Raw genomic sequence first — 229,252 nt, forward strand, 5'->3', positions numbered from 1 at the left:
GCATAGCCGGACCAGTTTTCCTGCAGGGGAAACACCTCCTCCGTCAGGTAGGGACCGCCGCCCACCGATTCCTTTGAGGACATCAACACGAACCGGCCGACATTGAAGGGAAGGGTGTGGAAATTGCCGCGACCGGCCAGATAGTGGACGACGTCCTCCACCCGTGCGGAGCGAAGGCGCGCGAGCGTCACATGCGGCATGAACTTGCGGGGGTCGGGGGGAAGTCCGATCCGCTGGCAGATCCGCTCGATCTCGCCCTGAAGGGCCGTGAGTTCTGCCGAAGGCGAAACGCCCGCCCAGACGGAATGGGGTTTCTTCGATCCGAAGGAGCCGATGCCGTTGAGGCTGATCTGGAATTCCTCCCGATCGATCCGGTCGAGGCGGGTGACGATCTCGTCGGCCGTGCGACCGTCGACATCGCCGATAAAGCGCAATGTGATGTGGTAGTTCTCGACATCGATCCAGCGTGCACCAGGCAAACCACCACGCAGCAGGGAAAGGCTCATGGCGGCATTACGCGGGACTTCGAGGGCGGTGAAAAGTCTCGGCATAGCGAACCTCCTCGAATCTCTTGCGATATCAATAGCGGAACACGCAATCGGGTTCCGCGCAAGCTATGATTTTTGCCCTGCAACAATCATTTGGTCGCAGAGAGCGATTTGACGAAGGCCTCCACCGCCGGAAGCGACTTTTCCACCATCACCGCCACGCCCTGTTCATTCGGGTGCATCCGGTCCTCAAGCTGCAGATCCTGATGCGTCACCACGCCATCGAGAAAGAACGGATAGAGCGGCACATCATACTTAGCGGCAAGCTTTGGGAAGATCGCATTGAAGCGCTGCCCGTAATCGCCCCCCATGTTCGGCGGCGCCATCATGCCCACCAGCAGGACCGGGATGTTGCGCTCCTTCAACCGGGACAGCATGGCGTCGAGGTTCTTTTCGGTCTGCTCCGGCAAGACGCCGCGCAGCGCATCATTGGCGCCCAGTTCGAGGATGACGCCATTCGTCCCATCCGGCACCGACCAGTCGATACGCGACAGACCACCGGAGGTCGTATCCCCGGACACACCCGCATTCGTGATCGCCACGTCGTACCCCTTCGCCTTCAGCGCCGTCTCAAGCTGGGCGGTATAGGATTCCGCCGGTGCCAGCTGGTAACCGGCCATCAGGCTATCGCCGAACCCGACCAGCTGCAGCGTTTGCGCCTGGGCGCCGAATGCCGCACCGAAGAACAATCCGGTGATGACAATCACGTGATACACGGCTGCTTTGAATTTCATCGGGCCTTTTCCTAGATTGGGTTGGTCTATCGCGCTGCAAGATCCGTAGCGTAAAGATGATAATGCCTGAATTTCTGCCGACATCGGTATCTCTCCCGCCAATATAGGATGGCTTTTCGTGACTAAAACCATCATCGAGCTGAAGAAGGCCGATCTGACGCTTGGAAGCGCCGCCGCTTCCGTCCATGTGCTCAAGGGAATTGATCTTCAGATCGGTGAGGCAGAGGCGGTCGGGATCGTCGGCCCATCGGGATCCGGCAAATCGACGCTTCTGATGGTGCTGGCCGGGCTGGAACGCCTCGACAGCGGCGAGATCACCATTCTCGGCACCCCGCTGCATGCGCTCGGCGAAGATGCGCTGGCCGATTTCCGCGGCCGCAACATCGGCATCGTCTTCCAGTCCTTCCACCTGATTGCCAACATGACGGCGCTGGAAAACGTCGCCGTGCCGCTGGAGCTTGCCAATGTCAAAAATGCTTTCGACATCGCCCGCAAGGAACTGACGGCCGTCGGCCTCGGCGAGCGGTTGAGCCACTATCCGGGACAGTTGTCGGGCGGCGAGCAGCAGCGCGTGGCGATTGCCCGCGCGCTTGCCCCTTCGCCGGCCGTGCTGATTGCCGACGAACCGACCGGCAACCTCGACACCGAAACGGGCCGGCAGATCGCCGATCTGCTGTTTGCCAAGCAGAAGGAGCGCGGCATGACGCTGCTGCTCGTCACGCATGACAACGGGCTGGCGGCGCGCTGCTCCCGCCAGATCCGCGTGCGCTCCGGCGAGATTGCCGATGACAGCGCGGCAAAAACGTCGCCAAAGGCGGCGCTGGCATGAGCGGCACCCTTCCTCGCCTCGGCATCGCCTTGCGCCTGGCGCTCCGCGAACTGCGTGGCGGCCTGTCCGGATTTTATATTTTCCTCGCCTGTATCGCGCTCGGAACCGGTGCCATAGCCGCCGTCAATTCCGTGTCGCGCGGCATCACCGATGCGATTGCAGCCCAGGGACAGACACTTCTCGCCGGCGACATCCGCTTCGAGCTGAACAATCGGCTGGCGACGGATCAGGAACGTGCCTTCCTGGACGGCTTCGGTCAGGTGGCCGTGTCCACCGGCCTTCGCTCCATGGCACGGCTGCCGGACGGATCGCAACAGACGCTGGCCGAAGTCAAGGCGGTCGATGATGCCTATCCGCTTTACGGCACGGTGGAGACCGAGCCGAAAGCCCCGCTTGCCGGCTTGCTTGCGGAAGACGGCGGTCGTTTCGGCGCGCTGGTTGCGCCGCTTCTGCTCGAGCGCCTGAACGTCAAGGTGGGCGACGAGCTGCTGCTCGGCAGCATCCGTCTGCGCATTTCCGGCACCATTGTCGTAGAGCCCGACGCCCTGTCCGAAGGATTCGGCTTTGCGCCGCGCCTGCTTGTCTCGCAACAGGCCCTGCAGGCCTCAGGGCTGATCCAGACGGGCAGCCTGGTGGAACACGCCTACAAGATCAAGCTCGACGATCCGTCGATCCGCAACACGCTGGGTCCTCGCGCCAACCGGGAGTTTCCTGCGGCGGGCTGGTCGATCCGCACCGCCGACCGTGCCGCGCCGTCCCTGACGGAAAACATCGACCGGTTCTCGCAATTCCTGACGCTGGTCGGCTTGACGGCCCTCATCGTCGGCGGCGTCGGCGTTGCCAATGCGGTGCGCGCGTTTCTGGATGCCAAACGGACGAATATCGCCACCTTCAAATGCCTGGGCGCGCCGGCTTTCGTCGTCACCCTCATCTATCTCGTTCAGATCCTGCTCATCGGTTTGCTCGGCATCGCCATCGGGCTTGCCATCGGAGCTGTGGCCCCCTTTGCGGCCTTTGCTTTCCTGCGGGAGTTCCTGCCGATCTCGACGGACGCGACCGTCTATCCGCACGCTCTGCTGCTTGCGACCCTGTTTGGACTGCTGACCACCTTCGCCTTCGCTGTTCTGCCCCTCGGCCACGCCCGCGAAGTGCCGGCGACCGCCCTGTTTCGCGAGCAGAGCTTCGACCAGACGAAACTGCCGCCCTGGCCCTATCTGCTGTCGGCCGGCATTGCGCTGGCCAGCTTGGCGGGACTTGCCATTTTCACCGCCGATGACCGGCGCATCGCCGTGGTATTCCTCGCGGCCGTGGCCGGCGCCTTCGTTCTGCTGAGACTGGTCGCAGCGGGCATTTCAGCGCTGGCGCGTCGCAGCCCTCGCGTCAATTCACCGGCCCTGCGGCTTGCCATCGGCAATATCCATCGCCCCGGCGCATTGACGCCTTCCGTCGTGCTCTCGCTTGGGCTTGGTCTGGCGCTCCTCGTCACGCTGGCGCTCATCGACGGAAACCTTCGCCGCCAGTTGACGGGCGCGATGGCGCAGAACGCGCCGAACTTCTTCTTTGTCGATATCCAGAGCAACGAACGCGAAGGCATGGTGGAGACGATCAAGCGGCTCGCGCCCGATGGCAAGGTCGTTCAGGTGCCGATGCTGCGCGGGCGTATCCTGGCGTTCAACGGCCAGGACGTGGCAAAGATGACCATTCCGGCGGCGGGCCGATGGGTTCTGCGCGGTGACCGTGGCATCACCTATGCCCAGAATGCGCCGGAAGGTTCGAGTATCGTGGAGGGCAGCTGGTGGGCGCCGGACTATACCGGCGAACCGCTCGTTTCCTTCTCGGAGGAAGAAGGCCGCGAACTGGGCCTGAAGCTCGGCGACACCGTGACCGTCAACGTTCTCGGACGCAACATCACCGCCAAGATTGCCAACTTCCGCAAGGTCGAGTGGCGGTCGCTCTCCATCAACTTCGTCATGGTCTTCTCGCCCAACACCTTCCGCGGCGCCCCGCATGCCTGGCTTGCGACCCTGATGGACAGTTCTGCCTCGCCCGAAACGGAGGGTGAAATCCTGCGGGCCGTGACCAGCGCCTATCCGACGGTGACGACGGTGCGGGTGAAGGATGCGCTCGACATTGCCGGTCAGCTGCTTGGCCAGCTGGCAACGGCCATCCGCGCGTCGGCCGCCGTTGCCTTGATCGCCTCGGTGCTGGTTCTGGCCGGCGCCTTGGCCTCCGGAAACCGCGCCCGCACCCATGATGCCGTCATTCTCAAGACTCTCGGCGGAACGCGGTCTATGCTGATGCGGGCCTTCAGCTACGAATACATGATCCTCGGGCTGGCAACCGCGATCTTTGCACTGCTCGCGGGCGGCATCTCGGCCTGGTTCGTCGTCAGCAACATCATGAAGATGGAGGCAAGCTTCCTGCCGGACGTGGCGGTCATGACGGTCGTCGGCGCCCTGGTGCTCACCGTCGGGATCGGCCTTCTCGGGACCTGGCGAATCCTGGGACAGAAAGCGGCACCCGTGTTGCGCGAGCTGTGACGGAATGACCAAAACCTTGCCGGGCCTGCATTAAATCTTTGTCACCTTGGCGAATCCGGCGCGATTCGGGCCGAGGCTACTTGAAGCCATGCGGCCAACGGCGCATATTCAGGGCATGCTTGCTGAGGCTCCGCAGCGGCGCCAGGGCCAACCGGGCTCGACACCGTAGCAACATCGGGGCTTTGAGAGGACACCATGTCTGACCGCTTTAACTACCAGACCCGCGCCCAGACCGGCGCGATGATCGATGAAGGCCTGCGCACCTACATGCTGAAGGTCTATAACCTGATGGCGCTCGGTCTCGCCATCACCGGCCTTGCCGCTTTCGGCACCTGGCAGCTTGCCGTCGATGGCGGTCAGCTGACCGCATTCGGTACGGCGCTTTATGCGAGCCCGCTGAAGTGGGTGGTCATGCTCGCCCCGCTGGGAATGGTCTTTTTCCTGAGCTTCCGGATCAACCGCATGTCGGTCTCCGCCGCGCAGACGACCTTCTGGATCTATGCCGCGCTGATGGGCCTTTCCCTCTCGTCGATCTTCCTGGTCTTCACCGGCCAGAGCATCGTGCAGACCTTCTTCGTCACGGCGGCTTCGTTCGGTGCCCTCTCACTCTACGGCTACACCACGAAGCGTAACCTGACGGCGATGGGTTCGTTCATGATCATGGGTCTGTTCGGCCTGATCATCGCCTCGATCGTCAACATCTTCCTCGCCTCTTCGGCGCTTGGCTTTGCCATCTCCGTGCTCGGCGTACTGATCTTCGCGGGCCTCACCGCTTACGATACACAGAAGATCAAGGAAATGTACTTCGATGGCGACGACGCAGCCGTCATGGGTCGCAAGGCGATCATGGGTGCGCTGACGCTCTACCTCGATTTCGTCAACCTGTTCATGTTCCTCTTGCAGTTCCTCGGCAACCGCAACAACTGAACCGGATACCAGGTACACCTTTAGAAAGGCGGCTCTCGGGCCGCCTTTTTTCGTCGGCTTTCGCATTGCGGCGATCACGGGATTGTCATCAGGCCGGACGAGGCTTAGCGTTGGCCATCGTCCGATTGATTGAATTTGCAAGCTTCCATGACATTTCTCCTGCGCGACGCGACCGCGTCTGACCTTCCCGCCATCACCGCCATCTATCGCGACAGCGTTCTCAACGGAACGGCAAGCTATGAGCTTGATCCGCCGGATGAGGCCGAGATGCACGCCCGTTTCGAGGCGATCTTGGACAAGGGGTATCCCTACATCGCCGCCATCGACAGGGACGGCACGCTTCTGGGTTACGCCTATGCTTCGGCCTTCCGCACCCGCCCGGCCTATCGATGGCTGGTGGAGGATTCCATCTATCTCGCCCCTGAGGCCCGTGGACGCGGGATCGGCAAGGCCCTGCTGAAGGAACTGGTGGCCCGTTGCACGGGCGCCGGCTTCCGCCAGATGGTGGCGGTTATCGGTGGTGCCAGCGAAGCCTCCTGCGCGCTGCATGCAGCACTCGGTTTCCGGATGGTCGGAACGCTGACCGGCACCGGCTTCAAACACGAGCGCTGGCTGGATACGGTCTTCATGCAGCGTGAGCTGGGGGATGGCAACGCCACACCGCCCGGTGCGATTCGCCCCGGCGGGGGCTGAGCCAGACCTCCTGCGGTGCGGCCGGCCTATTCGACGAGCTTCAGAACCTTGTCGAAGACCTTGAGCACCTGCGGCAACTCATGGCCGCGCTTGAGGATCATGCCGTGCGTGTTGACGACGCTATAGGCACCCTGCTTGGCAGAAAGCTTCGGGTTTTTCTCGATGCGGAAGAGCGGCATCTCGCCCGAGCGTTTGAAGATGGAAAAGACCGCCTTGTCCTTCATATGGTCGATGGCGTAGTCCTTCCACTCGCCTTCGCCCACCATGCGGCCATAGATACGAAGAATCGCATCGAGTTCACGGCGGTGGAACGTGACAGGGATCGGATCCAGGTTCTGGCGGTATTGACCGAGATCGACGACGACATTTGCCGAGGATGAACCCGGCGCGTTTAAATCCGGCTGATCAGTCATCAAAGCTCCCAAGCCTTGTAACACTTCCATGACAGTGTGCCCGACTGGGGGCAAAATGCAAGCGACGAAGCGGAAACGCCGATCGTCCCGGGAAGGTCCCAGAGGGGCCGATTAAATCTGACATTGTTTCCGGTGTTTGCCCGAATTCGAACAAACAGACGCCGGATTCGCAGGGCAGTCTTCCTGTTATCCAGCTGGCGCCCCGCGCCAGACCGGGCCGGTCCTTGGCGTTGACCTTACCCCCAGCCCCCATCGCCAAGGGCCGGACCTTTCTCACCGGCCCTCAATCGTGCCGCTTGCGGCCCGCCATGATCAGCGTGGCACCGAGGATCGCCGCCGGCTCGCCCTTCGGGCTGGAGGTCTGCAGAAGCACGGCGCACCCATCCTTCTTCGTCCGTCCGAGTGTCTTTGCCGGCAGCGTGATCTTCTGTGGCTTTCCATCCCACATGCCGACCGTCTGCACGTCGTAAACGCTGTGCCAGTATTCCATGGTGCGGCCGCTGTTTTCGCCGCGCTGCACCTCGACCTCTTCCTTCTTGGTGAAGTAGGCGACCACGATATCCGCACGCCCCTCACCGGCGCCGATGTCGATGACCATCTGGTCATCCTGCATGCGGACTGCGACCGGCACCCTCATGCCTTCGCCCTTGCCGGTCATGTCCTCCACCAGCGTATTGATGGCGGGAAGATCCATGCCCTTCACATGCTGGCGGCCATTGATGATGGCCTGGGGGGTGTAGACGCCGCTGCGCCCCATGGAATGCGCGTAGCCATACTGGCGTTCGGTGTTCTCCTTGGAGCTCAGCGTGTCGGTCCAGCCGAGGTAGTTCCAGTAATCGACGTGGTAGGACAGAGCCACCACATCACCCTGCTGAACGAGTTTCTTCAGCGCAGCATCGGCCGGCGGACAGGAGACACAACCCTGAGAGGTAAACAGTTCAACAACGCCCTTCGGCGAAGCAACATCGCCTGCCCATGCGTTGCCGCAAAAGAACAGGGCCATCAGCAGCAGGGTGCCGCAACGGGCTGTCAGCAGGTGGGAATTTCCGAGAGGCATCACAAGTCTTCGTTGCACGAGGCAGTTTGGGTCGGGTCAAACCTAACCCGTCCCGTTCATCAATCGGAAGTCACAAGCGGGTGAGACCCCGCCGATCAGGAAATTGCGCATAAAAAAGCCGCCGAGCAAGTCTGCCCGGCGGCTTCACGATCAGTTTTTCACGATTCAGGCCGCGAGATCGCGCAGAACCGTCTGCAGGATGCCGCCATTGTTGACGTAGGTGACCTCATCCAGCGTATCGATGCGGCAGAGGATCTTGATCTCCTTCACGGACCCATCCGCATAGGTGATCTTGGCCGTCTTCCATTCGCGCGGCTTGATCTCGCCGTTGAGGCCTTCGATGGTGACGGTCTCGTCACCCTTCAGATCCAGGCTCTGCCAGCTCATGCCCTCTTCGAAGACAAAGGGAACGACGCCCATGCCGACGAGGTTCGAACGGTGGATACGCTCGAAGGACTGGGCGATCACGGCGCGCACGCCGAGCAGGTTGGTGCCCTTGGCAGCCCAGTCACGCGAGGAGCCGTTGCCGTATTCGACACCGGCGAAGATGACGAGCGGAACGCCCTCGGCCTTGTACTTCATGGCCGCGTCGTAGATCGACATCTCTTCCTTGGACGGATAGTGGACGGTGTAACCGCCTTCCTTGCCGTTCGGGCCGAGCATGAAGTTGCGGATGCGGATGTTGGCGAACGTGCCGCGCATCATCACTTCATGGTTGCCACGGCGCGTGCCGTACTGGTTGAAGTCCGCAACCGAGACGCCATTGCCGATGAGGTAGGCACCGGCCGGAGACTGCGCCTTGATCGAACCGGCCGGAGAAATGTGGTCGGTGGTGATCTTGTCGCCGAAGAGACCGAGAACCCGGGCATTGACGATGTTCTCAGTGCCGAGACCGGCCTTCTTCGGCATGCCGACGAAGTAGGGCGGGTTCTGCACGTAGGTCGACTGGTCGTCCCAGGCATAGGTCTGGCCTTCCGGAACCTGCACGGCCTGCCAGTTGGCATCGCCCTTGAAGACGTCGGCATACTTGGTTTCGAACAGTTCGCGGGTGACGTACTTCTGGATGAACTCCTGCACTTCGGCAGAGGTCGGCCAAATGTCCTTCAGGTAGACCGGGTTGCCGTCACGGTCTTCGCCGAGCGGCTCGGTCGTCAGGTCCTTCTGGACCGTGCCGGCGAGTGCGTAGGCGACGACGAGCGGCGGGGACGCCAGGTAGTTCGCCTGGACGTCCGGCGAGATACGGCCTTCGAAGTTGCGGTTGCCGGAGAGAACGCCAGCGGCAATCACGCCCTTGTCGTTGATCGTCTTGGAGATCGGCGCCGGCAGCGGGCCGGAATTGCCGATGCAGGTGGTGCAGCCGAAACCGACCAGGTTGAAGCCCAGCGCGTCGAGTTCCTTCTGCAGGCCCGACTTTTCGAGGTATTCACCGACGACCTGCGATCCCGGAGCGAGCGAGGTCTTTACCCACGGTTTGGACTTCAGGCCCTTGGCAACCGCGTTTCGGGCGAGAAGGCCGGCAGCGATCAGCACGCTCGGGTTCGAGGTGTTGGTGCAGGACGTGATGGCGGCAATCGCCACGTCGCCGTGGCCGAGATCGAAATCCGTGCCTTCGACGGCCCAGCGCTGGGAAAGCTGACCCGGCTTCTTGTAATCGCCTTCAAGGGCGGTGGCGAAGTTCGGCGCGATGGTTTCGAGCGGCAGACGGCCTTCCGGACGCTTCGGGCCGGCCATGGACGGCACGACGTCGCCGAGGTCGAGTTCCAGCGTATCGGTGAAGACGAGGTCGGAACCATCGCCTTCGCGCCACATGCCCTGTGCCTTGGAATAGGCTTCGACGAGGGCGATACGGTCCTTCGTGCGGCCCGACATGTCGAGGTAACCGACGGTGGCCGAATCAACCGGGAAGAAGCCACAGGTCGCGCCATACTCCGGACCCATGTTGCCGATCGTTGCGCGGTCGGCGACCGGCAGCGTGTCGAGACCCGTGCCGTAGAATTCGACGAACTTGGATACGACGCCCTTCTTGCGCAGCATCTGCACGACGGTGAGCACGAGGTCGGTTGCCGTCACGCCTTCCTTCAGCGTGCCGGTGAGCTTGAAGCCGATGACTTCCGGCAGCAGCATGGAGACCGGCTGGCCGAGCATGGCGGCTTCCGCTTCGATACCGCCAACGCCCCAGCCGAGAACGCCAAGACCGTTGATCATGGTGGTGTGGCTGTCGGTGCCGACGCAGGTATCCGGATAGGCGATGGTTTCGCCGTCTTCGTCCTTCGTCCAGACCGTCTGGCCGAGATATTCGAAGTTCACCTGGTGACAGATACCCGTGCCCGGGGGAACGACGCGGAAGTTCTTGAACGCCTGCTGGCCCCACTTCAGGAAGCGGTAACGCTCGCCGTTGCGCTCATATTCGAGTTCGACGTTGCGGGCAAAGGCGTTCGGATTGCCGAATTCATCGACGATAACCGAGTGGTCGATTACGAGGTCGACCGGAACCAGCGGGTTGATCTTTTCCGGATCACCGCCGAGAGCCTTGATCCCGTCACGCATGGCAGCAAGGTCGACGACCGCCGGAACGCCGGTGAAGTCCTGCATCAGGACGCGGGCCGGGCGATAGGCGATTTCGTTTTCGACCTTGCCCTTGTTGCCGAGCCATTCGGCCACCGACAGTATGTGCTCCTTGGTCACGGACTTGCCGTCTTCGAAGCGCAGCAGGTTTTCGAGCAGCACCTTCATGGAGAAGGGCAGCTTGGACACGCCGGGAAGGCCGTTGGCCTCCGCCTTCGGCAGGCTGTAATAGACGTAGTCCTTGCCGCCCACGGTCAACACGGACCGGCAATTGAAACTGTCGAGAGATTTTGTCACGGAAACAACCCCGCTGATATTAAGAGCCAACACGCGCGTGCGGACGCCTATGCACTACATGCACATCAGGATGCGGGTACGACCATTTCCGCTGTCCGCACGAGAAGAATGAACTTCAGGTCCGGCGCAAAGTGAAAATCACGCCGGCCGCTGGCGTGGTTGCGAAGCTTATAGATAATTTCTAAGAACTGTTCCAGACCGTGACAGGGCCGTTCTGCATTTTTTTTGATCGCTTTCGGCGAATGGCAAACAAAGGCTAACCACATGCGGCTGACTGCCGAACACCTCTCGGCCCGACGCGGAGAGGATCTGATTTTCTCTAACATTTCCTTCGACTTGAGGGCGGGGCAATCGCTCGTGCTGACGGGGCGCAACGGCAGTGGAAAATCCACCCTGTTGAGGGTGGTGGCGGGCCTCATCCGACCCGCCTCCGGCCATATCTCCTGGCAGGACGACACCCTGCCGGAACCGCTCCCGCCGGCGGAAGTGTGTCATTATCTCGGGCATCGGAACGCGATGAAACCGGAACTGACGGTTGCGGAAAATCTTGCCTTCTGGCGGGATTTCCTCGGCAACCGGCCGGGCGGAACGGACCTGTCCATTGAGGAGGCCGCCGAGACGGTGGAACTGCCGGCCATCCTGCATCTGCCCTTCGGTTATCTCTCCGCCGGCCAGCAACGCCGCATGGCGTTCGCCAAGCTTTTGGTCGCCCATCGCCCGGTCTGGATCCTCGACGAGCCGACCGCGGCCCTGGACACGGCCGCCGAAGCGCTCTTCAGCCGGCTGATTCGCTCCCATCTCGAGCAGGGCGGCCTCACTCTCGCCGCCACCCACCAGCCGCTGGACTTTGAGGCCCATCATCGGCTGGAGATGAAGGGGTTTGCGTTTGCCGGGATGGAGGACGGGGTATGATCGCGAGGCACAGACGTTCAGGGTCTTCTGAAGCCTGTCATGGGCTTTCCGGTATCACTTCTGCGGTGAGACCAGACCTATTGTCTCTGAAAACAACAATGCCGTCATCATCCTCGGGCTTGACCCCAGGATCCTTCCTGCCCGCAAAACAAAGTGCAGAACAGTTGGCTCGGCAAACACTTGCGCCGTGGATCCTCGGGTCAAGCCCGAGGATGACGACAGATGGGGCGTTCCTTCAGCGCATAAGTCTATCGGCTGAAGGCTCAATCGAGATAGCCTTTGCATCAAGGCGGGGAGAGGGCTGGGGTGAGGGGCACGCGACAGGAAAGGCCCTCGCATGACCGCCCTCCTGCTGCGTGACCTGAAACTCTCCATCCGTGCCGGCGGCGGGGCGCTGATCGGCATCCTGTTTTTCCTGACCGTCGTCGCCGTCATCCCCTTCGGCGTCGGGCCGGATCTCAATCTTCTGGCCCGAATCGGGCCCGCCATCGTCTGGATCGGCGCGCTGCTCGCGGCCCTTCTCGGGCTCGACCGGATGTTCCAGACCGATCGAGACGACGGTTCGCTCGATCTTCTCCTGATGCAGGAGCATCCGCTGGTCCTGACCGTGCTCGTCAAATGCCTGGCGCACTGGATCGCCAACGTGCTGCCGCTGGTGATTGCCTCGCCGCTGCTCGGCCTCTTCATGAACATGGACGAGGTGGCGATCGGCGCAGCGATGCTGACGCTGCTCGTCGGCTCGCCGGCGCTGACGCTGATCGGCGCGGTCGGGGCGGCGGTCGCCGTCACCCTGCCGCGCGGCGGGCTGCTGGTGTCAATCCTCGTTTTGCCCCTCTGCATCCCGGTGCTGATCTTCGGCGTCAGCGCCACCTATGCGGCGGTGGAGGACCCGGCGCCTTTCCTGCCGCCATTTCTGATTCTCACCGCCATCACGATGTTTTTTGCCGTGCTCGGTCCGCTGGGTGCGGCGCTGGCGTTGCGCAATGCCGGGGATTGACTAGAATCAAGGAATGACAGGGCAGTTTGCCTAGAAGGACGCCATGACCGAAAGCCTTGCCATCCGCAAATTCAGCGACCTTGCCAACCCGACGCGTTTTCTGGCGCTGGCCGAGCGTGTGCTGCCCTGGCTTGCCGCACTCTGTTGCGTGCTCTTTGCCGTTGGCCTCATTCTTTCCTTCACCACCGAAGGCGATTACCAGCAGGGCGATACGGTGCGCATCATGTATATCCATGTGCCGGCCGCCTGGCTCTCGATGATGTGTTATTCGGTGATGGCGCTGTCGGCGATCGGCACGCTGGTCTGGCGCCACCCGCTGGCGGATGTCAGCCACAAGGCCGCAGCCCCGCTCGGCGCTGCCTTCACGTTGATCGCACTCGTCACCGGTTCGCTGTGGGGCAAGCCGATGTGGGGCACCTGGTGGGTCTGGGATGCCCGGCTCACCTCCGTCTTCATCCTGTTCCTGATGTATCTCGGCCTGATCGCGCTCAACCGGTCGATGGATGATCCCTCGCGCGCCGCCCGCGTCTCGGCCGTCTTGATCCTCGTCGGTTTCGTCAACATCCCGATCATCAAGTTTTCCGTCGATTGGTGGAACACGCTGCACCAGCCGGCGAGCGTCATCCGGCTCGACGGCCCGACCATCGACCCGGAATTCCTCTGGCCGCTGCTGATCATGGCGGTGGCCTTCACGCTGCTCTTCTTCTGCCTGCACATCATGGCGATGCGCAACGAGATCTGGCGCAGGCGCGTGGCAACGCAGCGCCGCCTTGCCGCCCGCATGGCCGGCCGGGGAGACTGAGATGACCCACGCCTTCTACATCCTCACCGCCTACACCCTGACCACGCTGACAATTCTCAGCCTCATTGCCTGGACCTGGATGGATGGCCGCGCCCGCCGCCGGGAACTGGCGGAACTCGAAGCATCCGGCCTGCGCCGGCGGAGCGCGGCGGCACCGGCCGGGACCCCATCACCATGACAACAGACAGCGACACCCAGCCGAAGCGCCGCACGACGCGCGTGCTGGTGCTGATCCCTCTTGCGATCTTCGCCGGCTTTGCCGCCATTGCCGGAAAAATGCTGTATGATCAGGACGTCAACGGCCTCGATGTCTCGGCCATCCCGTCCGCGCTCATCGGCAAGCCGGCGCCGTCGCTATCCCTGCCCGCGCTCGACGGATCTCAGACGCCGGCGCTGACCGACGCCGCCATCCGCGGCCGGCTCACCCTCGTCAACGTGTTTGCCTCCTGGTGCGTGCCCTGCCGGCAGGAACACCCGCTGCTGACGGAACTGGCAAAGGATCCGCGCCTGACGATCGTCGGCATCAACTACAAGGACCGCAACGACAACGCGCTGCGCTTCCTCGGCGAGCTCGGCAATCCGTATGATGCGATCGGCATCGACCCGAACGGCAAGGCGGCGATCGACTGGGGCGTCTACGGCATTCCGGAAAGCTATCTGGTCGGCCCGGATGGAACAATTCTCTACAAGCGCGTCGGCCCCTTTGATGAGCGCAGCGTCGTGCAGGATCTGCTACCGTCGATCGAGACGGCGACGAACAAACCGTCAAGCTGAGAAACCGTCTATCGTCTCTTGCCTTTATTTACGTATCACTACATGATACTAAAGATGGAGGCGAGGAATGATCCGGTCGTTCCGGGACAAGCGTACTGAAGCAGTTGACGCCGGGACCATTCGAAAAGGTTTTCCAGCCGAGCTTGTGCGTCGTGCACAGCAGTTGTTGACGCTGATCGACGCGGCACGGTCTCTGGATGATCTTCGGTCCCCGCCTGGCAATCGACTCGAGAAGTTATCGGGAGATCGCGAAGGCCAGCATTCGGTCCGCATCAACGTACAGTGGCGGATCTGTTTCATCTGGAAGGACGGCGATGCGGAAGAGGTCGAAATCGTCGATTACCACTGAAGACCGTGGTTTAAGGCAGGAGGCATAACATGACACTCAGCAAGGCACCGGCCATTCATCCGGGTGAGATTCTGAGAGATCTGTATCTTGAGCCCCTCGGCATGTCGCCCTACGCACTCGCCAAGACGCTGAGGGTTCCGCGCACGCGTATCGAACGGATCGTTGCGGAGAAAATCGGCATCAGCGCGGATACCGCACTGCGGCTTGCCAAGTTCTTCCGGACGACGCCCGAACTCTGGCTCAATCTTCAATCCACGTACGACCTTAAGAAGCAGAGCGCAGAACTAGCCCCGGAACTGGCGCAGATTCCCGAATTGGGCGAGGCTGCGTAACAGGGTCTACAACGCTGCCTGCCACGCCTTGATCGCCTCGACTGGCCAGACCAGCATCAGGACGTTCAGCGTGAGATTATCGCGGATCAGCCAGCCGGTGAAGATTTCGAAGACAATGGCGACGAGAACCGTCACCCAGACCGGCATGCGGGCGGCAAACAGGAAACCGAGCGCCATGAACACCGTGTCCATGGCTGAGTTCAGGATGCTGTCACCTTCGTAACCGATCGCCATGGTAGCGGAGCGATAGCGGTTGATGATGATGGGTGAGTTTTCCAAAAGCTCCCAGGCCGCCTCGATGAGGGTGGCGAGAGCCAGGCGTTTGCCGAGGGAGGCCTTGCGCAGCACGAGCCACCCCAGCCCGTAGAACAGGAAACCGTGGATGATGTGGCTCGGCGTATACCAGTCGGCTAGGTGCTGGGAATTGCCCGGCGTGTTGACGCCCGGCTCGAACAGCTTGATCGTGCCACAGGAGCAGATCCACAGGCGGCCCATCAGATGTTCCGCCACGATCTGAACCAGAAGAATGACAAAGGCAATGGTCAGCCAGAACTGGCCGCTGCGGCGATTCTGCGAAACCACAAGCGCACTCACGCGCCATCCTCGTTCTTCTGGTCGAGCGAGTGCTTCATGATCAGCGGCATCTGCGCGAGCGTGAAGGCAATGGTGATCGGCATCGTGCCCCAGACCTTGAAATTCACCCAGACCGCATCGGAGAAATTGCGCCACACCACTTCGTTCAGCACCGCGAGAAACAGGAAGAAGATGCCCCAGCGCAGTGTCAGTTTTCTCCAGCCTTCCTCCGTCAGCTGGAAGGCGGCGTTGAACACGTAGCCCAGCAGCGACTTGCCAAACATCAGCCCCACCAGCAGCGCCACGCCGAAGAGCGTGTTGACGATGGTCGGCTTCATCTTGATGAAGATCTCGTCCTGCAACCAGATCGACAGGCCGCCGAAGATCAGCACGACGATGCCCGACACAAACGGCATCACCGGCAGATGCTTGAAGACGATCTTCGAGACGATGAGCGACAGCACCGTCGCGGCCATGAAGAGGCCCGTCGCCACCAGCAGCGGCCCGCCAAGCACAGACAGCGACGGAAAGGTCTGTACCAGCCATTCGCCGCGCAGATTGCCGAAGAAGAAGACCAGCAGCGGGCCGATTTCCAGTGCGAACTTCAGGCCCGCATGCTGCTTTTCCGCGCGGGTCGCCACTGTATCGCTTTCGAGGCTCTGCATGGTTCTGTCTTATCTTTCCGTTGATCTTTGTCGATGCAAACGCTGCATCTGTGGCATCAATGCGTCACGCCCGCAATCGCGCGGGCAAAATCCTCCGCCTCGAAGGGTTCGAGATCGTCGATCCCCTCGCCGACGCCGATGAAATAGACCGGCAGCTTGTGCTTGGCAGCAATTGACACCAGGATGCCGCCGCGCGCCGTGCCATCGAGCTTGGTCATGATCAGCCCGCCAACGCCCGCTACGTTGCGGAAGATCTCGACCTGTTGCAGGGCGTTCTGGCCGGTCGTGGCATCCAGCGTCTGCAACACGGTATGCGGCGCATCTGGATCGAGCTTGCCGAGCACGCGCACGATCTTTTCGAGCTCCGCCATCAGCTCGGCCTTGTTCTGCAGACGCCCCGCCGTATCGATGATCAGCACGTCGCATTTCTTAGCTTTCGCCTGCTCGAAGGCATCATAGGCAAGGCCCGCCGCATCGGCGCCGAGCTTGGTGCCGATAAATTCGGACTTGGTGCGATCCGCCCAGATCTTCAGCTGCTCGATCGCCGCCGCACGGAACGTATCGCCCGCCGCCAGCATGACCTTGAGGCCCGAACCGGAGAGCTTGGCAGCCAGCTTGCCGATCGTCGTCGTCTTGCCCGTGCCGTTGACGCCGACGACGAGGATGACATGCGGCTTGTGGGAAAGGTCCAGCTCCAGCGGCTTTGCCACCGGCTTCAGCACCTTGGTAATTTCGGAGGCCATGATGCGCGACACGTCTTCGCCGGTCACATCCTTGCCGTAGCGCTCGGAGGAGAGCGTGTCAGCGATGCGCATGGCGGTTTCGACGCCGAGATCCGCCTGGATCAGCAGGTCTTCCAGCTCCTCCAGCGTCGCCTCGTCCAGCTTGCGCTTGGTAAACAGCGCCGCGATCTGCCCGGTCAGCTGCGCCGACGTGCGCGACAGGCCCTGGCGGAGACGCTGGAACCAGGAAAGTTTCGGCTCCGGCAGCGCTTCGACGATGGGTGTTTCGGCCTTGCGGGTGGCGAACCCTTTGGGGAGGGCGGGTTCGGCGAGAGGCGATGATGCTTCGGCTGCAAAAGAGGAAACGGCAGCGGACGCGTCGCCCCCCTCTGCCCTACCGGGCATTTCCCCCACACGGGGGGAGATCGCTTCCGGGTTGCCGGCTTCCCCAACCAAGTCCCGAGCGGAGGAACCTGGCTCTCCCAACTGCGCCTCAAGAGGTGCAACGTTGGTAAGGGAATGGCCCTCGTGCCGCGAGTCGATCTCCCCCCTTGTGGGGGAGATGCCCGGCAGGGCAGAGGGGGGTATGGCGGGCGCATCGGCAGAGATCTCAGCAACAGCGTCTTCTGCCGCCTCGGCCTCCAGCAGCGACAGAGGCACCAGGCCCAGTTCACCCGGCATGTCGCCGGGCGCAAGAAGCACAGGCTCGTCATCGCCTGGTTCGTCATCGGCAGGACCACCCGCCGTGTCCATTTCGACATCGGCCACCGGATCGACGGCGGAGACGGGCAGGTCTTCCGCGCGGCCATGCGGCTCCGTCTCGGCCGAAAGCGCAACGCGTTCTTCCGCGGAAAGCCCTTCCGCCTTCTCGCTCTCCGCCGGCTTGTCCTTGCCGAACGAGAAAACCTTTTTGATGAACCCCAGCGCCATGAATGATCCGTTCCGTCACGCCGCCACAGCAGCGATGACCTGCATTGTCAGATGTTTGCCATTGTGGCCGGTCACGGTGACCGGCACCAGATCGCGCGGCGAAAGACCGGGAGCCGCGACCAGCGAAAAATTCTCGGTGTGCGCAAAGCCGCTCATTTCCACCAGGATCGTCTGGCGCGTGCCGACCATCCGGTCAAGATGGGCGATGAGCAGCGCCTCTCCCGTAACGCGAAGCCGTGCTGCCCGTTCCTTGACGAGCGCCCGGTCGTGCTGCGGCATGCGCGCCGCCGGTGTGCCCGGTCGCGGGCTATAGGGAAAGACATGCAGATAGGAAATGCCGCACTCCTGCGCATGACGAAGCGCATTGCCGAACATCTCTTCGGTTTCGGTCGGGAAACCGGCGATCATGTCGGCGCCAAAGCTGACGTCGGGCCGCAGCCGACGCACCTGCTCCACGAAGGAAAGCGCATCGGCGCTCGAATGCCGGCGCTTCATCCGCTTCAGGATCATGTCGTCGCCATGCTGCAGCGAGAGGTGCAGATGCGGCATGAAGCGCGGCTCGTCGCCCAAAAGATCGAACAGATGGCTGTCCGCCTCGATACTGTCGATGGAGGAGAGCCGCAGCCGCTGGATCTCAGGAATCTGCTTCAGAAGCGTTTTCGCGAGCAGGCCGAGCGTCGGCGTTCCCGGCAAGTCGGCACCATAACTGGTGGCATCGACACCGGTCAGCACGATCTCGCGATAGCCGGCCTCCACCAGTCTACGGGCCTGATCGACCACGGCCCCCATCGGCACCGAGCGGGAATTGCCGCGGCCATAAGGAATGATGCAGAAGGTGCAGCGATGGTCGCAGCCGTTCTGCACCTGGATGAAGGCCCGCACATGCCCGTCGATGTGCTTGACCATCTGCGGCGCGGTGGCCTTGACGCTCATGATGTCGTTGACGCGCAGCTTCTCTTCCGCCGAGACGCCGAAATCCGGCAGCGCGCGATAGGAGGCGCTCTTCAGCTTCTCCTCATTGCCGAGCACCGCATCCACTTCCGGCATCGCGCCAAAGGTCTCGGCCTCCGTCTGCGCCGCGCAGCCCGTCACGATGATACGCGCATGCGGATTGTCGCGCCGTGCACGGCGGATCGCCTGGCGCGCCTGGCGCACCGCTTCGCCTGTCACCGCGCAGGTGTTGACGAGGACGGTATTATTCAGCCCCGCCTTTTCCGCCTCGGCCCGCATGACTTCGGATTCGTAGGTGTTGAGGCGACAGCCGAAGGTGATGATCTCGACGCCGCTCACCGCGCCAGAGCCTCGGCCTCGTTGTCCCGCTCGAACTGACCGGTCGTCGGCTCGAGCCGGCCGGACCACTCCCATTCGGCAGGGCCGGTCATCACCACATGGTCATCCGCCCGCCAGTCGATCGAGAGCTTGCCGCGATTGGGGCTGGAGGCGACGATGATATCCACCTTGCGTTCGGTGCGACCCGTGCGGGCGCCGGAAACGCCGGCGGCACAGGCGGCCGATCCGCAGGCGAGCGTCAACCCCGCTCCGCGTTCCCAGGTGCGCGTGACCATCTCCGTCGGCGACATCACATGGGCCAGCGTGATATTGGCCTTTTCCGGAAACATCGGATGGTTTTCGAGAAGCGGCCCAAACCGCTCCAGCTCGAAGGTCATCGGGTCGCGATCGACCCAGAAGACGGCATGCGGATTGCCCATCGACATCGTCGCGGGCGAATGCAGGACCGGGGCGTCGATCGGCCCGATCTGCAGCTCGATGCGGCTGGTATCGTGAAATTCTTCCGAAAGCGGGATACGGTCCCAGGCAAAGACGGGCCGGCCCATATCGACCGAAATCGTGCCATCCGCATGCTCTTCCGCATTCAGGATGCCGGCGACCGTCTGGAAGGTGAAGACCTTGCGGCCCGTCTCAGAGGCCAGCGCCTGCACCACGCAGCGCGTGCCATTGCCACAGGCCTGCGCCTTCGTGCCATCGCAGTTGAGGATATCGATATAGGCATCCGTGCCGGACGCCTTCGGATCATGGATCGCCATGATCTGGTCGAAACCCGTGGCCGGATCGGCGGCCAAGGCAATGGCAGCATCCGGCGTGACGCGATCGGAACGGCCACGCATATCGACGACCAGGATCTTGTTGCCAAGCCCGTTCATCTTCGCGAATTCGACCATCTGCGCCATGCTGGAACCACCTGTCTTGCGGAACGCCCGCCGTTTCCAGCCTATATGGCGGAAAACGGCGCTCATTTCCAGTGTGCATGCAGGGTCGCCCCTCACCCGCCCCCATGGCCCGTTCGGCAAGGTGAGAGGCGCATACCCCGACAGAGGAGGCCCGTTCCTATCCGCGCTTCCGCTCAACGCAGGGCGCCATGACGCACAGCAGTTCGAAGAGGATGTTGGCGCCGGCAAGCGCCGTCATGCCGGCCAGATCGAAGGGCGGCGCGACTTCGACCACATCGGCCCCGACGATATCGACACCGGCGAGGAGACGGACCAGTTGCTGCGCCTCGCGGGTGGAAAAGCCGCCGATTTCCGGCGTGCCGGTGCCGGGCGCCATGGATGGATCGATGCTGTCGATATCGAAGGTGACATAGGTCGCGCCATCGCCGACGATCGCACGGGCTTCCGCCATCACATCGACAGCGCCGCGTTCGACGAATTCCTCCATGTAGATAATGCGGATGCCCTGGCTTTTCGCCCAATCATGGTCGGTCGTGTCATAGATCGAACCGCGGATGCCGATCTGTACCATGCGTTTCGGATCAAGAAGACCTTCTTCGATCGCCCGGCGGAAGGGCGTGCCGTGCGTATATTTGTTACCGCCGAAATAGCTGTCATTGGTGTCCGTATGCGCATCGAAATGCACCATGCCGACCGGCCGGGATTTTGCCACGGCGCGCAAGACCGGAAGCGTTGTCAGGTGATCGCCGCCGACCGAGAGCGGCAGCGCGCCGGCAGAGACAATGCCGGCAATGCCCTCTTCGATCCGCCGCAGGCCATCCATCAGGTCGATCGGATTGACCGAGACATCGCCGACATCCGCGACATTGGCGATGGAAAACGGCTCGACGCCCGAAACGTGATGGACGCGGCGAATGAGGCTCGACTGGTTGCGCACCTCGCGCGGACCATGGCGGGCACCTGCCCTGTTCGTCGTGCCGCCATCCCAGGGAATGCCGACCAGCGCGATATCCAGGCCCGCAGCAGAGGAGACCGCAGGCAGGCGCATGAAGGTGGAATGGCCGGCAAAGCGGGGAACTTCAGCCGCATCGACGGGCTGATGGAAAGACGAGGTCATGGGAGGCTCCAGATGAGGACAGGCGATTGCCACCGCAGTGCAGCAGAACGCGACCCATCTGTAAATGCCGGTTTGCGACAGGCCGGGCTGTCAGGCATCCGGGACGTCGAACACCTCGCCGGGCCGCAAGGGCCGGAACCGCTCGGGCTTGATCTTCGCCGCCGTCAGGGCATTGCCAAGTGCGGCCAGCGGCTCCTCGATCCCCTCGTCGGTCAGTTTCACCGTGCCCCAATGATGGCCAAGCGCGTAGGAGGCCTTGGCCAACTGCATGCCCGCCACCGCCTCTTCCGGGTTCTGGTGCTGCGCCTTCATGAACCAGCGCGGCTCGTAAGCCCCGATCGGCAGGATCGCCAGCCGGAATCCGCCATGCTTTTCCGCGGCCAGCCTGTAGTTGATGCCCCCGTGGAAGCCGGTATCGCCGATATGGTAGATCTTGCCGGCATGGGTTTCGATAACGAAGGCGGCCCACAGCGCCATGCGGCGGTCATTCAGGCCGCGCGCCGACCAGTGGTGGCAGGGCTCGCAATGGAGGGTGACGTTCTTGCCGACATAGGTCTTCGCGCTCCAATCCATGACGGTGATCTTCGGATCATCGAGCTCCGGCCCGAAGATCGCATCATTGCCGAGCGGTGTGATGAAGTGGGGACGATGTACCTCGTGCAGCTTTTTCAACGTCGCAAGGTCGAGATGGTCATAATGATTATGCGTGACGATGACGATATCGATCGCCGGCAGATCCTCCAGGCGGATGCCGGGCTGGTTCACCCGCTTCGGGCCGGCAAAGGAAACCGGGCTGGTGCGCTCCGACCAGACGGGGTCGGTCAGGATGTTGAGACCGGCCACTTGGATGAGCATGGAGGCATGTCCGACCATGGTGACCACCAGGCGGTTTCCCGTCACCCGCTTTTCCGGCACCGCCGGGGGAAACGGGCTCGGATAGGCTTCCGGCCAGTCGATGCTCTTGCCGTTGAAGCGCCAGCGCAGAAGACTGCCAAACCCTGCGGGCTCTTCGCCACCCGGATTGAAGAAGCGCGTGCCATCGAAATGGTCTGAGAGCGGGCCCGTATAATAGCGATTGGCTGCCATGGCTCTCCCTGCCGCAAGCCCGCCGCTCAAAAGCGCAAGACTGCCGATTGCTGACCATTTCAAGACGTTGCGACGTTTCATAAGACATCTATAGGGAGCGGTGAACACGGCTTCAACCAGCGTTACGTCCAAGCGTTCCCCTGGATCAGACTCTCACGCGGGCGTGATGTCGGTTCTCCCGAAATCGTCACCGACGAAGAGCAGTGGCACATCAAGCGCCTTGGCAGTGGCATAGGCAAAGCAATCGCCGAAATTGAGCTTGGCCGGGTGGCCCGTGGCACGACCAAAGTTCCGGGCTGCGTCGAGCGCGAGACGGTGCATGCCCACATCGATTGGCACTTCGGTGGCACCAATAGTGGTGAGAAACTCCTCCACATCTGCCTGCACGTCCATAAGCAGGCCTGCGGGTGTCGGAACTTGATCACCATAGATCGAAATGGCCGTCTTCCGCGCCAAACCGACAACAGCTTCATACATGGTTATGGACGAGTAATAGATTGGGTTGGAGGTCTGCCGAATTCGGTGCATCAGATCATCAGCCAAAGCCTCACGTGCAAGGATTGCGACGACGGCTGAGGCATCAACAAACATCAGACTTCCCACATGGCGTCCATGTAAGCCTTGTCGTCATAGTGGCTGGGATCTTTCCCCAGCCGCGACGCCACTCGGTCTTGAATACGACTGACTCGATCAACCAAAGGACGCTTGTCATCGGCCCGCATCAGCTCGTTCTGCAGCGCGCGCAAAACTGCTTCGGATTTGCTCTTCGTTCCGAGGCGCCGCATGAGCTCGTCCGCCAGGGCATCGATTTCTGCATCACGAATGAAAAGAGACATCACCGACCTCCGATGATTGAATATTTTCACCTTATCATATCCAAGGTCCATCGCAAAATGCCGGAACGCTCGCAAAAACCCCTCCTACCCTTGACTCTCCCGCCCTCTTCGGGTTTAAGCGGCGCGATCTGCTGAAAGTTGACGAGACTTTAGCCACCGACCGGGACCCGTAGAGGTATAAACAGATCCCGGAGGTCAACACCCGACAGCGCGTTGCGCCCTCGGGTGCTTTTTGGTTTTGCGTCTTGTTTTCCGGCTGCAGAGAACCGACGTTTCCGGTTTCACCGGCCAACGTCTAGAAGGAAGAAACGATGTTCGAAAACCTCCAGGACCGCCTTGGTTCCATCTTGAGTGGACTGACCGGCCGTGGCGCGCTCTCCGAGGCGGATGTCTCGGCAGCCCTGCGCGAGGTTCGCCGTGCGCTGCTAGAAGCGGACGTGGCGCTCGAAGTCGTTCGGGCCTTCACCGACCGGGTGCGCGAAAAGGCCGTCGGCGCGGAAGTGCTGAAGTCGATCAAGCCCGGCCAGATGGTCGTCAAGATCGTCCATGACGAGCTGATCGAGATGCTGGGCGCCGAAGGCGTGTCCATCGATCTGCATGCGCCGGCCCCCGTCGTCATCATGATGGTCGGCCTGCAGGGCTCGGGCAAGACCACCACCACCGGCAAGATCGCCAAGCGCCTGACCGAACGGGACCGCAAGAAGGTCCTGATGGCCTCGCTCGACACCCGCCGTCCGGCCGCGCAGGAACAGTTGCGCCAGCTTGGCCAGCAGACCGGCGTCGATACCCTGCCGATCATTGCCGGCCAGTCGCCGACCGACATTGCCTCGCGCGCCGTGCAGGCGGCCAAGCTCGGCGGCCATGACGTCGTCATCCTCGACACCGCCGGCCGCACGCATATCGACGAGCCGCTGATGGCCGAGATGGCGGAGATCAAGGCCCGCGCGAAGCCGCATGAAATCCTGCTCGTCGCGGACTCGCTGACCGGTCAGGACGCCGTCAATCTCGCCCGCAATTTCGACGAACGCGTCGGCATCACCGGCCTCGTTTTGACCCGCATGGACGGCGATGGCCGCGGCGGCGCAGCCCTTTCGATGCGCGCCGTCACCGGCAAGCCGATCAAGCTGATCGGTGTCGGCGAAAAGATGTCGGAACTCGAAGAGTTCCATCCGCGCCGCATCGCAGACCGCATCCTCGGCATGGGCGACATCGTTTCGCTCGTTGAGAAGGCGGCAGAGAATATCGACGCCGACAAGGCGCGCGCCATGGCCGAGAAGATGGCCAAGGGCAAGTTCGACCTGAACGACCTTGCCGATCAGCTGCGCCAGATGCAGTCCATGGGCGGCATGGGCGGCATCATGGGCCTGATGCCGGGCATGGGCGGCATGAAGGACAAGCTGGCGGCTGCCGGCTTGAACGACAAGATGTTCGCCCGCCAGATCGCCATCATTCAGTCGATGACCAAGGCCGAGCGCGCCAATCCGGACCTTCTCAAGCATTCCCGCAAGAAGCGTATCGCGGCTGGCTCCGGCACGGATGCCGCCGAGATCAACAAGCTGCTGAAGATGCACCGCCAGATGGCCGACATGATGAAAGCCATGGGGGCTAAGGGCAAGGGCGGTATCATGAAGCAGATGATGGGCGGCCTGGCCGGCAAGATGGGACTTGGCGGCATGGGTGGAATGGGCGGCATGCCCGACCTGTCGAAGATGGACCCGAAGCAGCTGGAAGCGCTCGCCAAGCAGGCCGAAGCCGCCGGTATGAAGCCGGGCTCGATGCCGGGTCTGCCGGGTGGAATGGGCGGCAGCCTGCCGGGTCTCGGCGCGCCGAAACTGCCGGGTCTCGGTGGCCTTCCGGGCCTGCCCGGCATGCCGAAGAAGAAATGAAGTGGGAGGGGTAAGGATGATCGATCCGAACGTGAAGGAACAGCTCGGCAAATATCGCCAGTCGATCGACAACATCGATGCGGCGCTCGTGCACATGCTGGCCGAACGGTTTCGCTGCACCAAGGAAGTCGGCATCCTGAAAGCCAAGTTCGATTTGCCGCCGGCAGACCCGGCGCGCGAGGAATACCAGATCGAGCGGCTGCGTCGCCTCGCACACGACGCGCAGCTCGATCCGGATTTTGCGGAAAAATTCCTGAACTTCATCATCAAGGAAGTCATCCGCCATCATGAAGCCATTGCCGCCGAACATGGCGGCGTCATCGAAAAGACCGCCTGACGGCGGCCTCAACAACAGCCGGACCGTCGAAGAGGACGGCCTGAACAGAAAACCGAAGGAGTTAGAAATGTCCCTGAAGATCCGTCTCGCCCGTGGTGGTTCCAAGAAGCGCCCGTACTACCACGTCGTCGTTGCCGACGCCCGCGCCCCGCGCGATGGCCGTTTCATCGCAACGATCGGCTCCTGGAACCCGATGCTGGCCAAGGACAACGCAGAGCGCGTAACGCTCGACGCCGACGCCATCAAGGCCTGGATTGCCAAGGGCGCACAGCCGACCGACCGCGTTCTGCGCTTCATGGCAGAAGCAGGCCTGGCCGAGCGCGACGCCCGCAGCAACCCGACCAAGGCACAGCCGGGCAAGAAGGCCGTTGAGCGCGCCAAGGAAAAGGCTGCCAAGGCTGCCGAAGCCGCTGACGCTGCTGCTGAATAATTCGCCCGCATACGGCGTTTGATCCTGGAACGGGTGGCATGGCGACATGCCGCCCGTTCTTGCGTTTTCAACTCAACTGTTTTCAAGCCCTGCGATAGATTGTAGAGCATCGGCAAACCGAACAGGGAGCGACCATGGCGAAGCTGGAGAACCCGATCCTGATGGCGACGATCGGCGCAGCGCAAGGTCTGCGCGGCGAGGTGCGCGTGCGCCCCTTCACCGCCGATCCGCTGGCGCTCGGGGATTACGGCAACCTGCACAGCGAAGACGGTCGCATCTTCGAGATCCTCGAACTGCGCGAAGCGAAGAACGTCGTGATCGTCCGGTTCCGCGGCATCAATGATCGAAATGCCGCCGAGGCCCTGAACGGGCTCGAACTCTTCATCGAGCGCGACAACCTGCCGGACGAGGAACTGGACGACGACGAGTTCTACTACGCGGATCTTGAGGGTCTGGAAGCGGTGGATGCCGACGGCAACAGCTACGGGCAGGTGAGCGGTGTGTTCGATTTCGGCGCCGGCGACCTTCTCGAACTGAAAGGCGCGGGACGCCGCCCGACACTCATTCCCTTTTCGGAAGCCGCCGTTCTGGAAATCGATCTCGAAGCCGGCAGGATCCTGGTCGATCCGATGGCCGCCGGCCTGATCGACCCGCCGGGCGAGGAAAAGGACGAAGCCGCCCCAAAGGGCGACAAGCCGAAACGCAGCCGCAAGCCGAAGGGCGACACGGAGTGAGTGCTCCCATCGCCTTTCGCGCCACGATCCTGACGCTCTATCCGGACATGTTTCCCGGCCATCTAGGCCATTCGCTGGCCGGCAAGGCGATGGAACGCGGCGACTGGTCGCTGGATACGGTGCAGATCCGGGATTTTGCCGAGGATCGGCACCGGACGGTAGATGACACGCCCGCCGGCGGCGGCGCCGGCATGGTGCTGAAGCCGGACATCCTTGCCAAGGCAATCGATTCCGTTGCCGATGATAGCCGGCCCCGCCTGCTGATGAGCCCGCGCGGCAAGCCGCTGTCACAGAAACGCGTTCGCGAGCTGGCCGAAGGGGATGGCGTCGTCATCGTCTGCGGCCGTTTCGAAGGCGTTGATCAGCGGGTGATCGATGCACGCCGGCTGGAGGAGGTCTCGATCGGCGACTACATTCTCTCCGGCGGCGAACCAGCGGCTCTCACGCTGCTCGATGCGGTGGTGCGCGTGCTGCCGGGCGTGATGGGCAACAGCGCGTCCGGAACGCACGAGAGTTTTGAAACGGGGCTGCTGGAACACCCCCATTACACGCGGCCGCAGGACTTCGAAGGCATGACCATTCCGGCGGTCCTCACCTCCGGCAATCATGCGGCGATCGAAAAATGGCGGCAGGAACAGGCGCTGGCACTGACGAGGGAGCGCCGTCCGGATCTTCTCGACCAGGACCGCGCTCGAAAAGCGGCTCAGCCGGTCACGAAGTAATAGATCGTCAGAGCCACACCGACCGCCACAACGATCATCCGCATGATGCCCTGCGGCACGCGCCGGGCCAGCCAGACGCCGGAATAGCCGCCGGCGGCAACGGCGGGGATCATCACGACCGCCTCCGGCCAGGCGACGACGCCGCCACTGACGAAGACGACGATGGCCACGGCGGCAATCACCGTCGCCAGGAGATTCTTCAGCGCGTTCAGGTGATGATAGCTGCCACCGGTGGTGAGACCCAGCACGGCCAGCATCATGATGCCCATGCCGGCGCCGAAGAAGCCGCCATAGATCGAGGTGACGAACTGGCCGACGAGGCTGGATAAGGAACTGGCTGACCTTTCTTCAGACGCCTTGGGCTTCAGAAACGGTCCGGCAGCAAAAATGGCCGTTGCGCCCGCCAGCAGCCAGGGCACCAGCGCCCGGAAGGACGGGTTGTCGAGCGCCAGCAGGATCAGCGCGCCGCCGAGACCGCCGAGTGCCGAGACGACGGTGAGCGCAATCGCACTGCGCCAGCTCTTGGCAATCTCCTTTCGGTAGGCAAGCGTCGAGGTGACGTAACCGGGAAACTGGACGATCGAGGAGGTGGCATTGGCGGAGATCGGCGGAATGCCGGCCAGTGTCAGGGCACCAAAGGTCAGGAACGTGCCGCCGCCGGCAATCGCATTGACTGCACCGGAAAGAAAGCCTGCCGCAAACAGCAGACCGATCATTGCAAATGTCATCAAGGTGTCCTCCCAAACGCCTGACAGAGCACATATCGGCCAAGGTGATCCGCGACAAGGGCCGATACGCGGCATCTTTTCGTCAGATTCACACGGGATGCGGGGTGACAAGCGGGACAGTATCGTGTAATGGCCCACGCGGAAATGGGATAAATTCCCGTTGACCGAAACAAAGAATGGCGAACCCGCTCCTGCCCCAACCGGGCACTCATCCGAGGTTATCCAAGGATGAAGACGTTGAGCGCTCTGGCTGTTTCAGAAGAACTCAGAGGTTAACATGACCAACATTATCGCTCAGTTGGAAGCCGAACAGGCTGCCAAGATCGAAGCCAAGCGCAAGCTGCCGGAATTTTCTCCGGGCGACACCGTCCGCGTCAACGTGAAGGTGACGGAAGGCAACCGTACCCGCGTTCAGGCCTATGAAGGCGTCTGCATCGCCCGTTCGGGTGGCGGCATCAACGAAAGCTTCACCGTTCGCAAGATCTCCTACGGCGAAGGCGTCGAGCGCGTATTCCCGGTTTATTCGCCGATGGTTGAAGGCGTCGAAGTGATCCGTCGTGGTAAGGTTCGCCGCGCGAAGCTCTACTACCTGCGCGACCGTCGCGGTAAGTCGGCTCGTATCGTCGAAAATACCAACACCCGCACCCGCAAGCTCAACGAAGCCGAACGCGCTGCCGCTGCTGAAGAGCGCGCACGTATCGAAGCTGAAAAGGTTGCAGCAGCCCAGGCTCTGGCCGCCGAAAAGGCAGCAGCAGAAGCCGCAAAGGCAGCGGAAGCTTCTGCAGAATAAGCATCCCTTCCGGGTTGCAATCGAAGGCGGGCCGCAAAGCCCGCCTTTTTTCATGCGCCGTTTAATGGCCTTTTTCAGGGGGTGCCTGCGTCCCGCAGCAGCGCGGAAAGGTCGTTCAGGATCGCCGTGCGGGCTCTGGCGCTTGGCGAATCCGCTTGCTTCTTCTCATCTTGAATCAGTTGGGCGAACACGATCTTCCGCTCTCCCCGCTCTGCAACGCCGACGAACCATCCCCAGGGACGCGCATAGTCAAAAGCGCCCGTCGCGGATCGGGGATAGGCCATGCCGGTCTTTCCCTTCACCTGCCAGCCCGTCGCGGCAATCGGAAACGTCTCCATCGACGCAAGCGCCTGTTCCATCGCCTCCGGCTTGACCGGAAGCGTGCGCTTGGCGAGCTTTGTGAGAAACGCCACCTGCTCCTCCGGCGAGATCTTCAGAGAGGACGCAATCCACGCACGATCAAGCCCGTTGTTCTTTCCGGCATCTCCGGAAAAGTCGGCGTTTCCATAGTCGAAGCGGCGCGCATACTCCGTCAGGATCTTTTCGCCCAGCGCATGGGTGATGCGCTGCGAGTACCAGACCACGGAATATCTCAGCCACCGCTCGGGATCGGTCGGCCTTTTCCAATCCGCTCCACCCCAATCGGGATCGCCCTTCTTGAATGTCAGCACCGGCTCATGCGGCGTTTTCAGAAAGCCCGAATCGAAACCGATGACGGCCAGCGGGATCTTGAAGGTGGAGGCGGGCGTGACACGTGTCGCGCAGTCTCCCTCCTGTTTGAGCACCTTGCCGTTTCCGGCATCGGCAACCAGGGTGCACACGGTCTTCGCCTGCGCGGGCATGACCGCAGCACTGGCCAGAACTGCGGCCGCAGCCAGATAGATACGCATGAAATCGTCGCTCCTCTCGTACGTGCAGGCTGGTCTTCGCCGGACAAGGTGACGAGAAAGCGACGCGGCATCACATTTTCACGGCGGAATCCCAATGCTCGTCAGCCTTGCCATCGACGATCCGCCAGGTGTCGTACCAGGTTGTCGTGTAGGTTTTCGACGGATCCTTTGGATCCTTTTCCGTCCGAACCGTGGCGACCGTCACGAGATCACCTTCAGCCTGCACGAAAACCACCGGGCTCTTCAGTTTGTCCTGGATGGGGGTCGGCTGGCGTTTCAGCACCTTGGTGAAGAAATCGATCACACTCTGCCGACCGGAGGCGGCATTGGGATTGTGCTGAATGTAGCGTTCGGTGAGATAATCGCCGGCCTTGTCCCATTGATTGGCTTCCAGCAGGTCCCGGAAGATGCGGTAGGCGACCTGCTTGTTGGCGTTCAGCTTCGGATCCGGGCTGGTGAAAAGCGCCTCGGCATCGGGTGCTGCAGCAACGGCCTCCTGGGCCTGGGCGACCGGCGCAAAGGCAAGCATGAGCCCCAGCACCCATGGGAAGCGATGATGTTTGAATACGGACATGCGAAGGTTCCTCTCTCGTGGCAGACGAGCATCCGCAACCCGCGACTGATCGCCTGCCGGAAGATAAGAGCGGCGGAGCACCGGTGAAAGAAGGCACTTTTTGCGCCCCTGGTACCCTGAAGAGAACCACGGCACCCGGCCGGCTGAAGCATGGCCGGGCCACTTGTCAGGCCGGGCGACGCATCCGGTCCGCCATCATCCGGCCCACCACGATGACCAGGATGCCGGCGACAGCGAGGCATGCGGCGAGGAAGAACATCGGTGCAATGGTGCTTCCGGTCACGTCGCGGATCCACGGCACGACGTTCTGTGCCACGAAACCACCGAGATTGCCGACGGAATTGATCGCCGCAATGCCGGCCGCCGCACCTGCTCCTTTGAGGAAGCGGCCGGGCAGGCTCCAGAACACCGGCTGGCCGGCAAAGATGCCGGCAGCGGCAACGCAGAGAAGCGCGAACTGGAGGACCGGCGCCGCGATCACGGCAGACAGCACCAGGCACAGCGCCCCGATAAAGGCGGGACCAACGATATAGGGTGTCTTGTTTTCCGTCCGGTCGGCCATGGTCGGCACGATCCACAGCGCCAGCGCCACGATCAGCCACGGGATGATGTTGATGAAGCCGTTGACGGTGTTCGACACGCCAAACCCCTGCACGATGGTCGGCAGCCAGTAGCTCAGCCCATAGGCCGCCAGCGGGAAACCGACGTAGCAAAGCGACATCAGAAGAACGCGCGGATTGATCAGCGCCTTGAAGCCACTGTCGGCATGTTCGTCCATGCCGGCATTTTCCTTTGCCAGCCGGTCGCGCAGCCATTGCTTTTCGGGTTCACTGAGGAACTTCGCCTTGTCCGGCGTGTCATCCAGATAGAAATAGGTAACGATCCCTGCGATCACGGCGGGAATGCCGGTGGCCAGAAACACCCATTCCCATCCGGCAAAACCGAGATAGCCGTCCAGATCGAGCAGCATGCCGCCGACCGGTGCGCCGATCGCATTGGCAAGCGCACTGAAGATCATGAAGAGCCCGACCATGCGGCCGCGGTAATCCTTCGGGAACCAGAGCGTCAGAAGATAAAGCACGCCCGGGAAGAAACCCGCTTCCGCCACGCCCAAGAGGAAGCGCAGGATGTAGAACATCGTCGCGCTCTGCGTATAGGCCAGCGCAATGGTGATGATGCCCCAGGTGACCATGATGCGCGCAAACCAGATGCTTGCACCGAAGCGGTTCAGGAAGAGGTTGCTCGGCACCTCGAAGATGAAATAGCCGATGAAGAACAAGGAGGCGCCCAGCCCATAGGCATATTCGCTGAGGCCCAAGGCATCGACCATCTGCAGCTTTGCAAAGCTGACATTTTGCCGGTCGATATAGGCGATGAGGTATAGAAAGCCGAGAAATGGCATGAGCCGCCAGGTGATCTTGGCGATAAGAGCACGTTCAGAAACCAAGACGGTTCCTCCAGAAATGATGTCAGGGTCCCCACCCGCTCCCGATCCAATTAGGGGCCGCCTCTTCAACGGCAAGAGCAGAGACCGGCCTGCCGAACGGGGTGCGCGAATAGCGAGGACCTTGCCAAGATCTGCTTTTCCATGACAATCGGCAGCGCCACACAGTCAGGAGACATTCATGATCGCCCGCCGTTCGCTGCTTGCCGGCCTGTCCGCTCTGTTTTGCCTGCCCGCTGCCCTTCACGCGGCAGGTGCCGATCTGCCTGACCTGAAGGGACGCCAGATCACCGTCGTGACGGAAAACGCCTACCCGCCTCTGCAATTCGTCGATCCGAAAAGCGGCAAGCAAATCGGCTGGGAATATGATGCGATGGAGGCGATCGCCAAGCGGCTGAATGCCACGATCAACTACCAGAACACCTCCTGGGATGCGATGATCCAGGCGGTTTCCGACGGCCAGTACGACATTGGCATGACCGGCATCACCATCAAGGAAGAGCGCAAGGAGAAAGTCGCTTTCTCCAACCCCTACATGCGCTCGCAGCAGTTCATGCTGGTGCGCGGCGACGAGACGCGTTTTTCCGATGCCAAGAGCTTTGCAGCATCCAAGGATGCGCTGATCGGTGCGCAACCGGGCACGACACCCTTTTATACAGCCGTCTACGAGGTGCTGGATGGCAACGAGCAGAACCCGCGCATCAAACTGTTCGAAACCTTCGGCGCCACCGTGCAGGCGCTGAAGACGGGCGACGTCGATATGGTGCTGACCGATGGCACCGCCGGCAAGGGGTACGTGGACGCGTCCAACGGCGGGCTGAAGTTGGTGGGCGACCCGCTGGGCTCGGAAGATTTCGGTTTTATCTTCAAGAAGGGCTCGAATCTGGTCGCTCCGGTCAATGCGGCGATTGCAGTGCTGAAGGCGGACGGCACCTTCGAAGCGCTGAACAAAAAGTGGTTCCTCGATTACAAGATGGGGCAATGACCGGCGATGGCCCCCGCATCACGCGGTGAGCGCAAGGCGGATTTCCCCTGGTGGGCCGTGGCCTTCGGGGTGATGATGGCAGCAATTGCCGTCATCATCGCCGTCAACGATCTCTACGGCCAGGTTTTCCTCGTCGTGTCGAAGGGCATCGGCATCACCATTGGCGTGGCGCTGTCGGCCTTCGTGCTTGCAACACTGCTGGGGCTTGCCATTGCGCTCGCGGGCCTCTCCGGCAGCCTGTGGCTGCGCCAGATGGCCCGCTTCTATGTCGAAACCATCCGCGGCATCCCGATCCTGGTTCTGTTGTTCTACGTCGCCTTCGTCGGCGCGCCGGCGCTTGTCGCCGGATATAATCTCGCCGCCGCATCGCTGATCGAGATGGGCCTGTTGCCAAGCCTGCTGGTGCGGGATTTCTCGCTGATGGGACGGGCGATCATCGCGCTGACGATCGGCTACAGCGCCTTCATCGCCGAAATCTTCCGCGCCGGCTTCCAGTCGGTCGATGAGGGACAAATCGATGCCGCGAAGGCGCTCGGCCTTTCCCGCTTCCAGCGGTTCCGGCTCGTCGTCTTCCCGCAGGCGCTGACGGTGATCTTCCCGCCGCTTTCCAACGATTTCGTCTCGATGGTGAAGGACAGTTCGCTCGTCTCGGTGCTGGGCGTGTCGGATATCACCCAGATGGCCAAGGTCTATGCCTCCGGTTCCTTCCGGTTTTTCGAGACCTATTCCATCCTCGCCTATGTCTACCTGATCCTGACGATCGGGCTCTCGATGATCCTGAGACGCGTGGAACAGCGCCTCAGGACGGCCACCGGGCGATAGGCGTCAGTATTTTTCCGGCACATACATTTCGGGCGGCACCGGGTGGCGGATGTAATCGGCGTTGCGGACGCGGGCGGGCAGTTCGATCGGCTCCTTCGGCACATGCTCGTACGGGATCTGCGTCAGAAGATGGGCGATCATGTTGAGCCGCGCCCGTTTCTTGTCCACCGCCTGCACCACCCACCACGGCGCTTCGGGGATGTGGGTGCGCTCCAGCATCTCCTCCTTGGCACGGGTATAATCCTCCCAGTGGACCCGGCTTTCGAGGTCCATCGGCGAGAGCTTCCACTGCTTCAGCGGATCATTGATGCGCATGCGGAAGCGGAATTCCTGCTCCTCGTCGGTGATCGAGAACCAATATTTGAGGAGAATGATGCCGGAGCGCACCAGCATGCGCTCAAATTCCGGCACGTCGCGGAAGAATTCCTCCACTTGGGCCGGCGTACAGAAGCCCATGACGCGTTCGACGCCGGCGCGATTGTACCAGGAGCGGTCGAACAGCACCATTTCGCCGGCCGACGGCAGGTGCGGAACGTACCGCTGGAAATACCACTGGCTCTGTTCGCGCTCGGTCGGCGCCGGCAGCGCCACGACGCGGGCAACACGCGGGTTGAGCCGTTGGGTAACCCGCTTGATGGCGCCGCCCTTGCCGGCGGAATCGCGGCCTTCGAACAGCACGACCACCTTCAGCTTCTTGTACTGCACCCAGTCCTGCAGCCGGACCAGTTCATGCTGCAGACGGAAGAGCTCGCGGAAATAGGTCTTGCGCTCGAAGCTCGGCTCAGACAGGCCCTGATCGACAAGATTGTCCAGCCGCTCTTCTTCCAGTTGCAGCTCCAGTTCCTCATCGAAACTGTCGATGATCTCTTCCTTCAGCCGATCGACCTCGTCATGCATTGGTGGGGCCATGAAACGTCTCCTCAAGTCTTTTCGACGATGAAGCACGACTTGGCGAAATCCGTGTGACAGTGAGACGACACGAAGCCGCCGACACGACGGACGCGCCTCGTCGAGCGATTGCCGCCCGGACAAAAAACTGCTAGACATCGCCTCATGGGATCAAAATTCGGATGCCTTGCGAACCATTACATCGTGCTGCAGGACCACAAGCGTCTGCCGGCACGGTTTTTCGCGCGCATTTCCGGTGCTCTGAACAGCCGACTTCGTCACGCCTGAACGTGCCGTCGTGCGGCAGCCGATGCTGCCGAATTCATATCCCACAGTTTCCAAAATCAGATGGATGGCAGCCATGAGCGCACCGCGTACTCTCTACGACAAGATCTGGGACGACCACGTCGTTTCGACCGACGAAACCGGCACCTGTCTTCTCTACATCGATCGTCACCTCGTGCATGAGGTGACGAGCCCGCAGGCCTTCGAAGGCCTGCGCATGGCCGGCCGCCAGGTACGTGCGCCGCAGAAGACGCTCGCCGTGGTCGATCACAACGTGCCGACCACGCCGGACCGTCACATCGGCATCAAGAACGAGGAAAGCCGCATCCAGGTCGAAGCGCTCGCCCAGAATGCCAAGGATTTCGGCGTCGAGTATTACTCGGAGAAGGACAAGCGCCAGGGCATCGTCCACATCGTCGGGCCGGAACAGGGGTTTACCCTACCGGGCATGACGATCGTCTGCGGTGACAGCCACACCTCGACGCACGGCGCCTTCGGTGCGCTGGCGCACGGCATCGGCACGTCCGAGGTCGAGCATGTTCTCGCCACCCAGACGCTGGTGCAGAAGAAGGCCAAGAACATGCTGGTGCGCGTCGACGGCCAGTTGCCGCCGGGCGTCACCGCCAAGGACATCATCCTGGCCATCATCGGCGAAATCGGCACCGCCGGCGGCACCGGCCATGTCATCGAGTTTGCCGGCGAAGCGATCCGCTCGCTCTCCATGGAAGGCCGCATGACCGTCTGCAACATGACGATCGAAGGCGGCGCCCGCGCCGGCCTGATCGCGCCGGATGAAACCACTTTCGAATACATCAAGGACAAGCCGCGCGCCCCGAAGGGCAAGGCCTGGGACATGGCGCTCGACTACTGGAAGACGCTGCAATCGGATGAAGGCGCGCATTATGACCGCGTCGTCGTGCTGAACGCCGCCGACCTGCCGCCGATCGTCTCCTGGGGATCTTCGCCGGAAGACGTGATTTCGGTTCAGGGCGTGGTGCCGAACCCGGATGACATCCAGGACGAAACGAAGCGTACCTCCAAGTGGCGTGCGCTGGACTATATGGGCCTGAAGCCGGGCACCAAGATCACCGATATCGCGGTTGACCGCGTCTTCATCGGTTCCTGCACCAATGGCCGCATCGAGGACCTGCGTGCCGCCGCCAAGGTGGTCGAGGGTCGCAAGGTGGCCCCGACCGTTTCGGCCATGATCGTGCCGGGCTCCGGCATCGTCAAGGAACAGGCAGAAGCCGAAGGTCTCGACGCGATCTTCAAGGATGCCGGTTTCGAATGGCGTGAACCGGGCTGCTCCATGTGCCTGGCCATGAACGACGACCGCCTGAAGCCGGGCGAGCGTTGCGCCTCCACCTCCAACCGCAACTTCGAAGGCCGCCAGGGCTACAAGGGCCGCACGCACCTTGTTTCGCCCGCCATGGCCGCGGCAGCCGCCATTGCCGGCCACTTCGTCGATATCCGCGAGTGGAAGTAACCGCTTCGGTTGTTTCGCCATCGCATTCCAGAGCGCCGGGTCCAAAAGGGCCCGGCGTTTTTCGTGGCCGCCCATTCCGGTGAAAGCGGCAGTGTCAAAGGCTCAGATCTGACTGTCACACAATTGACATGACGGACCGGCGCTTCCTACTGTGCAGGCGAAACAATGGTTCCCGCCATGCCCGCCCCTTGCCCCTCTACCACCTTTGAGAAACGCCCGTGACGCCGACCGTGATTGCCCTTGCCCTGACGGCTGCGATCATGCACGCCAGTTGGAACGCCTTCCTGCGCTCCGGCGCAGACCGGTTGTGGTCGATCACCGTGATGGGCATCACCGGCATCGTCGCCGCTCTCCCCGTGATGCTGTGGTACCCGCTGCCAAGCCTTACCGGTTTTGCCTTCATCCTCGGCTCGTCGCTGCTGCAGGTGGCCTACAGTATCTTCCTCGTTTTTGCCTACCGGCTGGGGGATCTCGGCCAAGTCTATCCGATCGTGCGCGGCTCGGTGCCGCTTCTCGTCTCGCTCGGCGGCTTCCTGATTTCCGGGCAGGTACTCGGAACGAGCCAGATCGCCGGCGTCGTGCTGGTCGCGATCGGCATCATGAGCCTGTCGCTTGGCCAGAACCGGGCACCGACCTCCTCCATTCTCTGGGCCCTGCTGACCGGCCTCATCATCGCGACCTATGCGACGGTCGATTCGAACGGGGTGAAAAGCCTCTCCGACCCCAAAGCCTACGCCGCCTGGGTTCTCTTCACCTATGGTACGCTGCTGATCCTCGCCTACACCCTGATGCGCGGCCGGTTGAGGATCGATCTCAAGGATCGCGAAGCCCACAAGGCGCTGCTTGCCGGCATCTTCGTGCTGATCGCCTATGGCGTCGTCATCATCGCCTATTCGCTCGGACCGGCAGGCCCGATCACCGCCATCCGCGAGACGAGCGTCGTCTTTGCGATGCTGATCGGTAGCGTGTTTCTTGGCGAGAAACTGACCCCGAAACGCATTCTGGCCGGCTTGATCGTCGCGGCTGGCGCGATCGCGATCGGCCGCTGAGGATCAGAGAACCCGAACCCGCGTCCCCTTTCGGATATGCGGCAGAAGCCGCAGCATGTCTCGGAGACGAAGCGCGATGCAGCCGGCGGTCGGCTGGTAACCCGGCTTGATCAGATGAAAGAAGATCGCCGAGCCGCGATGCCGCTTGCGGCTCGTCACGTTCCAGTCCAGCACGAGGCAGATGTCATAAAGCCCGTCCGCACGGCACATCTCCTCGTGGCTCGGTTTGAACGGTGCCCGCACCAGCCGGTTATAGGCGGCATGTTTCGGCTCATCGCACCAGAGCATGGTCTTTTCCGTCCGGCGAAGGGCAAGCGGGCTTCTGACCGATTTCAGCCGGTCGCCGCGCACGAAACCGGAGAGAACCGGCATCGTGGCAATAGGGGTCGCGCCATCGCCCTCGCGCTTGAAGGCGGTGCGCCCGCTCCGCCCGATCGCGGCGGGAAGCGTCAGCGGCCCTAAGATCACGAAGGCGCGAGAGGAATGTGATGGTGCGGCGCGCACCGTGATCGTCTTTCCCTTGCGCAATGGCCTTGTTCCACCCATTTCTCTCACACGGTTTTGCTCTGGACGCGATTTTATTTGAATTCATAGCACAATCGGACTTAGATCGAAGTGAGGCACCGCGAAAGCGGGCCAAGGAGAAAGGCGAAAAACGGCATGGCAGCGCGCACCGTACTGCTGGTGGATGACGATGATGATCTCCGCGAAACGCTGATGGAACAGCTTTCTCTGTATGAGGAATTCAGCCTGGTGCAGGAGCCGAACGCCACCAAGGCGATGGCGACCGCGAAATCCCGCCAGGTGGACCTGTTGATCATGGATGTCGGCCTGCCGGACATGGATGGCCGCGAGGCCGTGAAACTGCTGCGCAAGGGCGGGTTCAAGGCGCCGATCATCATGCTGACCGGCCATGACACGGATTCAGACACGATCCTTGGTCTTGAAGCCGGCGCGAACGATTATGTCACCAAGCCGTTCCGGTTTGCGGTGCTGCTCGCCCGCATGCGCGCACAGCTGCGCCAATACGAGCAGAGCGAAGACGCGACCTTCACCGTCGGCCCCTATCTCTTCAAGCCGAGCCAGAAACTTCTGACGACCGATGACGGCAAGAAGATCCGCCTGACGGAAAAGGAAGCGGCGATCATCCGCTACCTCTACCGCGCCGGCCAGAAGGTGGTGACCCGCGACGTGCTGCTGGAAGAGGTCTGGGGTTACAATTCGGGTGTGACGACGCACACGCTGGAAACGCATGTCTACCGCCTGCGCCAGAAGATCGAGCGGGACCCCTCGAACGCCGAGATTCTTGTCACCGAAAACGGCGGCTACAAGATCGTTCCCTGATCGCGTTCTTTGACTTAATGACCGGGCTGCCGGTTTTTCGGCATCCCATCCGGCCCCCGAGCGGGCTTCTCAAAAGGACCCCGCATGGCGCTCAGCGACGATATCCGGCTCCTCTCCTCGGTTCCGCTGTTCCAGGGGCTGGACGATGACCAGTTGCGCCTGGTGGCGTTTGGAGCCGAGCGGCGCAATGTCGGCAAGGGTCAGGCGCTGTTTCGCGAACATTCCCCCGCCGAATGCGCCTTCGTGGTGGCCCGCGGCCGGTTCGACCTCTACACCGAAGGCCGCGATGGCATCGCCGAACTGGACCGCTCCGTCGGCCCCGGCACGCTTCTCTCCGAACTGGCGCTGGTGACGATGGTGGAACGCAAGTTCACCGCCGTCGCTGCCGATGACGGCGAGGTCTTGCGCATCCCCCGCACCCTCTTCCACCGCCTGCTGGAGGAATATCCGACCGTCGCCCGACTGCTCGAGGCGCGGATCAAGGAAAACCTCGTCAACCTGGCGAAGGCGGCTGCGGCGATGCAGGGGCGGTTTGGGTGAAGCAGTCTCGTGCACGCGAAAACCGTCCCGGCGCAGACAATGTCGGAACGGGAGCCACGGGATGACGGTCAGAGCTTGACTGCCGAGTTGCCTCCGTCGGCAAACAGGGCAGATCCGGTCACGAAGCTGGATGCCGGTTCAGCCAAGAACAGCGCTGCCTGTGCGATCTCCAGGGGTTGGGCGATCCGCTTCATGGCATGCAGTCCGGCAGCCCAGTCCTTTTGCGCCTGATCGCCAGCCATGCCGGTATCGGTTCCGCCCGGCAGAAGGGCGTTGGCCCGGATGTTGTGAGCGCCATAATCCGCGGCAATCCCCTTAACGCGCCCCATCAATCCGGCTTTCGAGGCCGCATAGTCCGACATGCCGGGCAGACCGACACTGGTTCCCACGAAGCTGGATGTGAAGATGATCGAACCGCCTCCCCGCTCGAGCATCGCGGGAATCTGATAGCGGGCTGCGAGGAATGCTGCGGTGAGATTGGAGTTCAGGGTCTGACGCCATTCATCGACATCGATCTCCGCCAGTGGCTTCATCGCACCAACCGTCCCGGCATTGTTGAACGCGATATCGACGCCGCCGAAGACGTCTGTTGCAACCGCCACCAGTGCCTCGTGCGTCTCGGGCAGGCCGACATCACCGACAATGAAGCGGACCCTGCCCCCCTCGGCCTCGATGTCCTTCGCGACCTCATTCAGCGCGGGCAAACCGCGAGCGTTCAGCACCACGCAGGCGCCTTCGGCGGCAAACAATCGTGCCGCCGCCGCACCAATGCCGGACGATGCACCGGTGATGATTGCGACCTTGTCTTTCAAACGGTCCATGGGAGCCTCCTTCGGTTTGGGAGGCCGAGACTTAAGCAAGACCTACCGGGATCGACACCCGATTCCTGCGCGTCCCACTGACCGTCTGTAGCTCACATCCGGAACGTCGCCGTCACCGGCACATGGTCCGACGGGCGGTTCCAGCCGCGGGCTTCCTTCAGCACCTCGATCTTCTCCAGGAGCGACCCGAGATCCGGTGACGACCAGATGTGATCGAGGCGGCGGCCGCGGTCGGCGGCTTCCCAGTCCTTGGCGCGGTAGCTCCACCAGGTATAGAGCTTTTCGGATGCCGGCACGTGCTGGCGCATCAGATCCAGCCAGCCGCCCTTTTGCATCACCTCGGTGAGGCCTTCGGTCTCCACCGGCGTATGGCTGACGATCTTCAGCATCTGCTTGTGCGACCAGACATCATGTTCCAGCGGCGCAATGTTGAGATCACCGACAAGGATCGAGGAGACGCCGGGCGTCGAGGCCCGCAAGACCTTCATTTCCTCGACGAAATCGAGCTTGTGGCCGAATTTCGGGTTGATGCTGCGGTCCGGTTCGTCTCCACCCGCCGGCACGTAAAAATTATGGATGCGGATGCGCCGCCCGCCGCGCTCAGAAATCGCCGAGATGTGGCGGGCATCACCCACGCCGCAATAATCCTGCCGGTGGTCTTCCGAAAGCGGCACCTTCGAGAGGATCGCCACCCCGTGATAGCCCTTCTGGCCATGCAGGATGATGTGCGGGTAGCCCATGGCCTGCAAGGGCTCGAGCGGGAATTCTTCCGCCCGGCACTTGATCTCCTGCAGGCAAAGGATGTCCGGCTGTTCGCGGACGATGAACTGCTCGACGATCGGCAGGCGCAGGCGCACCGAGTTGATGTTCCAGGTGGTGATGGAAAAGCGCATGAAAAAACCTCGACGTGATGCGCCGAGGTTTAAAGGCTTTGGGGCTCAAAGGGCAAGCTTAGAACTTGTGCACTTCGTCGTAGGGAATGCGGAAGACCTTGTCGTCGAAGCGCACGCCGTTCTGCACGTTATAGATCATCACCGAGGTTTCCTTGTTCTGCAGGTCGGTGATCGTCCACTGGCGCAGGTCGAAGGTCTTCGGATCGAACATCATGGTGATGGTGCTGTCGCCGAACACCGTCTTGTTGCCGAGCACGATGGTGGTGAGATCGGATTCCTCCCGCACGCCGCGCACCATGTTGTCGGACAGATCGATCCGGTCGGACAGGAGCAGGCTGAGCGGTGTCTTCGACAAGGGGTAAAGGTCCCAGGTCTTCAGCTTCAGGTTCCCGATCACCACGTTCTTTCCATCGGCAATCACGCGGATCGGCGACGGGTCCTCGAAATTGAAGCGCAGCTTTCCCGGCCGTTCGATGAAGAACTTGCCGCCGGTCTGTTCGCCGCGTGGCCCGAACTGCACGAACTCTCCCATCATCGTCTTCACCGATGAGAAGTGATCGGCAATCTTCTGGGCGGCAGCCCCGGGGGCACCTTGCGCCAGCGCCGGCAGCCCGGTCATGCCGGCTGCGGCAAAGCCTGCAAGCCCCGCCAGAATTTTGCGGCGGCTGACGGGAACGGAACGCAAAAGCGTGAGGTCGTTCATGGTTCAATCTCCTTTGGGCGAGCTATGCCCATCAAAGGCGGCGTCTTCGTGACGGAAACGGCAAGAGACGGTTATCGTTCGATAATGTCGGCTTCCGTCGGCACGAGGATTTCGCGCTTGCCGGCATGGTTGGCGGGCCCGATGAGACCCTCCTGCTCCATGCGTTCGATCAGCGAGGCGGCACGGTTATAGCCGATGCCGAGCCTGCGCTGGATATAGGATGTCGAGGCCTTGCCGTCACGCAGGACGATTGCCACCGCCTGGTCATACGGATCGTCGGAATCGGAGAAGCTGCCGGCACCCGCAGGGCCACCACCTTCGCCATCCTCGTCATCATCCGCGGTAATTGCGTCGAGATATTGCGGCGCGCCTTGCGTCTTCAGGTAGGAGACGATGTCCTCCACCTCGTTGTCGGAGACGAACGGCCCGTGCACGCGCTGGATGCGCCCGCCGCCGGCCATGTAGAGCATGTCGCCCATGCCGAGCAGCTGTTCGGCCCCCTGTTCGCCCAAGATCGTGCGGCTGTCGATCTTCGAGGTGACCTGGAAGGAGATGCGCGTCGGGAAGTTGGCCTTGATCGTGCCGGTGATGACATCGACCGACGGCCGCTGCGTTGCCATGATCACATGGATGCCGGCCGCGCGCGCCATCTGCGCCAGGCGCTGGACGGCGCCTTCGATATCCTTGCCGGCCACCATCATCAGGTCGGCCATTTCGTCGATGATGACGACGATATAGGGCATCGGCTGCAGGTCGAATTCTTCCGTCTCATAGACCGCCTCGCCCGTCTGGCGGTCGAACCCGGTCTGCACGGTGCGGGTCAGCACCTCGCCCTTGGCGAGCGCCTGCTCGACGCGGCTGTTGAAGCCATCGATGTTGCGCACGCCGATCTTCGACATCTTTTTGTAGCGCTCCTCCATCTCCCGGACGGTCCACTTGAGCGCCACGACCGCCTTCTTGGGGTCCGTGACGACAGGGGACAGGAGATGCGGAATGCCGTCATAGACGGAAAGTTCCAGCATTTTCGGGTCGATCATGATCAGCCGGCACTTTTCCGGCGACAGCCGGTAGAGCAGCGACAGGATCATGGTGTTGATGGCGACCGATTTACCCGAACCGGTGGTCCCGGCGACCAGGAGATGCGGCATCTTCGCAAGATCGGCAATCACCGGCTCGCCGCCGATCGTCTTGCCGAGCGCCATGGCGAGCTTCGCCTTGGTGGTGTCGAAATCGCGGCTGGCGATCAGTTCGCGCAGGAAGACCGTCTCGCGGGTCTGGTTCGGCAGTTCGATGCCGATGGCGTTGCGGCCCGGCACGACCGCGACACGCGCGGCAATCGCGCTCATCGAGCGGGCGATATCGTCGGCCAGACCGATGACGCGGGACGACTTGATGCCGGGCGCCGGCTCCAGTTCGTAGAGCGTGACGACCGGGCCGGGGCGGACATGGATGATCTCGCCGCGCACGCCAAAATCCTCCAGCACGCCTTCCAGCATGCGGGCATTCTGTTCAAGCGCATCCGCCGACAGCGTCACATCGCGCGCCACCTGCCGCGGCTCGGCAAGCAGATGCACGGAGGGCAGCTGGAAACCCTCCGGATCGATGAAGGTGCCTTGCGCCTCGCGCATCACCCGCTGGCCGGGCTTGGGCGCTGCCGCCGGCGCCACGACACGGCCGGACGCCTTGCCGGCGGCAGAGCGGACGCCACGCGGAGCGACATCGAAAGGCGGATCATCATCCGACAGAAGACCGTTCGGCAGAGGCTGGCGCGCATCGGCCATGTCCTCGTCCTCATCCTCCTCGTCATCCAGGCTGAGCGGCGGCGGGGAGAGGCGGCGGCGCGCGGCCATCAGGTCCGACATCGGGTTGTCGAGCGACGGCTCCAGGCGCGCCGGCTGGCGTACCTTGGCGCGCACCGGCTCGTTCAGGGTGCCGAATTCGTCCTCGTTGAAATCGTAGGGTTCGTCATGGTCCTCGCGCAGAGCCTGTTTCGGCTTGATGCGCATCAGGCGGCGAAACCGCGCCTGGGTGATGTACCAGTAATGGGCCAGGGCGCCGAGGGCGAGGAAACCGGCAAAGCCTCCGTCATCATCCTCTTCGTCCTCCAGCGGAGACGGTTTGGCCTTGCGCCGCATGGGCGCCGGCATCTCGTCTTCCTCGTCCACCTCCTCTTCCAGTTCCTCATTGCTGAGAAGCCCTGCGGCAAACAGGAGGAAACCTGCGGCGGGCAGGCCGGAAACAATGCCGAGAACGATGGCTGAAACGCCGGTCGGATAACTGCCGATGAACAGGCCGGGAAAACGCAGGATCATGTCGCCGATGACACCGCCGATACCGTTCGGGATCGGCCAGGTGAGCGGGGCAGGAAAACAGCCGAGCGTCGCCGCGGCCAGAAGCGTGCCGGCAACCCATGCGCCGAGCCGAGCCGGCAGACGGGTCACCTTCCGCCCGACGATGAGGGCAAGCGCCCAGGCAAGCACCGGCAGCATGGCCACCAGGCCGGCCAGACCGAGGAACTGCATCATGAGATCGGCAAACACCGCGCCGGAGTGCCCGAGAATATTGGTCGGCACGTTGTCGGTCGCGTAGGACAGGCTCGGGTCCTGCACGTTCCAGGTGGCGAGCGCCGCAACCGCGAGCGCAAGGGCGAGGAAGATCGCGAAACCGCAGAGCGCCAGCACCTGGCGCAGTGCAAAGGCCACCAGCGCATGGCGGATGGAATGCTGCGCCATGGCGGCCGAAGTGCTTCTACCCATTCTGTCTCAGCCCAAACTTTCCGTTGATGCCGCAGTGCCCGCGAAAAGCCCGAAAAGCCGCCCGCAGACACCCATATTGGAAAAGCCTAACCAAACGAGGTTAACGTGGCTTTAACCACGTGACGGAAGCAAATCTTTACCAGCAACGCGAAAGGCCCGGCATGGAAACCGGGCCCCTCGGGAGGATAATCGGAGGACCAGGGCCACCACGCATGCGCGGCGGCCATGACCGGGATCAGGAGTGGTAGGCCGCTTCGCCGTGCGAGGCGAGGTCGAGACCTTCGCGCTCGGCTTCGACCGGAACGCGCAGGCCAACGATGATATCGACCACCTTGTAGAGGATGAAGGAACCGATACCGCACCACAGCAGCGTCACGAGCACGGCATAGATCTGGGTCATCACCTGGCCGCCCATCGTCACGCCTTCGGCATAACCGATGCCGCCGAGCGAAGCAGAGGCGAAGACGCCGGTGGCGATGGCGCCGAAGAGGCCGCCAACACCGTGGACGCCGAACACGTCAGCGGTATCGTCGTAGCCGAACTTGTTCTTCACCACGGAGACGAAGAAGTAGCAGAGCGGCGAAACCAGCAGACCCATGATGATTGCACCCATCGGGCCGGCAATACCGGCAGCCGGCGTGATGGCGACGAGACCGGCGATCATGCCCGAGGCAGCGCCCAGCATGGAGGCTTTGCCGCGGGTAAAGGTTTCGACAACCGACCAGGAGACGACGGCAGCGGCCGTTGCAATGAAGGTGTTGACGGTGGCGAGCATCGCGCCGCCGGAGGCTTCCAGGTTGGAGCCGGCGTTGAAACCGAACCAGCCGACCCACAGCATGGCAGCACCGACGAGCGTCAGCGTCATGGAGTGCGGCGCCATCATGTCCTTGCCGTAGCCGGTACGCTTGCCGACCATGTAGGCACCGATGAGACCAGCCACACCGGCATTGATGTGAACGACGGTACCACCGGCGAAGTCCAGCGCGCCCCAGCCGAAGAGAAGGCCCTTGGCATCCCAGACCATGTGCGCGATCGGGAAGTAGACGAAGGTGACCCACAGCAGGCAGAAGAGGATGGCGGCGGAGAACTTGATGCGCTCTGCGAAGGCACCGACGATGAGAGCCGGCGTGATGGCCGCAAACGTCATCTGGAACAGCATGAAGATGTATTCCGGAATGACGATGCCCGCGCTGAAGGTCGCAGCCGTGCTGTCCTTCGTGACGCCGGCGAGGAACATCTTGGCGGTGCCGCCGAAGAAGGCGTTTTCAGACCCGCCGAAGGCGAAGGAATAGCCGTAGATGACCCAGACGAGCATGATGCTGGCGCCGACGAGCGTGCACTGCATCAGGACCGACAGCATGTTCTTGGCGCGAACCAGACCGCCGTAGAAGAGGGCGAGACCCGGCATCAGCATGAACAGGACAAGAATGGTGCAAAGGAACATGAAGGCGGTATCGCCCTTGTCCGGCACAGGCGCGGCGGCCGCAGCGGGCGCAGCGTCCTGGGCGAAGGCGATGGCCGGGGCCATCACGGCTGCCGAAGCGGCACCCAGGCGTCCGATCATGGACGAGAACTTGGAAAACGACATTGCGGAAAACTCCCCTGATCAGCCGTGCTTAGAGCGCTTCGGTATTGGTTTCGCCGGTACGAATGCGCACGGCCTGCTCGATCGAATAGACAAAGATCTTGCCGTCGCCGATCTGGCCGGTCTTGGCAGCCGATGCGATGGCGTCCACGGCCTTTTCCACCATGTCCGAAGCGACAGCGATTTCGATCTTCAGTTTGGGCAGGAAGCTGACAGCATATTCCGTGCCACGATAGATTTCGGTATGTCCCTTCTGGCGCCCGTAACCTTTCACTTCGGTCACGGTCAGGCCCTGGATGCCGACAGCCGTGAGGGCTTCACGCACCTCATCCAGCTTGAATGGCTTGATAATGGCCATCACGATTTTCATGTGGTTTCCCATCCTTTGTTGTCTCGGCATGAAGCCGACTCTCCTGGCCGCTGGCCGATCGGTGAGCAGCGACTAACCTCCTACATTCAAGGGGCGTGCCAGATTCTCGCCACAAAATAAGTTATTGAAAAATAAACGCTATTGGAAAACCTGTTACGCGAAATGCAAATGGGCGCCAATTAAGCGCCCATTTTATATGCAATTTTGCAATTTTGCTCAATTTTCAAGCATCTGCACGTTTGCGAATCAAACCCTCCTGCGCCACGGAGGCCACGAGGGTGCCGGAACGGGTATAGAGGGAGCCGCGGGTCATGCCACGGGCGCCGGACGCGCTCGGGCTATCCTGGCTGTAGAGAAGCCAGTCATCCAGCGCGCAGGGCCGATGGAACCACATGGCGTGGTCAATGCTGGCGGCCTGGATCGCAGGATCGAAGATCGTCGTTCCATGCGGGTAGAGCGAGGTATCGAGCAGCGTCATGTCGGACAGATAGGCAAGCACCGCCGCCTGATAGTGCCGGTCGTCCGGCACGGTGCCGGTGGTGCGCACCCAGATCTGCTGCTCGGGCTTGAGCTTCTCTTTTGACACATAGTGGACGAGATTGACGGGCCGGATCTCCACCGGTCGTTTCTGCCCCCAGTAGCGCTTCACCATCTCCGGCGCATGGGCCAGGAACATCTCCTGGAATTGCTGCTCCGACATCAGTTCCGCGGGCTGCTTGATCTCGGGGATCGCCGTCTGGTGGTCGAAACCCGGCTCTTCCAGCTGGAACGAAGCGGACATGGCGAAGATGGCCTTGCCATGCTGGATCGCCGTCACCCGACGCGTGGTGAAGCTCGAGCCGTCGCGCAATCGCTCCACCTGATAGATGATCGGCACCTTCGGGTCTCCCGGCAGCAGGAAATAGGCGTGCAGCGAATGCACGAACCGGTCCAGCGTTGCCGTGCGCTGCGCCGCCATCAGTGCCTGGGCAATCACCTGTCCGCCAAACACGCGCTGCCAGCCCACCTGCGGACTGCCCCCTCGAAAGAGGTTCTCCTCCAGCCGCTCCAGGTCGAGCGTCTCGATCAATTGCTCCATGGGCGATGACGGTCTTTCGGCCTGCGGCATTTTTCACAAACTCCAGCGGTAGGAAGCGTCTCCCCGATGCTCTATATGTGTGAAGCACCATTCTCAAGTGCAGTGGAATTCAAGGATAGCGGGAGACGAGCAATGCTGGATATGGTGATCGTGGGCGGCGGCTATGTCGGCCTCTCCGTGGCCGTGGCAACCAAGCAGGCGGCACCGCACCTGGCGATCGAGGTGATCGAGGCAGCGCCCGAGCACGTCTGGGAAAAGGACGAACGGGCTTCCGCCATCATTGCGGCCGCAACCCGCATGCTGGAAGTGATGGGGCTGTGGGACCAGATCCTTGAGGATTCCCAGCCGATCAACCGGATGATCGTCACGGATTCGCGCACGTCGGACCCGGTTCGCCCGGTCTTCCTGACCTTTGACGGTGAGGTGGAGGAAGGCCGCCCCTTCGCCCACATGGTTCCGAACGTCTCGATGGTCAGGGCGCTGCGCGGCGCCTGCGAACGTCTCGGTATCCGGATCCGCCACGGCGTCTCCGCCACCGGTTTTGCGAGCGGCTCCACCGGCGCAACCCTCAGCCTCTCCAACGGCGAGACGCTGGAAAGCCGTCTCGTGGTGGCCTGCGACGGCGTTCGTTCCAAGCTGCGCGACATGGCCGGCATCAAGACGGTCCGTTGGGATTATGGCCAGTCCGGCATCGTCACCACGGTCGAACACGAGCGGCCGCATGAAGGCTGTGCAGAAGAACATTTCCTGCCCTCCGGGCCGTTCGCCATCCTGCCGCTCAAGGGCAACCGCTCCTCGCTGGTCTGGACCGAACGCACCGACGACGCCAACCGGCTCGTCGCCTCCGACGACCTGATCTTCGAAGAAGAACTGCAGCGCCGATTCGGCCACAAGCTGGGTGCGCTGACCGTCGTCGGATATCGCAAGGCCTTTCCGCTCGGCCTCACCCTGTCGCGCGCATTTGTGGCACCGCGGCTGGCGCTCGCCGGCGATGCAGCCCATGGCGTGCACCCGATTTCCGGCCAGGGTCTCAATCTCGGCTTCAAGGATGTCGCAGCGCTCGCCGAAACCGTGGTGGAAGCCGATCGCCTCGGCCTCGATATCGGCGCGCTCAACATCCTGGAACGCTACCAGGCCTGGCGCCGCTTCGATACCTTCCGCATGGGGGTGACGACGGACGTACTGAACCGGCTATTTTCCAACGACATCACGCCGATCCGCATCGCCCGCGATTTCGGCCTTGGCATGGTGGAGCGGCTGCCGAAGCTCAAATCCTATTTCATCGGCGAAGCGGCCGGCACCAAGGCGAAGGATGCACCGCGCCTGCTGCAGGGCCAGTCGATCTGAGAAGGCGCAAGGAAAACGCCGGGCCGATCAATCCTCGATCCGGCGGGCCTCCGATTCCAGCATGATCGGAATGCCGTCGCGGATAGGATAGGCGAGCCGTGCGCTCTCCGAAATGAGCTCGTTGGTCTCGCGGCTGAAGACAAGCCGTCCCTTGCCGATCGGGCAGACCAGCAGTTCCAGCAGCTTCGGATCGACCTTGGCGAGCTTCTCGTCCATCACGGGCCCTACTGCAGGATCGTGTCGGAATCGCCAAAGCCGCGCGCCAGCACGATTTCGGTAATGGCGATAAGCGTTTCCGCCCGGGTTTTCAGGTCCGGGGCTTCCAGCAGTGCCTGCTTTTCCGCCGGTCCGAACGGCGACATCATCGAAAGAGAATTGACGAGTGTGCGGTTTCCCGCCCGCTCCACCGCTTCCCAGTCAGCCTCCAGCTTGTTGGCATCGAGATAGGCGCGGAAGACACGCAGCAATTCGTGGCGGTCAACGGCCCCCTCGTCTTCATCGCCGGAGAGATCTGTCAGAAACGGCATGAAGCGAACCGTCCGGTAGGGATGCCCCTCGCCCACCTCTTCCATCACCCGGAACCGGCAGACACCGGTGAGCGAGACGATGTAGCGGCCGTCGCCGGTTTCCGCAAACGACGTGATGCGGCCAATGCAGCCGACCGCGCTCAGTTGGGGACGGGCATTGCCGCCCGTCTCGTTCAGGGCCGGCTGCACCATGCCGATCAGCCGGGAACCGGCGAGCGCGGCATCGAACATGGCGAGATAACGAGGCTCGAATATGTTGAGCGGCAGTTGCCCGCCCGGCAGCAGCAGCGCACCGGTCAGCGGAAACACGGGAAGGCTTTCGGGCAGGTCTTCACGCTTCAGATAACGTGCATTGCCGACTTGCATGATCTCTCTCCACCAGCAGCGCCGCCCTCGGCAGCCTACCTCTTATGTGGTGTATCGCAAAGGGTTCACAAGGCGGTCGATCAGCCCGCCTTGTCATGGAAGAGACGTGAATTACGAGAACAGGATGGACGACAACCGGCGGCGCGCCGAGATCGTCGCCGGATCCTTCGGACCCCAGGTCTCGAAGAACTCCAGCAGTTGGCGCCGCGCGCCATCGTCATCGAAGGTCCGGTCCTTTTTCATCACCAGTAGCAGATGTTCGGCGGCTTCATCGCGCTTGCCCTGAACGTTCAGGATCTTCGCAAGCTTCATCCGCGCGTCGTGATGATCCGGGTTGAGCGCCAGTTCGTGCTCGAGCGCAACCGGGTCACCGAACTTGCGGACTTCCTCGATCTGCTGCAGCTTCAGCGCGATCGCCTGGATCGCCGCCTGGCCGGCCATCTCTTCCGGGAGAGACTCGAGCATCTGCTTGGCACGCGCCGTTTCGCCAAGCGTGATCAGGCAGTCCATCATGCCGGCAGCGGCCTTGGCATTTTCCGGATCCGCCTGCAGGATCGCCGCAAACAGCTGTGCTGCGCCATCCGTATCGCCGGCAGCGAGTAGCCCCTGAGCCTCTTCGATCGCCGCCTCGATTTCCGCAGCCTGATCGGCGCCGGCCGGACCGGCGATCTTGTCGATGAACTGGCGGATCTGGCTTTCCGGCACCGCGCCCATGAACCCGTCCATCGGACGGCCATTGACGAAGGCGATCACCGCCGGAATGGACTGGATGCCGAGCTGGCCAGGAATGGCCGGGTGATCATCGATGTTGAGCTTGACGAGCTTGACGCGGCCCTGAGACTCGTTGACGACCTTTTCCAGCGCCGGCGCCAACTGCTTGCACGGCCCGCACCAGGGCGCCCAGAAATCGACGAGAACCGGCTGACGGCGCGATTCCTCCAGCACGTCCTTGGTGAAACCCGCCGTCGTCGTATCCTTGATCAGCCCGGCTGCGGGAGCCGCCGCCGCAGACCCGGCTCCATAGCTCATCGTTCCGCTCATCTGGCCGCCGTAACCGCCGCCATAGGGATTGTTCGTACCGCTCATGGATGTCTCCCGGGACTGCTTCTCGTCATTCTCGTTCAGCGCAAAGATCGTATGTCAGTCCGTGACTTTCAAGACAAGCGGATCATGGCCTGTCGCCTTCAGAAAACGGATGAGATCGTCCCGCCCGATCGATGTCGTGGCATCGTTCGAAAGCGGATGGCCATTGATGATCTCGTGGCGCATCAGCTCCTCGTCCAGCACGAAGGTGACCTTGCCCTGCGTATCATTGATCGCACCAAACACCGTGACGGAGCCGGGAATAACCCCCAGATAGTCCAGCATCTTCTCGGGGTTGGCGAAGGACACGCGGCTGGAGGCGCCGATCAGCTTGTGCACCGTCTTCAGGTCCACCACCGCCCGTTCCTCCACCGTCAGCACGAAGAACTGGTCCTTCTTGTCCTTCACGAAAAGGTTCTTCGTATGCCCGCCGGGAATTTCGTCACGCAGGCTTTCCGATTCCGACACGGTGAAGACCGGCGGGTGGTGCTTCGTCGTATGCGCAATGCCGAGATCATCAAGGAAACGGTAGAGGTCTTCCGCAGTCTTTGGTTGCGATGAGGAGGGTATCGAAGGGGAGTCTGTCATGATGGCGTCCGGCACTTTCACATCTGGCGTGGGCGGCTTGAAGGGGTTGGCAAGGCGGCAATTATAGGGACCGCAGCGGCCGATCCACAAGCCGCAGAGCGGCAAGCCATGGCGCAGGCGGAAGGGAGGGAAAACCACGTCCTTCCACGACCTTGGACGCTGCCAATCCGCTCGCTCCAAATTTTATTGTTTGAAAACAGTAACTTGCCGAAAATTTCCAGGAATTTTGATTTTCGTGTCATTTCCCTGTTGCATTCAAAAATGAGTTGGGCCATATAGCCCCCGTCGCCGCAACGCTGGCGACCCACGGTTCAGCTCACTACCCCGAACCGATGGCTTGATGAGCGGGTGTAGCTCAGGGGTAGAGCACAACCTTGCCAAGGTTGGGGTCGAGGGTTCGAATCCCTTCGCCCGCTCCAGTTTTCCAAATCTCCTTCACGGCGTGGAAACTGAGGACGCAAGTCCGCGTAGTCGCTTTCCATAATTTTTCATAGACCGCCAGGGCGCCGAAGCGCCCGCACGATTTTGTATGCTGCCCTCAGTCCGGCATCACTCCGATATAGCGGGACTGCGGGCGGATGAGCCGGCCTGTCTGCTCCTGTTCCAGCACATGCCCGGTCCAGCCCGCCATGCGGCCGGCGGCAAAGACATTGGTGAAACTGTCGCGGGGAAAACCCACCGCCTCCAGCACCAGGGCTGTGTAGAACTCCACATTGGTTTCGAGGGGCCGCAGCGGCTTCTTTTCCTTGAGCAATCGCAGCGCTTCAGCCTCCACCCTGGCGGCAAAGGCAATCCGGCCAGAGCCATCTTGAAGGGCGGCGACGGCTCCCTTCAAGACATCGGCGCGCGGGTCCCGCACCCGGTAGATGCGGTGGCCGAAACCCATCAGCCGCTCTCCCCGCGCCAGCGAATCCTCAAGCCACGGCAGAATGTTCCTTTCGCTGCCGATCGCATCCAGCATGTCGAGCACGGGACCCGGCGCACCGCCATGCAGCGGTCCCTTCAACGCACACAACCCGCCGACGACGGAAGAAAACATGCCCGCCTTGGTGGACGCGATCACCCGCGCGGTGAAGGTGGAGGCGTTGAGCCCGTGGTCGGACACTGTCACCAGATAGGTATCGAGCGCCCGCACCTTGTCGGGCGCCGACTGTTCGTTGCGCAGCATGCGAAGAAAATCCTCCGAATGCCCGCGGGAGGCGTCGGGCGGCACGGGCGCCAAGCCCTTCGCGTGGCGGGTGATAGCCGCGGTGAAGACCGGAACGGCCGCGACGGCGAGAACCGCATGCGGTGCACGGGCATCATCCGGCAGGGCCGAGAGCAGCAGCCGCAGGGCCTCGACGGGGCTTAAGCCGCGCAGGCCCGGCAAGAGCGGCTGCATCAGGTCAAACGTCTTTTGTCGCGCCTTGCCAAGCGCGATGCGGATGGCTGCCGCATCCATGGGTTCGGGCAAAAAATCCCGCCACAGAAGCGCCAGCACCTCTTCGAAGGACGAGGCGGCAAGATCCGCCAGGCGATGGCCGGCAATGATCAGTTCGCCGGCCTGTCCATCGACATGGCTGAGGCGCGTTTCCGCGGCAATCACGTCATCAAGACCCGGTGCGCTGGGCGTGGCAGTCAGCACGGCGGCGGTTGCGGTTTTTGTCATGGCAGATCTCCTCAAGACGCTTGCAATGCTTGAGAATGTTGCGGCGCACATATATGGTCAATCTTGATTCAATCAATCAATGTCATATGACCATGCGCCAGCACGACAAGTTTCTCGATGCGGCAGACGCCGCCACCGCCCTCGGCATCAGCCGCGCCACGCTTTACGCCTATGTCAGCCGCGGCCTGATCCAGGCGACCGGAGCCGGCGACGACCCGCGGCGCAGGCTCTACAGCGCCCACGACATCGAACAGTTGAAGAAGCGCAAGAGCGTCGGTCGCCGCCCGAAGGACGCCGCTGCCAGCGCGCTGGACTGGGGATTGCCGGTCATGACATCGGCCATCACCCTCATCGAAAACGGCAGGCTGATCTATCGCGGTCAGGATGCCCTGCAACTCGCCGAGGGCGCCACGCTGGAAGAGGTCGCGCGTCTGCTCTGGGACTGCGGATCGACAGACTCTTTTGCCGACGCAAAGGCCAAGCCGGATGCCTGGAATGACGCCCTTCTCGACGCCACCATGCCCCTGCCGCTGACCGAGCGGTGCCAGGCGCTGCTGCCGTTCGTCGCCGCCGGACGTTTGACGGCGTGGAAACGCGACAATCGCCGCCTCTGGGCCGGCGGTGCCGCCCTGACGCGCGCCATGGCGGCCGCCTGTCTGGGCGTGCAGCCGGATGTGCAACCGATCCATGCCTTTCTGGCAAAACACTGGTCGCTCGATACGCAGGGCGCGGATCTCGTCCGCCGCGCGCTGGTGCTGCAGGCGGATCACGAACTGAACGCCTCGGCTTTTGCCCTCAGGGTCGCCGCCTCCACCGGTGCCTCGCTCGGCGCCTGCCTGAATGCCGGGCTATCGGCGCTGAGCGGCCCGCGCCATGGCGGCATGACAAGTCTCGTCGAACTGCTGTTCGATGAACTGGAGGAGGTGGGCGATGCCGCCGAGGTGGTCGAGAGGCGCTTGAGGCGCGGCGATGGCATTCCGGGCTTCGACCACCCTCTCTACCCGGACGGCGATCCGCGGGCGGAGGGCATCCTCCCGCATCTCCCGCCGGATGCGCTTCGCGCCGATCTTCTCTCCGTTCTCGAAGAGACCGCCGGCCAGCGACCGACCTGTGACGTGGCGCTGGTGGCGCTGAGACGCAGCCTCAACCTTCCGCGCGGATCGGCACTGGCGCTCTTTGCCATCGCCCGTACCGTCGGCTGGATCGCCCATGCCCTGGAACAGAAGGATGACGAGCGGCTGATCCGCCCCCGCGCCCGTTACGTCGGCCCGATGCCGCTCTGATTCGAACATCAAAAAAATCTTGCGGCACACGGAATAAGTTGAACCTCGGCTCCGTATATTGGGGCATGAGCGACAAGAAGCATCCTTTTGATGTTCTGAACCAGCTGGCGGCCTTGCGGCGCTATGCCCGTTCGCTCGTCCGCAACCCGGACGATGCGGAAGACCTGGTGCATGATGCACTGGTCAAGGCCTACGAGCGCAAGGGCACCTTCCGCACGGGCGCGAACCTGCGCAACTGGCTGCTCTCCATCGTACACAACACCCATATCGACCGGTTGCGCAGCCGGCGGTCGTCCGAGGCACGCAACCAGGCGGCCGCCGAGCTCGGCGAGACGGTGCATCGGGCTGACCCGGACCAATCGATCCGTCTGAAGCAGCTGCGCGAAGCCTTTTTCGCGTTGCCCGACGAGCAGCGCGATGCGCTGCATCTCGTCGCCATCGAAGGCCTGTCCTACCAGCAGGCCGCCGATGCGCTGTCCATCCCGGTCGGCACGCTGATGTCGCGTGTCTCCCGCGCCCGCGCGCGTCTGCGCGAATTCGAGGAAAACGGCCGCCGGCTGCCCGCCGGCAACGGCCATCTGAAAATCATTGAAGGGGGACGCGATGACACCCGTTGACCCGATCCAGCCCGCGGATGTGGAAGCCTATGTGGACGACCAACTGGATGCTGGCCGCCGCATCGAGGTGGAAGCCTATCTCTCGGAAAATCCGGATATTGCTGCCCGCGTGATGGCGGATCTCGCGATCAAGGGCGAGCTGCGGCTGGCGCTTGCGGAAGGTCACCAGCGCCACGGCCGGCCGGAGACGCGCGAGGCGGCCCGCCGCCTGCAGGCGGCCCTCTCCAGGGGGCGGATCTTTCGCTCGTTTCAAAGGCTGGCCGCAACGATCGCGCTGATCGCCGTCGGCTGGGGGCTGAGCCACCAACTGGGGCCGCTCACCGTTTCCACGGTCGAAGCCTCCGTGCCGCCGCCCGCCTTCGTGGAAGAGGCGTTGCGCGCTCACGGCACCTCCGTCCTTCGACACACGATGCCCTCCCAGCAGGAATCGTCCGATTTCGATCCGGCGGAAATCCGCTCCGCCACGGCCATCGTGATGCCCGGCATCCCGAAGGAGTGGCAGGTCAGCGACGTGCAGGTCTTCCCCTCGGCCTTCGGGCCGAGCGTGGAGATGGCGATCGTGCGCGACAACGATATCCGCCTGTCCCTGTTTGCCGTTCGTCCGGGCAGCTTTGCCGTGCTGCCGGTCTCGCTCGTCAGGCAGGAACAGGTGCAGGCCTCCTACTGGCAGATCGGCGACGTGGCCTATGCGCTCGTCTCCGACACCGAGGATGCCGTGAACCTGAGGGCCGAGGCCGAGCAACTGGCCAGGACCCTGTACTGATCCGCAATTCCCGAACCCTGTTCACCGTCAGAGGAGTACATCCATGAACCCCCGCTTCGGATACAATCCGGCGATCCAGTCCCAGGCAGCCTTCGATGAGGGCCTGCGCCAGCACATGCTGCGCATCTACAACTACATGGGTCTCGGCCTCGTCATCACCGGCCTCGTCGCCTTCTTCGTCGCGTCGACCCCGGCGCTCTACGTGCCGATCTTCTCGACGCCTTTGAAGTGGGTGGTGATGCTGGCCCCGCTCGCCTTCGTCTTCTTCTTCTCGTTCAAGATCCAGACGATGTCGGCCTCCACCGCACAGATGACCTTCTGGGCCTTCTGCGCCGTGATGGGTCTGTCGCTTGCTTCGGTGTTCCTCGTCTTCACCGGCGCCAGCATCGCGCGCACCTTCTTCATCACCGCCACCATGTTCGGCGCCACCAGCCTCTACGGCTATGTCACCAAGCGTGACCTGTCGAAGTTCGGCTCCTTCCTGATCATGGGTCTGATCGGCGTGGTGATCGCCTCGATCGTCAACATCTTCCTCGGCTCCAGCGCCCTTCAGTTCGCGATCTCGATCATCGGTATCGTCGTCTTCATCGGCCTCACGGCCTGGGACACGCAGAACATCAAGGAACAGTATGCCGAGAACTTCGACCAGGAGAGCCAGCAGAAGCTCGCCGTCTTCGGTGCGCTGTCGCTCTACCTGAACTTCGTCAACATCTTCCAGCTTCTGCTGAGCCTGACCGGCCAGCGCGAAGAATAACCGGTCCATTACCAAAGGAGGACATGATCCATGGACTACAACGACCGCCAGGCGATCGAGGGTCTGTTCGGCAAGCTCTCCCACGTGGAGAGCCAGTCGGGCCCGCGCGATGCGGAAGCGGATGCCTTCATCCGTGATCGCATCACCAGCCAGCCGGGTGCACCCTATTTTATGGCGCAGACGATCGTTGTGCAGGAGCAGGCCCTGAACGAGGCTGAGCGGCGGATCGAGGAGCTGGAATACCAGCTCGCCTCCCGCCCGGCCTCCGGCGGCGGCTTCTTCTCCAGCCTGTTCGGCAGCAACTCCCAGCCGGCACGCCCGGCCCCACGCGGCATGTCGAATGGCATGGCGGGCGGCATGGTCACGGGCGCTGCGGCCCCGGCAGCCATGCCCGGCCAGCCGCAGGCAGGCCCCCGCAATCCCTGGGGCCAGCAGCAGGCTCAAGGCTACGGCCAGGGCCAGGCCTATGGCCAGCCCACCCGCGGCGGCGGCTTCCTCGCCGGTGCGGCGCAGACGGCGATGGGTGTTGCCGGCGGCGTCCTGCTCGGCAATGCAATTGCCGGCATGCTCTCCGGTGACGAGGCGCAGGCCGCCGAGGATCCGGGTGCCGCCGATACCGGCGCAGACGATGCCGGTGCCGATGCAGGTTTCGAAGAAGAGATGTTCTGATCCGGGTTGAGCGCCGATCGTTCGATCGTCGCCGTCAACACCGTGATCATCGAAACGGCTGCCCCCGAACCGCTTCGGGGGCCGCCTTTATGCGCCCGTAATGAAATGGCCATGTTTGTGTGTCATCACCGGCATCATGATCGATCCACTTCCACTTCGTCCGTCTGCCGGGTAAAACGATGGCACTGCTTTCCGACCCATCGACACCCGCGGATGATGCCCCCTCACCGGATGACGAGGCGGCAAGGCCAAAGAGCTTTTCAGCGATCCTGCATCAACTTGCCGGTGACGTGACACGCGAACGCATTCAGGTGGCCGATCTTCTGGCCGCCATGAAGGACCGGGCCTTCGGTGCCCTGATCTTCATCTTCGCCATGCCCAATGTCCTGCCGACCCCGCCGGGCACCTCCGCCATTCTCGGCATTCCGCTTCTCTTTCTCGCCGCCCAGATGGCTTTCGGCCAGACGCCCTGGCTGCCGAAGCTGATTGCCGGCCGCTCCATGCTGCGCAGTGATTTTGCCGGCATGATCGCCAAGGCAAGCCCCTGGATCGCAAAGGCGGAACGCATGCTGAAGCCGCGGATGACGGTGCTCTCCACGCCGCTGGCGGAACGGCTGATCGGCTGCTTCTGTCTGGTGCTGGCGCTCGTGCTCGCCATGCCGATCCCGCTCGGCAACATGCTGCCGGCCCTGGCGCTCTGCGTCATCGCCTTCGGCATCCTGGAAAAGGATGGCCTCTGGATCAGCCTCGGCGTTGCGATCGGTATCGTGTCGCTGTTCCTGGTAGCGGGCGTGATCTACGCCATCATCAAGAGCGCGATCTTCGTGCTGGCGAAACTGTTTTCCTGATCAGAGCGAAAAGCCATCGAGGCGTTCCGCCAGGCGATCGATGCCGGCCACATCCGCATTGGCAAAGGCAAACCGCAGATACCCTTCCTGATGCGCACCGAAATAGCCGCCCGGAATGCAGGAGACGCCGACGTGTCTGGCCAGCGCTTCCGCCACGGTTGCCGATGCGGTACCGGCAAAGGGGTGACGCACGAAGGCGAAATAGGCACCCACTGCCGCCAACTGCCAGTCCGGCAGCGCCGCCATGACCCGCTTCATCGCGTCGGCCCGGCGCAGGATCTCCTGCCGATTTTCTTCACGCCAGTCTGAGAGGAGCGGCAAAGCCTCGGCCACCGCCGCCTGGGCCGAGCGCGGCGCGCAGATCTGCAGGTTGTCCATGATCTTCGCGACCTGGCTAATGAAGGCAGGACCCGCCGTGATCGCGCCCAGCCGATGGCCTGGAATGCAGAAGCTCTTGGAAAAACTGTAGAGCGACACGACGACGTTTTCCCAGCCATCCAGGCGGAAGAGATCATGGGGAAACGAACCGGCACTCGGAAGGAAGTCGCGATAGGTCTCGTCCAGGATCAGCCAGATGCCCTTTGCGCGGCAAAGATCGGCAATCGCCGACAGAAGCTCCGGCGGATAGACGGCACCCGTCGGATTGTTGGGCGAGACCAGCGCCAGCGCCTTCACATCCGGCTGCAACGCCAGCGCAATGGCCTCCACCGTCGGTAGGAATCCATCCTCTGCCGCGCATTCCACGAAGCGGGTGCGAATGCCGAGCATGGCGAGCGTCGTTTCATGGTTGAAGTAATAGGGCTCCGTCATCAGCACCGCATCACCCGCGCCGGCCACGGCCATCGCCGCACAGATGAAGGCCTGGTTGCAGCCGGAGGTGACGTGGATGTTGTCCGCCACAAGCGCTGCGCCATAGACCTCAGAGACATGCGCGGCATAGGTCTCGCGCAGTGCCCGCTCGCCCTCGATCGGCCCGTAGCCCGTATAGGCCTTGGACGAGGCCGCCTTGCCCAGAATCTCCAGCATGGCCGGATGCGCCGGATAGCCCGGCACCGCCTGCGACAGATCGATCAGCGGCCCCCGCACCCCATCATAGGCACGCGCCCAGGCCTGCACGGAGGGCACTGGCGGCGGCGAAATGCGTTCGATGAGGGGATTGAAGCGCGAGGAGGAAAACATCATCAGACAAGACCGGAAAATCCAAAACTCAGCTGACTAACGGTGGACGTCGACCGAATGTCAATTGATTTCCGGCGTGGGCTCGAAGGATACTGCGCAAATCGAGGGCAGGCTTGAGCGCATGCACAAACGGCATGCAGGACCCTGCGGCATGGCAGATGGAGCACGATGATGGGGTTCGACGCAGACAAACTGGCGGCCTTGCGGGCCAAGTATGGCGAAAGCGCCGGCGGCGAGATTTTTGATCCGGCCTTTGCCAAAGTCGGCGAAAAGATTTTCAAGAACGGCACGCGCGCCGCACCCTATGCCGGTCTTCCGACCTTCCTCTCCGCCCCCTACCTGCCCGTCGAGGCAGACAATCCCGATTTCGAGGATCTACAGGTGGCCATCACCGGCGTTCCGATGGACCTCGGTGTCACCAACCGACCGGGCTCGCGCTTCGGGCCGCGGGCGCTGCGCGCCATCGACCGCATCGGCCCTTACAACCACGTTCTGGGTTGCGCGCCGGTGCATGAACTGCGTGTGGCCGATATCGGCGACGTGCCGTTCCGCAGCCGCTACCGGCTGGAAATGAGCCATGATGATATCGAAAAGCGCTTCAACCAGATCGTTGACGCCGGCGTTCTCCCCCTCGCCGTCGGCGGCGACCACTCGATCACCCATCCGATCATGAAGGCGGTCGGCAAGAAGGCGCCGCTCGGCATGATCCATATCGATGCGCATTGCGATACCAGCGGCTCCTTCGACCAGACGAAGTTTCACCATGGCGGCCCCTTCCGCAACGCGGTGCTGGATGGCGTCCTGGATCCGACCCGCACGATCCAGATCGGCATTCGCGGTTCCGCCGAATATCTCTGGGAGTTTTCCTACGAGAGCGGTATGACCGTCATCCACGCGGAAGAGGTGACGGGACTCGGCATTCCGGCCATCATCGAAAAGGCGAAGGCGATCGTGGGCGACGGCCCGACCTATCTGTCCTTCGACATCGACAGCCTGGACCCCGCCTTTGCGCCCGGCACCGGCACGCCCGAGGTGGGCGGTCTCACGACCCGCGAGGTGCTGGAACTGATCCGCGGCTTCAAGGGCATCAACCTTGTCGGCGCCGACGTGGTGGAAGTGGCGCCGCAATATGACTCGACCCACAACACCGCCCATGCGGGCGCGCAGGTTTTGTTCGAGCTCTTGAGCCTGATGGTGTTCAGCCCGGCCATCACCGGCAAGGGCTGAGGCATTCCCCCTCCTGTCCGTGAACCGGACAGGAGGGCCTTTCAGCGGCTCAGCTGCGCGAGAAGACGTAATCGGTTTCCTGGCGAAGCAATTCGCCCGGACGCAGGACGGCGCTTGGGAACCCTGCGTGGTTGATGGCATCCGGCCAGATCTGCGTTTCCAGACAGAGCCCTGCATAGGGGCCATAGAGCTTGCCGGAAAGGCCCGGCACCGTCGGCTTCAGCTTGAAGCCGCAATAGAGCTGAACCCCCGGCTCGGTGGTCCGCACTTCGAGCGACACGCCGGAATTGACGCTGCGCACCAGCGCGACCGTGCGCTTGGCGACACGGTCGGTCGACAGGCAATAATTGTGGTCGAAATCCACCTGGGCGCCGTCGGCCTCGCTTCGGCGCATCGGCCCGAGCTGGCGCAAGTCCATCGGCGTGCCCGCCACCGCAATCTCCTTGCCGGTCGGCACCTGGTGTTCGTCGAGTTCCAGATAATGATCGGCGGCGATCATGATGTCGTGACCCAGAATATCGTCGCGGCCATCCAGGTTGAAATAGGTGTGCTGGCAGATATTGGCGAGCGTCGGGGCATCCGTCACGCTCTCGTAGACGACGTTCAGAACGCCGTCCTCCTTCAGCTCATAGGTCGCCGTGACCGTGCAATTGCCGGGATAACCGCCGCGTCCGTCCGGATCCGTCACCTGCAGCATCACCTTGTTCTCGGCATGGGCGATGATCGTCCAGTTCGTCTTGCCAAGTCCGTCGCTGCCGCCGTGCAGATGGGTATCGCCGTTCTGGTTGAGGTCTAGCTGGTAGGCCTTGCCATCCAGCGTGAACTGTCCCTTGCCGATGCGGTTGGCGACCCGACCGGGTGTCGCGCCGAAATAGGAGGAATATTTCGGATAGTCTTCGAATGTGTCGAAGCCGAGCACCAGCGGCGCCTCCTGGCCGTCCAGACGGAGATCCTGGATGACCGCGCCCCAGGTGATGACATAGGCCGTCAGCCCGCCCCCGGAAATCTTCACGCGGTAGACCGTTTCGCCCTTGGGAGTGGTGCCGAAGATTTCGCCCTGCGTCGTCATGGCTGATGTCCTGTTCTTGCATGTTGTGAGGGCGCAACCTGCGTGATTCCAGCCGGTTAATCAACGGGGAACGATACGCTCAGCGGGAAAGCGTGCGGGTGGCCTGTTCCAAGCCTTCCAGCGTCAGCGGATACATGCGCCCGTCCAGCAGTTGCTGCATCAGAACGGCGGAATGGGTATGGTCCCAATGCGCCTGTGGCACCGGGTTGATCCAGGCCATGCGCTGGAAATGCTCCGCCATGCGGCGCATCCAGGCGGCACCCGGCTCCTTGTTCCAGTGCTCCACGGACCCGCCAACATGGGTGATCTCATAGGGGCTCATCGTCGCATCGCCGACAAAGATCACCTTGTAGTCCGGCCCATAGCTGCGCAGCAGGTCCTCGACGGCGAAACGCTCGGAACGACGGCGATTGTCGCGCCACACGCTCTCGTAGAGGCAATTGTGGAAATAGAAATGTTCGAGATGGCGGAACTCGGCGCGTGCGGCGGAAAACAGCTCCTCCACCACCATCACGTGATCATCCATCGAGCCGCCGACATCGAAGAACATCAGGAGCTTCACCGCATTGCGCCGCTCCGGCCGTGTCTGCACGTCGAGATAACCGTGTTCGGCGGTCGAGCGGATGGTGCCGGGCAGATCGAGTTCGTCGGCGGCACCCTCGCGCACCCAGCGGCGCAGGCGTTTGAGCGCAATCTTGATGTTGCGGGTGCCGATCTCGCGTGTATCGTCGAAGTCGCGGAACTCGCGCTTGTCCCACACCTTCGCCGCCTTGCGGTGGCGGGACCCGTCCTGGCCGATGCGGACACCTTCCGGATTGTAGCCATAGGCGCCAAAGGGGGAGGTTCCGGCGGTGCCGATCCATTTCGAGCCGCCCTGGTGGCGCCCCTTCTGCTCCTCCAGCCGCTCTTTGAGCGTTTCCATGAGCTTGTCGAAACCGCCGAGCGATTCCACCAGCGCCTTTTCCTCCGGCGTCAGGTGCCTTTCGGCGAGCTTGCGCAACCACTCTTCCGGCAGCTTTTCCGTCTCGATGCCTGCCATGTCGGAAAGCGCGGCGAGCCCGCGAAAATGCGCGGAAAACACCTGGTCGAACCGGTCGATGTGCCGCTCGTCCTTCACCAGCGCCGCACGGGCCAGGAAATAGAAGGCCTCCACGTCGAAATCCGCCAGCCCCGCCTGCATCCCCTCCAGAAGGTCCAGAAATTCCCGCAGCGTCACGGGAATTCTGGCCTCCTTCAGTCTGAGGAAAAACGGGATGAACAAAGTGGTGTCCTTCAGCGGCTTCCGATCTGCTCCAGCTCGTAGGGTGTCGTCTGGTAGATCTCGTTGATCCAGTTTCCGAACAGAAGATGCGCGTGGCTGCGCCAGCGGTTCTGCGGCGGCAGCGTTGCATCATTATGCGGAAAATAGTTGTGCGGCATCTTGATGGGAATACCGGCATTCACGTCGCGGAAATATTCATCTGCCAGCGAGGTGGAATCGTATTCCACATGATTGAACATGTAGAGCCGGTTGCCGCGCTTCTCATGCACCAGGCAAACCCCCATCTCCTCGGATTCCATCAGGATTTCCAGCCCCGGCACCTTTTCGATATCGGCGCGGCGCACCTCCGTCCAGCGCGAGACGGGCACCTGGAAATCATCGGAAAAGCCGTTGAGATAGATCGAGGACGGGCAGAGATTGCGGTGGCGGTAGACCCCGAACGCCTTTTCCGTCAGCTCGTGCTTCGGTACCTTGTGAAAATGGTAGATGGCGGCCATCGCGCCCCAGCAGACATTCAGCGTCGAATGGACATTGGTTTCCGTCCAGTCAAAAATCTGCTGCATCTCGTCCCAGTAGGTCACATCCTCGTATTGCAGCGTCTCGACCGGCGCACCGGTGATGATGAAGCCATCGAACTTGCGCTGCTTCACCTCGTCCCAGGTCTCGTAGAAGGACAGAAGATGCTCTTCGGACGTGTTCTTCGCCTTGTGGCCACCGATGCGCACCAGCGAAAATTCCACCTGCAGCGGCGAGGCACCCACCAGGCGCGCCATCTGCACTTCCGTCTTGATCTTGTTCGGCATCAGGTTCAACAGGCCGATCTGCAGCGGGCGGATATCCTGCCGCACAGCCATCGTCTCGGTCATCACCCGGACACCCTCGTTCACCAGTGTCTGGAAGGCGGGAAGCGTATCTGGAATCTTGATCGGCATGGTTCGAACCCGACAAAAACAAAAAAACCGGCGGCGATAGATCGCGACCGGTCCGTGGAAGGTTTCTTTCTCTTCTCGCGGCCCTTTAGCGACTTATTTTACGTGGCTGCAAGCCGGCCGGCCAAATCACCACGATGAGCTGTCTAAATAGGCTCTTCTTCCGTAAAGGTCAATCCGCGACAAAATGGATGATTTAGGAAACGCTAACGCTCCCGCCGCGCCATAAACGCCATGCGCTCAAACAGATGCACATCCTGCTCGTTCTTCAAAAGTGCGCCATGCAGCTTCGGGAGCGCGTTCTTCACGTCGGCGCGCAGATCGTCCGGATCGATATCGTCCGAGACCAGCAGGCGGATCCAATCAAGGGCTTCAGACGTGGACGGCTTCTTCTTGAGCCCCGGCATCTCGCGGATCTCGTAGAACTGCGTCAAAGCCGCGCTGACGAGACGCTGCTTGATGCCGGGATAATGCACCTCCACGATGCGCGACAACGTCTCGGCATCGGGAAAACGGATGTAGTGAAAGAAGCAGCGACGCAGAAAAGCGTCCGGCAATTCCTTCTCGTTGTTGGAGGTGATGATGACGATGGGGCGAACCTTTGCGCGCACGGTCTCGCCCGTTTCGTAGACATGGAATTCCATGCGGTCGAGTTCCTGCAACAGGTCGTTCGGAAACTCGATATCCGCCTTGTCGATCTCGTCGATCAGCAGCACGACCTTCCTGTCGGATGCGAAGGCCTGCCACAGCTTGCCGCGGCGGATATAGTGCGAGACCTCATTGACGCGCGGGTCGCCGAGCTGGCTGTCGCGCAGGCGCGAGACCGCATCATATTCATAAAGCCCCTGCTGCGCCTTGGTGGTGGATTTGATCGTCCATTCGATCATCTCAAGCCCGAGCGCCGCCGCCACCTGCCGCGCCAGCTCGGTCTTGCCGGTTCCGGGTTCGCCCTTGACCAGAAGAGGCCGTTCCAGTCGGATGGCAGCGTTGACCGCCACCATCAGATCCTTGTCGGCAATGTAATCGGCCGTGCCCGTAAACTGCATGTTCTGTCCTGATGATCCGGCTTTCTGATGGGCCAGAAGGTAAGGTCCGCGAACCTCTTGCGCAAGCCGCGATGCTGATGGGCAAAACCCGCGCCGCGACGGCAAAGGCTGCAAAGATACCGCTTGTCTTCTTCCCGCGTTCTGTCAGGCTGTGACAAGCATCTCCGGATGCTTCGAAGCGCGCTCCAACACCCGGATTGACGACCGGCGCTGGCCACGTTCCGATCTTTCGAACGACAACGGCATGAGACCGTGGGCTGGCGGCATCCTGTGCCATCCTGCTGTTTCTTCCTCTGCGATCACCGTCTTCCTCAGATGACGGGATCGACCAACGAATACCAATTCACTCAGAACACAACGATGCCGGACACCGCAGCCACCGAGGCTGCTCGAACCGGCCAGCAGATAAGGGAGGCCTCCATGGCCAAAGGTCAGGTCCGTTCCAACCGCGAAGTCCGCAAGCCGAAGAAGGACAAGGCAAAGCCGTCCACGGCACCGGTCAGCAGCTTCACCACGCAGATCAAGAGCGCCGAAGCCTCCAGCCCCAAGAAGCGCTGACGTCTCGCTTGACGATGGGTACAGGGCGATCGGCTTCTCCGGCCGGTCGTGTTTCGGCATGTCTTGACCACCCCTGCCCGTGCATCGGCCTTTTGCTTTTGGGTGAAGATGCGCTAAGGGCAGGGACATGAACACCACGTCCTTCACCATCCTTCTTGGCGGCCATCTCGTGTTGACCGAGCGCCTGCAGGCCCTCGTCGCGGAAACACGGGCGATTGCGGCCGACAGCGGCATGCGCCATGCCGCCACGCTGGGCCTTCTGCCGGAACTGTGGGTCGGTGATTTCGACAGCAGTGACGCGGGCCTTGCCGCCCTTTACCCAACGGTGGAGCAGCGCACCTATCCGGCCACCAAGGCGGCGACGGATGGCGAGATTGCCGTCGCGGAAGCCATTGCGAAGGGTGCGACGCGTCTCGTCTTTGCCGGCGCACTGGGCGGCGAACGCTCGGACCACGCCCTTCAGCATTATCTGAACGCGCTCGGATTGGCGGAAGATGGCTTCGAGGTGGTGCTGACCTCGGGCGAGGAGGAAGCTTATCCGGTCGTCGAGGAAAGCCAGCTGGAGCTGGAGCTGCCGAAAGACGCGCTGTTTTCCGTGCTCGGGTTCACCGCGCTGGAAGGGCTGACCATCCGCAATGCGCGCTATCCGCTCACCCATTTCTCGCTGACCTTCGGCTCGTCCCGCACCCTATCCAATGTGGCGGAAGGCCCGATCTCGGTGTCGCTGAAGCGCGGGCGGGCCATCCTTCTCGCCCGTCCTTATGATTATTCCGGAGCCTGAGGGACCATGGCACCTCCCATTCTCAAACTCGACGACATCCGCCTGAGTTTTGGCGGCACGCCGCTTCTGGACGGCGCCAGCCTGCAGGTGGAACCGGGCGACCGGATCTGCCTCGTCGGCCGCAACGGCTCGGGCAAATCGACGCTGATGAAGATCGCCGCCGGCCTGGTGGAAGCGCAATCCGGCGAGGTCTTCCGGCATCCTTCGTCCACCATCCGTTACCTGGAGCAGGCGCCGGATTTTGCCGGCTTCTCCACCGTGCAGGCCTATGCGGAAGCGGGGCTCGGGCCGGGTGATGATCCCTACCGCGTCACCTATCTCCTCAACCATCTGGGGCTCTCCGGCGAGGAAGATCCACGCCAGCTTTCCGGCGGCGAGGCACGCCGTGCAGCGCTTGCCCGTGTCATGGCGCCCGAGCCGGACATCCTGATGCTGGACGAGCCGACCAACCACCTCGACCTGCCGACCATCGAATGGCTGGAAGGCGAGCTGCAGAAAAGCCGCAGCGCGCTGGTGCTGATCTCCCACGACCGTCGTTTCCTGGAAAAGGTCTCGACCGCCGTCGTCTGGCTGGATCGCGGCCTGTCGCGCCGCCTCGATCGTGGTTTCGGCCATTTCGAGGAATGGCGCGACGAGGTGCTTGAGGCGGAAGAGCTGGAACAGCACAAGCTCGGCAAGCAGATCGAACGGGAAGAACACTGGTTGCGCTATGGCGTGACGGCCCGCCGCAAGCGCAACATGCGCCGGCTTGGCAATCTGCAGAGCCTGCGCGCCGAGTACCGCGGCCATCGCGGGCCGCAGGGCACTATCCAGGCCGCAGTGACGGAAGGCCGCGAAAGCGGCAAGCTGGTGATCGAGGCGGAGGCCATCACCAAGGCATACGGCGAGCGCCAGATCGTTGCGCCCTTCTCGATCCGGGTGCATCGCGGCGATTGCATCGGTCTCGTGGGGCCGAACGGTGCCGGCAAGACGACGCTTCTCAAAATGCTGACCGGCCAGCTGGAGCCGGATTCCGGTATGATCAAGCTCGGCACGAACCTGGAGATTGCGACGCTCGACCAGAAGCGCGAGGATCTGAATCTGGAAGATACGCTGAGCCATTACCTGACGGATGGCCGCGGCGAGAACCTGCTGGTGAATGGCGAACAGCGCCATGTGGCGGGTTACATGAAGGATTTCCTGTTCCAGCCGGAACAGATGCGCACGCCGATCAAGAACCTGTCGGGCGGCGAGCGCGCCCGGCTGATTCTGGCCCGGATCATGGCCAAGCCGTCGAACCTCCTGATCCTCGACGAACCAACCAACGATCTCGACATCGAAACGCTCGACCTCTTGCAGGAGATCGTCGCTGGCTACAACGGCACCGTCATCCTGGTCAGCCACGACCGTGATTTCCTCGACCGCACCGTGAACTCGACACTGGCACCGGCCAATCCAGATGCGCCGGATGGCCGCTGGATCGAATATGCCGGCGGCTATACGGACATGATGGCGCAGCGCAAGGGCGCGCTGGAGGAGAAGCGTCGGGCCGAAAAGGCAAAGGCCGAAGCCTCCCAATCTTCCGCCCAGGCATACGCGCCCAAAGCCCAGGCGAAGCTTTCCTACAAGCAGAAATTCGCGCTCGAAAACCTGCCGAAGGAGATGGAAAAGGCCGAGAAGGAGATTGCCGCCCGCGAGGCGAAAATGGCCGATCCCAATCTCTTCACCAAGGATCCCGCCGCCTTCAACCGGATCGCCGCAGAGCTCGAAACACTCCGCAACAAGATCGCTGCCATGGAAGAAGAATGGCTGGAACTGGAGATGCTGCGCGAAGAACTGGAAGGTTAGGCTAACGCATCATTAATATTAACAATGCGTTAGCACGAGAGAAACGCATCTTGTAACGGAACAATTCCGTCAGCTCCTCGTTCGACAGACAATCCGGTTCTTTATGAGACAGAAGAGGCCGGAGCGTTTCAACAGAGGGCACACCATGTCGGCAAATGTAGCGAGTCGTCGCGTGGAACGGGCAGTCCGGGATCAGCGGGTGCTGATCGTGGAAGACGAGTTTCTGATTGCACTGGATGTGGCAGACGTGGTGGAAGGCATGGGGCTGACTGTTGCGGGCCTCGCCACGGGCCTGCAAAAGGCACTGTCGATGGCGGCGGATGCCGACATTGCCCTCGTCGATGTCAATCTGGCCGATGGCGCAACAGGCCCAGCGATTGGCCGGGAGCTTTCCGAGCGGTTCGGCATCACCGTGATCTTCATGACCGCCAATCCGGAACAGTTGAATGGCAAGACGGAGTGCTCGATCGGCGTCCTTACCAAGCCGGTCATGCCGCAGGTGATCGAAGAGACGATCGATTATGCTTTGGCAAATCGTCGAGGCGGCGTGGCCACGGCACCGCACGGCCTGAAGGTCTTCATCCACACGCATCACTGAGAATGTGTGCGCGCTTGCCAAGCGCGCCCGCCCTCGTTACATCTTTGCCTGCTCTAACGGGGTGCCGCTTCAGCGGCTGAGAGGTGTCTCACCAACCCGAAGAACCTGATCCGGTTAGCACCGGCGGAGGGATTAGACGGCTCGTATCAAGCGCCTATCCCCCTTTTTGGATGAATGAGGAGGCGCTGATGCGCACGTTTCTAGCATTTTCCCTGACTGCGCTTGCAGTCCTCGCGCAGCCGTTGATGGCAACCGCTGCGGACAAGAAGACGCTGACCGTCTACACCTATGAGAGCTTTGTGGCCGACTGGGGCCCGGGCCCGAAGGTCAAGGAAGCCTTCGAGAAGACCTGCGACTGCACGCTGAACTTCGTGGCGGTGGCCGATGGCGTGGCGCTTCTGACGCGGCTGAAGCTGGAAGGTGCGTCATCCGAGGCGGATGTGGCGCTTGGCCTGGATACCAACCTCATCCAGGAGGCCAAGGATACCGGGCTTTTCGCGCCGCATGGAATCGATACCAGTGCTGCGAAGGTGCCGGGCGGCTTCAAGGACGATGTCTTCGTGCCTTTCGACTATGGCCACTTTGCCGTGATCTACGACAGCGAGGCGATCAAGACACCGCCGACCAGCCTGAAGGATCTGGTGGAAGGCGATCCGTCCCAGAAGATCGTCATCCAGGACCCCCGCACCTCGACGCCCGGCCTTGGCCTGCTGTTGTGGGTGAAATCCGTCTACGGCGACAAGGCGCCGGAGGCCTGGGCCAAGCTCAAGACCCGTATCCTGACGGTCACACCCGGCTGGTCGGAAGCCTATGGTCTCTTCACCAAGGGCGAGGCGCCGATGGTGCTCTCCTATGTCACCTCGCCCGCCTATCACATGATGGAAGAGAAGACCGAGCGCTACAAGGCGGCGACATTCGCGGAAGGCCATTATATCCAGATCGAAGTGTCGGGCATGCTGAAGGCCACGACGAACAAGGCACTGGCTGAACAGTTCCTCGCCTTCACCCTCTCGCCGCAGTTCCAGACGATCATTCCGACGACCAATTGGATGATGCCGGCCGCCGCCACCGCCGATCCATTGCCGGAGGCTTTCGGCAAGCTGATCCAGCCGTCGAACACCTTCCTGATGAGCCCGGAAGAGGTGGCGAAGAACCGCCAGGCCTTTATCCGCGAATGGCTGTCGGCCATGAGCATGAACTGAGCGCTCCAGACCCGTCATGCTGACAAAGGCCGAACAGACGCGAGGACTTGCCGCAGGCGCGGCAAGCCTTCTGCTGATCGGGCTTTTCGTGACGCTGCCGACGATCGCCCTGCTAATAACGGCGCCGGACGGCCTGGGCCAGGCGCTGTTCGATGACTATACGCTGAGCATCCTGCGGTTCACGCTGCTGCAGGCGGTGCTGTCCACGCTTCTGTCGGTCGCCCTGGCGCTGCCGGTCGCTTTGTCGCTGGCCCGCCGCTCGCGTTTTCCAGGGCGGATCTGGATCATCCGGCTGATGGCGGTGCCAATGGGCTTGCCGGTGCTGATCGGCGCGCTCGGCCTTATCGGCATTTTCGGGCGCCAGGGTGTGCTGAACGATCTGCTCACCTCTGCCGGGCTGCAGAACCCAGTCAGCATCTATGGCCTCACCGGCATTCTGGTTGCGCATGTCTTCTTCAACCTGCCGCTCGCCGCGCGCCTGATGCTGGCGGGTCTCGAGCGCCTTCCGCCGGAAAGCTGGCGGCTTGCGGCCAGTCTCGGCATGTCCTCCTGGTCCGTCTTCCGCTTTGTCGAACGCCCGGCGCTGGCCACTGTCATCCCCGGCGCGGCGGGACTGATCTTCATGCTCTGTGCCACCAGTTTCACGCTGGTGCTCGTTCTCGGTGGAGGTCCGGCCGCCACCACGCTGGAGGTGGCGATCTACCAGTCGCTACGCTTCGATTTCGACCCGCCGCGGGCGGTGATGCTGGCGCTGCTGCAGATCGCCATCACCGCCGTTATCCTGCTCTGTCTCAGCCGGTTTGCGACAGCCGAGAACACCGGAGCCGGAGAGGGTCGTGCGCCAACGCGATATGACGGGCAGGGGCCGACAGCGCTCGCCTGGGATACGCTCGTCATCCTGCTCGCCACCCTCTTCCTGCTGCTGCCGCTCGCCTCCATCCTGGTGTCCGGCCTGCGGGCGGATCTCGGACGTCTGGTATCCATGCCGGCCTTCGGCCAGGCGGCGCTGACGAGCCTGGCGATCGCGCTCACCGCCAGCTTGCTGTCATTGCTGATGGCGATCGGCATCATCAAGGCCCGCTCCGCCATCGCCGGCAGAAGACCACGAGACCGAAGCCTCACCGCCTTTTCAGCCGGGCTGGCGGGCCTCTCCTCGCTCGTCCTTCTGGTTCCCCCGGTCGTACTTGGAACCGGCTGGTTTCTGCTGATCCGGTCCTTCGGCCCGGTCACACCCTTTGCGCCCCTCCTGATCGCTGCGATCAACGCGCTGATGGCCCTGCCCTTTGTCATGCGGGTGCTGGAGCCTGCAGTTGCCATACACCTCGCCCGCACGCAACGCCTCTCCGCCAGTCTCGGCATCACGGGTTGGCCGCGGCTGTGGCTGATCGACTGGCCGGGCCTGCGTCGTCCGCTGTTCATGGCGCTCTCCTTTGCCATGGCCCTGTCGCTCGGCGATCTCGGCGCCGTCGCCCTCTTCGGCTCCAATGAGCTGACCACCCTGCCCTGGCTGATCTACAGCCGGCTTGGCAGCTACCGCACCCATGATGCGGATGGCCTCGCCTTGATCCTCGGCGTGATCTGCCTGATCCTGACGGCACTCGGCACCGTCGGGCACAAGGAAAAGCAATGACGAACACGCCCGCGGTTGAACTGGACAAGGTGACCCTGAAACTCGGAACCCGTGCATTCGAGTTCGACTGCGCGTTTGCGGCAGGCAAGGTAACGGCGATCACCGGGCCGTCCGGGTCCGGCAAATCCACGCTGTTGAATCTCGTTGCCGGCTTCGAGACACCAGACAGTGGCAGGGTCTTGATGGAAGGCCGCGACATGACGGGCATTCACCCGGGCGAACGGCCGCTTTCGCTCGTCTTCCAGGACAACAACCTGTTTGCTCATCTCGATCTCTTCACCAATATCGGGCTTGGCCTGCACCCGGCGCTGAGGCTGACGGCAGACCAGAGGCAGGCGGTGTCGGGCGCGCTCTCCCGCGTCGGACTGGCCGGTTCCGAAAGGCGCAAACCGGGTACGCTCTCCGGCGGCGAACGACAGCGCGCCGCCTTTGCCCGCGCGCTGGTGCGCAAACGCGCCCTGCTCGCCCTCGACGAACCCTTCGCAGCCCTCGATCCGGCGCTGCGGCTCGCCATGGCCGACCTCTTGTCCGAGTTGCATCAGGAAACACAGAATACGATCCTGATTGTGACCCACGACATCGAGGAAGTGCGCCGCCTGGCCGATGAGGTGATCTTCATCGACAGCGGTAAAGTTCTTTTTCATGGCGAGAAGCGGTTCTTTCTGACACACAGTGACCACGCGGCGATCAGCAAATTTGTCTTGTCTTCATAAAGCGTAAACTGATCCGCCACATTTTGGACGTGTGACAATGGCATCCCGCACTGCGAAAGTGGGCGGGACGATTGTTTGCCGGAACTGCTGTTCTACTTTAGGAGTGAACAGGGCATAGGCGAGCCAGTGCAGCCATCCGCATGAACCAGACAGGAGACAGCGGCGGGAAGGCATTGGCCGCGCATTGCGCCGGATGGCGGGCTTGGAAGAATGACGGTTCCGAATGAACGGGCGAACATGACAGGACGCGGCGGTGAAGGCCGCAGCTTCGTGCGCCGGGCGCCAAGGCCCCGGTGGAACGTCCTGCGTGGTGTGGCCTCGCTTCTGGCAGCGGCGACCTTTCTCTCCAGCTGTCAATCGATCCTCGATCAGACTTATCAGGCGGACATCAAGCCCTCCTCCACGCCGCAGATCGTCGAGCAGGTGCAGAAGAACGATCCGCGTGCCCAGATGGGCGCAAGGGAACACCCGCGCATCGTCGCCAGTTACGGCGGCGAATATCATGATGCGAAGACGGAACGGCTGGTGGCCCGCATCACCGGGGCGCTCACGGCCGTCTCCGAAAATCCGAACCAGTCCTACCGCATCACGATCCTGAATTCGCCGGCGATCAACGCCTTCGCCCTGCCGGGTGGATATCTCTATGTCACGCGCGGTCTGCTGGCGCTCGCCAATGACGCCTCGGAAGTGGCGGCCGTGCTCAGCCACGAGATGGCGCATGTTACCGCCAACCACGGCATCGAGCGGCAGAAGCGCGAAGAGGCGGAGGTCATTGCCAGCCGCGTGGTGGCCGAAGTGCTCTCCAGCGATCTTGCCGGCAAGCAGGCCCTCGCCCGTGGCAAGCTGCGCCTCGCAGCCTTCTCGCGCCAGCAGGAACTGCAGGCGGATGTGATCGGCGTGCGCATGCTGGGGGAAGCCGGCTACGATCCCTATGCCGCGGCGCGCTTCCTGGATTCGATGGCCGCCTATGCGCGTTTTTCCTCCGTCGATCCGGACACCGACCAGAGTCTCGACTTCCTCTCCAGCCACCCGAATGCGCCGCAGCGCGTCGAACTGGCCCGCCAGCACGCCCGTGCCTTCGGCCAGGAGGGCACCGTGGGCGATCGTGGTCGCGACTATTACCTGACGGGCATCGACGGCCTTCTCTATGGCGACAGCCCGGAAGAAGGCTATGTCCGCAACCAGACCTTCATGCATGCCGGCCTCGGCATCCGATTCGACGTGCCGGACGGTTTTCGGATCGACAACAAGGTGGAAGCGGTGCTGGCAACGGGACCGGATGAGAGTGCCATTCGTTTCGATGGCGTGCAGGCACCCGATGACGCCAGCCTGACGAATTACCTGACGAGTGGCTGGGTGGCCGGTCTCCTGCCGGAAACGGTTCGCGAGACGACGGTGAATGGCATGCCGGCGGCAACGGCCCGCGCCTCTGCCGAGCGCTGGGAGTTCGATGTCACGGTTGTGCGGATGGACAAGCAGATCTTCCGGTTCCTGACCGCCGTGCCGAAGGGCAATACGACGCTCGAATCGACGGCGAACACCCTGCGAGCCAGCTTCCGCCGCATGACCCCGCAGGAGATCAGCCAGATCAAGCCCTTGCGTGTCCGCGTGGTCACCGTGGGCGCCAGCGACACGATCACCACACTCGCAGCGCGGATGATGGGGACCGAGCGCAAGCTCGACCTCTTCAAGCTGATCAACGCCCTTCCCGCCGGCGCCGTGGTGTCACCGGGTCAGCGGGTAAAAATCATCTCGGAATAAGACAAGCCCGCGGCGACAATCGCCGCCGGCCACTATATGGCCCTCCGCCGCCTCAGCAGGCGGCGGCCATTTGCGGATTGGTGGTGACGAGCGCGGACTTCAGCTTTTCAATCGCCCGGCTTTCGATCTGCCGGACGCGCTCCTTGGAGATGCCGAGTTCGGCCCCCAGCGCTTCCAGCGTCGCGCCGTCGTCTGTCAGGCGGCGGGCATGGATGATCTTCTTCTCGCGGTCATTGAGCTTGGTGAGAGCCCCCTGCAGCCATTTCAGCCGGCGTTCGCCGTCAATCAGCCCGGACACCTGTTCGTCCGGCAGCGGCTCGTTGCTCTCCAGCATGTCGAGCCGCTCGACACTGTCGGAATCGCCCGCAATCGACGGGGCCTGCAGCGAGGCATCATTGGCGGAGAGGCGTGCATCCATGGTCTGCACATCGGCGAGGCTGACACCGAGCGCGGTTGCGATTTCCTCATGGATGGCATGCGGGCTGACGGAACTGTCGCCGCGGGACAACTTGGCGCGCAGACGGCGCAGGTTGAAGAACAGCGCCTTCTGGGCCGAACTCGTACCGCCGCGCACGATCGACCAGTTGCGCAGAATATAGTCCTGCATCGACGCCCGGATCCACCAGCTGGCATAGGTCGAAAAACGGACGTCTCGGGCCGGCTCGAACCTTGCCGCGGCTTCCAGCAGCCCTACATACCCTTCCTGAACGAGGTCGCCCATGGGCAGTCCGAAACCGCGGAACTTGGAGGCCATGGCGATCACGAGCCGCATATGCGCCAGCGCGATCTGGTTGCGCGCATCCTGATCCTGATCGTCCTTCCAGCGCACGGCCAGGTCGCGCTCTTCCTCGCGCGCCAGATACGGTGCCGACATGGCGATCTTGATCATAGTGCGGTCTGCTGACATGGCGTTCATCGCGCTCTCCATGAGACTGTTTGACCCAACGAAACCGCTAGGCCGCAAGAAGAACACCGGCCCGTGAGGCAGGTCACAGGCGAAGCATCTCGCGGCATTGGTTTCGTTCCCCTGACGTTTTTGAAAGGGACATGAAGCGACCACATCCCCCGCTGTTTCGGCAGGTGAAGAGCGCTTTTCGCTTCAGCACTTTTCGCCGTACCGGCGGGTCAACGCACCGAAGAAGAAAAAGTTCCAATAAAAAACCCGGCCGAAGCCGGGTTCTTTGAGGGGAGAAGACGCTTTTCGCTTAAGCGGCTTCTTCGTGGGAATCGTCCTCGTCAACCACCTTGCTGCGCTTGGGACCCTTGGCAAGGTTGGTCTCCACCAGGCGCACGGCCTCGGTGTCGGACATCTTGTTGACAGCGGCAATTTCGCGCGCCATGCGATCGAGCGCCGCTTCATACAGCTGACGCTCGGAATAGGACTGCTCCGGCTGGTTCTCGGCCCGATACAGGTCGCGCACGACTTCTGCAATCGAGATCAGATCGCCGGAATTGATCTTGGCATCATATTCCTGCGCGCGGCGCGACCACATGGTGCGCTTCACGCGGGCCTTGCCCTGAACAACCTTCAGCGCGCGCTCGACGAAATCGGTTTCGGACAGCTTGCGCATGCCGATGCTGACGGCCTTGGCCACCGGCACCTTCAGACGCATCTTGTCTTTTTCAAAATCGATCACGAACAGTTCGAGCTTCATACCAGCCACTTCCTGTTCCTCAATCGCCGTGATAGTGCCTACACCGTGGGCCGGATACACGATCGATTCGCCGGTCTTGAAGCCGTGGCGTGCCGAAGATTTTTTCTGCTGGGTCGTCATTCGTTTAACAAACTCCCTGTTACGCACCCAGCCATCCGTAGGCTAGGGCCGGGTCAGTCAGGCCCGGATGAGACGGGGGAACCGTCGGGTGACTCCATACTGGTCCGACCAAACGCGCGCGAAAACAACCTCTCTCGCGATTAGCGACGACAAGATCCAAACACTGGCTTTGTCACGGAAACCGCGCGGGGTGATCAGTTGCTTTCGTGATGTTTTTGGGCACGCGAATGCCGCTTTGTGGAACAGTTCTTATCGTCTACCACAAATATGGGAAGAAATCAATGATTTGCTTTCGCAGATGCACCGACGCAACGGTCGCGTCAGTGCACAATCATTAAGCAGCCCTTAAAGAGACCGTGGTAAGGCGAATCAATCGCCCTTGCCCGGCTCCGGCGAAAAGTACTGTTCGTACTTGTTTTCGACGCCGTCCATTTCCTTGGCTTCCGGCAGCGCATCGCGCTTCACGGTAATGTTCGGCCAGATCTGCGCAAACTCGGAATTGACCTTCAGCCACTTGTCGAGGCCCGGCTCCGTATCAGGCTTGATCGCCTCGGCGGGACATTCGGGCTCGCATACGCCACAGTCGATGCACTCGTCCGGATGGATGACGAGGAAGTTCTCGCCTTCGTAGAAGCAGTCGACCGGGCAGACTTCAACGCAGTCGGTGTACTTGCAGCGGATACAATTGTCGGTCACGACATACGTCATGAGGCACTCCAGTGACGTCTCAGTTGGTCTGCATCGAAAACGGAGGACGGATGCCCTCCGGAGCGGGGCCGGACCACGGCGAAACCCAAGCTTTGCAGCGCGCACAGCGGATGGGCCCCGGCTTTTTCTGGTCCGTAATAGCTTTGCACCGGCATAGCAAGGATAAACAATCCCTCAAACAGCCGAGCAGGAGATCGTTGTGCTAAACGGGCGAAATACCGCTGGCTCGCAACGTCATTCCCGTTCGCGAACACGCCGCTGCGCCCGCTCGAACGCCGTCAGCCGCGGCTGGTCATCCGCCGAAAGATCCTCGTAGAGAAGCCGGGCTTCCTCGTAAGGTCCGCGCCGTGTCCCGCTGTCCCGAACGAGCAGCACGAGATCGCGGCTCTCAAGTTGCAGGTCCAGCCGGTCGCCGGGCTTGATCATGCGGCTCGGCTGCGTCACCGGCTCGCCGTTGACGCGCACCAGACCCGCCTCAACCAGATCCTGGGCGAGCGAGCGCGACTTGCACAGGCGCGAAAAGAAAAGCCACTTGTCGATGCGCTGACGCTGATCTCCAGGTGGCTTTTCCGTCATCTCACTTCTTCATCTGCTCCTTGAGAGCAGCGAGCTTGGCGAAGGGCGAATCCGGATCGATCGGCTTCTCCTTGCGGGGCGGTTTTGCCTCGAACCGGGCAGGCTGCGCCGATTTGTCGCGGTCCGGACGCGGCGGACGATCGCCGCGGTTGTCCGGGCGACGATCGCCCCGGTTGGGACGTCCGCCATCGCGTTGGCCATCCCTCTGGCCGTCGCGGTGACCACCGTCACGCTTGCCACCGTCCCGGTTGTTGCCGCCCTCACGCGGGCCGCGGGCGGCTTGGTCGGAACGATCACCACCACGGCGATTGCCGCCGCGGGCCTCGTCACCCTGACGATTGCCCTGGGCACGACGCTCGCCCTGCGGGCGCGCTCCACGCTGGTTCTCGCTGCGGCCGCCACCGGGACGCCACAGGAGAACCGGCTTCGGCTCTTCCGCCGTCTCGGGCTCTGCCACCGTCTCGGCAGTCTCCGCCGCAGGCGCGGTTTCGCTTGCCGGTGCCTCTGCCTCGGCAGTAGCCCCGTCCGGAGCAGCCGTTGCCTCCGCAGTCTCCTGCGGAGCCGGATCGGCATCGTCGTCTGCTGCCGGTTCGGCAGCGGCCTCGGCTGCATCGGCAGCCGGCGCGGCGGTCGCATCCTGGCTCGACAGATGCGCCTGGGCTTCCTCTGCCTTCACCTGGTCGGCGCGGTAACCAAGACCCTTGAGGATTTCCTCGATATCGTCCGGCGTTGCGCCCAGGATCGACAGCATGGCCGTCGTCGTGGTGAAGCGGCGACCGTCATAGGCGCCTTCCGGACGCGGCGAGGTGCCCGGCTTCCACTGCAGAAGCGGACGGATGAGATCGGCCAGACGCTCGAGGATATCGACGCGCACGGCACGCTTGCCGAGGAAGCGGAAGCCGGCGAGCTTGTAGAAGCTGCGCTCGAAGCTCGGGTCCGTCACCACGGACGTGCGGCCGGCGGCGAGCGCCGGGATCAGTTCGCCGTAACCGGGCTTGTCGAGACCGTCGTTCTTCAGCGCCCAGAGAAGCGTGATGAGTTCGGCCGGGGCCGGCTTCAGAAGCGCCGGCATGAAGATGTGGTAGGCGCCGAAGCGGACGCCGTAACGGCGCAGCGATGCGCGTGCATCCTGGTCCAGCGTCTTCACCTCGTCGGCCACGTCGCGACGGAAGAGAACGCCGAGATTTTCGACGATCTGGAAGGCCAGCCCCTTCGCCATGCCCTGCAGGTCTTCGGCGCGCGACAGATCGTCGAGCGGCTTCAGGACGGTTGCGATATGGTGGTTGAGGAAACGCTCGAGCCGTGCGGCGACATGATCGCGGGCATTGCCGGTCAACTGCTCGTCGGCCAGCAGGATCACGCGGGGATGCATGATGTGGTCTGCGGCAGCAAGCTTCGCAACCGGTTCGCCCAGCCAGCGCAGGGAACCATCCGAGCCGAGCGCCAGATCATTGTTGCCACAGGCGTAGAGGCGCGCGGCGCGCGCTTCGAATTCCAGTGCCAGCGCCTTCTGCGCAGCCCCCTGCACCGCCCGCGCATCCGGACCTTCGGCACCGGAGATGGGCGTGAACCGGAAACCGGCTAATTGACCAACGTGATGCCCTTCGACGAAGACATCCCCATTTACACTGATTTCAGCTTCCAGCATCGCATTCTCTCTCAGGCGCTTCATGAGCACAGATGTCCTGCGATCAACAAAGCGTTTCGTCAACCGTTCATGTAGTGCGTCGGACAACCTGTCTTCGATTTCCCGTGTCTTTTCTTGCCAGTGTGTCGGATGAGCCAACCAGCCGGGACGATTGGAGACATAGGTCCAGGTCCTGATCTGGGCAATCCGCGCAGACAGGGTGTCGATTTCGCCGTCCGTCCTGTCGGCCCGCTGCACCTGCTCGGCCATGAAATTTTCGTTCACGGTCCCGAATCGCACCAGATCAAAGAAAAGGGTCGAAATGAGGTCGGCATGCTGCGCGGGCGTGATCCGCCGGTAATCCGGCAGCGCGCAGGCCTCCCACAACCGCTCCACCCGCTCCGGCGTATTGGCAAGATCGGCCACTTCCGGATAGCGCGCGAGATAATCCAGCGCCTGGCTGTCGGTGGCCGGCAGCGCACGCGTGAGCCCCTGCACCTTAGGTGCGGCATCGAGGCTCTGGCGCAGATCGCGCAGCGAGGAATAATCGAGCGCCTTCGAGCGCCACTGCAGAACCTTCACCTGGTCGAACTGGTGGCTTTCGATCCGCTCGACGATTTCCTCATCGAAAGGCTGCACCTGGCCGGTCACGCCGAACGTGCCATCCTTCAGGTGACGACCGGCGCGACCGGCAATCTGGCCGAGTTCGCCGGGATTGAGATTGCGGAACTGGTAGCCGTCGAACTTGCGGTCCTGCGCGAAGGCCACATGGTCGACATCCAGGTTGAGGCCCATTCCGATGGCGTCGGTCGCCACCAGATATTCCACATCGCCTTCCTGGTAGAGCCCGACCTGCGCATTGCGCGTGCGGGGGCTGAGCGCGCCGAGCACGACGGCGGCGCCGCCGCGCTGGCGGCGGATCAGTTCCGCGATCGCATAGACCTCGTCTGCGGAAAAGGCGACGATGGCGGTGCGCTGCGGCAGCCGGGTGATCTTTTTCTGGCCTGCGTAAAAGAGCGTGGAGAGGCGCGGTCGCTCCACCACCGTGATGCCCGGCAGCAGGCGCTCCAGGATCGGCCGCATGGTGCCGGCCCCGAGCAGCAGGGTCTCCTCCCGCCCGCGCAGATGCAGGATACGATCGGTGAAGATGTGACCGCGCTCGAGATCACCGGCAAGCTGCACCTCGTCGATGGCCACGAAAGCCGCCTTCGTTTCGCGCGGCATGGCTTCGACGGTACAGACGGAAAAACGGGCATTCGGCGGAGTGATCTTTTCTTCGCCGGTCACCAGGGCGACATGTGACACGCCGACCTTCTCGACAAGCCGTGTATAGACTTCGCGCGCCAGCAGCCTGAGCGGAAGACCGATGACGCCAGAGCCGTGCGCAACCATGCGCTCGATGGCATAATGGGTCTTGCCGGTATTGGTGGGTCCGAGGACCGCGGTTACACCGCGACCACTCAAGATCATGGGCTGGGAATTCAAAGCCGGTATCCGCACATCCTGTCGGGCAGGTGCCGTCCGCAACCGCCATGCGCACACACATGGCGTCCCTGCACGCGAATGGCAAGCCGTTCCTGCGGGCAAATCCGTCGGCCGTTGAAAAAACAGCACTTATCCCGCGAGCCCCGTCCTGCCGGAAGCGCAAGAACAGGGTGAGAACGAATCGCTGACGTCAGGGGATTCAGCTTTTGTTCAGGTCCAGATGTAGAAGATCAGAAGAGGGCCGACACCCGATGAAGAAATGAGCGACGAGCCGTGTCTTCGTCAGATAATCGGCAGAAGATTGTTGAGCCATTGTTCGAAAAAGGAGGAGTCAAGCGGCGTTTCATCTTCAGGACCGTGACCGCATCATCTCACAAGGTGTGAAGCGGTTCGGCGGGCAAGAGGGAGGCGGCCATCAGCCGATTGGGGGGTGCGGAACCAAAACCCGGATCCAGCGTTTTCGCGGCACAGAAATCGCCTCGGAGACAAAAACAATGCTGGGCACCATCCTCCTGATCATCCTGATCTTGGCTTTGATCGGCGCTTTGCCGAGCTGGGGACACAGCCGCAATTGGGGATATGGGCCATCGGGAGGTCTCGGCCTCGTCGTGTTGATATTGATCATTCTGCTTCTGATGGGCAGGATTTAACTTGCGAATATTCGCACATCCAAGGGAAGGAAGTCGGACATGAAGAAGATTTTTGCGGCTGCGGCCATGGTTGCCATGCTCGCCTCGTGCACCACCACGGAACGTGGCACGGCCATCGGCGCCGGCACCGGCGCCGTTATCGGCGGTGCCGTGACCAATAGCTGGGGTGGCGCGGCTGTCGGCGCCGTCGCCGGTGGCCTGGTCGGCGCCGCGATCGGCGAATCCCAGAAGAACCCCGGCTACTGCGTCTATCGCGACCGTTATGGCCGCACCTACGAGGCCCGCTGCCGCTAAGGCTGAAGCGAACGCCTGGAACTATCATGCTGTGCCGGCGCCTTACCGCGCCGGCATTTTCATGCTTGCTGGGCAGGTGCCCTCCGGCTGAGACTGCATCCTGCAATCACACACAAAAAAGCGCCGAGGCGCGAGCCTCGACGCTGTTTAAGGACGTATCAGCTGGATCAGGCGAAATACTGCCCGCCATTGGCCGAAATCGTTGAACCGGTGATGTAGCCTGCATCATCCGACGCCAGGAAAACGACGCAACGGGCAATTTCTTCCGGCTGCCCCAGTCGACCGACCGGGATCTGCGGCAGGATCCGCTCGTTCATTACCTTTTCCGGAACCGCCATGACCATTTCGGTCGCGATATAACCGGGGCAGATCGCGTTCACGGTGATGTTCTTGGCAGCTCCCTCCTGCGCCAGCGCCTTGGTGAAACCGATATCACCGGCCTTTGCCGCAGAGTAGTTCGCCTGCCCCATCTGCCCCTTCTGGCCGTTGATGGAGGAGATGTTGATGATCCGGCCGAAGGAGCGGTCCCGCATCCCGTTCCAGACAGGATGCGTCATGTTGAAGAGGCCGGTCAGGTTGGTGTTGATCACCTCGTTCCACTGCATCGGCGTCATCTTGTGGAACATCGCATCGCGCGTGATGCCGGCATTGTTGACCAGAACGCCAATCGGGCCAACCTCCGCCTCGACTTTCGCGATGCCTTCGGCACAGGCCTCATAGGAGGACACGTCCCATTTGAAGACGGCAATGCCCGTCTCCTCCTGGAAAGCACGAGCACGCTCGTCATTGCCGGCATAATTCGCCGCCACCGTATACCCGGCGGATTTCAGCGCGATCGAAATGGCCGCGCCAATGCCGCGCGTACCGCCGGAAACCAATGCCACTCTCGTCATGCTGACTTCCCCCCTTTGGACAGAGAACCGACCGGTCCTTCTCCTGGGACCGGCTGAAGGCCTAAACTACCGATGATGCAATGATCACATGGCCTCGACGCACATGGCGACACCCATGCCGCCGCCGATGCAAAGCGTGGCAAGACCCTTCTTCGCGCCGCGCCGCTTCATCTCGAACACGAGCGTGTTGAGAACGCGCGCACCGGACGCACCGATCGGGTGACCGATGGCAATGGCACCGCCGTTGACGTTGACGATCGACGGATCCCAGCCCATGTCCTTGTTGACGGCGCAAGCCTGGGCGGCAAAGGCCTCGTTGGCTTCGACGAGATCCAGATCGCCGACCGACCAGCCGGCTTTTTCGAGCGCCTTGCGCGAGGCCGGGATCGGGCCTGTGCCCATGATCTGCGGATCGACGCCGGCCGTTGCCCAGGACACGATGCGCACCAGAGGCGTGATGCCGCGGCGAACCGCTTCCGCTTCCGTCATCAGGACAGCGGCAGCCGCACCGTCATTGATGCCCGACGCGTTTCCGGCCGTGACCGTGCCTTCCTTGTCGAAGGCGGGGCGCAGCTTGGTCATGCTGTCCAGCGTGGCGCCGGCACGGATATATTCGTCCGCATCCACCGTGACGTCGCCCTTGCGGCCCTTGATGATGAAGGGAATGATTTCGTCCTTGAAGCGACCGGCCACCTGGGCGGCTTCCGCCTTGTTCTGCGAAGCAACCGCAAATTGATCCTGCTCGTCACGCGAAAGCTGCCACTGACGTGCGATGTTCTCCGCCGTGATGCCCATGTGATAACCGTAGAAGGCATCGGTCAGGCCATCCTTGATCATCGTGTCGAGCATCTTCATGTCACCCATCTTGGTGCCGTTGCGAAGATGGGCACAATGCGGCGCCATGGACATGGATTCCTGGCCACCGGCGACGATGATCTTGGCATCGCCAAGCGCAATCTGCTGCATGCCGAGGGCCACGGCGCGCAGGCCCGAACCGCAGAGCTGGTTGATGCCCCAGGCGGTCGCTTCCTTCGGCGCGCCGGCCTTCATGGCGGCCTGGCGTGCGGGGTTCTGCCCCTCGCCGGCCGGCAGGACCTGGCCGAGAATGACTTCATCCACTTCGCCGGTATCGACGCCGGCGCGTTCCAGTGCGCCCTTGATGGCGGCGGCTCCCAGTTCATGGGCCGCCACGTTGGCAAAGGCCCCGTTGAACGAACCTACGGCCGTGCGAGCGGCGGAGGCAATGACGATCGAAGGCTGGCTCATGAATGTCTCCTCAATATCCCTAGTTGTTGATGCGGAGACTGGCAAAGCTTTGGCCGCAAGTCAAAGGGGGCGAAAGGATGAATTTGCTGTGATTTGTTAAGTTTGCTGTTTTGGCCCCGGCACAGGACGCAGCTTCCGCATTGCACAAATCGATTGTCAGTTCCGTTTGTTTAAGCGTAAGGTTGGGTAGGGAGAGAAATACCAGCACAACCATATTGACGGGATTAGGAGGCAATGATGGCGAAGACGGATGGTGAGGTTGTCATTAAAAAATATGCCAACCGCCGCCTCTACAATACAGGCACCAGCACCTATGTGACGCTGGAAGACCTGGCGCAGATGGTCAAGAAGGGCGAGGACTTTGTGGTGCAGGACGCCAAGAGCGGCGACGACATCACCCATTCGGTTCTGACGCAGATCATCTTCGAGCAGGAATCGAAAACCGGAAACACCCTGTTGCCGATTTCCTTCCTCAGACAGCTGATCACCTATTACGGCGACCAGATGCAGATGGTGGTGCCGACCTTCCTCGAGCATTCGATGAAGAACTTCGCCGATCAGCAGGCCCAGATGCGCGAGCAGATGACGCGCGCCTTCGGCGAAACGCCGCTGACCAAGAACCTGCAGATGCCGATGCAACTCATGGAAGAGCAGGTCCGGCGCAACACGGACATGTTCCGGCAGGCGATGCAGATGTTTTCACCGTTTGGCGCCACAGGTCAGCAGCCGGCGACGGAGGTGCGCAAGGCTCCCGATTCCAAGGATCTCGACGAACTGAAGGAACAGCTGCGCGCGCTTCAGACACGGCTGGACAGCCTCGGCTCGTAAGCCCGCCACATTCGCCATTGAACGCATTGAAGGGTCGCGCAAGCGGCCCTTTTTCGTTCCGGCCGACAACACAGGAAGAGCCCGACAGACGCGGAAAAATCCGGGCAACAAAAAAGGCCGGTCGCAGTGCCGGCCTTCCTCATGCAACAATCCGGTGAAGGATTATGCGCTTTCCTTCGGCGTCAGAACCTGGCGACCGCGATACATGCCCGTCTTCAGGTCGATGTGGTGCGGACGGCGCAGTTCGCCGGAGTTCTTGTCTTCGACATAGGTCGGGGTCTTCAGCGCGTCAGCGGAGCGGCGCATACCGCGCTTCGACGGGCTCACTTTTCTCTTCGGTACTGCCATTCTCGTTACTCCAAATAGGCGTGCAAAGCGAAATCCGCGGTCGGCTTCGACCGTACAGGACCTTGCCTCGATCTCGGAAATTGCCGCGGCTTATACATGGCAAGAGCGGGCTTGACCAGTCCCCATGCGGATTTTTTGGAGCACGGGGCGAATCAGGCTTCATCTGCCGGAACGATCCAGCTTTCCTGAAGTGCCGCCGCCTTCCATTCGACCCACGCCGGATGAGACTGCACCGCCTTCATATAGGTCAGGGTCTCCTCGTCAAGGTCGAAATCATAGACGTCGAGGCGGTTGACCACCGGCGCATACATGGCATCGGCGGCCGAAAAGGCTCCGAACAGGAAGGGCCCACCGGAGCGCTGGCGCATGGTGCGCCAGATCTCGGTGATCCGTGCCACATCCGCCATCACGTCGGCGCCCGTCTCGATCCGCCGCTTCTCGCGCCGCATGTTCATCGGGCAGACATTGCGCAGCGCCCGGAAGCCGGACAGCATCTCCATGGAAATCGACCGTGCCATGGCGCGGTCGGCCGGGTCATAGGGCCAGATGCCCGCATCCGGGTAGAGTTCGGCCACGTACTCGATGATGGAAAGCGATTCCCACACCTGCAGGCTGCCGTGATGCAGCACCGGAACCTTGCCGGTCGGCGAGATCTCCCGGAATTTCGGGTTGCTGGCATCATCATTGAAGGGGATCAGCACCTCTTCGAAGTCGATCCCCGCCGCCTTCAGGGCGATCCATGGCCGAAACGACCAGGAGGAATAATTCTTGTTGGCGATATAAAGGACAAGCCCATCCATTCGTCATCTCCCGCTGACTGCCAGAGGTGGACGTTAGCGATCCTTTGATCGTTCCACCAACGACAAAAGCTGACATCAGTCATAAAGGCATTTGATGTACTCGCCGGAGCCCCGTGCCCGGCGTTCCACGACGGATGCCAGACGCTGTAGGCCGCGCCCGGGTTTGCTGGCAACGCGTGTATAGGGATTGGGCAGCGAGACGGCGAGCAGTGCCGCCTGCCGACGGCTGAGCTTGGCGGCAGAAATCTTGAAATGGTGATGCGCGGCCGCCTCGATCCCGTAGATACTGGGTCCCCACTCGGCGACATTCAGGTAAAGCTCCATCATCCGCCGTTTAGACCAGACGAGATCCGCCCAGAGCGCCAGCGGAATTTCCAGCAGCTTGCGCACGAAGGAGCGGCTGTTCCAGAGGAACAGGTTCTTCACCGTCTGCATCGGGATCGTGCTGGCGCCGCGCGTTGCTTCGCCATCGAGTGCATCCTGCACCACGCCGCGCATCTGCACCCAGTCCACGCCGCCGTGAAAGCAGAACTGTCCATCCTCCGACATCATCACCGACTGAACCAGCACCGGCGCCATCTCATCGAGCGAGACCCAGCGTCGGTCATAGCCCTTCAACGTCGCAAGATCGGCCACCATCAGGGTGGAAACGGGATGGATGAACGGCAGGGCGTAGATGAGCACCAGCGCATAGGGCAGGACCAGAAGGCCGCCGAGCACGAGGACGGCGCGTTTCAGAATAGCGGAGATGGATGTGCTGCGCCCCGATCTCGGCAAGGGCTCCTCCTCTACGGGCTGCCGCTCGGGTGTATCGTCCAAATGTCCCACTCGTTTTCGTCACTCCCTGCCGGATATAACCGCAGGTGCCCGTGAAAGCCAGTCTGACCGCCTTCAAACACGGGCTTTCCACCAAATCTCCGTTGCCAGAAGGCCGCCCGCCGTGCCAAGGAACCGACATGATGACGAGCGATCCGACTTCCTTCGAGACCCATCTGCGCGACAGCGCGGCCCGCACGCAACAGCTGATTTCGACCCTTCTGGGGGACAGCGCGCTGGAAGACGAGATCGCGCGGCCCGCGCACCTGCTGGCTGCCATGCGCTACGGCACGCTGAACGGCGGCAAGCGGCTGAGACCTTTTCTGCTGCAGGAAAGCACCGCCCTCTTTGATGGCTCGGCCTCCGCTGCCGCGCGCATCGGTGCAGCACTCGAATGTCTGCACAGCTATTCCCTCATCCATGACGATCTTCCCGCCATGGACGACGACGACCTGCGCCGCGGCAAGCCGACGGTGCACAAGGCCTTCGACGAGGCCACCGCCATTCTCGCCGGCGACAGCCTGCTGACCTATGCCTTCGACATTATCGGCGCGCCGGAAACCGATCTTGCCGCCGACCGGAAGGTACAGGTGATGCTGGCGCTCGCCCGCGCCGCCGGCCTTGGCGGAATGGCCGGCGGCCAGGCGCTCGATCTGGCTGCAGAAACGACCGTACCCGACGAACAAGGCATCGTGACGCTGCAGGCGATGAAGACCGGCGCGCTGCTGCGGTTTGCCTGCGAGATGGGACCCGTCATCGCCGGCGCCTCCGCCGAGGACCGGACGCGCCTGCGTCGCTTCGGCGAAATCATCGGCCTTGCCTTCCAGATCGCCGACGACGTGCTGGACATTACCTCGGATGCCGAGACCATGGGCAAGGCGACCGGCAAGGATGCCGGACGCGGCAAGGCAACACTGGTCGGCCTGCACGGGCTCGACTGGGCAGAACAGCGCCTCGACCAGCTTGTGTCAGAGGCTGTCGCCACCCTCTCCCCCTATGGCGACAAGGCCGCCATGCTGATCGCCACCGCCCGCTACGTCGCCAACCGGACACATTGACGCCTGGTCGCGAAGGGTGAAGTGACCATCCATCACGGAAAGTGCGCCACGCCATCAATTCTCTTCGCGTGAAAGCGGGAGCATTCGCGCCTATGCTCGCCGCACACTCGAAACCATGAGATCCCCATGTCCGAATTGATGCAGAACCTGCCGCAGGTTGCCGCCGCCTACATGCTCTATCTGGTGGCCGTGATCAGCCCCGGTCCGGCGATCATCGCCATCATATCCACCTCGCTCAACCAAGGGCGCCAGCGCGGCCTGACGATTGCGCTCGGCATCTTTGCCGGCTCGTTCACCTGGGCGATGGCTGCAGCGCTCGGCATGGCGGCCCTGTTGACCCGCTATGCGGAAGTCCTGAACGTGCTGAAGATCGTCGGCGGATTTTACCTGCTCTACCTCGCCTACAAGGCCTCCCGTGGCGCCCTGCGTCCAACGGTGCGGGGAGACCTGCCGACCATCGCAGTGGAAACAAGCATCCGACGCACCTTCCTGACCGGTTATGCCATCCACCTGACCAACCCGAAGGCCGTCTTCGCCTGGGTGGCGATCATCTCGCTCGGCCTGCCGGCCGGCGCCTCGGGCAGTGCCGTCGCGCTGATCGTCGGCGGTTGCCTGGCAACCGGCCTCACGATCTTTATCGGATACGCATTGCTGTTTTCGACGAAACGCGCTGCCCGCCTCTACCAGAGCGCCCGGCGCCCGCTCGATGCGCTGATGGCCGCGATGTTCGGCGCCGCCGGCGTGAAGATGATCAGCAGCGCGTTTTAATATCAGGCCAAACGACAAAGGCGCCGCGGATGCGACGCCTTTGTGTTGACTTGAGCAATGTCACGATCAGTTCGTCGTGATCGGCGCGATCGCCACTTCGACGCGGCGGTTCTGTGCCCGTCCGTCCGGCGTGGCGTTCGACGCGATCGGCTGCGAGGCGCCGAAACCGAGCGTCGACATGCGGCGCTGATCGACCCCGCGCGTGGCGAGGTAATTGGCAACCGACGCGGCGCGACGTTCCGAAAGGCCCTGGTTGTGGGCGGCGCTGCCGGTCGAATCCGTATGGCCGTTGACATCCACCAGAGTGCGGTTGAACTTGTTCAGCACCAGTGCGACCGAGTTCAGCGTCGCGTAGAAGCCCGGCAGGACCTGGTCCTGATCAGTCGGGAAGGTGATGTTCGACGGCATGTTGAGGATAATGCGGTCGCCGACACGGGTCACGGAAACCCCGGTGCCCTGCAGCTGCGCGCGCAGCTCGGATTCCTGCTGGTCCATATAGTTGCCGATCGCGCCACCGGCAAGCGCACCGACGCCGGCGCCGATCAGCGCAGCATTGCGGCGACCGACAGGCGAATTGCCGATGGCAAGACCCGCCAGCGCACCAAGGCCGGCACCGATCGCAGCCCCGCCAGCGGTGTTCGACACCTTCTGCTGGCCGGTATAGGGATCAGTCGTGGTGCAGGCAGACAGATAGGTCGCGCACATGGCGACAATCGCGATTTTTTTCAGCATGGAATCATCATCCCCGTCATTTCGCTCGCCGTTCCTTTATCATGAATTGCGGCAATAGCGAGGTGGTCGAGAGCGACAGTGATTACTCCGCAGCCGTTCTCTGGCCGAAGCGCTTTTCAATGTAGTCGGCGACCAGCGCCTCGAAATCGGCGGCGATGTTGGGGCCACGCAGCGTCAGCGCCTTCTGTCCGTCGATGAAGACGGGGGCTGCCGGCGTCTCACCCGTGCCGGGCAGCGAAATGCCGATATCGGCATGCTTGCTTTCACCCGGACCATTGACGATGCAGCCCATCACCGCGACGTTCAGCGCTTCGACGCCCGGATATTTTTCGCGCCAGACCGGCATGTTCTTGCGGATGTCCTCCTGAATGCGCTGAGCGAGTTCCTGGAAGACGGTCGAGGTGGTGCGCCCGCAGCCGGGGCAGGCGGCCACGACGGGGATGAACTGGCGGAAGCCCATCACCTGCAGCAGTTCCTGCGCCACCTGAACCTCGCGGGTGCGGTCACCGTTCGGCTCGGGGGTCAGCGAGACGCGGATCGTATCGCCAATTCCCTGTTGCAACACGTAACCCATGGCTGCCGAGGAGGCGACGATGCCCTTCGAGCCCATGCCGGCCTCGGTGAGGCCGAGGTGCAACGCGTGGTCGGAGCGTTCCGCCAGCATGCCATAGACGGCGATCAGGTCCTGCACTTGGCTCACCTTGGCCGACAGGATGATCCGGTTGCGCGGCAGGCCGATCTCTTCCGCCAGTTCCGCAGACAGCAGCGCGGACTGACAGATCGCCTCGTGCATGACCTGGCGGGCCGAGAGCGGCGAACCGTTCGTCTGGTTCTCGTCCATCAGCCGGGTTAACAATTCCTGGTCCAGCGAGCCCCAGTTGACGCCGATGCGCACCGGCTTGTCGTAGCGGATCGCCATCTCGATGATATCGGCGAACTGCTTGTCCTTCTTGTCCTTGAAGCCGACATTGCCGGGATTGATGCGATACTTAGCCAGCGCCTCGGCACAGGCCGGATGATCGGCGAGCAGCTTGTGGCCAATATAATGAAAGTCGCCGACGAGCGGCACATCCATGCCGAGCCGCAGCAACCGCTCGCGGATTTTCGGCACAGCGGCAGCGCTCTCGTCGCGATCGACCGTGATGCGGACGATCTCGGAGCCCGACTGGAACAGCGCCGCCACCTGGGCCACCGTCGCATCCACATCCGCCGTATCGGTGTTCGTCATCGACTGGACGACGACCGGCGCGCCGCCCCCGACAATCACGCCGCCCACATCAACGGCAACCGAGGCACGGCGTGGCTTGGGATTATAATCGGCAGGCATGGAAACTCTCGCGACTGTGGGAGAAAGTGCCCTTCAGGTGGATCAAGCAGGGTGCCTTGTCAACACCTGCGCCTCATCACGTTACTGCGGACCGGGCGCGCGGTCTGCATGGCGTGCCAGTCCGGAGAGCAAAAGAACAACCAGATGCAGGACCGGCAGGCCGAGGAAGATGGCCGCAAGCCCCGTATGCTCGGCGATGAAACCGATGGCGGACGGCGCAACGAGAATGCCCGAATAACCCATGGTCGTGACGACCGAGAGGCCGATGCCCTGCGCCATGCCCGGCAGGTTGCCGGCGGCGGAAAAGGCGATCGGCACCATGTTGGAAATGCCGATACCGGCAATCGCAAAGCCGATCATCGCCATCACTGGCCCGTTCGCCATGCCGGCCGTTGCCAGTCCGATGATCGACATCACCGTGCAGAACCGCAGCGTATTGACCGCGCCGAACCGATCACGCACCAGATCGCCGGCAAAGCGCATGGTCGCCATGGTGAGCGAAAAGGCGCCGAAGGCGAGCCCCGAGAGTTCCACCGAGGCGCCAAGTTCGTTGCGGAAGTAGAGGGCACCCCAATCCAGCACCGCACCCTCCGGAATCATGCTGAACAGCGCGACAAGCCCGATCAACCAGGGAAGCGGCGTCATCGGCAGGCGCACCTTCTGTTTCGCCTCTTCCGGATGCGGTTTGTCGGCCACCAGCATCGGCCAGGCAATGATGACCATGACCGCCGCGAGACCACTGACCAGCAAACCGTGACCGACCACACCGAGCCAGGCGATCAACACCCCGCCACTCGCCGAGCCCAAGAGGCCGCCGAGACTCCAGAAGGCATGGCAAGAGGACATGATGGAGCGCCGCATCTGCTTTTCGGTCACCACGGCATTGGCGTTCATCGCCACATCCATCGCGCCAATCAGGCCGCCGAACAGAAAGATCGCGATGGCGCCCGTCCAGACACTGCCGACCAGGCTCAGCAGCAGCAAGGTCGGCAGCACGAGCAGGGCGGTGATCCGCGTGACCCAGGTCGAGCCGAACCGGGCGATCTGGATACCACCGATCGGCATCATCACGATGGAGCCGACACCAAAGACGAGGATCATCAGGCCGAGCGCGCTTTCGCTGAGCGACAGGCGGGCGGCAAATTCCGGAATTTTCGGTGCCCAGGCTCCGATCAGGAAACCGTTCATCAGGAACATCAGCGCGACGGCAGCCCGTTCGCGGGTGACGATGGGGGCGCGCGACGGCGTGGTGAGAGACGGCTCGATCATGTCCATGGGGCTGTCCTTGATATGGCGCGGGCAGCATAAGAAAACGAAGATCGACTGCAACCGTCACGCGACGGTCAACGAGATAACGTTTTGTATCGCAATGGAAAGATCAACGCGCTGATAAAAGGAAGGGAGGCAGCACTTGGCGCCGCCTCCCCTCTTCACCGTCAAGACGCGTAGACGATCAGCAGGTCTTTGGCGTCAATCTGGTCGCCGGCCTTCACCAGCACTTCTAAGACATCGCCATCCCGCTCGGCATGCAGCGCGGTTTCCATCTTCATCGCTTCGATGGAGAGCAGCACGTCGCCTGCCTTGACCTTCTGTCCGGCCGCCACGAAGACGCGGGAAATGACGCCCGGCATCGGCGCGCCGAGATGCGCGGCATTGCCGGCTTCCGCCTTGCGGCGCGCCACGCTGGAGGCAGCCCGGCTGCGATCCGGCACCTTGATGCGGCGCGGCTGGCCGTTCAGTTCGAAGAAGACGGTCACGAGCCCTTGCGCATCCGGCGCACTCGCCGCCTGATTGACGACGACGAGCGTCTTGCCCTTCTCGATATCGGCAAACAGTTCCTCGCCATCCGCCATGCCATAGAAATAGGCGGGCGTCGGCAGAACCGAGACCGGGCCATAGGTATCGGAGGCCAGCGCGAAATCGGTGAAGACCTTCGGATACATCAGGTAGCTGGCGAATTCGAAGTCATCGACCGCGCGGCCGAGCTTCTCCTCGATCCCCTTGCGCTCGGCATCGAGATCCGCCTGCTTCAGCAGCGAGCCGGGGCGTTCGGTATAGGGCTTGTCGCCCTTCAGCGCCTTCTTCTGCAGCGCTTCCGGCCAGCCGCCCGGGGGCTGGCCCAGATCGCCCTTCAGCATCGAGACGACCGAATCCGGAAAGGCGATGTCCTTGTCCGGGTTTTCTACATCGGCCACCGTCAGGTCCTGCGAGACCATCATCAGCGCCATGTCGCCGACGACCTTGGACGAGGGCGTGACCTTGACGATATCGCCGAACATCTGGTTCACGTCTGCATAGGTCTGCGCAACCTCGTGCCAGCGGGTTTCGAGCCCCAGAGAACGGGCCTGCTCCTTGAGGTTGGTGAACTGACCGCCCGGCATTTCGTGCAGATAGACTTCCGAGGCAGGCCCCTTGAGATCGCTTTCAAAGGCCGCGTACTGGTGGCGCACGGCCTCCCAGTAGAACGAGATGCGGCGGATCCAGGCTGGATCGAGGCCCGGATCACGTTCCGTGCCCGACAGTGCCTCGACGATGGAACCGAGGCAGGGCTGCGAGGTGTTGCCGGAAAACGCATCCATGGCGGCATCGACCGCATCGACGCCGGAATCGACCGCCGCCAGCACCGTTGCCGCCGCAATGCCGGAGGTGTCGTGCGTGTGGAAATGGATCGGCAGGTCCGTTGCCTCGCGCAGCGCCTTGAACAGCACACGCGCCGCCGCCGGCTTCAGGAGACCCGCCATGTCCTTCACGGCGATGATATGCGCACCGGCCTTTTCCAGTTCGGCAGCAAGGGCCGTGTAGTATTTCAGGTCGTATTTCGGCCGTGCGCTGTTGAGCAGATCGCCGGTATAGCAGATCGTTGCCTCGCAGAGCTTGTTCTCCTCCTGGACCGCATCCATGGAGACGCGCATGTTATCGACCCAGTTCAGGCAGTCGAACACGCGGAACAGGTCGATCCCGCCCTTCGCCGCCTGCCGGACGAAATACTTCACCACATTGTCCGGGTAATTGGTGTAGCCGACGCCGTTCGCACCGCGCAGCAGCATCTGCAGCAGGAAGTTCGGCGCCCCTTCGCGGATCAGTGCCAGGCGCTCCCACGGATCTTCCGTCAGGAAGCGCATGGAAACGTCGAAGGTGGCGCCACCCCAGCATTCCAGCGAGAAGAGGTTCGGCAGCGCCCGCGCATAGACCGGCGCAATGCGGGCGATGTCGAAGGTACGCATGCGGGTGGCCAGCAGCGACTGGTGTCCGTCGCGCATGGTGGTGTCGGTCAATAGCACCTGCGGCTGCGCCCGCATCCAGGCGGCAAACCCCTCGGGGCCAAGCTCATCCAGCTTCTGCTTCGTGCCGGCCGGCACATCGCCGTTGATGTAAGGAACGACTGGCTTCGGCGCCTTCTCAGACGGCTTCGGGCGTCCCTTGACCTCCGGATGGCCATTGACCGTGACATCCGCCAGATAGGTCAGCAGCTTGGTGGCGCGGTCCTGCCGCTTCACCTGCTGGAAGAGTTCCGGCGTCGTGTCGATGAAGCGCGTCGTGTAGGAATTGTCGCGGAAGCTGGGATGGCCGATGATAGCTTCGAGGAAGGTGAGGTTGGTTGCCACGCCGCGGATACGGAACTCGCGCAGCGCACGGTCCATGCGGCTGATCGCTTCCTGCGGGGTGCCGCCGGACGCCGTCACCTTGACGAGCAGCGGGTCGTAATAGCGGGTGATGATCGCACCCGTATAGGCCGTGCCGCCATCAAGGCGAATGCCGAAACCCGCCGCCGAACGATAGGCGGTGATGCGACCGTAGTCGGGAATGAAGTTCTGTTCCGGATCTTCCGTCGTGATGCGGCACTGCAGCGCGTGGCCGTTGAGGCGGATGTTTTCCTGCGCCGGAACGCCCGATTCCGGCGTGCCGATCGCCTCGCCTTCGAGGATGTGGATCTGCGCCTTGACGATATCGATGCCGGTGACGACTTCGGTCACCGTATGCTCGACCTGGATGCGCGGGTTGACTTCGATGAAGTAGAATTTGCCCGTATCGGCATCCATGAGATATTCGACCGTGCCGGCGCCGATATAATTCGTGGCGGCTGCGATCTTCAGCGAATAACCGGCGAGTTCCTGGCGTTGCGCCTCGGAAAGGTAGGGTGCCGGTGCCCGCTCGACGACTTTCTGGTTGCGGCGCTGGATCGAGCAGTCGCGCTCGAAGAGATGCACGACATTGCCGTGGGTATCGCCCAGCACCTGGCTTTCCACGTGCCGCGCACGCTCCACCAGCTTTTCGAGATAGACCTCGTCCTTGCCGAAAGCCGCCATCGCCTCGCGCTTAGCTTCCGTGACTTCCTTGGCAAGATCGGCCTCGGAGCGGATGACGCGCATGCCGCGTCCACCGCCGCCCCAGGAAGCCTTCAGCATCACCGGATAGCCGATCTCGGCGGCCATCTTCTTCACGGTTTCGATGTCGTCCGGCAGCGGCTCGGTGGCGGGTACGACCGGAACGCCCACAGAGATCGCCAAATTGCGGGCGGCCACCTTGTTGCCGAGCTGGCGCATGGTATCGGCTGTCGGTCCGATGAAGATGATGCCGGCCGCGTTGCAGGCCTCGACGAATTCCGGGCTTTCGGAGAGCAGCCCATAGCCTGGATGGATCGCATCCGCGCCGGAGGCCTTGGCCACCCGGATGACTTCCGGGATCGACAGATAACTTTCGATGGGTCCGAGATCGCGGGCAAGATGTGGCCCGCGTCCAACCTGATAGCTTTCATCCGCCTTGAAACGATGCAGGGAGAGTTTGTCTTCTTCCGCCCAGATCGCGACCGTTTTGACACCCAGTTCATTGGCCGCGCGGAACACGCGAATGGCAATTTCCGACCGGTTGGCGACAAGTATCTTCGATATCTTCAAGACGATCTCCCACTCGCTTTGTCGGGCATGCTGCACCCGCGAAGAAGATCATTAACGGCTTTTTAGCGAAGTGCAATTTCCCGCCGGCCATTCCAATCGAATTTCTGTCAGCTTGGCGTCAGGTAATCAGACCGAGGCGGAAGGCGATGGCAATCACATGTTGCCGGTTCTTGGCGTTGAACTTCTCCTGGATGATGTTGATGTACCAATCCACAGTGTGGTTGGAGATGCTGAGTTCCTTCGCCACCTCATTGGAGGTCATGCCGTCGGCCAGCAGGATCAACACTTCCATCTGCCGTTTGGTCAGATCGGCATCAAGGGTCTCGCAGCGATCGAGTTCAGGCGCCAGACCCTGCAGTTCCAGGATACGCCAGAAGATCCTTCGCCCCGCCGTCTCAAACAGCGCCAGTTCCACGGGGGATAACTCGATCGACGCTCCGCTGATGCTGAACTGGCCGATCAGCCCCGTCTTGCCGAAGATCGGAAAGACGTACCCATCCAGGAGGTTGAACTTGGCCGCGTCCTGCATCAACCGCAGCACGCGTTTGCGATAGGGATCGTCACGAAAAGCATGAATGGCGTCGCGCCACCGGAAGGGACGCTGCGCGGAAGCCAGCATCCGGCGGATCGGATCCACCAGACCATATTTGCGCGTCATGTACAACGCCTGCCAGCCGTCCGGCCAGCTATCCATCAGGGCCACCTCGGACCGTGCGGAATCAGCACGGTGATGCAGCCAGAGGCCGTAGAACTCAAATCCGTAGGCGCGCAGAAGCGTTTCGAGCTCTGCAGCAACTTCTGCCTGTGTTTTCGATTCGTTGATCAGCACAAGAAGCTGCAGAATGGAGTGAATCTTCACTCATCCCCCCTGCTGTGGCTATTCACAGCTACCTTAAGAGTTAAACCAATCGTTAAAATGCTTGGGCGCCAACCTGCTGAGATGGGGTTAGCAATCCCTGAATTTCGCTAGGCGATTTCTGACACTGGGCTATATTCCCCCTTGGATTGCAAGAGGTGTCTTGTTCACGCACAGATAAGACTTTGCGTCTGTGGATGAGTGGTGGCGTTCACGCTCCATACAGGTCTTTCCTGCTAAGGGTTTGCCTTTGAGATTAACGAGGTAACCTCCTGTGAGTCTGTTTCAGGTCTATGCGCGAGCGCTGAAATATCTGAGCTCCAGCCCCGTTCGCGTCACCATGGTGGTGATCGCCAACATTGTCCTGGCGGTCATAACCATCGCGGAGCCCATTCTGTTCGGTCGCATCATCGATGCGCTCTCGGACGGCGGCGACGTCACTCCGATCCTCATTCTCTGGGGCGGCTTCGGGGTGTTCAACACCATCGCTTACGTGCTGGTGGCGCGCGAGGCGGACCGCCTGGCGCATGGCCGCCGCGCAACGCTTCTGACGGAAGCCTTCAGCCGCATCATCTCCATGCCGCTGGCCTGGCATCACCAGCGCGGTACCTCCAATGCCCTGCACACGCTGTTGCGGGCCAGCGAAACGCTGTTCGGCCTCTGGCTGGAATTCATGCGCACGCACCTCGCCACCATCGTGGCGCTTTCCATGCTGCTGCCGACGGCGCTGTCCATGGACTGGCGCCTGAGCTCGGTGCTGATCGTGCTCGGCGTGATCTACTGGATCATCGGCCGAACGGTCATGAACCGGACGAAGGAGGGTCAGGCCTCCGTCGAAGGGCATTATCATACAGTCTTCTCGCATGTCAGCGATTCGATCAGCAATGTCACGGTGCTGCACAGCTACAACCGCATCGAAGCGGAAACCCGGGCCCTGAAGGGCTTTACCGAACGGCTGATCGCCGCGCAGTTTCCCGTTCTCGACTGGTGGGCGCTGGCCAGCGCGCTGAACCGCATGGCCTCGACCATCTCCATGCTGATCATCCTGATCATCGGCGTCGTCCTGGTCCGCAACGGCGAGATCAAAGTGGGGGATGTCATCGCCTTCATCGGTTTTGCCAACCTGCTGATCGGCCGTCTCGATTTGCTGCGCCAGTTTGCGACGCAGATCTTCGAGGCGCGCTCGAAGCTTGAGGACTTCTTCCGCCTGGAGGATTCGGTCAAGGATCGCGAGGAGCCGGTCGGCACCAGCGAACTGGCGAATGTCCGCGGCGAGGTGGAGTTCCGCGACGTCTCCTTCGATTTCGCCAATACGACGCAGGGCGTGCGCGACGTCTCGTTTACCGCAAAGGCGGGGCAGACGGTTGCGATCGTCGGCCCGACCGGCGCCGGCAAGACCACGCTGATCAACCTGCTCCAGCGGGTTTATGATCCGCAGCAGGGCAAGATCCTGATCGATGGCACGGATATCGCCGGTGTGACACGCAAATCGCTGCGCCACTCGATTGCGACCGTCTTCCAGGATGCCGGTCTTCTCAACCGCTCGATCACCGACAACATCCGCCTTGGCCGCGAGGATGCGACCGATGCGGACGTGGTTGCCGCAGCCGAAGCCGCTGCCGCGACGGAGTTCATCGAAAGCCGCCTTGCCGGTTTCGACACCCATGTCGGCGAACGCGGCAACCGGCTCTCCGGCGGCGAGCGCCAGCGTATCGCCATTGCCCGCGCCATTCTCAAGAACGCGCCGATCCTGGTGCTGGACGAGGCGACCAGCGCGCTCGACGTGGAGACGGAACAGCGGGTGAAGGAAGCCATCGACCGGCTGCGCAAGGATCGCACGACCTTCATCATCGCCCACCGGCTGTCCACTATCCGCGATGCCGACGTTGTGCTCTTCCTCGATCACGGCCGGATCATCGAAAAGGGCACCTATGATGAGTTAAGCGCGCTCGGAGGCCGTTTTGCCTCGCTGCTGAAGACGAGCGGCATTCTGGCCGATGATGCCAAGGTGCCCCCGCCGGCCCTGCCCCAACCGGCCTGAGCCGTGCTTACCCGCCCGTCATCACCATCGACATGAGACGAAGGATGCGCAGATCCAGAATTTGCGCATCCTTCTTTATGTAGGGCATCCTGCACCCTCCTCTGTGCTTGATGATGAGCCTCACCGAGTGCGCCCTTGCAACCAACATGCTTCACGTCCAAATTCGGCCGGCAGGGACTGCAGATTTTCCCGCCCTGCGGCAGATCGGATTTTTTGCCTTCGAGACGCTGAGAACAGCCGGCGCCGCGCATCGTCAATCGCAGGCTGACGACCGATTGCTTCACCCCTGTTAACACGGTCTTTTAGGCATCATTCGTTTCTACCCTGGAGGCGAGAGAACGATTCCGAAGGCTCGATGCGCTGCTCAGGGCCGAAGCGACGAACGGCCTCGACCCTGTCCGACGTGGGTGGTACGGCTGGCGTTTCGCCCCACTTGATCCGGTCAAGATCCAAACGAAACGGCCCGGCTGCAAGTGACTGCAGCCGGGCCGTTTTCGTTCAGGTCGGGGCGTTCGGAACTGTCAACCCAGCACAAACCCTTCGTCAGCCGCAACGGCAGAGCCGTTGACGGTCACCGTGGCGTTGCCATCGCTCATCGTCACGGCAATCTTGTAGGTCTTGTCGTCCAACGTCAGTTCGGCGGAGAAGCCGTCCCATTCCGCCGGCAGGACCGGACGGACGAAGAGGCGGTTGCCTTCGCGGCGAATGCCGAGAATGCCTTCGACGGCGGCGCGGTAGAGCCAGCCGGCCGAACCTGTGTACCAGGTCCAGCCGCCGCGACCGGTCAGGTCCCCGACGCCGTAGACGTCAGCCGCCACGACATAAGGCTCGACGCGGTAGTGATCGGCAGAGGCCTGGTCAAGCGCGTGATTGACCGGGTTCAACAGCTTGAACGCCTTCCAGGCATCATCGCCGCGCTTCAGCGCTGCGAGCGCCAGCACGACCCAGATCGCCGCATGGGTGTACTGGCCGCCGTTTTCGCGCACGCCGGGCGGATAGGCCTTGATATAGCCCGGGTCCTTCGGCGTGGTGGCAAAGGCCGGCGTGAAGAGGCGGATGAGCCCATCCTTCTCATCCACCAGTTTCTCCATCACCGCGTTCATGGCCTGCTGCTGACGGGCGGGATCGCCTTCGCCGGAAAGCACGCTCCACGACTGGCCGAGCGAATCGATCGAGCATTCGAGGTTGCCGTTGGCACCCAGCGGACCGCCATCGTCGAAATAGCCGCGGCGATAATAAGTGCCGTCCCAGCCCGCCGTTTCCAGCGCATGCTTCAGCGCATCCAGATGCGCGGTCCAGCGTTCGACACGGGCCTGATCGGCCCGCTCTTCGGCGTAAGGCAGGAAGCGGCGCAATGCAGCCGCCAAGAACCAGCCGAGCCAGACGCTGGTGCCGCGACCGCCCACACCGACACGGTTCATGCCGTCGTTCCAGTCGCCGCCGAGGATCAGTGGCAGGCCGTTGGAGCCGGTCCGCTTGATCGCGAGATCGAGTGCGCGGGCCGCATGTTCGTAGAGCGATGCCTGTTCGTCGGAAATCTCCGGCTTGTAGAAGGCATCGTGTTGGCCGGCGGTCAGCATCGGCCCCTGCAGGAAGGGCGTCGTCTCATTCAGGATCGCGCTGTCGCCGGTCGCCTCGATGTACTGGTGCGTCGCGTAGGCGAGCCAAACCACATCGTCCGAGATCGAAGTGCGGACACCCGCTCCCGTCCCCGGCAGCCACCAATGCTGCACGTCGCCTTCCTTGAACTGGCGGCTGGCGGCATTGACGATCTGGCGGCGGGCAAGATCCGGCTGATGGATCAGGAAGGCCAACGTATCCTGCAACTGGTCGCGGAAGCCATAGGCGCCCGACGACTGGTAGAAGGCCGTGCGCGACAGGATGCGGCAGCCGAGCGCCTGGTAGGGCAGCCAGCGGTTTACCATCAGGTCCATCGCCTTGTCCGGCGTCGAGATCTGCAGGCGTCCGGTGAATTCCTGCCAGAAATCGTTCGTCGTCTTCAGCACCCCGTGGAAGGACGATACCTTCACCTCGGCGGCCAGGGCCGCCGCTTCCTCGCGGGTCGCGCAGTCGCCCATGAAGAAGGTAACAACCTTCTCCTCGCCGGCCGACAGTTCGATGTCATAGGCAAGGGCAGCACAGGGCGCGCCATCGGGCTCGAGCGAGCCGTTGAGCGCGGAGCGGTTCGTCACCGCCGTCGGAGCGGCAATGGTGCCGAAACGACCGAGGAAGTCGCGCCGGCTGGTGGTGAAGCCCGAAGCCTCGCCATCGATACCGAAGAAGGCGGTGCGGTGATAATCGATGCTGAACGGGTTCGTCGCGAACAGCGTGCCCGTCGCCTCGTCCCGGCTGCTGAGGATGAACGGCTGCGTGCGCTGCGGATTGTTGCCGAGAATCCATTCGGCATAGCCGTAGACACGGTAACGGCGCGGCGCGCCGCTGGTGTTCTGGATGGTCAGCTTCGAGAACTTGACCGGACGGACGCTGTCCACCGTCTGTGTGAGCGTGAGGAGGAGACCGTCCTCATCCGCCGTGAAGGTGGAATAGCCAAGCCCATGGCGCGCCTCGAACTGGACGGACGGCCGGCGCGACAGGGCCGCAAACGGGGTCGCAACCGAACCCGTCTCCAGATCCGTCACATAGAAGGCCTCGCCCGGACGGTTGACGACCGGATCGTTGGCCCAGGGCGTCAGCTGATAATCGCGCGAGTTCTGGCTCCAGGTGAAGCCGGCGCCTTCCGCCGAGATATGGAAACCGAACATCTCGTTGGAGATGACGTTGATCCACGGATGCGGCGTCGCACCGCCACCGGCCAGACGGACAACATATTCGTCGCCCTCCTTCGAGAAGCCGCCGTAACCGTTCCAGAACTGCAGGTCGGAACCGTTGATTTCGGCGGGACGACCGAAATCGGTGGCCGAGAGAAGCGCGCGCCGGTCGAGTTCGCTTTCCACGCCGCGCGGGGCGGAGAAGAGCGAGACGGCGCGCGCCACCTGGTCTTCGATCTTGCCATTGCGGGCATGCAGGACGACCCGCGAGGCGGCAATCAGCGCTGCCCAGGTGGCATCGTCCATCAGGTCGCGGCGCAGCGCAAACACCTGCTGACGGCCTTCCGACTGGCCGAGCCGGCGGATGCTTTCGCTGATCTGGTCGATCGCGTGCTGCATGTCCTGCGCGTAGGAGGCCGGCTTTTCGTTGACGACGGCAAGATCCGCCATGACGCCGCGCGAGCGCAGATATTCCTGCGCCGACAGGGCTTCCTTGACGACATCCATATCCATTTCGTCATTGATGCGCAGCGTGAAGATCGGCAGGTCGCCGGAGATCGACAGGCCCCAAAGCTGGCGCTGCGAGGCAAGGCCGGCTTCGACCGTCGCCGCATCCGCCCGCAGATGCATGTCCGGATAGACAAGATAGCGGCCGAGATGCTGGAAGGCGGCAGCCTGCTGCGAGCTGATGCCGATATGGCGCATCTGCACCTGAACGCGCGTCCAGGCCTGCGTCAGTTCCGTCGCAAAGGAATCCGGATGGCGATAGCGCTCGATCGCAACGTCCAGTTCCTCACGGCTCGGGGCCGCGATGGTCCAGAAGATCACGCTCACCTTCTTGCCTGCGGGCACGCGCACGACGCGGCGCAGAGACAGGATCGGGTCGAGCGTAAAGCCATCGGTGCCGGAGAGCGTCGCATCCGGATCGAAGGCGGCGGCTTCCGCAAGTGTGCGGCCGCGGCCGAGGAAGCGGCGACGATCCGTCTCGAACTCGGTCGGGCGCGAAGATCCGGCATTGTCGGCGGCAAGATGCGCGATCTGCATCGCCGGCTCGTTCGGATTGCGCTTGTTGCGCCAGGCGCGGATCACATCGCCGCGGCGGCCGATTTCGGTGCGGATGAACATCCGCGAGAAGACCGGATGCGCGTTGTCGTCATCCTCATGGGCAATCACCGGCTCCAGATAGGAGGTCACTTCGATGAAGCGGTCTTCCGTTCCGGTGTTGAGCAGCGTCAAGCGGCGGCCTTCCGCATCATGTTCGGTGGCAACGATGCACTCGACGCTGGAAACCAGCGTGCCGACCGTCTTGTGGAACTCGGCCTTTTCGTCGCTGAAGACGGCCTTGGCCTTCTCGCCATCGATGCGGCGCGGTTCGGATGTGGTGGACCACCATTCGCCGCTTGCCGTATCGCGCAGGAAGATGAAATTGCCCCAGCGATCTTCGACCGGATCGGGCTTCCAGCGGGTGACGGAAAGGCCGTTCCAGCGGGAATAGCCGGTGCCGGTCGCCGTCATCATGGTCGAGTAGTGACCATTCGACAGGAACACCATCTCGCGGTCGCGGCCGGCCGGATCCTGGATCGTGCGGACTTCCGGGCGCAGCAGGTCGGCCTGGCCCTTGCCGGGCGTTTCCGGCTCGTACTTCGAACCCATCACCGGCACTTCGCGCGGTGCCTTTTCCTGCAAGAGCAGTTCGGCCGCTTCCACCACCGGATCGGAATGGAAAAGCTCACGCAGCTTGCCGTTGTTGACGACGTTGGCGATGGCCGCGATCGACATGCCATGGTGGTGGGCATAGTAGTTGAACACCACCGCGCAGCGCTTGCCTTCCGGAACGCGGGTCGGCGTGAAGTCGACCGCATCGTGGAAGCCGTATTTGCCAAGCGCACCCACGGCGCGCAGCTTCTGCAGGTTCTCGAGCGCCTCCAGCGGCTTGTACTGGCTGGCAAGGATGGAGGCATAGGGCGCAATGACGGCGTTCTGGCCGAGACCGCGCTTCAGGCCGAGCGTCGGCACGCCGAAGTTCGTGTACTGGTAGTTCAGGTTATGGTCGCGGGCATTGAACGCAGCCTCCGAAATCCCCCAGGGGATATTCAGGCGACGGCCATGGTTCATCTGCTCCTCGACGATCAGATTGTTCGTCTGGTTCAGAATGCCGCCCTGGCGCTCCTGCATGACGAGCGGCGGCATCAGATATTCGAACATCGAGCCTGACCAGGAGATCAGAGCACCGCGTGCACCGATCGGCACGACCTGACGGCCAAGGCGGTACCAGTGTTCGGTCGGCAGATCGCCCTTGGCAATCGCAAACAGGCTGGTCAGGCGGCATTCCGACGCCAGAAGGTCGTAGCAGGCCTCGTCGAGATCGTTACTTTCGACGCGGTAGCCGATCGACAGCAGGCGGCGGTCCTTCCGGTAGAGGAAGGTGAAGTCCATCGAGAAGGCGAGCGTTCGGGCCCGGTCGCGCAGCTGGATCAGGCGCTGGCGCAGCGGCTCGATATTGGTCATGTCGAAGGTGCTGTCGGCGATATGCGCCTCGCAGGCGGCGACCAGCGATTCCGACCAGCGCGTCACTTCCGTGCTCTGGCTGCTGCTCACCTCATGATCGAGGTTGGCGGCGAGCTTCTGGATGTCGCGCGCCAGGACCGCCAGATTGATGATGCGGATCGAGGCGAATTCGTGCTCGCGCTTGACGGCGGCCAGCGCATTGCCGAAGCCGATGATGCGCTCTTCCAGGCGGCGGCGCAGCGGACGCACCGTCTTGCGGTCGTCAGGCAGTTCGGCCAGCGCCTCAGAGAGAATGCCGGCGACATCGCCGATGCCGTCGAGATTGGCCTGCAGATGCGCCGACGGGGCTTCCGCCCATTCGCGGCAGGCAGAGGACACCGCAATCAAGTGGCCGGCGAGGTTGCCGCTGTCGACGGTCGAGACGTAACGCGGCCCGAGCGTCAGCAGCGAATCCGTGTGGTACCAGTTGAACAGATGGCCGCGATATTTGTCCATCTTCTCGACGGTCGAGATCGTCTGATCCAGCCGGTCGAGCGTGTCTTGGAAGCTGATCCAGCCGAAATGCCGCGCCGAGACGGTGGAGAGGATATAGACGCCGATATTGGTCGGCGAGGTACGCTTGGCGACGATCGGCTCCGGCTTTTCCTGGAAATTGTCGGGCGGCAGGAAGTGCTGGTCCTCGGTCACGAAGGCTTCGTAATAGCGCCAGGTGCGGCGCGAGATCTTGCGAAGCTCCACGGACACGGCCTCCGGCACGAACAGCCGGTCTTCGGTTTCGGCCGACTGGCTGACATACCAGGCAACGACCGGCGAGAAGACCCACAACAGCACGAAGGGCAGGCCGACGAGGAAGGCATTGTCATCCGGCAGCGCGGCCAGCATCAGGCCGAGCACGGCGGCGACCGGCGCATGCCACATGGAGCGATAATATTCCTGCGGGCTCCCCTGCGCCGAGGACTGGATGCTGGCGGCGGTGCGCCATTCGAGCATCAGCTTGCGGCTGACGAACAGGCGATAGACAGAGCGGACGATCGCATCGAGCATCATGAAGGCCGAATCGGCGATGAAGACGATGCGGAGCGCCACTTGCGCATTGGCCGAGCGCACATCCGACCACAGCGAATAGAAGTGTGCGCGCGGCACGATATCGGTGGAGCGTGGCAGGATGCCGGTGATCAGCGAGAGTGTCGGCGCCACGAACAGCGAGAAGATCAGCAGGATCTGCCAGACGAGAGCGCCGAGCGGATCCATGAAGTACCAGCCGAGCACGGAGGAGAAGAACCAGGCGATCGGCGTCAGCGAACGGCGCAGGTTGTCGATCATCTTCCAGCGGCCGAGCGCGGTCACGCCGCGCATCGGATCGAGAATATAGGGCAGAAGCTGCCAGTCGCCGCGGGCCCAGCGATGCTGGCGCGACACTTCCACTTCGTAGCGCGTCGGGAAGTCTTCCACCAGTTCCACGTCGGTGACGAGCGCGCAGCGGGCGAACGACCCTTCGAGAAGGTCGTGACTCAGAACGGCATTTTCCTCGATCCGTCCGCGCAGAGCCGTCTCGAAGGCATCGACGTGGTAGAGGCCCTTGCCGGTGAACGATCCTTCGCCCGTCAGGTCCTGATAGACGTCGGAGACGGTAAAGACGTAAGGATCGATCCCGCGGCTGATCGAATAGACGCGCTGGAAAACGGAAGCATCCTTGCCGGTCGTCAGCGACGGCGTGACGCGCGGCTGCAAGAGGCCGTAGCCGTTGATCACCCGGCCGCTGTTGACGTCATGCACCGGGCGGTTGATCGGATGGTGCAGCTTGCCGACGAGCTTCGTCACCGCGTCGCGCATCAGGCGCGTGTCGGCGTCCAGCGTCATGACATACTGCACGTTGTCCGGCACCGTGTTGGCGCCCGGCATGTAGGTCGTATCCTTGTCGCCGCGCAAAAGCAGGTTCAGCTCGTGCAGCTTGCCGCGCTTGCGCTCCCAGCCCATCCACACGCCTTCGGACGGGTTGAACAGGCGGCGGCGGTGCAGGAGATAGAAGCGGGTCTTGCCGTCATAGGCGTAACGGGCGCTGAGCGCTGCCACTTCGCGCCGCGCATATTCGAGAACTTCCAGATCCGCATCCGTCTGCTCAAGCGTACTGTCCTTCCAGTCGCTGAGCAGCGCGAAGTAGATTTCGCCGCGCGGATTGGCGAGGTAGTGCACCTCGATGTTGCGGACGAGCTCATCGACCGTATCGCGATTGGTGATCAGGCAGGGAACGACGACCAGCGTGCGGGCATCGTCCGGGATGCCGTTCTTGAACTCGTAGCCGACCAGCCGCGCGGGCTTCACGATATAGGTGACGAGCGTATTGAAGAGGCCCGTCGCACCTTCCGAAGCAGGCAGCGAAAACATCAGCAGGAACAGCAGGATGACCGGCCAGCTCATGCCGGCATGCGCAAGGAAGCCGCCGACGATAGCGAGCGCCAGGAAGGTGAGAAGCAGGACGGGCACGGCCACCGCCAGCCAGTTCATCTTCTGCACGATGCGGATGGTGCGCTGGGCGATCTTCGGCGTATAGCCGACACGGCTTTCCAGTTCAGAGAGATACATGCCGGTCAGGAAGGCGCCGACATTGGCCCGGTGCGGATCGGGCTCGGGTGCGCTTTTCGCCTCCTGTGCCAGGGCAATGGCGGCCCGGGCCACATCGATTTCGCTCTTGCCGCAGTAGCGGGCGATCTTTTCGATGCGGTTACGGTAGGAGTTGCGCGAGCCGAAATCGAGCTCGTTGTAATCGCTCTGCTCGCGCAGCACCTGATCGACGAGGCAGACCTCCTCGAACCACACACTCCACTCGGTGTCGTCGATCTCACGCAGGCTCTTGATGATGTTGCCCATGGTGAGGTTGCCGGAGGACAGGCGGTTCTGTTCCGCCATCATCACTTCTTCGGTGTCGGTGCCGGCAGCTTCCAGGCGCGCTTCCAGCCAGGCGATCGCAAAGCTCGGCGATTGCGAGGCGTTGCGCAGGCGGTAGAGGAACTGGGTGGAGAAGGTATTGTCGTCTGTCAGCGGCTCGATCGTCTTGAGGATCTCAGTCGAGGCGGCTTCGTCGTTGAGCTTGATGATCTCGTCGGCGGCGTCATTCGCCTGCTGGCGCATGCGGCGCGATTTTTCCACGCGAATGGAAATACGGCGGAGGTTTTCGATCAGCACGAACCGCAGGAAGGATGGCAGTGCCCAGAGTTCGCCGATTTCCAGCGACTGGTGCACCTGGAAGCCCTCGGTCATGGCCGTCAGGTTGTCGCGGTTCAGCGTGCTGTGCGTATGCGCCACAAAGAGCCAGGCGAGCGCCAGGACGCGCGGCATTTCCTGCCCGCCGATCGTCACGGTCGGCAGTTGCCGGTAGAATTTCTTCGGGAAGTCGCGCCGGACCTCCTGGATCGCCTCTTCGACGATATAGTGGTTATCGAGCAGCCATTCCGCCGCCGGGGTGATCGTCTGACCGGCCTCGACATCCTTCGCGGTCGTCCGGTAGACGCGCAGGATTTCCTTTTCGTTTTCCTTGTGCCGCTCGTGGAAACCGAAGGCCATCAGGCCGGGAAGCGTCTGCGCCCCGTCCCTTGCCAGCGCTTCGCCGCAGGTCCGCAGGTCTTCCGCGTTGAAATAGGTCGCTCTAATCGCCTCGTTGTGGTCGATTTGCTTGCCTTCGGTTTCGCGGGAGGTCGCAGCAGGCGTATTATGAAAGGACATTGGGGCGGCTTCTACGAATGAGTGGCACTGATGTGAGGGGTCGAGCGGGCGACGAGATCAAAGGCGACAGGCGCAAACGGCATGCCAGGGCGCGCCGCAAGGCGACGGCTGACGAGCCTGTCTGCGGGGGACAAAAGCGCGAACGGGAGGGCCAGATCTGTCCACATACTTCTCCAAAACCATGACCGTTCGCCTCTATTCCTCCAGGCATGAATGAAACCTGAACATTTTCAGCCGGTTGGTAGATAGAATACGATGTATTGATGCGTGGAACGGTACGGGCTGAGGAACCGCATCGTTCGTAAAGTCCTCACTGTTCCGAAGGTTCCATGACATCAAGATCATCCGCGTTCAAGCGGGATTCTGTGGCAGGATTAACGGCTCGCCGACAGCATACCGGGTGCCGGCACTGGTGCGACAGGCGGGTTTACCCGACGCCCGGCCAACTGCTATGGCTGGAACAACGTTCAGGTCTGCCACCGACCAAGAAAACCGAGACGATGACGATCCAGTTCTCAAACTATATTCCGGAATTCGTTGCCACCCGTCGCTTCCTGCATCAAAATCCCGAGCTCGGACTGTCCGAGTTCAGAACCTCCGATTTTCTGGCACAGCAATTGACCGCACTCGGCTACGAGGTCACCCGCGGATTTGCCAAGACTGGCCTCGTCGCCTCGCTGAAGAACGGCACGAGCGGACGATCGATCGGCATCCGCGCCGATATCGACGCGCTGCCGATCCTGGAGGAAACCGGTCTCGACTATACCAGCCAGACGCCGGGCCTCATGCATGCCTGCGGCCATGACGGACATACGGCAATCCTGCTCGGCGCCGCCCGCATCCTCGCCGAACGCCGCAATTTCGATGGCACGCTGAACCTGATCTTCCAGCCGGCAGAAGAAAATTTCGCCGGCGCCAAGCTGATGATCGATGACGGCCTCCTTGAGAGATTTCCCTGCGATGCCGTCTTCGGCCTGCACAACGATCCCGGCATTCCCTTCGGCAAGATCGCTGTCCGGGAAGGCGCCATGATGGCCGCCGCCGACGAATGCGTGATCACCGTCAACGGGCGCGGCGGCCACGGCGCCGAACCGCAGGACGCGAGCGATCCGATCGTCTGTGGCGCCAGCATCATCATGGCGCTGCAGACCGTCGTCTCCCGCAACCTGCATGCCATGGACCAGGCAGTCATCACCGTCGGCGCCTTCAACGCCGGCAAGGCCAGCAACGTGATCCCGGAACGGGCGGAAATGGCGATTACCGTTCGCTCTTTCGACCAGGCGGTGCGCGACAGGCTGGAGACACGCATCCGCGAAGTCGCCGAGGGCCAGGCGGCAGGCTACGGCATGAGCGTATCGATCAAGTATGAGCGCGGTTACGAGCCGACCATCAACCACAAGACCGAAACGGATTTCGTCCGTGACGTGGCAAGGCAGGTGGTGGGACCCGACAATGTCTTCGACCTCGCCCGTCCGTCGATGGGCAGCGAGGATTTCGCCTTCATGCTGAAGGAATGCCCGGGCAGCTATTTTCTTCTCGGCACCGGCAGGACCGACAACGACCCGCCGCTGCACCATCCCCGCTTCGATTTCAACGACGATGCCCTGCCGATCGGCGTCGGCATGTGGGTCGAGATTGCCGAAACCTATCTGAAAGCTCCCTGACCTACAGGACGCCTTTCGGGAGCTGTCGCCGACAGTATCCGGGGAACTGTCGGCTTCGTCTACGATTTGAGCTTGCAACGCAGCGGAAATCGGAAAGATTCGCACGGCTCGATGACGAGCTGATTCCAGGGAGGAAGGAATGGCCGATGTTGATGCGATCGTTATCGGCGCCGGCGTGGTGGGGCTCGCCTGTGCGCGGGAACTGGCTCTGGCCGGGCAGTCGGTCCTTGTCCTGGAAGCCGACAGCGCCATCGGCACCGGCACCTCGTCCCGCAACAGCGAGGTGATCCATGCCGGCCTCTATTATCCCGTCGGCAGCCTGAAGGCGAAGCTGTGCGTGGAAGGCCGCAACAGGCTCTACGATTATTGTGCGACGCACGGCGTGCAGCACCGGCGCTGCGGCAAACTGATTGTCGCAACAGAGGCCGATGAAATCCCGCGGCTCGAAGACCTGATGCGGAAAGGTGAGGCCAACGGCTGCACGGATCTCCGCCTCCTGTCCGGCGACGAGGCAATGGCGCTTGAGCCTGCGCTCTCCTGCGTGGCGGCGCTTCTATCCCCCTCCACCGGCATTATCGACAGTCACGGCTACATGCTGGCGCTGCGAGGTGATCTGGAGGAGGCCGGCGGCGCGATCGCCTTTCGCGCGCCGATGATCGCCGCTCGCCCGGGAGAGGACGGCTTTATCGTCTCGACCGGGGGCGCCGATCCGCTTGATATTACCTGCTCGCTGCTCGTCAATGCCGGCGGACTGCATGCCTCCGCGGTAGCGGTCAGCATCGGCGCACTGCCCCTTGAGGCAATCCCGCAGACCCGTTACGCCAAAGGCAATTACTTCATGCTGTCCGGGCGCGCACCCTTTTCGCATCTCATCTATCCCGCACCCCATGCGCATGGCCTGGGGGTTCATCTCACGATGGATCTTGGTGGGCAGGCCCGCTTCGGCCCAGATGTCGAATGGGTCGAGAATATCGCCTATGCCGTCGATCCCGGTCGTGTTGCAGGCTTTGGCGATGCAATCCGCCGCTACTGGCCGGGCATGCCGGAGGACTCCCTCATTCCCGGTTATTCCGGCATCCGCCCGAAAATCTGCGGCCCGGATGATCCGGCCGCCGACTTCCGCATCGATGGACCGGGCATGCACGGGCTTGCCGGCCTGGTAAACCTCTTCGGCATCGAAAGTCCGGGGCTCACGGCCTCCCTGGCGATTGCACGCGAGGTGGTCGATCAGCTGTTGCCCGATCGGCGCGCGACGCTTTCCGCTTAACGGGATTTCCGGGCTGCTTACCCTTCTTCGGGGGTGCTCACCGCCTTGAGAAGGGCCTTGATCGGCAGGTGGTCGGAGGCGACGCGGGCCAGTGCCGTGTCATGCACCCGCACCTCGTCCACCAGCCCCGGCCGGTTGCCCATGATCCGGTCGAGCGCCAGGACCGGCAGGCGCGACGGAAAGCTCGGCACCGCCGGCGGCATGCCGCGAAAGATCGCACCGAGGGAATTCAGCGACGAGCGATCCCCCAGCCGCCACTCGTTGAGATCCCCCATCAGAAGCGTCGGCTGCTCGGCACGGGCGCCAAGGATCTCGAGGATCATGCGCGCCTGCTGCTGGCGGGACCGGTTGAGAAGGCCGAGATGGGCGGCGATCACCCGAAGCGGCGAACCATCGCGCAGCTCCAGCTCCGTCATCAGCGCCCCCCGCGGCTCCAGTCCCGGCAGCTTAAGCTGATGCACATCGCGCACCACCCCTTCCCGGATGAACAGCACATTGCCGTGCCAGCCATGCGCCTTGGCGACACCGGAGACCGGCACCGGCACCAGCCCCGTCTCGCGCTCCATCCACGCAAGATCGAGGAGACCCCGCCGTTCGCCGAACCGCGTATCGGCCTCCTGCAGCGCAAGCAGGTCCGGTCCGATTTCACGGATCACCTCGGCGATCCGGTCCGGATCGAAGCGGCCATCGACACCGACGCATTTATGGACATTGTAGGAGGCGGCCAGCAGGACGCCCTCCGCACGTGCGCCCGCATCCTCGGTACCGAGGCCCCGCTTTTTGCGATTGCGGATGGACGCCAGGATGTTTGCGGGAAGATTGGGCTTTTTGCCCGGAATGATGCGGCGGGTCGGATCGGAAACCATAAGACGAGTATAGCGCATCGGACACGGCCTTCCAGAGCAGACACTCAAAGATAAGGCGATCCGAGCCACAGGACCCGTTCGAACAGCCGCACCGGGAAGGCACGCGCCCGAAGGGCGGTCAGGCTGACCTCGTCGGCCAGGGACAGAACCTGCGAGATCCGCTTGTCGATGGTGGCGGCAAAGGCGATATCGAACACCTCGACATCCACCTCGAAGTTCAGACGCAGCGACCGGGGATCCATGTTCGAGGACCCGATATAGGTCCAGCGCCCATCAATCACCATCAGCTTGGAGTGGTTGAAGGCACCTTCCGCACGCCAGATGCGACAGCCGCTTTTCAGGATCTGGTCGAACTGCGCCGTCATGGCCCGGTCGACCAGCGTCAGGTTGTTCGAGCCGGGTACGATAATGTCCACGTCCACGCCGCGCCGCGCTGCCGTCGCCAGCGCGCTGATCAATTCCCGGTCCGGCAGGAAATAGGGTGAGACGATGCGGATCGAGGAGCGGGCGACCGAAAACGCCCCCATCAGCATCTTGTGGTTGGTTTCCACGCTTTTATCCGGCCCCGATGCCACGACGCGCGCTAGCATGGGGTCATCGGGTAAACGCTCGGGCGACCCGACCTGCCAGGCATCGCCGACCAGAAGCTCGCCGCTGGCGAAATTCCAGTCTTCCGCCGCCACCGCGAAAAGGTCTGCCACCAGCGGCCCTTTCAGCCGGAAGTGCGTATCGATCGCGCAGGCCTCTCCTTCGAACTCGCGGGAGAAGGCTTCGCGGATGTTCATGCCGCCGGTAAACGCCACGCTCCCATCAACGATCATGATCTTCCGGTGCGTCCGCAGATTGGCGTAGGGCAATCGCAGACCCATGATGACATTGCCGTTGAAGACATCGACGGTCACGCCGCCCTCGCGCAGCATGCCAAGAACGCTCGGGACAGAATACCGGGCGCCGACGGCATCGACGAGTACCCGCACTTCGACACCCCGGTCGACCGCCGCCGACAGAGCCTCGACGAAACGGCGACCGATGCGATCGCGGTCGAAGATATAGGTTTCCAGCAGGATGCTGCGCTGCGCATTGCCGATCGCCTCCAGCATCGCCCGGAACGTGGCATCCCCGCCATCGAGCAGGTCGATCTGGTTGCCGGACGTGATGCTCCAGCGCGACACCCGATCCCCCAGCGTCTTCATGGCGAGGAAACGGCGGCCGAACTCGCTCGCCACCCGATCGTCCCCGACGTCGAAGGAGGCGGCATGCGGACCAAACGCCTTGTTCTTCAACCGGCGCTGATTGAACACGACCTTGCGGCGAATGCGGTTGATGCCGGCAAACAGGTAGAGAAGGGCGCCGACGATGGGAGAGAGGAGAATGACGCCGACCCAGCCGATCGCCGAACGGACCTCCTCCTTCGTCATGGCAACGTGAATGGCAGCCGTTGCCCCCATCAGGACCGACAGAACGAAAACGATGTGCGGCCAGTAGGCAGAAAGGAGATCCAGCATGCGCACAGATATAGGCAATGCATCGAAAGCTGCAATCACCTCAAACCCTTCCGGCTGTCGGGCAAGCAACAATCTCGGCGACGGGAAGGCTCTTCACCGGCATGGAGCAGGGGGGGCAGGACCTGTCGCAATGCCCACGACCATCCGCAGCCCGTTGGAGCTGCGGGCGGTCGATGATCTGAAACGAAGACGTGAACCGGGTCAGCCGGCCCGGCGGCGCCCGCCCATCGCCTCCACCGGCGGCTCGGTGCCGGCCGGGATCGGGCTGCGATAGGCCTGGCCCTTGAGGCGGCGCTTGAGATCGGCCCAGGCCGATTCCCGCAACTGTTCGCTCTGCAGAACAGCAAGACCGGTCGCCGCCATGGCCTTGGCGGTCGCAATCATGCCCTTGTGGGCGATACCGCTTTTCCCCTGCGCCACCACCTGCCAGGTGTGAAGCTGCGTGCCGATCGCCAGCGTCGGGCCATAGGCCTGCACGGTCGGCACAACCCAGCTGACATCGGCGACATCCGTCGAGCCACCCATCTGGCGCACCTCGTTATGGGCGGGCAAAATGAAATCGGCGAGCGGCACGTCACGCTCTTCCAGCCTTTCCTGCGCCCAGCTGGCGGCGATGTCTTCCTTGCTCAGCGTCGCGCGGATCGCTTCGGCAAAGGCGATATCCTCACGGTCATAGTCCGGCGCGCCCATGCTTTGCCAGACATCCTGCATCACATCCATCAGCGGCGTGTTGACGATGAGGTTGGAAACGCCGGAGAGGATTGTGTGCTCCACCTTCGTCTCGGTCATCAGCGCGGCCCCCTCGGCCACTTTCTTGACCCGTTCTATCAGGGAGAAGAGCCCGGCAAGCTCCGGCGCGCGCACCACATAGCGCACCTTGGCATGCGCCTGCACGACATTCGGCGAAATGCCGCCGGCATCGAGCAGCGCGTAATGGATGCGGCATTCCTGGTGCATGTGTTCGCGCAGATAGTTGACGCCGACATTCATCAACTCCACCGCATCGAGCGCGCTGCGGCCAAGCTCGGGGCTGGCGGCGGCATGTGAGGACCGACCGGTAAAGGTGAAATCGATCCGGCAATTGGCAAGCGAGGTTTCGCGCTGCACGCCGGCGAAATTGCTCGGATGCCAGCAGATGGCGATATCGACATCCTCGAAGGCGCCGGAGCGGACCATGAAGGCTTTTGCCGCACCGCCCTCTTCCGCCGGGCAACCGTAATAGCGCACACGCCCCGGCGTGCCGGTCGCCTCCAGCCAGTCCTTCACGGCGGTCGCCGCGAGAAGCGAGGCGGAGCCGAGAAGATTGTGACCGCAGCCATGGCCGTTGGCGCCGGCGGTCAGCGGTTCGTGCTCAGCGACACCGGCTTTCTGGCTGAGGCCTGCCAGCGCATCATATTCACCGAGGAAGGCAATCACCGGGCCGCCCTCGCCCGCCTCGCCGATCAGCGCCGTCGGGATATCTGCGACGTTTTCGGTGATGCGAAACCCTTGCGTCTCCAGCATTTCCCGGTGAGCGGCGGCCGATTCCTCTTCCATGTAGCAGGTCTCGGGCGTTGCCCAGACGCGGTCAGCCAGCTCCGTGAACACCTCCCTTTTTCTAGCGACGGCATCGAAGATCTGCGGAAGATTGCTGTTTACGGACATGGGGTTCACCTGCATGCGACAATTCAAGACTGGCCCGACCCTATCCCAGCATCGGCAGAATGCAAATCTTTCCTGCAGGCTTTAAACGTGCCAAATTTCTGAGCAAAGGGCCTTTTCCAGCCGTTTCCACTCCGGCGGTCGTGGCAAGCCGATGCGCAGACAATCCGGCCGTTCGGCAAACCGCCGCACCAGAATGCCGGCCTCGCCCAGATGCCGGAACAGGCGCTGCGCCTGTGGATGCCGCACGTATCGGAAGAGCGATGTACCGCCGACGACAGTCAGCCCAGCCGCGGAAAGCAGCCGATCAAGCTCAGCAGCCTTGCGGTTCAGCCTGAGGCGCATTTCCGCCTGCCAGTTGCGGTCGCCAAGCGCCGCAAGCCCGATGGCGAGCGTCGGGCCGGGAATGACCCAGGGGCCGAGCCGGGCCGAAAGCCGTGCGGCCACCGCTGCGCTCGTCACGGCAAAACCAAGCCGTACGCCGGCCAACCCGTAAAACTTGCCGAAGGAGCGGAGCACCGCGAGCCCCTCGTGAACACTATCCGTAACCGAGGCTCCCGGCGCCAGCACATCCATGAAGGCTTCATCGACCACCAGCAGACCGCCCTTGGCCGCAAGATGCCGGCCAAGGGAGAGCAGCTCATCCCGCGCAATCAGCCGACCATCAGGATTGTTGGGATTGACAACGATCGCCAGGTCCGCGGCAGAGAGATCCGCCAGATCCTGCGTCTCCCGAACAGCAAAGCCGGCCAGCCGCGCCATCTGCGCATGCTCGGCATAGGTGGGCGACAGGATGGCCGCCGTCTTTCCATCCGGAGTAAAGCTGCCGAACCGCGCCTCGATCAGGAGCGGCACCAGGATCTGCGTGCCAGCCGCAGCGGCGATCTGATCGGCTGAAGCGGCGCCATAAATCTTGGCCGCAATGTCCTTCAGCCTTGCCAGATCATCCGGCTCCGGCAGGCGGGAAAAGGCTTCGGGCGCCAGCGGCGGCACCGGATAGGCATGCGGATTGATGCCGGTGGAGAGATCGATCCATGGCCGTGGCGCCGTCGGAAACAGGCTTTCCGCCCGCCTCAGGTTGCCGCCATGCTCGATTCTGTGCATGACAGGCGCCATCTGCCGCTCTTCTCTCTCGCCGGTTCCGCTCATGGCCTTCTCTCTTGCCTTCCTCGCGCTCGTTATTGAACGGCTTGTCGGTTATCCGCAATGGCTCGTGGATCGCATCGGCCATCCGGTGATGTGGATCGGGACGCTGATCGACCGGCTGGAGCGGCGCCTGAACCGGCTGGACCTCGACTTTCCCACCCGCAAGCGAAACGGGGTTATTGCCTTTGTCCTGCTGCTTCTGGCGACACTTATCGTGTCCTTTGTCATCGAACGCTCCGTGCTCTGGCTTCCCTTCGGCCTGATCGTGCTCGCCGTCCTCTCCTCCAGCCTGATCGCCCAGAAAAGCCTGGAGGATCATGTCCGCGCCGTGGCCGAGGGGCAGGAAACCGGCGGACTGGACGGGGGCCGAAAGGCGGTCTCGATGATCGTCGGGCGCGATCCGGACCAGTTGGACGAGGCGGGCGTGAGCCGGGCCGCGATCGAAAGCCTCGCTGAAAACTTTTCCGACGGCATCACCGCGCCGGCCCTCTGGCTGGGGCTGCTCGGCCTGCCGGGTGCCGCGCTCTACAAGGCAACGAACACCGCCGACAGCATGATCGGCCACAGAAACGCCCGCTACGGCGCCTTTGGCTGGGCCGCCGCCCGCTTCGACGACCTCGTCAACCTGCCGGCCTCGCGGCTGACCGCACTCCTCTTCATCGCCGCGGCCTGCCTGGTGCCCGGCGCCTCGCCGCGCAATGCCTGGGCCGCCGTGCGCCGCGATGCGGGCAAACACAAGTCGCCGAATGCCGGCTGGCCGGAGGCTGCCATGGCCGGCGCGCTCGGTCTCGGCCTTGCCGGCCCGCGCATCTATGGCGGAGTGCTGGTTGAGGATCACGTGATGGGCGAAGGCGGACGTCGGGAGGCAACCGCCGCCGACATCCGCCGGGCGCTCAGCCTCTCGCGCGTCGCGGACCTGCTGCTGATCGTGCTCTTCGGCCTGCTGGCGGATGGCTTTACCGCGCTATGGTGAGCAGCCGGTCGAGATCAAGATGGCGCTCCAGATGCGCCGCCAGTCGGTCCAACACCTCTTCCACGCCCTGTTCGTAATTAAGTCGCGAGACCTCGCCGCCGAGGCGCGTCAGCCAGGCGGAGCGCTGGCGGTCATCGGCAAACAGCCCGTGCACATAGGTGCCCGACACCAGACCTGACGCGGACACAGCCCCTTCCGCACGCCCGGCGATGACGGCAAAGGAGCGCGCGCAATCCGGCCCGGACGTCTCGCCCACATGCATTTCATAGCCGGCAAACGAATTCCCGTCCGAGGTCTTGCCCGTCACCGCCACCAGGTGTTTGTCACCGGTCAGCCGCGTCTCGACATCCAGGAAACCGAGCCCGGCTTCGACGGCACCGGCTGGACCCTCGATCCCGTCCGGGTCTGCCACGCTCCGTCCCAGCATTTGAAAGCCGCCGCAAAGGCCGAGCACCGGTTTTCCCCGTCGAAGATGCGCGGCGATATCGATATCGAAGCCGGCACCCTTCAGCGCCCTCAGATCGGCAATCGTTGCCTTGGAGCCGAGCAGCAGGATGAGATCGGCATCCGCCGGCAGCACGCCGCCCGGCCGCACCCGGACAAGCTCCACCGCCGGTTCGGCATCCAGCGGATCGAGATCATCGAAGTTCGAGACATGCGGCAGGATCGGCACGGCGATGCGGATCCTTGCGCCGGGCTTCGCGGGTGCTGCGGAATTCAGCGCCAGCGCATCTTCTGCCGGCAGCCGCACGGCCTCGGCAAAATGCGGCAAGAGACCAATCGGGCTCCAGCCGGTGAACCCTTCCACCATCCGCATGCCCTCGTCGAACAGGCTCGGATCGCCACGGAAACGGTTGACGATGAAGCCGCGGATCATCGCCGCGTCTTCCGGGTCCAGCACCGTCTTCGTGCCGGCAAGGCTGGCAATCACGCCGCCGCGGTCGATATCGCCGATCAGCACCACCGGAACATCGGCGGCGCGGGCAAACCCCATATTGGCGATATCGTTGCGGCGAAGGTTCACCTCCGAGGCACTGCCCGCGCCTTCCACCAGCACCAGATCGGCCTCAGCCTTCAGACGCTCGAAACTTTCGAGCACCCGCGGCATCAGGCGCGCCTTGATCTCCTGGTATTCGGCAGCCTTGGCATTGCCTTCCACTTTGCCCTGCACGACGAGCTGCGCGCCGACCTCGCTCTGCGGCTTCAGGAGAACTGGGTTCATGTGCACGGAGAGGGCCGCCCGCGCGGCTCGCGCCTGCAGCGCCTGCGCCCGGCCGATCTCGCCGCCATCGGCGGTGACGGCGGCATTGTTCGACATGTTCTGCGGCTTGAACGGCAGCACCGTCAGCCCGCGCAGGGTGAAGGCCCGCGCCAGGCCCGCCACGATCAGCGACTTCCCGACATCTGAGCCGGTGCCCTGGAACATCAGGGCCTTGGCGGGCTGCTGCGACATTAGAACTCGATCCCCGCCTGCGCCTTCACGCCCGCCTTGAAATGGTGTTTCACCAACGTCATCTCGGTCACCATGTCGGCAGCCTCGATCAACGCCGGCTTGGCGTTGCGCCCGGTGACGATGACATGCAGATCCTCGCGGCGCGCCCTAAGATCGGCAAGCACGGTGTCGAGATCGAGATAATCATAGCGCAGCGCGATGTTGAGCTCATCGAGGATCAGAAGCCCGACCTCCGGCCGTGCCATCATCTCCTTCGCCTTCTCCCAGGCCCGTTCGGCGGCGGCCACATCCCGCTTCAGGTCCTGCGTGTCCCAGGTGAACCCCTCGCCCATCGTGTGCCACAGCACGCGATCGCCAAACGCCTCCAGCGCCACGCGCTCGCCCGTATCCCAGGCGCCCTTGATGAACTGCACGACGGCAACCGTTCGCCCATGCCCCAGCATGCGCAGCGCAAGGCCGAAGGCGGCCGTCGACTTGCCCTTGCCCGGACCGGTATTGACGATCAGCAAGCCCTTTTCGATGGTTTTGGACGCGACTTCCGCATCCTGCACCGCCTTGCGGTTTTCCATCTTGCGGCGGTGGCGGTCTGCCACGCTCTCGTCGATCTCCTTCAAGGGGCCTCTCCTCGGGTCGTTTTATCGAGCGGCGGACTATAGTCGAAAGCGCACCCGCGGCAATGCGGCATTGACACGGGCTCCGCCAAACGCATAGTGAACCCTGCAACGGTCTTTTCCCGGCAACGGGGAAAGCTAAGAGGGAACGTGGTGCGGTTATCGACCTAAACCACGGCTGCCCCCGCAACTGTAAGCGGCCACCGCCTTGGATTTACGAGGCGGAACGTCCGGCGCACAATGCCACTGAAGCGCGAACTTCGGGAAGGCGGCGTCCGGGCCACGAACCGCGAGCCAGGAGACCTGCCGTTGAGGAAGGAAAGTCCAGCCGGGCGGGGTGCTCCGGAAGGGACGTTTTTGAACCATGCGGGTCGTCTGATCCGTCGTGGCAAGCACCCCATGACGATCAACACTCGGGGTGGATTTTGGATCTTACGGCACGACACGACCAGCGACAGACCGATGCGGAGACGACCGCGCGCGTGATCATCCATGTCTGCGAAACCTGCCGCAGCGGCGCGGAAGCGATCGACGCGCCGCGCGATGGCGCGATCCTGGCCGAGCGGGCAAAAGCAATGTCCGCGCAAGGTGTCGAGATCCGCGCCGTGGCGTGCCTCGCCAACTGCAAACGTGCCCTCAGCGCCAGCATCCAGAGCGCCGACGGCTGGTCCTATGTCTTTGGCGACCTGACGACGGATGCCGCCGAGGATCTGCTCGAAGGCGCCCGCCTGCTGAGCCTGTCCACCGATGGTTTGATGCCCTGGAAGGGCCGGCCCGACACGCTGAAACGCGGCATGATTGCCCGCATGCCGCCGCTCAATCCCATCCCGCATTCCACGACGAACAAGACCTGAAGGACCGCATCATGACCCAATCGCTCACCCGCGTGCCCTGCACTGTCGTCACCGGCTTTCTCGGCGCCGGCAAGACGACCCTGCTGCGCAATGCGCTGCAGACCATTCAGGGCAAGCGGCTTGCCGTGATCGTCAACGAGTTCGGCGATGTCGGGATCGATGGCGAGATCCTGAAAAGCTGCGGCATAGAAAACTGCCCGGAAGACAATATCATCGAGCTGGCCAATGGCTGCATCTGCTGCACTGTCGCCGATGACTTCGTGCCGGCGATCGACAAGATCCTGGCGATGGAACAGAAGGTCGATCACATCCTGATCGAAACCTCCGGCCTTGCCCTGCCGAAGCCGCTGGTTCAAGCCTTCCAGTGGCCGAGCGTGAAAAGCCGCGTCACGGTCGATGGCGTGGTGGCAGTGGTGGACGGCCTGGCGCTCGCCGAAGGCCGCGTCGCCGATGATCTGGAGGCGCTTGACGCCCAGCGGGCGCAAGACCAGTCGCTCGATCACGATGACCCGGTGGAAGAGGTTTTCGAAGACCAGATCGCCTGCGCCGATCTCGTCATCCTCACCAAGGCGGACCTCTTGGATGCCGCCGGCCTCGACAGAGCCCGCGCCCATGTGGAAGACCACCTGCCGCGTGCGGTTCGCATCGTGAATGCGGAAAACGGCGCGATCGACCCGGCTATCTTCATCGGACTTGGCCTGGCGGTCGAAGACGATATCGAAAACCGCAAGACCCACCACGATGATGAGCTGGATCACGAGCACGATGATTTCGACAGCTTCGTGCTGGACATCCCGGCCATCACAAGCCCGGAAGCGCTCAGCCAGCGCATCCAGACTGTGACGGATGCGGAAAAGGTGCTGCGCATCAAGGGCTATGTGGAAGTGGCCGGCAAGCCGATGCGGCTTCTGGTGCAGGCCGTCGGCCCGCGCGTGAACCATTACTTCGACCGCCCCTGGGGAACGGACGAAACCCGCCGCTCGCGCCTCGTCGTGATCGGCGAAAAGGGCATCGACGCCGAAAAGATCGGCAGACTGCTGGCCGCCTGATGCACATCCTCGCCACCACATCCTCGTCGCTCGACGATCTGATCGAGCCGGTCGATCTGAACCAGACGCCGGGCGATGTGGTGGTGCTGTCCTTTACCGACAGCGACCTGAACGGCATTGCGGGCGCCTGGGGAAGGCTGGGAAGCCAGCTTCGGGCCAACCCGCTGTCGCTCAGGCTTGCCCAGCTGTCCGATCTCCGCCATCCGATGTCGGTCGATCTGTGGATCGACAAGGTGGCGCGCCACGCCAGACTGATCCTCGTGAGGGTGCTCGGCGGTTATGACCGCTGGCGTTACGGCGTGGACGAACTGGCACGGCTGGCGCGGCAGCAGAACATTCCCCTATACCTCCTGCCCGGCGAATGCAGCGAGCGCGACGACCGGTTGGAAGCCGCCTCGACCGTTGAACTCCAGGAAATCCAGGCCGCTCTCGCGCTGTTTCGTGCCGGTGGGCCGGATAATCTCGACCGGCTCGTTCGACGACTGACGACCAAAATCTGCGGCGAGGCCTTGGCACCGCTTGCCCCCGCGATGGACGTCCCGAAGCTGGGCTTCTACCGGCCGGAAACGGGTGTGGTTTCCCTGGACGAAGCGATGAAGGCGCGCGGGGAAAAACCGCTGCTGCCGCTTCTCTTCTACCGCTCCATGCTGCTGGCCAGCGACATCGCGCCCATTGATGCGCTGACACGGGCGCTCGAGGCGCGCGGCCTGGCCGTTCTGCCGGTCTTCGTGCCGGGCCTCAAGGAGGCAGCGATCCTGTCAGAGCTGCGCGACACGCTTGCCCCTCTGAAACCGGCAGCCCTCATCACCACGACCGCCTTTGCCAGCAATGCAGAGCTCGACGGACAAACCCTGTTCGATGTGCTGGGCGTTCCGGTGTTCCAGGCGGTGATTGCCACTACCAAACGGCAGGCCTGGGCGGAAGGGAGACGCGGGCTTGGGCCCTCCGATCTCGCCATGCATGTGGTGCTGCCTGAACTGGACGGCCGCATTCTGGCCGGCACGCTCTCCTTCAAGGCCGAACGCGAGGCAACGGCGGACTTCGGCTTCACCGGTTTCGCCAACCGCCCGGAGCCCGATCGGGTCGAGGCGACCGCTGAACGCATTTGCAAACATCTCGATCTTTACGCGACGCCGCGGCAGGAACGCCGGCTCACCATCCTGATGCCGGATTATCCGGGTGCCGATGGCCGCACCGGTTATGCGGTCGGCCTCGACGTGCCGGAAAGCGTGCTGCAGATGCTGCGCGATCTGAAGGCCGAAGGCTATGAGGTCTCCGACATTCCCGATACGGCGGCGGACCTGATGGACCGGCTGCTGCGCCGAACCGAAAGTTTTCGCGCCACCGATTATACCGCTTATCTCGACAGCCTTCCCGAAGTGTCGCGCCAGGCCCTGCAAGACACATGGGACGACCCATTAGCCGACGAACAATGCCGGGACGGATTTTTCCGGTTCCGCGCCGTGCGTTTCGGGAACGTCACCGTGGCACTGGCACCGGATCGTGGCCGCGAAGCCGATCGGCGCACGGATTATCACGATCCCGCCCGTCCGCCGTGCCATGCGCTCGTCGCCTTCGGCGCCTTTCTCCGGAACGAGCTTCAGGCGCAGGCCATCATCCATGTCGGCGCGCACGGCACGTTGGAATGGCTGCCAGGCAAGACGGTGGCGCTGTCGAAAGACTGTTTTCCGGAGATCGTCACCGGAAGTCTGCCGGTGCTTTATCCCTTCATCGTCTCCAATCCCGGCGAGGCGGCGGTCGCCAAACGGCGGATTGCGGCGCTGACCATCGGCCACCTGCCACCGGTTCTGGCAAGCGCCGGCCTGTCGCCGGCCCAGCAGCGGCTGGAACTCTTGGTGGATGAATATGCCCAGGCCGATGGGCTGGATCGTCGCCGCCGCGACCGCCTGGCGAAACTCATCGTGGACACGGCGGAAGAAACCGGGCTCGCCTCGGAAGCCGGCATTTCCCGCGACGCCGACCCGGACACCGCGCTTGCCCGTATCGACGCCTTCCTCTGCGACCTCAAGGATTTCGCCATCAAGGATGGCCAGCACGTGTTTGGCCGGTCCGAGGAGGGCGAAACCAATCCGCTGCGACTGGAGAGTGCCGACGCCGAGCGCGCCGCTCTGCTGGCAGCCCTGGACGGGCGTCATATCCGCCCCGGCCCGTCCGGCGCGCCAGCGCGCGGGCGTCTCGACGTGCTGCCGACCGGCCGCAATCTCTATGCCTCCGACCCGCGCACCATGCCGACGCCGACCGCCTTCGAGCTGGGCCGACTGGCCGCCGACGAGGTGATCCGCCGTTACATGCAGGATCACGGCGACTGGCCGAAGAGCCTGGTGATCGATCTCTGGGGGAGTGCGACGCTGCGCAGCGGCGGCGAGGAAGTGGCGCAGGGACTGGCACTGATGGGAGCAAAGCCTGTGCAGGATGCCGCGACCGGCCGGGTCACCGGCATCGAGGTTCTGGCTCCCGCGCAGCTTGGTCGCCCCCGCGTCGATGTCACCTTCCGCATCTCCGGCCTGTTCCGCGACATGTTCCCCTCGCTGATCACGCTGCTCGATGCCGCCACCCGGTCGATTGCGGCGCGCGAGGAGGCCGACGGCGACAATCCACTGGCGGAAACGGCCCGCAGCGAAGGCAGCGTCCCGGCCCGCATCTTCGGTTCGGCCCCCGGCACCTATGGCGCCGGCATCGAGGAAAAACTCACCGCCGGCAACTGGCAGGCACGCGAAGAGCTGGGCCAAGCCTATCTCGCCATGACCAGCCATGCCTTTGGCGGCGCCGACGGCGAAGGTCATGCGGCAGGCGATGCCTTTGCCGAACGCATCCGCACCGCCGATCTTCTCGTGCATACCGGCGACGATCCGGGCCGAGACCTGCTGGATGGTTCGGGCGATGTCGCCTTTATCGGCGGGTTTGCCGCAGCCGTCGCAGCGCTCGGTGGCAAGGCGGATCTGATTGCGCTGGATACCACCGATCCACAGAAGCCTCGCGCCCGCTCGGTGACGGAAGCCGTGACGCGCGTGGTGCGCGCCCGCGCCGTCAATCCGCGCTTCATCACCGGCCAGATGCGCCACGGCCCGCGCGGTGCTGCGGAATTTGCCGAAACGGTGGACCGGCTCGTCGGTTTTGCCGAAACCACCAATGCTGTGCCGCACAGCCTGATCGAGGCGGTTTTCGATGCCTATGTCGCCGATGAACGGGTGCGCGATTTCGTGCTGGAGCAGAACCCTGAAGCGGCCCGCGCCATTGCCGAACGGCTGATGTCGGCCCGCCGCCGGGGCCTCTGGCAGCCGCGCCGCAATTCGGTCGATCGCGACCTGGAAATGCTCCATGGTTTTGCCCAGGCGAAGGCCCGGACGGGAGGTCGCCGATGACCGTCTCCTCCCCGCTCCCCGTCAACTCGCTCGCCCGCGGCGCCTGCCCGGCGCTTGATGCACCGATGCTGACCGGCGATGGTTATTTGTCGCGTGTCGCCCTGATCGAGCCGATTTCGCCCGTCCAGCTTGCGACGCTCTGCAGCCTCTCGGAGCGCCATGGCAATGGCATGATCGATATCTCCGCCCGCGGCAACCTGCAGATCCGCGGCCTGACCCCGGCTTCAGCTGCCGCGCTGGAGGCGGATGTGCGCAGCCTCGCCCTGCCGCTGCGCGAAGGCCTTGCAGTGGAATGGACGCCGCTCGCCGGGCTTGATCCCACGACAGATGTCGATCCACGACCGCTCGGTCTGGAGATCATGGCCCGCGCACAAGACCTGCGCGGGAGCCTGGCCCCCAAGCTCTCCGTGGTCATCGAAACGCGCGGCCTGATCCGGCTGGACGGTCTGCTGGCCGATATCCGGCTGGTGGCGGCCGAAAACGATGGCCGCACGGGATGGCACATCCTTCTCGGCGGCACCGCAGATCAGGGCCGTGCCATCGGTTTCGTGCAGGAGAATGAGGCGGCGGATTGCGTGGCGGCGCTGCTGGCTCACCTTGCCGCCCTCGGCCCCCGCACCCGTGGCCGGGACATCGACCCGGGCCGCCTGCCGGAAACGGTTTCCCGCGTGCTGGAAGCCTCACCGCCCTCGCTCTCGCCATCCCATCACGATGCCTTCGGCCTCTTCGAGTTGGAGGACGGGCAGTGTGCGCTCCGTGTCGCTCTGCCCTTCGGTCAGATCCAGTCCCGGCAGCTTTCAGCCTTTGCGGATCATGCCAGACGGTGCGGCATCGAAAGCATCAAGCCGGCGGCAGAGCATACGCTGCTGGCTTTCGGTTCAGGTGAGACCTGCGCGGCTTTGCAGACAGCGGCCAAGACCCATGGCTTCATCACCGACGAACACGATCCGCTGCGCCAGATCGATGCCTGCCCCGGCGCGCCGTCCTGCCAGTCGGCGCGATTGGACACCCATGCGCTCGGCCGTTTTGCCGCCGAAGAGTCAGGCGAGCTTTTCGACGGTTCGCTGCGTCTGCATCTCTCCGGCTGCCTGAAGGCCTGTGCGCATCCCACCGCCGCCACCCTGGTTTTTGCCGGCACCGACGACGCAACGCATCTTGTCATCGACGGCAAAACCACCGATACCCCCGCCAAACGGCTTTTCCCCCAAACGGAAGCTGCGGCTCTCTCCGCCCTTTCCGCGCTGCTGCGTCTGGAACGCCAGCCGGGGGAAACGAGCCGTGACTGTCTGCGACGCCTGGGTCCTGAGCGGATCGCGGCGGCGCTTGCCTGAAGGATCATGATGACGACCTACGACTATATCCGCGAGGGCGATGCGATCTACGCCAAATCCTTCGCCATCATCCGCGCGGAGGCGGATCTCTCCCGCTTCAGCGAGGAGGAGGCGGATGTCGCGATCCGCATGATCCATGCCTGCGGCCTGGTGGAGGCAGCGCACCAGTTCGAATTCTCTCCCGGTTTCGTCAGCGCCGCCCGCGCAGCCCTTCTCGCCGGAAAGCCGATCTTTTGCGATGCGCAGATGGTGGCACATGGCGTCACCCGCGCCCGCCTTCCGGCGAAGAACGAGGTGATCTGCACACTGCGCGACCCGCAGGTGCCGGACCTGGCAAAGACGGTCGGCAATACCCGCTCGGCCGCCGCCTTGGAACTCTGGGCGGAAAAACTGGAAGGCGCGGTGGTTGCCATCGGCAATGCGCCGACCGCGCTTTTTTACCTGCTCGAAATGCTGAATCGTGGCTGCCCGAAGCCGGCGGCGATCATCGGCATGCCGGTCGGTTTCGTCGGCGCTGCGGAAAGCAAGGAAGCGTTGGCGGAAAGCCGGCACGGCATCCCCTACGCCATCGTCAAAGGCCGCATGGGCGGCTCGGCCATGACGGCAGCCGCCGTCAATGCGCTGGCGAGGGCCGGCCTGTGAGCGAGATCTCCCCTGGAAAGCTGTATGGCGTCGGCACCGGCCCCGGTGATCCGGAGCTTCTGACGCTGAAGGCCGTCAAGGCGCTGAATGCGGCTGATGTGCTGGCCTTCTTTGCCAAGCGCGGCGCCCGCGGCAATGGTCGCACCATCGTGGACGCCCATCTGCGCGCCGATATCCTCGAACTGCCGCTCGTCTATCCGGTGACGGTGGAGGAGGACAAGGAGACCGACAGCTACAAACGCGCGATCGACGGCTTCTTCGACCAGTCGGCGGCGGAGATCGCGGTGCATCTGCAGGCCGGGCGCAATGTCGCGGTCCTGAGCGAAGGCGACCCCCTGTTTTACGGCTCCTACATGCACCTGCATCTGCGGCTTGCGCCGCATTTTCCGGCCGAAGTCATTCCGGGCGTCACCGCCATGTCCGGCTGCTGGTCGCTGGCCGGCCTGCCGCTGGTGCAGGGCGACGATATCCTGAGCGTGCTGCCGGGCACGCTGCCGGAAGAGGCGCTGACGGCGCGGCTTGCCGGCACCGATGGCGCGGTGATCATGAAGGTTGGCCGCAACCTACCAAAGATCCGCCGGGCGCTTGCCGCCACGGGAAAACTCGACGGCGCGATCTATGTGGAACGCGGCACCATGCCGACCGGCCACGCCATGCCGCTGTGCGACCGCGACGAAACCATGCCCGCCCCTTACTTTTCGCTGGTGCTGGTACCCGGCTGGAAGGGCCGCCCGCAGGGAGTGCCGGCATGACGGGCAAGCTCACCGTCGTCGGCCTCGGCCCCGGCAGCCCGCAGCAGGTGACGCCGGAAGCGCTCGCCGCTGTTGCCGAGGCCAGCGATTTCTTCGGCTACGGCCCCTATGTGGACCGGCTGGAGCTCCGGCCTGACCAGCGCCGCCACGCCTCCGACAATCGCGAGGAACTGTCCCGCGCCGGGGCAGCTCTGACGCTTGCGGCGCTTGGGGGAAAGGTCTGCGTCGTCTCCGGCGGTGATCCCGGCGTCTTTGCCATGGCCGCTGCCGTCTGCGAAGCGATCGACAATGGCCCTTCCGAGTGGCGCGCGATCGAATTCTCCGTCGTGCCGGGCGTCACCGCCATGCTCTCGGTCGCGGCAAAGGCCGGCGCACCGCTGGGGCATGATTTCTGCGCCATCTCACTCTCCGACAATCTCAAACCCTGGTCGGTGATCGAAAAGCGGCTGATCGCAGCGGCAGAGGCCGGCTTCGTCATGGCCTTCTACAATCCGGTCAGCAAGGCCCGGCCCCACCAGCTGACAGAGGCCTTCGACATTCTGCGCGCCCATCTGCCAGGCACGGTTCCGGTGATCTTTGGCCGCGCCGCCGGTCGTCCCGACGAGAAGATCGCCGTGGTGCCGCTGTCGGAGGCCCGATCCGAGATGGCCGATATGGCGACCTGCATCATCGTCGGCTCGACGGAGACGCGGCTGATCGAGCGCGAGGGCAACCGCCCGCTCGTCTATTCGCCGCGCTCCTGGGGTAAGTCCGCCGCAGGAAAGGCCTGATCCACATGGCACACGAGGTCATCCAGCGTCTGAAAGGCGAGAACGTCCGGCAGAAGCGGGCGGCGGATCATGATGACTTCGATGCCCAGCGCCCGCGCTGCTGCGATCTTGCCATAGCTCGCCGAACCGCCGGAATTCTTGCAGACGATGGCCTCGATGCCGTGACCGGTCAGAAGCGCCCGCTCATCCACCTCCTCGAAGGGGCCGCGGGCCGTGAGATAGGTAACCGCAGGCAGAACGAGCGGCGGCTCCACTGGATCGACGCTGCGCACCAGATAGGCATGCTGCGGCGCCGCCTCGAAGGGCAGCAATTCCTGGCGTCCCAGCGCCAGAAAGGCCCGGCGCGGCGCCTCTCCGAGCGCGGCCACCGCCGCCTCGACGCTCTCCACCTCCCGCCAGCAGTCACCTGCCTGCCGCTCCCATCCGGGACGGCGCAAGGCGATCAGCGGAATACCGGTGAGAATGGCCGCCCGTGCGGCATTGGCGGAGATCTGCGCCGCATAGGGATGCGTGACATCCACCAGCAGGTCGAACCCCTGCCCCATGAGATAACGGCCAAGGCCCTCCGCACCCCCGAAGCCGCCGATGCGCACCGGCACCGGCTGGCGGGCCGGCGCTTTCGTGCGACCAGCGAGCGAAAGCTGCAGCCGAAAGCGCCCGGTCTCGCCAAGGCGCTCCGCCAACTGCCGGGCTTCCGTCGTGCCGCCCAGAATGAGAATGGAGGCGTTCATCATGGCTCCTGAATCATCATCCCCTCTTCTATCCGGTGAACCCTGGTTGTCCATCGTCGGCATCGGCGAAGATGGCCTGGCCGGACTGGGCGAGTTGGCGCGACGGGCAATTTCCGAGGCAGACTTCGTCTTCGGCGGCAAACGCCATCTGGAATTGGCGGGCGATGCGATCCGCGGCGAGGCAGAGCCCTGGCCGCAACCCTTCGACAGCGCCATGCAGGCGGTTCTGGCCCTGAAGGGCCGCAAGGTCTGCGTGCTTGCCTCCGGCGATCCGTTCTTCTTCGGCGTCGGCGTGACGCTGGCGCGCCTGACGGCCAAAGAGGATTACCGCGTCTATCCCGCGCCATCCGCCTTTTCGCTCGCTGCCTCTAGGCTCGGCTGGGCCTTGCAGGAGATCGAGACGGTCTCCCTGCATGGCCGCGCGCTCGATCTCATCCGCCCGCTGCTGCATCCTGGCCGCAAGCTCTTGGCGCTCACCGCCGATGCCGACGGGCCAGCCCAATTGGCACGGCTTTTGACAGACAATGGTTTTGGCATGAGCCGGCTCACCGTGCTGGAAGCGCTCGGCGGTGAACGAGAGCTGATCCGCTCCACCACTGCTCGCGATTTCTCCCTGACCGACATCGACCCGCTGAATGTGGTGGCCCTTGAGGTTCGGGCAGACGCCATCGCGCGCGTTCTACCTTTGGGATTCGGCTTGGCCGACGACCTTTTCGAGCATGACGGCCAGATCACCAAACGCGAGATCCGCGCGGTGACGCTCTCGGCGCTCTCCCCCCGCCGCGGCGAGTTGCTGTGGGATATCGGCGCGGGCTCCGGCTCGATCGGCATCGAATGGATGCTGGCGCACCCCTCAATGCGGGGGATGGCCATCGAACATCACCCGGAACGCGCCGCTCGCATCCGCCGCAATGCGCAAAATTTCGGCGTGCCCGCGCTGCAGCTCATCGAAGGCAGAGCGCCGGAGGCACTCGCCGGACTGCCCGAGCCAGACGCCATCTTCATCGGCGGCGGCGGCAGTGGTGACGGCGTGCTGGAGGCGGCGCTTGCGGCGCTGAAACCCGGCGGCCGGCTCGTTGCCAATGCCGTCACGCTGGAGATGGAGCAGGTTCTGCTGAGTGCCCACGCCACGAGGGGCGGCAGCCTGACACGGCTCTCTATCGATCGGGCCGAACCGGTGGGCCGGATGACCGGTTGGCGGCCGGCCATGCCCGTCACGCAATGGATTTTTTCAAAGCCAGAGGATTGAACCCATGATGATTGCCGGAATCGGATGCCGCCGCGGCACCAGTGCAGAGGTCGTGATGGCCGTGCTCAACGAGGCCCTCGCCGCCGCCGGCAAGGCGGGAGAGTACCCCGCAAAACTCGCCACCGGCGCGCTCAAGGCCGATGAGACCGGGCTTCTGGACGCAGCGAAACGGCTGGGGCTCGATCTCGCCATCCTGACAGACGCGGAAATGGACGCCGTCTCCGACCGCACGTTGACAGTCTCGCCGCACAGTGTCGGCCATGCCGGTGTCTCCAGCTTCTGCGAGGCCGCGGCGCTGGCCGCCGGCGGCGCGTCTGCCAAACTTCTCGGTCCCCGCCACGTCTCGCAAGGCGTCACCTGCGCGCTGGCCATCGTTGAAGATCATGTCGAGGACGCCGCATGACGGTTCATTTCATCGGCGCCGGCCCCGGTGCCGCCGATCTCATCACGGTGCGCGGGCGCGATCTGATCGCCCGCTGCCCGGTCTGCCTCTTCGCCGGTTCCATCGTGCCGCGCGAACTCTTGGACTATTGCCCCGCGGATGCACGGATTATCGACACGGCTTCGCTGTCCCTCGACGAGATCGAAGCAGAATATCGGCGCGCCGCCGACGCCGGAGAAGATGTCGCCCGCCTGCATTCCGGCGATCTCTCCGTCTGGAGCGCGGTCGCCGAACAGATGCGTCGACTCGACCGGCTCGGCATCGATTACACGCTCACCCCCGGCGTTCCCTCCTTTGCGGCAGCGGCGGCGGCGCTGAAGCGCGAGTTGACCATCCCCGAAGTGGCGCAAAGCCTGATCCTGACCCGCGTCTCCGGTCGCGCCTCGAAAATGCCGGCGCGGGAGACGCTTCAGAATTTCGCGGCAACCGGGTCAACACTCGCCATCCATCTCGCCATTCACGCACTGGAGAAGATCGTTGCGGACCTGACGCCACATTACGGCGCCGATTGCCCGGTTGCGATCGTCGTCAAAGCCAGCTGGCCGGATGAAAAGATCCTGCGCGGCACGCTCGCCACCATCGCCGCCCAGGTGGCCGCCGAACCGATCGAGCGCACGGCGCTGATCTTCGTCGGTCCCGGCTTGCAAGCGGAGGATTTTCGCGAGAGCGCGCTCTATAGCACCGATTACGTGCGCCGCTTCCGCTCGCCCAAGGGCAAGGACGAGGCATGATGCGACGGGGTGAAGGGCGCTTCGCCGACGAGTTTGCCGGCGCGATCGAAGATCAGGATCTCGAGCGCGATCGCCTCGCTGTGCAAGGCACCCGCCGCCACCTGCCAGGCGCGCGCGGCAATGCGGTTGCCAAGCTCCAGCCCCTCGCCCTCGGCCAGTTGAAAAGCCTGCGCCACCGTGTTGGCCTGACCGATCGCGCCGATCAGGCCATCGCTTGCACCGGCCTCGCGCGCAACGGCGGCCAGCGCCTCCAGATCCGCCAGACCACGTTTGGAATGCACGTCCAGCATGCCCTGCGACAGCTTGGTGATCTTGGCGACACCGCCGGCAACCGTCACCTTCGGCACCGGATGTTTGCGCAGATATTTCAGCATGCCGCCGACAAAATCGCCCATGTCGAGCAGTGCGGTGTCCGGCAGGGCGTGATGCGCCTGCACGGCCTTTTCCGTCGTCATGCCGGTGGAGCCGGCGACATGGGTCAATCCTTCCGCCCGCGCCACATCGATGCCGCGCCAGATGGAATGGATCCAGGCCGAGCAGGAAAACGGAATGACGATTCCCGTCGTGCCGAGCACCGAGAGACCGCCGACGATACCCAGGCGCGGATTGAGCGTCTTCTGCGCCAGGTCCTCGCCCCCCGGAATGGAGATTTCGACGTCGAAATCCGCCGCCTCGCCCGCCACTTCGGCAATTGCCGCGGCAATCATCTGGCGCGGAACCGGGTTGATGGCCGGCTCGCCCGGTGGAATGGGAAGCCCCGGCCTCGTCACCATGCCCACACCATTGCCGGCGAAAAACCGAATACCGGCCCCGGCCACCCCATGCCGCAGAGTAACGATGATCAGCGCACCATGGGTGACATCGGGATCATCGCCGGCATCTTTGATGATCCCGGCGCGGGCGAAACCCCCGCCCTGTTCCTCCAGCGCCAGGACAAAACCGGGCCGCTGGCCGCCGGGAAGCGTCACCTCCACGAGATCCGGAAAGCCGTGACCGGTGAGCGCCAGGCAGGCGGCCTTGGCCGACGCCGCCGCGCAGGTGCCGGTGGTCCAGCCGCGCCGCAGGTCTTTTGCCGTCTCGTTTGCGATTTCCGCTTCCATACGCGTTTCTATACCGGTGACAGGACCTTGCGTCATCGGCAAAAGGCATCCGCATGACAAACCGCGCCTTCGAACTTCTGGCTGAACGCCTGCCCGCCTTTCTTCCGGGCCATGTGTGGCTGGCCGGCGCCGGCCCAGGCGATCCGCGTTACCTGACGCTGGAAGTGCTCGATGCGCTCGGCAAGGCCGATATGGTGGTGCATGACGCGCTGGTTTCCGACGAGGTGATGGGCTTCGCGCCTCAGGCCGAGGTGATCTATGCCGGAAAGCGCGGTGGCAAGCCGTCAACCGCGCAGGAAGACATCACGCTCTCCCTGATCCGCCTGGCGCGGCAGGGAAAACGCGTGCTGCGCCTGAAGGGCGGCGACCCCTTCATCTTCGGCCGGGGCGGCGAGGAGGCGGAGGCGCTCGCCCAGGCCGGCATCCCGTTTCGCATCCTGCCCGGCATGACCTCCGCGCTGGCGGCGCTCGCCTCTACCCGCATTCCCGCCACCATGCGCGGCATGAGCAAGGCGATCACGCTGGCAACCGGCCATGCCGCCGGCGAGGCGGACGATCTCGACTGGGCAGCCCTTGCCCGGACCGGAGAGCCGATCGTCGTCTACATGGGCCTGAAGAACCTCGCGACGATCACCCGTCTGCTGATCGAGGGCGGCCGCGCAGCAAAAACACCGGCGGCCATCATCATGGCGGCAACCACGAAAGAGGAACGGCTGCTGACGGCCACGCTTGGAACGCTGTCTTCGGAGGCCGAAAGGCAGGGCTTCGCCGCCCCGGCGCTCATCGTCATCGGCGAGATTGTGCGCATGCGCGGGCTGCTGGTCCCGAAGGAGGCAGCCGGATGACCAAAGCCCTCATCATCGGCGCGCCGCGCTCCGGTTCCGGCAAGACCAGCGTCACCATCGGCCTGTTGCGCGCCTTCGCCCGGCGGGGAATCAAGGTGCGCGGCATCAAGTCCGGCCCGGATTATATCGATCCCGGCTTTCATCACGCCGCCACCGGCATCGAGGGCCTGAACCTCGACAGCTGGGCCATGCAGCCGGAATTGGTGCAGCATCTTCTCTCCGAGGCAGCACAGGGAGCCGATCTGTTGCTGATCGAAAGCGCCATGGGCCTGTTCGATGGGATTTCAGGCGGCGAGGGCCGCACCGGCTCTGCCGCCGATCTTGCGCGGCTGCTCGGCATCCCGGTTCTGCTGGTGCTCGATGTCTCCGGCCAAAGCCAGACGGCGGCCGCGGTCGCCGTCGGTTTCCGGCATTACGATCCGGCCGTCCGGATGGCGGGGGTCGTGCTGAACCGCGCCGGCAGCGAACGGCATGTGCGGCTGTCGAAGGCGGCGATCGAGGCGGTGGGCCTTTCGGTGGTCGGGGCCGTGATGCGCAATGGCGAATTGTCGCTGCCCGAACGGCACCTCGGCCTGGTACAGGCCAGCGAACATCCGGCCATCCAGAGCCATATCAATCGTCTGGCCGATGTGATGGAAACCTCGTTGGACCTCGATCAGATCCTCTCGCTGGCAACCGAGATCGTACCGGACCCCGGTTCGACGGCGGCGCATCTGCCCCCACCCGGCCAGCGCATCGCCATTGCCTCCGATGCCGCCTTCACCTTTCTTTATCCGCATCTCGGACGCCACTGGCGTTCCGCCGGCGCGGAACTCGTGCCGTTCTCGCCGCTTGCCAACGAAGCCCCGCCGGACCACTGCGATGCCTGCTGGCTTCCAGGCGGTTACCCGGAACTGTTTGCCGCGACGCTTTCCGCCGCCCGAGAGTTCCGCGAGGGCCTCGCCCGGTTTGCCGAAACGCGGCCGGTGCATGGCGAGTGCGGCGGCTACATGGTGCTGGGCGAGGGCCTGGAGGATGCCGAGGGCCACCGCCATGCGATGACCGGCCTGCTGTCGCATTCCACCAGCTTTGCCACGCGCAAGATGAATCTCGGCTATCGCCAGGCGAAGCTTCTCGCCGACGGACCGATGGGGAAAGCGGGCGAGACGATCCGCGGCCACGAATTCCATTATGCGCGGGTGATCGATGTCGGCCATGACGAGGCCTTTGCCGCGATCGCCGATGGCACCGGCACGCCGATCGGCCTGTCCGGCGGCCGGCGGGGTCTCGTCACCGGCACATTCTTCCATGCCATTGCCCGCGTCACGGGCTGAGCGTCACTCGACAAAGACCCGCACGGTCGCCGCCCGCCCCACGGCATCGATCACCGTCAGCGTCGAATAGCCGGCGCCATCCGGTACCCATTCGGAAATCCGTTTGCGCGACAGATCCGGCAGCGGCTTGCCATTGGCCAGCCACCGGAACGGCGCGCGCCCCCCCTGCAACTTCAGCACGAGCGGCGAAATCTCCGGCCCAGTGCGCGCGCCGAGATCCACCCGCGCCCCTTCCGGTGGATAGACGATTTGCGGCGCCGGTTCGCGTGTCGAGGAACGCACGAGACCGCTTGACGTAACGGCATAGCGCCGCTGGCCGATCGGCAGCTCGGAGAGCGGCAGCCGGTGCGCACCGGGCGGAGCGGACGGATGCGGGCTCACCGCCACGCCGGAGCGGGCAAAGGCTTCGAACAGAATGGGGGCGGCGGTGCCATACCCGGTAATGCCCGGCACCGCACCATTGTCCGGCCGTCCGACCCAGACACCCAGCACGTAGCGCCCGTCATAGCCCACCGACCAGGCATCGCGGTAACCGTAGCTCGTGCCGGTCTTGTAGGCGATGCCGAGCTTGCGCGCGCCCTGCGGCGGCAGGACGTCGGAGAGCACATCCGTGACATTCCAGACGGCAACGGGATCGAGCAGCGGCTGGGCCGGTTCGCGGCTCGGCACCTCGTGCACCCCGTCCCCCAGCAGCACCGGCCAGCCCTGGTTGGCCAGCCCCGCATAAAGCTGCACGAGATCCTTCAGCGTCAGCCCCACCCCGCCAAGCCCGATCGCCAGCCCCGGCGCCTCGCCCGCCGGCAGGAGGGGTTTCACCTCCGCGCGGCGGAAACGCACCAGGAGCTTGGCCGGACCGACGCCCTCCAGCAGACGAACCGCCGGCACGTTGAGCGACAATTGCAGCGCTTGGCGGACGCTCACATCGCCCTGATAGCTCATGTCGAAATTGCGCGGACGGTAGCCGGAAAAATCCGAGGGCCGGTCCTCAATGATTGTTTCCTGCGCGACCAGCCCATCCTCGAAGGCAAGGCCGTAGATGAAGGGCTTCAGCGTCGAACCCGGCGAACGCGGCACGCGCGTCATGTCGATCCAGCCGGAGCGGGCAGCATCGAAATAATCGGCGGACCCGACTGAACCGACGATCTCGCCGGTGGTGGAATCCGCCATGATCATTGCCAGCGATGTTTTCGGCGGCAGGGTGGAAACGACCGATGCTGCGACCGATTCCAAACCCTCCTGGATCGGTTTCCGGAGCGTCGTCGCGTGCCGGATCTCGTTCGGCGCCTTGCGCAGCGCCGCTTCTGCCAGATGCGCGGCCAATGCCGGCAATTGCCGCCGTTCGCGCGGAACAGGAACCAGCGCCGCCCGCTCCGTCTCGCCGTCGCCGACCGCCGCAGACACCGGCTCGCGGCTCAGCACACGCTGCCGGGCCGCACGCGCCACCTCTGGAAAACGATCCGGCCGCCGGGCTTCCGGCGATTGCGGCAGGGCGACCAGCAGAGCCGCCTCCGCCATCGACAGCCTTTTTGGCTCCTTGCCGAAATAGGCAAGGCTTGCCGCCCTCACCCCTTCCAGATTGCCGCCATAGGGCGCCAGCGTCAGGTAAAGATCGAGGATTTCGGCCTTCGTCAGCCGCTTTTCGATCTGCAGGGCCCGCGCCATCTGTTTCAGCTTGGCGAGAACCGAGCGGCTGTCACGCGGTTCGATCAGCCGCGCCACCTGCATGGAGAGCGTCGAAGCGCCGGAGACGATCCGGCCATGGGTGGCGAACTGATAGGCGGCCCGCAGCACCGCCTGCGGATCGACCCCGTGATGCGCATAAAAACGCTGGTCCTCATAGGCGACCAGCATCCGCACGAACTGCGGGTCGACATCGGCGGCGCTGGTTTTCAGCCGCCAGAGCCCGTCCTTCGTGGCAAAGGCACGCAGCAGCCGGCCCTCCGCATCGAAGACCTCGGCGGAAACCTGCCTCGCCTCCGGCAGAGGCGGCGGAAAGGCCCGGTCGGCGGCATCGAGGCCAACGAGGCCGGCTGTGGCGAGGATCGCAATCCCGCCAAGCCCGATCAGCCCCTTTGCCCAGACCCGCATCGCCCCTTACTGCGCCTCGCGCACCTGCATGCGCCCGGTTGCCGTGCGGGCCGAAAGCTGCGGGCGATACATGTCCTCCACATAGGCCGCCGGATGGTCATAGGTACCGGGCGTCACCGCCCGCACGACATAGGCAAACGAGAATTCGCGATTATCGCCGGCATTGCGGTCGAAGGCCGCCACGAAGCGGTCATTGCGGAATTCCGTATGCGCCGCCTGCACCTCGCCGATCCATTCGAAGTTGGACAGTTCGGCACTGTTGACGAGGTTCGGATTGTCGATCTCGAAACCGGCCGGCAAGAGATCCTGCACGAGAATGCGGGACGCCCAGTCATTGCTTTCGTTGATCGTCAGGACCACCACGTAACGTTCGTTCTGCGACACCTTGCTGACGCTGACTTCGTCGCCATCCATCGTGTAATAGGCGCGCGTGATGGCAAAACCGTCGCCGCCAGCGGCAAGCGGTGTCGTGGGCGCCGCAACTGTGGTCACCACCGCGGAGACGGGATCATTCGAGCGGTTCGTCAGCGTCACCGGTTTCTGCAACAGGGCATCGCCCGTCATGCGGCTGGCATACCGGCCGGTCTGCGCGGCACCGTTCACCTCCACCTTCAGGTTGTCATCTGCCTGCTGCAGCCCGCGGGCCGCCAGAAGCATCCAGGCCTGTTCCTGCGTGCTCGTATATTTCTTGTTGCGCCAGGCCTTCGCCACCACCGGCGAAAGCTGCGGCACGATCGCCGGCACCGGCCGGCTTTCGGCGGCAAGCGCCAGAACCGCCGCGCCATCGCGCAGCAATGAGCCATAATCGGAGCGCGACAGGCTGACCGGCTGCACCACCGATTGCTCGGTCATCTGCAGCGCCGCGTTGAACACGGTCTTGGAGCGCTGGGCATCGCCATAGAGGGCCAGTGCCGCACCCAGATGCGCCTTGGACAGCGGCGTCGGGAAATCGGAGAGCATCGTGTCGGCGTAATAGCGCAGATCGCTGATCGAGGCCTTACGGTTGCGCGCTAGCACATAGAGCGCATAGGCGATCTGGCTGCCCTGGTCCTTGACGTTGACATCATAGGCCAGCGAATTCTGCAGGTTGTTCAGCGACTGCACCAGCGCCTGTTCCGGCACGTCGTATCCCTGTTCGCGGGCGCGAGTCAGGAAGTCGGAGACATAGGCATCCAGCCACTTGTCGCCATAACCGGGACTCCAGAGGCCGAAACTGCCGGAGGAGGACTGGTAGGACAGCACGCGGTAGATCGCATCCTGCACACGCTTCTTCACCTCGGCATCATCGGCCAACCCGTTTTGACTGGAAAGCTCCGAGAGATAGAGCAGCGGCAGAGCGCGGCTCGTCGTCTGTTCGGCGCAGCCATAGGGGTAACGGTCGAGCGCCATCAGGAGCGCCGGGACATCGAAATCGGCGGCGCGGGTCACGCTGAGCGCCACCGAGGCACCGGGAAGCTGGGCATCGGCAAGGAGATTGCCATCCACTGTCAGGCTCTGCCCCGGTGCCAGCGCGATCACGCGCCGTTCGGTGACCGGCAGAACGGCGGGACGAACCGGAACGTAGAGCACCTGTTCCATCGCCGAAAGCCCGTTGCCGGCCAGCGTCAGGGTCATCTCACCATCGCCGGCCCGCAGGCCCTTCAGCGGCAGGCGCAGGCTCTGCTTGCCGCCCGCCTCCAGCCGGATCGTGCGGGCAGCGCGCGCTGCATCGGTGCCGATCATCGCATTGGTCGCGACCGTCAGCTGGTAATCGCCGGCCGGCGCATCGGTATTGGCGATGTCGAGACGAAGGCTCGCCTCATCGCCCGGTGCGAGGAACCGCGGCAGGCTGGCGGTCAGCACCACGGGATCGCGGATCACCACATCCTTCGTGCCATGGCCGACGCCGGTCTTGCTCCACGCGACCGCCATCACGCGCGCCGTACCGTTGAACTGCGGAATGTCGAAGGATACTCGCGCCGTGCCGCTCGCATCGAGCTTGACGATGCCGGAGAAGAAGGCAACGAGCTTCTCCTTCGGCGGGCTGCCCTGCAGGGCGACGCTGCCGCCATCGCCGCCAGTGCGAAGCCGCCCGGTGGCACCGAGCGACCCGTCGATCAGCCGGCCATAGATGTCGCGGATTTCCAGGCCTAAGCGCCGCTGGCCAAAATACCAGTTGTCCGGCGCCGGCGGCTCGTAGCGGGTGAGGTTGAGGATGCCGACATCCACGGCGGCAACCGTGACATAGGCCTCTTCGCCGATGCCGGCGCCAGCCACCTGCACGTCGATATCGAGAGGCTGCCGCGGCAGGGTCTTGTCCGGCGCCGTCAGCGACACTGTCAGATCCCGGGTTTCAGGATCGACCTTCAACCACGTGATGCCGATCGCCCGCATTGGCATGCGGCTTTCCTGCGCATTGCCGGGACGATAGAGGGTCGCCGTGACATAGGCCCCGGCGCCGAAGGCTTCCGTCACCGGGATCGACACTTCGCCACCCTTTTCACCAAGCGCCACATTCTGAACGGCGATCAGCGTCTCCGCGCCGCTCGTCACCATCAGCTGGCCAGCATACCGAGAGGAGATCTTCAGTTTTGCCGTCTCGCCCACCTTGTAGCTCGGTTTGTCAAGCGCCACTTCGAGCGCGTCCGGCGTCTCGGTCGAGCTGGCGGTAACGAACCAGCCGGCGTCGAATTCAACGCTGCTGGCCGGGCCGTCCGCGGCAGCCGTCTCCACCTCCAGCCGATAGCGGCCCCATTGGACAGGCACGGAGACGCGCCCGCCATTGGCGGCATCGGCGGACACTTTGCCATCGGCCACCTGGCGGGTGCGGTTCACGGCCTCGTAGCGCCAGGAACTGCCCTCGCGATACCACTGGTAATCCCGTTCGATCTTCACGAGCTTCCAGCGCAGATCGCCGGCCGCCTTGCGGGCACCATCGTCGCCGATCATGATCACGTTGAAATTGGCGACGGCGTTTTCGGCGAGATCACCGGAGAATTCCGGCTTGATGCCGATGCGATCGCCATCGGCGCGTAAGGGCAGCGTCAGCTTGCGCTCGACCGCACGACCGCCGCCTTCCTTGAGGCGCACGACAATATCCGCATCCGTCAGCTGCGTCGTGTAGGCGAGCTCAGTCAGGCCGGCATCGAAACTGGTCTTTCCCTCTTCGTCCAGCACGCCGAGATCCTCGAGCGGCAGGCGCTCCGCTTCGCTTGCTTCCTCATCCGCCAGACCGAAGAAATAGCCCTTGTAGGCCTCGCGCTCGCGGGTATGGCGAAGCACGATCTCGCCTTCGAGCGCCAGTCCAGCAGCCGGGGCGCCGTAGAGATACCGTCCGTCCACCGTCACCCAGGTCTCATCCCCAACGATGATTTCTTTCGCCTCGCTGGCGAGATCGAACTCAATACGATCCGGCACGAAATCATCGATCAGGAACCGCTTTTCGGCAATTGCCGTGCCCTTGGGATCGGTGAAGACCTGCAGCGTCCAGGTGCCGCGCATGGCACTCGCCAGCGTCGGCAGATCGACGGCATAGCCGCCAAGCGTGCCGCTGCCGGTCATGCGCCGGTCCTCCACGCCGTCCGGGCGCAGGAAAACGAAGGTCAGCGGCAGCGTGTCGATTGCCTGCGCCTCGGTATCCCGCGCCAGAAGTGCGGCATGCACGGTCTCGCCCGGGCGATAGATCCCGCGCTCCGTCCAGGCATAGACGTCGATCGCGCCGGGCGCCGGTCGGCCCGTCACGCCACGGTCGGAGAGATCGAAGCCGGCCCGCGTCATGTCGAGGAAGACATAGTCCTCGCCTGTCTTGGAGGCCGTCAGAACCGCCGGCACCATGCCGGCCGTGCCACGGATGAGGCCGGCGCTGAAGAAGGCGCGGCCATCGGCATCGGTCTTCGCGGTGCCCAGCACCTCGTTGTTCTTGGCAAGAAGCTGCAGGTCGATGCCGCCCACCGGTTCCGCCGTTGAAAGCGAGCGGACGAAGACGTTGAGGCCATCGGTTCCGGCATAGGTGGAGAGGCCGAGATCGGAGACGACGAACCATTGCGTCGCCTGGTTGTCCCATTCGTTGACCGTGCCGGTTCCGGCGGTGGCCGTCAGCACGTAGACGCCGGGCTTGCGCTTCGGCAGCACCTCGTCCACCGGGAAGCTGGTGACAACGTCCTTGTTGACGTCCTGGGCAATGTCGATCGAACCCTGCCAGACCAGTTCGCCGTTGTTTTCCTGGATCTGGCCGGCAGTATAACCGTCCATCTGGGTGAGGAACTGCGACTGGGCGAGCAGCGGCGCAATGTTGCGGTCGCCGATGCGGTAGAGCTTCAGATTGGCGCTGCTGGTGTTGACGGAAACCAGCGGAATGCCGCGCCGCGCCGTGGATGGGAGAACGAAGCTATCGCCGGTAAACCGTACGGTCGGCGAGCGATCCTTGACGTAGATATCGAGATCGACGGTGGCCTTGAGGTCTTCACCGACGGTGGACGGAAGGCCGCGGCGCAGCGAAAGCTTGTAGCGCTCGCCATGGGTCAGCCCTTCGACGCAGATCTGCTGGTCCTTGGCTTCCACCGCCTTCGGCGCGGCACCATTCAGCGTCACGAAGCTGGAATAATCGGTACCGAACTTCAGGAGCTTTTCGGAAAACTGCACGCAGGCGCGCGGGCTTGCCGCATCCGCATCGACGGAATGATCGACGACGCGAAAGCCCCAGCGGTCCTGCAAATCGTTGAAGCGCGACTGCACGGTTCGCGAGGCCACGAGATCGAGGCTTTCCTTCAGGGCGTTGATCGCGCCGCGGTGATTTTCCTGCGCCTCCAGCGCCTCGCCCATCTGGGCCAGTGCTTCGGCGCGCTGAGGCGCCGTGCGCGAGGCATCGTAACCGTTGATGGCAGCCAGCAGCGCCTTGGTTGTGAACTCCGCATCGCCACGGATCGTGCCGGCGGCGCGCGCCATCTCGTTCCACAGAGTGGCATCATCCGGCTCGATCGACAGGGCGCCGGTCAAAGCTGTCAGTGCGGCCGGTATATTGCCGTTGACGATTTCCAGCTGCGCAAGGGCCTTCAGGCTTTCCAGCCCCTGGCCGGTCATCTCGACCGGCATGCCGAGGTTGTTGTAGAGGTCATTCGCCTGGCCGATCAGTTCCTGCGACAGAAACGAAAGCGTCGGCGGCGCGCCGAGATCCGGCTCGGCACCGGCCACCACCACCTTGCCAGCCACCGCGCCGGCAAAATCGTTCATCAGGCCGTAATCGGATTTGAGGAAACACCACTTCGCCTTCACGTTGTAGGTAAAGGCGCGGCAGGAGGAATCTTTGAGGCAGGCCGTTTCGCACTGCGCCTGCGACACGTTCTTGTCGGTTCTGAGATCAAACCCCGGATAATCGGAATCCTGCGAGACCTCGATCTGCCGCTTCGACTGCTGTGCCAGTGCCGGCTGCCCTAAGGCGCCGATCGCCAAAAGCAAAGAAATCCCGAACCACGCGCGCTTAGACATCATGTCCCCCCGGAAGCTGGCGGTATTGTGCCCAAGTTTTCTGCTGCAAACGTGCGGTTGTCAATTGAAACGATTACGACATTCGAAAGCGCGAAGATGACCGGCCCTGGCCCCGCGCAATGTGGATTTGCGGCTCTGTCGCTGGTACATGCGAACGCAGGAACAAGGGGGGCAGGCACCCATGCAGCAGACCGAGAGACAACCCATCCGGCTCGTTCTTCGGCTTGATCTGCCGCCGGGCAATCGGCTCGGCCGCGGCAAGATCGAGCTTCTCGAACATATTCGCGAGACGGGCTCGATTTCGGCCGCCGGCCGCGCCATGGACATGTCCTACCGCCGCGCCTGGCTTCTGGTCGATGCCTTGAACCAGATGTTCGAGGAACCTGCAGTTGAGCCGCAGCGCGGCGGCAAGCAGGGCGGGGGTGCGCAACTGACGCCGTTCGGCGACCTGCTCATCACCCGCTTCCGCCAGATGGAGGAAAAGGCGGCCGCGGCCATGCAGGCAGACATCGACTGGCTGGAGACCCGCCGCAGGCAAGCGGCAGGCAAGCCGCCGGAGTGACCGGCATCTCGCCTGCCTGATCGCTCACTGGAGTGGCTCTTCAACTCTGGCACCCTCGCCGGCCACCTGCAGCCGGATCAGCATGGCGATGTCGCCCGAAAGCTGGTCGACCTTGGCATGCAGGTTGGCGATCTCGGCTTCCGAGCGCAGGTTGGTTTCATAATCCAGCCGTGCGGCCAGCCGATCCTTGGCGGCCTGGCGGTTCTGGCTCATCATGATGACGGGAGCCTGGAGAGCTGCCAGCATCGACAGCATCAGGTTCAGGAAGATGAACGGAAACGGGTCGAAGGCATTGGCGGCCAGCACGACCGTGTTGAGGATCGACCAGGCGATCAGGAAGACCATGAAGCCGATGATGAAGCTCCAGGAGCCACCGATCACGGCAATACGGTCGGCCAGACGATCCCCGAAGGTCAGGCGTTCTGCGAAGATTTCATTCGGATCCTTGCGCACGGCAGAACGGCGCAGGTGATCGGCAAAGAAGCGGATGGTTGCGTTCATGGCTCACCTCCTTCGAGCGATCGGCCGTCTGCGGGCCGTCGCGAGGGAGCCGATGAAAGGATCAGCTCAGCACGGCGGCCGCAAACGGCACGGTCAATCGACTATGATCGTTACTAGGCATGATCCCCTCGGGGGTCGTTTCAGGAAAATGCACACTGAACCGTGCACGCCCTTGAGGTAGTCCCGAAGCCTTCGAACGTCAAATGGAAAAATACGCCCTTGTTGCGCTGCAGCAGCGCGCCCTTATCACGTTTTGGCGATCACGATCGCTCCAGCGCCACAGTCTTGATGATCGCATGCACGGGCCGGCCCACCGCAAGCTGCAGCCGACCGACGGAGACCTCCGTTATGCGCGCATGCAGCGTCTCATCCCCGCAGACGATGGCAAGATCGACCGTCCCGCCCGCCATCCGCGTCAGCGTTGAAATCTGCCCCGGCACAATATTGAGCGCGCTGATGCCGGCGGGTTTCTCCGTCGCCACCAGCACATCGCGGGCCGGCACATGCACCCGCACCCGCTGCCCCACAGACAGATGCGCCGGCGGTACAACAAGCGACATGCTTCTGAAGGCGATCGTGGCGAGCCCTGTTTCCGCATCCAGCGCCGAGACGGTCCCGGTGAGCACACTGCCGGCTTCTCGGCCCCCGGCGTCCGAAAGGTTGCCCAGCATGTCGCTGGCGCTGCCCACCGCCTGCACCCGGCCATCGGCCAGCACCACCACCCGGTCCGCCAGCCGCGCCACTTCCGGGACCGAATGGCTGACATAAAGAATGGGAAGATCGAGTTCGTCGCGCAGCCGTTCCAGATAGGGCAGGATTTCCGCCTTGCGCGCTTCGTCCAGCGCCGATAGCGGCTCATCCATCAAAAGCAGGCGCGGCGAAGACAGAAGCGCACGGCCGATCGAGACACGCTGCTTCTCGCCGCCCGAGAGCGTGGCGGGGCGCCGCTCCAGCAAGTGGGATATGCCCAGCATCTCGAGAATGCGGTCGAGGTCGGCAGAGGGTCCGGCGCGGCGTGCGAACCATCGGCCATAGGTCAGGTTCTGCCTGACGCTCAGATGCGGAAACAACCGCGGCTCCTGGAAAACATAACCGAAACGCCGGCGATGCGCGGGAATGAACAGCCGGCGCTCAGTATCGAGCAGCATATCGCCGTCCAATTCGATCTTTCCGTCATGCGGCCGGGTCAGCCCGCCGAGAATGCGCAGGATGGAGGTCTTGCCCGATCCGGACGCGCCGAACAGCGCGGTCACGCCGCCCTCCGCGGCGAAGGTGACATCGAGCGAAAAATCGCCCTGGCGATGGCGGATCTTGACCGAGAGCGTCATGGCTGCACCCGTTTCGCGACGAGGCGTGCCAGCCACTCGGAGGCGAGAAGGGCTGCCATGGAGAGGGCGATCGCGATCAAAGTCAGGCGAAGCGCACCGGCATCCCCGCCCGGCACTTGGGTGAAGGTATAGATGGCGGCGGACAGGGTCTGCGTTTCACCCGGAATATTGGAGACGAAGGTGATCGTCGCGCCGAACTCGCCCATGGCCTTGGCAAAGGCGAGGATCATGCCGGCGATCACGCCGGGCAGGATCAGCGGCAGGGTTACCGTCAGGAACACCAAGGCCGGCGAGGCGCCAAGCGTGCCGGCCGCCTCTTCCAGCTTCGCATCCACCGCCTCGATGGAGAGCCGGATGGAGCGCACCATCAGCGGAAATCCCATGACGGCGCAGGCGAGGGCCGCCCCCGTCCAGCGGAAGGAGAGAACGATCCCAAGTGTCTGGTCGAGGAAGGCACCGATCGGGCCACGCCGTCCGAAGAGGATCAGCAGGATGTAACCAGTCACCACCGGCGGCAGGATGAGTGGCAGGTGGACCAGCCCGTTCAGCAGCGACTTGCCCCAGAACCGCCCGCGCGCCAAAAGATAGGCGGTCAACAGACCGAACGGCAGGCTGGCGAGCGTCGCGACCAGCGCGACCCGCAGGCTGAGCTCGATTGCCGTCCACTCCTCGCTACTCAGGGTCCACGCATTCAAGACTCAGTCACTGCTCCCTCACCCGCTGCACAGGACCCTACTTCAGAACCGTAAAGCCTTGCGACCGGAAAAATTCCGCCGCCTGCTCCGAGTTCAGAAAAGCGAGATAGTCGGCTGCCGCCTTCGACGGAGAGTGGCCAAGAAGTGCCGCCGGATAGATGATCGGCGGATGCGTGTCGTCCGGGAAGGTGCCGACCACCGCAACGCCCTCGTCTGCCGCAGCATCCGTCGCGTAGACGATGCCGTACGGTGCTTCGCCGCGGGAAACCAGCGCCAACGCGGCGCGGACATTCTCCGCTCCCGCAACCTTGGTTGACACAGACGCCCAGACGCCGAGCTTCTCCAGCGCCGCCTTGCCGTATTTGCCGGCCGGCACGCTCTCGACCGCGCCCATGGCAAGGCGCCCGTCCGCTCCCAGCAGACCGGCGAGATCGAAACCGGGCTTGATCTCGACCGGCTTGGCCTTGTCCTTCGCCGACACCAGCACGATGGCATTGCCGAGGAGGTTGTTGCGGCTCCCGGCGTTGATGAGCTTGCGTTCGGAAAGATAGTTCATCCAGTCCTGATCCGCCGAGATGAAGACATCGGCGGGCGCACCGGCCTCGATCTGTTTGGCGAGTGTGGAACTTGCCGCATAGGAGACCGTCACCTGCACGCCCGTCTGCGTCGCATAGGCGGCATTGGCGGCATCCAGCGCCGTCTTCATGCTGGCGGCGGCAAAGACGGTGACCTTGTCTTCGGCAGCGGCGGGAAAGGCATTTGCCAATCCGCCAAGAGCCACCAGACAGAAGGACAAGGCACGAAACAGGCTGCGGCGCGTGTGCATGTGATCTCCCCAATCATCGACATATACCAGCGAACATAACGTAATCGCAGCGGAATGCCAGCGTTATATCCCGAGATACATATCCAAAGAACACCGGCGCCGAGGGCCCGCTTGCTTGACGATTGCCAACGAACCCCCACCTAATCGGGCAGACGCCGAACATCCTGTGCGAGACCCTCAAGGAGGCGAGCATGACCGATACGCCAAGCGATCCGACCGACAGCAAACTGACGACCACCAAGCGCAAATGGGCTGCCGAAGGCCGCTTCCTGACCGGGAAAATCAGCCGGCCAGAGACGGATCGTCTGCCGCCGGGCCAGCATCTGGTGAAGAACTGGCCGGTGCTGGACCTTGGCCAGCAGCCGCAGATTTCGGAGATGCAATGGCGGCTGGATGTCCGCGGCGACGTGGAAAGCGCGGTCACACTGGACTGGAAGGCGTTTCTCGCCCTTCCGCAGACGAAGGTGGTCTCCGACATTCACTGCGTCACCACCTGGTCGCGTTACGACAATGCCTGGGCGGGCGTGATGGTGCGCGACCTGCTCGACCTCGTGCATCCGAAGCCGGAAGCCGATGCGGTGATGCTGACCAGCTTCGACGGCTATACGACCAACCTGCTGCTGGAGGATTTCGCCGCCGAAGACGCCATTCTCGCCACCCATTGGGAAGGCCAGCCGATCACACGCGAACACGGCGGCCCGATGCGCCTCGTGCTGCCGCATCTCTATTTCTGGAAAAGCGCCAAGTGGCTGACGCGCATCGAGTTCACCCGGCAGGACAAACCGGGCTTCTGGGAAAAGAACGGGTACCACATGCGCGGGGATCCGTGGCGTGAACAACGCTATTCAGACGACTGAGCCGCCCGGAAAAGACGCCCCGGTGCTTGGGCAGCAGCCGGGGCGCACGACGGACGGATGGGACTGCATGAGAGCCCATGGGGACCGCCGGATCAGTCTTCCGCAAAGATCGGATCGTTGACGAAATTGCCGCCTTGGTAGACGTGCAGCGCTGCCTTCGGGTCAGGCTTGCCGAGTGCCGCATCAAGTTCCGCGCGGTAGCTTTCGGCATTATCCTGCGGCTTCCAGCCCAGATAGGCGGCGTGCGAATTGTCCCACCATTTGCTGTCATTGTCGGAAATGCCCCAGATAATCGGGCAGCCCAGCATCGGCGCCCGGAAGGCACACTCGATCAGCATCTTGAAATCGTTGTAGGACATCCAGCTGGACAGCATGCGGTGGTTGGACGGCTTCTCCATGCAGCTGCCGATGCGCACCAGCGCCGTTTCCTGGCCGAACTTTTCGAAATACATGCGGGCGAGCGCCTCGCCAAAGCACTTCGACACGCCGTAGAGCCCGTCCGGCCGCATCGGTGCAGTCGTGTCGATATGCTGGTCCTGGCGATAGAAACCGACGGTGTGGTTGGAGCTCGCAAAGATGATGCGTGGCTGGCCATGTTTGCGGGCGGCCTCATAGAGGTTGTAGAGGCCCAGAAGGTTGGCGTTCATGATCTTGGAGAACTTGTCCTCCACCGAAACGCCGCCGAGATGCAGGATGCCGTCGCAGCCTTCGACCAGTTTATCAACCGCGGCCGCATCGCCCAGATCGCACTGGACCAGTTCCTCGTTCGGGCCGGCATCGCCCAGGTTGGCGATATCCGACAGGCGCAGCGTTTCGGCCAGAGGCGCCAGCCTTACGCGCATGGCACGGCCCAGCGCACCGGCGGCACCGGTAATCAACAGTCTTTTCACACGATCCTCCTTGGGGGGCGAAGACGGGACGCAGCTTGTCTCGTCGCCAGCTGAATTTATCATACATGTTGGCAGATCAGCGTCAACACGGTACAGCTATGGGAACAATCGATCCGAATGCCGTCGTCAGGCGGATCTCGAAGAACAGGCAAAGGGGTCTCACGTCATGAACATGGCCACGCAAGGCAGAACGCAGCACGGGTCTGGAACGCTGGCATCACGGCTCAGCGACACACTGCGCCAGGCGATCGCGGCAGGCCAGTTCCTGCCCGGCAGCAAGCTGCCGAGCGAGGCCCAGCTCGGAGAAACCCATGGCGTCAGCCGCACGGTGGTGCGCGAGGCAATCGCGGCGCTGCGAGCCGACCGGCTGGTGGAGGCGCGCCAGGGTGCCGGCGTCTTCGTGCTCGATCCGCCAGGCCCCGCCGCACCGGCGCCAATGTCGATCGACAACATTGATCACGCCCGCGTTTCGTCCGTCATCGAGTTCCTGGAACTGCGCACCGCCGTGGAAGTGGAAGCCGCCGGTCTTGCGGCACTCCGCCGCTCGCCGGCCCAGGAAGAGGTGATCTTCGACTGTCATTACGCCGTGCAAGCCTGCCTGGAGGCCGGCAAACCGACCAGCGAGGCGGATTTCGCCTTGCACCTTGCCATTGCCGAGGCGACCAACAACACCCGCTTCCGCGACTTTCTCGGCATGATCGGCAAGAGCATCATTCCCCGCGCGGCCTTGCGCAACGAAGAGAGCGAAGAAGACCAGGCGGCCTATATCAAGCTCATTATGGAAGAGCACAATGCCATCGTGACGGCCATTTCCGCCGGCGACGAGGAGGCGGCACGCGAGGCGATGCGCCGCCATCTGCGCGGCAGCCAGACGCGCTATCGCGCCCTGCTGCGCGAGCAGCGTCAATTTGTAAGATAACTAATTGACACTTGTATGTAGAGTGGATACGACATTGGACGGAGGAGACGTCTAACAAGGAATTCACTCATGACGCCACAAGAGATCAAGGCGGCGCTTGGCGCTGGCCTTCTGTCCTTTCCCGTGACCCATTTCGATGGTGAAGGTCAGTTCCAGCCGGAAAGCTACAAGCGCCACATCGAATGGTTGTCCGGCTTCGATGCGCCTGTTCTCTTTGCCGCCGGCGGCACCGGCGAGTTCTTCTCGCTGTCTCCCAATGAAATCCCCGGCATCGTCAAGGCTGCCAAGGAAGCAGCCGGCAAGACGGCAATCGTATCCGGTTGCGGATTCGGGAGCCATGTCGGCGTCGAGCTGGCGAAGTCGGTCGAAAAGGCCGGCGCGGACGGCATCCTGCTTCTGCCGCATTACCTGATCGATGCGCCGCAGGAAGGTCTCTACCAGCACGTCAAGAAGATCTGCCAGTCGGTCGGCATCGGCGTCATGGTCTACAACCGTGACAATTCCGTTCTCTCCGTCGACACGCTGAAGCGCCTGTGTGACGAGTGCCCGAACCTCGTCGGCTTCAAAGACGGCACCGGCGATATCGGCGCCGTTCGCCAGGTTACCGCCACCATGGGCGATAGGCTCACCTATCTCGGCGGCATGCCGACCGCGGAACTCTTTGCCGAAGCCTATCTCGGCGCCGGCTTCACCACCTATTCGTCTGCCGTCTTCAACTTCGTGCCGGGTCTCGCGGTCGAGTTCTACAAGGCGCTGCGCGCCGGCGAGCGCGCCCACTGTGAAAAGATCCTCAAGGATTTCTTCTATCCCTTCATGGCGATCCGCAACCGCCGCAAGGGTTATGCCGTCGCCGCCATCAAGGCCGGTGTGCGCCTGCAGGGTTTCGACGCCGGCAAGGTGCGCGCGCCGCTCGACGATCTGACCCGCGAGGAGGAAGGCATGCTGCTCGACCTCATCGGTCCCTGGAAGCGCGGCTGAGGATAACACAACGATGAAGATCACCGCAGTTCGCACCCATCTTCTGGAACACAAGCTGGACGTGGCCTTCGAAAGTGCCTCCATGCGCTTCGATCGTCGAGCCCATATCCTGGTGGAGATCGAGTGTGACGACGGCACGGTGGGCTGGGGCGAATGCCTCGGTCCCGCCCGTCCCAATGCGGCGATCGTCGCGGCCTATGCCAACTGGCTGATCGGCGAAAACCCGCTGGAAACCGAAAAGATCTGGGCGAAGCTCTACAATGCGTTGCGCGACCAGGGCCAGCGGGGCCTCACCGTAACCGCCCTGTCCGGCATCGATATCGCGCTGTGGGACATCAAAGGCAAGCGCTTCGGCGTCCCGGTCTCCATCCTGCTCGGCGGGCGTTTCCGCGAGAGCGTCAAGGCCTATGCCACCGGCAGCTTCAAGCGCGACGGGGTCGACCGGGTGGAGGACAATGCCACCGATGTCGCCCGGTACTGGAAGGAAGGGTTCCACGCCACCAAGATCAAGATCGGCTTCGGCGTCGAGGAAGACCTGCGCGTGGTGCGCGCCGCCCGCGAGGCCGTCGGCCCGGATATGCGCATCATGGTCGATGCCAACCACGGCTATGACGCCGTGGAAGCCATCCGCTTTGGCCAGGCGGCGGCCGAACTGAACCTCGACTGGTTCGAGGAACCGGTCGTGCCGGAACAGCTTGCGGCCTACCGTGAGGTACGTGCCCGACAGCCGATCCCCGTCGCCGGCGGCGAAACCTGGCATTCCCGCTGGGGCATGCGGGAACCGGTCGAAACGCGCTGCGTGGATATCCTGCAGCCGGATCTCGCCGGGGTCGGCGGCTTCACCGAAGCCAAGCGCGTGGCGGATCTCGCCGCGCTGCATGGCGTGCGTGTCGTGCCGCATGTCTGGGGAACGGCGGTCCACATTGCCGCCGCGTTGCAGTTCATGGCCGCCATGGTGCCGAGCCCGGTGCGCGTCAACCCGATCGAACCCATCCTGGAATTCGACCGGACCGACAACCCCTTCCGCCAGGCGGTGATCAAGACCCCGATCGAGCACGTCAACGGCGTGGTGGCGATCCCGAACGGCCCCGGCCTCGGTATCGAGATCAACCGCGAGGCGCTCACCGAATTCAAGATGAAGGACGCCTGATGCTGGTTCGCCCGCTTTCCGGCCGCAAACCGAAGATCACGCTGCCGAAAGGCAGCGTGGACACCCAGATGCACATGTATCTGCCGGGCTTTCCCTCGCTTCCGGGTGGTCCGGGCCTGCCGGCTGGCGACCTGCCGACGCCTCAGCAGTATCGCGAACTCATGGCGTGGCTCGGCATCGACCGGGTCATCATCACCCAGGGCAATGCCCAGCAGACCGACAATGGCAACATCCTCGCCTGTCTGAAGGAGATAGGACCCGTCGCCCGCGGCGTGGCCGCCGTTGCCCCGGATATCTCCGAGTCCGAACTCGACGTTCTGGCAGAAGCCGGTGTCGTCGGTTTGCGGATCATGGATCTGCCGGGTGGCGCGGTCGGCCTGTCGGCGCTGGAAGACCTCGATGCGATTGCGGCGGACCGCGGCTTCATGCTCGCCATCCAGTTCGACGGCAGCAATATTCAGGATCATGAACCGCGGCTGGCGAAGCTGAAATCCCGCTGGGTGTTCGATCACCACGGCAAATTCTTCTGCGGTGTGACGCCCGACAGCCCGCAGGTTGCCGCGACCCGCCGTTTGATCGATGGCGGGAACTGCTGGTTCAAATTTGCCGGCGTCTATGAAAGTTCAAAAAGCGGCGGCCCGGATTACCAGGATGTCGCAGCCGTTGCCCGGATGATGGCCGCGCACGCGCCGGAGCGGATCGTCTGGGGCACCAACTGGCCACACAACCTCGCCCGCGAGCAGGCCGATTATCCGGATGACGCGGCCCTTACCGAGACCGTTCTCGGCTGGTTTGCCGATGACAATGCCCGTCACATGGCTCTGGTCACCAATCCGGAAGCCCTGTTCGGCCTGCCTGCCTGGCAGGAGGAAAAAGCATAACAAGCCACATCCTGGCAGGGGGCCGGGATGTAAACACTGGAGGAGAGAAACATGAAACTGACGAAAATTCTGGGGCTCGCCCTTGGCCTTGCCATGAGCACGGCCATGACCGTTCAGGCACAGGAAGTCACGCTGCGGTCGGCGGACATCCATCCGGACGGCTATCCGACGGTCGAGGCCGTCAAATACATGGGCCAGCTGATCTCCGAGCGCACCAATGGCCGGATCAAGGTCCAGGTCATGAACAACTCGGTGCTCGGCAGCGAGAAGGACACGATCGAACAGACGCGCTTCGGTGTCATCGACATGAACCGCGTCAACACCGCCCCCTTCAACAACCTGGTCAAGGAAACGGTCGTTCTCGGCCTGCCCTTCCTGTTCCGTTCGACCGAGCACATGCACAAGGTCGTGGACGGCCCGATCGGCGACGACATCCTGAAGGCCTTCGAGCCGCACGGCCTCGTCGGTCTCGCCTTCTATGATTCCGGCGCCCGCTCCTTCTACACGACAAAGAAGCCGATCGAGAAACTCGCCGACCTGAAGGGCATGAAGATCCGCGTCCAGCAGTCGGACCTCTGGATCGCCATGATGCAGGCGTTCGGCGCCAACCCGACGCCGATGCCGTTCGGCGAAGTCTACTCCTCGCTCGAAACCGGCGTGGTAGACGGTGCCGAAAACAACTGGCCGTCCTACGAATCCTCGCGTCACTTCGAAGTCGCCAAGAACTACGCACTGACCGAGCATTCGCTGACGCCGGAAGCCCTCGTCATGTCGAAAATGTCCTGGGACAAGCTGAAGCCGGAAGATCAGGAAATCGTCCGCAAGGCTGCCAAGGAATCGGTCATCAAGATGCGCGAGCTGTGGCAGGCCCGTGAAAAGGCATCGGAAGACAAGGTGCGTGCCGCTGGCGTCAAGGTGATCTCCGTCAACAAGGAAGAGTTCTCCGCCGCCATGAAGCCGGTCTATGACAAGTTCGTCACCGATCCGAAGATGAAGGACCTGGTCACGCGCATCCAGGACGTCAAGTAATCTCTCCCAGCGAGGGGCCAGTTGCAGATTGCACTGGCCCCTTTTTCTTCATGACGCGCTTTCACTTGCGCAAAGGACAAGGGAATGAAGAATTTCATTCGCAGCGTCAGGCCTGTGCTGGGTTTCCTCAGCCGCCTCGCGCTTTATCTCGCCGCTGCCGGCATCGTTGCCATGACCCTCATCGTGGGCTGGCAGGTCTTTGGCCGCTACGTGCTCAATGACACGCCAAGCTGGTCGGAACCGCTCTCTCTATTCCTGATGTCCTGGTTCATCCTGCTGGGCGCTGCCGTCGGCGTGCGCGAAAGCGGGCATCTGGGCCTTGATATCGTGCGCTACGCCATGCCCAAACCGGTGCAGCGGGGCATGGATATCATCAGCCTGATCCTTGTCGCGGGCTTTGGCGGCTTCATGAGCTATTACGGCGTGCTCCTGGCCAAAGGCACCTGGACGGCCACGATTCCCGTCCTCGGCTGGCCGGGTGGTGTCGATTTCATCCCTCTCATCATCGGCGGCGCCATGATCGCACTGTTTGCGCTCGAACGTCTCTGCGATGTTTTGATTGCCGAACCGGAAACCGCTGCCTCCGCAGTGGACGATGTGGAGACCGTCTGATGGCCTATGCAGTTCTTTTCGGCTCCTTTATGGTTCTGATGTCGATCGGCATGCCGATCGCCTTTTGCCTCGGCATCGCCTCGCTCGCCACGGTTCTCTACCTCGGCCTGCCGCCGATCGTCATCTTCCAGCAGCTGAACTCCGGTATGAACGTGTTTGCCATGATGGCGATCCCGTTCTTCATCTTCGCCGGCGACCTGATGGTGCGCGGCGGCATCGCGGCACGCCTCATCCGCTTCGCGGCCGGCCTCGTCGGCCATCTGCGCGGCGGTCTCGGCCAGGTGAATATCGTTGCCTCCACATTGTTCGGCGGCATTTCCGGCTCGGCCGTCGCCGATGCCTCGGCGGTTGGCGGCCTGATGGTGCCGCAGATGGCGGCGCGTGGCTATGACCGCGGCTATGCGGTCAACGTCACCACCAGCTCGGCCATCATCGCGCTGATGATCCCGCCGTCGCACAACATGATCCTCTATTCGATCGCCGCCGGCGGCAATGTTTCGGTCGCCGATCTCTTCACCGCCGGCATTCTGCCCGGCTTCCTGCTGGCCGTGGCGCTGATGGTGACGGCCTATGTGGTGGCCCGTCGCCGCGGCTATCCGTCCGAACCCTTCCCCGGTTTCACCAACCTGCTGGTCTACCTACTGGCCGCCCTTCCCGGCATCCTGCTGATCGGCATCATCTTCGGCGGCGTCCGTTCCGGCATCTTCACGGCGACCGAAAGCTCCTGCATCGCCGTTCTTTATGCCTTCCTGGTCGCCATGCTGGTCTACCGCGAACTCAATTGGCACGGTTTCGTGGAAGCGGTGACCGGTGCCGTCCGCACGACCGCCATGGTTCTCCTCGTCATCGGCACCGCCGCATCCTTTGCCTGGCTGATGGCCTTCCTGCAGGTGCAGCAACTGATGATCGGAGCGATCGGAGCGATCTCGGACAATCCGATCATCATCCTCCTGGTGATCAACATCATCCTGCTGCTGCTCGGCACCTTCATGGACATGGCACCGCTCGTCATCATCTCGACGCCGGTTCTTCTGCCGGTGGTGAAAGCCTTCGGCGTCGATCCGGTGCATTTCGGCGTGATCATGATCCTCAACGCCGGCATTGGGCTCAACACGCCGCCGGTCGGCACCGTCCTCTTCGTCGGCTGCGCGGTGGGCGGCATCACCATCCGGGAGGCGATGAAAACGATCTGGCCCTTCTTCGGCGCCAGCGTCGCGGTGCTGATGGCGGTCACCTACATCCCGGCACTCTCGCTCTGGCTGCCGAGCCTGTTCCGCTGACGTTGCGGCAACAGTGACATGACCCTGATCCTCCCAGGATCACAAAAAGAGGCCGGTGGATCGCTCCACCGGCCTTCGTCATGAAAATATCCGGCGCAGGTCCGCCAGTGCGCCGGTACGCTCTACACAATCACGGACATCCGCCCATCACGGATAGATGACGCCCTTTTTCAGAATCACATTGGCATAGAGCCGCGGTTCGCCGGTCTGCACCACGGTATGCGCCGCCTTGACCCGCGGGTAGAAATCCGGTCCCAGCAGCGGCACGATGGCCCGATCGGGTTCGTGCTTGGCGCAGCAGGCAATGATCTCTTCATGCACCGGATCGAGCGTGTCGCGCTCCGGCCCCTTGGTGGACCGGAAGATCGCATCCGCAACGAAATCGTCGATCGGCATCACGGAGAGGATCGCATCCAGCACCGGGATCAGGGCATGACCATCCAGCCGCACGAGCCGGCGCGCATGCTCCAGCGCCGGATAGTTTCCATCCACGATGGCGATTTCATCGCCATGCCCCATGGCACGCAACGTCGCCAAAAGATCCGGGCTGAGAATGGGGTTGATGCCCTTCAGCATTACGCAAGCTCCTTGAACAAGACACTCTGGTCGGTGAGATAACGGGCAAAGATCGGCAGGCTCGCGCCCCCGATGGCGCGCGCCTGCGCGCCGACCGCCCCTTCGATGATATCGGGAATGATAACACCCTGCAGGTCGAGCCGGGACACCGCCTCGACGGTCGCCTCGACGATGCGCCGGCGCACCCAGGCGGGAAAGCCGCCGTCGATGACGGCGGCACCAAAGTCGATGACGGAAGCGGCGGCAACGATCGCCTGGGCCAGCGCTTCCGCCGTATCGCGGATCCAGATCTCCATCGGCTCGCCGAAATCCACCCAGTCATTGGCGGAATACCATAAGGGCTGCGGGTCGATGCCGCGCTCCAGAAGCAGTTTTTCCAGCACGAAGATGGAGGCGATATCGAGCAACTGCCGGTTTTCGCCGTTCTTGCCGCGCACCGGCAGAGGTCCCAGCGCCCCCGCCGTGCCCGTGCGCCCGGAAAACACCGCGTTATTCAGCACGATGCCGCCGCCAATGAAGGAGCCGATGAAGAAATACACGAAATCCGGATAGGAGGGTCCGACGCCGAACACAAGCTCTGCCCCGCAGGCGCTGGTCGCGTCGTTCTGCAGGTAGACGGCATGGCGGACGCGCGCGGCAATCTCGGCCTGCAGGTCAAAACCGCGCCATTCGTCCATGGCGCCCGGCGGCGCGCCCACCTCCTCGGCCCAGTTCCACAGTTCGAAGGGGGCGGCGATGCCGACGCCGGCAATCCGGGTCCGCTGCTCCTCCGACATCTGCGCCTCCAGCCGCTCGATGCCGGACATGATGATGGTGATGATCTGTTCCGGCCTCGGATAGGCATAGGTCTGGCGGACCTGCAGGCGGATCTTGCCGACGAAATCCATCAGCACCACATCGGCGCTACGCCGACCGATCTTCACGCCGAAGGAAAACACCGCATCGGGATTGAGGCGCAACGGCACCGAAGGCTGGCCCACCTTGCCGCGTTGCGGTTCGCCGCGCAGAAGAAGCCCGTCCTTCTCAAGTGCCCGCATGATGACGGAGACGGTCTGGGCGGACAGTCCGCTCGCCCGCGTGATGTCGGCCTTCGACAAGGAACCGTGCATACGCACCAAAGACAGCACGAGCCGTTCGTTATAGGCGCGCACGCGGACCTGGTTCGAGCCGCCGGCAAGACCCGAGGCGAACGGTTGTGCTGTACCTGACGGCGGATTCCCTTGGACGGTCATGGCCACCCCTCCCTAGGCACCCATTGTCGCTGCAGGGGCAAAACTACCGCTCCCTTATTAATAAATCAATCGGAATTAATTATTGACAGGGGTGGAACTTTGCGCATTATTGGACCTGCAAAGGCGGGCGGCTTGGAGGAGGCGTTCTGTCACTCGGAACCGTCATTGCCTGAAAATGATCCGCGCCGTGCGGAGATCCACTACTCTGGGAGGAGCCCCATGAAGAAAACTGTTTTGACTGCAGCCTTTGCCACGCTCGCGCTTGGCGTTGTCTTCGCCGCACCGGCTTCGGCAGCGGGCGTTTCCGCCTGCCTGATCACCAAGACCGACACCAACCCCTTCTTCGTCAAGATGAAGGAAGGCGCGACGGCCAAGGCGAAGGAACTCGGCGTGACGCTGAAGTCCTACGCGGGCAAGATCGACGGCGACTCTGAAAGCCAGGTCGCGGCTATCGAGACCTGCATTGCCGACGGCGCCAAGGGCATTCTGCTGACCGCGTCCGACACCAAGGGCATCGTCCCGGCCGTTCAGGAAGCCCGCAAGGCTGGCCTGCTCGTCATCGCACTCGATACGCCGCTTGACCCGATCGATGCTGCCGATGCCACCTTTGCCACCGACAACCTGCTCGCCGGCGAACTGATCGGCAAGTGGGCCGCTGCAACGCTCGGCGACAAGGCCAAGGATGCGAAGATCGCCCTCCTGAACCTGACCCCGGCCCAGCCGTCCGTCGACGTTCTGCGCAACCAGGGCTTCATGAAGGGCTTTGGCATCGACGTAGGTGACATCACCCGCATCGGCGACGAAAAGGATCCGCGTATCGTCGGCAACGACGTGACGAACGGCAACGAAGAAGGCGGCCGCACGGCCATGGAAAACCTTCTCCAGAAGGACCCGGGCATCAACGTCGTCCACACCATCAACGAGCCGGCCGCTGCCGGTGCCTACGAAGCCCTGAAGGCTGTTGGCAAGGAAAAGGACGTGCTGATCGTTTCGGTTGACGGCGGTTGCCCGGGCGTCAAGAACGTCAAGGAAGGCATCATCGGCGCCACCTCGCAGCAGTATCCGCTGCTGATGGCATCGCTCGGCATCGAAGCGATCAAGAAGTTCGCCGATACCGGTGAGAAGCCGAAGCCGACCGCCGGCAAGAACTTCTTCGACACCGGCGTGGCGCTCGTTACCGACAAGCCGGCCAAGGGCGTTCCGTCCATCGACACCAAGGAAGGCACTGCCAAGTGCTGGGGCTGAGCCTCACGCTCTGAGTGTACGATTTGAATGGCTCGGAGGGCGGCTCAGGCCGCCCTTCTGGCAAACATGATCTAGAGGCCATGCCCCAGATCCAGAACATGCGATGCATGCAGTTCTCGTAGCCGACAATGAAGAGGGTCCGTTTATCCTCCTGTGTCGGCCCTCATATCCTCGATCGAGGCCAAGGGAGGAAATCATGAGCGAGCCACAAGCCGCCACAAAACCGCACATGGAATATGAAAAAGTCCTGTCGGGCAGTTCAACGCAGGTCGCCCAGTTCGACACGAACGACAAGACAGCGCTGCAGAAATTCCAGCATTTCCTGCATGGAAGCCCCGCGGCCGTGCCGCTGATCGTCCTGCTTCTCTCGCTGACCGTGTTCGGCGCGATTCTCGGCACGAAATTCTTCTCGGCCTTTTCGCTGACGCTCATCCTGCAGCAGGTGGCCATCACCGGCATCATCGGTGCCGCCCAGACGCTGATCATCCTGACGGCCGGTATCGACCTGTCGGTCGGTGCCATCATGGTGCTCTCCTCCGTGGTCATGGGGCAGTTGGCGATCCACTACGGCATACCGACGCCGCTGGCGATCGTAGGCGGATTTGCCGTGGGCGCCATCTGCGGCCTCATCAACGGCTTCCTGGTCGCCCGCATCAAGCTGCCGCCCTTCATCGTCACGCTCGGCATGTGGCAGATCGTGCTCGCCACGAACTTCCTCTATTCCGCCAACGAGACCATCCGCTCGCAGGATCTGGCCGCCCAAGCGCCGCTCCTGCAGTTCTTCGGCGAAAACATCCGCATTGGCGGGGCCGTCTTCACCTACGGCGTCATCGCCATGGTGCTGCTCGTGCTGGTGCTCTGGTATGTGCTGAACTCCACCGCCTGGGGCCGGCATCTTTATGCCGTGGGTGACGATCCGGATGCCGCCGAACTGGCAGGCGTCAACGTCAAGAAGATGCTGATCTCCGTCTACACCATCTCCGGCATTATCTGTGCGCTGGGTGGCTGGGCCCTCATCGGCCGTATCGGCTCGGTCTCCCCGACCGCCGGTCAGTTCGCCAACATCGAATCGATCACGGCGGTGGTGATCGGCGGCCTGTCGCTCTTCGGCGGCCGCGGCTCGATCCTCGGCATGCTCTTCGGCGCCTTGATCGTCGGCGTCTTCTCGCTTGGTCTTCGCCTGATCGGCACGGACCCGCAATGGACCTATCTGTTGATCGGCGTGCTCATCATTGCAGCCGTCGCAATCGACCAGTGGATCAGAAAGGTAGCAGGCTAATGGCACAGGAACCCATCCTCACCGCCCGCGGTCTCATCAAGCGCTACGGCCGGGTCACCGCACTCGACCGCGCCGATTTCGATCTCTACCCGGGGGAAATCCTGGCCGTGATCGGCGATAACGGCGCCGGCAAGTCCTCGCTGATCAAGGCGATCTCCGGTGCCGTCAGCCCGGACGAAGGCGAGATCCGTCTCGAGGGCAAGCCAGTCAGCTTCCGCTCGCCCATCGAGGCGCGCGAAGCCGGCATCGAAACCGTCTACCAGAACCTGGCCCTGTCGCCGGCACTCTCGATTGCCGACAACATGTTCCTCGGTCGCGAGATCCGCAAACCGGGCGTCATGGGCAGCGTCTTCCGCAAGCTGGACCGTCCGGCCATGGAAAAGTTCGCCCGCGAAAAGCTGTCCGAGCTCGGCCTGATGACCATCCAGAACATCAATCAGGCGGTGGAAACCCTTTCGGGCGGCCAGCGCCAGGGTGTGGCGGTGGCGCGTGCCGCCGCCTTCGGCTCCAAGGTCATCATCCTGGACGAGCCGACGGCAGCGCTCGGTGTCAAGGAAAGCCGGCGCGTGCTGGAACTGATCCTTGACGTACGCTCGCGCGGCATTCCGATCGTTCTCATCTCGCACAACATGCCGCATGTGTTCGAAGTGGCCGACCGCATTCATATCCACCGGCTCGGCAAGCGCCTGACGGTCATCAACCCGAAGGACTATTCGATGTCGGATGCGGTTGCCTTCATGACCGGGGCAAAGTCTCCGGAACCACTGGCCGCCTGAGCCCAGGCGACCAGCTCCTCGGGCCGCGCTTCTTAACGGACCCAGCGCGGCCCCTTTCCCTAAAGGCCAGTATGGTGCCTTCACACCGGCACTTGTCGGACAAATGATCACCCACCTCGCAGATCAGTTGAGATTTGTGAAAAGATAACTCTTCCGATTCCGAGAGAATCGGTCTCCTATGTCATTCCCTTCGGCAACCTTCCGCCTAAGTCTCGCGGTAGACACGCGCATCCTGCCTGCGCGCCCCATACTGGAATGACGATCGTGACAGCCTCATCCAATGGCGGAGCAGCCCAGCTTTCCGCATCTCTTGCCCACGTCAAAGCCGCAGGCTGGGGCAAGGGCCTCTCCATCCTGACCCGCATCACCGTGATGGCGTTTCGCCACCCCTGGCAATCGGGAGCGGCGATCGGCGCCACCTTCATCGCCTCCAGCTTCCAGTTGATGATCCCGGAACTCCTCGGACGGGCGGTCGATCAGGCACAGGGCATCATGGCGAGCGGAAGCCTGGGCGTGGAAGCACAGGATGCGCTTTTATGGACCGCCCTTCTTCTGCTGGGCGCCAGTGTGGCGCGCGGCCTCTTCACAATGGTGCAGAACTATTACAGCGAAGCCGTCGGCCACCATATCGGCTACGAGCTCCGGCTCGCCTGTTACGAAAAAATCCAGCGGCTGTCCTTCAGCTTCCATGACAGCATGCATTCCGGCGACCTGATCACCGTCGGCCTTCTCGATCTGGAAGGCGTGCGCATGTATTTCTCCACCGCGCTCGTCCGAATGATCTTCCTGTCGGTTCTGATCGGTATCGGCGCCTATCTGCTGCTCTCGACCGATGTGGTGCTCGGCCTTCTGGCGTTGAGCTTTGTGCCCTTCGTCGGCTGGCGCTCATCCGTCACCCAGCTTCGTCTGCGCGCCACCTGGCTCGACCTGCAGGAGCGCCTTGCCGTGCTGACCCGGGTGATGGAGGAAAATCTCGGCGGCATCCGCGTCGTGCGCGCTTTTTCCGCCCAGAAACACGAGCTGGAGAAGTTTGACGACGCCTCGCGCAATGCGCTGACGCTGGCCCATCAGCGCGTCGGCATCCGGGTGGCCAACACCAGCGCCATGACCTTCTCCTTCTTCGCCGCCATGGGCCTCGTGCTCTGGGTCGGTGGCGGCAAGGTGACGACCGGCGAGATCACCGTCGGCACGCTCGCCTCCTTCCTCACCTTCATGACCATCCTGCAGATGCCGGTGCGCCAGCTTGGCCTGATGGTGAACGCCTTTGCCCGCGCCTCCACCTGCGGGTCGCGCCTGTTCGGCCTGCTCGACATGGAGATCGCCGTGAAGGATGATCCGAAAGCGCCGGCCCTGAAGATCACCGAAGGAACGCTGCGGTTCGACAATGTCGGCTTTGCCTATCCGGCAGCTCCCGACAATCCGGTTCTCCAGGCGATCAGCTTCGAGGCGAAGCGCGGCGAGACCATCGGCATCGTCGGCCCGCCCGGCAGCGGAAAATCGACGATCGCTCATCTGATCCCGCGCTTCTACGACACGACCGAAGGCCGCATCACCATCGATGGCCAGGACATCCGGGATATCAGGCTGCAATCGCTGCGCCGCGCCGTCGTGGTCGTCCAGCAGGACAGTTTCCTCTTCACCACCACGATCGAAAACAACATTGCTTACGGCGACCCCTGGGCGCGCGAAAACCAGATCGCGCGGGCCAGCGAAAGCGCGCAGCTGCACAATTACGTGCTGGGGCTCCCCTCAAGTTACGGCACCGTGGTGGGCGAACGGGGTGTCTCGCTCTCCGGCGGCCAGCGGCAGCGCCTGTCGATTGCCCGTGCGCTGATGCTGAAGCCGGCAGTGATGATTTTCGACGATTCGACCGCCGCCATCGACGCCGCCACCGAACAGCGTATCCGCAGCGCCATGCGTCGCTACGCCTCAGACCGGGTGACGCTCATCGTCGCGCACCGGCTGAGTTCGCTGATGCATGCCGACCGCATCCTCTTCGTGGAAGACGGCCGGATCGTCGAGCAGGGCTCGCACCAGGATCTTCTGGCCCTTGGGGGACGCTACCGCGCCCTCTACGACCTGCAGATCCGGCCCGACGATGAAACGCTGGCCGGCTGAGGGAGGCAAGATCATGGCAGAAGAAATGGAAACCGAACGCGCCGACGTGCGCGATGACGGACGCCGCCCGCCCCGCGCCGTGGTCGGCTCGCACCGCATCGAAGAGGAAATCTTCGGCAAGGTGTTCGATCGCAACATCGTCGCCCGCATCTGGGATTTCGTCCGTCCCTACCGCCGGCAAGTGACGCTGGCCGTCGTCGCCGTGCTGGTCTTCACCGCCATGCAGCTGATGATCCCGCTGATCATCCGCTACGCCATCGACCACGGCATGCAGCCGGGCGGTGACCGCTCCGCCCTCCTCTATGCGATCATCGCTTTCGGTATTGCCATCCTCATCAATTTTGCCGCAAGCTATGCGCAGGAAACGCTGGTCGGCAATGTGGCAGAAGACGTGCTCTTCGATATCCGCCGCGCCATGTTCTCGCATCTCCAGCGGGTTTCGCTCTCCTTCATGGACAAGACGGAGGTCGGTCGCCTGATGTCGCGCCTGCAGGGCGACGTGAACTCCATGCAGGAATTCCTCGAAACTTCGGTGCTCTCGGTCGGCGACATCACGCTTCTGATCGGCATCGTCGGCGTGATGCTCTATCTCGATTTCTATCTCGGCCTGCTGACGCTCTCCGCCCTGCCGGTCCTGTTCATCGTGCGCATTTTCTGGTTGCCGGTGGCGCGCAAGTCCTTCATGGCGGCGCATGAATCGAATTCCGTGGCAAGCGGCGCGCTGGCCGAAGCCATCCACGGCGTGCGCGCCGTGCAGGGTATGGAGCGCCAGGCCGTCAACTTCACGCTGTTCGATGACAAGGCCCGCACCAACCTCGTCAACCACCTGAAGGCGGCCCGCCTCGCGCAGGTCATGGTGCCGATCGTCGATACGTTGACCGGCATTGCCATGGCGCTCGTCATCGTCGTCGGGGGCGCCCGTGTTCTGGGTCAGGCGCTGGATGTCGGGGTCATGGTCGCTTTCCTCTTCTATATCCAGCGCTTCTTCGACCCGATCCGCTCGCTCACCCTGCAATATTCGGTGATGCAGCGGGCCATGGCCTCCGGCCAGCGGCTGACCGATGTGCTGGACGTGCGGGTGGACATTAAGGACAAGCCGGATGCCAAGGCCCTCTCGCCGGACATGGACGGCTCGGTAGAGTTCCGCAGCGTCGTGTTCGGCTACAATGCGAAACACCCGGTGCTGAAGAATGTCAGCTTCCGCGTCAATCCGGGCGAGACGGTGGCACTGGTCGGCCCGACGGGGTCCGGCAAGTCGAGCTGCATGTCGCTGATCCACCGCTTCTACGAGGTGCAACAGGGCGCCGTTCTCGTCGGCGGCCACGATGTGCGGGATCTCACCCAGGATTCGCTTGGCCAGCAGATCGCCATGGTGCTGCAGGAACCCTTCCTGTTCACCGGCACCGTCTTCGACAACATCCGTTACCACAAGACGGAGGCGACCCGTGACCAGGTGATCGAGGCGGCAAAAGCGGTCGGCGCGCATGATTTCATCATGCGCATGCCGGACGGCTACGACAGCCAGCTCGGCCAGCGCGGCGGCAATCTGTCGCTCGGCCAGCGGCAGCTGATCAGCTTTGCCCGGGCGCTCGTTGCCGATGCCAAGATCCTGGTTCTGGACGAGGCGACTGCCAATATCGACAGCTATACCGAAATGCTGATCCAGAAGGCGCTGGTGAAACTGCTGGAAGGCCGCACCGGTCTGGTGATCGCCCACCGTCTGGCGACGATCCGCGAAGCCGACCGCATCATCGTGCTGCAGAACGGCGAGCTGATCGAAAGCGGCAACCACGCGGAGCTGATGGCGAACGGCAAACTCTATTCCAGGCTCTACAACCTGAATTACGCCTCCTTCGATGACATTCCGGATGAGGTGGTCGAGGATGCCGCCCACCCGTCGGCCACGTAAGCGCCGTCTGGAACCATGGTCCACTCCTGCCGTTGTCTCGTCGGTGAAAACGAGGAGACAGACATGGACAAGGACAGAAACGCACAGCGTGCCGTCGGTGAAGAACAGGCACCGGATCATCCGCGCCAGGGCGTGATCCCGGCGGGACCCGATGCCCGCGCCCGCGTCAATGGTGAAAAGACCCCCGGCACCGGCGCATTGCCGGATCCGAACGCTCGCGAGATCGACCCCGGCTCCGAGTAAAGCGGAGGGCGAAGGCGCACCCGTGGCCTCCGCCTCTCTTCTCCCTGCGTCGCCATGACGCTTGCCGTGCCCTCCCCGGACGTCTAACACCGTCTCGGACGATAGGACGGATTGGAAACATGAGCGGCGAAACCATCACGCTGTATGAAGCGATCGGCGGAGACCAGACCGTGCGGGTCCTGGTCCGCCGTTTCTACGAACTGATGGACAGTCTGCCGGAAGCGGCGCGATGCCGGGCCATTCACCCGGCCGATCTCTCCCGCAGCGAGGATAAGCTCTACGACTACCTCACCGGTTATCTCGGCGGTCCACCGGTCTATGTGGAGAAGTATGGCCATCCGCGCCTGCGCGCCCGCCATTTTTCGGCCCCCATCGGTGTGGCAGAGCGGGATGAATGGCTCCTGTGCTTTCAACGCGCCATGGATGAGACGATCGAAAACCCGAAACTGCGCGAGATCATCTGGGCGCCCGTCGAGCGTCTTGCCCATCACATGCAGAACCGCGAGGAAGAGGCATGAGGCTTTCCGGATTTCGCCCCGCCATCCTGATGCTGGCCGGTTTCATGGGCGCGTCCGGCGTCATGCTGGCCGCAGCCGCAAGCCATGGCGGCGATGGCCGCCTCCTTGGCTCTGCCTCCGCCATGTGTCTTGCCCACGCGCCGGTTCTGCTGGCGCTCTACCTGGCAGACGGTCGGATTAGAACGGCCAATCTCGCCGCTCTGGTTCTGGCACTCGGCACTGTGCTGTTCTGCGCGGATCTTCTGTCGCGCCATTTTGCCCAGTCTGGTCTCTTTCCGATGGCGGCACCCTCGGGCGGCATGCTGATGATCCTCGGCTGGCTGCTCATCGCGTCAGGCGGCCTGATGCGGGAAAACAGGACGTAACAGCGCGACGGCGATCGCGACTGTCGATGGCGCTTCTACAGGCAGCATGTTAGAATAGTCTTGTGATTGTCGGAGCCCGGCATGCCGCGTGACGTTCCCGGTTGGGGAAGCCCCTGGTGGATCTATATGACGCCGCGCAGGCGCGTTTCCGCATTGGCAGGCCAGTTGATTGCGCTCGGTCTTGCGGTGATGTCCGGTGGCATCTGGTTTCTCTTGAACCGTTTCCTGCCGGGCGCGCCCTTCAACACCTTCTTCCCCTTCATCATCGTCGCGGCAGCCCTCGGAGGACGCCATGCCGGCATTGCTTTGATCGGGTGGGCCGTGTTGTTTGCCATCACCATCTGGCTGTCGATCCGGCCGGTCCACATCTGGGGCGCGGGCATCGCCACTCTCGTGTTCGTCAGTCTCGGCAGCCTGACCATCGCGATCGTGCACGCGTTGCAGTCTCTCGTCGCGGCCCTGGAACAGGCGGAGGGCCAGGCCGACGTACTGGCCCGGGAGATGCGTCACCGGGTCGGCAACCTCATGCAGCTGGTCCAGGCCATCGCCCAGATGACGGCGCGCTCCAGCACCGACCTTGCGCAGTTCATGCCCCGCTTCGAGGGCCGGCTTCGCGCACTCTCCGAAGCCCACAAGGTATCTGCGGGTGATCGCCAGCTATCGGGCGACCTTGAAACCTTGCTGCGCGTGCTGCTCTCGGCCTACGATCCCGAACGCCTGCAGCTTGTCGGGCAGAAGATCACGCTGGATGCCGATGTTGCACCGAGGCTTGCGCTTGTCATCCACGAACTGGCGACCAACGCGGCAAAATACGGCGCATTGTCGGTGCCCAGCGGGATCGTCAAGATCGTCTGGAGCCGCACGGGTGAGGATCTGGACATCCAGTGGCGCGAAGAGGGTGGTCCGCCGGTGTCGCCGCCTGCAAAAACAGGGTTCGGATCACGCCTGATTGCCGCAACGGTGGCAGCCGGCAATGGTACAGCCAAAATCGATTATGCCGAAACGGGGCTGGCGTGCCACCTGACGTTTCCGCTCAAACGCAGGGCGTAGACGCGGCGGCATCCGGCTTCACGCCTGCTCCAGATGCCTGATCAGCCGCTCGATGTGGTGTCCGAAAATACTCGCCATATCGACGGTATCCGGCGCGCGAAGCCAGAGGATCTGCAGCCCGTCCATCAACGCGATGAGTTCTGCCGCGATGGCCTCCGCAGAGACATCGGCGCGGATCTCGCCGCTCTTGATCCCCTCGGCGATCGCCATCGCAAAACGTTGGCGAAGCGCATTCGTCCGCTCGATGAACCAGTTCTCCGCCGGGTGGTTGCGCGTCAGGCTTTCGACATTCAGCACCGCAAAGGCCCGCACGACTTCGGCGATTTCCATATTACGCCGCACGACATCCACAAGGCCGCGCAGAAACTGCCGCCAGGCCGTGACGTGGATGTCCTGCACATTGTCCGTCTCGACGTCACGTCGGGCCAGAAGCGCAATCAGCAGATCGACCTTCGTCGGAAAGTGGTGGATGAGGCCCGGCAGTGTCAGTCCGGCATCCTGGGCAATCGCGGCAAAGGACGCATTCTGGAAACCGTCCTCGGCAAAACGCGCCATGGCTGCGCGCAGGATCGCTTCGCGGCGTTCCTCGCCCTTCGGCGAACGACGACGGCGCACCGTCACCCCGGTTGCCGCCGCCGGATCACCCGCCTTCAACCTGCTGTCCATCATCGCTCTCATTGCTGTGACGCCGTTGTAGAGCGAAATTGTGGTTAATCAACGCTAAGTATGCTGACGGAAAAGATATTCTTCGGAAAGACCACCGTTTTTCTATCCTTGGTTGAGAGGACAACGGCCAGCTTGCGAAAACCGTTGAACCGCTTCGTATGAACCCGCCGGGTCATTCGCTGTGGCACGCCTGAACGGCCCGGACGCCAAGCCTCCAACAAAAAGGCGAGGCGCGTCATGCGCCTCGCCACAACAGGCAGGTGTTACGGCACCACCACCTGTCGAAAGGAATTCAATCCTGCCGCCGGATCACGGCATTGAGAAACCGGACCTGTTACGCAGCACCTGACGGACAGTGTCCGGATTCCCTGTCTGGTACGCCCGTTCCAGAAACTCGATCTGTTCACGCAGGCGAAGCTTGGTCTTCTTCAGCGACATGATCCTGAGGGTATCGGGTTGGAGTGCTCTCTGTTCCCGATCGATCTTGTTTTGCAGGATCGCATGCCGGGATCTGAGGGCCTTCAGCAGAGGGTTCATGATGTGATCTCCTTCACGTGCAAGCCCAGTTTGCCAGATCGGCCGCGATAGATCCAATTCATTGACAATATCAGATCGATAGGTATTCACTATCGGATGCCCTTTCGCCCCACCCATCGCCAACTGGAATATCTCGTCGCCCTGGACGAAACCAGCCATTTTGGCCGGGCAGCCCAGGCCTGCCACGTGTCGCAGCCGACTCTGTCGGTTCAGATCTCGCTTCTCGAAAAGCAGCTGGGGGTCGTGCTGGTGGAGCGAACGCCTGGTGCGATCAGCCTGTCCTCCGTCGGACAGGAGATCGCAGCCGCAGCCCGATCGGTGCTCGCCACTCTCGATGACATCGTGACGGTCGCATCCGCTGGCCGCGACAATCTCGGTTCGCTGATCCGGCTTGGCGTCGTTCCCACCTTCGGGCCTTATTTTCTGCCGGTCTTCCTCCCGGATCTGCACCGCCTGTATCCGGCTTTGCGCATTCATGTGCGGGAGGAACGCCCGACACTGCTGGAAGAGCAGGTGCGCGGCGGCGAGATAGACTGTGCGCTTGGCCAGCAGCCGAGACAAGCAGAAGCCTTCGTTTTCGACCTGGTCTGTCACGAGCAGATCTTCCTCGGCGTTCCTGCCAACCACCGGCTCGCCTCCGCGGCCAAGGTGCGCCTCGCCGACCTCAGGGGAGAGACGCTGCTGACGCTCGGTCGCGGCCATCGGCTCGTCGAAAACGTCCGCGAACTGGCCACGCTGTCCGGGTCCACCATGGCCGATGACTATGAGGGCACCAGCCTGGACGCCCTGCGCCAGATGGTGGCAATCGAAATGGGGCTCTCCCTCTTCCCCGAATTCTACGTCCGCACCGAATTCGCCAAGGAAGCCAATGTGAAGCTCCTGACCATCGACGACTGGCCCGCCAGCCGCGAGATGGGGTTCTTCTGGCGCAGTTCGAGCGCACGCAGCGCTCATTTCCGCCAGCTGGCCGTGCTCGCCAGGACAATGTTGGGAAAACGCGGTCCAGGACAACCGGTCAGTTCGTCTGACAACGCATAAAAAGCGAAGTTTTTGGCAAACCGCAACTTAAACGGACAATTGCGACATTCGCCCTATTGCCCTCCCACCGGAATGGCGGGATTATATTCCTGAAAAGCAGTCGGGAGTAGCAGATGGATACAGACAGCAAGGTGCTTCATCCCCCGGTCGGCGGCGCACCTGTCCGTTTCCGTGCTGCCGATGGTTATGAACTGGGCGGCTTTCTCTGGCACAATGCCCAGGAGGACCCCGAACGGCCGGTGCTGATCGTCAGCGCCGCGACCTCTGTCCGCTGTCGTTATTATGCGCGTTTCGCGCTCTACATGTTCCAGCACGGTTTCGACGTTCTGACCTATGATTACCGCGGCATCGGCGAATCGCGGCCCGGACAGCTGAAGGGGTTTGAGGCGGATTGGGTCGATTGGGGCGAACAAGATCTGGAGGGAGCGCTGCAATATGTCGCTCACATCCTGCCCGGCCGTCCCCTCAGGGTCATCGGCCACTCGATCGGCGGCTTTGCCATCGGCCTTGCCCCTTCCAACCGCCGGATCGGCCGTATCCTCAGCGTCGGATCGCAATATGCCTACTGGCGGGATTACGCTGCCCGGCACAAGCTGCGCATGCTGTGGAAATGGCATGTCGTCATGCCGTTGCTGACGCGCCTCTTCGGTTATTTCCCGGCAAAACGGCTGGGCTGGATGGAAGATACGCCGGCGGGCGTCGTCCACGACTGGAGCGGCATGACGGCCCGGTTCGAAGATCGGCTGCGCGCCGGTCGCACCATTGCCGGGCGGCCGGAAGGCGAGGTGCTGTGCGACCGCTTCGCGCAGGTCGAGGCGCCGATCCTCGCCATCAGCTTCTCCGACGATCCGCACGGGACGGTGCCGGCCGTCAATCGTCTGCTCGCTTATTTCAAAAGCAGCGAGTGCCGGCATATGCACCTGAAACCCTCCGACGTCGGCCATGACAGCATCGGCCATTTTGCCTTTTTCCATGACCGGTTTCGCGACACGTTTTGGCCGCTGGCGCTCCACTGGCTCCGCCATGGCCGCATCCCTCCGGGTCTCAGTTCCGCCCTCATCAGCCTCCCTCTCGTCTGACAAGATCTCGTCTTGACAGACAGGTTGCGTCTTGGCCTTCAAGATTGTATGGAAGTGTCGACACCGGCAAAGAGGAGAGCCCGTTGACCAGCCGCACCCTCTCGGAAAGCATGGCGCACAAGGTGGAGCGGCAGTTGCGCGGCGACATCCTGACGCTTGCCCTGCCGCCGGGAACGCGCATCTCGGAACAGGAAATCGGCGAACGCTACGGCTCCTCCCGCCAGCCCGGCCGCGAGGCGCTGATTGCGCTGGCCAAGAGCCGGCTCGTCGAAATCCTGCCCCAGCGTGGTGCGGTCATCGCCCGCATTTCGGTTGCCAAGCTGATGCAGGCGGCCTTCATTCGCGAGACCATCGAGACGGCCGTGGTCAAGACCGCCTGCAATGCCTTCCACTTCCATGCGCGCACCCGGCTTGCCGATTGCCTGAAGGCACAGGAAGAGGCCGCCGAAGCGGGCGACCGGGCGGCCTTCCGCCGCGGGGACGATCTCTTTCACAAAACGCTCGCCGAAGGGGCGGGCCTGCCCATGGCCTGGTCCGTGGTGGAGGACTTGAAGGCGCATATCGACCGGGCCTGCTGCCTGTCGCTGCACGCGCCGCACACGCTCTCCAAGCTGGTTTCGGAACATCACGCCATCCTCGCCGCCATCGACCGGCGCGACGAAGCGGCGGCCATGACCGCCATGAACACCCACCTGTCCGAACTGCTGCATGACCTGCCGAGGCTTGAAGCGCAGCACCCGGATCTCTTCGAATAACGTCCAAAGGGAGTTGAGAACACCATGACCACCACGATCGAGACGCGCCACGCGGTGCACTACACCCAGTCGGAAAAGATGACCGGCGCCGAATTGCGCCAGAATTTCATGATCGAAACCCTGTTTGCCGCCGGCGAACTCAATGCCGCCTATACCCATTACGACCGCATGCTGGTGGCCGGCGCGATGCCGACCACATCAGCGCTTTCCGTCGGCGCAGACCTCGCCAAGACGGTGGGCACCGAGTACCTGCTGGAACGCCGCGAACTTGGCCTCATCAATGTCGGCGGCAAGGGCAAGGTGGTGGCTGACGGCACGACCTATGAGCTGGACTTCCAGGACGGTCTTTACCTCGGCATGGGCGTGCGCGAGATCTCGTTCGAAAGCGATGATGCAAGCCAGCCGGCGAAATTCTACATCAACAGCGCCCCGGCCCACACCACCTTCCCGTCGCGCATCATCCGCAAGGCCGACGCCATCGAGAACCATCTCGGCGACCAGCTGACCTGCAACAAGCGCAAGCTCTACCAGTACATCCACCCCAAGGTGCTGCCGACCTGCCAGTTGCTGATGGGCCTGACGCGGCTGGAGCCCGGCAGCGTCTGGAACACCATGCCTGCCCACCTGCATGACCGCCGCATGGAAGCCTATCTCTATTTCGAGATCCCGCAGGATGCCTTCGTCGTGCACCTGATGGGCCGCCCGGAAGCGACCGGTCACCTCATCATGCGCAACGAACAGGCCGTGCTCTCCCCGCCGTGGTCGATCCATTGCGGTTCCGGCACCAATGCCTATGCCTTCATCTGGAGCATGGCCGGCGACAACCAGTCCTTCACCGACATGGACTTCGTGCCCATGCAGGACTTGAAGTAAGGATCGATGCCCATGAACCTGTTTGACCTTTCCGGAAAACGCGCGCTGGTGACCGGCGCGCGCACCGGCCTCGGCCAGGGACTGGCTCTGGCGCTGGCGCGTGCCGGCGCCGATATCATCGCGCTCGGCTCGCGGCCGATGCCGGACACGAAAAACCAGGTGGAGGCGCTCGGCCGCCGATTCGAGGAGGTGGTCTATGACCTCACCGATCCGTCCGGGCTCGACAGCCTCGTCACCGACCTGACCTCCACCGGCCATATCGACATCCTCGTCAACAATGCCGGCCAGATCCGCCGCGCCGATTTCACCGAGTTTTCCGAGACGGACTGGGACGACATCATGAACATCAACCTGAAGAGCACCTTCGTGCTCTCGCAAGGGGTGGTGCGTCACATGCTGGAGAAGAAGATTGCCGGGCGGATCGTCAATATCGCCTCGCTCCTCTCCTTCCAGGGCGGCATCCGCGTCGCTTCCTATACGGCGAGCAAACATGCGGTGGCGGGTCTGACCAAGCTGATGGCGAACGAGCTGGCCGCCAAGGGCATCACGGTGAACGCCATTGCTCCGGGGTACATGGACACCGACAACACCGAGGCGCTCCGCAACGATCCGAACCGCTCGCGTTCGATCTTGGAGCGCATTCCGGTCGGGCGCTGGGGCGAACCGTCCGACCTCGATACGGCCGTCCTGTTCTTTGCCTCACCCGCCAGCGGTTATGTGACGGGACAGGTGCTCGCCGTCGATGGCGGCTGGCTCGCCCGGTAAGGCAGCCGGCAGATCATTATTTCGACAGTTCGGTCGCGCGCGCCAGTGCGGCCGAAAACCCCTCGAGCGACACGCGCATCGGCACCTCGTCTGCCGTCGAAAGCTGAACGGTGGTCACCGTCAACGTCTTGGCAGCGTCCAGCGCCGTCACCGTCTGGGTGTCTAGACGAATGGGAACGAGACATCCGCCCGGCAGGCAGGTGGAATAGGGAAACCGAAGGGGCTGCGCCCATCCCGCAGCCGACAGCATCACGCCCTTGGCAAGCGCCATGCCGAACGGCAGAAGCAGCGCGCCATCAAGGCCGCCCTGCGGCAAGGGCCGAAACTCCGCCGACAACATGGGGCGTCCGGTCTCCGGATCCGCCTGAACCTGGCTCAGCACGCAGCCCACCAGACCGTTCTGCCCCCGGCAAACGACCGTCCAATTCCCATGCGGCTCGACAAAGGAACCGGTCCCGCCGGGAAGTTGCGCGGCGAGCAACCCGGTTGCCGGCATCAGGGCAATCAGCAGGACGGGAAGAGCGACAGACGGACGGAGGAATGAGAACATCAGATGTCTCGAGATGGACCAGAACCAAAGATAATCATCATTCGCGGTCACTGTCATAAGCACCGATGAGCCTCAAGTGAAAAATCGATCACCTGCCCCATCTCGTCGACACGCAGGAAGCTGATCGCGCGACTTGATCAAACAGAAATAATTGAGAGTAAACAAAACATTACCGGAGCAACGGAACTTCGTTGCTGATCAAATCCAACAAAACGCCACCGGAAACGGGTAAAAAACAGCAGGTAATGCGGAAGTGTCAGGATTGCGGCTTAAACCCGGCCTCTGTCGCACTGTCACCAAAATATCACCAAGTCTCACATTCCAGATTGACCCCCAAAATCTGACATTGAAGCAGTGTGCCATGTCATGTCAGCTCGGCCCGACAAGAATCAGGTTCAACTCTGAGACGCACATTCGGCGTTCACCTGTTTCACGGTTTTCAATGACGAGCCTTTGATCCGATGATTGTTGACGCAGACGCAGCCAGGCCACCCCTCATTTCCCGACGTCGCCCCTTGAGGATTGTTGCAACCCTTCTCGCGTCCACCGCGTTGGCTGTTCCGCCGATTCAGGCCAGCGATCTGCCAACGGGCGGACAGGTCGTCTCTGGTTCCGTTTCCATCGATACCACCGGCTCGGCGGTGACCATCACACAGGGCTCCGACAGGGGCATCGTCAACTGGAACGGCTTCTCCATCGGTGCCGGCAAGAACGTCAATTTCATACAGCCCGGCGCCGGAGCGGCAATCCTCAATCGTGTCACTGGCGATACGCCGTCAACCATTGCCGGATCGCTGACTGCCAACGGGCAGGTGTTCCTGATCAATCCAAATGGCATCGCCATTACGTCGACCGGCACGGTCAAGGCCGGCGGAGGCTTCGTCGCCTCCACGCTCGGCATCAGCAACGAGGATTTCCTCAGCGGGCAGTACAGGTTCGAAGGAGACGGCACTTCGGCCGGCGTCAGCAACGAGGGCATCGTGACGATCGGGCGCGGCGGCTACACGGCACTGATTGGCGGAACTGTCAGGAATGACGGCCTGATTGCGGTCCCGATGGGCAAGGTTGGCCTGGGTTCGGGCGAACAGGCGACGCTTGATCTTTCGGGCGATGGGTTCCTGCAGGTCGCTGTTCCCACCGGCGAAGGCGCCGAAGGCAAGGGAGCACTTATCGAGAACGGCGGCACGATCTCGGCAGACGGCGGCACGGTGGTGATGAAGGCTGCCACCGCCCGCAATACCGCACGCCAGGCCATTAATCTGTCCGGCGTCGTGGAGGCTTCCAGCATCTCCGGCCGAGACGGCGAGATCGTCATCGGCGGCGGAGAAAGCGGATCGGTGGCCGTGACCGGCAAAATCACTGCAAAATCATCCACCGGTAAAGGCGGCAAGATCACGGTGACGGGAAAGTCCATCGAGCTCAAGGGCGCGACGGTGGATGCGTCGGGCGCCAAGGGCGGCGGTTCCGTGAAAATCGGCGGCGATCGCCAGGGCAAGGGCACCACCCAGCGCGCCGCGAGCGTCAAGATCGATCCGGCGAGCATCATCAGTGCCGACGCGACGCAGGCAGGGACCGGTGGCACGGTCGTCGTCTGGTCCGATGAGTTGACGACTTTTGCCGGGCAGATCAGTGCGCGCGGCGCTGGCACCGGCACAGGCGGCGAGGCGGAAGTCTCCGGCAAGGCGATGCTGGACTACACCGGCGTCACCAGTCTTTCCGGTCCTGGCGGTTTCGGCAACCTGCTGCTCGATCCCTATAACGTCACGATCTCCAGCGGCACGGCCAGCAATTCCTCAGGGGCGACCGCGACCGGCAACGACAGCGTCATCAATGTCACGACGCTCCAGGACGCATTGGCCGGCGCCAATGTCACGGTCTCCACCGGGTCGTCTGGCAGCCAGAACGGCGATATCCTGGTTGCCACCGCCCTCTCCTGGTCGGCAAACACGACGCTGACCCTGGCTGCGGCCGGTACGATTGCGATCGATGCCAACATCACAGCAACGGGCGCGAGCGCCGGTCTGGTCCTGACCTATGGCGGCACCGACCCCGCCATTGCATCGGGTGCGAGCGTGACGCTCTCAGGCACGAACGCCTCGCTGAGCGTCAACGGCAACGCCTATACCCTGGTGAGCTCAGCCTCGCAGTTGACCGGCATCGGCAGCAGTGGGCTTTATGCCATCAGCCAGACGATCGATCTTTCGGGCACGACCTACACATCGTCCCCGATCTCCACCTTCAGCGGCACGCTTCTCGGCCTTGGCCACACAATTTCCAATCTCGCGATCAGCAATTCGTCGGGCGGAAATGCCAATTACGGGCTGATTGGCAGAAATTCCGGCACCGTGCGTGACCTCGGCATCGCCAGTGGCAGCATTTCGGTTGCGTCGTCCGGCACGCCGCAGTCCGGTCTGCTCATCGGACAAAATACCGGTACGGTTTACAACGCCTCTTCAACAGGCACGATTACAGCCAAGGGCAATGTCGGGGGACTGGTCGGACAAAATATTGGAACGATCAGGCAATCCTCTTCGACCGCCGCCGTGACGGGAAGCTCGCCGGGGATTGGCGGACTGGTCGGCACCAATGCGATCGGTGCGACCATCACCACATCCTATGCCGGCGGCACTGTCGTCTCCCATGGCAACAACGACACCGGCGGACTGGTCGGCCAGAACCTCGGAACCATCAGCTCTTCCCATGCCTATGGCGCCACGTCCGGAACAACAAGTGCGGGTACGGGGCAGAGCATTGGCGGTCTCGCAGGATGGAACTCCCCCGACGGCACCATCAGCTATTCCTACGCCCTCGGTTCTGTCACATCCAACAGCGACTATTACATGGGTGGCCTGGTCGGGACCAGCAGCGGAACGATCACATCGTCCTATTCAACCGGCACCGTCACGGCCACAACCGACGCATTGAAACTCGGGGGGCTCGTCGGCTGGAACAATGGAACGGGCTCCGTAACAAGCTCCTTCTGGGACACCACCACATCCGGCACGACGACCGGTGTCGGAATGACGGCCGGAACCGCGACATCGAGCGTAACGGGCCTGACGACCACGCAGGCACGCACCTCAGCCGCCTATACGGGTTGGGATTTCTCGAACGACTGGTATCAGTCGGGTGACATGCGGCCGATCCTGCGCGCGGAAGCCGCCGCGAGCGTCAACGGTGTGACAACGGTTTCCAATCTGCATCAGTTGGCCCTGATGGGCAGCAATCTCGCAGGCTCCTACAGCCTGGCGACAGACATCGACGCAAGCCTCACCGCCGGCAGCAATACAGCCGGGATCTGGAGCACCTCGGGCTGGGTCCCGGTCGGAACAGATGGAGCAAGCTTTGCCGGTAGTCTCGACGGCCATAACGAGTTCATCAACAACCTGACAATCGTCAGGGGAACCAGCAATTACATCGGCCTGTTCGGCAAGCTCGGCGCGACGGCCTCGATTGCGAATGTCAGCATGAGCGGATCCTCCATCACCGGTTACGGCGCGGTGGGCAGTCTCGTCGGATGGAATGAAGGTACCATCTCCTATGCCTCTGCCTCCGGAACGCTGGTGGTCGCGGCAGCTCAGGGCGGACTGACCATGGTCAATGGTTCAGGGGGCCTTGTTGGTTTCAACAACACGACAGGCGTGATCCAGGATTCCTTCGCCAATGTGACGCAGACGGTCAACAGGAACATCAATGCCGGTGGCTTCTTGGGTCAGAATGCGGGAACCGTCCAGCGCTCCTACGCGAGCGGATCCCTGACAGGAACGAACGGCATGCTTGAAAGCATCGGCGGTCTGGTCGGCTACAACCACACCGGCGCACTGATTGCCGATTCCTTCTCGACGGCGAGCATCGCCAGTACCAATGGCTATTATGTCGGCGGTCTCGTCGGCTACAACCGTGGCACCATCAGCCGGAGCTACACCATTGGCGCCGTCTCGGGCGTCTCGTCTTCGAAGGTCGGTGGTTTCGCCGGCGGCAGCGAAGGCACCATCACCGCATCCTACTGGAATACGGAAACGGCAGGAACGAGCACCGACATCTACGATAAGGTCGCCTCCGGGGCATTGACCGGGCTGAGCACCAGCCAAATGAGGGACAGCTCCGGGACGCCCGGCAGCTTCTACGTTCTCGCAACCGCCGCCGGATGGAACTTCGACACCATCTGGGTCAAACCCAACAGCACGACCAGCGAATCCAGCGACGGGCAACTGCATTACGCCGAGCTCTACGGGGCATCCGGCGTGGTGCGCGCCAATTCCAGCGCCTCGACAACCTATGGAGACGCCGTCAACCTGTCTTTGACCCTCTACGGAACCGGAACGTCCTACCGCAGCACGGTCACCGCGACACCCAGTTTCACCACGTCTGCCACGGCGACCAGCGACGTCGGAACCTATAGCGTTTCCGGTACCGGTGGAACAGTCACCACCTGGGCAAACAGGACGGGCCGCGTGGTTTATTCGGGATCGGTGACAATCTCGGCAGCGATGCTCACGGTGACGGCCGCAAACGGCACCTCCGTCTATGGCGATACGCCGTCAGTCACCGGCTACAGCGTCTCAGGCTGGAAGAACAGCCAGACCGATAGCCTGCTCTCCGGCGTCAGCGTCGCAACCAACGCCACCGCGACCTCGAACGTCGGTACCGGCTACACCACCACCGCCTCCGGCGGCACGTTGTCCGGCGCCGCGTCAGGCAATTATTCCATCAATTACGTCGGCGGCAGCTTCGCCGTCACACCCGCCACGCTGACCGTGACCGCCGCCAACGGCACCTCCGTCTATGGCGATACGCCGTCAGTCACCGGCTACAGCGTCTCAGGCTGGAAGAACAGCCAGACCGACAGCCTGCTGACCGGCGTCAGCGTCGCGACCAACGCCACCGCGACCTCATCCGTCGGCACCGGCTACACCACCACCGCCTCCGGCGGCACGTTGTCCGGCGCCGCGTCCGGCAATTATTCCATCAATTACGTCGGCAGCAGCTTCGCCGTCACACCGGCCACGCTGACCGTGACCGCCGCCAACGGCACCTCCGTCTATGGCGATACGCCGTCAGTCACCGGCTACAGCGTCTCAGGCTGGAAGAACAGCCAAGCTGACAGCCTGCTGACCGGCATCAGCGTCGCAACCAACGCCACCGCGACCTCATCCGTCGGCACCGGCTACACCACCACCGCCTCCGGCGGCACGCTGTCCGGCGCCGCATCCGGCAATTATTCCATCAATTACGTCGGCGGCGGCTTCGCCGTCACACCGGCCACGCTGACCGTGACCGCCGCCAACGGCACCTCCGTCTATGGCGATACGCCTTCGGTCAGCGGCTACAGCGTCTCCGGCTGGAAGAACAGCCAGACCGACAGCCTGCTGACCGGCATCAGCGTCGCGACCAACGCCACCGCGACCTCATCCGTCGGCACCAGCTACACCACCACCGCCTCCGGCGGCACGCTGTCCGGCGCCGCGTCCGGCAATTATTCCATCAGTTACGTCGGCGGCGGCTTCGCCGTCACACCGGCCACGCTGACCGTGACCGCCGCAAACGGTACCCTGGTTTTGGGCAGCCGCATCCCTACACTTGCTTATAGCGTCTCCGGTTGGAAAAACGGCCAAAGCGACAGTCTGCTTTCCGGCATCAGTGTCGCCACCAACGCCACGACCGCTTCATCGGCCGGCACCTATCGCAGCTTTGCCTCAGGCGGCACTCTGACAGGCAATGCGCTTGCAAACTATGTGCTGAGTTTTGTCGAAGGCACCGTCGTCGTCACCAGCATCCCGCCGTCCCCGGCCACACAAGGACCGGTATCACAGCCCGTCGCCATCACGCCCGCGACTGAGGACAACGGGATGCCACCGCTGCTCGTCCTCTATAATCCCGCCTCCAATCTTACAGGATCACTCGGGCTCAGCCCACTGCAAACCACAACGGTTCCGGCGTCAGCGCCTCAAATCGTTGTTTATACGCCAACCGCCGATAGCACGGCCGGGGGCGCAAGCAGCACCATGACCACCGAGCATCCGCAATTGTCCGGTGCCGTCTGCTCGCTGGGACCAAATTTTGCAATCGATTGCTCCGCCAACTGAGTTTCATGAGTGACCCGATGAAAACCCTGACAAAAACCAGCTTGGCTTCTGGCGCAACCGGTGCGGCGCTTTTTGCCCTTATGCTGGCCAACCCGGCTCTATCGCAGACCGCAAGCCAGGTCACGCAGCCAAGTTATGCGCCACCGGTCATCCATTCCGTTGCCGGCGGATTATCCGTTCCCGCGGTCAACGGCCTCGACATCCCGGTTGGTGCAGAAAAACTGAAGGTCACGCTCTCGGGGCTTGTCGTGCAGAACGGACTGCCTGAATTGGCAGCGACGACAGCCCGCATCGAGCACACTCTGAAGGGTAAGGCGGTGACCGGCGCAGAGCTGTTCAAGGCTGCCCGCGCCCTGGAGGAGGCTTATGCGCGGGAAGGCTTTATCCTCGTGCGCATAAGCCTGCCACCGCAGACCATCAAGAACGGCAACCCCCTGAAGCTGGTGGTGACCAGCGGCTACGTGGAGGCCATCGACACATCCGCCCTGCCCGATGAGGTCAGGCACCATATCGACGCGATCCTCGCCCCTCTCGTCGGCCAACATAACCTCACCAAGGCAGATCTTGAGCGGCGCCTGCTTCTCGCCGGCGACACGCCCGGCGTCATGCTGCGTTCAACACTCAAGCCGGGCGCCAAACCCGGTGCGACGGTGGTTGTCGTAGAGGGGCGCTACGACGCCGTCACCACCACGCTCACCGCCGACAACAGCCTGGCCGAAGACCTCGGCCGTTACACGCTGGGGCTCGGCGCAGACTTCAACAGCGTCTTCGGGTTGGGAGATGTCGTCTACCTGCGCCTCAATGGATATCCAGGGTCAAACGATAACCTCTTCGACGCAGCGCCGCGCAACCGGCAGATCAGTGCAGGGATCACCCTTCCGCTAGGGACCGATGGCGCCTGGATGAACCTCGAGGGCGTCGATAGCCGCACGCACCCGACATCGGACGCCGCCTACCGCACACAGGATCATTACCAGCGCCTCTCCGCCAAACTGGGTTACAGTCTGATCCGTGGCCGGGACCGCAACAGTAGCTCCATCCTCGGTCTCGACCTATCGGACGAAAAGCAGTCGCTGACGATGACCGGCGCCACGTCCCCCTTCACCGAGGACCGGCTACGAGTCATCCGTTGGACTCAGACCGGCGACATCATGCTGCAATCGGGCGCCCAGTTGAGTGGCAGTGTGACGGCCTCCTTCGGCCTCGACGCGCTCGGTGCTCGCACCGCCACCGCCAATCTGCCGCTGTCGCGCAGCGGTGCCGAACCGGACTTCCGCAAGCTGGACATTCAGGCGCGATACAGCCAATCGTTCTTCCAACAGAGCGTCCACATCTCGTTGGCTGGTAAGGCGCAGACCTCCTTCGGCGATGCTCTGACCTCGTCGGAACAGATGGGGTTTGGCGGTTTCGATTGGGTTTCAGCCTACGAGAGTGGCCAGATTCAGGGCGATGCGGGCGCCGCCCTTCGCACCGAAATCGCATTTCCGATCACGCTTCCGTTTGCCTCGGCGCTCGGCGGAGCGGTTGCACCTTACCTCTTCGGTGCGGCAGGACTTGCAAAGCTTGAGACGCCCACAGCTGTCGAAGACGGCGTGACCCGCGCCGGCGCCTTCGGTGCGGGACTGCGGTTTGCTCTGTCGCAGAAGGCCAGTCCCGCGGCCACCACCGTCACCCTTGAATATGCCCATGGCGCTTCATCCGATAGCGGCGCCACGGACCGCTTCAACTTCCGCCTCATCGCGCGGTTCTGACGAACACACGCATCCCTGACGATCGAGATCCAATGCAGCCCCTCAGACACCTGTTATTGTCCACCGCCCTCCTGCTGAGCACGGGCCTCCTGTCCGCATCCGCCTGGGCACAGACCGCCACTGCGAAGCCGGAACCGCAGAAGCCTGCCATTCCGGCCGCACCGAGCAGCACGACCGCCACCTATGGCAGTTGGGTGCTGCGCTGCGCACAGCTTCCCGTACCGCTAGCGGCAACCGACGCCACAAAGGCCAATCCGCCGTCCTCCCATGCCTGCGAAGTGGTGCAGACGGTGGCGCTTCAGGACCAGCAGCAACCGATCGCTCAACTCGCGATCGGACGCCTGCCGAGCCAGAAGGATTTGATCGTGACCGCACTGCTGCCGGTCAATATCCTGATTCCAGGCCAGGTCCAGATAATCGCGGACAGCAAGCAGGACAAAGACCTGAAGGGAGTATTTGCCCTGACATGGCAGAAATGCATGGCCGGCAGCTGTGTCGCGACGGCCAAGCCCGACGCGGCCACACTCGCGCTGCTGCGCAAGGAAGGCCAGGGTCAACTCCGCTTCGCTGACGCCAACGGCAATCTTCTGGCCGTACCACTCTCCTGGCTGGGTCTCGATCGGGCCCTCGACGCCCTCGACAAGGCCGAGTGAAAGCGGACTTGCCGGCAAACGCGGAAAGGAGAGCTGCGAGCATCGGGCGACGTTCATGACTTGGGCGTTTCCGCTCGAAAAGCGTTATGACGTGAAATCCGATCTCGCAATCCTCTTGAGCTGCTGGACCGTCCTGGCTTCAGTGATAGAAAGAGCGATGGCATTGGATCGGCAACGTCATCGACGTGCGCAACCTCGGCCTTGTCGGCGCGATCGAACTCAGACCCCGCGACGGCTTGCCCGGCACGCGCGCCTACGACGTCTTCGTCGATTGCTTCAAGAGTAACCGTTTCGAACGCCCCACGGCCAATCTGTGTTGACGTTGTCGGATTGATGCTGCCGGTGGCGTTATTGCGAGGCTGACGCCTTTTTGTTGCCTATGGATCGTTTGCCGGTGCTGCGGGATTGTAGCGCATCGGCTTGCAATGAGCATAAATCTGCTCGACCGCAAACGGGATTGCGCGCCATGCATCCTTGAGCAGGTCCGGCGAAGGCTTTGGGAATGCCATCGAGATCATTTCGGCCAATTCGGGTCTCGTGGACTGAATGAGAAGGCTCATGAGGGGCTCGCCGGTCTGCTTCTCAGCAAACAGAGGTTCCCATTCCTGCGGGTTCAGGGTGATGGCGCCAAGGAAGCCATCTGCCCAATGGCCGGCAAGCACGTCGTCTTCGTCGGTGCGCATCAGGACCGGCGCATAGCGACCCGGTGTCGTCAGTTGATGGGCGACCAGATTGTAATGATCGACGATCGTATCGATCACCGCCTGGGTCCTGGTTCCGATGAAGGCTCTTTTCTCGTGCTCGCCGATGACGTGGAACATCCAGTCGTTCGGCAACAGGAAGACGGGGCCGGCAGCCAGGCCGGTCAGGAAACCGTTCAGCATGGACACGCCGTTGCAAGGTGGTTCTGGTTCAGCCTTGTCGAACCAGACTTCCAACTGCTCAAGCGACAGGGGTTTTGCACGCTTAGGCCGCTTCACGCTGCGATCGCCCTGTTCATATCGGCATGTTCCCGTTTCCAATTCCAAGGTAGGCAGCGCTCAAGGGACGTCGACTTTATCTCCCCGGACACCAGGCGCTCAAGCACGTCATTGAGCCACGTGTAGGGATCGACATCATTCAATTTGGCTGTGGTCAGCAAGGATCCAAGAATGGACCAGGTCTCAGCGCCGCCCTCACTGCCGGCAAATAAACTGTTGACGCGCCCAAGGGCAATCCCGCGCATGGTGCGCTCGACGGTATTGGAATCCACCTCCAGCCGACCATCGTCGAGAAAGAGTGTCAGCCCGGACCAGAGCCCAAGCGTGTACTTGATGGCAGATGCCACAGGATCCTTGGCGGATATGTCGTTCAGCGTATCCATCAGCAGCGTCTTGAGACCGGCCATCAGGCTTTTGGTGGTCGCTTGGCGAACAGCTTGCCGATGCTCGGCGCTCGTGCCGCGGATCCTAGCCTCGATCGCATAGATCTCCGCAAGCCGCTCGATCACCGTCCTGGCCACATCCGACTTGTACTTCTTGTAGACATCGACAAACTTGCGACGCGCATGGGCCAGGCAATAGGCAAGCGTAATCGAACCCGCCTTGCGACCAGGTCGGGTCAGGCTCTTGTAAGCCTTGTAGGCATCGACCTGCAAAAGCCCATGGTAGTTCGCCAGTTGCGACTGGATCTCGCCCTTTCCGCGACCCTGCGCAAAGACATAGGCAACCGCCGGATATGCCGGCCCGTTCCATGGGCGATCATCCACCGCATGGGCCCAGAACTGACAAACCTTGGTGCGCTTTCTGTCCCGCCTGAGAACAGGCATTCGGGTTTCGTCCACAAACACCCGGCAATGGCTATGAATATAGGACAGCAATTTGTCATAGAGCGATTTTAGCCACCAGGCCGAGCGCTTCACCCACCCGCAAAGGGTCGATGTGTCCAAACGGACACCCTGTCCTTTGAGCATCTGGACCTGGCGGTGAAGCGGCAGATACCAGGCATAGCGCCAAACCACGACATTGCTGATCATGGCGGTCGTTGCCAGTCCGCCGTCAAACAGACGCGGCCTGGCTTTGGCCTGAACGATCCCGGCTTCACAGGCCCGGCAAGCATATTTTGGCCGCACCGTGCGCAGGACATAAAGCGTGGCCGGGCGAGACGCGAGCGCCTCGCTCTCGTCTTCTCCAATCCGATGCAGCCGCCCATGGCAGCAGGCGCAGTCCAGGGATGGAGGCTCGATGACCTCAACGACACGCTCGAGATGATCAGGCAGAGCGCCGATGTTGCGGCGCGGCTTTGACGAGGCGCTAGCCTTGCGTTGGGACCTGACAGGCTCCGGGTCCCCGTCGCATAAGCTGGCCTCGGCTATCAGCTCTTCGTCTCCAAGATCAAGACGGGCCTGGCCGTCGAGAACAGCCAATGACGTCTCGGATTTCTGCCTGTACGGCTGGGCGTTGGCGGCCTTCAACAGCGCTTGCAGACGCTCGATTTCAGCGTCTCTTTCCAGGATCATGCCGACCAGAATGTCAGGATCCCGAGGCAGGTGTTGGCCACGGTTGAGCATGACGAACACTAGCCGAGAAGGCCGCATTTGTCCATGAATTACAACAGGATCAGGCTATCTTTGTCGGGCGTTTGACCGGTTTCTGATCCACCTTTGTCCAGTCGAGACCATCCAACAGAAGCGCCGTTTCGCTCGTACTGAGATGAACGGCACCATCTCGAACAGGAGGCCATGTGAAGTGGCGATCTTCCAAGATCTTCGTCAGCAGGACCATGCCACTGCCGTCCCATACCACGATCTTCAATCGGTCGCTGCGCTTGCTGCGGAAGATGTAGATGTCACCCGAATACGGATTTGCTCCCAGCGTCGTCGATACCAATGCCGCAAGGGAGTTGATGCCCTTCCTAAAATCAACCGGTCTGGACGCGATCAAAATCCGCAACCCCGATCGCAACGAGATCAAGCCGAGCCCCGCAACGCGCTGAACACCGTTCGCAGCGCTCGCTCGTCAACGCTGCATTCGATGAGAACACTGGCGCCACCGACGTCAACGCGCATCGTCAACCGCTCGTCTGTACGAGCCGCCGGCTGCTGCTCGTCATCACGTGTCACAACCGGCACAAATCGCATCTCCTGCTCGTCCGAGACCCGATCGCGGGCGCAGCGACGCCAGTAATGGAGCAAGCCCTGGCTGACACCATGTTCGCGCGCCACCGCGGCAATATTGGCGCCAGGCATAAAACTCGCCGCCGTGATCCTGGCCTTGTCTTCCCCAGTCCATCGGCGCCGTTGGTTGCCGCCAATGATCACCTCGACACGACGGGCTGACCTTCCCGATCTGTCCGAACGGTCTTTCGCATCATGCTGATGACCATCATCAGCATGATGCGCAATCAACCTCTCATCGTCCGACACCCGCACAACCTCAACATTGCAATCTTCAACAGACGGCAATTATGCGCGATCCGAAATCCGTGGTGAATGTGGGGCGCTCGCAACGGTTACCTTCAAGAAGGGCCTGCTCATCCGGGTGACCGGCGACGTGATCGCCCTCTCCCCGCCTCTGATCATCGAGCAGCCTCAGATCGAAACCATCGTCACGATGATCGGGAATGCATTGAAGCTTGCGGCGTGATGAAGCGGGCCGGGGCGGGCATGGTCTCCCCGGCTCTGATCATCGACGGCGGACTGGTTTGCGGTGTTCGGGCAACGCAAAAAGCCCCGCGATTTTTGGATCGCGGGGCTTTATTGGATGTTTGGTTGCGGGGGCAGGATTTGAACCTGCGGCCTTCAGGTTATGAGCCTGACGAGCTACCGGGCTGCTCCACCCCGCGTTATGTATGAGCTTGCCTTGGCGTTTTGCCTGGCGTAGCGGGCTGGGCTGCCCGGCATTTTTTTGTTTGTTCTTCCTCGCGCATTTTGGTGCGCTGCGGGAGAACGGGTCTGCTCCACCCCGCGTTAATTTTGGGTGTCGTTTTGTGCGGCGCGTTGCGACCCATTGTGATGTTGTGTTGGGTCGGTTTGATTGTTTGTGAGAAGATTTTGTATTGCCTTTAGCAGACCTGGCAGCGACCTACTCTCCCGCGTCTTGAGACGAAGTACCATTGGCGCAGGGGCGTTTCACGGCCGTGTTCGGAATGGGAACGGGTGCAGCCGCCCCGCCATGACCACCAGGTCAGCTAAGGGCAATGTATCCGGCGCGGTTTGGCGCCGGATTGTTTGAGAAGCTGGATTTTGAGCGAATAGGGATTAGCGAATAGCGAATAGTTTTTCGCGTTTGCTTTTCTTTTATCGCTGGATTTGAACACGTCTTTGGCTTGAAGAGCGTCAGGATGTTGCGATGTCTATTCGCCACATCCTATTCGCTATTCGCTCATTTTGTGATGAGCATTGTCAATGGGAACGATGAAGTCGATCGGGCTATTAGTAAGGCTAAGCTTCATGCATTGCTGCACGTCCACACGCCTCCTATCAACGTGGTCGTCTTCCACGGCCCTGATAGGGAATACTCGTTTTCAGGTGGGTTTCCCGCTTAGATGCCTTCAGCGGTTATCCCTTCCATATATAGCTACCCTGCTATGCCGTTGGCACGACAACAGGTCCACCAGAGATATGTCCATCCCGGTCCTCTCGTACTAGGGACAGATCCTGTCAATATTCCTACACCCACGGCAGATAGGGACCGAACTGTCTCACGACGTTCTGAACCCAGCTCACGTACCGCTTTAATTGGCGAACAGCCAAACCCTTGGGACCTGCTCCAGCCCCAGGATGCGATGAGCCGACATCGAGGTGCCAAACAACCCCGTCGATATGGACTCTTGGGGGTCATCAGCCTGTTATCCCCGGCGTACCTTTTATCCGTTGAGCGATGGCCCTTCCACGCGGGACCACCGGATCACTATGACCGACTTTCGTCTCTGCTCGACTTGTCAGTCTCGCAGTCAGGCGGGCTTATGCCATTGCACTCGACGAGCGATTTCCGACCGCTCTGAGCCCACCATCGCGCGCCTCCGTTACTCTTTCGGAGGCGACCGCCCCAGTCAAACTACCCACCATACACTGTCCCGGGCCCGGATAACGGGTCGCGGTTAGACATCCATGACGATAAGGGTGGTATTTCAAGGATGGCTCCACAGAGACTGGCGTCCCTGCTTCAAAGCCTACCACCTATCCTACACATGCCGACACGAATGCCAGTGTAAAGCTATAGTAAAGGTGCACGGGGTCTTTCCGTCTGACCGCAGGAACCCCGCATCTTCACGGGGAATTCAATTTCACTGAGTCTCTGCTGGAGACAGCGGGGAAGTCGTTACGCCATTCGTGCAGGTCGGAACTTACCCGACAAGGAATTTCGCTACCTTAGGACCGTTATAGTTACGGCCGCCGTTTACTGGGGCTTCGATTCAAAGCTTGCACCTCTCCTCTTAACCTTCCAGCACCGGGCAGGCGTCAGACCCTATACGTCGTCTTACAGACTTCGCAGAGCCCTGTGTTTTTGATAAACAGTCGCTACCCCCTGGTCTGTGCCACCCCACAAAAGTTGCCTCAAGTGGGGTCACGCTTCTTCCGAAGTTACGCGTGCAATTTGCCGAGTTCCTTCAGCAGAGTTCTCTCAAGCGCCTTGGTATACTCTACCTGACCACCTGTGTCGGTTTCGGGTACGGTCTATAATGGTGGTGCTATTTCCTGGAACCATTTCCTCGCCCGTTCAATCCAATAAGAACGAACAAGTTACATGATCCGTCACATCCACCAGGCCCACGAATATTAACGTGGTTCCCATCGACTACGCGTGTCCGCCTCGTCTTAGGGGCCGGCTAACCCTGCTCAGATTAACTTTAAGCAGGAACCCTTGGTCTTTCGGCGAGGGGGTCTCTCACCCCCTTTATCGTTACTCATGTCAACATTCGCACTTCCGATACCTCCAGAGGCCCTCACGGGTCCTCCTTCACAGGCTTACGGAACGCTCCGCTACCACATGCCTTGCGGCATATCCTCAGCTTCGGTGCATGGCTTTAGCCCCGTTACATTTTCGGCGCAAAGACCCTTATTTAGACCAGTGAGCTGTTACGCTTTCTTTAAATGATGGCTGCTTCTAAGCCAACATCCTGGTTGTTTTGGGATCCTCACATCCTTTCCCACTTAGCCATGACTTGGGGACCTTAGCTGGAGGTCAGGGTTGTTGCCCTCTTCACGACGGACGTTAGCACCCGCCGTGTGTCTGCCGAGTAGTACTCCCAGGTATTCGGAGTTTGGTTAGGATCAGTAAGACGGTGAGTCCCCATAGCCCATCCAGTGCTCTACCCCCTGGGGTATTCGCTCGACGCTCTACCTAAATAGATTTCGCGGAGAACCAGCTATCTCCGAGTTTGATTGGCCTTTCACCCCTAGCCACAAGTCATCCCAATCTATTGCAACAGATGCGGGTTCGGTCCTCCAGTTGGTGTTACCCAACCTTCAACCTGCTCATGGCTAGATCACTCGGTTTCGGGTCTAATGCGTCGAACTGAACGCCCTGTTCAGACTCGCTTTCGCTGCGCCTACACCTACCGGCTTAAGCTTGCTCGACACACTAAGTCGTTGACCCATTATACAAAAGGTACGCCGTCAGGCTCACGCCCTCCGACTGCTTGTAGGCATCCGGTTTCAGGTTCTATTTCACTCCCCTCGTCGGGGTGCTTTTCACCTTTCCCTCACGGTACTTGTTCGCTATCGGTCATGCACGAGTACTTAGGCTTGGAGAGTGGTCTCCCCATGTTCAGACAGGATTTCACGTGTCCCGCCCTACTCAAGGACATTCAAGACATCTACGTCTACGGGGCTGTCACCCACTGCGGCCGACTTTTCCAAATCGTTCGACTTCTATCTTGAATGCCACTGGCCTGGTCCGCGTTCGCTCGCCACTACTTACGGAGTCTCGGTTGATGTCCTTTCCTGCAGGTACTTAGATGTTTCAGTTCCCTGCGTTCGCTTCTAACCCCTATGTATTCAAGGTTAGATACCTTATTTGCGATACTTGGAACCTCATGCGTCTTCGACGCGGCGAATAGCGAGTAGCGAGTAGCGAATAGTTGGTCAAAAACCCTATTCGCTATTCGCTAAGAACTATTCGCTCATGCGCCAACGGCGCATCAGATTCCCAAGTATCTTAAGGTGGGTTGCCCCATTCGGAGATCCATGGATCAAAGCTCATTCGCAGCTCCCCACGGCTTATCGCAGCGTATCACGTCCTTCTTCGCCTGTGCATGCCAAGGCATCCACCAAATGCCCTTACGACACTTCATCGTTCTCATTGCCAATGCTCATCCGTATTGGGAGCGAATAGGTCCTAGCGAGTAGCGAATAGAATTTTCAAAACTATTCGCTATTCGCTATTCGCTCATAACTCCCAAAACCTGGCTACCTTTTACAACCAGGCCTCTCAGATGCCATCGACGTGTTCGATCAGATCGCTTTATCTGAGGTCACGCCGAGCGACCCACTTCGCGTCTGATCATAAGACCAGCTTCTCGAGATCAAATCCGAGGACGCGCGGTCAGGCAACATCCACCAGATCATCCGTCAGACAAAGGCCAAAGCCTTCGAACAACAGACGATCCTTGACTGGCATCGAGGTCGCCCTCGATCCGGATCAATCTTCTCTTCACAATACGGACAAAACAGGCACAAACGCGAACCGCGTCGTGCAAAACACTGACTTTCTAGGAAGACAACATCACGCTAGCTGTATCACACCCATACAGGGCGATAGCCCGCCGCCGATCGTTCGGCGCACATCCATGCCAATATGGCTGGAGCGCAGCAAACGACGTTTGCGACAGCGTGAGGACAAAATCATGGTGGAGCTGAGCGGGATCGAACCGCTGACCCCCTGCTTGCAAAGCAGGTGCTCTCCCAGCTGAGCTACAGCCCCATCCAGCGCTTCAACCGAACAGGACTACCCCAACCGGCTCCAGCAACATTCAATCCCAAAACAACCAACCGGAACACGTCGCCCCAAACCCAACCAGCAAACAAGCAATGGTGGGCCCGGGAAGACTTGAACTTCCGACCCCACGCTTATCAAGCGTGTGCTCTAACCAACTGAGCTACGGGCCCATTCCGGAGGGCCATCAAGGCCTATCCTGTCAAATTGTCTTCCAAAGAAAGAGAAACGTGGTCGGCGGATTTCGCCATACCGTGAACCTGCAAGCAGTGTTCCGGCGTATTTCATTTCGATCGTGACCTGACTGGTCCGATCTATGTTCTAAAAAGCACGGGAAGGTTCATCCTAATCAAGTTAGGCGTCTTACCAATTCCACAGCTTCCTTAGAAAGGAGGTGATCCAGCCGCAGGTTCCCCTACGGCTACCTTGTTACGACTTCACCCCAGTCGCTGACCCTACCGTGGTTAGCTGCCTCCTTGCGGTTAGCGCACTACCTTCGGGTAAAACCAACTCCCATGGTGTGACGGGCGGTGTGTACAAGGCCCGGGAACGTATTCACCGCGGCGTGCTGATCCGCGATTACTAGCGATTCCAACTTCATGCACTCGAGTTGCAGAGTGCAATCCGAACTGAGATGGCTTTTGGAGATTAGCTCACACTCGCGTGCTCGCTGCCCACTGTCACCACCATTGTAGCACGTGTGTAGCCCAGCCCGTAAGGGCCATGAGGACTTGACGTCATCCCCACCTTCCTCTCGGCTTATCACCGGCAGTCCCCTTAGAGTGCCCAACCTAATGCTGGCAACTAAGGGCGAGGGTTGCGCTCGTTGCGGGACTTAACCCAACATCTCACGACACGAGCTGACGACAGCCATGCAGCACCTGTGTCCAGGCCACCGAAGTGGAAACCACATCTCTGTGGCGGTCCTGGCATGTCAAGGGCTGGTAAGGTTCTGCGCGTTGCTTCGAATTAAACCACATGCTCCACCGCTTGTGCGGGCCCCCGTCAATTCCTTTGAGTTTTAATCTTGCGACCGTACTCCCCAGGCGGAATGTTTAATGCGTTAGCGGCGCCACCGAACAGTAAACTGCCCGACGGCTAACATTCATCGTTTACGGCGTGGACTACCAGGGTATCTAATCCTGTTTGCTCCCCACGCTTTCGCACCTCAGCGTCAGTTGTGGACCAGTCAGCCGCCTTCGCCACTGGTGTTCCTGCGAATATCTACGAATTTCACCTCTACACTCGCAATTCCACTGACCTCTTCCACACTCAAGACACCCAGTATCAAAGGCAGTTCCGAGGTTGAGCCCCGGGATTTCACCCCTGACTTAAATGTCCGCCTACGTGCGCTTTACGCCCAGTAATTCCGAACAACGCTAGCCCCCTTCGTATTACCGCGGCTGCTGGCACGAAGTTAGCCGGGGCTTCTTCTGTAGGTACCGTCATTATCTTCCCTACTGAAAGAGCTTTACAACCCTAAGGCCTTCATCACTCACGCGGCATGGCTGGATCAGGCTTGCGCCCATTGTCCAATATTCCCCACTGCTGCCTCCCGTAGGAGTTTGGGCCGTGTCTCAGTCCCAATGTGGCTGATCATCCTCTCAGACCAGCTATGGATCGTCGCCTTGGTAGGCCTTTACCCCACCAACTAGCTAATCCAACGCGGGCCGATCCTTTGCCGATAAATCTTTCCCCCGAAGGGCTCATACGGTATTAATTCCAGTTTCCCGGAGCTATTCCGTAGCAAAGGGTACGTTCCCACGCGTTACTCACCCGTCTGCCGCTCACCCCGAAGGATGCGCTCGACTTGCATGTGTTAAGCCTGCCGCCAGCGTTCGTTCTGAGCCAGGATCAAACTCTCAAGTTGAGAATTCAATCTAGACTAATCACTTGTTCTGAATCGACGAGAACTCACTTGGTCCTTTACATCAAAACCATCCACGCTTCACAGCGCCGTATGGCCCGGTTCGGGTCCCGTCATCGCAAAGCAATGGCGAAAGGCATCCGAACCCAGCAAAGAACCGGTGTTCTCATATCAAAACGTGACCGTCTCTAATCGTTTTCAATAGAGAGCTAAAAGCTCTCCGCGAAACCGCGCCGACCACGTTTCTCTTTCTTATCCATATTCAATTGTCAAAAAACAGACCACACAAAGCAGTCAAATCCAAAGTCAATCAACCACCCGAGCCAAAACCGAAATCTCGGCTCACATTCGCCATTCGCCAATGTCGTGATCAAAAACCCAGCAAAATCAACAAACCAACCAACCCGAAAGCCAACCAATCCATCAATTTCACCAGAACGAGAACCGCCGTCGCCAGCAGCGCCGCCGCCCTCGTTGGTGAAGCGGGTTATACGGATCACACCACAAACCGTCAACATGCCTTTTTCAGATTCTTTCATTTTTCTGATAAGACTCTGAAATTGAATGACTATTTCGATGGAAGGTCGATTTTTGGGCAGCCGTGGCTATAAAATGATGCAGATAATCCGGCGGAATGCGGCGTTCTGCGCTGATATTCGTCCTTGTGTCGCCTGCATGCCAAAGGCGCACGAGCAAATGTCCTTGCGGCTTGTCGCGTCGCGAGCCTGCATGCAATAGAATAGCGGCGCTAGAATAGCCTTGTCAGTCGATCCGGAGCGCTCAGCGTCCGGCCCATTGGAAAGTGAAAACACCGTGCATCTGCTTGCCGCCGCCTACATCCCGGAACTTCCGCACTATTATAGAGGCAAGGTTCGCGACAATTACGACTTGCCGGACGGGCGCCGCATCATCATTGCCAGCGATCGCTTAAGTGCCTTCGATCGGGCGCTGGCCGTCATCCCGGACAAGGGCCGCGTGCTGACCCAGACCGCCCGCTACTGGTTCGAACGGACGAAGGACATTTGCCCCAACCATGTTCTGGCCTATCCCGATCCGAATGTGGTGATCGGCAAGCGGCTCGACATTCTGCCGGTCGAGATCGTCGTGCGCGGGTATCTCGCCGGGACGACCGGCACCTCGCTGCTGACGCTCTATAAGAAGGGCGTGCGCCAGGTCTATGGCCTGTCGCTTCCCGAGGGGCTTCGCGACAACCAGGCCCTGCCGGAACCGGTCATCACCCCGACCAGTAAGGCCTTCGATGGCGGCCATGACGAACCGCTCTCGCCGGACGAGATCGTGTCGAACGGCCTTCTGACCCAAGACCAGTGGCAGACGGTGAGCCGTTACGCACTGGCCCTGTTTGCCCGCGGTCAGGCGCTCGCCGCCGAGCGCGGACTGATTCTCGTCGATACCAAATATGAATTCGGCACCGACGAGGACGGCCGGATCATTCTGGCCGACGAGATCCACACGCCCGATTCCAGCCGCTACTGGATGGCCGACAGCTATGCCGACCGCCTGGAAGCCGGAGAACGGCCGGAGAGTTTCGACAAGGATTTTGTCCGTGCCTGGGTGACGGAACGCTGCGACCCCTACACGGATGAGATCCCCGTCATTCCGGCAGACCTCATCGAACGGACGGCTGCCGTCTATCGCGATGCTTATCACCGGATCACCGGCGAGACAATCGAACCGATTGCGCCGGACCAGGATATTCTCTCGCGCATCCGGGCCAATCTGGCGCCCTATTTTTCCTGAGCCGCAGAGGAGGCGAGATGCCGCGCAGGCCAAGACGCAAGGCGGAAGACACGCGGGAGGAGATCCTCTCAACCGCCGAACACCTGTTCGGCGAGCGCGGCATCGGCCATTGTTCCATCGCGCATGTGGCGCAGGCGCTGTCCATGTCGCCGGCCAATGTGTTCAAGCATTTCCATTCGAAGATTGCCCTGGTGGACGCGATCTGCCAGCGCAAGCTCGATGCGATGATCCGCCAGATCCAGACGCTCGACATGAATGCGCCAGCCCCGCACCGGCTGGAGATTGCGGCACGACGCCTGATGATGGCGCATATCGCTTCGCTGCAGGACAGCCCCTATATGCTGGAAATGGTGTTCCTGCTGTCGGGAGAGGATCTGGCAAGTGGGGAACGCTATAAGACGATGATCGAGGAGCTTTTCCTGGCGGTCATCCGCGACGGCCTGGAGGCCGGCATCTACCACTGCGACAATCCGGTCGAGATGAGCCAAACGGTCGCCGCAGCCTTCGCGGCGGTTCTTCACCCGGTGTTTCTCGCCAAGCAACCCCTGGCAGATCTCGACCGCCAATGCGGTAACATTGTTAATCTTGTGAATACCGCACTGCAAAATCCCCTTGTGAAGTGACGTTTTCTCGACTACGTCACTAATTCGATCTGTCACGCTCGTGCCGCAGGCGCTTTCCGGCTTGCTCCCACGACGGGATGACTGCAGACTTGATTGACGCCCCGATGCCCCCATTAGACGGAACTTTTCCCATGCTCATGCGCCGACTTGCCGTTCCCCTTCTGCTTTCGCTTGCACTGGCAGCCTGCAGCGAACAGGGCAGTTCCGGGGCAGGTGCTGGACCGGGCGCAGGCGCCCAGGCCGGGGCGCGACCGCCGGCCAAGGTCAGCGTGGTGTCGCTGGAAGCCAAGGAGCAACCGCTGACACGGGTTCTGCCCGGCCGCGCGGTCGCTTTCCGCGAAGCCGATGTCCGCCCGCGGGTCAACGGCATGATCGAGGAAATCGCCTTCAAGGAAGGCAGCGAGGTGAAAGCCGGCGATCTGCTTTATCGGATCGACGACGACACCTATCGTGCCGCGCTCGAAGAGGCGAAAGCGACGCTGGCCAAGGCGGAGGCGAGCGTTCCGAGCGCCCAGGCGAATTTCAATCGCTACGAGCGGCTGGTCAACAGCGGCGCCACCCAGATCGAATACGAGAATGCGCGTGTGTCGCTGCTGCAGGCGCAGGCCGATGTGGCGCAGGCGAAGGCCGCCTTGCAGACCTCGGAAATCAATCTCGGCTACACCGAAATCCACGCCCCCTTCGATGGCGTCACGACGATCTCGACGGTGAGCATCGGCAATATCGTCACCGCCAATCAGACCACGGCGCTGACGACGCTTCGCCAGCTGGATCCGATCTATGTCGATCTCAACGATTCGAGCGCCAATCTTCTGGAACTGCGCTCGGCCATTGCCGCCGGTCGCCTGAAGGGCAATACGACGGAGGCCGATATCCGCCTGACGCTGGAGGATGGAACGCAGTATCCGATCACCGGCAAGGTGGACATGTCGGAGCTCGCCGTCAGCCAGACGACCGGGACCTATCAGATCCGCGCCGTCTTCGACAATCCGGACAATCTGATCCTGCCCGGCATGTATGTCCGCGCCACGGTGATCGTCGGTTACGAGAAGGGTTTCCTGATCCCGCAACGCGCCGCGACCCGCAACGCGACCGGAGCGCTCACCGCGATGTTCGCGACCGCCGACAACAAGGTCGAAGCCCGGGTGTTCGACAACAGCCAGCTCTCCGGCAACAACTGGCTCGTGACCTCCGGCGTCCAGGATGGCGACAGGCTGATCGTGGACGGCCTGCAGAAGATCGCACCCGGCGCGGCCATCGAGCCGGTCGCGGCCACCATCAATGAACAAGGTCTGGTGACGCAAACAGCCACGTCACCTGCAGCGCCTGCGGCAAAGCCGTGATGGCCAAGGCTTTGACAGGAACAGGCGTAAAGGGCTGACCCCATGGCAGGATTTTTCATTCATCGTCCGATTTTCGCATGGGTGATCGCGATCATCATCATGCTGGGTGGCGCGCTTGCCATCACCACGCTGTCGATTGCCCAATATCCGGAGATCGCGCCGACGACGGTCCGCATCTCGGCCACCTATACCGGCGCCAGCGCCGAGACGGTGGAAAAATCGGTCACCACGATCATCGAGGACGGCATGACGGGTCTGGACGACCTGACCTACATGACCTCGTCCTCCAGCACGGGCTCCTCCACCGTCACCCTCACCTTCGGCAATTCGATCGACCCGGACATTGCCCAGGTCCAGGTGCAGAACAAGCTGCAACTGGTGCAGTCACAGCTTCCGGACGTGGTTCAGACAGCGGGGATCACCGTCACCCGTTCGACCTCCAGCATCCTGCTCGTCGGCGCGCTCGTCTCCACCGATGCCAAGCGCGCGCCGGTGGAACTGGGCGACATCTTTTCCACGCAGATCGAAGACCAGATCAAGCGCCTCGAAGGCGTCGGCAGTATCCAGGTCTTCGGCACCGGGTATGCCATGCGGGTTTGGCTGGACCCTTATCAGCTGAACAAGTTCCAGCTGACACCGACCGACGTCACCTCCGCCATCCAGGCGCAGAACACACAGGTCTCCGTTGGTGCACTGGGCTCGCTTCCCGCCGTGGACGGCCAGCAGATCAACGTGACGGTGACCGCGCAGAGCCAGCTTCAGACGGTCGCCGACTTCAAGTCGATCATCCTGAAGACGGAAACCGGCGGCGCGACCGTGCGCCTGAGCGACGTGGCGCGCATCGAAATCGGCCAGGAAAGCTATTCGACGAACACCCGCTCGAACCGCAATCCGGCCACCGGCTTTGCGGTCAACCTCGCAACGGGTGCGAACGCGCTCGATACGGCGGCCCGCGTCAAGACGGCGCTGAACTCGATTGCCCCGTCATTGCCGGAAAACGTCGTCATCACCTATCCGTATGACACGACGCCTTTCGTGCAGCTGTCGATCGAGAAGGTCGTGCACACGCTGCTCGAAGCGATCGTGCTCGTCTTTGTGGTTCTGCTCGTCTTCCTGCAGAACCTCAGAGCCACCTTCATTCCGATGATTGCCGTCCCGGTGGTGCTGCTTGGCACCTTCGGCATCCTGGCGCTCACCGGATATTCGATCAATACTCTGACCATGTTCGCCATGGTGCTGGCGATCGGCCTTCTCGTCGATGATGCGATCGTTGTCGTCGAAAACGTCGAGCGAATCATGAGCGAGGAAGGCCTGTCGCCGAAGGAGGCGACGGTAAAATCCATGGGCGAAATTACCGGCGCCATTGTCGGTATCGCGCTGGTGCTGACGGCGGTCTTTATTCCGATGGCCTTCTTCGGCGGGTCTACCGGCATCATCTACCGGCAGTTCTCGGTCACCATCGTCTCGGCCATGCTCCTGTCGGCGCTCGTCGCCATCGTTCTGACGCCGGCGCTGTGCGCCACGATGCTGAAGCCGATCAAACACCACGGTGAAAAGCGCGGCAGCGCCGGCTGGTTCAACCGCGGCTTTGACCGCACGACGAATGGTTACGTGTCGAGCATCGGTTATCTCCTGAAGCGGCCGCTGCGCGTGATGCTGATGTTTGCGATCATCATCGGCGGCTGTGGCTGGATGTTCCTGCGCCTGCCGAGCGCCTTCCTGCCCCAGGAAGACCAGGGCGTTCTGTTGACGATCGTGCAACTGCCGAACGGTGCAACACAGGCCCGGACGCAGGAAGTGATCAAGAACATCGAGAATTATTATCTGGAGAAGGAAAAGGATGCGATCCAGGACGTCTTTGCCGTCTCCGGTTTCTCCTTCACCGGCTCGGGCCAGAATTACGGCCTCGTTTTTGCCAAGCTGAAGGACTTCGACCTGCGTCACGACCCGAAGCTTGCGGCCTCGGCCGTGGTTGGTCGCGCCATGGGCTACTTCTTCACGATTCGTGATGCGATGGTGTTCCCGCTGCAGCCGCCTGCCATTCCGGGCCTTGGCACATCGAGCGGTTTTTCGATGTACCTGGTGGACAGCGGAAAGAACGGCACCGACGCTCTGACGCAGGCCTCCCAGCAACTGATCCAGGCCGGCAATTCCAATCCGAATGTCAGTGCCTTGCGTTCCAACAGCCCGCCGGCGGAAACGCAGCTGAAGTTCCTGCTGGACCAGGAGAAGATGGGCGCAATGGGGCTTGATATCGCAACGGTCAATTCGATGTTGTCGATCATCTTTGCCGGACGCGACGTCAACGACTTCACCCTCAACAACGAACTGAAGCCGGTCTATGTGCAGGGCGACGCGCCCTACCGCATGCAGGCCGATGCGATCAACTCCTGGTACGCCCGCAACAGCCAGGGCGAAATGGTGCCCTTCTCGGCCTTCCTGAAGAGCCAGTGGGTGAGCGGCGCGCCGACCTTGAGCCGCTTCAACGGTGTGAGCGCAATTTCCATGGAAGGTGCGGCCGGCACTGGCGTCAGCTCGGGCACGGCCATGGACACCATGGAACAGCTGACGGCGCAGATGCCGGGCGGTTATTCCGTGGCATGGCAGGGCATTTCCTATCAGGAACGGCTCTCCGGTTCGCAGGCACCCCTGCTCTATGCGCTTTCGGTTCTCGTGGTGTTCCTCTGCCTTGCGGCACTCTATGAAAGCTGGTCGATCCCCTTCTCGGTCATCATGGCCGTGCCGATCGGCGTGCTCGGGGCGCTGACTGCCGCTCTGTTGCTCGGGCAGACGAATGACGTCTACTTCAAGGTCGGCCTGCTCACGACCATCGGGCTTGCCGCAAAGAACGCCATCCTGATCGTGGAATTCGCCAAGGACCGACAGGCGGCGGGAGCAAGCTTGATGGATGCGACGCTGGAGGCGGCGAAACTGCGCCTGCGCCCAATCATCATGACGTCTCTCGCCTTCATCCTGGGCGTCGTACCGCTGGCCATCGCGACCGGTGCGGGCTCCGCCGCGCAGAACTCGATCGGCATCGGCGTACTGGGGGGTATGCTTTCTGCAACAGTGCTGGGAATTTTCTTCGTACCATCGTTTTTTGTGGTGGTGCGAAAACTGACACGCGGTAAAAAACCTGCGAATTAACCATTGAACCGCATGACGTTAACCTATCGGATCGCGCGACCTCTCTCTAGACTGACCCGCACGGGCGGTCGCGCCTCATGTTCGATGAATGACTCATCGCAAAACCGGGATGAACCAATGACTTCCATTCGTGCAGCGGCCCCCCTTGTCATGCTTCTGCTGTCGGGCTGCGTCCTCGGCCCCGACCACAAGGCCCCGGAGATCGCTCTGCCGCTGAAATATGCGGAAGGCAGCGTCAAGAGCAATGGCGACATTTCCGAGACGGCCTGGTGGCAGTCGTTCAACGATCGACGCCTGAACGCGCTGATGAAGCAGGGTCTCGATCAGAACCTGAGCATTCTGGAAGCGCTTGAGCGAATCAACCAGGCGGAAGCGAATGTCGTCGTGGCCGGTGCCAACGCATTGCCGAGCCTGACGCTCTCCTCGCAGGTCGAGCGCAGCGGCGCCCGCGGCTTCCGTGGAACGAACGATACGACCCCGCGCACGCAGGCAACCGGCAATCTCGATGTGTCCTGGCTGCTCGACCTGTTCGGCCGCTACAAGCGTAACAAGGAAAGCGCGCTGGCGACCCTCGACCAGGCCTATGCCAATGTCGATGCCGCACGCCTGTCGCTGCTCTCGTCTGTGGCTGCGGCCTATATCGACGTGCGCTATTATCAGGAGCGCATCGCGATTGCCCGGTCGAACCTGAAGTCTCGCCGCGAGACCCTGGAACTGACCCGCCTGCAGCTGGAAGCCGGGGCTGCCTCCCGCCTCGACGTCGTGCAGGCCGAAGGTCTGGTGAACTCGACGGTTGCCGATATTCCGGGGCTTGAAACAAGCTTCCGTCGTGCCGCTCACCGTGTCGCGACGCTGCTGGGTCAGCCTGCATCCTCAATGTTGTCCGACCTGCAGCGCGGCGCGGGCCAGCCCGTCGCCCGGATCAACACCAAGACCGGCATTCCCGCCGATCTGATCCGTAACCGTCCGGACATTCGTGCCGCCGAACGCGCGCTCGCTGCAGCCGTCGCCGACATCGGCGTTGCCGAAGCGCAGCTTTATCCGTCGATCAGCCTCGGAGGCTCGATCACGCCGTCCTACACGCGGCTTGCCGGCGGCTCTGATTCGCACCTCCTGTCCTGGTCCTTCGGCCCGGCGCTCAATCTGCCGATCTTTGATGGCGGCCAGTTGCGCGCCAACCTCAGCAGCGCGGAATCCAAGGCACGCGAGGCCTACCTGACCTGGAAGGACACGGTTCTCGGCGCGGTGGAGGAAGTGGAAAATGCCTTGGCTGCCGTCACGCGTGACGGTCGCACCGTGGCAGCCCTTCGCGATACGGTTCGCTCTTATGACGAAGCGCTGAACCTTTCGACGGCAAGCTACCGCGACGGTGCATCCTCGCTGCTCGACGTTCTCGATGCGCAGCGCTCCGTCTCAAGCGCCCAGGCAAACCTGGCACAGGCCATCCAGCAGCAGGCGCAGGATTATGTCTCGCTCAACGTTGCCATTGGTGGCGGTTATGCCTGGGGCAAGGGCCCGACGCGGGTTGCGGCCGCCGCCCGTACAGCTGCCGCCCAGTAAGCGTCATTCTGGAATGCACAAAACCCCGGAGCGTCCAAACGCTCCGGGGTTTTTTCATGTCCGGCAGCAGAAAACGAAAAAGGCGGAGCCGAAGCCCCGCCTGAATTGTCTTGCCGATCGGGACCGGGCTGATCAGTCCTTCGCACGCTCGACGTAGGAATTGTCTTCCGTGGCGATCACGACGCGGGTGCCGGCATCGATATGAGGCGGCACCATGGTGCGCAGGCCGTTGGAGAGCATGGCCGGCTTGTAGGAGGACGATGCCGTCTGGCCCTTCACGACCGGTTCGGTTTCGACGATTTCCAGCGTCACATGGCGCGGCAGCTGCAGAGCGAGCGCTACACCCTCGTGCATCGACAGGATGCAGGTCATGCCTTCCTGGAGGTAGGCCTTCTGATCGCCCATCGTCTCTTCCGTCACGACGACCTGATCGTAGGATTCCGGGTTCATGAAGTGGAAACCTTCGCCATCCTCGTAGAGGTACTGGAAGTTCACGTCCTCGACGAAAGCGCGCTCGACCTGCTCGGTCGTGCGCCAGCGTTCCGACACCTTCACGCCATCGACGATGCGGCGCATGTCGACCTGGGTGACGGGCGTGCCCTTGCCCGGATGGAAGTTCTGGGCCGTCAGCACGACATAGAGCTTGCCATCGACGTCGAGGACATTGCCCTTGCGGACGGAGGAGGCGATAATCTTGACCATAGGATTTCCTTGTGACTGCCTTGGCTTGTCAGTTCTCAGAATGCGTCGTAGAGGACCAGCCGACCGCCAGCCTGAGGGACGCCTTATTTGTTGTCTTGCGCGCACCTACCTTAAATTGGGGGAAAGTGGAAGCCTCCGCTGGCGACCGACCGAAGAAAGCCCCGCAACACCTGGAAGAAATGGAGCTCCTGTTGCAGCGCATGCCCTCGCTTTTGCCCTCCGCCTGGTGGCGCCCGGACGTGCATGCGGATCGCCGCCCCTTCCTGATCGGCCGCAACCGCATTCAGGCTGCCTTCCGCACCTTCTTTGCGGAGCGTGATTTTATGGAGGTCGATACGGCTACGCTGCAGGTCTCTCCGGGCAACGAGGCACATCTGCACGCCTTCTCCACCACCGCGCTGACGACCGATGGCCAGCCGTTCCCGCTGCATCTGCACACCTCGCCGGAATTTGCCTGTAAGAAGCTGCTCGCCGCCGGCGAAAGCCGCATCGCCTGTTTCGCGCATGTCTATCGCAACCGGGAGCGCGGGCCGCTGCACCACCCGGAATTCACCATGCTGGAATGGTACCGGGCGGGTGAAAGCTACACTGCGCTGATGGCCGACTGCGCCGATCTACTGGCGCTCGCAGCAGAAACGGCAGGGACCCGGCAGTTTTCCTACCGCGGCATGAGTTGCGATCCCTTCGCGCCCTTCGAGCGGCTGTCGGTGGCGGACGCTTTTGAGCGTTACGCCGGCATCGACCTTCTTTCCTCGGTGGAACCGGACGGCAAGACCGACCGTGACCGGCTGGCACGTCAGCTGACGCAGGCCGGTATTCGCCATGCGCCGGACGACACCTGGACCGATCTCTATTCCCGTGTGCTGGTGGAGAGGATCGAACCGCATCTGGGGGAGGGCCGTCCGACGGTGCTCGACCGCTACCCGATCTGCGAGGCCGCCCTGGCACGCCCGGCGGACGACGATCCGCGCGTGGCCGAACGGTTCGAGCTCTATGCCTGCGGCGTCGAGCTCGCCAATGCTTTCGGCGAGTTGACCGATGCCGCCGAACAGCGGACGCGTTTCGAGGCCGAGATGGTGGAAAAGCAGCGGGTCTATGGCGAGACCTATCCGCTCGACGAGGATTTCCTCGCCGCCCTGTCCGTGATGCCGGAGGCATCGGGCATCGCCCTCGGTTTCGACCGGCTGGTGATGCTGGCGACGGGAGCGACCCGCATCGACCAGGTGATGTGGGCGCCAGTGGCGGAATGGTCATGACGACGGCAAGCAAGACGGTGGTCGGCGGTAAGGCTGCACCACGCACGCTGAAGACCCCGCAGGATCTCGGCGCCGCCGGCCTTCTGCCGCCGGAGCGGCTCAGCGAGGCTGAAGCGGTGGCGCGCCGCTATGCGATCGCCGTGACACCGGCGATCGCCGCGCTGATCGATCCGGACGACCCGGACGATCCGATTGCCCGGCAATTTGTGCCCGATGGCCGGGAGCTTCTGGTGACGCAGCAGGAGCGGACGGATCCGATCGGGGATGCAGCCCATTCGCCGGTCAAGGGGATCGTGCATCGGTATCCCGACCGCGTGCTTTTGAAGGCCGTGCATGTCTGCCCTGTCTATTGCCGCTTCTGTTTTCGCCGCGAAATGGTCGGGCCCACCGGCGACGGCACGCTGTCGGCGGCCGAGCTGGAGGCGGCGTTTTCTTATATCCGCTCCCGACCGGACATCTGGGAGGTGATCCTCACCGGCGGCGATCCGCTGGTGCTTTCGCCGCGCCGCCTTGCGGAGATTCTCCAGGGGCTGAAGGCGATCGAGCACGTGAAGATCGTCCGCTTTCACAGCCGCGTGCCGGTCGTCGATCCGCAGGCGATCAACGCGGCGCTGATTGCAGCGCTCAAGGAGAGCGGCAAGGTCACCTATGTGGCACTGCACGCCAACCATCCCCGCGAGATGACGGACGAAGCGCGGGCCGCCTGCGCCCGGCTGGCCGATGCGGGCATCACGCTTGTCAGCCAGACCGTGCTGCTGAAGGGCGTCAACGACGACCCCACCATTCTGGCGGACCTGATGCGTGCCTTCGTCGAAAGCCGGGTCAAACCCTATTATCTGCACCACCCGGATCTCGCGCCCGGCACCAGCCATTTCCGCTTAGAGATTGCCGAAGGTCAGGCGATCGTTGCCGCTCTGCGCGGCCGCATTTCCGGTCTCTGCCAGCCGACCTATGTGCTGGATATTCCGGGCGGTTATGGCAAGGCAGCAATCGGAGCAAGCGCCGTTCGCCAGGCGGATGACGGCTGTTATGCGGTGAGCGACTACCGCGGCGAGGAGCATGTCTATCCGCCAAAATCCTCCGCCTGACGCGGGATACGGTTCTGCCATCACGCGGCCGGTTCGCCCCGTGCTGTGATCCTCGATTGTCTCTTCATCTTCCCTCGGAGATGCCATTCGGCCGGGACGCTGACGACTGCCTCGGCGGCGACGACGTGCCGGTGACGCCCTCAGTACAACCCCACCGCCCCGCCGATTGTCGTGCCGGTCTGAGGGCTGGTCGCCGATCCGCCATCCAGATACTGCCGGAACAGCGCCGTCATGCGCTGGTCACGGGCCTTGTCGGTCGGGTAGCCCATGACCACGCCGACATAACGGCGGCCGCCCTTCTGGACCGAAGTGACGACATTATAACCGGATGCGCTGGTATAACCGGTCTTGATGCCATCGACGCCGGGATAAAGATCCAGCATGTAGTTGTGCCCTTTGAGCGGCTTGCCGCGGAAGGTCGTCGTCTTCATCGCAAACATCGGAAACTGGCGGGGAAAATGCTGCTGCAGCGCCAGTCCCAGCACTGCCATGTCGCGCGCGGTGGTCAGTTGTCCGTCGGCTGTCAGACCCGTGGCATTGCGGAACAGGGTGTTTGTCATGCCGAGCCGCCGGGCCTTCACCGTCATCATCGCGGCGAACTTGTCTTCCGTGCCACCAAGACGTTCGGCCAGCGCAATTGCTGCGTCATTGGCGGAAATGACAATGATGCCGTTCACCGCCTCGCGCACGCTGATCGAACCGCCGGCCGGCGGACCGAGCTTGTAAGGCACCGTTCCCGCCGCACGGGCCGAAACCGGAATCTGCTCGTCCCAGGACAGCGTGCCGCGACCCAGCGCCTCGAAGGTGAGATAGAGCGTCATCATCTTCGTGAGGGAGGCCGGGCGGATGCGCGCCCCTTCGTTGCGTGCCGCCACGACCACACCCGTGGAAGCGTTGACAAGGAGCTCCGCCTGCTGCGCAAGCGCACTGGATGCGATTGCCAGAAAAAAGAGTAAGCCGATCCCTAACCGTTTCGGCACATGTCGCCTGGAAGCCATGTCTGCCCTCTCGTGACTCGTCCTAATAACAGATTGAAGAATAGGGCATTTTAGCGCCGAGGACAGGATTGGCACAGGGTGATGGAGACAATTTGATCGAGTCTCCCTAAGGCTTCTTCACCAGCTTTTTTAGACGTTCTTTATGCTTTCGGACTTAAGGATCAGCTTATTCAAGACTAAGACGAGGAGACGTCGAGATGAACGAGACAATCCGGGACATTCTGACCAAAGTTGGGGGCCTGCCGGTTCCGGTTACCGATCTGGCAGACGACAGCGATCTCTATACCAGCGGCCTTTCGTCCTTCGCATCTGTGCAGGTGATGCTGGCGATCGAGGAAAAGTTCGATGTGGAGTTTCCCGATAATCTGCTGAACCGCAAGTCCTTCGCCAGCATCGCGGCGATCGAGGGCACGATCCGCCAGATTCTCAAGGCACAAGAGGCAGCCTGATGAGCGTCGTCGCCTTTGCACCCCAGGCCGAGAGCCTCTGCGACCGGGCGCAGCGCGTGGCAGGAATTGCCGCGCGCCACGCCGATGACGTGGACCATGCGGGACGCTTCCCGCGGGAGGCGGTGGAGGCGATGAAGGCCGAGCGCCTGCTCGGCATCCAGGTGCCTGCCGCCCATGGCGGCGAAGGCGCCACGCTGACGGAAATTGCCGAGATCTGCGTGATCCTCGGCCAGGCCTGTGCCGCGTCGGCCATGGTTTTTGCCATGCACCAGATCAAGGCCTCAAGCCTGGTGGAGCACGGCGAAGAGAGCACCTGGCACACCGGTTTCATGCGCGATCTCGCCAAGCATCAGTATCTGCTGGCCTCGGCCACCACGGAAGGCGGGATTGGCGGCAACCTGCGCAACTCGATCTGCGCGATCGCGATCGACGGCGAGACCTGCCGCCTGACGAAGGATGCGACGGTCATTTCCTACGCACTCGAAGCCGATGCCATTCTGATCACGTCGCGAGCCCATGATGGTGCCGCACCGAGCGACCAGGCGATGACGGTGTTCCTGAAGGACCAGTACACGCTCGACAAGACCAACGACTGGGACACGCTCGGCATGCGGGGCACCTGTTCGGAAGGTTTTGTTTTCAAGGGCGAGGCCCCGGCCTGCCAAGTCTTCCCGAAACCCTTTGCCGAGATCGCAGCGCAGAGCATGCTCGCCACCTCGCATCTCCTCTGGAGCGGCGTCTGGTACGGCATCGCCGCCGATGCGGTGGCCCGTTCCCAAAGTTTCGTGCGCGCCGCCGCCCGCAAGGCGCAAGGCCAGGTTCCGCCCGGAGCCGCGCATCTGGCCGAAGCGGTCAACCTGCTGCAGTTGGTCAAGTCCAACCTGTTGACGGGTCTGAAGACCTATCAGGATGCGCGCGCCAATCCGGACAAGCTCTCCTCCATGAGTTTTGCGATTGCCATGAACAATGTGAAGATCGCCTCGTCCGAGACGATCCTCGACATCATTCACAAGGCGCTCCTGATCTGCGGCATCATGGGCTACAAGAACGGCACGCCCTTCAGCCTCGGCCGCCACCTGCGCGACGCCCATTCGGCCCGCCTGATGATTTCCAACGATCGTATTCTCGGCAATACCGCCACCATGCTTCTGGTGCAGAAACCAGATGTCAGCCTTCTGGGGTGAACCATGGACATGCAGACCAATTTTCTCGACCGCCTGTTTGAATCGGGCCTGCTGATCGAGACCGGCGTGGATGGCCTTTATGGCCGCAGCGGTCAGTTCGAGGACGTGATTGCCGCCTTCGAGCGGCTGATCGACCGCTTTGGCGGAAAGGACGGCGCGGAAGCCATGCGGTTTCCGCCGGGCATGAACCGTGCCTTCTTCGAGACCAGCGGCTACATGAAAAGCTTTCCGCAGCTGGCCGGCACCGTGCATTCCTTCTGCGGCAACGAGCTGGACCATATGAGCCTGCTGCAGTGCATGGAAGTGGGCGACGACTGGACCAAGGGCCAGGAGGCGACCGACATCGTGCTGACGCCGGCGGCCTGCTACCCGCTTTATCCGACGGTTGCCCGCCGCGGCGCGCTGCCGATGACGGGAAAACTCTTCGACCTGCAGAGTTACTGCTTCCGCCATGAGCCCTCCAAGGATCCGGCCCGCCAGCAGCTGTTCCGCATGCGCGAATATGTCTGCATGGGCACCGAAGGCCATGTGACGGATTTCCGCCAGAGCTGGATGGACCGCGGCGTCGAGATGATGAAGCTCGTCGGCCTCGAGGTGGAGATCGACGTGGCAAACGATCCCTTCTTCGGCCGTGCGGGGAAAATGCTCGCCAACAACCAGCGTGACCAGAACCTGAAGTTCGAGCTTCTGATCCCGATCACCTCGCGTGCCAAGCCGACGGCCTGCATGAGCTTCAACTACCACCAGGATGCGTTTGGCACGAAGTGGGGCCTGAACCTGGAAGACGGCAGCGTGGCGCACACCGCCTGCGTCGGTTTCGGTCTTGAACGGATCGCGCTGGCGCTGTTCCACACGCATGGCCTGGACGTGAAAGACTGGCCGGAGGCAGTGCGCAAGGTTCTCTGGGGCTGAGCGGATGTCAAAGGTCTTTGCCGGTCTGGATCCGGCTACCTATCGGCCGCACGCCCTGCACAGCACGGAGCGTGCCTGGCCGGAAACCAACTGCTATGTCGATCTGTGGATCGAGGTGCTGGCGAGCCATGGCGTTGTCCCGGAAGCCATGCTGGGCTTTACGCTGACGCAGGATTTCGAGGGCGACCAGTTCACCTTCTTCAAGGTGCCGCTGGAGGATCTCGAAAGCCTCTATGATATCCGTGTGACGGAACTGGCGATCTTCGATGTCGTTGAGGCGCATGTGGCGGAACAGATCCGTCGCGGGCGGCTCTGCCTCGTTGAGATGGACAGTTTCTACATGCCCGATACCCGTGGCGTGGCGTACGGGATTGAACACGGCAAGACGACGGTGGCGATCAACCGGCTGGACGTCGCGGCGCGCGAACTCGACTACTTCCACAATGGCGGGTTCTTCCAGCTGTCAGGCGAAGATTTCGACGGCCTGTTCCAGCGCAACGCGGCAGAAGGTGCCCTGCCCTTCCTGCCCTACACGGAATTTGCCAAGTTTCCGGCAAAGCCGAAGCCGCTCGCCCATCAGCGGGCCGTGGCGGAGGCTTTGCTCTTCCGGCATTTTGCGCGCAGGCCCTCCGCGAACCCGCTTCAGGCCTTTCAGGAGGTTTTCCCGGCAAAGGCCGAAGCGCTGGCGAGCCGTGACTTCGCCTTCTTCCACAAGTTCGCCTTCAATACGCTGCGGCAGTTCGGCGCCAATTTCGAACTGCTCGCCGCGCATCTGGACTGGCTCGGCGAAGGCCGGCGCTTTGCAGAGGCGAAAGCCCATGCGTTGAAACTGTCGGAAACCGGCAAATCCGTGCAGTTCCAGCTGGCGCGTGCGCTGACCCGCAAGAAGTTCGACACGCTCTCCACCGCTCTTCTCCCCGCCGTGGAGGCCTGGGATGAGCTGATGGACGCCTTGGAGAAGGATCTCGGTACCGTGAGTGCGGCTGCGTGAGCGTCACGGCAACGCACATCGTCCTCAACGAGGGCTGGACGGTGGTGACCACGCCGCCCGGCCTGTGTGCCGTACCTTCCGCGCTGCCGGCGACGCTCGAAAAGCTGCCGGCGCCGGTGCCGGGCACGCTGGCAGGGGCACTGGAGCGCGCCAACCGCTTCGATAGGACGGCGCCGGCCAATCTGGAACATCTCGACGCCTGGTATCGGCTGGCACTGGACGAAGCGCCAGGCCCCGCCGTGCTGCGCTTCGAAGGGCTGGCGACGATCGCCGAAGTCTTCCTGAACGGGGAAAAGATCCTCGACAGCGAAAGCATGTTCGAGAGCCATGATGTGCCGGTGGTGCTGACGGGGCGGGACGAACTTGCGCTCTGCTTCCGGGCGATCGGTCCGCATCTGGAGAGGAAGGGGCCGCGCGCCCGCTGGCGCCCGCGGATGATGCGCAGCCAGGGCTTGCGGCTGTTGCGAACCACGGCGCTCGGCTTCATGCCGGGCTGGTGTCCGGATGTGGTGGCCGTTGGCCCCTGGCGGCCCGTGAGCCTGCTGCGGCAGGAGCGCGCCGCTCTCGCCGATCTTCGTCTGATCAGCACGCTTGCCGAAAACGGTACCGGCGAACTCTCGCTTGCCTTTACCGCGGCCGATCTGACGGGGAATGTGGTCCTGCACTGCGCCGGGCACAAGACGCACGCCGCCCGGAGCGCGGATGGCCAGTGGCACGCCACGCTCCATTGCCCCGGCATCGAGGCCTGGTGGCCGGCAAGCCATGGCACGCCTGCCCTTCATGACGTGACACTGACCATCGATGGCCGGGCTTATCCCCTCGGGTGCACCGGTTTCCGCCGTGTTTCCATCGATCGCGGTGCCGATGGCCGGGGCTTTGCTCTGCGCGTCAACGGCGAACCCATCTTCTGCCGCGGAGCCGTCTGGACGAGCGCCGACATTGTCGATCTGCCGGGAAGCCGCGACGCTTACGTGCCGTTTCTCAAGACCGCCGCCGAGGCCGGCATGAACATGATCCGCATCGGCGGAACCATGGCCTACGAGAGCGCCGAATTCTTCGCGCTCTGCGACGAACTGGGCCTGCTGGTCTGGCAGGACCTGATGCTGGCGAATTTCGATTACCCGGCAAACGATGAATCCCTGATGATTCACGTGAAAACAGAGTTAACGCAGCTTCTGTGCCGCCATTCTGCGTCACCGTCGCTCGTCATCCTGTGCGGTGGCAGCGAGATGCACCAGCAGGGCGCGATGCTGGGTCTGCCGGAGCGGATCTGGAAGACGGCCTTGACCAGCGAGATCCTGCCGGCACTCTGCGCGGACATGGCGCCCCACCTGCCCTACGTGGAAAACTCGCCGAGCGGCGGCAGCCAGCCCTTCTTCGTCAACGAAGGTGTGGGCCATTATTACGGCGTCGGGGCCTATCTGAGACCGCTGGAGGATGCCCGGCGCGCCGAAGTGCGGTTTGCCGCCGAATGTCTGGCCTTCGCCAACGTGCCGGATGCCGCAACGCTTGCCGCGCATCTGCCGGTGCCGGCGGTGCACGATCCGCGCTGGAAGGCACGGGTTCCGCGCGATGCGAGCGCCAGCTGGGATTTCGAGGATGTGCGCGATCATTATGCAGCACTCCTCTACGGCATCGACCCAGCTCGCCTGCGCCGCGAGGACCCGGATCGCTACCTGGCTTACGCACGCGCCACGACCGCCGAGGTGATGGAGGCAAGCTTCGCCGAATGGCGCAGGCCCGGTTCCACCTGCCATGGCGCGCTCGTCTGGACGCTGCAGGATCTTCTGCCCGGCGCCGGCTGGGGCGTGATCGATGCAACGGGTCGGCCAAAATCCGCCTGGTACGCCCTGAAGCGCGCCTTCCGCCCGCTGCAGGTGCTGCTGTCGGACGAAGGCGTCAACGGGCTCGACGTGCATGTGCTGAACGAGACCGGTGCGGCCCGCGAGCTGGTGCTGGAACTTGTCTGCCTGCGCGATGGGGAGCAGCCGGTGGTCTCCGGAAAGCAAGCCCTGAACCTTGGCTCCCGCGGCACGGCGAGTTTCCCCGCCACCGACCTCTTTGGTGCCTTCTTCGACACGACCTATGCCTACCGCTTCGGCCCACCCTCGCATGACGTGACGGTGGCGCGGCTTCTCGACGCGAAGACCGGCGCGCTTCTCGCGGATGCCTTTCATTTTCCGCTCGGGCGGCCAAAGGCCCTGCACCGGGCGCGGATCGACCTGACCTTGAACCGTCTCGACGAAAACCGCTGGGCGCTGGACATCGTCACGGACCGCTTCGCCCAGAGCCTCTCCATCGCCTGCGATGGATGGATCGGCGACGATGACGGTTTTCACCTGGCACCCGGGGCGGCGAAACGCATCCTCCTCAGCGCCACATCGGCGTCTCCCGGCCTGCCGGCGGGCCGTTTGAGCAGCCTGGACGGGCAGACCAGCTTGAATTTTTAAGCCGGCCAAGGCTTTACGTCGTAATGGCCTATAGACGGCATCCGTGATCGCGCTAATCTCTTGCGTGTGTGTGCGTGGAGGAACGGGATGGCCGATGCTGACAACGAGCTGCCGGATGAGGCGATGCCGGTCTTTGCCTGGCCGGATGCCGAGCTCTTCCTGGCAAGCCATTATGGCCTTTCCGGGGAAATTGAGGCCATTGCGGCCGATCCCCCCTCCTACCTCGTGCGTTACGACGAGGTGACCAGCCGGCTGGACTTCTGCAGCGATCCGGATGAAGCGCGTCAGTTCGAGGCGGAAGCCGCCCTTCTCCTGCACATGCACCCGGAAACCGGGCGGATCGAGGGGCCGCAACCGCTGGAGACGACCGAAGGAAACCTGCTGTGCGCCTTCGAGGCGGACGAGGACACCCGGGAGGGATATGCCCGTGTCTGTGCCTTTCCGGCCGGCGCCCCCGCGCCGGCATCCGTGGACGGCGCGGTTCTGGGCGGGTTTGCGGCGCGGCTGATCCGCGATCTGGCCGCCGCGGCAGAAGACGCCCGCGACGAAGAGATGCCGGCCCTGTGGTCTGCCTCCGATTTGCGCCAGGCTGGTCCGACGGTCGTGAAAATACTGCGGCAGGTCAATGACCCGGCCATTCGTGATCCGATTGCCAAGGCGATGGTGACGGCCCTGCGGCGGGTCCAGGCGCTGGGCTCAGACCTGCGCAGCCAGCTGATCCATCATCATCCCGTTTCCCGTGAGCTTGTAGGCACGGTGACGGATACGGCCTGGCAGCCGACCGGCTTTGTCGATCCGGCAAGCCTTGGCGAAGGCTGGGTGGTGGCGTCTCTGGCCGCCGTCTGTGCCGACCTGCTGCTGGAGCGACCGGGCGATGCCATGACCTTTTTGCCGGCCGTCGAGGCATTTCATGCGGAACTGCCGCTGGTGGAAGCGGATATAGAGGCACTCTGGCCTTTGATCATTGTCCGCATTGGCCTGCTGCGTGCCGCAGCCGAGCGTGACGCGGCGATCGGCGACCCGGACGATACGCCATGGCTGATGCGCGTGCGCGACGGTTTCGACCGGGTGACCGGCCTGCAGCCGGCCATGATGGAGGCGGCCATCCGCCACACGCTCGACTGGCCGCCCCGACCTCTGCCGGATTTCGGCCCGCTGCTGCCGGAGATCGACCCCGAAAAGATCCGGCTTGTCGATCTTTCGCCGGCCAGCACGGCCTTTTTCGACGGCAACTGGCGGGACCCGGAAAGCGATTGGCGGATTTTGGCGCGCATCGCTTGGGACACCAAGATGGGTGCCACCCGCTTTGGCGAATACCGCTTGTCCCGCGGTCATGCGCAGAGGGATGGGCACGCGGAAAACTATGCCCTGCACGTGGATATCTGCCTTCCGGCAGGAACCGTGGCGCTGGCGCCATTCGGCGGTCTTTTGCAGCTGCGCGACGGCCGTCTTCTCCTGAATGGTCCGGAGGCCTGCCTTCACCTCGAAGGGCTGGACACGGTCTTGGCCGATGGCACGGCGCTGTTTGCCGGTGACCGGCTGGGGGTGGTGGCCGGCGCCGAAGGATCCGTCGGCGGTTTGCGCATCCGGCTGAGCCGGGAGGCGAACCTGGTGCCGCCGCTCTTCGTTGCGACGGGCGATGTCGGCCTGTGGCGGCAGCTCGCGATCTCTCCGTCCGTCCTTCTCGGCATCGATGCCGATGCGCCGCAGCCGGCCGAACAAAGAGCCTTCGTGCGCGGCTGGCGCGAACATGTCTTCGATGCGACGGGCCGGCCTTTTATCGATCTGACCGGCGGCGCCGGTCTTCTGGGTCACGGCCATGCCGGCCTGGCGGATGCCGCCTATCACCAATGGCTGCTGCTGAACGGGTTGTTGAGCACGCCCGTGGAAGCGGAGTTCCAGGCGGCCCTTCTGCAACGCCTGCCGGGCGAGCTCGATACGGTTGTGGCACTGACTGGCGAGATTGCCGCGATGGAGCTTGCCCAGCAGCTGGGCGAGCGGCTGTATTCCGAAGACGAGTCGCCCCTGATCGCCGACGAGCGACGCACCGGCTTCGGCCGCACAGGACACGGTTTCTGGGCTTTCGACGCAGGCGAGACCATTCCGGATATCGTCGTCACCGGCTCTCCGGTGCCCGGTGAACCGCTGGCCGCCGTGGTGATGCGTCGCTCGGCTCTGCCGCAGACCCTTGAACTGCCGCAGCCGGATGCGAGCATGGTGGCCTGCCGCCTGGGCTCCACCGTCATCGATCTGCTGGACGATCCGGACCTGATTGCCAATGCCGCCGATGCGGCCCGTGTCCTTGAGCAGGCCCTGACCCATCTGACGACGGCAAGCGAGGGTCGGCTGGCGGTGTCCGGTGCCGGTCTTGCGCCGGAGCTGTCCGTCTCCGGCCTCTCGGCGCCCGACCTCGCGGAAAGGCTCCTGCAGCACGGCGTGATCGCCAGCGCGCTGGACGACGTCCGTCTGCAGCTGATAGCGCCGCTCTGTATTGCGCGCGCAAGCCTGGAGGTGGTGGTGGACGCGCTATCGCACATCCTCGGCATCCCGGCTCCGCAGGCCGAAGCGGTCGATGAAGCGCATCAGGAGGAGCAGGACTTGCAGACCGACACGGAAACGCCCGACTGACCACTACAGGGCGAAATGGTGCAATGCGGCGAACAGGATTTCACAAACTCGCCTCCTTCCTGTCATCAAACAGAAAAAAATTCTAGGTACACACGTTTTCAATTGAACATGCAGACCGACTCGCCTATGGTCCGTTTCCATAGACGAGGTCCGTAAGCACGCTCGTCTGGAACATGCGCAACGCCTCCACGAACGCCAAAAAGGGAGAGTGACATGACTTCATCGATCCGCACTGCCCTGTTCAGGGCGGCGCATGATGTGAAACGCACGGGCATCGTCTCCGCCCCGTGCTGTCGAATGTGACGCTTCACCTCCCAGGGATCTGAACAGTTCATTCGTATTGCTGCCGTGCGCAGCCACACTAGGAGTATGACCATGCAAAAGCAGGTTATCGAATACGCCGGTGAGCCGGTGGGGATCGTCGTGCCGGATCAGGACCGGTTGAAGTTCATCGCCGTGAAGTTTCACGTGATCGATCTGGACGAACAGCGTTTTGCGACGGCTGACGACGTGCGCCGCGCGATCCGCGCGCATGTTCTGGCGCAGAAAGAGACGGCGACGCTGAACGCTGCCGTCGCCTGACCCATGCGTTTTGACAGGTGTTTTGACAGGTGTTTTGAACCGCAAAGCGCCGCCCGGCCTCAGGCTCTGGGCGGCTTTTCCATGCCCATTCAGAAAGCGGTGAAGGTGAGCGTGGTCAGCGAGCGCTCGATGCCTGGAATGGCGGCGATCTTCTCGTTGACGAAACGGCCGATCTCCTCGCCGTCCGGCAGGTAGATCTTCAACAGCAGGTCCCAGTCGCCGCTGGTGGAATAGAGTTCCGAGACCAGTTCGGTCTTGTAGATGGCATCGGCCACCTCATAGGTCTTGCCCGGCACGCAGCGAAGCTGGACGAAAATCGGCTTCATGGCATCTTCCCGCAGTCTGGCCACCCCTGTTTAAGGGCAAAGGCGGCACTTATGATGTCTGCCCCGACTATTGGCTGAACCGATGCGCTCACGCAACCCGCTCCGGTGCGATCTCGCTCTCTCTTTTGATCTCCGAGAGGATCCAGTCGCGAAAGGCGGCGAGCGGCGGGTAGGAGGCGCGCTCCGGTGGACAGGCGAGGAAATAATCGCCGCTGCGCAGGGTGCCCTCATTCACCGCCGGCAGGAGCGTGCCGGCCTCCAGTTCCCGGGCAATGAGAAAACGCGGCAGAAGCGCAATGCCGAGACCGGCAGATGCCGCCTCCACCATGGTGACGAACTGGTCGAACAACATGCCGTGCAAGGCGTCGAAGGCGATATCCTTGCGACCGAACCAGGTTTCCCAGGCGTCCGGCCGCGTGTTCAGATGCAGGAGCGGCGCCTGCAGCAGGGTCTCAGGCGCTGAAATATCCAGCGACCGGATGAGATCCGGGCTTCCGACCGGCACCACCTCCTCCTGCATCAGGAAGGTCAGCACCGCCCCCGGCCAGCGCGCCTCGCCGAAATGGATCGCCGCATCCAGCGTGTCGAAGCGGAATTCGAAGGGTTCGAGCCGCGTGATGAGGTTGACGGTCATGCCGGGATAAGCAGTGATGAAACGCGGCAGGCGCGGCGCCAGCCACCGGCTGCCGAAAAAGGGCAGGATGGCAAGGTTGAGCGTGCCGCCCGCCGGATTGGCCCGGAGATTGAGAGAGGCCGACGAGATCCGCCGCAACGCCTCGCGGACTTCGCGGGCATAGGTATCGCCGGCGATCGTCAGGCGGATCGTCTGCCGCTCGCGCAGGAAGAGCGCCACGCCGATCTGTTTTTCGAGTGCCGCGATCTGCCGGCTGACCGCGCTTTGCGTGAGGTCGAGCTCCTGTGCCGCCGCCGTGACGCTGCCGGTGCGCGCCGCCGCCTCGAAGGCCGAGAGAAGGGACAGGGAAGGCAAAAAGCGGCGGGGCGGCAGCATGACGGATCATTCCTCCAAAGAATGAACTGTTGAGAAGAATTCGCTATCCGCCGTTTCGCGCCGACTGTAAAGTTTTTGCCATCTCACCCGCATCCGGATGGCGCGCCATGTTCAACGATCCCCGCTCCCACGGCCTTTGGGAAAAGACGGCGCCGCCCGCACCCTTGAGCGAACCGCTATCCGGTGACGTCTCCTCAGAGATCGTCATCATCGGCGGCGGGTACACCGGCCTGTCAGCGGCGCTGCATCTGGCCGAAGCCGGGCGTTCGGTGATCCTGCTGGAAGCCAAGGCGATCGGCTTCGGCGGTGCAGGTCGCAATGTCGGTCTGATCAATGCCGGCATGTGGGTGATGCCGGACGACCTGCCGGGCGAACTGGGCGCCGTACACGGCGAACGGCTGCTGACATTGCTCGGCAACGGCCCGCAGGTGGTGATGGGCCTCATCGATAAGCACGGCATCGCGTGCGAGCTGACCCGCACAGGCACGCTGCATTGCGCCGTCGGCGACAAGGGGTTTGCCGAAATCGAGGAACGCGCCCGCCAGTGGCAGAAGCGCGGCGCCGATGTCGAGGTGCTGGATGCGACCGAGACCGAACGGCGGATCGGCACGCGCGCCTATCGCGGCGCTCTGCTCGACCGCCGCGCCGGAACCCTGCAGCCGCTCGCCTATGCCCGTGGTCTTGCCCATGCGGCGGTGAAGGCGGGCGTCCAGATCCATACAGAAACCCCGGCGATTGCCTGGCAGCAACAGGCTGGCCGCCATGTCATCTCCACCGGAGACGGCAGCGTGACGGCCGACTGGGTGATCGTCGCAACCGATGCCTATTCCGCGGGCCCCTTCGAGGCCGTGCGCCGCGAACAGGTGCACCTGCCCTATTTCAACCTCGCCACCACGCCGCTCTCCGACAATCTGCGCCGCTCAATCCTGCCCGCCCGCGAAGGCTGCTGGGATACCAAGGAGATCCTCTCCTCCTTCCGCATGGATGATGAGGGTCGGCTGGTGTTCGGCTCGGTCGGCGCCCTGCGCGGGCCGGGCACCGCGATCCACACAGGCTGGGCGCGCCGGGCGCTGCGGCGGATCTTCCCGCAATTGAGCGACATCGATTTCGAGGCCGAATGGTACGGCCAGATCGGCATGACGGACAACGCCCTGCCGCGCTTCCACCGTTTTGCCGATCGTGTTGTCGGCTTTTCCGGTTATAACGGGCGCGGCATTGCGCCGGGAACGGTGTTCGGCAAAGTGCTCGCCGCCCATATTTTGGGCGAGGCGGGTGAAGCCGACCTGCCCTTGCCGCTGACGGAGGCCCGGGAGCCGGCCTTTCGGGCGCTGAAGGAAACCTATTACGAAGCGGGCGCGCAAGTTGCCCATCTGGCCGGGGACCGGTTCTGACGGTCCGGCCCCTGCCGACGATATCACGAGAAAGACGAGAGACGATCATCATGACGCTTGCCACCCTGAACCTTGCCGCGGAAGCGGATGCCATTCTCTCCCGCCTCGGCGTGGATGCCGCAGCTTTCAAGGGCGGCACGCTCACCGTCCGTTCGCCGATCAACGGCACCGAAATCGGCAAGCTGGCCGAGCTTTCGGCGGACGCAACGGCTGCCGCCATCGATGCGGCCCACCAGGCCTTTCTCGCCTGGCGCAATGTGCCCGCCCCGAAGCGCGGCGAACTGATCCGCCTGCTCGGTGAAGAACTGCGCGCCGCCAAGGCCGATCTCGGTCGCCTTGTGTCCATCGAGGTCGGCAAGATCACCTCCGAAGGCCTCGGCGAAGTGCAGGAAATGATCGACATCTGCGATTTCGCCGTCGGTCTCTCCCGCCAGCTTTATGGTCTCACCATCGCCACTGAACGCGCCGACCACCGGATGATGGAAACCTGGCATCCGCTGGGTGTCGTCGGCATCATTTCGGCCTTCAATTTCCCCGTCGCCGTCTGGTCGTGGAATGCGGCGCTGGCGCTGGTGTGCGGCAATGCCACCGTTTGGAAGCCGTCGGAAAAGACGCCGCTGACGGCACTCGCCACCCAGGCAATTTTCGAAAAGGCCGTAAAACGCTATGTGGCCGAAGGCGGCACGGCGCCGAACAATCTCTCGACTCTGATCATCGGCGGCCGCGAGATCGGCGAGGTTCTGGTCGATCATCCGAAGGTGCCGCTGGTCTCCGCCACCGGTTCCACGGCCATGGGCCGCGCCGTCGGTCCACGACTTGCCAAGCGTTTTGCCCGCGCCATCCTCGAACTTGGTGGCAACAATGCCGCGATCGTCACGCCGACGGCTGATCTGGATCTGACGCTGCGCGGCGTCGCCTTTGCCGCCATGGGCACCGCCGGCCAGCGCTGCACGACGCTGCGCCGCCTCTTTGTGCATGACAGCGTCTATGACAGCCTCGTGCCGCGCCTGCAAAAGGCCTATCAGTCGGTGACCATCGGCAACCCGATGGTGGACGGCAATCTCGTCGGCCCGCTGATCGACAAGGCCGCGTTCGAGCGCATGCAGAAGGCACTCGAGGCGGCGAAGGCCGAGGGTGGTTCGGTGACCGGCGGCGAGCGCGTGCTGGCGGACGATGCCGCAGACGCCTATTACGTCCGCCCGGCAATCGTCGAAATGCCCTCGCAATGCGGCCCGGTCATTGAGGAAACCTTCGCGCCGATCCTCTACGTGATGCGCTATTCGGAGTTCGACGCCGTGCTCGACCTGCACAACGGTGTGCCGCAGGGCCTCTCCTCGTCGATCTTCACCAATGACATGCGCGAAGCGGAAACCTTCATCTCCGCCCGCGGCTCCGATTGCGGCATCGCCAATGTCAATATCGGTCCTTCGGGCGCAGAAATCGGCGGGGCCTTCGGCGGCGAAAAGGAAACCGGCGGCGGCCGCGAATCCGGTTCGGACAGTTGGAAGGCCTATATGCGCCGCGCCACCAACACTGTGAACTACGGCCGCACGCTGCCGCTCGCCCAGGGCGTGAAGTTCGATATCGGCTAATGTTTTCTTGGGGGCGGCGGCAAGGCTGCTGCCGCCCTCGCTATTCGGGACAAGCGTCCTGCGTCACGCTAGTCTCAAGCGCGAATCGCCAATTTTGAAGGACGCCGCCCATGACCGACTGCCTCAATCTGCTGACCGATATCGAGGGCGTGAGCGTTGGTCATGCGACGGATCTGGCGCTGGGCTCCGGTGTCACCGTGGTGGTCTTCGATGAGCCGGCGATCGCCTCGGGCAGCGTTTTAGGCGGCGCGCCGGGCGGGCGAGATACCGCCCTTCTCGATCCGGCGATGACGGTGGAGAAGGTCGATGCGCTGGTGCTCTCCGGCGGGTCCGCCTTCGGGCTCGATGCGGCGGGCGGCGTGCAGGCGGGGTTGCGTGAGGTCGGCCGCGGTCTGCAGGTCGGCTCGACGAAGGTGCCGATCGTGCCGCAGGCGATCCTGATGGATCTCCTGAACGGTGGCAACAAGGACTGGGGTTTGCACTCCCCCTATCGCGAGATGGGCTACGAGGCCTTCAAGGCGGCGGCGAAGGGCGCGTTTGCGCTGGGCACCGTCGGCGCCGGCACGGGTGCCACGACCGCGACGGTCAAGGGCGGCCTGGGTTCCGCGAGCGCCGTCTCCTCCAAGGGGCATCGGATCGCCGCACTCGTGGCCGTCAATGCGCTGGGTTCCGCCACCGTGGGCGATGGGCCGCATTTCTGGGCGGCCCCCTTTGAAGAGGAGGGTGAGTTCGGCGGCCTCGGTCTGCCCGAACGATTCACCGCCAGCGATACATCGCTCAGATTGAAAGGCGTAAACCTGAAGGCAACCACCATCGGGCTCGTTGTCACCGACGCCCGGATCACCAAGGCGCAGGCGCATCGCCTGTCGATCATGGCGCAGGACGGGCTGGCGCGTGCCGTGCTGCCGGCCCATCTGCCGGCCGATGGCGATACCGTGTTTGCCGCCGCGACAGGAAAGACCGCCCTCGATGATCCCATGGATTTCATGGAACTGTGCCACCTGGCGACGCTGACCTTTGCCCGCGCCGTGGCCCGCGGGATCTATGAAGCGACCGCTCTCCCGGTTGCCGGCGCGCAAACCTCCTGGCGCGACCGGCACGGCTGATCGGAGGTCATGCCGGCTTGGCCATGCCCTTCATCACCCGAAGGGTGACGAACCAGAGCACCACGCCGACCGCGAGCAGAATGCCGGCAATGCTGTACTGCACCGGATCGCGACCGGTCCACGGGCCGGCGAGGAAGGCGCAGGTGATGGCGCCTAAAACCGGGACGACCGTCGGCGTGCGGAAATGCTTGTGGCTCACCTTGTCCTTGCGCAGCACGAGCACGGCCACATTGACGATGGTGAAGACGCAGAGCAGCAGCAGCGCCGTGGTGCCGCCGAGCGCCGGAACGCCGCCGACAAAGGTGATCAGCGCAACGGCAATCAGCGTCGTGAAGAGGATTGCGACGTAGGGCGTACGGCGCCCGGGGTGGACGGTCCCCAGCACCGCCGGCAGCACGTTTTCCTGCGCCATGCCGTAGATCAGCCGGCTTGCCATCATCATGTTGATCAGCGCCGAATTGGCGACGGCGAACATGGTGATGATACCGAAAATACCGATCGGGAAGCCGGGCGCACCGGCCTGCACCACCTTCAGAAGCGGCGTCTCGCCCTCGCCAAGCTCTGCGGCGGGAACGAGCGTGATGGCCGAAATCGACACCAGCACGTAGATGAGGCCGGTCAGCATCAGCCCGCCCAGCAGCACTTTCGGGAAGATGCGGCTCGGTTCCTTGCATTCCTCGGCCATGTTGACCGAATCCTCGAAGCCGACCATGGCGAAGAAGGCGAGCGTGGTTGCGGCAATCACCGGCCAGAACATGCCACCGCCTTCCGGCGCCTGGAAGGTGAAGGCGCGCGAGACATCGCCCTGACCGCCTGAGATCGCCCAGAAACCGATGCCGATGATGAGAAGCAGGCCGCTGAGTTCCACCACGGTCAGCACCACATTGACCATGACGCTTTCACCAACGCCGCGGAAATTGACGATGGCGACCAGCGCGATGAAGGCGAGCGCCACGCCGGTGACCAGAAAACCGCCATCCGCCATGCCCATGGTCGCGACGAAATTCGCGGCAAAGGCGCGCGAGGCGGTGGAGGCAGAGGTGATGCCGGAAGACATCACCGCAAACGCCACCAGGAAGGTGAGGAAATGCACGCCGAAGGCCTTGTGCGTGTAAAGCGCCGCGCCTGCAGCTTTCGGATATTTCGTCACCAGTTCCAGATAGCTGAAGGCCGTCAGAAGCGCGACGACGAACGCAACGAGGAAGGGCAGCCACACGACGCCGCCGACTTCCGCCGCCACCTGTCCCGTCAGCGCATAAATGCCGGTGCCGAGAATATCGCCGACGATGAACAAGAGAAGCAGGCCGGGGCCCATGACGCGTTTCAGTTCATGGCCCGATTCCGTTTGGCCCTTCCCCAGATGCTCCGCCATGCGTGTGTCCGATTGCTGGTCCGACATGACCCCCTCCCCATTCTATTGCAATTTAACGTGAGGCCCCCTCTCCCGGTTCCTTCTTCTTCCTGAACCTCTTGCGGAAAATCGAGCCCGCCTGGAACGCTGGCGCCTCCCGCCAGTTAGCCGGTTACGGCCCGGTATGCTTTTCCATGCTCTTCCGGGATCAACATTCTCCAGACGAGAAAGGGACGGACATGGACGAGACCAAGCGAGGCAGCATGCCGGCAGGCACCAGCGACCAGACGCTCACCAATCGACAGGGCCATCCGGTCGTCAACAATCAATCCACCCGCACCATCGGATCACGCGGGCCGGCGACGCTGGAAAACTACCAGTTTCTCGAGAAGATCACCCATTTCGACCGCGAGCGGATACCGGAACGGGTGGTGCATGCGCGCGGCTTCGTCTGTTACGGCGAATTCGAGGCGACCGGCAAGATCGGCGAAGAACCGGCCTCCACCTATACCCGCGCAAAGCTGTTCCAGCATGCGGGGAAGAAGACGCCGCTCGCCATCCGCTTCTCCACCGTCATCGGCGGGCGCGATTCCTCCGAAGTGGCGCGCGATCCGCGCGGGTTCGCCGTCAAATTCTACACCGAAGACGGCAACTGGGATCTGGTCGGCAACAATCTGGCGGTCTTCTTCATCCGCGACGCGATCAAGTTCCCGGATGTCATCCATTCGCTGAAGCCGGACCCGGTGACCTTCCGTCAGGAGCCGAACCGGATCTTCGACTTCATGAGCCAGACGCCGGAGAGCATGCACATGCTCACCCACCTGTTTTCGCCGCGCGGCATTCCGGCGAGCTATCGCCACATGGAAGGCTTTGGCGTCAACACCTACAAGATGGTGAACGACAAGGGCGAGACGGTGCTGGTGAAATACCATTTCCATCCGCGCGCCGGGCTGGCCAGCCTGACGGCGGAGGAGGCCGCTAGAGTGCAGGGCCAGGACTTCGGCTCCGCATCGAAGGACCTGTTCACCGCGATCGAGCATGGCAATTATCCGCAATGGGACATGTTCGTGCAGATCATGGAGGATCACGATCACCCGGAACTCGACTGGGACCCGTTGGACGATACGAAGATCTGGCCGGAACACCAGTTTCCGCTGCGCCATATCGGCACCATGACGCTGAACCGCAATGTCGAGGATTTCTTCAACGAGAACGAACAGATCGCCATGGGCACCGGCGTGCTGGTGGACGGGCTCGATTTCTCCGACGACAAGATGCTGGTCGGCCGCACCTTCTCCTATTCGGACACGCAGCGCTACCGCGTCGGCACGAACTATCTGCAACTGCCGGTGAACCAGGCGAAGAATGCCCAGGTGGCAACCAATCTCTCCGGCGGCCAGATGAGTTTTCAGCGCGACCTTGCCCCCGGTCAGAACCCGCATGTGAACTATGAGCCGTCCATCCATGATGGACTGAAGGAAAACCCGCGGGAGGAACCCAACCGCCCGCCGGAGATCCGTGGGCTGCTGACCCGTGCCGTGCTGGAGCGGCGCAACGATTATGCGCAGGCGCGCGGCCGCTTCTGCACCATGATGGACTGGGAGCGCGACGACCTGATCACCAATATGGGCGATCTCCTCTCGCAATGTCAGCGCGACGTACAGGAGCGGATGGTCTGGCACTTCTTCCTGGTACACGACGACTATGGCCGGAGGGTCGGCGAGAAGCTCGGCATTTCGGCAAAGGATGTCGAGGGCTTAGGTCCTCTGCCGAAACAGGTGCTGACCGATGAGGACGAAAAGCGCCTGCAGAACCTGGGCCAGAATGGCGACGTGATCGATCCCTCCGTCTGGGGCCAGTGGACCAGTTCGGTGAAGAACCACAAGGCGACGGCCGAAGACGTGCTGATGGGGAAACTGCCCGGCGCACGCTCCATGGATCAGGCCGCGGAATAAGGCGGTGGCCCCCGTGTTTCCGTCGCCCCGCGACATCGCGAACGCATATGGGAGAAAACCCCCTCTGCCGTGCCGGGCATCTCCCCCACAAGGGAGGAGACACGTTGCAGCACCCGCCTGGGCCTCGATCGGCTCCGTCGGGTCGGCTGGGTTAAAGCCCTGCCTTGTGGGGAGGGTGGGAGGGGTCTTTTTTTGCAAAGGCTTACCGCCCGCAGGGAGAAGATGGCCGGCAGGCCGGATGAGGGGCAAAATCCGCTGAAGTCTTGAGGTCTAAGCCCCTCACCCCAACCCTCTCACCGCAGGCGGGGAGAGGGAGCAGTCTGCGCTCTGTTCTTAAGCCGCCTGAACGGGCTGCGTCGCGATGCGTCCCACCTTGGCCAGTGCCAGGAAGAACATGAGCCCGACGAGACCGAGGCCGATGAGGGACCAGAGCACCATGTCGGGGCCGGTGCGTTCCAGAAGCACGGCAAGGCCGAAGGGCGAGAGCGCCGAGGCCGCGAGCCGGACCAGTGTGATCTGGCCCTGGCGGGCGCCATAGCCTTCGCTGCCGAAGAGGGCGAGCGGCAACGTGCCGAAGACGATGCTGGAGAGCCCGGAGCCGAACCCGAAGACGACGGCAAAGACCATGGCGCCCGGAATGAAGGGATAGGTCAGCGTCAGCACCAGGATGCCGAGCGGCGCGAAGATCGCCGTCAGCACCGCGAGTTGAAGGGCACCCAGGTTCTTGCCGAAGACCATGTTGGTGAAGCGGCTCAGCACCTGCGATGGGCCGAACAGCGTGGCGACCAGAACCGCCGTGCCGCCAAGGCCAAGCCCCGTCAGCACCGGCACCATGTGAAACAGCAGTGCCGCATTGACGAAGGAGAGCAGCCCCATGCCGATCAGCATCAGCCGGAAGCCTTGCGGCCGGTACGCATCCGGCAACAGCCCGACGACCGCCTGCCCGCTGCCGGATGCCGCCTCTGGCGCGCGGCGCCCGCCGCGGCCATAGAGGCTGAGCCAGGCATGCAGCGGCAGGCAGAGCACGAGGTTCAGCCCGGCAAAAACGAGATAGACCTGCTGCCAGGACAGATGCCCGTGCAGGAAGGTGGTGATGGGCCAGAAAATGGTCGAGGCAAAACCGGCAATCAGCGTGAGATAGGTGATGCTGCGCTGGGCCTCGCGCGGGCGGATTTCCACCAGAAGCGCAAAGGCCGCGCCATATTGCACGAGATTGGAAGACAGTTCCGTCAAGAGCAGACCGGCGACGAAGACGCCGCGATGGGAAGCGGTGGCGCAGATCACCAGGGAGAGCGCCGCCGCCAGCGACCCGAGCGCCATGACCCGCCCGGCCCCGAAGCGGTCCATCAGCCGGCCGGCAAAGGGGGCCACCAATCCCGACACGAACAGCGAGGCGGAGAGAAGACCGAACACCCAATCGACGCTCCAGCCGAAATCCCGCGCCATGTCGGGCGCCAGAATGCTGAAGCTGTAATAGAGCGTGCCGTAACCGATGACCTGGGTGAGCCCCAGCGAGAGGATGGCGGCGACCGGCGGACGGGAGGTCATAGGGATGTCAGCTGTACACGGGCTTCGAGTTTCTCAGCTGTTTCCTTGCGCTCGCTGTAGCGGTCGGTCAAGTAGGCCGAGGCATCCCGCGTCAGAAGCGTGAACTTCACCAGTTCCTCGCACACATCCACCACCCGCTCGTAATAGGAGGAGGGTTTCATCCGGCCGTTTTCGTCAAACTCCTGAAAGGCCTTGGCGACGGAGGACTGGTTGGGAATGGTGATCATCCGCATCCACCGGCCGAGCACGCGCATCTGGTTGACGGCGTTGAAGGATTGGGAACCGCCGGAGACCTGCATGACGGCGAGCGTCTTGCCCTGGGTGGGGCGGATCGCGCGGACAGCGAGCGGGATCCAGTCGATCTGCGCCTTCATGATGCCGGTCATTGCGCCATGGCGTTCGGGGCTGACCCAGACCTGCCCCTCCGACCATTGTGTGAGGTCCCTCAGGTCCTGCACCTTTGGATGGCTCACCGGCTCGGCATCCGGAAGCGGCAGGCCCTTCGGATCGAAGAACCGCACCTCGCAGCCGAGCGCGGTCAAAAGCCGCCCGGCTTCCTCCGCCAGGAGCCGGCTATAGGAAACCGTCCGGAGCGACCCGTAGAGGATCAAGATGCGCGGCTTGTGCGTGGAAAAGGCCGGGCGTAGCGCGGCGGGATCGATCGGCCGCAAGTGGCGGGAATCGAGTGCCGGCAGATCGACACCCATCTCAATGGGGGTAGCCAAGGCGCTTGCCCTCCGCATCGAGAACCTGCTCACCATCCTCCTTGACGAAGGGGCCCTTCAGCGTTTCGGGCAGAATCTCCAGCACCCGTTCGGACGGGCGCGACAGCCGTGTGCCGAGCGGGGTCACCACGAAAGGACGGTTGATCAGGATCGGCTGCGCCAGCATGGCGTCGAGGAGTTGCTCATCCGTCAGAGCCGGATCGTCGAGACCGAGTTCGGCAAACGGCGTGCCTTTTTCGCGGATCGCCTCGCGCACGGACAGACCAGCCTCGGCAATCATCGTCTTCAGGGTGTCGCGCGAGGGTGGGGTCTGCAGATATTCGATCACGGTGGGTTCGATGCCGGCATGGCGGATCAGCGCCAGCGTGTTGCGCGAGGTGCCGCAGGCGGGGTTGTGGTAGATGGTGACATCCATGAGCTTCAGGCCTTCCCTTGGGCTGACGTTCGTGTGGTGACGGCCTGTCCGGCCTCGTACCAGGCCTTGCTCCGGTTGACGATCGCGACCAGGACCAGCATGACCGGCACCTCGATGAGGACGCCGACGACGGTGGCAAGGGCGGCGCCGGAATGAAAGCCGAACAGGCTGATGGCGGTCGCCACGGCCAGTTCGAAGAAGTTGGAGGCGCCAATGAGCGCCGAGGGCCCCGCAATGCAGTGGGCCTCCCCCGTCATGCGGTTGGCGAGATAGGCAAAGCCAAAGATGAAGATGGTCTGCAGCAGGATCGGCACGGCGAGGATCGCGATCACTGCCGGCTGCGCGAGGATCTGGTTGCCCTGGAAGGCAAACAGCAGGACGACCGTCAAGAGCAGCGCGCCAATCGACAGCGGCTGGATGCTGTCCTGCAGGCGGGCAAGCGCCTTGCCATCCCCCGCACCAAGCGCCCGGCGCAGAAGCTGTGCAACGACGACGGGCACCACGATGAAGAGCGCGACCGAGATCAGCAGCGTATCCCACGGGACGACGATGGAGGAAACGCCCAGCAACAGGGCGACGATGGGCGCAAAGGCAATGACCATCACGGCATCGTTCAACGCCACCTGGGTCAGCGTGAACGGAGCGTCACCGCGCGTCAGGTTCGACCAGACGAAGACCATGGCCGTGCAGGGGGCCGCCCCCAGAAGGATAAGGCCGGCGATGTAGCTGTCGATCTGGTCGGACGGCAGGAAGGGGACAAACAGCCAGCCGATGAAGATCCAGCCGAGCACCGCCATGGAGAAGGGTTTGACCGCCCAGTTGGCAAACAGCGTGACGCCCATGCCGCGCCAATGGGTGCCGACCTCGCGAATGGCGGCGAAGTCGATCTTCATAAGCATCGGAATGATCATCAGCCAGATCAGCACCGCGACCGGCAGGTTGACCTTGGCGATCTCGGCAGAGCCGATGATCTGGAAGAGGCCGGGAAAGACGGCACCGAGCGCGATGCCAGCGCCGATGGCAAGTGCCACCCAGAGTGTGAGAAAGCGTTCGAAGGTGGACATGATTACGCAGTCTCCGAATTTAAGGAGGTTCCCCGGCCATCCGGTACACAACACTGCGCCACAGCGGTTGCCGGTGCGCAGATTTCGGGACGGCCGGCACAGCAGTCTTCCATCAGGAAGCGAATGAGATCGGCGAGGTGGTCATAGGCGGCCGTGTAGATGATCGATCGGGATTCGCGCGTCGCCGTCACCAGGCCGACCCGCTCCAGTTCCTTGAGGTGGAAGGAGACGTTGGAGGGCGAGACCCCGGCCGCTTCGGCCACGGCACCGGCCGCCATGCCGTCCGGTCCTGCCACGACCAGCATGCGGACGATCTTCAGCCGCGTTTCCTGCGACAGCGCTCCAAACAGATCGGTTGCCCGTTTCTCGTCCATATTTTGATATTCCTTGAAATGTTGAATCGTTACATACAACAAAGCCCCGGATCGCACAAGCGGTCCGGGGCTCGAAATCACGGTTCCAGGGGAACGGCTAGGGGAAGCGGATCGGTCCCGTCACACCTTGGCCGATGCGCCGGCTTCCTTCAGCGAGGCGAACTTCATGGTCAGGCTGCGCAGGTTGTTGTCGATCCAGCGAGCCATGGCCTCCTCTTCCTCCAGATTGGCCTTCAATCCGGACATCGCTTCCGGAAAGCCGCCGAGTTCGGCCACCGTCATCAGCGACTTGTAGGCGGCGATCTCGTAGTTTTCGAAGGCGAAATTGGCAAACGAGTTCTTGACGATCTCGTCCGGGGCAATCGTATGGCCAAGGGCCGCCATGGAACCACCGAGCGACAGGGCCATGTCCTTCATGGTCGACGGGCTTTCCGACAGACCGGAAAGGATCGTCTCCAGCCGCTCGATCTGGCCTTCCGTTTCGCGGATGTGCCGTTCCAGCATGTCCGCCACCTCCGGGTAGTTTTCGATGCGGGAGACCTGCGGCTTCATGATCGAAAGCGCCTGATTCTCCATCGCATGAGCATTCTTCAATCCCGTGACGAAAATGCTGCGGGCATCTGCCATCTCAATCTCCTTGTTTGTCCGGATTTTTCCGGGGGGGGGTCGAGGCACTAACCGGCAGGTCTTCAAAGAGTTCCGGTGCGCTGGCGCAACGTCCGGTAGGCAACGTTCGTTAACCATGACCGTTAAGCAAACTTAAGGTTTGATTAACCATGCCTCTTCGCAGACCGCAGCGTTCTGATAAGGTGTCGGTTACGAGGCAAAGGGATGACGGCTATGACAGAGGTTTCGGCTCAGAACTATCTCGATCATCAGGTGCGCTGGCACGCCTCCGGCACCGACCATGCGGATGCGAAGGCGGATCAGACGGCGGCCGCTCTTCCCCTGGAGCTCCGATTCCCGACCGCGCGCTACGACAATCTGAGTGTCCGGCTGGATCCGGCAATGCGCACGCTGTGGTACTTCATGAACCCCGTCGAGGCGCCGAGCTATACGCCAGGCCTGCTGGCCGATCTGAGCCGGCTCAGGGGCGAAATCCAGACGCTCGTTCGCAGTGACGACAACGACCAGAGGCTGCTGTACCTGGTCAACGGATCAAAGATGCCGGGCATCTTCAACCTCGGCGGCGATCTTGGTTACTTCGGCAAGCATATCCGGGCGCGTGATCGTGAAGGTTTGCGCCAGTACGCCCGCGATTGCGTCGATCTGGTCTACTCATCCTCGATGAGCCTCGATCTGCCGATCGTCTTGATTTCGCTCGTCCAGGGCGATGCCCTCGGCGGTGGTTTCGAGGCCGCCATGGCCTCCGACATCATCATTGCCGAAAAGAGTGCGAAGTTCGGCCTGCCGGAAATCCTCTTCAACCTGTTCCCCGGCATGGGTGCCTACAGCTTCCTGTCGCGCCGGCTCGATCCGACACGCGCGACCAAGATGATCATGGGCGGCCAGATCTACAGCGCCGACGATCTGCATGAGATGGGCCTGGTGGACCTGGTCGTGGAAGACGGCAAGGGCGAGACGGCGGTGCGCGAATTCGTGGCGCGCCATTCCCGCAAGCACATGATCTACCGGACGCTGCGCGAGGTGAAACGGCGCGTGAACCCGCTGACGCACGAGGAACTGATCGACGTGGTGGATCTGTGGGTCGAGGCGGCAATGCAGCTTGAGGATGCCGACCTGCGCAAGATCGACCGGCTGCGCGTGGCACAGATCAAGCGTATGGAAGCCGGCCGGGCCGGCACCAAGGCTGATCTCGGTTGAGCGTCAGGACGCTTTGCGCAGGGTGAGTTCCGAACGGAAGCGGTCGAATTCGTCGCGCAGATGGTGGACGTGGCGCTCACCCTCTGCCGCCAGTTGCGGATCGTTGATCTCGCGCCATTCCAGGCACATCTGGTAGATCCGCATGGCACCGACATTGGCCGCGGCACTGCGCAGCGCATGGGCGGAATTGCGGAAGCCATGCACGTCCTCTTCCGCCACGGCGGCCGCAAGCGCGTTGAGGGCAGAGACGGAATCATCGGCGAACTGGTTGAGCAGCGTCTCGACGAAGTCCGACCCGCCAAGCTTTTCCAAGGCGCTGCAGGTGGAGGGGTCGATCACCGGATGCTCGACAACCGGCTCGTCCTCCACGAAACCGGGCGTCTGCGGAGAGGGGTTGGTCACCGCCAGTGGCTCGGCGTCGGCAAGCGTCTGGGCGATCACGTCCAAAAGGGCACGCGGTTCGATCGGTTTTGTCACGCAGGCGGCCATGCCGGCCTCCCTGCACCGTTCAGCCGCCTCTCCCGTCGCATCGGCGGTCACGGCGATGATCGGGATCTTACGGCTGCCGAGCGAGGCGAAATGATAGAATTTCGTCGCCTCTACGCCGTTCATCACCGGCATGTTCACATCCATCAGGACCAGATCCAGATCCCCCTTCAGCATCCGCTCGACGGCCGCTTCGCCATCATCCACCACCTCATGGTGATGCCCGGCCATTTCGAGGATCTTGCCGAGCACCATCTGGTTCGTCTTGTTGTCGTCGGCAATCAGGATCCGCCAGCGGGTCGAAGATGCCTGGGGCAGGAGCACATCGTCGGGAACCGTGCTGCCGCCCGTGGTGAGCGCGGCAATGTTGGCGAGCGTCTGCGCATAATCGACGCCGGCCACGCAGAAGAACAGGTCGCGCATCACCGGCGCCAGCCGCAGGGTCTGGCCGTGGCGGTCGAACAGCACTAGAACCGGCTCTTCGCGGCGCTCGAAGGCCCTGAGCAGCGCGTGTGCGACCTGGCTGGGGGGAGGCCCCGGCCAAGTGGCATCAATGAATATCACCGGACGGCGGCCCGTCTGCCCGTTGAGACTGCGCGCCGCATCGACCGCCGCATCAATGGTATCGACCGTCGTGGCAAGCAGCTGCAACGGCTGCGGCAGGACGCGCCGGTCACCCAGCAGCACGAATGGCAGCGCTTCGGCAGAGGGTAGATCGTCCTCGACCACCACATCGGTGGGCAGGTGGAAATGGAAGGTGCTGCCTTCTCCCAGCGTACTGCGCACGCCGATATCGCCGCCCATGGCCCGCACCAGTTGCTTGACGATGGCAAGGCCGAGACCGGTTCCGCCAAAGCGATCCATGATCGTGCCATCGGCCTGCGTGAACCGTTCGAAAATGCGGGCATGCGCCGTTTCATCGATACCGATGCCGGTATCGGCAACTTCGAAACGCAACAGATCGCTGCCCTGCGATTGATCGAGGGAAACCTCGATGCGCACATGTCCGGTTTCGGTGAACTTGACGGCATTGCTGGCAAGGTTGAGGAGGATCTCCTCCAGGTGCCGCCGATCCGCCATGACGAAACGAGGCGTGCCGCTGGCCATGTGAAGGGCAATTCGAAGCCCCTTCTTTTCGGCATTCACTCCGATCATCGCCCGGACATCCCCGAGGAGCAGCGGCAGATCGACCTTCTGCGGAATGACGCTGGTCTGGCCGGCCTCGATCTTGGAGAGATCGAGAACCGCTTCGATGAGCGACAGAAGCGAGCGACCGGAGCGGCCGATGGTTCGCACCATGTCCCGCTGGTCGGGTTTCAGCTGCATCTGCACGAGAAGATCGCTGAGCGCGATGACGGCGTTGAGCGGCGTGCGCAACTCGTGGCTCATGCTGGCGAGAAACAGGCTTTTCGCCTGGCTCGCTTCCTCCGCCTCCCGTTTTGCCTGCGAGAGCTTGCGGATGAGCTTGGAGCAATAGGCGGGTATCACGATCAGCGCACCAACAAGCCCAAGCGACACCATCGGCTGTTGCTGCCAGAACAGCGTTGTCTGGTAGACGGCAAGGAACGCGACGACGGCGGTGACGGTGGCAACCGTCAGGTAGAAGACCCCGAAGCGGAAACCATTGCCGAGCACCGCCCAGAAATAGACGAGGAACATCGCCGCCCCCGCCTCACCGCTGGCATGCAGGCCGTAGGAGAACATGCTGATATCGGCAAAGATGCCGGCCATGCGCCGGATCGGCGAGACCCCCGGGAAGAGCAGGATATGGATGAAGACGCCGGCGGCAAACAGCTCGAACAGAAACACCGGAAGCGCGGCGATGGCGAGCGCCGACGCTGCCGCTTCCGAGCCGAGCGCCTGGGCGATCACCAGGTAGATCAGGATTGTCGAGGAAATCAGCAGCCGGTTGGCCGTCAGCTCATGTTCGGTATCCGGCCGATCTCTCAGCAGCATCCGCATGTCGCGGATCGACGCCCGGCACGGCCGGCTGAACAGACGGTGAAAGGGGAAGGGCCGCGGCTTGGTCATGCACTCTTCTCAAGCATCGGACCCGACTGAACGAGGGCGATGAAATCCTGCGCGGGCATGGGGCGCCCGTAGAAATACCCCTGCATCACGTCGCATCCATCGGCCATCAGGAGCTTGGCCTGCTCCTTCGTCTCCACGCCTTCGGCGACCACGGTCAGGCCGAGACTGTGGCCGAGATGGGCGACCGTGCGCACGATCGTGTGGTCGCTCGGGTCGCTCACAATGTTGCGCACGAAGGTCTGGTCGATCTTGATCCGGTCGATGGGGAATTGCTTGATATAGTTCAGCGACGAGTAACCGGTGCCGAAATCGTCGATCGAGATGCCGACGCCGAGTTCGGACAGCTGGCGCAGGACGGAAATGACCGACTCCGTCTTTTCCATCACGATGTTTTCGGTGATTTCCAGATCCAGGCATTTCGGGTCGAGACCCGTGGCATCGAGCGCCTTCAGCACGAGGGCCGCCACGTTGACGCGGCGGAACTGCACCGGCGACAGGTTGATGCCGATCCTCAGATGGCCGAGCCCGAGGCGGTGCCAGGATTTGGCCTCGCGGCAGGCTTCGTGAATCACCCATTCGTTGATCGGCACGATGAGGCCATTCTCTTCGGCGCGCAGCAGGAACTCGCCGGGGGAGACGAGTCCGCGGCCGGGCTCGTTCCAGCGCAGCAGCGCTTCCGCCCCGATCACGGCACCGGTCTTGGCGGAAATCTGCGGCTGGTAATACAGCACGAACTGCTTCTGATCGATCGCCGTGCGCAGCCGGCTGTCGAGCAGCGCATTGTTGCGGATGCGATCGGCCATGTTGGTCTCGTAAAGCCGGAACTGGTTGCCGCCGGAATCCTTTGCCTGCTGCACGGCAAGGTCGGCATTGCGCAGGAGTTGCGTCACTTCCGTGCCGTCCGTCGGATAAATGGTGACCCCAACGCTGGCGCTGCAGGCAGCCTCCCGCTCGGCGATACGCACCGGAAGCCCGACCTGATCAAGGACACGCTGGGCGATATCGCTGGCAGTGGTGGTTTCCGGCCCGAGGGTCTGCAGCAGCGCAAATTCATCCGCGCCCAGCCGTGCCACCATATCTTCCGGTCCGGTCAGCTTATCCAGTCGGTTGGCGACCTCCTGCAGGAAGGCATCCCCCGCCTCCTGTCCCAGAAGATCGTTGATGCTTTTGAATTCATCGATATCGATGAAATGCAGGGCAAACGAACGGTCTCCGCGCCGGGCACGCGCCACTTCGCGACGAAGGCGATCATGCAGGAAGGTGCGGTTGGGCAGGTCGGTCAGCCCGTCATGCCGGGCCGCATGCAGGAGATGCTCTTCGGCGCGCTTGCGGTCGGTGATATCCAGCGCGCTGGTCAGCACGCCGACGATAACCTCATGGGCATCCCTCAGCGGCGTCTTCGTGGTGAGGAAAACACGCCGTTCGCCGGATGCGCTGGTCAGCGTGCGCTCGAAGCTCTTCAACGCCTCGCCGCCGCGGATCACTTTGCGATCCAGCGTGCGGTTCGGCCCGGCAAGATCGGCATCGACCAGGACATCGCTCGACTTGCCGACGAGTTCGGCTGGATCGAGCCCCAAAAATTCACCGGCAAAGGCATTGGCAAACAGGATGCGACCATTGCTGTCCGAGGCGCTGACCATGGCCGGCACCGTATCGATGACCTGGGCCAGGCGTTCGCTGGAATCGCGCAGTGCCGCCTCGCGGGACTGCTCGCTTGTCGCCAGCTCTTCGGCTAGCGTATGGGCGCGGCATTCCAGAAGCAGTTGCTGCTTGCGCAGTTTCAGAAGATTGCGGGCGCGGACGACGAATTCCTGATGATCGACCGGGCTCTGGAGAAAATCGGTCGCGCCGGCCTCCAGCGCGCGCATGCGAAAGCTGCGCTCTTCGTAAACCGTGATGACCATGACCGGGATTTCGGAAAAACCCGGCAGGGCGCGCAGGGCCCGGATGAAGGCTTCGCCATCCATCACCGGCATCTTGTAATCCGTGACGATGAGATCCGGCACGATGCCGCGCTCGAAATCCGCGATGGCGAGCGACGGATCACCATAGATGCGAATGACCACCCCATTCTCGATGGAGGACGCTAGCCTCTCGAAAATGCGGCGGTTGGTCTCCTG

At 62.7% G+C, this 229,252-nt stretch carries 200 protein-coding genes, 4 tRNA genes, 3 rRNA genes and 3 riboswitches (2 of these 210 only partly in view); of the genes, 107 read left to right on the forward strand and 100 right to left on the reverse strand.

All coding sequences use genetic code 11. The features are described 5' to 3' along the window. Both thpR and G6N78_RS06425 read right to left on the reverse strand, forming a co-directional pair. Positions 1–551: the 5' portion of an RNA 2',3'-cyclic phosphodiesterase gene (gene thpR / locus G6N78_RS06420; RefSeq protein ID WP_165216715.1), read on the reverse strand. 37 nt of this gene lie to the left of the window's left edge; 551 of the gene's 588 nt are visible here — the first part of the coding sequence; it begins with the start codon at positions 549–551; the stop codon falls past the left edge of the window. Between the two features lie 86 nt (positions 552–637). Next, complete coding sequence (locus G6N78_RS06425) at positions 638–1,282, reverse strand: arylesterase (RefSeq protein ID WP_165216717.1); 645 nt, start codon at positions 1,280–1,282, stop codon at positions 638–640. 118 nt (positions 1,283–1,400) lie between these two features. Between G6N78_RS06425 and G6N78_RS06430 the strand changes: the two genes are divergently transcribed. The 4 genes from G6N78_RS06430 (at position 1,401) to G6N78_RS06445 (ending at position 6,271) form a co-directional block, all read left to right on the forward strand. Further along, entirely contained in the window at positions 1,401–2,111 is a 711-nt protein-coding gene (locus G6N78_RS06430; protein WP_165216719.1) for an ABC transporter ATP-binding protein, read from the forward strand. Next, on the forward strand, positions 2,108–4,651 hold the full coding sequence (locus G6N78_RS06435) for an ABC transporter permease (RefSeq protein WP_165216721.1): 2,544 nt from the start codon (positions 2,108–2,110) through the stop codon (positions 4,649–4,651). The genes G6N78_RS06430 and G6N78_RS06435 overlap by 4 nt, the downstream gene beginning before the upstream one ends. A gap of 195 nt (positions 4,652–4,846) precedes the next feature. Next, a complete protein-coding gene (locus G6N78_RS06440; protein WP_165216723.1) occupies positions 4,847–5,578 on the forward strand; it encodes a Bax inhibitor-1/YccA family protein in 732 nt (243 codons plus the stop codon). 147 nt (positions 5,579–5,725) lie between these two features. Then, positions 5,726–6,271: a GNAT family N-acetyltransferase gene (locus G6N78_RS06445; protein ID WP_165216725.1), complete on the forward strand. Its 546-nt coding sequence runs from the start codon at positions 5,726–5,728 to the stop codon at positions 6,269–6,271. Positions 6,272–6,297: 26 nt separating this feature from the next. On the opposite strand, the gene G6N78_RS06450 is transcribed toward G6N78_RS06445, so the two are convergent. The 4 genes from G6N78_RS06450 to G6N78_RS06465 form a co-directional block, all read right to left on the reverse strand. Next, on the reverse strand, positions 6,298–6,684 hold the full coding sequence (locus tag G6N78_RS06450) for a DUF2794 domain-containing protein (RefSeq protein WP_165216727.1): 387 nt from the start codon (positions 6,682–6,684) through the stop codon (positions 6,298–6,300). A 283-nt stretch (positions 6,685–6,967) separates the two neighbouring features. Further along, positions 6,968–7,687, reverse strand: coding sequence for a DUF1223 domain-containing protein (locus G6N78_RS06455; protein WP_165221361.1), 720 nt, complete (start codon positions 7,685–7,687; stop codon positions 6,968–6,970). Between the two features lie 219 nt (positions 7,688–7,906). After that, positions 7,907–10,603, reverse strand: coding sequence for an aconitate hydratase AcnA (acnA, locus tag G6N78_RS06460; RefSeq protein ID WP_165216729.1), 2,697 nt, complete (start codon positions 10,601–10,603; stop codon positions 7,907–7,909). Between the two features lie 65 nt (positions 10,604–10,668). Next, complete coding sequence (locus G6N78_RS06465) at positions 10,669–10,869, reverse strand: hypothetical protein (RefSeq protein WP_165216731.1); 201 nt, start codon at positions 10,867–10,869, stop codon at positions 10,669–10,671. Here G6N78_RS06465 and ccmA point away from each other — a divergent pair. The 7 genes from ccmA (at position 10,868) to G6N78_RS06500 (ending at position 14,769) form a co-directional block, all read left to right on the forward strand. After that, positions 10,868–11,515 (forward strand): heme ABC exporter ATP-binding protein CcmA, encoded by a 648-nt coding sequence (gene ccmA, locus G6N78_RS06470; RefSeq protein ID WP_165216732.1) that lies wholly within the window; start codon positions 10,868–10,870, stop codon positions 11,513–11,515. The genes G6N78_RS06465 and ccmA overlap by 2 nt on opposite strands. A gap of 337 nt (positions 11,516–11,852) precedes the next feature. Next, entirely contained in the window at positions 11,853–12,512 is a 660-nt protein-coding gene (gene ccmB / locus G6N78_RS06475) for a heme exporter protein CcmB (RefSeq protein WP_165216734.1), read from the forward strand. Positions 12,513–12,555: 43 nt separating this feature from the next. Beyond that, positions 12,556–13,314, forward strand: coding sequence for a heme ABC transporter permease (locus G6N78_RS06480; protein WP_165216736.1), 759 nt, complete (start codon positions 12,556–12,558; stop codon positions 13,312–13,314). A gap of 1 nt (position 13,315) precedes the next feature. Further along, entirely contained in the window at positions 13,316–13,492 is a 177-nt protein-coding gene (ccmD, locus tag G6N78_RS06485) for a heme exporter protein CcmD (RefSeq protein WP_165216738.1), read from the forward strand. Further along, positions 13,489–14,088: a DsbE family thiol:disulfide interchange protein gene (locus tag G6N78_RS06490; protein ID WP_165216740.1), complete on the forward strand. Its 600-nt coding sequence runs from the start codon at positions 13,489–13,491 to the stop codon at positions 14,086–14,088. Before ccmD ends, G6N78_RS06490 begins: the two co-directional genes overlap by 4 nt. Positions 14,089–14,155: 67 nt before the next feature. After that, positions 14,156–14,437 (forward strand): type II toxin-antitoxin system RelE/ParE family toxin, encoded by a 282-nt coding sequence (locus G6N78_RS06495; protein WP_165216742.1) that lies wholly within the window; start codon positions 14,156–14,158, stop codon positions 14,435–14,437. Positions 14,438–14,466: 29 nt separating this feature from the next. After that, positions 14,467–14,769 (forward strand): HigA family addiction module antitoxin, encoded by a 303-nt coding sequence (locus G6N78_RS06500; RefSeq protein WP_165216744.1) that lies wholly within the window; start codon positions 14,467–14,469, stop codon positions 14,767–14,769. Positions 14,770–14,775: 6 nt separating this feature from the next. On the opposite strand, the gene G6N78_RS06505 is transcribed toward G6N78_RS06500, so the two are convergent. The 9 genes from G6N78_RS06505 to G6N78_RS06545 all read right to left on the reverse strand — a co-directional run bounded on the left by G6N78_RS06505 (position 14,776) and on the right by G6N78_RS06545 (position 22,887). Continuing rightward, a complete protein-coding gene (locus G6N78_RS06505; RefSeq protein WP_370691515.1) occupies positions 14,776–15,351 on the reverse strand; it encodes a DUF2585 domain-containing protein in 576 nt (191 codons plus the stop codon). 8 nt (positions 15,352–15,359) lie between these two features. Further along, positions 15,360–16,007: a septation protein A gene (locus G6N78_RS06510; protein ID WP_165216748.1), complete on the reverse strand. Its 648-nt coding sequence runs from the start codon at positions 16,005–16,007 to the stop codon at positions 15,360–15,362. Positions 16,008–16,063: 56 nt separating this feature from the next. Then, positions 16,064–17,659 (reverse strand): signal recognition particle-docking protein FtsY, encoded by a 1,596-nt coding sequence (gene ftsY / locus G6N78_RS06515; RefSeq protein ID WP_165216750.1) that lies wholly within the window; start codon positions 17,657–17,659, stop codon positions 16,064–16,066. Positions 17,660–17,674: 15 nt separating this feature from the next. Beyond that, positions 17,675–18,949, reverse strand: a complete 1,275-nt coding sequence (mtaB, locus tag G6N78_RS06520) for a tRNA (N(6)-L-threonylcarbamoyladenosine(37)-C(2))-methylthiotransferase MtaB (RefSeq protein ID WP_165216752.1) — start codon at positions 18,947–18,949, stop codon at positions 17,675–17,677. Further along, positions 18,946–19,848 (reverse strand): diaminopimelate epimerase, encoded by a 903-nt coding sequence (gene dapF, locus G6N78_RS06525; protein ID WP_165221364.1) that lies wholly within the window; start codon positions 19,846–19,848, stop codon positions 18,946–18,948. The genes mtaB and dapF overlap by 4 nt, the downstream gene beginning before the upstream one ends. A gap of 157 nt (positions 19,849–20,005) precedes the next feature. After that, positions 20,006–20,965: an agmatinase gene (gene speB, locus G6N78_RS06530; RefSeq protein ID WP_165216754.1), complete on the reverse strand. Its 960-nt coding sequence runs from the start codon at positions 20,963–20,965 to the stop codon at positions 20,006–20,008. Between the two features lie 90 nt (positions 20,966–21,055). Next, complete coding sequence (locus G6N78_RS06535; protein WP_165216756.1) at positions 21,056–22,132, reverse strand: MBL fold metallo-hydrolase; 1,077 nt, start codon at positions 22,130–22,132, stop codon at positions 21,056–21,058. Between the two features lie 72 nt (positions 22,133–22,204). After that, the gene (locus G6N78_RS06540; protein WP_165216758.1) at positions 22,205–22,642 is read right to left on the reverse strand and encodes a type II toxin-antitoxin system VapC family toxin; all 438 of its coding nucleotides are present in this window, start codon (positions 22,640–22,642) and stop codon (positions 22,205–22,207) included. Further along, positions 22,642–22,887, reverse strand: coding sequence for a type II toxin-antitoxin system VapB family antitoxin (locus G6N78_RS06545; protein WP_165216760.1), 246 nt, complete (start codon positions 22,885–22,887; stop codon positions 22,642–22,644). Before G6N78_RS06545 ends, G6N78_RS06540 begins: the two co-directional genes overlap by 1 nt. A 311-nt stretch (positions 22,888–23,198) precedes the next feature. On the opposite strand from G6N78_RS06545, the gene ffh reads away from it, so the two are divergent. The 5 genes from ffh to trmD all read left to right on the forward strand — a co-directional run bounded on the left by ffh (position 23,199) and on the right by trmD (position 26,996). Beyond that, positions 23,199–24,773, forward strand: a complete 1,575-nt coding sequence (gene ffh, locus G6N78_RS06550; RefSeq protein ID WP_165216762.1) for a signal recognition particle protein — start codon at positions 23,199–23,201, stop codon at positions 24,771–24,773. Positions 24,774–24,789: 16 nt separating this feature from the next. Then, complete coding sequence (locus G6N78_RS06555) at positions 24,790–25,110, forward strand: chorismate mutase (protein ID WP_165216764.1); 321 nt, start codon at positions 24,790–24,792, stop codon at positions 25,108–25,110. 67 nt (positions 25,111–25,177) lie between these two features. Then, positions 25,178–25,540: a 30S ribosomal protein S16 gene (gene rpsP / locus G6N78_RS06560; protein WP_165216766.1), complete on the forward strand. Its 363-nt coding sequence runs from the start codon at positions 25,178–25,180 to the stop codon at positions 25,538–25,540. A 134-nt stretch (positions 25,541–25,674) separates the two neighbouring features. After that, the gene (rimM, locus tag G6N78_RS06565; RefSeq protein WP_165216768.1) at positions 25,675–26,274 is read left to right on the forward strand and encodes a ribosome maturation factor RimM; all 600 of its coding nucleotides are present in this window, start codon (positions 25,675–25,677) and stop codon (positions 26,272–26,274) included. Positions 26,275–26,282: 8 nt separating this feature from the next. Then, positions 26,283–26,996: a tRNA (guanosine(37)-N1)-methyltransferase TrmD gene (trmD, locus tag G6N78_RS06570; protein ID WP_165221367.1), complete on the forward strand. Its 714-nt coding sequence runs from the start codon at positions 26,283–26,285 to the stop codon at positions 26,994–26,996. Here the strand turns inward: trmD and G6N78_RS06575 are convergent. Then, complete coding sequence (locus tag G6N78_RS06575) at positions 26,978–27,724, reverse strand: sulfite exporter TauE/SafE family protein (protein ID WP_165216770.1); 747 nt, start codon at positions 27,722–27,724, stop codon at positions 26,978–26,980. The two genes, trmD and G6N78_RS06575, sit on opposite strands and share 19 nt — an antisense overlap. A 277-nt stretch (positions 27,725–28,001) precedes the next feature. Here G6N78_RS06575 and rplS point away from each other — a divergent pair, with 277 nt between their 5' ends. Next, a complete protein-coding gene (gene rplS, locus G6N78_RS06580; RefSeq protein WP_165216772.1) occupies positions 28,002–28,514 on the forward strand; it encodes a 50S ribosomal protein L19 in 513 nt (170 codons plus the stop codon). A gap of 74 nt (positions 28,515–28,588) precedes the next feature. On the opposite strand, the gene blaOXA is transcribed toward rplS, so the two are convergent. The 3 genes from blaOXA to G6N78_RS06595 form a co-directional block, all read right to left on the reverse strand. After that, positions 28,589–29,404 (reverse strand): class D beta-lactamase, encoded by an 816-nt coding sequence (gene blaOXA / locus G6N78_RS06585; RefSeq protein WP_165216774.1) that lies wholly within the window; start codon positions 29,402–29,404, stop codon positions 28,589–28,591. A gap of 70 nt (positions 29,405–29,474) precedes the next feature. Next, positions 29,475–29,978, reverse strand: a complete 504-nt coding sequence (locus G6N78_RS06590) for a nuclear transport factor 2 family protein (protein ID WP_206531614.1) — start codon at positions 29,976–29,978, stop codon at positions 29,475–29,477. A 166-nt stretch (positions 29,979–30,144) separates the two neighbouring features. Continuing rightward, positions 30,145–31,425 (reverse strand): MFS transporter, encoded by a 1,281-nt coding sequence (locus G6N78_RS06595; protein WP_165216776.1) that lies wholly within the window; start codon positions 31,423–31,425, stop codon positions 30,145–30,147. A gap of 178 nt (positions 31,426–31,603) precedes the next feature. On the opposite strand from G6N78_RS06595, the gene G6N78_RS06600 reads away from it, so the two are divergent. Both G6N78_RS06600 and G6N78_RS06605 read left to right on the forward strand, forming a co-directional pair. After that, positions 31,604–32,407: a transporter substrate-binding domain-containing protein gene (locus G6N78_RS06600; RefSeq protein ID WP_165216778.1), complete on the forward strand. Its 804-nt coding sequence runs from the start codon at positions 31,604–31,606 to the stop codon at positions 32,405–32,407. A 6-nt stretch (positions 32,408–32,413) separates the two neighbouring features. Next, positions 32,414–33,229, forward strand: a complete 816-nt coding sequence (locus tag G6N78_RS06605; protein ID WP_165216780.1) for an amino acid ABC transporter permease — start codon at positions 32,414–32,416, stop codon at positions 33,227–33,229. Positions 33,230–33,232: 3 nt separating this feature from the next. Here the strand turns inward: G6N78_RS06605 and ppk2 are convergent, their stop codons facing one another. Together ppk2 and G6N78_RS06615 are read right to left on the reverse strand one after the other, a co-directional pair. Next, the gene (ppk2, locus tag G6N78_RS06610; RefSeq protein ID WP_165216782.1) at positions 33,233–34,138 is read right to left on the reverse strand and encodes a polyphosphate kinase 2; all 906 of its coding nucleotides are present in this window, start codon (positions 34,136–34,138) and stop codon (positions 33,233–33,235) included. 150 nt (positions 34,139–34,288) lie between these two features. Further along, a complete protein-coding gene (locus tag G6N78_RS06615; protein ID WP_165214236.1) occupies positions 34,289–34,480 on the reverse strand; it encodes a hypothetical protein in 192 nt (63 codons plus the stop codon). Between G6N78_RS06615 and leuC the strand changes: the two genes are divergently transcribed. Together leuC and G6N78_RS06625 are read left to right on the forward strand one after the other, a co-directional pair. Next, on the forward strand, positions 34,479–35,888 hold the full coding sequence (gene leuC, locus G6N78_RS06620; RefSeq protein WP_165216784.1) for a 3-isopropylmalate dehydratase large subunit: 1,410 nt from the start codon (positions 34,479–34,481) through the stop codon (positions 35,886–35,888). The two genes, G6N78_RS06615 and leuC, sit on opposite strands and share 2 nt — an antisense overlap. Positions 35,889–36,106: 218 nt before the next feature. Next, the gene (locus G6N78_RS06625) at positions 36,107–36,937 is read left to right on the forward strand and encodes an EamA family transporter (RefSeq protein ID WP_165216786.1); all 831 of its coding nucleotides are present in this window, start codon (positions 36,107–36,109) and stop codon (positions 36,935–36,937) included. A gap of 3 nt (positions 36,938–36,940) precedes the next feature. Here the strand turns inward: G6N78_RS06625 and G6N78_RS06630 are convergent, their stop codons facing one another. Next, complete coding sequence (locus G6N78_RS06630; RefSeq protein WP_165216788.1) at positions 36,941–37,483, reverse strand: L,D-transpeptidase family protein; 543 nt, start codon at positions 37,481–37,483, stop codon at positions 36,941–36,943. A 114-nt stretch (positions 37,484–37,597) separates the two neighbouring features. Here G6N78_RS06630 and G6N78_RS06635 point away from each other — a divergent pair, with 114 nt between their 5' ends. Both G6N78_RS06635 and G6N78_RS06640 read left to right on the forward strand, forming a co-directional pair. Then, positions 37,598–38,281 (forward strand): response regulator transcription factor, encoded by a 684-nt coding sequence (locus G6N78_RS06635; RefSeq protein ID WP_165216790.1) that lies wholly within the window; start codon positions 37,598–37,600, stop codon positions 38,279–38,281. Positions 38,282–38,365: 84 nt separating this feature from the next. After that, positions 38,366–38,821, forward strand: coding sequence for a cyclic nucleotide-binding domain-containing protein (locus G6N78_RS06640; RefSeq protein WP_165216791.1), 456 nt, complete (start codon positions 38,366–38,368; stop codon positions 38,819–38,821). A 68-nt stretch (positions 38,822–38,889) separates the two neighbouring features. Here G6N78_RS06640 and G6N78_RS06645 read toward each other — a convergent pair whose 3' ends face one another. The 7 genes from G6N78_RS06645 to tesB form a co-directional block, all read right to left on the reverse strand. After that, positions 38,890–39,642 carry an SDR family oxidoreductase gene (locus tag G6N78_RS06645; RefSeq protein WP_165216793.1) on the reverse strand — a complete coding sequence of 251 codons (753 nt, stop codon included), beginning with the start codon at positions 39,640–39,642 and terminating at the stop codon, positions 38,890–38,892. 92 nt (positions 39,643–39,734) lie between these two features. Further along, positions 39,735–40,535, reverse strand: a complete 801-nt coding sequence (locus tag G6N78_RS06650; RefSeq protein ID WP_165216795.1) for an exodeoxyribonuclease III — start codon at positions 40,533–40,535, stop codon at positions 39,735–39,737. 58 nt (positions 40,536–40,593) lie between these two features. Next, positions 40,594–41,238, reverse strand: a complete 645-nt coding sequence (locus tag G6N78_RS06655; RefSeq protein WP_165216797.1) for an outer membrane lipoprotein carrier protein LolA — start codon at positions 41,236–41,238, stop codon at positions 40,594–40,596. Positions 41,239–41,309: 71 nt separating this feature from the next. Then, the gene (locus tag G6N78_RS06660; protein ID WP_165216798.1) at positions 41,310–43,994 is read right to left on the reverse strand and encodes an FtsK/SpoIIIE family DNA translocase; all 2,685 of its coding nucleotides are present in this window, start codon (positions 43,992–43,994) and stop codon (positions 41,310–41,312) included. Positions 43,995–44,229: 235 nt separating this feature from the next. Then, positions 44,230–45,582, reverse strand: a complete 1,353-nt coding sequence (locus G6N78_RS06665; RefSeq protein ID WP_165216800.1) for an ammonium transporter — start codon at positions 45,580–45,582, stop codon at positions 44,230–44,232. 28 nt (positions 45,583–45,610) lie between these two features. After that, on the reverse strand, positions 45,611–45,961 hold the full coding sequence (locus G6N78_RS06670; protein ID WP_165221373.1) for a P-II family nitrogen regulator: 351 nt from the start codon (positions 45,959–45,961) through the stop codon (positions 45,611–45,613). 211 nt (positions 45,962–46,172) lie between these two features. Further along, entirely contained in the window at positions 46,173–47,057 is an 885-nt protein-coding gene (tesB, locus tag G6N78_RS06675; protein ID WP_234905893.1) for an acyl-CoA thioesterase II, read from the reverse strand. Positions 47,058–47,159: 102 nt separating this feature from the next. Between tesB and G6N78_RS06680 the strand changes: the two genes are divergently transcribed. Continuing rightward, positions 47,160–48,374 carry a ubiquinone biosynthesis hydroxylase gene (locus G6N78_RS06680; RefSeq protein WP_165216802.1) on the forward strand — a complete coding sequence of 405 codons (1,215 nt, stop codon included), beginning with the start codon at positions 47,160–47,162 and terminating at the stop codon, positions 48,372–48,374. 27 nt (positions 48,375–48,401) lie between these two features. Here the strand turns inward: G6N78_RS06680 and G6N78_RS06685 are convergent, their stop codons facing one another. From G6N78_RS06685 to G6N78_RS06700, 4 genes are all read right to left on the reverse strand, one after another. Next, positions 48,402–48,590: a Trm112 family protein gene (locus G6N78_RS06685; protein ID WP_165216804.1), complete on the reverse strand. Its 189-nt coding sequence runs from the start codon at positions 48,588–48,590 to the stop codon at positions 48,402–48,404. Positions 48,591–48,598: 8 nt separating this feature from the next. Continuing rightward, positions 48,599–49,267: an LON peptidase substrate-binding domain-containing protein gene (locus G6N78_RS06690; RefSeq protein ID WP_165216806.1), complete on the reverse strand. Its 669-nt coding sequence runs from the start codon at positions 49,265–49,267 to the stop codon at positions 48,599–48,601. 111 nt (positions 49,268–49,378) lie between these two features. Further along, a complete protein-coding gene (gene trxA, locus G6N78_RS06695; RefSeq protein ID WP_165216808.1) occupies positions 49,379–50,353 on the reverse strand; it encodes a thioredoxin in 975 nt (324 codons plus the stop codon). Between the two features lie 54 nt (positions 50,354–50,407). Further along, a complete protein-coding gene (locus G6N78_RS06700; RefSeq protein WP_165216810.1) occupies positions 50,408–50,938 on the reverse strand; it encodes a prolyl-tRNA synthetase associated domain-containing protein in 531 nt (176 codons plus the stop codon). Positions 50,939–51,282: 344 nt separating this feature from the next. On the opposite strand from G6N78_RS06700, the gene G6N78_RS06705 reads away from it, so the two are divergent. Further along, positions 51,283–51,357: transfer RNA gene (locus G6N78_RS06705), tRNA-Gly, on the forward strand. Between the two features lie 119 nt (positions 51,358–51,476). Here the strand turns inward: G6N78_RS06705 and G6N78_RS06710 are convergent. Next, the gene (locus G6N78_RS06710) at positions 51,477–52,586 is read right to left on the reverse strand and encodes a citrate synthase/methylcitrate synthase (RefSeq protein WP_165216812.1); all 1,110 of its coding nucleotides are present in this window, start codon (positions 52,584–52,586) and stop codon (positions 51,477–51,479) included. 86 nt (positions 52,587–52,672) lie between these two features. Between G6N78_RS06710 and G6N78_RS06715 the strand changes: the two genes are divergently transcribed. From G6N78_RS06715 to G6N78_RS06740, 6 genes are all read left to right on the forward strand, one after another. After that, positions 52,673–53,869: a citrate synthase family protein gene (locus G6N78_RS06715; protein ID WP_234905894.1), complete on the forward strand. Its 1,197-nt coding sequence runs from the start codon at positions 52,673–52,675 to the stop codon at positions 53,867–53,869. 65 nt (positions 53,870–53,934) lie between these two features. Beyond that, positions 53,935–54,486 carry a sigma-70 family RNA polymerase sigma factor gene (locus tag G6N78_RS06720; protein ID WP_165216816.1) on the forward strand — a complete coding sequence of 184 codons (552 nt, stop codon included), beginning with the start codon at positions 53,935–53,937 and terminating at the stop codon, positions 54,484–54,486. Beyond that, positions 54,473–55,249: an anti-sigma factor family protein gene (locus tag G6N78_RS06725; protein WP_165216818.1), complete on the forward strand. Its 777-nt coding sequence runs from the start codon at positions 54,473–54,475 to the stop codon at positions 55,247–55,249. Before G6N78_RS06720 ends, G6N78_RS06725 begins: the two co-directional genes overlap by 14 nt. Positions 55,250–55,292: 43 nt before the next feature. Beyond that, positions 55,293–56,003, forward strand: coding sequence for a Bax inhibitor-1/YccA family protein (locus G6N78_RS06730; RefSeq protein WP_165216820.1), 711 nt, complete (start codon positions 55,293–55,295; stop codon positions 56,001–56,003). A 30-nt stretch (positions 56,004–56,033) separates the two neighbouring features. Further along, on the forward strand, positions 56,034–56,672 hold the full coding sequence (locus G6N78_RS06735) for a DUF2076 domain-containing protein (RefSeq protein ID WP_165216822.1): 639 nt from the start codon (positions 56,034–56,036) through the stop codon (positions 56,670–56,672). Between the two features lie 179 nt (positions 56,673–56,851). Further along, on the forward strand, positions 56,852–57,520 hold the full coding sequence (locus G6N78_RS06740) for an exopolysaccharide biosynthesis protein (protein ID WP_165216824.1): 669 nt from the start codon (positions 56,852–56,854) through the stop codon (positions 57,518–57,520). On the opposite strand, the gene G6N78_RS06745 is transcribed toward G6N78_RS06740, so the two are convergent. Then, positions 57,521–58,699, reverse strand: a complete 1,179-nt coding sequence (locus tag G6N78_RS06745; protein WP_165221379.1) for an aminotransferase — start codon at positions 58,697–58,699, stop codon at positions 57,521–57,523. 171 nt (positions 58,700–58,870) lie between these two features. Between G6N78_RS06745 and speB (G6N78_RS06750) the strand changes: the two genes are divergently transcribed. Continuing rightward, on the forward strand, positions 58,871–59,926 hold the full coding sequence (speB, locus tag G6N78_RS06750) for an agmatinase (RefSeq protein ID WP_165216826.1): 1,056 nt from the start codon (positions 58,871–58,873) through the stop codon (positions 59,924–59,926). 49 nt (positions 59,927–59,975) lie between these two features. Here the strand turns inward: speB (G6N78_RS06750) and G6N78_RS06755 are convergent, their stop codons facing one another. The 4 genes from G6N78_RS06755 to G6N78_RS06770 all read right to left on the reverse strand — a co-directional run bounded on the left by G6N78_RS06755 (position 59,976) and on the right by G6N78_RS06770 (position 64,231). Next, entirely contained in the window at positions 59,976–60,995 is a 1,020-nt protein-coding gene (locus G6N78_RS06755; protein WP_165216828.1) for an aldose epimerase family protein, read from the reverse strand. A gap of 79 nt (positions 60,996–61,074) precedes the next feature. Beyond that, complete coding sequence (locus tag G6N78_RS06760; protein ID WP_165216830.1) at positions 61,075–62,256, reverse strand: vWA domain-containing protein; 1,182 nt, start codon at positions 62,254–62,256, stop codon at positions 61,075–61,077. Between the two features lie 11 nt (positions 62,257–62,267). After that, positions 62,268–63,188 carry a homoserine O-acetyltransferase MetA gene (gene metA / locus G6N78_RS06765; RefSeq protein ID WP_165216832.1) on the reverse strand — a complete coding sequence of 307 codons (921 nt, stop codon included), beginning with the start codon at positions 63,186–63,188 and terminating at the stop codon, positions 62,268–62,270. 65 nt (positions 63,189–63,253) lie between these two features. Continuing rightward, positions 63,254–63,331, reverse strand: a riboswitch (SAM riboswitch). Between the two features lie 60 nt (positions 63,332–63,391). Then, positions 63,392–64,231 (reverse strand): AAA family ATPase, encoded by an 840-nt coding sequence (locus G6N78_RS06770; protein ID WP_165216834.1) that lies wholly within the window; start codon positions 64,229–64,231, stop codon positions 63,392–63,394. Between the two features lie 360 nt (positions 64,232–64,591). Between G6N78_RS06770 and G6N78_RS06775 the strand changes: the two genes are divergently transcribed. The 8 genes from G6N78_RS06775 to G6N78_RS06810 all read left to right on the forward strand — a co-directional run bounded on the left by G6N78_RS06775 (position 64,592) and on the right by G6N78_RS06810 (position 73,301). Further along, positions 64,592–64,789 (forward strand): hypothetical protein, encoded by a 198-nt coding sequence (locus tag G6N78_RS06775; RefSeq protein ID WP_165214237.1) that lies wholly within the window; start codon positions 64,592–64,594, stop codon positions 64,787–64,789. A gap of 127 nt (positions 64,790–64,916) precedes the next feature. Further along, a complete protein-coding gene (locus tag G6N78_RS06780; protein ID WP_165216836.1) occupies positions 64,917–65,570 on the forward strand; it encodes a thiamine diphosphokinase in 654 nt (217 codons plus the stop codon). A 6-nt stretch (positions 65,571–65,576) separates the two neighbouring features. Next, complete coding sequence (locus G6N78_RS06785; RefSeq protein WP_165216838.1) at positions 65,577–67,397, forward strand: ABC-F family ATP-binding cassette domain-containing protein; 1,821 nt, start codon at positions 65,577–65,579, stop codon at positions 67,395–67,397. A gap of 145 nt (positions 67,398–67,542) precedes the next feature. Beyond that, positions 67,543–67,995, forward strand: a complete 453-nt coding sequence (locus G6N78_RS06790) for a response regulator (protein ID WP_165216840.1) — start codon at positions 67,543–67,545, stop codon at positions 67,993–67,995. 47 nt (positions 67,996–68,042) lie between these two features. Then, positions 68,043–68,144: riboswitch (TPP riboswitch) on the forward strand. 39 nt (positions 68,145–68,183) lie between these two features. Next, on the forward strand, positions 68,184–69,197 hold the full coding sequence (gene thiB / locus G6N78_RS06795) for a thiamine ABC transporter substrate binding subunit (RefSeq protein ID WP_165216842.1): 1,014 nt from the start codon (positions 68,184–68,186) through the stop codon (positions 69,195–69,197). A 16-nt stretch (positions 69,198–69,213) separates the two neighbouring features. Continuing rightward, the gene (gene thiP / locus G6N78_RS06800; protein ID WP_165216844.1) at positions 69,214–70,827 is read left to right on the forward strand and encodes a thiamine/thiamine pyrophosphate ABC transporter permease; all 1,614 of its coding nucleotides are present in this window, start codon (positions 69,214–69,216) and stop codon (positions 70,825–70,827) included. Beyond that, positions 70,824–71,540 (forward strand): thiamine ABC transporter ATP-binding protein, encoded by a 717-nt coding sequence (locus G6N78_RS06805; protein WP_165216853.1) that lies wholly within the window; start codon positions 70,824–70,826, stop codon positions 71,538–71,540. Before thiP ends, G6N78_RS06805 begins: the two co-directional genes overlap by 4 nt. A 210-nt stretch (positions 71,541–71,750) precedes the next feature. Then, entirely contained in the window at positions 71,751–73,301 is a 1,551-nt protein-coding gene (locus G6N78_RS06810) for a M48 family metalloprotease (protein ID WP_234905895.1), read from the forward strand. Between the two features lie 52 nt (positions 73,302–73,353). On the opposite strand, the gene G6N78_RS06815 is transcribed toward G6N78_RS06810, so the two are convergent. The 5 genes from G6N78_RS06815 to G6N78_RS06835 form a co-directional block, all read right to left on the reverse strand. Continuing rightward, positions 73,354–74,217, reverse strand: coding sequence for an RNA polymerase factor sigma-32 (locus G6N78_RS06815; protein ID WP_165216855.1), 864 nt, complete (start codon positions 74,215–74,217; stop codon positions 73,354–73,356). 289 nt (positions 74,218–74,506) lie between these two features. Continuing rightward, a complete protein-coding gene (locus G6N78_RS06820) occupies positions 74,507–75,076 on the reverse strand; it encodes a CarD family transcriptional regulator (protein ID WP_165216857.1) in 570 nt (189 codons plus the stop codon). A gap of 369 nt (positions 75,077–75,445) precedes the next feature. Then, positions 75,446–75,784 (reverse strand): ferredoxin FdxA, encoded by a 339-nt coding sequence (gene fdxA, locus G6N78_RS06825; protein ID WP_165216859.1) that lies wholly within the window; start codon positions 75,782–75,784, stop codon positions 75,446–75,448. Between the two features lie 234 nt (positions 75,785–76,018). Further along, entirely contained in the window at positions 76,019–76,360 is a 342-nt protein-coding gene (locus tag G6N78_RS06830; RefSeq protein WP_165216861.1) for an RNA-binding S4 domain-containing protein, read from the reverse strand. Between the two features lies 1 nt (position 76,361). Then, positions 76,362–79,457 (reverse strand): helicase-related protein, encoded by a 3,096-nt coding sequence (locus tag G6N78_RS06835; RefSeq protein ID WP_165221385.1) that lies wholly within the window; start codon positions 79,455–79,457, stop codon positions 76,362–76,364. A gap of 509 nt (positions 79,458–79,966) precedes the next feature. On the opposite strand from G6N78_RS06835, the gene G6N78_RS06840 reads away from it, so the two are divergent. Both G6N78_RS06840 and G6N78_RS06845 read left to right on the forward strand, forming a co-directional pair. After that, the gene (locus G6N78_RS06840) at positions 79,967–80,122 is read left to right on the forward strand and encodes a DUF3309 family protein (protein ID WP_165216863.1); all 156 of its coding nucleotides are present in this window, start codon (positions 79,967–79,969) and stop codon (positions 80,120–80,122) included. A 39-nt stretch (positions 80,123–80,161) separates the two neighbouring features. Beyond that, positions 80,162–80,416, forward strand: a complete 255-nt coding sequence (locus G6N78_RS06845) for a YMGG-like glycine zipper-containing protein (RefSeq protein WP_165216865.1) — start codon at positions 80,162–80,164, stop codon at positions 80,414–80,416. Positions 80,417–80,583: 167 nt separating this feature from the next. Here G6N78_RS06845 and G6N78_RS06850 read toward each other — a convergent pair whose 3' ends face one another. Next, positions 80,584–81,309, reverse strand: coding sequence for a beta-ketoacyl-ACP reductase (locus G6N78_RS06850; RefSeq protein ID WP_165216867.1), 726 nt, complete (start codon positions 81,307–81,309; stop codon positions 80,584–80,586). Between the two features lie 84 nt (positions 81,310–81,393). Beyond that, complete coding sequence (locus G6N78_RS06855) at positions 81,394–82,575, reverse strand: acetyl-CoA C-acetyltransferase (RefSeq protein ID WP_165216869.1); 1,182 nt, start codon at positions 82,573–82,575, stop codon at positions 81,394–81,396. A 237-nt stretch (positions 82,576–82,812) separates the two neighbouring features. Here G6N78_RS06855 and phaR point away from each other — a divergent pair, with 237 nt between their 5' ends. After that, positions 82,813–83,403, forward strand: coding sequence for a polyhydroxyalkanoate synthesis repressor PhaR (gene phaR, locus G6N78_RS06860; protein ID WP_165216871.1), 591 nt, complete (start codon positions 82,813–82,815; stop codon positions 83,401–83,403). Positions 83,404–83,565: 162 nt separating this feature from the next. On the opposite strand, the gene rpmF is transcribed toward phaR, so the two are convergent. The 3 genes from rpmF to G6N78_RS06875 all read right to left on the reverse strand — a co-directional run bounded on the left by rpmF (position 83,566) and on the right by G6N78_RS06875 (position 85,370). Next, on the reverse strand, positions 83,566–83,751 hold the full coding sequence (gene rpmF, locus G6N78_RS06865) for a 50S ribosomal protein L32 (protein WP_092999643.1): 186 nt from the start codon (positions 83,749–83,751) through the stop codon (positions 83,566–83,568). Positions 83,752–83,903: 152 nt separating this feature from the next. Next, positions 83,904–84,551: a glutathione S-transferase family protein gene (locus G6N78_RS06870; protein WP_165216873.1), complete on the reverse strand. Its 648-nt coding sequence runs from the start codon at positions 84,549–84,551 to the stop codon at positions 83,904–83,906. Positions 84,552–84,626: 75 nt separating this feature from the next. Further along, entirely contained in the window at positions 84,627–85,370 is a 744-nt protein-coding gene (locus G6N78_RS06875) for a biosynthetic peptidoglycan transglycosylase (RefSeq protein ID WP_370691491.1), read from the reverse strand. Positions 85,371–85,510: 140 nt separating this feature from the next. Between G6N78_RS06875 and G6N78_RS06880 the strand changes: the two genes are divergently transcribed. Beyond that, positions 85,511–86,425 carry a polyprenyl synthetase family protein gene (locus G6N78_RS06880; RefSeq protein WP_165221391.1) on the forward strand — a complete coding sequence of 305 codons (915 nt, stop codon included), beginning with the start codon at positions 85,511–85,513 and terminating at the stop codon, positions 86,423–86,425. A 126-nt stretch (positions 86,426–86,551) separates the two neighbouring features. Then, positions 86,552–87,193 carry a LysE family translocator gene (locus G6N78_RS06885; protein WP_165216875.1) on the forward strand — a complete coding sequence of 214 codons (642 nt, stop codon included), beginning with the start codon at positions 86,552–86,554 and terminating at the stop codon, positions 87,191–87,193. 66 nt (positions 87,194–87,259) lie between these two features. Here the strand turns inward: G6N78_RS06885 and G6N78_RS06890 are convergent, their stop codons facing one another. From G6N78_RS06890 to G6N78_RS06910, 5 genes are all read right to left on the reverse strand, one after another. Next, positions 87,260–87,925 (reverse strand): YiaD family glycine zipper/OmpA-like lipoprotein, encoded by a 666-nt coding sequence (locus G6N78_RS06890; protein ID WP_165216876.1) that lies wholly within the window; start codon positions 87,923–87,925, stop codon positions 87,260–87,262. Positions 87,926–88,007: 82 nt separating this feature from the next. Then, on the reverse strand, positions 88,008–89,252 hold the full coding sequence (gene ispG / locus G6N78_RS06895) for a flavodoxin-dependent (E)-4-hydroxy-3-methylbut-2-enyl-diphosphate synthase (protein ID WP_165216878.1): 1,245 nt from the start codon (positions 89,250–89,252) through the stop codon (positions 88,008–88,010). Between the two features lie 81 nt (positions 89,253–89,333). After that, positions 89,334–90,527 carry an MFS transporter gene (locus tag G6N78_RS06900; RefSeq protein ID WP_370691492.1) on the reverse strand — a complete coding sequence of 398 codons (1,194 nt, stop codon included), beginning with the start codon at positions 90,525–90,527 and terminating at the stop codon, positions 89,334–89,336. A gap of 161 nt (positions 90,528–90,688) precedes the next feature. Beyond that, entirely contained in the window at positions 90,689–94,147 is a 3,459-nt protein-coding gene (pyc, locus tag G6N78_RS06905) for a pyruvate carboxylase (protein ID WP_165216880.1), read from the reverse strand. Positions 94,148–94,265: 118 nt separating this feature from the next. Beyond that, entirely contained in the window at positions 94,266–95,006 is a 741-nt protein-coding gene (locus G6N78_RS06910; protein ID WP_165216882.1) for a helix-turn-helix transcriptional regulator, read from the reverse strand. 271 nt (positions 95,007–95,277) lie between these two features. On the opposite strand from G6N78_RS06910, the gene G6N78_RS06915 reads away from it, so the two are divergent. After that, positions 95,278–97,044: a glucan ABC transporter ATP-binding protein/ permease gene (locus G6N78_RS06915; RefSeq protein ID WP_165216894.1), complete on the forward strand. Its 1,767-nt coding sequence runs from the start codon at positions 95,278–95,280 to the stop codon at positions 97,042–97,044. Positions 97,045–97,565: 521 nt separating this feature from the next. Here G6N78_RS06915 and G6N78_RS06920 read toward each other — a convergent pair. Continuing rightward, positions 97,566–106,040, reverse strand: a complete 8,475-nt coding sequence (locus G6N78_RS06920; protein WP_165216896.1) for a glycoside hydrolase family 94 protein — start codon at positions 106,038–106,040, stop codon at positions 97,566–97,568. Positions 106,041–106,540: 500 nt separating this feature from the next. Here G6N78_RS06920 and G6N78_RS06925 point away from each other — a divergent pair, with 500 nt between their 5' ends. Together G6N78_RS06925 and G6N78_RS06930 are read left to right on the forward strand one after the other, a co-directional pair. Next, positions 106,541–107,704 carry a M20 aminoacylase family protein gene (locus G6N78_RS06925; RefSeq protein WP_165216898.1) on the forward strand — a complete coding sequence of 388 codons (1,164 nt, stop codon included), beginning with the start codon at positions 106,541–106,543 and terminating at the stop codon, positions 107,702–107,704. Between the two features lie 139 nt (positions 107,705–107,843). Continuing rightward, the gene (locus tag G6N78_RS06930; RefSeq protein WP_165216900.1) at positions 107,844–108,971 is read left to right on the forward strand and encodes an NAD(P)/FAD-dependent oxidoreductase; all 1,128 of its coding nucleotides are present in this window, start codon (positions 107,844–107,846) and stop codon (positions 108,969–108,971) included. Between the two features lie 17 nt (positions 108,972–108,988). Here G6N78_RS06930 and G6N78_RS06935 read toward each other — a convergent pair whose 3' ends face one another. The 4 genes from G6N78_RS06935 to cobD all read right to left on the reverse strand — a co-directional run bounded on the left by G6N78_RS06935 (position 108,989) and on the right by cobD (position 114,132). Further along, the gene (locus tag G6N78_RS06935) at positions 108,989–109,810 is read right to left on the reverse strand and encodes an endonuclease/exonuclease/phosphatase family protein (protein WP_165221397.1); all 822 of its coding nucleotides are present in this window, start codon (positions 109,808–109,810) and stop codon (positions 108,989–108,991) included. Between the two features lie 71 nt (positions 109,811–109,881). Next, a complete protein-coding gene (gene cls / locus G6N78_RS06940; protein ID WP_165216902.1) occupies positions 109,882–111,342 on the reverse strand; it encodes a cardiolipin synthase in 1,461 nt (486 codons plus the stop codon). A gap of 201 nt (positions 111,343–111,543) precedes the next feature. After that, positions 111,544–112,986, reverse strand: a complete 1,443-nt coding sequence (locus G6N78_RS06945) for a M20 family metallopeptidase (RefSeq protein WP_165216904.1) — start codon at positions 112,984–112,986, stop codon at positions 111,544–111,546. A gap of 81 nt (positions 112,987–113,067) precedes the next feature. After that, positions 113,068–114,132, reverse strand: coding sequence for a threonine-phosphate decarboxylase CobD (gene cobD, locus G6N78_RS06950; RefSeq protein WP_234905897.1), 1,065 nt, complete (start codon positions 114,130–114,132; stop codon positions 113,068–113,070). Here cobD and cbiB point away from each other — a divergent pair. Further along, positions 114,131–115,102 (forward strand): adenosylcobinamide-phosphate synthase CbiB, encoded by a 972-nt coding sequence (gene cbiB / locus G6N78_RS06955; RefSeq protein WP_165216906.1) that lies wholly within the window; start codon positions 114,131–114,133, stop codon positions 115,100–115,102. The genes cobD and cbiB overlap by 2 nt on opposite strands. Here the strand turns inward: cbiB and G6N78_RS06960 are convergent. Further along, on the reverse strand, positions 115,086–116,555 hold the full coding sequence (locus G6N78_RS06960) for a cobyric acid synthase (RefSeq protein WP_165216908.1): 1,470 nt from the start codon (positions 116,553–116,555) through the stop codon (positions 115,086–115,088). The genes cbiB and G6N78_RS06960 overlap by 17 nt on opposite strands. Continuing rightward, a complete protein-coding gene (gene cobO / locus G6N78_RS06965) occupies positions 116,555–117,124 on the reverse strand; it encodes a cob(I)yrinic acid a,c-diamide adenosyltransferase (RefSeq protein ID WP_234905937.1) in 570 nt (189 codons plus the stop codon). The genes G6N78_RS06960 and cobO overlap by 1 nt, the downstream gene beginning before the upstream one ends. Before the next feature lie 137 nt (positions 117,125–117,261). Then, a riboswitch (cobalamin riboswitch) is annotated at positions 117,262–117,491 on the forward strand. A 100-nt stretch (positions 117,492–117,591) separates the two neighbouring features. Here cobO and G6N78_RS06970 point away from each other — a divergent pair. From G6N78_RS06970 to G6N78_RS07000, 7 genes are read left to right on the forward strand one after another with little or no spacing between them, the layout of a single operon-like run. Beyond that, positions 117,592–118,020: a DUF1636 family protein gene (locus G6N78_RS06970; protein ID WP_234905898.1), complete on the forward strand. Its 429-nt coding sequence runs from the start codon at positions 117,592–117,594 to the stop codon at positions 118,018–118,020. Positions 118,021–118,031: 11 nt separating this feature from the next. Further along, positions 118,032–119,069 carry a cobalamin biosynthesis protein CobW gene (gene cobW, locus G6N78_RS06975; protein WP_165216912.1) on the forward strand — a complete coding sequence of 346 codons (1,038 nt, stop codon included), beginning with the start codon at positions 118,032–118,034 and terminating at the stop codon, positions 119,067–119,069. Further along, the gene (gene cobN / locus G6N78_RS06980; protein WP_165216914.1) at positions 119,069–122,452 is read left to right on the forward strand and encodes a cobaltochelatase subunit CobN; all 3,384 of its coding nucleotides are present in this window, start codon (positions 119,069–119,071) and stop codon (positions 122,450–122,452) included. Before cobW ends, cobN begins: the two co-directional genes overlap by 1 nt. Beyond that, positions 122,449–123,783 (forward strand): precorrin-3B synthase, encoded by a 1,335-nt coding sequence (gene cobG, locus G6N78_RS06985; protein WP_165216916.1) that lies wholly within the window; start codon positions 122,449–122,451, stop codon positions 123,781–123,783. The genes cobN and cobG overlap by 4 nt, the downstream gene beginning before the upstream one ends. A gap of 9 nt (positions 123,784–123,792) precedes the next feature. Then, entirely contained in the window at positions 123,793–124,425 is a 633-nt protein-coding gene (locus G6N78_RS06990; protein WP_165216918.1) for a precorrin-8X methylmutase, read from the forward strand. Beyond that, complete coding sequence (locus G6N78_RS06995) at positions 124,422–125,177, forward strand: precorrin-2 C(20)-methyltransferase (protein WP_165216920.1); 756 nt, start codon at positions 124,422–124,424, stop codon at positions 125,175–125,177. The genes G6N78_RS06990 and G6N78_RS06995 overlap by 4 nt, the downstream gene beginning before the upstream one ends. Beyond that, the gene (locus G6N78_RS07000; RefSeq protein ID WP_165216922.1) at positions 125,174–125,947 is read left to right on the forward strand and encodes a precorrin-3B C(17)-methyltransferase; all 774 of its coding nucleotides are present in this window, start codon (positions 125,174–125,176) and stop codon (positions 125,945–125,947) included. The genes G6N78_RS06995 and G6N78_RS07000 overlap by 4 nt, the downstream gene beginning before the upstream one ends. Here the strand turns inward: G6N78_RS07000 and G6N78_RS07005 are convergent. Beyond that, positions 125,902–126,678, reverse strand: a complete 777-nt coding sequence (locus G6N78_RS07005; RefSeq protein ID WP_165216924.1) for a cobalt-precorrin-6A reductase — start codon at positions 126,676–126,678, stop codon at positions 125,902–125,904. The genes G6N78_RS07000 and G6N78_RS07005 overlap by 46 nt on opposite strands. Before the next feature lies 1 nt (position 126,679). On the opposite strand from G6N78_RS07005, the gene cbiE reads away from it, so the two are divergent. From cbiE to cobM, 3 genes are read left to right on the forward strand one after another with little or no spacing between them, the layout of a single operon-like run. After that, the gene (gene cbiE, locus G6N78_RS07010) at positions 126,680–127,927 is read left to right on the forward strand and encodes a precorrin-6y C5,15-methyltransferase (decarboxylating) subunit CbiE (protein ID WP_165216926.1); all 1,248 of its coding nucleotides are present in this window, start codon (positions 126,680–126,682) and stop codon (positions 127,925–127,927) included. Between the two features lie 4 nt (positions 127,928–127,931). Further along, positions 127,932–128,330 carry a cobalamin biosynthesis protein gene (locus G6N78_RS07015; protein WP_165216928.1) on the forward strand — a complete coding sequence of 133 codons (399 nt, stop codon included), beginning with the start codon at positions 127,932–127,934 and terminating at the stop codon, positions 128,328–128,330. After that, the gene (gene cobM / locus G6N78_RS07020; RefSeq protein ID WP_165216930.1) at positions 128,327–129,100 is read left to right on the forward strand and encodes a precorrin-4 C(11)-methyltransferase; all 774 of its coding nucleotides are present in this window, start codon (positions 128,327–128,329) and stop codon (positions 129,098–129,100) included. The genes G6N78_RS07015 and cobM overlap by 4 nt, the downstream gene beginning before the upstream one ends. Here cobM and G6N78_RS07025 read toward each other — a convergent pair. Further along, the gene (locus G6N78_RS07025; RefSeq protein WP_234905938.1) at positions 129,055–130,200 is read right to left on the reverse strand and encodes a cobalt-precorrin-5B (C(1))-methyltransferase; all 1,146 of its coding nucleotides are present in this window, start codon (positions 130,198–130,200) and stop codon (positions 129,055–129,057) included. The two genes, cobM and G6N78_RS07025, sit on opposite strands and share 46 nt — an antisense overlap. A 53-nt stretch (positions 130,201–130,253) precedes the next feature. On the opposite strand from G6N78_RS07025, the gene cobA reads away from it, so the two are divergent. Then, positions 130,254–131,045: a uroporphyrinogen-III C-methyltransferase gene (gene cobA, locus G6N78_RS07030; protein WP_165216934.1), complete on the forward strand. Its 792-nt coding sequence runs from the start codon at positions 130,254–130,256 to the stop codon at positions 131,043–131,045. Beyond that, positions 131,042–132,358, forward strand: coding sequence for a cobyrinic acid a,c-diamide synthase CobB (locus G6N78_RS07035; RefSeq protein ID WP_165216936.1), 1,317 nt, complete (start codon positions 131,042–131,044; stop codon positions 132,356–132,358). The genes cobA and G6N78_RS07035 overlap by 4 nt, the downstream gene beginning before the upstream one ends. Before the next feature lie 3 nt (positions 132,359–132,361). Here G6N78_RS07035 and pbpC read toward each other — a convergent pair whose 3' ends face one another. Then, the gene (gene pbpC / locus G6N78_RS07040) at positions 132,362–134,446 is read right to left on the reverse strand and encodes a penicillin-binding protein 1C (RefSeq protein ID WP_165216938.1); all 2,085 of its coding nucleotides are present in this window, start codon (positions 134,444–134,446) and stop codon (positions 132,362–132,364) included. Between the two features lie 6 nt (positions 134,447–134,452). After that, a complete protein-coding gene (locus G6N78_RS07045) occupies positions 134,453–139,909 on the reverse strand; it encodes an alpha-2-macroglobulin family protein (protein WP_165216940.1) in 5,457 nt (1,818 codons plus the stop codon). Between the two features lie 181 nt (positions 139,910–140,090). On the opposite strand from G6N78_RS07045, the gene G6N78_RS07050 reads away from it, so the two are divergent. After that, the gene (locus tag G6N78_RS07050; protein ID WP_165216942.1) at positions 140,091–140,471 is read left to right on the forward strand and encodes a winged helix-turn-helix domain-containing protein; all 381 of its coding nucleotides are present in this window, start codon (positions 140,091–140,093) and stop codon (positions 140,469–140,471) included. Between the two features lie 24 nt (positions 140,472–140,495). On the opposite strand, the gene G6N78_RS07055 is transcribed toward G6N78_RS07050, so the two are convergent. From G6N78_RS07055 to modA, 4 genes are all read right to left on the reverse strand, one after another. Next, positions 140,496–140,972, reverse strand: a complete 477-nt coding sequence (locus G6N78_RS07055; RefSeq protein WP_165216944.1) for a DUF1003 domain-containing protein — start codon at positions 140,970–140,972, stop codon at positions 140,496–140,498. Between the two features lie 260 nt (positions 140,973–141,232). Further along, on the reverse strand, positions 141,233–142,300 hold the full coding sequence (gene modC / locus G6N78_RS07060; protein ID WP_165216946.1) for a molybdenum ABC transporter ATP-binding protein: 1,068 nt from the start codon (positions 142,298–142,300) through the stop codon (positions 141,233–141,235). Beyond that, complete coding sequence (modB, locus tag G6N78_RS07065) at positions 142,297–142,995, reverse strand: molybdate ABC transporter permease subunit (protein ID WP_165216948.1); 699 nt, start codon at positions 142,993–142,995, stop codon at positions 142,297–142,299. The genes modC and modB overlap by 4 nt, the downstream gene beginning before the upstream one ends. A gap of 37 nt (positions 142,996–143,032) precedes the next feature. Then, positions 143,033–143,821, reverse strand: a complete 789-nt coding sequence (modA, locus tag G6N78_RS07070) for a molybdate ABC transporter substrate-binding protein (protein WP_165216950.1) — start codon at positions 143,819–143,821, stop codon at positions 143,033–143,035. Positions 143,822–144,012: 191 nt separating this feature from the next. On the opposite strand from modA, the gene G6N78_RS07075 reads away from it, so the two are divergent. Then, complete coding sequence (locus G6N78_RS07075; RefSeq protein ID WP_165216952.1) at positions 144,013–144,678, forward strand: sulfite oxidase-like oxidoreductase; 666 nt, start codon at positions 144,013–144,015, stop codon at positions 144,676–144,678. A 92-nt stretch (positions 144,679–144,770) separates the two neighbouring features. On the opposite strand, the gene G6N78_RS07080 is transcribed toward G6N78_RS07075, so the two are convergent. Beyond that, the gene (locus G6N78_RS07080; protein ID WP_165216954.1) at positions 144,771–145,568 is read right to left on the reverse strand and encodes an NAD-dependent epimerase/dehydratase family protein; all 798 of its coding nucleotides are present in this window, start codon (positions 145,566–145,568) and stop codon (positions 144,771–144,773) included. A gap of 172 nt (positions 145,569–145,740) precedes the next feature. On the opposite strand from G6N78_RS07080, the gene G6N78_RS07085 reads away from it, so the two are divergent. The 7 genes from G6N78_RS07085 (at position 145,741) to G6N78_RS07115 (ending at position 152,417) form a co-directional block, all read left to right on the forward strand. Beyond that, on the forward strand, positions 145,741–146,487 hold the full coding sequence (locus G6N78_RS07085; protein WP_165221406.1) for a FadR/GntR family transcriptional regulator: 747 nt from the start codon (positions 145,741–145,743) through the stop codon (positions 146,485–146,487). A gap of 69 nt (positions 146,488–146,556) precedes the next feature. Then, positions 146,557–147,465 carry a 5-dehydro-4-deoxyglucarate dehydratase gene (gene kdgD, locus G6N78_RS07090; protein ID WP_165216956.1) on the forward strand — a complete coding sequence of 303 codons (909 nt, stop codon included), beginning with the start codon at positions 146,557–146,559 and terminating at the stop codon, positions 147,463–147,465. Between the two features lie 13 nt (positions 147,466–147,478). Continuing rightward, complete coding sequence (locus G6N78_RS07095) at positions 147,479–148,615, forward strand: mandelate racemase/muconate lactonizing enzyme family protein (protein ID WP_165216958.1); 1,137 nt, start codon at positions 147,479–147,481, stop codon at positions 148,613–148,615. Next, the gene (locus G6N78_RS07100; protein WP_165216959.1) at positions 148,615–149,496 is read left to right on the forward strand and encodes an amidohydrolase family protein; all 882 of its coding nucleotides are present in this window, start codon (positions 148,615–148,617) and stop codon (positions 149,494–149,496) included. Before G6N78_RS07095 ends, G6N78_RS07100 begins: the two co-directional genes overlap by 1 nt. Before the next feature lie 93 nt (positions 149,497–149,589). Further along, entirely contained in the window at positions 149,590–150,525 is a 936-nt protein-coding gene (locus G6N78_RS07105; protein ID WP_370691516.1) for a TRAP transporter substrate-binding protein, read from the forward strand. 84 nt (positions 150,526–150,609) lie between these two features. Continuing rightward, complete coding sequence (locus G6N78_RS07110) at positions 150,610–151,137, forward strand: TRAP transporter small permease (protein ID WP_165216963.1); 528 nt, start codon at positions 150,610–150,612, stop codon at positions 151,135–151,137. Continuing rightward, positions 151,137–152,417, forward strand: coding sequence for a TRAP transporter large permease (locus G6N78_RS07115; protein WP_165216965.1), 1,281 nt, complete (start codon positions 151,137–151,139; stop codon positions 152,415–152,417). The genes G6N78_RS07110 and G6N78_RS07115 overlap by 1 nt, the downstream gene beginning before the upstream one ends. A 147-nt stretch (positions 152,418–152,564) precedes the next feature. Here the strand turns inward: G6N78_RS07115 and G6N78_RS07120 are convergent, their stop codons facing one another. Both G6N78_RS07120 and G6N78_RS07125 read right to left on the reverse strand, forming a co-directional pair. Then, entirely contained in the window at positions 152,565–152,993 is a 429-nt protein-coding gene (locus G6N78_RS07120; protein ID WP_165216966.1) for an RbsD/FucU family protein, read from the reverse strand. Then, entirely contained in the window at positions 152,993–154,225 is a 1,233-nt protein-coding gene (locus G6N78_RS07125) for an ROK family transcriptional regulator (RefSeq protein ID WP_165216968.1), read from the reverse strand. The genes G6N78_RS07120 and G6N78_RS07125 overlap by 1 nt, the downstream gene beginning before the upstream one ends. A 219-nt stretch (positions 154,226–154,444) precedes the next feature. Between G6N78_RS07125 and G6N78_RS07130 the strand changes: the two genes are divergently transcribed. From G6N78_RS07130 to G6N78_RS07170, 9 genes are all read left to right on the forward strand, one after another. After that, complete coding sequence (locus G6N78_RS07130; RefSeq protein ID WP_165216970.1) at positions 154,445–155,470, forward strand: sugar ABC transporter substrate-binding protein; 1,026 nt, start codon at positions 154,445–154,447, stop codon at positions 155,468–155,470. Positions 155,471–155,666: 196 nt separating this feature from the next. After that, positions 155,667–156,749: an ABC transporter permease gene (locus G6N78_RS07135; RefSeq protein WP_165216971.1), complete on the forward strand. Its 1,083-nt coding sequence runs from the start codon at positions 155,667–155,669 to the stop codon at positions 156,747–156,749. Next, the gene (locus G6N78_RS07140; protein ID WP_165216973.1) at positions 156,749–157,525 is read left to right on the forward strand and encodes an ATP-binding cassette domain-containing protein; all 777 of its coding nucleotides are present in this window, start codon (positions 156,749–156,751) and stop codon (positions 157,523–157,525) included. The genes G6N78_RS07135 and G6N78_RS07140 overlap by 1 nt, the downstream gene beginning before the upstream one ends. Positions 157,526–157,789: 264 nt before the next feature. Further along, positions 157,790–159,643: an ABC transporter ATP-binding protein gene (locus G6N78_RS07145; RefSeq protein WP_234905899.1), complete on the forward strand. Its 1,854-nt coding sequence runs from the start codon at positions 157,790–157,792 to the stop codon at positions 159,641–159,643. A gap of 13 nt (positions 159,644–159,656) precedes the next feature. Next, complete coding sequence (locus G6N78_RS07150; RefSeq protein ID WP_165216977.1) at positions 159,657–161,552, forward strand: ABC transporter ATP-binding protein; 1,896 nt, start codon at positions 159,657–159,659, stop codon at positions 161,550–161,552. Positions 161,553–161,615: 63 nt separating this feature from the next. Then, on the forward strand, positions 161,616–161,795 hold the full coding sequence (locus G6N78_RS07155) for a hypothetical protein (RefSeq protein WP_165216978.1): 180 nt from the start codon (positions 161,616–161,618) through the stop codon (positions 161,793–161,795). A gap of 119 nt (positions 161,796–161,914) precedes the next feature. Then, positions 161,915–162,313 carry a globin domain-containing protein gene (locus tag G6N78_RS07160; RefSeq protein WP_165216980.1) on the forward strand — a complete coding sequence of 133 codons (399 nt, stop codon included), beginning with the start codon at positions 161,915–161,917 and terminating at the stop codon, positions 162,311–162,313. Further along, a complete protein-coding gene (locus G6N78_RS07165) occupies positions 162,310–162,678 on the forward strand; it encodes a DUF423 domain-containing protein (protein ID WP_165216982.1) in 369 nt (122 codons plus the stop codon). The genes G6N78_RS07160 and G6N78_RS07165 overlap by 4 nt, the downstream gene beginning before the upstream one ends. Positions 162,679–162,759: 81 nt before the next feature. Continuing rightward, the gene (locus tag G6N78_RS07170) at positions 162,760–163,728 is read left to right on the forward strand and encodes a sensor histidine kinase (RefSeq protein WP_165216984.1); all 969 of its coding nucleotides are present in this window, start codon (positions 162,760–162,762) and stop codon (positions 163,726–163,728) included. Between the two features lie 18 nt (positions 163,729–163,746). Here the strand turns inward: G6N78_RS07170 and G6N78_RS07175 are convergent, their stop codons facing one another. The 3 genes from G6N78_RS07175 to G6N78_RS07185 form a co-directional block, all read right to left on the reverse strand. Continuing rightward, positions 163,747–164,394: a TetR/AcrR family transcriptional regulator gene (locus tag G6N78_RS07175; protein WP_165216986.1), complete on the reverse strand. Its 648-nt coding sequence runs from the start codon at positions 164,392–164,394 to the stop codon at positions 163,747–163,749. 44 nt (positions 164,395–164,438) lie between these two features. Then, positions 164,439–164,633 (reverse strand): hypothetical protein, encoded by a 195-nt coding sequence (locus G6N78_RS07180; protein ID WP_165216988.1) that lies wholly within the window; start codon positions 164,631–164,633, stop codon positions 164,439–164,441. 70 nt (positions 164,634–164,703) lie between these two features. Then, complete coding sequence (locus G6N78_RS07185; RefSeq protein WP_165216990.1) at positions 164,704–164,931, reverse strand: YdcH family protein; 228 nt, start codon at positions 164,929–164,931, stop codon at positions 164,704–164,706. A gap of 96 nt (positions 164,932–165,027) precedes the next feature. Here G6N78_RS07185 and G6N78_RS07190 point away from each other — a divergent pair, with 96 nt between their 5' ends. The 5 genes from G6N78_RS07190 to kduD all read left to right on the forward strand — a co-directional run bounded on the left by G6N78_RS07190 (position 165,028) and on the right by kduD (position 169,441). Further along, entirely contained in the window at positions 165,028–165,969 is a 942-nt protein-coding gene (locus G6N78_RS07190; RefSeq protein ID WP_165216992.1) for a hydrogen peroxide-inducible genes activator, read from the forward strand. A gap of 113 nt (positions 165,970–166,082) precedes the next feature. Beyond that, positions 166,083–167,048: an alpha/beta hydrolase family protein gene (locus G6N78_RS07195; RefSeq protein ID WP_165216994.1), complete on the forward strand. Its 966-nt coding sequence runs from the start codon at positions 166,083–166,085 to the stop codon at positions 167,046–167,048. Positions 167,049–167,131: 83 nt separating this feature from the next. Next, positions 167,132–167,803: a GntR family transcriptional regulator gene (locus G6N78_RS07200; protein WP_234905900.1), complete on the forward strand. Its 672-nt coding sequence runs from the start codon at positions 167,132–167,134 to the stop codon at positions 167,801–167,803. A 24-nt stretch (positions 167,804–167,827) separates the two neighbouring features. Further along, the gene (gene kduI / locus G6N78_RS07205) at positions 167,828–168,676 is read left to right on the forward strand and encodes a 5-dehydro-4-deoxy-D-glucuronate isomerase (protein WP_165216996.1); all 849 of its coding nucleotides are present in this window, start codon (positions 167,828–167,830) and stop codon (positions 168,674–168,676) included. 12 nt (positions 168,677–168,688) lie between these two features. Further along, complete coding sequence (kduD, locus tag G6N78_RS07210; RefSeq protein ID WP_165216998.1) at positions 168,689–169,441, forward strand: 2-dehydro-3-deoxy-D-gluconate 5-dehydrogenase KduD; 753 nt, start codon at positions 168,689–168,691, stop codon at positions 169,439–169,441. Positions 169,442–169,457: 16 nt separating this feature from the next. On the opposite strand, the gene G6N78_RS07215 is transcribed toward kduD, so the two are convergent. Beyond that, complete coding sequence (locus G6N78_RS07215; RefSeq protein ID WP_165217000.1) at positions 169,458–169,991, reverse strand: invasion associated locus B family protein; 534 nt, start codon at positions 169,989–169,991, stop codon at positions 169,458–169,460. Positions 169,992–170,506: 515 nt separating this feature from the next. On the opposite strand from G6N78_RS07215, the gene G6N78_RS07220 reads away from it, so the two are divergent. The 3 genes from G6N78_RS07220 to G6N78_RS07230 are packed head-to-tail and all read left to right on the forward strand — an operon-like array spanning position 170,507 to position 178,481. Further along, positions 170,507–176,077: a beta strand repeat-containing protein gene (locus G6N78_RS07220; protein ID WP_165217002.1), complete on the forward strand. Its 5,571-nt coding sequence runs from the start codon at positions 170,507–170,509 to the stop codon at positions 176,075–176,077. 17 nt (positions 176,078–176,094) lie between these two features. Next, the gene (locus G6N78_RS07225; RefSeq protein ID WP_206531615.1) at positions 176,095–177,828 is read left to right on the forward strand and encodes a ShlB/FhaC/HecB family hemolysin secretion/activation protein; all 1,734 of its coding nucleotides are present in this window, start codon (positions 176,095–176,097) and stop codon (positions 177,826–177,828) included. Between the two features lie 56 nt (positions 177,829–177,884). Beyond that, positions 177,885–178,481, forward strand: a complete 597-nt coding sequence (locus G6N78_RS07230; RefSeq protein ID WP_165217004.1) for an invasion associated locus B family protein — start codon at positions 177,885–177,887, stop codon at positions 178,479–178,481. A gap of 377 nt (positions 178,482–178,858) precedes the next feature. Here the strand turns inward: G6N78_RS07230 and G6N78_RS07240 are convergent, their stop codons facing one another. From G6N78_RS07240 to tnpA, 4 genes are read right to left on the reverse strand one after another with little or no spacing between them, the layout of a single operon-like run. Next, entirely contained in the window at positions 178,859–179,461 is a 603-nt protein-coding gene (locus G6N78_RS07240; RefSeq protein WP_165217006.1) for a UPF0149 family protein, read from the reverse strand. Further along, the gene (gene tnpC, locus G6N78_RS07245) at positions 179,458–181,029 is read right to left on the reverse strand and encodes an IS66 family transposase (protein ID WP_165217008.1); all 1,572 of its coding nucleotides are present in this window, start codon (positions 181,027–181,029) and stop codon (positions 179,458–179,460) included. The genes G6N78_RS07240 and tnpC overlap by 4 nt, the downstream gene beginning before the upstream one ends. 49 nt (positions 181,030–181,078) lie before the next feature. After that, a complete protein-coding gene (gene tnpB / locus G6N78_RS07250) occupies positions 181,079–181,432 on the reverse strand; it encodes an IS66 family insertion sequence element accessory protein TnpB (RefSeq protein ID WP_165217010.1) in 354 nt (117 codons plus the stop codon). Beyond that, complete coding sequence (tnpA, locus tag G6N78_RS07255; protein WP_234905901.1) at positions 181,429–181,884, reverse strand: IS66-like element accessory protein TnpA; 456 nt, start codon at positions 181,882–181,884, stop codon at positions 181,429–181,431. The genes tnpB and tnpA overlap by 4 nt, the downstream gene beginning before the upstream one ends. A gap of 16 nt (positions 181,885–181,900) precedes the next feature. Here tnpA and G6N78_RS26105 point away from each other — a divergent pair, with 16 nt between their 5' ends. After that, the gene (locus G6N78_RS26105; RefSeq protein ID WP_441397902.1) at positions 181,901–182,104 is read left to right on the forward strand and encodes a hypothetical protein; all 204 of its coding nucleotides are present in this window, start codon (positions 181,901–181,903) and stop codon (positions 182,102–182,104) included. Positions 182,105–182,226: 122 nt separating this feature from the next. Here the strand turns inward: G6N78_RS26105 and G6N78_RS07265 are convergent. The 7 genes from G6N78_RS07265 to G6N78_RS07295 form a co-directional block, all read right to left on the reverse strand. Beyond that, positions 182,227–182,303: transfer RNA gene (locus G6N78_RS07265), tRNA-Met, on the reverse strand. A gap of 226 nt (positions 182,304–182,529) precedes the next feature. Beyond that, positions 182,530–182,644 (reverse strand): 5S ribosomal RNA (rrf, locus tag G6N78_RS07270). Positions 182,645–182,871: 227 nt separating this feature from the next. After that, positions 182,872–185,757: ribosomal RNA gene (locus G6N78_RS07275) — 23S ribosomal RNA — on the reverse strand. A gap of 552 nt (positions 185,758–186,309) precedes the next feature. After that, positions 186,310–186,385, reverse strand: a tRNA-Ala gene (locus G6N78_RS07280). A gap of 108 nt (positions 186,386–186,493) precedes the next feature. Beyond that, a tRNA-Ile gene (locus tag G6N78_RS07285) sits at positions 186,494–186,570 on the reverse strand. A 214-nt stretch (positions 186,571–186,784) separates the two neighbouring features. Beyond that, positions 186,785–188,267: ribosomal RNA gene (locus tag G6N78_RS07290) — 16S ribosomal RNA — on the reverse strand. Together the 16S, 23S and 5S rRNA genes with 3 tRNA genes alongside form the textbook arrangement of a ribosomal RNA operon. 266 nt (positions 188,268–188,533) lie before the next feature. Next, positions 188,534–188,803 carry a hypothetical protein gene (locus G6N78_RS07295; protein WP_165217012.1) on the reverse strand — a complete coding sequence of 90 codons (270 nt, stop codon included), beginning with the start codon at positions 188,801–188,803 and terminating at the stop codon, positions 188,534–188,536. A gap of 274 nt (positions 188,804–189,077) precedes the next feature. Between G6N78_RS07295 and G6N78_RS07300 the strand changes: the two genes are divergently transcribed. From G6N78_RS07300 to G6N78_RS07320, 5 genes are all read left to right on the forward strand, one after another. Beyond that, the gene (locus G6N78_RS07300) at positions 189,078–190,022 is read left to right on the forward strand and encodes a phosphoribosylaminoimidazolesuccinocarboxamide synthase (RefSeq protein ID WP_165217014.1); all 945 of its coding nucleotides are present in this window, start codon (positions 189,078–189,080) and stop codon (positions 190,020–190,022) included. Positions 190,023–190,039: 17 nt separating this feature from the next. Further along, positions 190,040–190,645 carry a TetR family transcriptional regulator gene (locus tag G6N78_RS07305; protein WP_165217016.1) on the forward strand — a complete coding sequence of 202 codons (606 nt, stop codon included), beginning with the start codon at positions 190,040–190,042 and terminating at the stop codon, positions 190,643–190,645. A gap of 131 nt (positions 190,646–190,776) precedes the next feature. Further along, positions 190,777–191,988 (forward strand): efflux RND transporter periplasmic adaptor subunit, encoded by a 1,212-nt coding sequence (locus G6N78_RS07310; RefSeq protein ID WP_502710548.1) that lies wholly within the window; start codon positions 190,777–190,779, stop codon positions 191,986–191,988. Between the two features lie 42 nt (positions 191,989–192,030). Beyond that, positions 192,031–195,135 carry an efflux RND transporter permease subunit gene (locus G6N78_RS07315; RefSeq protein WP_165217018.1) on the forward strand — a complete coding sequence of 1,035 codons (3,105 nt, stop codon included), beginning with the start codon at positions 192,031–192,033 and terminating at the stop codon, positions 195,133–195,135. A 117-nt stretch (positions 195,136–195,252) separates the two neighbouring features. Continuing rightward, positions 195,253–196,695, forward strand: coding sequence for an efflux transporter outer membrane subunit (locus G6N78_RS07320; protein ID WP_165217020.1), 1,443 nt, complete (start codon positions 195,253–195,255; stop codon positions 196,693–196,695). A 132-nt stretch (positions 196,696–196,827) separates the two neighbouring features. Here the strand turns inward: G6N78_RS07320 and efp are convergent, their stop codons facing one another. Then, a complete protein-coding gene (gene efp / locus G6N78_RS07325) occupies positions 196,828–197,397 on the reverse strand; it encodes an elongation factor P (protein WP_165217021.1) in 570 nt (189 codons plus the stop codon). 200 nt (positions 197,398–197,597) lie between these two features. Between efp and epmA the strand changes: the two genes are divergently transcribed. After that, positions 197,598–198,653, forward strand: a complete 1,056-nt coding sequence (gene epmA, locus G6N78_RS07330; protein WP_234905939.1) for an EF-P lysine aminoacylase EpmA — start codon at positions 197,598–197,600, stop codon at positions 198,651–198,653. Beyond that, positions 198,650–199,741: a lysine-2,3-aminomutase-like protein gene (locus G6N78_RS07335; RefSeq protein ID WP_165217023.1), complete on the forward strand. Its 1,092-nt coding sequence runs from the start codon at positions 198,650–198,652 to the stop codon at positions 199,739–199,741. Before epmA ends, G6N78_RS07335 begins: the two co-directional genes overlap by 4 nt. A 140-nt stretch (positions 199,742–199,881) precedes the next feature. Here G6N78_RS07335 and G6N78_RS07340 read toward each other — a convergent pair whose 3' ends face one another. After that, positions 199,882–200,739: a D-alanyl-D-alanine carboxypeptidase family protein gene (locus G6N78_RS07340; protein ID WP_165217025.1), complete on the reverse strand. Its 858-nt coding sequence runs from the start codon at positions 200,737–200,739 to the stop codon at positions 199,882–199,884. 197 nt (positions 200,740–200,936) lie between these two features. On the opposite strand from G6N78_RS07340, the gene G6N78_RS07345 reads away from it, so the two are divergent. From G6N78_RS07345 to G6N78_RS07375, 7 genes are all read left to right on the forward strand, one after another. Continuing rightward, positions 200,937–201,188 (forward strand): acyl carrier protein, encoded by a 252-nt coding sequence (locus tag G6N78_RS07345; protein ID WP_165217027.1) that lies wholly within the window; start codon positions 200,937–200,939, stop codon positions 201,186–201,188. Continuing rightward, a complete protein-coding gene (locus G6N78_RS07350; protein WP_165217029.1) occupies positions 201,188–202,372 on the forward strand; it encodes an acyl-CoA dehydrogenase family protein in 1,185 nt (394 codons plus the stop codon). Before G6N78_RS07345 ends, G6N78_RS07350 begins: the two co-directional genes overlap by 1 nt. 3 nt (positions 202,373–202,375) lie before the next feature. After that, positions 202,376–203,284: an amino acid--[acyl-carrier-protein] ligase gene (locus G6N78_RS07355; protein ID WP_165217031.1), complete on the forward strand. Its 909-nt coding sequence runs from the start codon at positions 202,376–202,378 to the stop codon at positions 203,282–203,284. 4 nt (positions 203,285–203,288) lie between these two features. After that, on the forward strand, positions 203,289–204,275 hold the full coding sequence (locus G6N78_RS07360; RefSeq protein WP_165217033.1) for a DUF1839 family protein: 987 nt from the start codon (positions 203,289–203,291) through the stop codon (positions 204,273–204,275). Next, positions 204,272–206,725, forward strand: coding sequence for a glycoside hydrolase family 2 protein (locus G6N78_RS07365; protein WP_165217035.1), 2,454 nt, complete (start codon positions 204,272–204,274; stop codon positions 206,723–206,725). The genes G6N78_RS07360 and G6N78_RS07365 overlap by 4 nt, the downstream gene beginning before the upstream one ends. 87 nt (positions 206,726–206,812) lie before the next feature. Beyond that, a complete protein-coding gene (locus tag G6N78_RS07370) occupies positions 206,813–209,353 on the forward strand; it encodes an aminotransferase class III-fold pyridoxal phosphate-dependent enzyme (RefSeq protein ID WP_165217036.1) in 2,541 nt (846 codons plus the stop codon). A gap of 375 nt (positions 209,354–209,728) precedes the next feature. Continuing rightward, entirely contained in the window at positions 209,729–209,935 is a 207-nt protein-coding gene (locus tag G6N78_RS07375) for a hypothetical protein (protein ID WP_165217038.1), read from the forward strand. Between the two features lie 89 nt (positions 209,936–210,024). Here the strand turns inward: G6N78_RS07375 and G6N78_RS07380 are convergent, their stop codons facing one another. After that, on the reverse strand, positions 210,025–210,261 hold the full coding sequence (locus G6N78_RS07380) for an Lrp/AsnC ligand binding domain-containing protein (RefSeq protein ID WP_165217040.1): 237 nt from the start codon (positions 210,259–210,261) through the stop codon (positions 210,025–210,027). 88 nt (positions 210,262–210,349) lie between these two features. Then, positions 210,350–211,270 carry a LysR family transcriptional regulator gene (locus G6N78_RS07385; RefSeq protein WP_165217042.1) on the reverse strand — a complete coding sequence of 307 codons (921 nt, stop codon included), beginning with the start codon at positions 211,268–211,270 and terminating at the stop codon, positions 210,350–210,352. A 107-nt stretch (positions 211,271–211,377) separates the two neighbouring features. Here G6N78_RS07385 and G6N78_RS07390 point away from each other — a divergent pair, with 107 nt between their 5' ends. The 3 genes from G6N78_RS07390 (at position 211,378) to G6N78_RS07400 (ending at position 215,359) form a co-directional block, all read left to right on the forward strand. Continuing rightward, positions 211,378–212,661 (forward strand): NAD(P)/FAD-dependent oxidoreductase, encoded by a 1,284-nt coding sequence (locus tag G6N78_RS07390; RefSeq protein WP_165217044.1) that lies wholly within the window; start codon positions 211,378–211,380, stop codon positions 212,659–212,661. Positions 212,662–212,711: 50 nt separating this feature from the next. Next, positions 212,712–214,253, forward strand: a complete 1,542-nt coding sequence (amaB, locus tag G6N78_RS07395; protein WP_165217046.1) for an L-piperidine-6-carboxylate dehydrogenase — start codon at positions 212,712–212,714, stop codon at positions 214,251–214,253. 110 nt (positions 214,254–214,363) lie between these two features. Continuing rightward, the gene (locus G6N78_RS07400) at positions 214,364–215,359 is read left to right on the forward strand and encodes a P1 family peptidase (RefSeq protein WP_165217047.1); all 996 of its coding nucleotides are present in this window, start codon (positions 214,364–214,366) and stop codon (positions 215,357–215,359) included. A 7-nt stretch (positions 215,360–215,366) separates the two neighbouring features. Here G6N78_RS07400 and G6N78_RS07405 read toward each other — a convergent pair whose 3' ends face one another. Next, a complete protein-coding gene (locus G6N78_RS07405; RefSeq protein WP_234905902.1) occupies positions 215,367–216,758 on the reverse strand; it encodes an APC family permease in 1,392 nt (463 codons plus the stop codon). A gap of 191 nt (positions 216,759–216,949) precedes the next feature. Between G6N78_RS07405 and G6N78_RS07410 the strand changes: the two genes are divergently transcribed. Beyond that, entirely contained in the window at positions 216,950–218,665 is a 1,716-nt protein-coding gene (locus G6N78_RS07410) for a catalase (RefSeq protein ID WP_165217049.1), read from the forward strand. Between the two features lie 333 nt (positions 218,666–218,998). On the opposite strand, the gene arsK is transcribed toward G6N78_RS07410, so the two are convergent. From arsK to G6N78_RS07440, 6 genes are all read right to left on the reverse strand, one after another. Beyond that, a complete protein-coding gene (gene arsK, locus G6N78_RS07415; protein WP_165217051.1) occupies positions 218,999–220,213 on the reverse strand; it encodes an arsenite efflux MFS transporter ArsK in 1,215 nt (404 codons plus the stop codon). Further along, complete coding sequence (gene arsH, locus G6N78_RS07420) at positions 220,210–220,920, reverse strand: arsenical resistance protein ArsH (protein WP_165221442.1); 711 nt, start codon at positions 220,918–220,920, stop codon at positions 220,210–220,212. The genes arsK and arsH overlap by 4 nt, the downstream gene beginning before the upstream one ends. A gap of 1 nt (position 220,921) precedes the next feature. Further along, a complete protein-coding gene (gene arsC / locus G6N78_RS07425) occupies positions 220,922–221,353 on the reverse strand; it encodes an arsenate reductase (glutaredoxin) (protein WP_165217053.1) in 432 nt (143 codons plus the stop codon). A 5-nt stretch (positions 221,354–221,358) separates the two neighbouring features. Continuing rightward, complete coding sequence (gene arsB, locus G6N78_RS07430; protein WP_165217055.1) at positions 221,359–222,417, reverse strand: ACR3 family arsenite efflux transporter; 1,059 nt, start codon at positions 222,415–222,417, stop codon at positions 221,359–221,361. A 2-nt stretch (positions 222,418–222,419) separates the two neighbouring features. Next, positions 222,420–222,791, reverse strand: a complete 372-nt coding sequence (locus G6N78_RS07435) for an ArsR/SmtB family transcription factor (protein WP_165217056.1) — start codon at positions 222,789–222,791, stop codon at positions 222,420–222,422. Between the two features lie 120 nt (positions 222,792–222,911). After that, a complete protein-coding gene (locus tag G6N78_RS07440) occupies positions 222,912–223,418 on the reverse strand; it encodes a ferritin-like domain-containing protein (protein WP_165217058.1) in 507 nt (168 codons plus the stop codon). 213 nt (positions 223,419–223,631) lie between these two features. Here G6N78_RS07440 and G6N78_RS07445 point away from each other — a divergent pair, with 213 nt between their 5' ends. Further along, positions 223,632–224,615: a crotonase/enoyl-CoA hydratase family protein gene (locus tag G6N78_RS07445; protein ID WP_165217060.1), complete on the forward strand. Its 984-nt coding sequence runs from the start codon at positions 223,632–223,634 to the stop codon at positions 224,613–224,615. Between the two features lie 3 nt (positions 224,616–224,618). Here G6N78_RS07445 and G6N78_RS07450 read toward each other — a convergent pair whose 3' ends face one another. Further along, positions 224,619–227,132, reverse strand: coding sequence for a hybrid sensor histidine kinase/response regulator (locus G6N78_RS07450; protein ID WP_165217062.1), 2,514 nt, complete (start codon positions 227,130–227,132; stop codon positions 224,619–224,621). Then, positions 227,129–229,252: the 3' portion of a two-component system response regulator gene (locus G6N78_RS07455; RefSeq protein WP_165217064.1), read on the reverse strand. 27 nt of this gene lie beyond the right edge of the window; only the last 2,124 of its 2,151 coding nucleotides appear in the window; the start codon falls outside the window, past its right edge; its stop codon occupies positions 227,129–227,131. Before G6N78_RS07455 ends, G6N78_RS07450 begins: the two co-directional genes overlap by 4 nt.

The sequence above is a fragment of the Allorhizobium pseudoryzae genome, from assembly GCF_011046245.1.
GTDB classification, from domain to species: Bacteria; Pseudomonadota; Alphaproteobacteria; order Rhizobiales; family Rhizobiaceae; genus Neorhizobium; species Neorhizobium pseudoryzae.

Coding starts and splice junctions, on each gene's coding strand:
- G6N78_RS07075 (WP_165216952.1), top strand. CDS start 144,013: ATGACCGATACGCCAAGCGATCCGACCGACAGCAAACTGACGACCACC.
- G6N78_RS06535 (WP_165216756.1), bottom strand. CDS start 22,132: ATGAAACGTCGCAACGTCTTGAAATGGTCAGCAATCGGCAGTCTTGCG.
- ffh (WP_165216762.1), top strand. CDS start 23,199: ATGTTCGAAAACCTCCAGGACCGCCTTGGTTCCATCTTGAGTGGACTG.
- G6N78_RS07295 (WP_165217012.1), bottom strand. CDS start 188,803: ATGAAAGAATCTGAAAAAGGCATGTTGACGGTTTGTGGTGTGATCCGT.
- G6N78_RS07015 (WP_165216928.1), top strand. CDS start 127,932: ATGATGATTGCCGGAATCGGATGCCGCCGCGGCACCAGTGCAGAGGTC.
- G6N78_RS06725 (WP_165216818.1), top strand. CDS start 54,473: ATGACACCCGTTGACCCGATCCAGCCCGCGGATGTGGAAGCCTATGTG.
- blaOXA (WP_165216774.1), bottom strand. CDS start 29,404: ATGCGTATCTATCTGGCTGCGGCCGCAGTTCTGGCCAGTGCTGCGGTC.
- G6N78_RS06990 (WP_165216918.1), top strand. CDS start 123,793: ATGACGACCTACGACTATATCCGCGAGGGCGATGCGATCTACGCCAAA.
- ispG (WP_165216878.1), bottom strand. CDS start 89,252: ATGCCTGCCGATTATAATCCCAAGCCACGCCGTGCCTCGGTTGCCGTT.
- G6N78_RS07450 (WP_165217062.1), bottom strand. CDS start 227,132: ATGACCAAGCCGCGGCCCTTCCCCTTTCACCGTCTGTTCAGCCGGCCG.
- G6N78_RS07360 (WP_165217033.1), top strand. CDS start 203,289: ATGTCAAAGGTCTTTGCCGGTCTGGATCCGGCTACCTATCGGCCGCAC.
- metA (WP_165216832.1), bottom strand. CDS start 63,188: ATGCCGATCAAGATTCCAGATACGCTTCCCGCCTTCCAGACACTGGTG.
- G6N78_RS07125 (WP_165216968.1), bottom strand. CDS start 154,225: ATGACCGTCCAAGGGAATCCGCCGTCAGGTACAGCACAACCGTTCGCC.
- G6N78_RS06820 (WP_165216857.1), bottom strand. CDS start 75,076: ATGACGACCCAGCAGAAAAAATCTTCGGCACGCCACGGCTTCAAGACC.
- G6N78_RS07140 (WP_165216973.1), top strand. CDS start 156,749: ATGGCACAGGAACCCATCCTCACCGCCCGCGGTCTCATCAAGCGCTAC.
- cobA (WP_165216934.1), top strand. CDS start 130,254: ATGACAAACCGCGCCTTCGAACTTCTGGCTGAACGCCTGCCCGCCTTT.
- G6N78_RS06445 (WP_165216725.1), top strand. CDS start 5,726: ATGACATTTCTCCTGCGCGACGCGACCGCGTCTGACCTTCCCGCCATC.
- G6N78_RS07150 (WP_165216977.1), top strand. CDS start 159,657: ATGGCAGAAGAAATGGAAACCGAACGCGCCGACGTGCGCGATGACGGA.
- G6N78_RS07445 (WP_165217060.1), top strand. CDS start 223,632: ATGACAGAGGTTTCGGCTCAGAACTATCTCGATCATCAGGTGCGCTGG.
- G6N78_RS06835 (WP_165221385.1), bottom strand. CDS start 79,457: ATGATCTTGAGTGGTCGCGGTGTAACCGCGGTCCTCGGACCCACCAAT.
- speB (WP_165216826.1), top strand. CDS start 58,871: ATGGGGTTCGACGCAGACAAACTGGCGGCCTTGCGGGCCAAGTATGGC.
- G6N78_RS07005 (WP_165216924.1), bottom strand. CDS start 126,678: ATGAACGCCTCCATTCTCATTCTGGGCGGCACGACGGAAGCCCGGCAG.
- G6N78_RS07025 (WP_234905938.1), bottom strand. CDS start 130,200: ATGGAAGCGGAAATCGCAAACGAGACGGCAAAAGACCTGCGGCGCGGC.
- G6N78_RS06885 (WP_165216875.1), top strand. CDS start 86,552: ATGTCCGAATTGATGCAGAACCTGCCGCAGGTTGCCGCCGCCTACATG.
- G6N78_RS07410 (WP_165217049.1), top strand. CDS start 216,950: ATGGACGAGACCAAGCGAGGCAGCATGCCGGCAGGCACCAGCGACCAG.
- G6N78_RS06425 (WP_165216717.1), bottom strand. CDS start 1,282: ATGAAATTCAAAGCAGCCGTGTATCACGTGATTGTCATCACCGGATTG.
- G6N78_RS07170 (WP_165216984.1), top strand. CDS start 162,760: ATGCCGCGTGACGTTCCCGGTTGGGGAAGCCCCTGGTGGATCTATATG.
- G6N78_RS06590 (WP_206531614.1), bottom strand. CDS start 29,978: ATGTCCGTATTCAAACATCATCGCTTCCCATGGGTGCTGGGGCTCATG.
- kduI (WP_165216996.1), top strand. CDS start 167,828: ATGACCACCACGATCGAGACGCGCCACGCGGTGCACTACACCCAGTCG.
- ccmA (WP_165216732.1), top strand. CDS start 10,868: ATGCGGCTGACTGCCGAACACCTCTCGGCCCGACGCGGAGAGGATCTG.
- G6N78_RS07000 (WP_165216922.1), top strand. CDS start 125,174: ATGACGGGCAAGCTCACCGTCGTCGGCCTCGGCCCCGGCAGCCCGCAG.
- G6N78_RS06745 (WP_165221379.1), bottom strand. CDS start 58,699: ATGTTTTCCTCCTCGCGCTTCAATCCCCTCATCGAACGCATTTCGCCG.
- G6N78_RS06830 (WP_165216861.1), bottom strand. CDS start 76,360: ATGACGGAAAAGCCACCTGGAGATCAGCGTCAGCGCATCGACAAGTGG.
- G6N78_RS06435 (WP_165216721.1), top strand. CDS start 2,108: ATGAGCGGCACCCTTCCTCGCCTCGGCATCGCCTTGCGCCTGGCGCTC.
- G6N78_RS06890 (WP_165216876.1), bottom strand. CDS start 87,925: ATGCTGAAAAAAATCGCGATTGTCGCCATGTGCGCGACCTATCTGTCT.
- G6N78_RS06785 (WP_165216838.1), top strand. CDS start 65,577: ATGGCACCTCCCATTCTCAAACTCGACGACATCCGCCTGAGTTTTGGC.
- G6N78_RS06850 (WP_165216867.1), bottom strand. CDS start 81,309: ATGACGAGAGTGGCATTGGTTTCCGGCGGTACGCGCGGCATTGGCGCG.
- G6N78_RS06540 (WP_165216758.1), bottom strand. CDS start 22,642: ATGTTTGTTGATGCCTCAGCCGTCGTCGCAATCCTTGCACGTGAGGCT.
- G6N78_RS07350 (WP_165217029.1), top strand. CDS start 201,188: ATGAGCGTCGTCGCCTTTGCACCCCAGGCCGAGAGCCTCTGCGACCGG.
- G6N78_RS07165 (WP_165216982.1), top strand. CDS start 162,310: ATGAGGCTTTCCGGATTTCGCCCCGCCATCCTGATGCTGGCCGGTTTC.
- G6N78_RS06440 (WP_165216723.1), top strand. CDS start 4,847: ATGTCTGACCGCTTTAACTACCAGACCCGCGCCCAGACCGGCGCGATG.
- G6N78_RS07370 (WP_165217036.1), top strand. CDS start 206,813: ATGGCCGATGCTGACAACGAGCTGCCGGATGAGGCGATGCCGGTCTTT.
- arsB (WP_165217055.1), bottom strand. CDS start 222,417: ATGTCCACCTTCGAACGCTTTCTCACACTCTGGGTGGCACTTGCCATC.
- G6N78_RS07355 (WP_165217031.1), top strand. CDS start 202,376: ATGGACATGCAGACCAATTTTCTCGACCGCCTGTTTGAATCGGGCCTG.
- G6N78_RS06715 (WP_234905894.1), top strand. CDS start 52,673: ATGACCATGCGCCAGCACGACAAGTTTCTCGATGCGGCAGACGCCGCC.
- G6N78_RS06710 (WP_165216812.1), bottom strand. CDS start 52,586: ATGACAAAAACCGCAACCGCCGCCGTGCTGACTGCCACGCCCAGCGCA.
- tesB (WP_234905893.1), bottom strand. CDS start 47,057: ATGCCGCAGGCCGAAAGACCGTCATCGCCCATGGAGCAATTGATCGAG.
- G6N78_RS07120 (WP_165216966.1), bottom strand. CDS start 152,993: ATGCTGAAGGGCATCAACCCCATTCTCAGCCCGGATCTTTTGGCGACG.
- G6N78_RS06815 (WP_165216855.1), bottom strand. CDS start 74,217: ATGAACGCCATGTCAGCAGACCGCACTATGATCAAGATCGCCATGTCG.
- G6N78_RS06920 (WP_165216896.1), bottom strand. CDS start 106,040: ATGTCCTTTCATAATACGCCTGCTGCGACCTCCCGCGAAACCGAAGGC.
- G6N78_RS06510 (WP_165216748.1), bottom strand. CDS start 16,007: ATGCAGAGCCTCGAAAGCGATACAGTGGCGACCCGCGCGGAAAAGCAG.
- G6N78_RS07435 (WP_165217056.1), bottom strand. CDS start 222,791: ATGGACGAGAAACGGGCAACCGATCTGTTTGGAGCGCTGTCGCAGGAA.
- G6N78_RS06605 (WP_165216780.1), top strand. CDS start 32,414: ATGGCCCCCGCATCACGCGGTGAGCGCAAGGCGGATTTCCCCTGGTGG.
- G6N78_RS07335 (WP_165217023.1), top strand. CDS start 198,650: ATGACGACGGCAAGCAAGACGGTGGTCGGCGGTAAGGCTGCACCACGC.
- phaR (WP_165216871.1), top strand. CDS start 82,813: ATGGCGAAGACGGATGGTGAGGTTGTCATTAAAAAATATGCCAACCGC.
- G6N78_RS06660 (WP_165216798.1), bottom strand. CDS start 43,994: ATGGGTAGAAGCACTTCGGCCGCCATGGCGCAGCATTCCATCCGCCAT.
- rpsP (WP_165216766.1), top strand. CDS start 25,178: ATGTCCCTGAAGATCCGTCTCGCCCGTGGTGGTTCCAAGAAGCGCCCG.
- G6N78_RS07380 (WP_165217040.1), bottom strand. CDS start 210,261: ATGAAGCCGATTTTCGTCCAGCTTCGCTGCGTGCCGGGCAAGACCTAT.
- ccmB (WP_165216734.1), top strand. CDS start 11,853: ATGACCGCCCTCCTGCTGCGTGACCTGAAACTCTCCATCCGTGCCGGC.
- modA (WP_165216950.1), bottom strand. CDS start 143,821: ATGCACACGCGCCGCAGCCTGTTTCGTGCCTTGTCCTTCTGTCTGGTG.
- tnpC (WP_165217008.1), bottom strand. CDS start 181,029: ATGCTCAACCGTGGCCAACACCTGCCTCGGGATCCTGACATTCTGGTC.
- G6N78_RS07130 (WP_165216970.1), top strand. CDS start 154,445: ATGAAGAAAACTGTTTTGACTGCAGCCTTTGCCACGCTCGCGCTTGGC.
- G6N78_RS07375 (WP_165217038.1), top strand. CDS start 209,729: ATGCAAAAGCAGGTTATCGAATACGCCGGTGAGCCGGTGGGGATCGTC.
- G6N78_RS06690 (WP_165216806.1), bottom strand. CDS start 49,267: ATGCAAGTCGGCAATGCACGTTATCTGAAGCGTGAAGACCTGCCCGAA.
- G6N78_RS07345 (WP_165217027.1), top strand. CDS start 200,937: ATGAACGAGACAATCCGGGACATTCTGACCAAAGTTGGGGGCCTGCCG.
- arsC (WP_165217053.1), bottom strand. CDS start 221,353: ATGGATGTCACCATCTACCACAACCCCGCCTGCGGCACCTCGCGCAAC.
- cobW (WP_165216912.1), top strand. CDS start 118,032: ATGACCCAATCGCTCACCCGCGTGCCCTGCACTGTCGTCACCGGCTTT.
- G6N78_RS06665 (WP_165216800.1), bottom strand. CDS start 45,582: ATGTCGTTTTCCAAGTTCTCGTCCATGATCGGACGCCTGGGTGCCGCT.
- rpmF (WP_092999643.1), bottom strand. CDS start 83,751: ATGGCAGTACCGAAGAGAAAAGTGAGCCCGTCGAAGCGCGGTATGCGC.
- G6N78_RS06870 (WP_165216873.1), bottom strand. CDS start 84,551: ATGGATGGGCTTGTCCTTTATATCGCCAACAAGAATTATTCCTCCTGG.
- G6N78_RS06700 (WP_165216810.1), bottom strand. CDS start 50,938: ATGACAGACTCCCCTTCGATACCCTCCTCATCGCAACCAAAGACTGCG.
- cobM (WP_165216930.1), top strand. CDS start 128,327: ATGACGGTTCATTTCATCGGCGCCGGCCCCGGTGCCGCCGATCTCATC.
- G6N78_RS06780 (WP_165216836.1), top strand. CDS start 64,917: ATGAACACCACGTCCTTCACCATCCTTCTTGGCGGCCATCTCGTGTTG.
- rimM (WP_165216768.1), top strand. CDS start 25,675: ATGGCGAAGCTGGAGAACCCGATCCTGATGGCGACGATCGGCGCAGCG.
- G6N78_RS07310 (WP_502710548.1), top strand. CDS start 190,777: ATGCTCATGCGCCGACTTGCCGTTCCCCTTCTGCTTTCGCTTGCACTG.
- G6N78_RS07180 (WP_165216988.1), bottom strand. CDS start 164,633: ATGACGCGCCTCGCCTTTTTGTTGGAGGCTTGGCGTCCGGGCCGTTCA.
- G6N78_RS06775 (WP_165214237.1), top strand. CDS start 64,592: ATGCCGGACACCGCAGCCACCGAGGCTGCTCGAACCGGCCAGCAGATA.
- kduD (WP_165216998.1), top strand. CDS start 168,689: ATGAACCTGTTTGACCTTTCCGGAAAACGCGCGCTGGTGACCGGCGCG.
- cobD (WP_234905897.1), bottom strand. CDS start 114,132: ATGAGCGGAACCGGCGAGAGAGAAGAGCGGCAGATGGCGCCTGTCATG.
- G6N78_RS07440 (WP_165217058.1), bottom strand. CDS start 223,418: ATGGCAGATGCCCGCAGCATTTTCGTCACGGGATTGAAGAATGCTCAT.
- arsH (WP_165221442.1), bottom strand. CDS start 220,920: ATGGGTGTCGATCTGCCGGCACTCGATTCCCGCCACTTGCGGCCGATC.
- G6N78_RS06960 (WP_165216908.1), bottom strand. CDS start 116,555: ATGTCGCAGCAGCCCGCCAAGGCCCTGATGTTCCAGGGCACCGGCTCA.
- G6N78_RS06650 (WP_165216795.1), bottom strand. CDS start 40,535: ATGCGCTTTTCCATCACCACCTGGAACATCAACTCGGTGCGCCTGCGC.
- G6N78_RS06735 (WP_165216822.1), top strand. CDS start 56,034: ATGGACTACAACGACCGCCAGGCGATCGAGGGTCTGTTCGGCAAGCTC.
- G6N78_RS06575 (WP_165216770.1), bottom strand. CDS start 27,724: ATGACATTTGCAATGATCGGTCTGCTGTTTGCGGCAGGCTTTCTTTCC.
- G6N78_RS07340 (WP_165217025.1), bottom strand. CDS start 200,739: ATGGCTTCCAGGCGACATGTGCCGAAACGGTTAGGGATCGGCTTACTC.
- G6N78_RS07050 (WP_165216942.1), top strand. CDS start 140,091: ATGCAGCAGACCGAGAGACAACCCATCCGGCTCGTTCTTCGGCTTGAT.
- G6N78_RS06555 (WP_165216764.1), top strand. CDS start 24,790: ATGATCGATCCGAACGTGAAGGAACAGCTCGGCAAATATCGCCAGTCG.
- G6N78_RS07035 (WP_165216936.1), top strand. CDS start 131,042: ATGACCAAAGCCCTCATCATCGGCGCGCCGCGCTCCGGTTCCGGCAAG.
- cobG (WP_165216916.1), top strand. CDS start 122,449: ATGACCGTCTCCTCCCCGCTCCCCGTCAACTCGCTCGCCCGCGGCGCC.
- G6N78_RS06805 (WP_165216853.1), top strand. CDS start 70,824: ATGACGAACACGCCCGCGGTTGAACTGGACAAGGTGACCCTGAAACTC.
- cobO (WP_234905937.1), bottom strand. CDS start 117,124: ATGGAAAACCGCAAGGCGGTGCAGGATGCGGAAGTCGCGTCCAAAACC.
- G6N78_RS06685 (WP_165216804.1), bottom strand. CDS start 48,590: ATGGACGAGAAGCTCGCCAAGGTCGATCCGAAGCTGCTGGAACTGCTG.
- rplS (WP_165216772.1), top strand. CDS start 28,002: ATGACCAACATTATCGCTCAGTTGGAAGCCGAACAGGCTGCCAAGATC.
- G6N78_RS07190 (WP_165216992.1), top strand. CDS start 165,028: ATGCCCTTTCGCCCCACCCATCGCCAACTGGAATATCTCGTCGCCCTG.
- trxA (WP_165216808.1), bottom strand. CDS start 50,353: ATGAGCGGTACGAACAATCCCTATGGCGGCGGTTACGGCGGCCAGATG.
- G6N78_RS06465 (WP_165216731.1), bottom strand. CDS start 10,869: ATGTGGTTAGCCTTTGTTTGCCATTCGCCGAAAGCGATCAAAAAAAAT.
- G6N78_RS07400 (WP_165217047.1), top strand. CDS start 214,364: ATGACCGACTGCCTCAATCTGCTGACCGATATCGAGGGCGTGAGCGTT.
- G6N78_RS06900 (WP_370691492.1), bottom strand. CDS start 90,527: ATGGACATGATCGAGCCGTCTCTCACCACGCCGTCGCGCGCCCCCATC.
- G6N78_RS07085 (WP_165221406.1), top strand. CDS start 145,741: ATGGCCACGCAAGGCAGAACGCAGCACGGGTCTGGAACGCTGGCATCA.
- G6N78_RS07045 (WP_165216940.1), bottom strand. CDS start 139,909: ATGTCTAAGCGCGCGTGGTTCGGGATTTCTTTGCTTTTGGCGATCGGC.
- G6N78_RS06740 (WP_165216824.1), top strand. CDS start 56,852: ATGGCACTGCTTTCCGACCCATCGACACCCGCGGATGATGCCCCCTCA.
- G6N78_RS06730 (WP_165216820.1), top strand. CDS start 55,293: ATGAACCCCCGCTTCGGATACAATCCGGCGATCCAGTCCCAGGCAGCC.
- ccmD (WP_165216738.1), top strand. CDS start 13,316: ATGACCCACGCCTTCTACATCCTCACCGCCTACACCCTGACCACGCTG.
- ppk2 (WP_165216782.1), bottom strand. CDS start 34,138: ATGGCCCCACCAATGCATGACGAGGTCGATCGGCTGAAGGAAGAGATC.
- G6N78_RS07215 (WP_165217000.1), bottom strand. CDS start 169,991: ATGTTCTCATTCCTCCGTCCGTCTGTCGCTCTTCCCGTCCTGCTGATT.
- G6N78_RS06755 (WP_165216828.1), bottom strand. CDS start 60,995: ATGACGACGCAGGGCGAAATCTTCGGCACCACTCCCAAGGGCGAAACG.
- G6N78_RS06930 (WP_165216900.1), top strand. CDS start 107,844: ATGGCCGATGTTGATGCGATCGTTATCGGCGCCGGCGTGGTGGGGCTC.
- G6N78_RS06840 (WP_165216863.1), top strand. CDS start 79,967: ATGCTGGGCACCATCCTCCTGATCATCCTGATCTTGGCTTTGATCGGC.
- G6N78_RS06655 (WP_165216797.1), bottom strand. CDS start 41,238: ATGAACGACCTCACGCTTTTGCGTTCCGTTCCCGTCAGCCGCCGCAAA.
- G6N78_RS07385 (WP_165217042.1), bottom strand. CDS start 211,270: ATGCTGCCGCCCCGCCGCTTTTTGCCTTCCCTGTCCCTTCTCTCGGCC.
- G6N78_RS06635 (WP_165216790.1), top strand. CDS start 37,598: ATGGCAGCGCGCACCGTACTGCTGGTGGATGACGATGATGATCTCCGC.
- G6N78_RS06925 (WP_165216898.1), top strand. CDS start 106,541: ATGACGATCCAGTTCTCAAACTATATTCCGGAATTCGTTGCCACCCGT.
- G6N78_RS07390 (WP_165217044.1), top strand. CDS start 211,378: ATGTTCAACGATCCCCGCTCCCACGGCCTTTGGGAAAAGACGGCGCCG.
- G6N78_RS07320 (WP_165217020.1), top strand. CDS start 195,253: ATGACTTCCATTCGTGCAGCGGCCCCCCTTGTCATGCTTCTGCTGTCG.
- pbpC (WP_165216938.1), bottom strand. CDS start 134,446: ATGCGGGTCTGGGCAAAGGGGCTGATCGGGCTTGGCGGGATTGCGATC.
- G6N78_RS06645 (WP_165216793.1), bottom strand. CDS start 39,642: ATGGACCGTTTGAAAGACAAGGTCGCAATCATCACCGGTGCATCGTCC.
- cbiB (WP_165216906.1), top strand. CDS start 114,131: ATGGCCTTCTCTCTTGCCTTCCTCGCGCTCGTTATTGAACGGCTTGTC.
- G6N78_RS06545 (WP_165216760.1), bottom strand. CDS start 22,887: ATGTCTCTTTTCATTCGTGATGCAGAAATCGATGCCCTGGCGGACGAG.
- speB (WP_165216754.1), bottom strand. CDS start 20,965: ATGACCTCGTCTTTCCATCAGCCCGTCGATGCGGCTGAAGTTCCCCGC.
- G6N78_RS07105 (WP_370691516.1), top strand. CDS start 149,590: ATGAGCACGGCCATGACCGTTCAGGCACAGGAAGTCACGCTGCGGTCG.
- G6N78_RS06790 (WP_165216840.1), top strand. CDS start 67,543: ATGTCGGCAAATGTAGCGAGTCGTCGCGTGGAACGGGCAGTCCGGGAT.
- efp (WP_165217021.1), bottom strand. CDS start 197,397: ATGGTCAAGATTATCGCCTCCTCCGTCCGCAAGGGCAATGTCCTCGAC.
- G6N78_RS06480 (WP_165216736.1), top strand. CDS start 12,556: ATGACCGAAAGCCTTGCCATCCGCAAATTCAGCGACCTTGCCAACCCG.
- G6N78_RS07315 (WP_165217018.1), top strand. CDS start 192,031: ATGGCAGGATTTTTCATTCATCGTCCGATTTTCGCATGGGTGATCGCG.
- thiB (WP_165216842.1), top strand. CDS start 68,184: ATGCGCACGTTTCTAGCATTTTCCCTGACTGCGCTTGCAGTCCTCGCG.
- cls (WP_165216902.1), bottom strand. CDS start 111,342: ATGCTGGATCTCCTTTCTGCCTACTGGCCGCACATCGTTTTCGTTCTG.
- G6N78_RS07305 (WP_165217016.1), top strand. CDS start 190,040: ATGCCGCGCAGGCCAAGACGCAAGGCGGAAGACACGCGGGAGGAGATC.
- G6N78_RS06615 (WP_165214236.1), bottom strand. CDS start 34,480: ATGGCTGCCATCCATCTGATTTTGGAAACTGTGGGATATGAATTCGGC.
- G6N78_RS06880 (WP_165221391.1), top strand. CDS start 85,511: ATGACGAGCGATCCGACTTCCTTCGAGACCCATCTGCGCGACAGCGCG.
- dapF (WP_165221364.1), bottom strand. CDS start 19,848: ATGGCGCAGATGGTCGAATTCGCGAAGATGAACGGGCTTGGCAACAAG.
- G6N78_RS06680 (WP_165216802.1), top strand. CDS start 47,160: ATGCTGGATATGGTGATCGTGGGCGGCGGCTATGTCGGCCTCTCCGTG.
- G6N78_RS07185 (WP_165216990.1), bottom strand. CDS start 164,931: ATGAACCCTCTGCTGAAGGCCCTCAGATCCCGGCATGCGATCCTGCAA.
- G6N78_RS06630 (WP_165216788.1), bottom strand. CDS start 37,483: ATGGGTGGAACAAGGCCATTGCGCAAGGGAAAGACGATCACGGTGCGC.
- G6N78_RS06855 (WP_165216869.1), bottom strand. CDS start 82,575: ATGAGCCAGCCTTCGATCGTCATTGCCTCCGCCGCTCGCACGGCCGTA.
- G6N78_RS07175 (WP_165216986.1), bottom strand. CDS start 164,394: ATGGACAGCAGGTTGAAGGCGGGTGATCCGGCGGCGGCAACCGGGGTG.
- G6N78_RS07110 (WP_165216963.1), top strand. CDS start 150,610: ATGAAGAATTTCATTCGCAGCGTCAGGCCTGTGCTGGGTTTCCTCAGC.
- G6N78_RS07095 (WP_165216958.1), top strand. CDS start 147,479: ATGAAGATCACCGCAGTTCGCACCCATCTTCTGGAACACAAGCTGGAC.
- cbiE (WP_165216926.1), top strand. CDS start 126,680: ATGGCTCCTGAATCATCATCCCCTCTTCTATCCGGTGAACCCTGGTTG.
- G6N78_RS06770 (WP_165216834.1), bottom strand. CDS start 64,231: ATGCAGTTTACGGGCACGGCCGATTACATTGCCGACAAGGATCTGATG.
- G6N78_RS07405 (WP_234905902.1), bottom strand. CDS start 216,758: ATGTCGGACCAGCAATCGGACACACGCATGGCGGAGCATCTGGGGAAG.
- cobN (WP_165216914.1), top strand. CDS start 119,069: ATGCACATCCTCGCCACCACATCCTCGTCGCTCGACGATCTGATCGAG.
- G6N78_RS06600 (WP_165216778.1), top strand. CDS start 31,604: ATGATCGCCCGCCGTTCGCTGCTTGCCGGCCTGTCCGCTCTGTTTTGC.
- leuC (WP_165216784.1), top strand. CDS start 34,479: ATGAGCGCACCGCGTACTCTCTACGACAAGATCTGGGACGACCACGTC.
- G6N78_RS07155 (WP_165216978.1), top strand. CDS start 161,616: ATGGACAAGGACAGAAACGCACAGCGTGCCGTCGGTGAAGAACAGGCA.
- G6N78_RS06945 (WP_165216904.1), bottom strand. CDS start 112,986: ATGTCCGTAAACAGCAATCTTCCGCAGATCTTCGATGCCGTCGCTAGA.
- G6N78_RS06810 (WP_234905895.1), top strand. CDS start 71,751: ATGACGGTTCCGAATGAACGGGCGAACATGACAGGACGCGGCGGTGAA.
- G6N78_RS06640 (WP_165216791.1), top strand. CDS start 38,366: ATGGCGCTCAGCGACGATATCCGGCTCCTCTCCTCGGTTCCGCTGTTC.
- G6N78_RS06455 (WP_165221361.1), bottom strand. CDS start 7,687: ATGGCCCTGTTCTTTTGCGGCAACGCATGGGCAGGCGATGTTGCTTCG.
- G6N78_RS07115 (WP_165216965.1), top strand. CDS start 151,137: ATGGCCTATGCAGTTCTTTTCGGCTCCTTTATGGTTCTGATGTCGATC.
- G6N78_RS06845 (WP_165216865.1), top strand. CDS start 80,162: ATGAAGAAGATTTTTGCGGCTGCGGCCATGGTTGCCATGCTCGCCTCG.
- G6N78_RS07195 (WP_165216994.1), top strand. CDS start 166,083: ATGGATACAGACAGCAAGGTGCTTCATCCCCCGGTCGGCGGCGCACCT.
- amaB (WP_165217046.1), top strand. CDS start 212,712: ATGACGCTTGCCACCCTGAACCTTGCCGCGGAAGCGGATGCCATTCTC.
- G6N78_RS06490 (WP_165216740.1), top strand. CDS start 13,489: ATGACAACAGACAGCGACACCCAGCCGAAGCGCCGCACGACGCGCGTG.
- G6N78_RS06450 (WP_165216727.1), bottom strand. CDS start 6,684: ATGACTGATCAGCCGGATTTAAACGCGCCGGGTTCATCCTCGGCAAAT.
- epmA (WP_234905939.1), top strand. CDS start 197,598: ATGCCCTCGCTTTTGCCCTCCGCCTGGTGGCGCCCGGACGTGCATGCG.
- arsK (WP_165217051.1), bottom strand. CDS start 220,213: ATGACCTCCCGTCCGCCGGTCGCCGCCATCCTCTCGCTGGGGCTCACC.
- G6N78_RS07100 (WP_165216959.1), top strand. CDS start 148,615: ATGCTGGTTCGCCCGCTTTCCGGCCGCAAACCGAAGATCACGCTGCCG.
- G6N78_RS06670 (WP_165221373.1), bottom strand. CDS start 45,961: ATGGGAAACCACATGAAAATCGTGATGGCCATTATCAAGCCATTCAAG.
- G6N78_RS06500 (WP_165216744.1), top strand. CDS start 14,467: ATGACACTCAGCAAGGCACCGGCCATTCATCCGGGTGAGATTCTGAGA.
- G6N78_RS07135 (WP_165216971.1), top strand. CDS start 155,667: ATGAGCGAGCCACAAGCCGCCACAAAACCGCACATGGAATATGAAAAA.
- ftsY (WP_165216750.1), bottom strand. CDS start 17,659: ATGGCGCTGGGGTTCATCAAAAAGGTTTTCTCGTTCGGCAAGGACAAG.
- fdxA (WP_165216859.1), bottom strand. CDS start 75,784: ATGACGTATGTCGTGACCGACAATTGTATCCGCTGCAAGTACACCGAC.
- G6N78_RS07055 (WP_165216944.1), bottom strand. CDS start 140,972: ATGAACGCAACCATCCGCTTCTTTGCCGATCACCTGCGCCGTTCTGCC.
- G6N78_RS07160 (WP_165216980.1), top strand. CDS start 161,915: ATGAGCGGCGAAACCATCACGCTGTATGAAGCGATCGGCGGAGACCAG.
- modC (WP_165216946.1), bottom strand. CDS start 142,300: ATGACGCTCTCGGTCAAGATCCGCCATCGCCAGGGCGATTTTTCGCTC.
- G6N78_RS07225 (WP_206531615.1), top strand. CDS start 176,095: ATGAAAACCCTGACAAAAACCAGCTTGGCTTCTGGCGCAACCGGTGCG.
- G6N78_RS06720 (WP_165216816.1), top strand. CDS start 53,935: ATGAGCGACAAGAAGCATCCTTTTGATGTTCTGAACCAGCTGGCGGCC.
- G6N78_RS06495 (WP_165216742.1), top strand. CDS start 14,156: ATGATCCGGTCGTTCCGGGACAAGCGTACTGAAGCAGTTGACGCCGGG.
- kdgD (WP_165216956.1), top strand. CDS start 146,557: ATGACGCCACAAGAGATCAAGGCGGCGCTTGGCGCTGGCCTTCTGTCC.
- thiP (WP_165216844.1), top strand. CDS start 69,214: ATGCTGACAAAGGCCGAACAGACGCGAGGACTTGCCGCAGGCGCGGCA.